Source organism: Bradyrhizobium sp. AZCC 1577, assembly GCF_036924575.1.
Taxonomy (GTDB): domain Bacteria; phylum Pseudomonadota; class Alphaproteobacteria; order Rhizobiales; family Xanthobacteraceae; genus Bradyrhizobium.
In genome coordinates this window covers 7476002-7703575 of sequence record NZ_JAZHRQ010000001.1, presented here as the reverse complement: position 1 = coordinate 7703575, position 227574 = coordinate 7476002, and the positions used below count along the sequence as shown (strand labels likewise).

Below are 227574 nucleotides of genomic sequence, written 5' to 3'. Positions count from 1 at the left end.
TTCGCGGTTGGAAGGTACGAATTTCCTAAATCAGCTCGAGGGCACCTCATTCTCCGAGCTGGTGATGCGCAACACTGATACCACTCACCTTCCCTTCGACGTCTTCGCGGTGCCCACCTACACGATCGAAGCCGGCGACCCGTCAACCTATCCGGTCGACGCTGCCGGAAATCCATTAGTGATGACCAAGCATGGAGGCAAGCTAGGGTTTCTTGGCGACGATCACGTCGTGATCGGCGGTACCGACCGGACGGACAGGATTCAGTCCGGCGCCGGGGACGATACGCTCTGGGGCGACGGTGGCAACGATGTCCTCGACGGCGCCCTCGGCAACGATGCCGTGATCGGTGGCGACGGCAACGACCGCCTGACCGGCGGCGACGGCGACGACTTCGTCAACGGCGCCGCCGGAAACGACAAGGTATGGGGCGGCGCAGGCTCCGATCTGCTCGTCGGCCTGGAGGGCCGCGATCGCATCAAAGCCGGCGATGGCGACGACGAGGTCTTCGGGGGCCTCGGCAATGATCAGATCTTTGGAGGCACCGGCAACGACGAGCTGCTGGGGAACGAGGGCGATGACTGGATGAAGGGGGGGCAGGGCGACGACCACCTAATCGGTGATAACGGCAATCCGTTCGGCGAGCCGCTCCCGGACACGGACACGGCCCTATTCTCGGGTAGGGCAAAGAACTACACGATCGATCATAATGCCGATGGCTCAATCACGGTCACCGACAAGGTCGGTGCCGAGGGCACGGACACGCTGCAGAATATCGAACGCCTGCAATTTGCTGATAAGATGATTCTGGCAGACGGCTCAGCTGAAGCGACCGGCGGTGACGGTGCCGACACCTTTGTGTTCAACCTTGACTCTCTCAAGGGTGAACACAACACCGCAACCATCACGGATTTTCCGAAAGTGGACAAGCTGCAACTTTTGAACGACGTTTATGTCAAAGTATCCTCCGACCATCACGGCGGAACGCTGCTGCAAGTCGGCGACGACGACACCATCGATTTGTTGGACGTAGAGCCGAATGGATTGCACCATCGAGACTGGGCATAAGACCAAATGCTGCGTCGCTCTAAGTGGGCGGCGCAGCACTGCTCAATTTGTGAGATGACTCACCATTTTCTCACAAGGGACCAATAGTGTCGCGTCCAGCGCGGTGATCTAGGTAGCGATGATCATAGCGTCAGAATTGCGATCCCGCTGGTCGATAATGTCTGCGTTAGTCAATTTCGGACCTCAGCTGATTCCTTTGCCGACCTGACCGAGGAGACATTTACTTTTGCCATCGGCCTCCCAGCCATTCAGACCTCTTCATCGTGCGAGAGGAATACGCGCCGCTGCACACCGCCCCGACCCGGGGGTTCGTTATCAACCCGACGTATACCAGCCAGCAGTCAGCGCGTGCCCGGCGAGCGGTTTCGGGTAGACGATTCCGCCAAGCAGCGCCACATCCCCAGCGGCGTGCCCACTCGCTGGCATCACGCTTATGGTGGCCACATATCTTGGTTGCCGAACGGACCCGGATCGGTAGGTGCACGCCGACGACGTATTGAACAAGGCACCATTTGCACTCGTCGTTTGCTGTGGTGCATGAGTCCGTAAGTGGCACCTTGACATGCCCGCCTGTCCTGAGAATGTCCGTTCACCGAGGTAGACCGGAAGTTGCCGTGGTCCGGCCAAATCGACGCGAATGACCTGAACCGGAAGTCGGATTGGCCCCCGAAATGGTGGCGAAAACGCGCTGATACCCGGTGACTGACCACTGCTGATTTGATAACCTGCGATCAGACCCGGCTGGCAGGCGACCGCAGGCGACCGAATGAATTCGGTCAATTGAAACGGGGGCGAGTTCATCGCGCTTCTCGGCGGCGCGACGGCTTGGCCACTCGCCGCGCGCAGCGGCGGGCGATGCCGGTGGTCGGGTTCCTCAACAGCGCGTCGTCGCAGGCGTATGCGCTTAAGCGGCCTTTCTCAGTTCCTTGAATGGAGTGGGCCCATGCTGTTCGGTACCTGTAATTGTCATCCACGGTCGCCAATATCGCGACGCGGATTGCTCTGTGCCGGCGGCGCGGGCTTCGTGTCAGCGCTCATCGGCACGTTGGCCGGAAATGCGCGAACGGCGCGAGCTCAGGCGGTCGGGTCTAGGGTTCCGGAGGTCGACCGGGTTGCCGTTCGCATCGTCACAGATAATCAGGTCATACAGTTCATTCCGTCGGAAAAGCGCGATGGCCTCACAATCGAGCGGCGGACGGGCGCCAATCTGACCCCGGATGCGCCACCGCGCACCGCGCTGCACGGCGAGTGGGGACTCTCGATGCATGTGGAATCGCAGCGCGGCAACGAGGTGCGCAACGTTCTGGTCGATTTCGGTTACACGCCGGAAACGCTGATCAACAACATGTCCATTCTCAAAATAAATCCCGCGAATTTCGATGCGTTCGTGCTGAGCCACGGCCACTACGATCATTTCGGCGGGATGGTCGGACTTCTTTCCGCGAACAAGGGCAAGCTCAAGAAGAACGTTCCATTCTTCGTCGGCGGTGAAGATTGCTTCTGCACACGGGAGAGTGGCTTCGGGCAATACGGCGCGCTCGACCGCGAGGCGATCATGGACGCAGACCTAGCGCTGATGATGGCGGAGGGGCCAGCCATCGTCGCCGATCATGGTTTCACCACCGGCAAGATCGCGCAGGTAAGCTCGGAAAAGCCGCTGCAACCGACCAGGGAGAAGGTCGGCATCGTCAATGGTTTTGGATGCTTCCCGGACAAGATGTCACCAGCGAAGAATACTGGCACTTTCATTCCGGATGACTTCGAGCACGAGATCGGGACCAACTTTTTGGTCAGGGGCAAAGGTCTCGTCATTCTCACCTCGTGCAGCCATCGCGGCATCATCAACACGATCAGGCAGGCGCAAGTCGTCTCGGGCATCAAGAACATCCACGCCGTTATCGGTGGCTTCCATATCGTTCCCCCGCTGAATGACGACTACATCCGACAGGTCGTCGCGACCTTAAAGGAGATCAATCCCGACTATCTGGTCCCCGGCCACTGCTCCGGAGACAGATTCTACGACCTCGCCCGTAACGAACTGGGCGATAAGGTCATTCACTCGGCGGTGGGAACTCGGTTCGTCTTCGGAGCATAAGGACCGGTCTAGCAAGATTTGAGCAAGCATGGCCGATGCTTGACGCTCGGTCATTGCGAGCCGGACGAAGGCGACAGCTATTTGGTTGGCATTGTGTTCGGAGAGAGAAATGACGATCAATCGGTGATGCAGCACGGCGAGGCCGGGAGAGCCGGCGCAAGGTCACGATCGGAGCGGTTCAAGTGCGCCCCTCTGGTCCATCGGAGTTCTCGACGAACGAATACGTGTATTCTTCCAGAAGGGGAGGCTCGCATGTCCCGCGCGGATAAATCTACGACCCCAAAACACGCCGAGCGGAGCCTGGCCGCAATCCTGGCCGCTGACGTGGTCGCCTATTCTCGTCTAATGGGCGCAGACGAAGAGGGCACCCTTGAAAGCCTCAAGGCGCATCGGCGCGAACTGATCAATCCAAAAATCACTGAGCATAAAGGCCGGATTGTCAAAACGACCGGCGACGGCGTTTTAATCAAATTCGCCAGTGTTGTCGACGCGCTGCGCTGCGCTACCGAGGTCCAACTCGGTATGATTGAACGCAATGTGGATGTGCCGAGGGAGAAGCGGATTGAATTTCGAGTGGGCATCAATGTCGGCGATATCATTTTGGATCAAGGGGACATTTACGGCGAGGGAGTGAACATCGCTGCTCGGTTGGAGAATTTGGCCGAGCCGAACACTGTCTACATCTCCGGTGCGGTGTTTGATCAAGTGAGGAACAAACTCCCCCTCCGATACGACTTTCTTGGCGAGCAGCACGTTAAGAACATCTCTGAGGCCGTGCGGGTATACCGTGTCCACCCTAGCAGCACCTCGCGTGCGCCGTTGCCGCTGCGGCGCGCCGTTTCGCTCATAGCGGCGGCGCTGCTTATTGGGATAGGTGTGACAAGCGTTGCGTATTGGCAGCACCGAACCTCACCGATCGAATCTGCCGCGGTGCCGCCGGTACCTTCGCGTGGAGGTTTGCTTTCCGAGCAACCGTCCATCGCGGTGCTGCCTTTTGCAAATATGAGCAGCGATCCGGCGCTTGAGTACTTCGTCGATGGTATCACCGAAGACTTGACTACATGGCTCTCGCAAAACCCGGAGCTTCGTGTGATTTCGCGCACCTCCGCCTTCGCGTATAAAGGAAAATCCCCCGACATTCGGCAGGTCGGCCGGGAGCTGGGCGCGCGCTACCTTCTGGAAGGTAGCGTTCGGAAGGATAGCGATCGGGTACGGATCACGGCGCAGCTAATCGAGGCGGCATCGGGGCACCACGTCTGGGCGCAGCGTTACGATGAGGAGGGCAATGATGTTGCCGCCTTGCAGGATGCGGTCACCCATAAGATTGTCAGTTCAGTGGGCAGTATGCACGGCCAGATCCGCGCGGCGGATTACCGAAACGCTTGGAGCAAGGATGCGACTAAGCTTCAGGAGTACGATTATTTCCTGCGTATTCATGGGTTAATCATGCGGGGTCCAAAGGAAGACCTGGAGCAAGCGCGGCAAGTCGCCCTTGAGGGGCTAAAGCGGTTCCCCGATTCGGCCATCATCAAAATCAAGCTCGCTTGGACGTATCTCAATGATGTTCGCCGGGGTTTCAGCGAGGACCCGCGGCGCGATCTTGAGCGCGCCTTCGCCCTCGGAAGTGAGGGAATGGCCGGGAAGGACATCCCACGGCTTGGGCAGATGCACGGCCATTGGCTGATGGCTTTGGCCTATTTCTATTGCAAACAGGATTACAGCCGCGCGCTTGACGAGCGGGAGATCACGCTTGCCATGGCGCCGATCGATGCCATTGTATACGTCGATCTATCACAGACCTTGACCTTTGCGGGACGGCCGATGGAGGCGCTGGACTCCATTCGCAAAGCGATCGCGCTCGATCCTGGCTATCCCTCCTGGTTCCACACTTATTTGGCAGAAGCGTACTACGCGGCCGGTAAAAGCCGGGAGGCTGTCGACGAGCTGGCGAAGATCAACCAGCCAGCGTTTAGAGATCTGGTATATAGGGCAGCGAGTCATGCCTCGCTTGGTCAGATTGATGAAGCGAGACTGGCAGTGGCAGGATTGCAAAACTGGAATGCGAGCGTCAGCTTGGCTAAGATTCGATACGTATTGCCCTACCAATCCGATGTTGATCGGCAGCGTGTGCTGGATGACTTGCGCAAGGCATCGCTGCCCCAAGGATAAACCCCTACGGTACCGGAAACAAGCTCCGGCTGTTTGGCCGGAGTTTCTCGTTAGGAGGCGGCGCATCATTGAACGGGCGAACTCGCCGAATCTGACAAGTGATGTTGCGTTCGCCCGACTGCTTTTCTCAGGTGATAGAAAAGCAGAAAGTACTTCAGTAAGCTCGCCTGCGAGGCACGTGTGCATCGGCTCGGCAAAGGTCCACTGGAAATTTGTTGACCACCGACAATGCGGCGTGCTCGTTCGTTTCCAAGGCAATTTTTGAGCAAAGCATGACGCCGCCCGCAACTTGTGTCCGGATGGCACGAAACACCAGGGCGCCCAGCGTTCAATCTCATGGACATTCGTCACTGAGCCGTAGCCGATGCGATACCGCTTTCCGCTATCGACATCGAACCATTTCAACGCGTCGGATTGCGCTTGTTGTTCTGGCTATTCTCGTAAAAGTGTTATGCCGCGAGCCTCGCGGGCGTCGTCGCCCGTAAATGCTCGGTATCGCTCCTGCATGGCTTGAACCTTGCGCGCGCGCTCGACCAACAAACGCCACAGGAAGCATGTCGGGGCAACTATCCGTTCGTCCAACATGAACTGGACCAGCCTCTCGATCGACGCGCACTTTTTCGAACATTGAGTGATGCAGAAAGCTTGAGCAATAAGTCGCGATGTCTGAGTCTGGCACTGAACCGGCATCTCGGCCGGTCCGCCGGATGTCCGCTTTTAGCGGGGTGAACGGAAAACATCTGCTCGCCGGGAGCATTTCCGTCTTTGACCCGAATGTATGGTCCGGCCGTGCGGTGCAAGAGGCTTGTAGGCTGGCTGATGCGGTCTTGCGTCAATGTATTCGGTCTCAGACTGGAGCATGTCCGGGGGGCCATCATGGATATCAGCGCGCATGCGATCTCATTAGCGGATAGGCCTCGTCGGGCCTTTCAGGTCACCAGTGTTCGCACGCGCCGGGGAAGACCGATCCTCCATCGTCGTCTCATCCTCTCGCAGAACTCGGCGGGTTAAGGGTATAGATCATGTCATCGATAGCTTCCTGGCTTTGCGCTGTTCCTTTGTTCGTGCCTGGCGGCCGTTCCTTCGTCCCGACCTGCAGGTGCAGAGATGCGCCGCGCGCAGGGACCGTCAAGGTTGGCCGTCGCGCGTGCCTTGCCTCTCGCGCCAGCGTGACCAGGCCACGCCTTGACGGTCCCGAGCACGGGGCGAGGATTAAGCGGGTCGGTACGCGGCTTCATTGGTCTTGACGCATCCGAAGGCGCACCCATTGTGAAGAACCGCCCGGCGATGCGGGCGACCTTGTTGGCGAGCGCGATCATCAGCACGTTGTGGTGTAGGCGCTTCCTTGCGGCCTCGATCCACGACTCAAGCCCGTAGCGGTTCCAATGCTTTGGCCCGATCTTAACTAACACGATCCAAGCAGCCTGAACGAACAGACTGCGCAAATAGCGATTGCCGCGCTTCGATATGCTGCCGAGGATCGTGCGGTCACCGGTCGATAGCTGCTTCGGCACGAGCCCGAGCCATGCGCCGAAGTCGCGACCTTTCGAGAACGCATCGCCGGCGCCGATCGCGGCCACCATCGCACTCGAGATAATCGGGCCGATGCCCGGGACCGACATCAGTCGCTCGCAGCCTTTGTCTTGACGAGCCAACGCTTCGATCTCGCTGGTGAGTCCTCAATGCGCGCATCCAGGCGGCGCCAGTCTGCCGTTAGGTCTTCGAGGATGTGCAACATGCGGGGCGAGAGCGCATCGGTTCGCGTCGCAAGGATGCCTGGCGACTCGGCCCGCAGGAAAAACGCAGCCCTTGCCGCACCGCGATTCCGCGCTCCAACAAGAAGGCGCGGATCTGATTGATGATGCCCGTGCGCTGACCGACAAACCGCTCGCGCACCCGGTGCAGCGCCTGCAAGTCGAGCTGGTCGGCCGTCTTGGTTGCGACGAATAAAAGGCGGTATGCTGATGCACTTCATCGAGCGGATTGGTTGACAACCTTGAGCGGCGACGCTGCAAATCAACTCAATTGAGCGATAGGATTTGTGAAATTTAAGTAAGGACCACATGTGCGACGTGAAGGTCTCGTCAGAGATCGACGTTAGAGCGTAGCTGAGACGTTGCGGCACCTTCGTCCCGTGTTCATTGTCGGGATTAGCGCATTATTGTCTGCTAATGCGCATCGCGCGATCTGGATTTCGCAATCGTGTGAGCGGTCAGCTCTTGAGCCTAGCGCGGTACACTGCGAGCGCCAACGATGTTGCCTGTCCACTTCGGGATCGAGCTGGATCACGCTGGCGGGAGGAGATTGCGCGAGGGCCTGGCGGCCAGGTTCGGGCTCTTCGACGGGGCGTGGTCAGACAAGGCCACGCCATGGGCCGGTCGATGCAACAGATTTGCAACACGACGAACCTAAGCTATTGACATTGTTGAGCCGAAAAAGGTTTCCTAAACCGTAGGTCGGAAGTTCGAGTCTTCCCGGGATCGCCAGCACGCCAGCACCGGATAGCGCAACGCCTCGCTAGACGCCCGCTTCGAGTAGCGCCTTGAAATCCGCCCGCGCCCGCTGCGCTTCTCGCTTCGCGGTCTCCGACGCCTCGCCGAGGCCGAAATAGCCGTGGATCAGGCCGAGGCCGTCGTAATAGCTGATCGGCACGCCGGCGGCCTTTAGCGCATCGGCGTAGGCCTTGCCTTCGTCGCGGAGCGGATCGAACCACGCGGTGCAGACAATCGCCGGCGCTACGCCGGCAAGGTCCCTGGCGCGCAGCGGCGAAACGCGCCAGTCGGTGCCGTGTGTTTTGTCGGCGAGGTAATGGCCGCAAAACCACTCCATAGTGGCGCGGGTGAGGAAATAGCCTTCTGCGTTCTCGCTGCGCGAGGGGAAGCGGGCGTTTTCCGTCGCGTCGGCGAAACTTCCGGCAACGTCGGTGACGGGATAGACCAGCAATTGCGCTGATAGCCTGATGCCGGCGTCGCGGCAGGCGATCGCGGTGGTGGCGGCCAGATTGCCGCCCGCGCTGTCGCCGGCGATGCCGACGCGCGCCGCATCGCCGCCGAATTCGGCGATGCGGGCGATGACGTCCTGTCTGGCCGTGAAGGCATCCTCGAACGCGCCGGGAAAGCGCACCTCGGGCGGGCGGCGGTAATCGACCGAGACGACGACGGCGCCGGTCTCGATCGCGAGCCAGCGCGCCTGCCGGTCATGGGTTTCGAGATCGCCTGCAACCCAGCCGCCGCCGTGAAAGAACACGATCGTCGGCGATTTTTCGTTCGAGTTCCGGTAGACCCGCGCCGCAAGGAATCCGGCCGCGCCTTTCACCTTGATGTCTTCCGTGCTCATCACCGGAGGCGGCGGAACTGCCGCGCGCGAGGCCGCCAATGCGCGGAGCGCATCGCGCGCGCTCTGCGGTGTCATCGTCGCGGGATCGCGCAGCGGCAGTAGCGGAATGATCTGGGCGACGACGGGATCGAGCGGCGGGATCATGCGGGGCCTCGTTGCGGAACAGGGCGGCACCATAAGTAACGGGCGCGGCCGCCGCAATTGCGGCGTTTTCCAGAGCAGACCGGGGCCCGCATCCCTCAATTGATAATGATTCCTTCAAGCCGATATGCGGGCGGCGTCGATAGAATCGCGGTCCGTTTACTTCTGGTTATCCCTAACCGAGCGCGCGCGGGGAACGGCCGGGCGCGCCGATCATTACTCCTTCCAGAGGGAGTGGTGCGATGGATCAAATTGCCGGAATGGATCGAGCGCTCGACGAAATGCTGGTGCAACTCGGCGGGATGGTGCTGAAACTGTCCAGCCCGGAAGTGACACGGACCGCCGACGAGCGGCGCGCACTGGCGTGCTCGGTCAACCAATATTCACTGTGCGCAGCGCGCTCGGCTGATCCGCGCGTGCACCAGCTCAAGGCCGAGCTTGAGGAAACGATCAAGCCGCATTTGCGGCTGGTGGCCAGCCGTTGAGGCCAGCCGTTCGATTCCGACGCGGCGGGCCGGCGCGCAGGTGGCGACGGCCGGGCGAAGCCCGGCCGCGAAGGCGCTGGAATGACTCAGCTCGGATGACTCAGAGCGTCTTGAGGTATTCGATGAGCGCCTTTCGATCGTCGGCGGACAACTCCGGTCCGATGACGCCCTTGATCTCCTTTTCCTTGCTGAAGTCCTTCCTGAATTCGTGGCCCCTGTTCGAGTTGCCGCGAATGGATGTATCGAATTCGAATCCGTTGGTTATCCGGTCGGCCTTGTAACCGAGCTTCACGGGGTCGTATTCGCGGCTGCCGAGATAGAATTTCGTCGGCCGCTTTTCCGGGTCGCCGAGCAGATCGTCGATGGTCGGCACCGAGCCGTTGTGCAGATAGGGCGGCGTCGCCCACACGCCGTTCAGCGGACGGACCTTGTAGGCTAACTCGGCCTGGATTTCGTTCGGCATATTGCCGTCCATGCGCTTGCGGTCGGCATCGCTCAAAGGCGGGTTGTGCTCACTGTAAATGAGATTGACGGTGTTCTCGACCAGATATTTGAGAGCGAAGCCGAACCTGTTGTCCGTGATTCCGAGATTCGAGGGCAGGGCAACTTTTCGGTTGGCCATGTCTTCCGCTTGCGCGGGATCGGTCCCGATATGCGAGATCGGTATGTTTTCGACCTTGAGGATCGCCTCGCCGGCCTGGTTCTTCGTCCACCACTTCTCGTTATTGTAGAACGCCTCGCTTGTCACCGGCGGCCGGTGACACTCCTGGCAATGGGTCTTGTAGAGCTCGGCGCCCTTGTCGGCCAGCTTCTGGTCGATCGGCGGCAGAATTTCATTCGGCCATTTCGGTGATTGCAGGCCCGAGAATTTGTCCTTCGCGCTCGGCGGCTTGTCGCCTTTGATCATCTGCTCCATTTTGTCGAGCGACTTCACGTCGACACTCGACTTGTAGAGGCCCTTCACCGGATCGGTCAGGTTGAGCTCCGCCGACACGCCGAGCGCTTCGCCGGCATTGCGGACCATGGGCTGCATGATTGAGCCGTTATACTGGACCCAATCGAACCACGGCGTGTTCCAGATCCTGGGAAAATGCACCGGCGCCGAGGAGCCAGCGTAGTTTTCGGGCTTCTTCAGGTCGATCGAAAACACCTGATTGCCGATCCGGTTCAGCGCATCGAGCCGTCCGTATCCTTCGATGATGCTCTGGGAGGCGACGCGTTCTTCCAGATTCTTGACCTGCTTGTATTGGGCAAGGACCTGGTCGAGCTGATACTTCAGGGTCGCGCGGTCATCGACCGTGGAGTTCGATCCAAGTACGCGATCGGCGAACCGGTCGAACCGCCCGGGCCAGTAGCGCGTCAGTAACAGCGAGATACCCATGCCCTGCTTCATCGCGAAGAGATTGGTGAGGGCAGGGCCGCCGTCGATGACGACGGCAGTGTCCTTGTAGGTGAAGCTGCCGGTGTGGCAGGCCGCACAGGTCAGGCCGACGCCGGTCATATCCTTCTTGTTGCGCGGATTCTTCCACGGCGCGCCGGTCGGGTCCAGCATCGGACCGCCTTTCGCGAATCCGATCGGAAGCGCCTCCTTGCCGGGGATGATGGTGTCCGCAATGAAACCGTAGCGATCGAGATAGGCGGGGTCGCTGAAGAGGCCGACCTTGGTGAACGGCAGCCACGAAATCGTCGGCTGTTCGAGCGCCATGAACCACTCATAGGGAAAGCCGAAGGTCCGCGTTCCCTGATCAGCGTGATAGAACCAGCTCAACTCTTCCTTGGGGATGCCCTGGTCGAGCCAGACGGTCTTCTTCGGTGTGGGATGCTCCACGATCTTGACGTGAAGATCCTGCCAGAGCTTGGCGATGTCGTCCTTGACGGCGGCGTAGCCGATGCCGACGACCGCCAGCGCGATCACAATTTTCGCAATCCTTTTGCCCCGCATGGCCTGCCCCTCGTTAAAACCGCGCCGGTGGCGCGCAATATCGGTCTGTTATCAAAAAACGCCGCAAGGCGAATCACCCTCGGCGTGCGGTTGAATATGATGCCATCTTATAGTAGCGCCGTAGGTCTGTCCATAAATCCAAATCCTTGAGGGCCGCGGGATGCGGTCCTCGCTGGTCATCTTTCGCCGGGCGTTTTCCAGTATAGAGTCTCCATCATGCAGAAAAGTGTCGGACAGATCACATGACGGCAGAAGCGGCAGAACGCTTACGAATCGAGATCGGCTCCGATCAGGCGGTTTCCGGCCTGGTGGTGCAGCCGCCACAGCCCCGCGCCTGCTACGTGTTCGCGCACGGGGCCGGCGCGGGCATGACACACAGGTCGATGGAGACGGTTGCCGCGGGCCTTGCCGAGCGCGGCATTGCGTCGCTGCGCTATCAGTTTGCCTACATGGAAAAAGGCGGCAAGCGGCCCGATCCGCCTGCGGTTGCGCATGCAACAGTGCGAGCGGCCGTGGCGGAAGCTGGACGGCGCTTTGCCTCGCTGCCACTGATCGCGGGCGGCCGATCGTTCGGCGGGCGGATGACGTCGCAGGCACAGGCGCTTTCGCCGTTGCCGGGCGTTCGCGGGTTGGTGTTTCTCGGCTTTCCGCTGCATCCGGCCGGAAAGCCTTCCAGCGAGCGGGCCAGGCATCTCGCCGACGTCACAATCCCGATGCTGTTTTTACAAGGCACGCGCGATGCACTGGCGGAATTGAGTCTGCTCGAGCCGGTCGTGAAGGGCTTAGGATCGCGCGCAGCGCTGCATTTGCTTGATGGCGCCGATCATTCCTTCCACGTGCTGAAGAGTTCGGGGCGGAATGATCGCGCGGTGATGGACGAGGCGCTGGATGCGTTTGCGGCATGGGTGGATCGGGCTGTCGGCTAAGCTTTCAGATGTCGTCCCTGCGAACGCACTAGGGCATCTACACGCTTGCCGGGCCATATACGAGGAGTTGGAAGCGAGCCATTCCCATGTGGAAGGTGATTGGTCCAGGTGGGCGATGAGAGGCGTAACCGGTCCATCCGCCGAGCTTTGCGATGATCCATGCCGCCCAGGCGACAGTGTTGGGGCGATGGTGGTTCTTCTGGAGCTCGGTGCGGCCTTTCAGGGTTTTGTTGATGGCCTTGAGCGCTTCGATCTCGTCCGGCGTGAACACAAATTCGACCTGCAATTGTTCGCCGCCATTGCGGGCTTGAACGAGCTGGATGACGATACATGCTACTCTGGTGGCGATCGCCACGAGTTTGATCAGGCCTTCAGCGCTGTCGAGCTGACTATCCTCGATGCGCAGACCCTGGCTCTTCAGCGAGCGAAAGAGCTGTTCGATGATCCAGCGCTGCTTGTACCAGGAGACGATCCGCCAGGCATCGGCGGCGGTGACGACCGGATGAGTGGTCAGGAGCAACCAATGAATGGGCTTGGCGCTCTTCGGGGGGTGCAACTCGACGACCTCCACGAAGCTGACTTTGACGCCCTGTGGCAGGTCTTTCACGCCGGGGCGCTGCGGTCGTTTGAGCACAACGGTTCCCAGGCGCATGGAGAGGTGGGCCTGGCGACCGTGGCGATCCATTCGCTTTGGTAGATCGATCACCGCCTTGTCGCAGAAGCGGGCCCGCGCGACCGCCTGATAAAGCGTGCCGCCATCGACCAGCGCATGGTCGTGCATGGCGCGCGACAGGAGGTGGACATTGTCAGCGGGTGTCAGCGACCAGTGAGCAAAGAAATCCCCCTCGCGGTCGTTGACGACGGTGATCATACGAGCAGCGACCAGAACCTCGCAGCCTTGCTTAGCCGTCGTCACCCAGCGCGCCGATTCCTTGTCGGCCAAGGCGCGCTTCTCGTGAGCGATCCTGGCCTTGCGCTTGCGCGTCCACACCTCACCGCCGGTGAGCCCGAGACAGACCCCGCTATCGGCATCGACCGCCATCATGGCATGCAGCAGCACGCCGCGAGCATTGCCTTTGCCGACCTTGCCCAAGTCGCGCCGATGTCCCGGACGAGTGTGGAAGTTGATCTCGCTGGTGTCCTGGATCGACAGCACATGACGCCCGCTGACCGCCATCGACGTCTGCAGGCTCCAGCCTTCAATCAGCTTGTCGATCGTGACTTGCGGATTGTTCACAAACCGCCAGAACGCCATGTTCGCGGCCCAGTTGCCCTGCGCCATCTGGCGCAAACAGACACTGCGCGTGCAAAGCATAGCCCGGAGAAGCGCCGCCCCCTTTTATCGAGGCGAACGTCTCCAAACTTACCCAGGGACAAATCCGGTTCCTGCTGCATCTCTGGCGCTCCTTCGAATCAAAGCGCCAGAGAGAGAATCATACAAAACGCTGCGGCGAACGCACATCATGCCGCCCCGAGTCAATCTGTCGCGTCCCCAAGACGTGTAGATGCCCTAGTGCGAACGCAGGGACCCATAACCACTGGAGCACGTAGTTGAAAGAAGCCGTCTCTCCTTGTGCCTCTTCCGCAGGCCGCGGCGTATGGGTCCCTGCGTTCGCAGGGACGACCGGGGAGAGAGTTGCGCCGCGCGCCATCTTGACTACGATGCGACCATGACAAAAATCCTGATCGTCAACCCGAACACGACTACCTCGATGACGGAAACGATCGGCGCCGCCGCGCGCGCTGTCGCCGCAGCAGGCACCGAAATATCCGCCGTGACCTCGGCGATGGGGCCGGTCTCGATCGAAGGCTATTACGACGAGGCGTTTGCCGTGCCCGGCCTGATCCAGGCGCTGGTGAATGCGCCGGATGCTGACGCTGGTATCATCGCCTGTTTCGACGACACCGGGCTCGATGCGGCCCGCACCGCCGCGCCCTTTCCCGTGGTAGGCATTTGCGAGGCGGCGCTGGTGACGGCTGGCCAAATCGCAAAACGCATCGCGATCGTCACCACGCTGCCGCGCTCGATCGTGCCGCTCGAAGAGCTGGTGCGCCGCTATGGTTTTGCGGAGAGGGTGCAGGTCACCGCTTGCGACGTCGCGGTGCTCGATCTCGAAAAGCCGGGGTCCGGCGCGGAAGCCAAGCTTGAAGCCGAGATTGCCCGTGCGCTGGAGAAGCGCGCGGAGGCGGTCGTGCTCGGCTGTGCGGGCATGGCCGATCTCGCGCAAAAACTGTCGCGGAAATTCGGCGTCCCCGTCGTCGACGGTGTGGCAGCCGCGGTGAAGCAGGCCGAGGCGCTGGCTGGTTTGAAGCTCTCGACCTCCCGGCGGGGCTCCTATGCGTCGCCGGGCGCGAAGAGCTACACGGGACTATTGGAACAGTTCGCGCCGCCTGATCCGTCATTGCGAGCGAAGCGAAGCAATCCATAGCGCGGCCGCGGGGATAGATGGATTGCTTCGTCGCGGAGCCTGTCATCGGGCGCGCATTCGCGCGACCCGGTGGCTCCTCGCAATGACGGTGATTATGCGGAAGCCGGCGCGCCGTAGATCTTGTCGCGTAGTCGGCGCATGCCGGCGAGCCAGCGGTCGCGGTTGGAGGCCTTGCGCTGGATGTATTCGGCGACTTGCGGGTGCGACAGGATGAGAAAACGTTCTTCCGCCATCGCCTCGATTACCATGCGTGCCACCTCCGGCGGCTGCAGCACGCCGTCGATCCGCGCGGCGCTGGGGCCGGGCGTTGTCATTCCGGTCTGCACCGATTGCGGACAGAGCACGGAAACGCAGATGCCGCGGTCGCCGTACTGAATGGCGAGATGCTCGGCGAGCGCCACCGCGGCGTTCTTGGTCACGCCGTAAGGCATCGAGTTCAGCGACGCCAAGAGGCCCGCGGCGGACGCGGTGTTGAGGAGATAGCCGGAGCCGCGTGCGAGCATGCCGGGCACCAGCGCGCGGGCCGCGAACACATGGCTCATGACATGGACGCGCCAGCTCACCTCCCAATCGGCGTCAGGCGCGGTCTCCTGGCCCTTGCGCGAGAGCCCGGCGTTGGAGAAGAACACGTCGACCGGGCCATACTTGTCTTCGGCCGCCGCGATCAGTGCCTTGATGTCCTCCTCCAGCCCGACGTCGGCCGTGATCGGCAGCCCGTCGATGTCGCCCGCGACCTTGGCGAGCTTCTCGCGCGAGGTTTTGAGGTCGGCGACGACGACGCCACGCGCGCCGGCCTCCGCATAGGCGCGCGCCACCGCCTCGCCGATGCCGCTCGCGGCTCCCGTGACGACGCAGACCTTGTCTTTGACATGCATGATGCGGTTTCCACTTCTTGATTCGACCCACCGTCATTGCGAGGAGCGCAAGCGACGAAGCAATCCACTTCTCCGCTTGCGGCGCGATGGATTGCTTCGCTTCGCTCGCAATGACGCTCGGATCTCATTGCCTACCTTGCATACAGCCCCTTGTCGCGCGCCTGTCGGATCGCCAGCGCGGCCATCATGTCGAGCATCGGTGTCGAAAGTCCGGCGGCGCGGGCGAAGGCGGCGGGCGCGCGGACCAAAACGTCGATCTCCATGGCGCGGCCGAGTTCGTAATCCTGCAGGATCGACGGCTTGTGGTCGGGCGCGGGCCCGGAGCGCGTCACGCGCTTGACTTGTGGAAAGCAGCTTTGCGCCACGCTGTTGGCCTCGTCGAGCAGGCGCGGCACGATGTCGGCGAGATCAGGATCGTCGCGTACGGCGCGCGCAGTCTGCCCGGTCAGCAAACACAGCACCGACATCGACATGTTGGTCAGGAGTTTGGACCAGATCGTTTCCCTGATCTGCGTGACCTCGGGCGAGTCGATCGAAGCTGCGTTCAGCGCTGCGCGCAGCTTCGCGACGCGCTCGCTGGCGCGGTCGTCGCACTCGCCGATCAAGAGCCGGTTGCGCTCGGGCGACAGGTTCGCGACCACGCCCGGCGCGATGACTTCATTCGATGAAAACACCACGCCGCCAACGATGCGCTCTCTGGGGATCGCCGCACGCAGGCGTCCGCCGGGATCGAGGAAGGCCAGATCCGGCACCGGCGGATGGCTTGGCGAGAGCCCGATGTCGTACCACCAGGGAATGCCGTTCTGCGCGAACACCACGGCGGTGTCATTGCCGAGCAGCGGCTGCAGCCCAGCGGCGAGGCTGGAGAGGCCTGTCGCCTTCAACGTGCAAATCACGACGTCCTGCCGGCCGGGCGCGGCCGGATCGCTGGATGCGCTGACCTTCGCCTTGAACTCGCCATCTCCAACCCGCAGCGTCAGCCCGCTGGCTTTCACGGCATCCAGGTGCGCTCCCCGCATCACGCAGGAAACGTCATGTCCTGCCAGTGCGAGCCGCACCGCAAAATGGCTGCCGACGGCGCCCGCACCGAAAACGCAAATCCGCATGGATGGAAAATCCTGCTGCGAGGGGAAGGAGTGCCGTTGCTAGTTTTCACAAGCCTTGTTCGGGCGCAACCGGCTCGGTTCGACAGGGTGGGTTGCGCGATCGCGCGGCCCCGGCCAGAGGGAACTTTGCTGTTCCGCTGGCGTTCATCGACGCGCGTTAGGGTTCATGATGCAATGATGGTGGGGCGTGCCATGTCAAAACTCGGGCTGGGAATTGCCGTCATTGTTCTCGCGACCGCGCTGTCGGCGGCCGGATATGCCGTCGCGAAAGGCGGCCATGGCGGCGGACACGGCGGCGGTCGTGGTGGCGGGCATGGACATCATGGCGGCGGTCATGGCCACAAACATTTCGGGGCGCGCCATCATGGCGGCGGCCATTTTCACGGCAGAGCGGCGCGTTTCCGCTCGTTCCACGCTCCTCGCATCAACCGCGCCGCGGCCGGCGGCCGCGCGATGAACGCGCGTGCGCTCGCTCGCAGCACTGCCGTCCTGAGAAATCCCGCCGCCCGCGCCAGCCTGACCGCGGGCGCGGCGCTGGCGGGCTGGCAATATGGCCGGCCCCGGGGCGGTGGCTGGTGGCAGCACGGCAATGGCGGATATGGCTGGGTCGGGCCGCTGTTCTGGCCTTTCGCCTACAACGATATCTACGACTATACGCTGTGGGGACCGGGTGTCGGCGCGCCGTTCTGGTACTATGGCTATGACGACATCTATGCCGGCCTCTTCGGACCTTATGACTACGAAGGCTTGGCCGGCTATTTGCCGCCGCGTGCCTCTCCTGGTGACGACCGGCTGGCGCAATTCTGCGGTGACGACAGCCGCGAAATCGCCGGCCTGCCGATCGACCTGATCGCACAGGTGATCGAGCCCACCGAGACCCAACGCGTGGCGCTCGACGATCTCGCCAATGCGTCGGTGACATCGGCGCAAAAGATCAAGGCGGCGTGCCCGACTTCGATATCGCTGACAGCCGCTGGCCGGCTCGCCTCGATGCAGCAGCGCCTCGAGGCGATGATCGCGGGCGTCGCGACCGTGCAGCCGGCGCTCGACAAGTTCTATGATCTTCTGAATGACGAGCAGAAAGCGCGGCTGAATGCGGTCGCTGAGGAGCAGGAACGAAAAGCCGAACGGCGCGGCAGAAGATCGTTTGCGCGAGCCTGCGACATCACACAATCCTCGGGCTTGAGATGGCCGACCGAGGAAGTCGAGGCGCGGCTGCGCCCGACCGACGTGCAACGCACGGGCCTTACAGCCCTGCAGAATGCAAACACCAAAGCCAGCGAGATGCTGAGCGCATCGTGCCGGCCCGAGGATGGGGCCACGCCGTCGGCGCGGCTTGCGGCGGCCGGCAAGCGGCTCGATGTGATGCTGCAGGCGGTCAAGCAGGTGCGCACCGCGCTCGATGATTTCTATGTGACCTTGAACGACGAGCAGAAAGCCCAGTTCGAGGCGATCGGCCCGCGGCGGACGTCCTTTGCCGACAGGGCTGACATGATGCAGCGGCGTAGCCGCCGATAGATCGTCGGCGGTGACAACGGCTGCGGTCCCGGCCTATGGTTCGGCATAAACGACATGCTGAACAGAGGGCCGCCGAATGACTGCCAATCCGGTTCTATGGAATCTCGACGCGCGCGGCGTCGCAACGGTCACGCTCAATCGCCCCGAGGTGAACAACGCCTATGATGGTGGATTGATCGGCGGCGTGCTCGCGGCGATGGACGATCTCGGCAAGAAGCAAAACCTTCGCGTCGTCGTGCTCAAGGGCAATGGCAAGCATTTCCAGGCCGGCGCCGACCTGAAATGGATCAACGGCGTGCGGCCGAAATCGGCTGATGAGAACGAGGCCGTGTCGCGCGCGACGTTCGAGGCCGTGCAGCGGTTGAATACGCTGCCGATCCCGACGGTCGCGCTGGTGCAGGGCGGCTGTTTCGGTGGCGGCACCGGCGTGATCTCGGCCTGCGACGTTGTGATCGCCGCCGACAATGCGCTGTTCTCGATCACCGAAGTGCGCTGGGGCCTCACCGCCGCAATCATCATTCCGCAACTCTGCGACGCCATCGGCGTCCGCCAGGTCCGCCGCTATGCGCTGACCGGCGAGCGGTTCGGCGCGGAGGAGGCCCGCCGCATCGGGCTGGTGCATGAGGTGGTGCCGCTGGCGGAGCTGGAAATGGCAGGCGCGAAGGTCGTCGAGCAACTGCTCGCCAACGGTCCGGAAGCGCTGGCGGAAACCAAGCGGCTGGCGATGGAGAGCTCGTTCGGCGGCATGAGCGTCGACGACGAGGCCTACGCGCGGCTGGTGAAGATGCACTCGGCGCGGCGCCAGACGGCGGAGGCGTCGGAGGGGCTCGCGTCGTTTGCGGAGAAGCGGGCGGCGAATTGGGGGGCCGGGTAAATGTCTTCCAAGCGCATCGCCATTGCCGGGCTGGGCGAGATCGGCCGAGCCGTGGCGCGCAAGCTGGCGGACGGGTTGCCGGGCCTCTCGCTGGCGGCGATCGCGACGAGGGATCAGGCGAAGGCGCAAGCATGGCTCGATCGTGAAGGCGTCTCCTGTCCGCTGATCGCGCTCGATGACTTGCCCGAATATGCCGACCTCGTCGTCGAATGCGCGCCGGCTGAAATTCTCGACCAGATCTGCCGGCCGATGCTCACCGCCGGCAAGCAGGTGATGGTGCTGAGCGCCAGCGCGCTGTTGCCGCGACCCGATCTCGTCGATCTGGCCCGGGTGCATGGCGGGCAGATCATCGTGCCGACCGGCGCCTTGATCGGCTTCGATGCGGTTTCGGCGGCTGCCGAAGGCATTATCCATTCGGTGCAGATGGTCACGCGCAAGCCGCCCCGAGGTCTCGCCGGCGCGCCTTATCTCGTCGAGAACGGGATCTCCATGGAGGGCCTGACATCCGCGCTGCGTGTCTTCAAGGGCTCGGCGCGCGATGCGGCCGCCGCCTTTCCCGCCAATGTCAATGTCGTGGCAGCGTTGTCGCTGGCCGGCATCGGGCCCGACCGCACCACGATCGAAATCTGGGCCGATCCGGCGGTGACGCGAAATTGCCATCAGATCAGGGTCGAATCCGACTCGGCCTCGTTCACGATGTCGATCGAGAACATTCCCTCGGAAAATCCGAAGACCGGCCGCATCACCGCGCTCTCGGTAATCGCGGCGCTGCGCAAGCTCACTTCGCCGCTGCAGGTCGGAACATAAGCGGCTCCTGCGCCTTACAGCGCCGGCGAGAGCGCGCGTCTCAAATGCTGCAGCAGCGCCTGCACGGCTGCAGCATTCACCCGCCGCTCCGGAATGGCTGCCTTGACCCACAGTTCGGGAATCACAAAATCCGGCAGCACCGCCTGCAATGTGCCGCTGCGCAGCGCGTCGGCAACGAGATAGTGCGAGATCAAGGCAATGCCGTTGCCTGCGATCGCGCTTTTCACCAGCACATGGCCTTCGTTTGAGCTCAACAGCGGGCGCACCTGGATGCTGGTTCGGCCACGCGGCCCGTCAAACGTCCATTCTGATCCCGTGGGGAGAAAGCTCAGGCAATGATGATCGACCAGTTCGCGCGGGTTCTGAGGCACGCCATGGGCTGCGAGATAGGCGGACGAGGCGCATAGCAGCCGCTTGAGCGAGCAGAGCGGCTCGTCAACGACGCCGCCGAAAGAATGCGGGAACGCGCCGATGGCGATATCAAATCCTTCCGTCACCGGATCGACCGGTCGGTCGATCAGCACGATTTCAAGCTTTAGCCGCGGATTCTGCGTCTGGAAGGCGCTGAATGCATCGGCAAGCCGGGCGATGGTGAGCGAGGTGGGGGCCTTGATGCGAAGGTGATCGACGAGGTCGCGGTCCTTTTCGCCCATGCGCGCGAGAAGATCGCTGGCGTCAGCCACCACGCCGCGCGCGCGATGCAGATAGCGCTGACCCGCTTCCGTCAATCGCAACTGGCGGGTCGAGCGGCGGAACAGCGCGATGCCGATCTGGTCCTCGAGCTGCGTGACCCGCTTCGACACGACCGAGGTCGAAACGTTGAGCTTGCGGGCCGCGGCCGAAAAGCCGCCGGCCTCGGCGGAGGCCAAAAAGGCTTGGAGATTGGTGAGCGTATCCATCCACTTTTCACGATTCGAGAAAGCTGATCGCGCAATTTGCCGGATTGTAGTCCGTTACGTGTCAATTCATAGTGTCAGCAACAAGAAACAGGGACGGAAGGCGACCAGTGTCGGCCAAAACGATCGAAGAACCCGCGCGCCGGGTACCAGTCTATGGCGAATATGATGTTGCCGTCCTCGGTGGCGGGCCCGCCGGCATCGCGTCCGCCGTGGCCGCTGCGCGCGCAGGCCGCCGCACGCTTCTGATCGAACGCTACGGCTTTCTCGGCGGCATGGGCACCGCCGCCGGCGTGACCAATTTTTGCGGACTGCATGCCAACGTGCATGGCGAGATGCGCCGGGTGGTGCAGGGGATTGCGTCCGATCTGCTGGCGCGGATCGACCGGCTCGATGGGCTCAATGCGCCGCATCTTATCCTCGGCAAGATTTTCGCGCAGGCCTATGACACCGCGGCCTACAAGATTGCGGCCGACGATCTGTTGGCCGCGCACAAGGTCGATATCCTCTTTCATGCACTGGGCGCCGGCGTGGTGATGGATGACGAGAAGCGCATCCACGCGCTGATGGTGGAAACCAAGGCGGGGCGTCAGGCGGTACGTGCCGGCATATTCATCGATTGCTCAGGCGACGGCGATCTCGCGGCCTGGGCGGGCGCACCCTTCGAAGTCGGCGACAATGCCGGCAGCATGCTTTACCCATCGATGATGCTGCGCCTCAACGGCATCGATCCCGAAAGGGCGGGCGAGGCGTGGCGGACGATTCCGGCGCTGATGGAAAAGGCCGAAGCCGCGGGCACGCATCGTTTTCCGCGCAAGTCCGCGATCGTCCGGCCGCAGCGTTCGGCGATCGAATGGCGGGTCAATTTCACCCAGCTTGCGCGCGAGGATGGCAGCGCAGTCAGCGGCATCGATCCTGATCAGATGACGCGCGGCGAGATCGAAGGCCGCCGTCAGGCCGTGCAGGCGTTCGAATTCCTGCGCACCGTGCCCGGCTTCGAAAAATCCTACATCGTCGACCTGCCGCCGCAGCTCGGCATCCGCGAGACGCGGCGGGTGGTTGGCGGCTACATGCTGTCGGGCGAGGATGTGCTCGGCTGCGCCGCGTTCGAGGATTCCGTCGGCGTCAATGGCTGGCCGATGGAGCAGCATGTCGCCGGCGACGTCGTCTTCAAGTTTCCGCCGATCCCGGAATCGCGCGGCTTCAACGAATTGCCGTATCGCATGCTGGTGCCTGAGGGCATCGACAATCTGCTGATGGCCGGGCGCTGCGCCTCGATGACCCATGAGGGCCAATCGGCGGCACGGGTCTCCGGCGCCTGCTTTGCGATGGGGGAGGCGGCCGGTCTCGCAGCGGTATTGGCGCTGTCCGGAAATACGATTCCGCGCGACATTGCCGTTGAAAAGTTGCAACAAACGTTGAAACAACACGGTGCGTTCATCGGACGGGATCAGGCGGTGCCCGAGGGATTATGAAGCGATGCACTCCGGAGGATGAATCTTTTCTGTCGTCCCTGCGAAAGCAGGGACCCATACGCCGCGGCCCTTCTTTGGGCGATTGGGCAGACGGCTTTTGCTATTTCCCAGTCCTGTGGTTATGGGTCCCTGCGTTCGCAGGGACGACCCGAGTGGATAGCATGCGAATAACAAGACGCGGAGGAAACCGGATGATGAAGTTTGCGCGGCTCGCGCTGGCGGGCCTGTTGGCGATGGCGGCGGGCGGGGTTGCACGGGCCGATGATGCGCTGAAGGCGAAAATCGGCGTGCTGCGGCTGTCATCCTCGGCGCCGGTGTTCATCGCACAGGACAAGGGCTATTTCCGCGAGGCCGGGCTCGACATCGAGCTGAAATTCTTCGATGCGGCGCAGCCGATCGCGGTGGCGACCACCTCCGGCGACGTCGACTTCGGCATCACGGCTTTCACCGCCGGGCTCTACAATCTCGCCGGCAAGGGCACGCTGAAGGTGATCGGCGGCATGAGCCGCGAGAAGGCCGGCTATCCGCTGATCGGCTATTTCGCCAGCAACAACGCCTATGCGGCGGGGCTGAAGACGCCGAAGGATCTCGCCGGCAAGCGGATCGCGGTGACGCAGGTCGGCTCCAGCTTTCACTATTCGCTGGGGCTGCTCGCCGACAAATACGGCTTCAAGCTTGCGGACGTGAAGGTGATGCCGCTGCAGTCGCTGTCCAATGCCGCCGCGGCGCTGAAGGGCGAAACCGTCGATGCGGCCTTGCTGCCGATCTCGACCGCACGGGCGCTGGTGGATTCCGGCGGCGCCAAGTTTCTCGGTTGGGTCGGCGACGAGACGCCGTGGCAGTTAGGCGCGGTGTTTGCTTCACCGAAGACGCTTGCCAACAAGGCGCTGGTGATGAAGCTTTTGGGCGCGCTGGTGCGCGCCGACCGCGAGTATCACGACGTGATTCTGGCCTCCGTGAAGGACGGCAAGGCCGAGATCAACGACAAGACAAAACCGCTGCTTGAGATCATCGCCAAATACACCAATCTGCCGGTCGAGCAGGTGGTCGGCAATTGCGCCTATATCGACCCGGACGGCAAGCTCGACGTCAAGAACGTCGATAACCAGATCGCGTGGCTGCAGGAGCAGGGCTTTGTCGACAAGGGATTTGCCGCGGATGCGATCATCGCGAAGGAATATGTGAAGGCGGATTGATGCAAGTTACGCCAGTGCCGTCATTGCGAGCGAAGCGAAGCAATCCATGCTTCGGCATGGGGATAGATGGATTGCTTCCGCCTTCGCTCTTCGAGCTACGGCGGACAAGTCGTCGCGGAGTTTATCATCGGGCCGGCCGGAGGCCGGACCCGGTGACTCCTCGCAATGACGGAGCAAGTAGCGAGTTCGGAACCACATGGACCTGATCGCCGACCATATCAGTCACCGCTTCGGCGGCCTCGACGTGCTCGATGACGTCTCCTTCACCGTCGCCTCCGGCGAGGTGGTTGCGATCGTCGGGCCTTCCGGCTGTGGCAAGAGCACGCTGCTGTCGATCCTGGGCGGGCTGTTGCGGCCGAGCGAGGGGCGGGCAGAGCTGCGCGGAGCGCCGCCGGAGAACAGTTTCAATCCGCTGACCTTCGTGTTCCAGGACTTTGCGCTGCTGCCGTGGTGCACGGTGGAAGCAAATGTCGCGTTTCCGCTGGTTCATACCGCGCTCGATGCCGCCGCGCGCCAGGCCGTCGTCGATGATGCGCTGCGCCGCACCGGCCTGTCTGATTTTCGCGGCGCCTATCCGAAGCAATTGTCCGGCGGCATGCGCCAGCGCGTCGGCATCGCGCGGGCGCTTGCGGTGCGGCCGGCGATTCTTCTGATGGACGAGCCGCTGTCGGCGCTGGATTCTCAGACCCGCGAATTGCTGATGGAGGATTTTGTCCGCCTGCTCGCCGACGGCGCGATGGGCGCGGTCTACGTTACGCATAATCTGGAAGAGGCGGTGCGGCTTGCCGATCGCGTGGTGGTGCTGTCGCGCCGGCCCGGCCGCGTGCGCGAGGTCGTGAGCATTCCGATGACGCGTGCCGAACGCGGCGGCATCGATGCCCGCGGCAAACTGCTGACGTTGCAGAACCAGTTGTGGTCGCTGATCCGCGAGGAGGCGATCGACGCCGAGCGCGAGGTTCAAGATGCTTGAGCGCGCGCCCTCGCAGGATACCCAGCAGGACGGGAGCGTTCCGCAGCCGGTCGCCTTCCGCGGTGCGGGTTTTATGCCGGGCGGTGGCCGCGCCTCCGGGTGGATCGCGCTGGCGCTGGTGATCGCGTTCTGGCAACTCGCCGGCAGTGCCGGCTGGGTCAATCCGCTGTTCCTGCCGGCGCCATCGGCGATTGCAGTCGCGATCTACAAGCTCGCCGTCAGTGGTGCACTCTGGCAGCACGTTTCCGCTTCGGTCGTTCGCATCGGCTCAGGCTGGCTGATCGGCACGGTGGCCGGCGTGATCGTCGGTTTTGCAATCGGCCTCTCGACGCTGGCGCGCGGCGTCGGCATTACCTTCATCTCCGCGCTGTTTCCGATCCCGAAGATCGCGCTGCTGCCGCTCCTGATCCTCTGGCTTGGGATCGGCGAAGAGCCGAAGATCGCGACCATTGCGTTGGGTGTGTTCTTCTCCACGGCGATTTCGGTGTATAGCGGCGTCGACGCGGTGCCGCGCAACCTGATCCGAATGGCGCAGAGTTTTAACGTGCCGTTCCATGCCATCGTCATCAGAGTGATCTGGCCCGGCGCGCTGCCCTCGATTCTTGCGGGTTTCCGCATTACGGCGTCGGTGGCGCTGCTCTTGGTAGTGAGTGCGGAAATGATCGGCGCGCAGTTCGGCATCGGCGCCTTCGTGCTGCAGGCCGGCAATCTGATGCAGACCGATCAGCTCCTCGCCGGCGTCGTGATCCTGTCGCTGTTCGGGCTGGCGGTGGGGAAGGCGATCAATGTGCTGGAAGCGCGGTTGTTGCACTGGCGGTAGAGGACGGATTTGTAGCAAAGCGCAGCGTGCCCACCATCACGTGCGGAGTGCCCGATGGTGGGCACGTCGCTACGCTCCTTTGCCCACCCTACGATTCTTCTCGTCGTCCCTGCGAACGCAGGGACCCATACGCCGCGTGATCTCTCAATGTGGCGACGTAGCAAGACGCTTTTCGTAACAACGAAAGCCGGTGGTTATGGGTCCCTGCGTTCGCAGGGACGACGACAACCTCACGCATTGCCGCGGTCTTCGCGGAATAGGTCGATCTTCTGCTGCACCGGACGGTCGGAGAAAGAGAACAGCACTGAATCAACGTCCGCCTCGTGCGTGACCCAGTGCCAGCTCGGCACCACGAACAGGTCGCGCGCGCCCCATTCGAATGTCTGGTCGCCGATCCGGGTGCGGCCCTTGCCTTCGATCGCGGCGAACACGGTGGCATCGGTGGAGCGGTAGCGCGCGGTCTTGAAACCCTTCGGCAATAACTGAATGAAGGTGCCGATCGTCGGCATCGCGAAATCGCCTGTCTCGGGATTGGAGAATTTCAGTTTCAGCCCGTGGCAGGCGTCCCATTCGTCGCGTGCCTTGGCGCGCTCCAGCGCCTCGCGGGTGTAGCTATAGGGATAGTTGAAGATCGGCGAGGTCTTGGATTTTCGCTTCTCGTCGACCGGCAGCAAATTGTGGCCGTAGCGCGCGAAGCTGTCGCCGGCGGGCTTGGAGATCTTCTGCTGATCCTCGTTTGACCCCTCGGCAAACGAAGCATCGAAGAACTGCACCATCGGGATATCGAGCCCGTCGAGCCAGAACATCGGCTCACTCGTCTCGTTGGAATGATCGTGCCAGGTCATCGACGGCGTGATGATGAAATCGCCGGGCTCCATCGCCGTGCGCTCGCCGTCGACGGTGGTATGGGCGCCCTTGCCTTCGAGCACGAAGCGCAAGGCCGACTGGCTATGCCGATGAGCGGGCGCGACGTCGCCCGGAACCACCATCTGCACGCCGGCAAACAGCGAGGTCGTGACCTTGGACTGGCCGCGCAGCCCCGGATTCTCCAGCACCAGAACCCGCCGTTCGGCTTCCTTGGCGGTGATCAGTCGGCCTGCTTCGGTCATGTAGTCGCGGATCGAATCGAATCTCCAGAGATGCGGCCGGCAGGCACTGCGCGGCTCCGGCGTGACGAGATCGCCCAGCACGTTCCACAGCGCGGAGAGATTGTCGCCGTCGATCTTCTTGTAGAACGCCTCGCGTTCCGGCGTCTTCTGCACGGCTTCCATGGCAAGCCTCCCGTCATTCTTATCGTGTAAATTGACAGTATACTTACAATATCGATAGCGTCAATGTGGTAAACCCGTACAGGCCAGAAGAATCAGGGAGGTTCCGATGAAGCTGCATGGCTATTTCCGCAGCAGCGCGGCATATCGCGTCAGGATCGCGCTCAACCTCAAGGGGCTCACGGCAGAGCACCTGCCGCATCACCTTCGCAAGGGCGAACAGATTGCGCCGGACTATCTCGCCCTCAACCCGCAGGGGCTGGTGCCGACGCTGGAGGGCGACGATAGCGCGGTGCTGACCCAGTCGCTGGCCATCATCGAATGGCTGGACGAGACCCATCCCAACCCGCCGCTATTGCCAAAGGATCCGCTGCGCCGCGCAAAGGTGCGGGCCTTTGCGCTGGCGATCGCCTGCGACATCCATCCGGTGCAGAATTTGAAGGTGCTGGCCCGCCTGCGCCAGCTCGGCCTGCCGGAAGAGAAGGTGACGGAGTGGGCGGCTTGGGCCAACCGCGAAGGCCTTGCTGCCTGCGAGACCCTGATCAAGGGCGAGAACGGGCCGTTCTGTTTCGGCGACACGCCGACGGTTGCAGACCTCTGCCTAGTGCCGCAGCTTGCCAATGCGCGGCGCTTCGGCGTCGAGGTTTCGGCCTTTTCCCGCCTGCTCGAGGCGGAAGCCGCGGCAAAGCAAATGAAGGCATTCACCGATGCCGCACCGGACAGGCAGCCCGATGCCGAGTAAGCCATCCCCCATCACCATGGACGCGGTCTATACCGCGCCCGGCTATCTGTTCCGGCGGATGCAGCAGATCGCGGTCTCTATCTTCGTCGAGGAATGCAGCGCGTTCGACCTGACGCCGGTGCAATATGCGGCGCTGGTCGCGATCCACACCCATCCGGGCATCGATGCCACTCGGCTGTCGGCGGTGATCGCGTTCGACCGCTCGACCCTCGGTAACGTCATCGAGCGGCTGGAGAGCAAGGCGCTGATCGAGCGCAAGCCCTCGCGCGAGGACAAGCGCGTCAAGCTGCTCTATCTCTCGAAATCGGGCGCAGCCGTGCTGCGCGACATCATGCCGTCGGTCGAGCGCGCCCAGGTCAGGATGCTGCAGCCGCTGAAGCCTGCGGACCGCAAGACCCTGCTGACGCTGTTAACGCAACTCGTCGATCTCAACAATGAAGCCTCGCGCGTGCCGCTGCGCGCCGAGGACGCGCTGGAGCATCTGGGGAAGGCGGGGTGAAGGGGCGTTAGGGATCGAGTGTCAGCGCCAAAAACTCCGCCGTCGTCCCGGCCTTGAGCCGGGACCCATAACCACAAATATTTGAGTTAGGCAGGCTGTGGCTGCAGCCTAAGGCCACAACTGATATCAGTGGTTATGGGTCCCTGCGTTCGCAGGGACGACAGCGAGTTTGCGAATGGATTACATCCTCATCAGCGCTTGCCGGTCGATCTTGCCAGTGCCGGTCTTCGGCAGTTCCTCGATGAAGGTGATCTCGCGCGGATATTTGTAAGGCAGCAGCTTTGCCTTGACGTAATCCTGCAGCTTCTTCGTCGCATCATCGCTGTCGAACTCGCCCTTGTTCATCACCACCACCGCCTTCAGGGTCATCCGGCGGTCCGGCAGTTCGGCCGCAAACACCGCGCATTCCCTGATGTCGGGATGCTCAGCAAGACAGAGCTCGACCTCCAGCGGGTAAACCCATTGGCCTGATATCTTGACCAGGTCGTCGGCGCGGCCGCGGAAGAAATGGAAGCCGTCGGCATCGCGCATGAAGCGGTCGCCGGTGTAGATCCAGCCACCCTCGCGAATGGTCTCGGCCGACTTGTCCGGCCGGTTCCAGTACAGCGGCGTGTTGGAATCGCCGCGCACCCACAAGATACCTTCCTCGCCGTCGGCGACTTCGCGGCCGTCCTTGTCCCTGAGCAGGATCTCATAGCCGGGCACGCGCAGGCCCGCGGCGCCGAGTTTTCTCTTCTCGGGAAGGTTGGAGAGATAGATGTGCAGGACTTCCGTCGAGCCGAGCCCTTCGATGATCTCGAGCCCCGTCAGCTTTTTCCAGCCGTTGAACACTTCCGCCGATAAGACTTCGGCCGCCGACAGCGCCATCCGCAGCGACGAGAAATCGGTTGTCGCCGCACCCTCGGCCTTGGTCAGCGAGGTGTAGAGCGTCGGCAATCCATAGAACACGGTGGGCCGGAATTTTTCGATCGCCTGGAAGATCGCTGCTGGCTTTGGCTGGCCGGGCAGCAAGAGCGTCGCCGCGCCGACCGAGAACGGGAAGGTGATGGCGTTGCCGAAACCGTAGGCGAAGAAAATCTTCGGCACCGAGAAGCAGATGTCGTCCGGCCCGAGCTTGAGCACGTTGCGGGCAAACGCCTGCTCGCTGTAGGCCATGTCGTGCTGCAGATGCACGATGCCCTTGGGGCGGCCGGTCGAGCCCGACGAATACATCCAGAACGCCATCTCGTCGCGGTGGGTGTCGGCTTCCGGAAGATCGGTGGCGAAGCCTTGCAGCCACTTCGCCGCGTCGACCGGGTTCGGCACGGCGTGCTCGCCCGCTACGCCATTGACCACAACAAGGGTTTGTAACGGCGTACCCTTGCAGGCCTCCGCGTTGAACCGCGACGTAAACTCGGCCTCCGCGACCGCTACCGCTGCGCCCGCGTCCGAGAGATAGAACTGCAGGAGCTCCGGCGGCGTCAGCGTGTTGATCAACAGCGGCACGAAGCCGGAGCGCACCGCGCCGAAAAATGCCGCCGGGTAGGCCGGCGTGTCGTCGAGGAACATCAGGATGCGGTCGCCGCGCTTCAAGCCCAGCGACTGAAAGCCGTGGCCCCATTGCGCGGCCTCCGCGCAGAGCTCTGCATAAGTGCGCGTGCCGCCGGGGCCGGTCAGCGCCAGCCGGTCGCCGCGGCCGGCCGCGAGATTATCGAACAGGATGCGGCTCGCGTTATAGCGTTCCGGGATCGCAAAGCCGATCTCGCGCGCGCCCGGATTGTCGCGGGGGACCAAATCGGAAATTTCTGAGGTCATGCCTGGCTCCCGATTTCTTTCGCTGCCTCGTAACGCCTCATGAATTCCGGCGACATCGCGCGCAGCCGCGCGTCAGCGATCCGCCCGGAGCGGGTGATGTAGCTGTAGGCAAAGTCCATCAGGTCGAGCTTCATGTGTTCGGGGAAGTGTTCGTACCAGTCGGCGCTGGTGCGCGCCGCCGTCACCAGCTTCTGCACGATCGGCTTGCGTTCGGCCTGGTAGCGGGCGAGGCCTGCGGGAACATCGTGTTCCGCTTCCAGCGCTTTGGTTAGCGCGATCGCGTCCTCGATGGCGAGCCGCGTGCCTGAGCCGATCGAGAAATGCGCAGTGTGCAAGGCGTCTCCGATCAGCACCATGTTGCGGTGCGACCAATCCTCGTTCCAGATCCAGGGAAAATTGCGCCACACCGATTTGTTCGACACCAGGGGGTGACCGTCGAGGGTCTCTGCAAAAATTTCTTCGCAGATCGCCTGCGACTGTTCGATCGTCTTGTGCTCGAAGCCATAGGCCTGCCAGGTCGCCGCATCGCATTCGACCAGGAACGTGCTCATGGCGGGCGAATAGCGGTAGTGGTGCGCGTTGAAGAACCCCAGGTCGGTCTTCACGAACGTCTGCGACAGCGTGGCAAAGCGTTTGCTGGTGCCGTACCAGGCGAATTTGTTGGTCGAGTGCGAAACCGTGGCGCCGAATTCCTTCTCAAAGCCGCGGCGCACCAGCGAGTTCAGCCCGTCGGCGGCGACGATCAAGTCGTATTCGCCGAGTTCGTCGATCGACTGGATCGTGGTGTCGTATCGCGCCGCCACGCCTGCCGCGCGCACGCGCTGCTGCAGGATGGTGAGTAGTTCGAGCCGGCCGATCGAGGAGAAACCGACGCCGTCGATCTCGACGCTTTCACCACGCAGATCGAGCGTGATGTTCTTCCAGCTCTCCATCCGCGGCGTAATGGCGTCGACCGTCTCGGGGTCGTCGGCGCGCAAGAATTCCAGCGCCTGTTCGGAGAACACCACGCCAAACCCCCAGGTCGCGCCTTCGGGGTTCTGTTCGAACAGGTCAATTTGCGCGTCCGGATGACGGCGCTTCCAGAGATAGGCGAAGTAGAGGCCGCCGGGGCCTCCGCCAATGACGGCGATACGCACGTCTTCCTCCCAATCGACAGTATACTTACTAATTTGGAAAGGAGACTAATCCGCGCCGGAAAATTGCGCTACAGAAAAATGATGACGGGCGCGCGGTTCCAGGTCCGGTCACCCACCGGTGTCCATGGCCTGTTTCAGCCGCGCCGGGGTGTCCGCGAACGGTTGTCCGCTCTGCGGCAACTCTGGCTTGACCGAAGCTTCGGGCTCAGGTGCAGCGGCGAACCTTCGCGCCGTTCACCCACACGGTCCTGCAAACCACCGCCGGTTTGCGGACGACGACCGCGCCGCGCGCTCCGGCGCAGCCGGCGCGATAGACGCCCTTGGCGCATACAGCGGCGTTGGTTTCAGTCGATTCAAGGGTCATGGCGGTGCCGAACGCGAAGAGGGCGGATGCAATGATCAGCAAGTAACGCATGTCGGTCTCCCGGACTGGTACTGGTTGATGTTCAGGTATTGAAAGTTTCCTTTTGAAGGCTTTCTTCGGAAAGTTTTGCGGATGCTATCGCGTCGGCCTTGCGTGCCGATCTCGTTTTTCGTTGCCGGAGTATCCGCGGATGGGGCTGGCTGGCCTTCTTGCGTCCTGATCGCGGACCCGCTGTAGTGAAGCTCCCATTCATCGCCGCAAGGATAACCCAAGGAGAACTCATGGCGCAGGTCAGAGCCAAATGGCTGGCGTTCTATTCCGAACATGTCGAGCCGGTCTCCAAGGAAATATTCTCTCACGTCGAGAAGATGATCATCGGGACGTTGATCATATCCGCCGGTGCCCACGTATCGAGCAGCGAGCCGGCGGTCGTCCTGTTCGGCTATCTGCGCCACGGTCTCGTCGGCCGCGGCGTCATGCTGTTCGGTGTTGTCCTCCTGCTGCTGAACTTCGTTGACGGTCTCTACAAGCTGGCCAAGCTCAACTGGCACGTCGCGTATCAAATCCTGATGACGATCCTCTATGTCGCCCTGTCGGTACGGCTCATTCAGCTCATCCTCGCCTTTCGCGGCGGTGAATGATCGGCGATCCCCTGATCACCCGGGGATCGCCGAAGGCGCGTGACTATCGTGCCGCGAATTGGGACAAAACGTCCTTGCAGGCCGGCGAAAGCTGGGCGGCATTGGTTGCAAGACACTGCACGATCCGGCCGCCGCCAGCGGGCACGTCGCCGCAAATCGTGCGCACGTCGGCGCCGCAGGCCGATCGCAGCACGAATAGTTCTTCGCGGGGCCGCATCGGCCGCAGCACGATCGCCGTCGGCGCTGCTGCAGCGGCCGGTGCTGGGCCGGCGGCTGCCGGCGCCGCGGCCGCGGGTGCCGCCCCCGCTGTAGCCGCAGCCCCGCCAGTCGCGGCAGCGACGGCCTTCTCGCAAGCGGCCGAGAGTTTCCCCTTGTTCTTTTCCAGGCATTGCACTGCCGACGCGCCACCGGTCGGCACGCCCGCGCAGACCTTCGGATAATCGGAGCGGCACGCGCTGCGGATCGCGGAGATCTGGGCGCTGGACGGTTGTCCGGCAGCAGGGGCGGCAGCCTTTGGCTCAGCGGACTTGGCCGGCGCCGCCGTTGCGGCAGCAGGCGCTGCGGATTTCGGTGCTGCGGTCTCGGCCGGCTTGGCGGGGTCGGCGGGCTTAGCCGCCTCCGCCGGCTTGGCAGGCGCGGCTGCCGGTGGTTCCACCGCGCGCACGGCGCTCTGGCAGCTCGATGAAAGGCTCGACATGTTCTTCTGCAGGCATTGCAGCGCGGCCTCGCCGCCCGGCGGCACGCTGGAGCAACGCGCCATGTAGTCCGAACGACACTGCGACTTGATCGCGTCGCGTTGCGCCTGGCTCGGCGCCTGCGCAAGCACGGGTGCTGCAATTGCGAATGTCGCGGCTACCAGTAATGGTCCAAGCTTTCTCGCGCGCGTCACCGTGTTGATCATTTGAATAAATCCTTTGTCGTCGCCGGAAGCCGTCGCTCCAACCGAAGTGAAATGTGCTTTCAGAAAAAATCGGGTCGTATCATTTTCGCTTTCCAGTTCCGCCGCAAGCGGATTGTTGCTATTTTCATGGGATGGCGGAAAGCCGATTTCCGAATAAAGCCTTTCCAGAACAAGACCGATTGAGGCACCAAAAATGAAGGCTTCGCGTTCGCCTGCACGCTTGAGATCACACGACACCGCCGCGCAAAAAGGTGCTGCCGCCTGCCGCGCAGCTTTCGCCGTTGCTGCGATGGGCATCTTAAGTGCCTGCGAACAAAATACTTTTGTCCCGCCGCCGCCGCCGAAGGTCGAAGTTGCGCCGCCCCTGCAACGGCCTTTCACCCGCTATCTGGAAGCGACGGGCAATACGGCGGCGATCAAGAATGTCGATCTGGTCGCGCGCGTGCAGGGCTTTCTGCAATCGATCAACTACACGGACGGCGCCTACGTCAAAGAGGGCACATCCCTGTTCACGATCGAGCCGGACACCTACAAGCTGAAGCTCGAACAGGCGCAGGCCGCGGAATCCGGCGCGCAGGCCTCGGTGCGACAGACCGAGGCGGATTTCAAGCGCCAGCAGGAGTTGGTGCAGCGGCAGGCCGTTTCCCAGGCCACGCTGGATAATTCCACCGCGGCCCGCGACAATGCGCAGGCGAGCCTGCTGCAGGCCCAGGTCAATACCAAGATCGCGGCAGTCAACTACGGCTACACCAATGTGGTCGCGCCGTTCGACGGCGTCGTCAGTGCGCATCTCGTCTCCGTCGGCGAACTCGTCGGCGCCTCGTCGCCGACGCAACTCGCTACCATCGTGGCGCTCGACCCGATCTATGTGAATTTCAACGTCAACGAACAGGACGTGCTGCGGATCCGCGAGGAAGCGCGCCGGCGCGGCCTGACGCCCGATGATCTCAGGCAAGTACCGATTGAGGTCGGATTGCAGACCGAGACCGGCTTTCCGCACCAGGGCAAGCTCGACTATGCCGCCACGACGCTGAATCAGTCGACCGGCACGCTGCCTGTGCGCGGCGTGCTGCCCAACGCGGACCGCGCGCTGCTGCCGGGATTCTTCGTCCGAATTCGCGTGCCTTTGGACCAGGTGCAGAACGCGCTGCTCGTGCCCGACGTCGCGCTCGGCAGCGATCAATCCGGACGTTATGTGCTGGTCGTGAACGGCGAAAATGTCGTCGAGCAGCGCAAGGTGCGCGTCGGACCGCTGGAAGGCGAACTACGCGTCATCGAGGAGGGCCTCAAGCCCGATGACCGCGTGATTACCGCCGGGCTGTTGCGTGCAATCCCCGGCCAGAAGGTCGATCCGCAAGTGAAAACAGTCGAAGCGCAGCCGGCGTCGGCCAAGTAGGAGCCGGCCATGATTTCAAAATTTTTCATCGAGCGCCCCGTTCTTTCCAACGTCATCGCGATCCTGATGATTTTGATCGGCGGCGTCTGCCTGTTCCGGCTCGCCGTCGCCCAATATCCCGATGTCGTGCCGCCCACGGTGCAGGTCACCACCCGCTACCCCGGCGCCAGCGCGAAAACCGTGATCGACACCGTGGCGCTGCCGATCGAGCAACAGGTCAACGGCGTCGAGGACATGCTTTACATGCAGTCCTACAGCGGCGCCGACGGCTCCTACTCGCTGACGGTCACCTTCAAGATCGGCACCGACCTCAACTTCGCGCAGGTGCTGGTGCAGAACAGGGTCTCGAGCGCGCTCTCGCAACTGCCGCAATCGGTGCAGAACCAGGGCGTCACGGTGCAGAAGCGGTCGACGGCGATCCTCTTGTTCGTGACGCTGACATCGCCGAAAGCGACCTATGACAGCCTGTTCCTGAGCAATTACGCCACCATCAACATTCGCGACGAACTGTCGCGCCTGCCCGGTGTCGGCAACGTGACCGTGTTCGGCGCCGGCCAGTATTCGATGCGGGTCTGGCTCGATCCGAACAAGCTGCAGGCGCGCAACCTGATGCCGCAGGACGTGATCTCGGCGATCCAGCAACAGAGCCAGCAGGTCACCGCAGGCCAGGTCGGGGCGCCGCCGGCGCCTGCAGGGCAGGCGTTTCAATATACGCTGAATGTCAGCGGGCGGCTCGACGACGTCAGCGAGTTCGAAAACGTGATCGTCAAGACTGGCAATAGCGGCGACGTCACGCGCGTGCGCGACGTCGGTTGGGTCGAACTCGGCGCCCAGACCTACAGCCAGATGTTCTCGCTCAACAACAAGCCGGCCACCGGCATCGGCGTGTTCCAGTCGCCGGGCGCCAACGCGCTCGAGGTCGAGCAGGCGGTTCAGAGAAAAATGGCGGAGTTGGCGAAGGGATTCCCACAGGACATCAAGTACGACACGCCGTTCGACACCACCAAATTCGTCTCCGAATCGATCAACGAGGTCTACAAGACACTTATTGAGGCCGGCTTGCTTGTGCTCGTCGTGATCCTGATCTTCCTGCAGGACTGGCGCGCGATGCTGGTGCCGGCGACGACGGTGCCGGTGACCATCATCGGCGCGTTCGCGGCGATGGCGGCGCTCGGCTTCACCGTCAACGTCTCGACGCTGTTTGCGATCGTGCTCGCGATCGGCATCGTGGTGGATGACGCCATCATCGTGGTCGAAGGCGCAGCCCATAATATCGAGAAGGGGATGTCCGGCCATGACGCCGCGATCAGCGCGATGGATGTGCTATTCGCGCCGATCATCGGTATTACGCTGGTGCTGATCTCGGTGTTTTTGCCCTCGGCATTCCTGCCGGGCTTGACCGGGCGGATGTACGCGCAATTCGCGCTGGTCATTGCCGCCACCGCGCTGCTCAGCGCCATCAACGCGGCGACGCTGAAGCCGACGCAATGCGCCCTATGGCTGCGCCGGCCTGCGCCGCCGGAACAGCGCAACTTCTTTTACCGGGGCTTCAACGCGGTCTATAACCGTCTGGAGGCCTGGTATGGCCGGGTGATCAGCCGTCTGGTCGCGCACAGCAATGTATCCGTCATCTGCGCGCTGATCCTGATCGCGATCGGCGGCTACGGCCTGTCGCGGGTGCCGACCGGCTTCATCCCGATCGAGGACCAAGGCTATCTGCTGGTGGCGGTGCAATTGCCGGATGGCGCGGCGCTCGACCGCACTCAGCGTGTACTCACCCGCGTCAGCGACATCACCAGTAAAACCGCGGGCGTCGAGCAGGTGATCACGATCGCGGGCATTTCCGCGCTCGACAATTCCTCCAGCCTCGCCAATGCCGGCGTGGCCTATCTGATCCTCAAAGAGTGGAGTGCGCGCGGCGAGGGCGAGGATCTGCGGTCGCTGTTCGTCGGCCTGAACGAAAGACTGTCTGTCATCGAGGAGGCGCGGATCCTAGTGGTCCCGCCGCCGCCGATCCAGGGAATCGGCAATGCCGCCGGCTTTGCGATGCAGGTGCAGCTCCGCGACGGCAATTCCGACTTCAGCAAGCTGCAGGCAATCACGGGCGCGATGGTTTCCAATGCGGCGTCGCAAAGCGCGCTGCAGCGGGTCAGCTCGCCGTTCCGCTCGACGGTGCCGCAGTTCGACGTCGAGGTGGATAGGGTCAAGGCCCAGACCATGCATGTCACGACCGACCAGGTCTTCTCGACATTGTCATCCTACATGGGGTCGAGCTACGTCAACCAGTTCAACAAGTTCGGCCGCACCTTCCAGGTCTATGCGCAAGGAGATGCGCAATTTCGCCTGACGCCGCGCGACATCGAAAGGCTGACGGTGCGCAACAGCCAGGGCGACATGATCCCGCTCGGCGCGGTGGCGAAGATCACGCCGGCGGTCGGGCCGTCGCTGATCAGCCTGTATAATCTCTATCCATCGGCCACCATCATCGGGCTGCCGGCCACGGGCTACAGCTCCGGCCAGTCGATGAATCTGATGGAAGAGATCGCCGCCAAGACGCTGCCGCCGGGCACTGGCTTCGAGTGGACGGCGATGTCGTACCAGGAGAAGGTCGTCGGCGGCCAGATCTACTGGGCGTTTGGTCTCGCCCTGCTGCTGGTGTATCTCGTGCTGGCCGGACAATATGAGAGCTGGTACGCGCCGATCTCGGTCATTCTCGCGGTGCCGTTGTCGCTGCTCGGGCCGATGCTGGTGCTGAGCGGGCTGAGGATCGAGAACAACCTCTACACCCAGATCGGCATTATTCTGTTGATCGCGCTGTCGGCCAAGAACGCCATCCTGATTGTCGAGGTGGCGCTCGAGCTCCACGTGCGCGACCGCAAGCCGCTGTTGGAATCCGCCGTCGAGGCAGCGCGGGCCCGTTTCCGTCCGATCCTGATGACGTCGTTCGCTTTCATCCTCGGCGTCGTGCCCTTGGTGCTCGCCACCGGCGCCGGCGCCAATGCGCGGAAGTCGATCGGCATCACCGTGTTCTCGGGCATGCTGGCGTCAACCTGCCTGGCCGTGCTGTTCGTGCCGACGTTCTTCGTCGTGATCCAGCGGTTCGAGAACTGGCTGAAGGAGCGGAAGGTGAAGAAGGCGGGGATGAAAGCGGCGCCGCAAGCGCCGGCGGCGCATTAGGCAACAATTTATCCGTCGTCCCTGCGAACGCAGGGACCCATAACCACAGGTTTTCATGGTGGCGAGCTGGAGCTCCAGCTCGTCGCCAAACTCGATGCGGTGGCTATGGGTCCCGGTTCGCGCTTCGCTTGGCCGGGACGACGGCTGATAGAGAGTCTACACCTTCACCATGCGCTTGCCGCGGTTCTCGCCAGCGAGCAGGCCGATCAGCGCCTTCGGCGTGTTCTCGATTCCGTCGATCACGTCCTCCTGCACCTTCAATTTGCCGGAGGCGACCCAGGACTGCAGATCGGCCAGCGCCGCAGCGCTCTGGTCCATAAAGTCCATCACGATGAAGCCCTGCATGACGAGGCGCTTCACCACGATCAGGCCGGGCACGCCGCGCGGACCGTGGGCCGATGGCACGCCGTCATATTGCGAAATCGCGCCGCAGCAGGCGATGCGGCCGCGGTTGTTCATCAGTGAAAGGCAGGCTTCGAGAATCTCGCCGCCGACATTGTCGAAATAGACGTCGATGCCCTTCGGCGCGGCTGATCGCAGCGCCTTGAAGGTGGCGCCGTCCTTGTAATCGCCCGCGGCGTCAAAGCCGAGTTCGGACGTGAGCCACTGACACTTGTCCTTGCCGCCGGCAATGCCAATGACGTTGCAGCCTTTGATCTTGGCGATTTGTCCGACGATCGATCCGACGGAGCCGGCGGCAGCCGACACGACGACGGTCTCACCTTGCTTCGGCTTGCCGACATGCAGGAGACCAAAATAGGCAGTGAGGCCGGCGATGCCGTAGACGCTGAGCAGATGCGTCATCGGCTCCATCTTCGGCATCTTGTTCAGATGCTTTGCCGGCACAGCGGCATAATCCTGCCAGCCGGTATCGCCGAATACGATATCGCCCGGCGCGAGGCTTGGAGCCTTGGAGGCGACGACCTCCGCGATGCTGCCACCGGCCATCACGGTATTGGCCTCGACGGCGGCGCGATAGGTGGCGCCGTGCATCCACGCGCGGTTGGCGGCATCAAGCGAAATATAGCGCGTCCGCACCAGCGCCTCGCCATCTTTCGGCTCGGGCACCGTGCCCTGGACCATCTTGAAATGCTCCGGCCCGAGCTTGCCGGTCGGTTTCTCGACCAGCAGGATCTGACGATTGACGGTATCGCTCATGGTGTTTCTCCCTCGGTGTCGCATTCTGGCGCTTTCCGATGCCGCGGAAAGGTCGCTCGACTGCACGGATTGTGCGCCACGTTCAGAAAAAATCCAAATCCTCCGCGCGGCCGCCCTTTGCGACGGTTGCGTATTCGATCGCCAGGAATAGTCCACCCGCCACATACACTCTGCGCTTTTGTTCCAGAGCCATCTCCTGCGAGAGCCTCACGGCATCCGCGATTGTCGCCGCGACATGAAGGGTTGCTTCGGAATTGCCAAGCCGCGCGGCGGCCGCGATGGCCTGCGGGTCCGCGCCCTTGTGGTGCGCCGCCGTGCAGATGATCGTATCGAACGACGGCGCCAGTGCGCCGACGATCTCGTCGCCCTTCTTGTCGCGCGAGGCGCCAGTGACGAGAATCCAATCGTCGCGGCCGTGAATCGACATGAGGCTCGCCAGCGATTGCCGGATGCCGTCCGGCGTATGGCCGACGTCGATCACCGTGAGCGGGTCTTGCTCGATGACCTCCAGGCGGCCGGGCCAGCGGACATTGCGCAGGCCCGAACGGATGGCCGCTTCGATCCGTTCGGGAGCCTTGCGCGGATGCTCGCGTTGCAGCCAGAGCAGGAACAAGGTCATCGCGATGGCGGCGTTGTTGAACTGAAACGCGCCGGGCAGGCCCAGCTCGATGTGGCGAAAATCATGATAGCCGAACTGGAAATCGAAATGCTGCCCCGACGCGGATTGGGCCTCGTTGTCGACACTGATCTCGTCACGGACGAACAGTGGGCTGCAGCCGCGCCAGCGATGATACTCGACGAGATGTCGCCGCAGGTCGCGGCAGTTTTCACCATAGATAATCGTGCCGCCGGCGGCGCAGGCGTCGCTCTTGTCGGAGGCGATCAGTTCAAGCGAGTTGCCGAGCAGATCGACATGCTCGAAATCGACCGAGGTAACGCAAGTCTCGCGCGCGCCGATCAGGCGGACTGGATCATAGCGGCCGCCGATGCCGGCCTCGAACACCGCGAAATCGCATTCGCTCTTCTGGAAGTGCAAGCAGGCGAGCGCGAACAGCGCTTCGAAAGCACCGAATTGTTCACCGCGACGGCTCGAGACGTCTGCGACCACCGCCTCTACCTTACGCTTCAGAAGGGCGAGCACGTCGTCGTCGATTTCGATGTTGTCGACCTGGATCCGCTCGTTGAAACGAAACAGATGCGGGGAAGTGAAGAGGCCGGTTCGGAGGCCGTAGTCGCGGCCAATGCTGGCAGCCATCGCCGCCGTGCTGCCCTTGCCGTTCGAGCCGGTCACCACGACCGAGACGCGCTGCAGCCACGCGCGATCGATTCTGAGCTCATTCAACAGCTCGCCCATGCGCGCGAGGCAGACGCCGTCGCCATATTTCGGCAGGTCGAACACTACAGCAATCCCATCGTCGAGAAGGTGTGATGCCAGATCTTCAGGATTAGGTCGCCGCGGTCGGAGACCTCCAGCAGCCGGATCGCCGGATTGGAGTTGACCTCGATGACTTGCATGGAATCCGGTTGGCCACCGATATCTACGAACATGTCTATGGCCGCTACGCGTAGTCCGATCGCGCGCGCAGCCTGCCGCGCCAGCACGATGGCCTGTTCGGACGGTGCATCCGCCAGCACCATCGTGCCGCCAGCACTGAGATTCATCCGCCCGGGGATCTCGCGCCGTTCGCCATTTGCCGGCACAGTGTCGAGTGACGGGTCGTGATCGGGCAGCGAAGCCGGCGAAAGGCCGCGGGCCCGCAAAGCGTCATTATGGGCCGTCAGCAGTTCGCGGAACGTACGCACGCCATCGCCCGAGATGAACGGCGGGCGTTTTCGCGCGCAGTAGAGCGCGTCATCGTCGAGCAGGAAAACGCGATACTCGGTGCCATCGACGATCGGCTGGATCAGAACGGCGTCATAATACTTCATCACCTCATCGAGATAGCGAACGAGCGCCGCTTCGCCGTGAACAGCTTGCGCGAAATCGCCGCGCGCTCCGGTGAGCGGCTTGACGAAGGCCGATCCACCCAATGCTTTGAAGCAGGCAATCGCGTCGCTGCGTTCATGGCCCGCCGGGCGATGCGCGCGGTGGCGATCGTGTAGGAAGAAATACTCGCCGCCGAGCGCGGGCACGCCGGCGTCTCGCAGAATCCTGCTGGCAAAGAACTTGTCCGACGCCAGCGTCGAAGCCGTCGCATTGTTCTGCGGATACCAGGAGCATCGGCCGGCGCCGAAATGAAGCAGCCTGTCGCGCGAGGCGATGCTGAAGATCAATCCCGAGCCGCCGTCGAGGTCGCGAAACGCCAGCCCGAATTCGGCAGCCGCAAACTCTGCATAAACCGCCTGGTCCGGATAGAAGCCCGGTTTTCCCTTTCGAAACTCAGTTGGGCTTCGCATGCGATCTCTTTTGAAACGTTCTTAATTCGACGTAGTCTTTTATTGCCAGATCGGCGCCGAATTCAGCAAGTTAATTGCGCGAGAAGGCGTTAACGAAGGCGATCGAACCTTTTTGCAAATTAGACCGACAGCCATTCCGAGTTCTCAATTGTGCTGCAGGTCATATTGACTATGTGTCTGCTGTGCGCAAATGAAGCGCCAAATCGCCGATGATTTCGCTGATTTTTGGCACTTTGAGGCCCGAAGACCGAAACGTTCTACATCGAGACGTCAGGAAAAACGAAAACACATGAGCGCGTTCTATAGAGAGAAAGTCCTTTCTGTCCGCCACTGGACCGATACGCTTTTCAGCTTCCGGGCCACCCGCGATTCCGGTTTCCGCTTCCAGAACGGCCAGTTCGCGATGATCGGCCTCGAGGTCGAGGGCCGGCCGCTGCTGCGCGCCTACAGCATGGCGAGCGCCAATCACGAGGAAGAACTCGAGTTCTTCTCGATCAAGGTCGCGGACGGGCCGCTGACCTCGAAGCTGCAGAAGATCCGCGAGGGCGACGAGATTCTGGTCGGCCGCAAGGCGACCGGCACGCTGATCACCGACAATCTGATTCCGGGCAAGCGCCTGCTGCTGCTCTCGACCGGCACGGGCCTCGCGCCGTTCGCCAGCCTGATCAAGGACCCCGACGTCTATGAGCGGTTCGAGACCATCGTGCTCGTTCACGGCTGCCGTCAGGTCTCCGAACTTGCTTATGGTGAAGATCTGGTCGCCAAGCTGCGCGACGACGAACTGTTCGGGCCGCTGCTGTCGGAGAAGCTGTTGTACTATCCGACCGTGACTCGCGAGCCGTTCCGCAATCGCGGCCGCATCACCGACCTGATCTCATCCGAGCAGTTGTTCAACGACATCCACCAGCCGCCGCTCAATATCGAGACCGATCGCATCATGATGTGCGGGAGCCCGGCCATGCTGGAAGAACTGAAGCAGATGTTCGAGTCCGGCGGCTTCATCGAAGGCAGCGGCAACACGCCCGGCCATTTCGTGATCGAAAAAGCGTTCGTCGAGCGCTGAGACTTCTTGTCCCGGACGCGGTGCAGCGCTTCTTCGGCGGTGCGCCGCAGAGCCGGGACCCCGCCGCCATGGATGGACCCCGGACCAGCAGCGCACCACGCCGTAAGTGCGGCGCGTTGCGCAGCATCCGGGGAACGTTACCTCCAATCTCCCTCACTGCTAAAACCACTCTCGGACGTCGCGCGGCTCGTTGCCCGCGACGGTTGATAGAGCGTGCGTGCCGGTGCGCGATGAGGTTGTGCGGCAAGGACTGCACTCGTCTCCACGCCATTACGCTGCACTGCAAAAAGGCGACAGGTTCATTCGGACCGGGAGCATCCCGTTTATTTTTCAAGCTGCCGTCACTTCCGTGAAGGTCGCTCCGTATATCGTGTAGCGCCCGTTCCGGCGATTGGACTAAGCTGCCGTCCGGCAAGGATAATTTGGGTGAGGGGGTTCCATGGAAACGCTGCTGCTTCCGTTCTCGCCACGCTACATCGTGCTGACGATCTGCGCCGTCATCACGGCATTGCTGATCGGCATCGGGATCTTCGACAATAATCTGAAAGTGTGGGAGTTGCTGCTGCTGCCGATCGTGATCTTCGGCGCGTTTACATTGCTGGGCATTCGCGATCTCCTGCAGAAGAACCACGCGGTGTTGCGCAATTATCCGATCTCGGCGCACATTCGTTTTTTGCTCGAAGAAATTCGTCCGGAGATACGGCAGTACTTCTTCGAGAGCGAGAAGGACGGCAAGCCGTTTTCCCGCGACACCCGCGCTCTGGTGTATCAGCGTGCCAAGATGGAGCTCGACAAGCGGCCGTTCGGCACCCAGGAGGACGTCTATCGCGACGGCTATGAATGGATGCACCATTCGATGTTGCCGAAGGCTCGTGCCGTCGAGCAGTTTCGCGTCACCATCGGTGGTCCGGATTGCACCAAGCCGTACTCGGCCTCGGTCTTCAACATCTCGGCGATGAGTTTTGGGGCGCTCAGCCCCAACGCCGTGCGGGCGCTGAACGCTGGTGCGAAAAAGGGCAGCTTTGCGCATGACACCGGCGAGGGCGGCGTCAGTCCTTACCACCGCGAGCACGGCGGTGACATCATCTGGGAAATCGGCTCGGGCTATTTCGGCTGCCGCAACCGCGACGGCACATTCAACCCGGAAGAATTTGTCCGCGTCTCCAGCGACGATCAGATCAAGATGGTCGAACTCAAGATCAGCCAAGGAGCCAAGCCCGGACATGGCGGGGTCCTTCCGGCGGCCAAGGTCTCTGAAGAGATCTCCAAAATTCGCGGTATCCCCATGGGCGAGGATTGCATTTCGCCGGCCACGCACCGCGCGTTCTCGACGCCGCTGGAAATGATGGTTTTCATCGGCGAGATGCGGCGACTATCCGGCGGCAAGCCGGCCGGGTTCAAGCTGTGCGTCGGTCATCCCTGGGAATTCCTGGCGATCTGCAAGGCGATGCTGCAAACCGGGATATATCCTGATTTCATCGTGGTGGACGGCAATGAAGGCGGCACCGGTGCTGCGCCGCTGGAATTCATGGACCATTTGGGTATGCCGATGCGGGAAGGCGTCAATTTCGTCCATAATGCACTGATCGGCATCAATGCGCGTGACCGCGTCAAGATCGGTGCCGCCGGCAAGATCGCGACCGCATTCGACATGGCGCGTGCGATGGCGATCGGCGCCGACTGGTGCAATTCTGCGCGCGGGTTCATGTTCGCGCTCGGCTGCATCCAGTCGCTGAGCTGCCATACCGATCGATGCCCGACTGGCGTGAGCACCCAGGATCCGCTCCGCGCCCGCGCGCTGGTGGTGCCGCACAAGATTGAGCGGGTCTACAACTATCATCACGCCACCCTGCACGCCCTGTCCGAGCTTATCGCCGCGGCCGGCCTCGACCATCCGCGGCAATTGCGGCCGATCCACTTCTCGCAGCGATCCTCCACGAATGACACGTTGTCATTCGCGCAACTCTATCCGTCGCTGCGTCCGGGCGAGTTGATCGAAGGCACCCAGGATCCGCGCTTCCGCGATGCATGGGCGATGGCGCGCGCAGATTCGTTTCAGCCGGCGGGATAAAATCCTAACAGTTTCCCGGCTGCCGCCTGCCGCTTCAAAGGCGAATGCCGAATTTGGCGAGCATCCAGGCGGTGAGGAAGTAAAGAGCAATCGTCACCGCGCAGCCGGCGGCGAGGCTGGGCCAGAAGCCCACGCCCGCCCTGAGCAGCGCCGGCAACATCAGGAACAGCGGTAGCGACGGCAGCACGTACCAGAACGTCGATTCCGCCACACCGGCAATGCGCTCCGCATCGCCGGTGTCGTGCCAGAGCCACAGGAAGCTCAACAGCGAAAGCAGCGGCAACGACACGATGAGCGCAGCGAACGCCGGGCTGCGCTTGGCGATTTCCGACACCGCCGCGATGATAATGCCGGACAGGGCGCATTTGATCACGAAGTAAAGCATGGGGTGCCTCAAGGGGCACTAGAACTCTCCGTGCAGCCTGCCGGAGAACACATGGACCGGGCCGCGGTCGGCATTGTAGGCGGGATTGGTGATGAACTGGTAGTCGGCGGTGAGCGTGAAGTTCTTGTCGATGGCGTAGGCGTAGTAGGTCTCGAGGATTCGTTCGTTACTGTAGTTGAGACGACCGTCGCCGATCAGCAGGCCGAGACCGCCGGCCGCCAGGAAATCGCGGTGCGCGCTAGAGAGACCATTGATTGCGCCGCCCAAACCGAATGTATCGCTCGGGCGTCCCCAATAGCTGCCCTTGACTGACAGGCCTGCCGAGACGCTGCGGTCGATGTCGGTAAAGGACAGGATTTCGTTGCGGCCGTCGTTCCAGCTCGCGCGGGCGAACAGGCCGACATCATTCATGATCTGTTGTTCGGCGTTGACGTAGAAACCGTATTTCAGGTTTTCGCGCCGGATGCTGGGCATGATGTCGTTGATGTCGAGCGTCGGATCTGCGGCGCTGATCGCCAGCGCATTGCGGTAGTTGCCGGTATTGCCGCGATTGGCGAAGATGCCGAGCCGCAATTTGCCGGGCTGATCGAACACAGTGTGACGTTCTTCGAATTCGACAACAGCTCCGCCGGTCTTGAAGGTGAGGACATCGCTGTTGGGAGCAGAGGGCACCTGAAACACGCCCGCGCGCACGGCCCAGTCCTTGCGATTGAGTTCGACCACCGCGCCGCGGGTAAATCCGGGGAGATCGGCCGGAAAGTCATAGGCCGCGGACGCCCACATTGCCCAGTTCATGAAATCCACACGCGGGTCTTTTGCGTAGGAATTGCCGTCAAAAAAATCTCCGACGGCAAATCGCCCGACCGTCACCGTGATCCGGTCGATGTCGCGCTTGCCCGGCAACTGATTGGCCGCATCGGCCACTTCTTCCTGTTCGCCGCCCAGCCCGAACGTCTGCCGGAAGTAATAGCGCTGTGCGCGGAATCTCGGATATTCGGCGCCGCCTTTTTGCGCTTCGCCGTTTGAAAAACCTGCCAGGCCTAATGTGCCGCCGATTCCGAAGCCCTGCGCAAGCTCCGGACCAAAATAGAACTCTCCGCCGTCCCACAACCGCCAGCCGAGAAAGGCTCCGACCGTCCAGGTCTCTCTGACGCGTCCGGCGCCCGGTAGGCTGTTCGTACCTTGATACGGCGAGCGGAAGCTTGGATAGCCCTGCGGAAGGAATGTCGTCTGGGCGTGGACGTTCCAGTCCTTGGACGCGGGAGGGGTGGGTGGCCTGATGGCGTAATCGCTCGATGTCGCAGAACCCGGCCCGTCCCAGATCTTGTAGTTCAATCCGAGCTTGACCGTATGGACCTTCGGATCGACCCTGACGTCCGGCAGCGGCACGTCCGCAAGCCCATAGGCTCGGGCTCCCAGATCGATGTAGTCGTATTCGAGTTTTGCGCTCCATCTGGCGTCGGCGGCATACTCGACGCCAGCGCCTGCGGTCCAGCCGAGATGTGTATGCCCGCGCGTAGATAACACGCTTCCGTCGACATCATTGATGTCGACATGGGTCCGGGCCCAGGCGACGCCGCCGGTCACATAGGGCAACAGCGTTCCGAAGGCGTAACCGACGCGGCCCCGGGCCGTGGCAATATAGTCGAAGGTCGTGTTGAAGGGAGCCGGCGCAAGCCTCGGACGATCCAGCGTGCTCAGGAACGAAACATCCGCTTCGCCCCCCAACACCAGGTTGTTCGGGAGCTGAAAATTGTAGCCGGCCTGATAGCCGCCGATCAGGCCGGTGATGCTGTGGGGAAAAAACACGCCTTGCAGCGGCAGGGGATTGGTATCAGGGCCAAAGCTGCCGCCGCCATAACCGACATGGCCGCCGAGATAGAAGCCGCTCCAGTTGTAGACGGCGCTCAGCGCCGGTGCCTTCAACGGCATATCTGCAGCGGTGGCAACGCCGTCGAATGCGAGCAGGCTCAGGCCTACGCCTGCCAGCAGATACTCGCGGGATCGGCTGCGACGGGTCATCGTGTGGGTACTCTGGGCGCTAACGTTCCGGCGGTCGCTCTTATCACTGCAGATTTGCCGGCGCGCTACCACCAAAGAGATCGCCTGAAATCATCGGCCCAGCCCTCTTTTTGTGGATTAGCGGCTGTTCCCGGCCGAAGCCGGATCGAGCAGGAGCGCAATCCGCTTTGCGAGCTTTGTTGGGAACAATTCGCAATTGCAAGAAGCATTGAACTGCTTCGTCTAAATGACATCGTTACGTGACATGGCTGCAACATCGGCCGGTGCGCCGGGATTCAAAAAGGTGACCCGCCCGGGGGGACAACCGGGCGGGTCGGGTGCGGCACGGGGGTGGATGAGGCGCCCGTGCCGGACGCTGATCCACGAGAAGCGCCAGGGTCTGAAGTGGTTTGCCTGCAAGGAAATCGCTTCTCAAACAGCAACCAAGTCAGCCGCAGAAATCAGTAAGCGCAGGTCCGGACGCGGCCGATGTAGTTGCCGAAAGCGTCGAACTGGCGAACCCAGCCGCAGCGGCGATAGCCGTCATAGTAGTAATGGGGACCCGAAGCTGCGATGGCAGTGCCGACGATGGCTGCGCCAACGAGGCCGGCGCCGACACCCCAGTGCAGCGGCTTGGCCTGAGCCTGTGTGGAAGCCATGCCGCCGGTAACGGCAAGGGTAGCGAGAGCGAGAGCGGCGAACTTGGTCTTGATCGACATGGAAGTCTCCATCCTTGTGTTAGCGGCCATTGTGGTCCGCATGCCCAGTTGGACGGAGCACGTTGAAAGGCGGTTCGAGGCGGTGGCCGGAAATATGGTTTCGTCGTTTATTTCTTAGATATTTCAGATGGTTAGGAGAATAAATCGCGATTTTATGCTTCACGAAGAAACAATTCCGGATCGAATTTGTCGACGTCATCGAGCAGTTCGCAGAACGCCCGCGCGCCGTGATCGAGCAGTTGTTCGCCCTTCTCCGCAGTGGCTTTGGTGGCGTCGCCCACTGCGCCGCTTTCGTTAAGGTCCTGCGCCTGCCACGCGAAAGGGACTGGCCGATGCGCCGAGAGCCAACGAAATTTTTTCTCCATCGCGATGCTGGCGGGGCGAAAATCGGCGATCGCCTCGCTCCGCACCGTGTGCGGATAGCGCGCCAGCATGATCGAGGTCTCGACCGCGCCGCCGTGAATGCCGTGACGCAGCTCTTCCGCCGAAAACAATCCATCCGGCGTGCCGAAGCGCGACCAGCTCGTGGTCACCACGAGCAGCCCGTGATGGGCGCGCAGATCCTGCGCGACCAGCGACATCGCCGCGCTGTTGCCGCCATGGCTCGTCACGATCACAAGCTTGCGGATGCCGGCTTGCGCAACGCGCTCGCCGATCGCCATCCACTCCTTCAATGCGGCCTCGGTCGGCAGCGTCAGCGTGCCCGGAAAATCGATGTGCTCGGTGGAGATGCCGACCGGCTGCAGCGGCAGAAATGTGACGGGCAGCGCGACGGGCAACAGCTCGCGCACCCGCGCCAGATAGGCCTCGCCGATCAGGACATCGGTTTCCAGCGGCAGATGCGGGCCGTGCTGTTCGGTGGCTGCCAATGGCAGCACCGCGATCCAGCGCGCGGCGTCGGCCTTAGCGCCATTCTTGGCAATGTCGGACCAGCGGATGTCGGTCCAGTCGCGGGGCGGAAACGGTTGAGGCCATCGAGCGAAGCGTTTCTTTGGATGAATTTGCAGGGTAGTTTGTTAGATAGTCCGAGGATGGTCCGATCCCCGGACAAAACCTCCTGGGGACGTTGTCCTTAGTCTCTCATCATGGGCCAGAATGATCGACGGAGTCCAACCATGAACCCGGCCTTTTTGCTGCGAGCGTTAACCGCAGGTCTTCTGGCGTTGGCCGCAGGACCGACGCAAGCGCGTGCCGAAACCCTCGACAAGGTGTCGTTCGGAACCAACTGGGTCGCCGAGGCCGAGCATGGCGGCTTCTTCCAGGCGGTCGCCGACGGCACCTACAAGAAATACGGCCTTGACGTCACCATCGTTCCCGGCGGGCCCAACACCAACAACCGCATCCTGCTGACCGCCGGCAAGCTCGACTTCTTCATGAGCGCGAACACGCTGCAATCGTTCGACGCCGTTGCCAACAACGTGCCGCTGATTGCGGTCGCGGCGATCTTCCAGAAGGATCCGCAGGTATTCCTCACCCATCCGGAAACCAGGATTGCAAAACTCGAAGATCTCAAGCCGCTGACGCTGCTGGTGTCCAAGGAAGGTGTCGCGAGCTACTTCCAGTGGCTGAAGTCCGAATATGGGTTCAGCGAGAGCAAGGTAAAGCCCTACACCTTCAATCCGCAGCCTTTCATCGTGAACAAGCAGAGCGCGATGCAGGGTTACGTTACCTCCGAGCCCTACGCCGTCGAGAAGGCAGCCGGCTTCAAGCCTGGCGTGATCCTGCTCGCCGATCACGGCTTCAACGCCTATTCGACGCTGATCGAGACCCGCCGCGAGATCGTCGACAAGAAGCCGGACCTGGTGCAGCGCTTTGTCGATGCCTCCGTCATCGGCTGGTACACCTATCTCTACGGCGACAATTCCGCCGGCAACGCGATGATCAAGAAGATCAACCCCGAAATGACCGACGAGCTGCTCAGCTATTCCGTCGCCAAGATGAAGGAATACGGCATCGTCGATTCCGGCGATACGTTGCGCGACGGCATCGGCGCCATGAACGACGCGCGCGTGGCGAGCTTCTTCGACAAGATGGTGCGGGCCGGCGTGGTTCGCCGCGATATCGACTACCGCCAGGCCTACACGCTTCGCTTCGTCAACAAGGCCGTCGGTCTCGATCTGCGGCCGAAGAACTGACGCGAGATGGCCGGGCCCGCTTTGTCGGAGATGGATAGCGATGCGGCGGGCCTTGCCGTGCGTCTGCGCGCGGTGAGCAAGACCTATGACAATGGCGTGACCGCGCTGGGGCCGCTCGATCTTGATGTCGCAAAGGGCGACTTCGTCTCGCTGCTCGGGCCTTCCGGCTGCGGAAAATCCACCGCGCTGCGGCTGATCGCGGGGCTCGGTGCGCCGAGTGCGGGTACGGTGAGCGTTCCCCATCGCGCCAACAAGGCGGATGGGCGACATCCCATCGGTTTTGTGTTTCAGGAGCCCACGCTGATGCCGTGGGCGAGCGTGCGCGACAATGTTTGCCTGCCGCTGAAGCTTGCGCATGCGGCGCCGGCCGAAGCCGACCGGCGTATCGAGGGGGCGCTGGCGCAGGTTGGTCTTGCCGAATTCGCCGGTGCATACCCCCGCGAATTGTCGGGCGGCATGAAGATGCGGGTGTCATTGGCGCGGGCGCTGGTCACCGATCCGGACATTCTCCTGCTCGACGAGCCGTTCGCGGCGCTCGACGAGATCACGCGCTTTCGGCTCAACAACGATCTGCTGGCGCTGTGGCGGAAGCTGCACAAGACCGTCATTTTCGTCACCCACTCGGTATTCGAGTCGGTCTATCTGTCGCAGCGGGTGATCGTGATGACGGCGCGCCCGGGGCGCGTCCGTGCCGAGTTTCGCATCGCGACGCCGGAGCCGCGCGGCGAGGAGTTTCGCACCTCGGCCGACTATGCCGGCTATTGCCGCGAGGTCTCGAATGCACTGGCGCCTTCCTATTCCGGGCAGCGTAGCGCATGAGTTCCCTGCAGAACGTCGGCCGCATGCTGCTTCCCGTTGTCGTGCTCGCAGCGGGCCTGGCGTTGTGGGAATTCGTCGTCCGCGTCAACGATATCCAGCCCTACGTTCTGCCGAGCCCGACAACGGTTTTTCAGACGCTCGTCAGCGACTGGCCGGTGCTGTCGGAATCGCTGGGCGTCACCTTGCTCACCACGCTGGAAGGCTTCATCGCCGCAGCCGTCGGCGGCGTCGCGCTGGCGCTGGTGTTCAACCAATCGAAATGGCTGGAATATTCGCTGTTTCCCTATGCGGTGATCCTGCAGGTCACGCCGGTGATCGCAATTGCGCCGTTGTTGCTGATCTATCTGCCGCAGCAGACTGCGGTCATTGTCTGCGCCTGGATCGTCGGTTTCTTTCCGGTTCTGTCCAACACCACGCTCGGGCTGAATTCGGTGGACCGCAACCTGGCCGGGCTGTTTCAGCTCTATGGCGCGTCACGGCTTCAGACGTTGCGGTTCCTGAAGTTGCCGGCGGCGCTGCCGTTCATTCTCGGTGGCTTGCGGATCGCGGGCGGCCTGTCGCTGATCGGCGCCGTGGTCGCCGAAATCGCCGCGGGCACGGCAGGCGCCGGCTCCGGCCTTGCCTTCCGGATCGCCGAGTCCGGCTATCGCCTCAACATTCCCCGAATGTTCGCGGCGTTGTTGTTGCTGTCGGTGGCCGGGATTGTCATCTATGGGCTGCTGGCGCTAGTTTCGCATCTGGTACTACGGCGCTGGCATGAGAGCGCGCTTGGAAAGGAAAATTGATGGCTGCCGCGAATATTTCGTCCGAGAAGATCGATCTGTTGATCTACGGACCTGTCAGGCCGATCCTGGAAACCGGCTTTCCGGATCAGTACGTCCTGCATATGGCGGAGAGCCGCGCCGACCTCGAACGCTTGACGCCCGATGCGGTCGCAAAAATCCGCGGCATGGCGGTCACCTATCACATGGTGCCGGCCGACGCGAAGGCGCTGTCGCAATTCCCGAATCTTGAAATCGTCGCGAGCTTCGGCGTCGGCTACGACCACGTCGACTCGGCCTATGCGCGCGAGCACAATATCGTCGTCACCAACACGCCCGATGTGCTGACGGAAGAAGTCGCCGATGTCGCGATGGGGCTTCTGATCGCGACCTTGCGCGAATTCGTCAAGGCCGACCGGTATCTGCGCGCCGGCCAGTGGCAGACCCAGAACTATCCCTTGAGCGCCGGTTCGCTGCGCGACCGCAAGATCGGCATCGTCGGCATGGGTCGCATCGGCCAGGCGATCGGCCGCCGGCTGGAGGCCTCGCGCGTGCCGGTTTGCTATCATTCGCGCAATCCGTCGCCGGCCGTGTCCTACCAGCATTATCCCGATCTCCTGGAAATGGCGAAGGACGTGGACACGCTGGTCGTGATCGTGCCCGGCGGCGCCTCGACCGCCAAGATGATCAATGCCGAAGTGTTGCAGGCGCTGGGTCCGCGCGGCGTTTTGATCAACGTCGCGCGCGGCTCCGTCGTCGACGAGCCGGCGCTGGTCGCGGCGCTGAAATCCGGCACCATCCTCGCCGCCGGGCTCGATGTGTTCGCCAACGAGCCGAACGTGCCGGACGAGTTGATGGCCATGCAAAATGTCGTGCTATTGCCACATATCGGCTCAGCTTCGGTGGTAACGCGGAACGCCATGGATCAACTGGTCGTCGATAACCTGAAAAACTGGTTTGCTGGCAAGGCGCCGCTGACGCCTGTTCCGGAAACCCCAGTGAAGGGACGCTGATGGTGCTTGGGCGTTCGGGCATTACGGCAGCAGCGCTGACAGTGCTGCTCGCGCTTGCGCCGCAGGTGGCGGCGCAGGATGCCGCGGCGCTGAAGAAGGAAATGATCGGGCAGTGGGAACTTGCCACCACCGAGCGCAGCAAGACTTGCGTCATCACGATGAAGGGCGATGCGACGCCGCAAGGGCTCAAGCTCGAGCTTGAGCCCGGTTGCGCCAAGGCATTGCCGTTCACCAAGGACATTACGGCCTGGAACATCAAGGGGCTGGACATCGTGCGGCTGCAGGACGCGGCAGGCCAGCCGGTGATCGACTTCACCGAAGTGGAGAGCGGCATTTTCGAGGGCCTGCGGACCGGCGAGGGTGTCTACATCCTGCAGAACCTCGCTGCCGCCCGCTCGCTCGCCAAGTCGATGGACCAGATGATCGGTGACTGGTCGATGGTTCGCGGCAATGGGCAGACGGTCTGCGGCCTGACGCTGACCAACACCGAGGCGACCGGGGATAATTTCCAGGTGTTCCTGAAGCCGAAATGCGATCCGGCGGTTGCGGCCTTCGCGCCAAACCAATGGCGGCTGGAGCGCGGACAGATGATCCTGATGTCGGCCAAAGGCGAGACCTGGCAATTCGAGGCCGACGACAATGCGCAGTGGCGGAAGGTGCCCGATACCGCCGATCCCCTGATCATGATCCGGGGACAGTAGCCGGTATCCCCGGGGCCTGGATTTTTTTACAAGCGCATGTCGATCCGGCCGTGGCCGGATCGTCGTTCCCTGTAGCGAGACGGAATGGCCGGCCTGATGCCGCCAACTCGCAGCACAGGAGTTGTTCATGCGCTTCATGTCCATCGTTACCTCCCCGCAACCGATGAAGGCCCCGACGCCCGCCCTGATGGAAGCGATGGGCAAGCTTGCCGAACGCGAGATCAAGGCCGGCCGGATGATCGACATGGGCGGGCTGACCCCGTTGCAGCAGGGGGCGCGGGTCTCGATCGACGGCGGCAAGCTGCGAGTCACCGACGGCCCGTTCGTGGAGGCCAAGGAAGTGGTCGGTGGCTACGCCATCTTCGAGTTCCGCGACAAGGCGGAAGCGCTCGCCATGGCCCAGGAATTCATGCAGCTTCATCTCGACCACATGCCCGGCTGGGAAGGCACCTGCGAGCTGCGCGCCATGGCCGGCCACGGCCTGGAAACGACCTGCGGCGACGTCGAATCCCCCGCACACGCCTGATGGCGCGGCATAGCCGATCTGGTCGGCGGCGATGACGGCCGCCGACGTCAATCGCACCATCCTCGCGGTCTGGCGCATCGAACAGCCGCGCCTGATCACGGGTCTGTCGCGAATGCTGCGCGACGTGCCGCTGGCGGAGGATTTGACCCAGGAAGCCTTGGTCGCGGCGCTGGAGCATTGGCCCGCCAGCGGCGTGCCGGAGAAGCCCGGGGCGTGGCTGATGGCGCTGGCCAAGCGCCGTGCGCTGGATCATCTGCGCCGCCGCAGCATGCTCGCACGCAAGCATGAGATGCTGACGCGCGACCTCGAGCAGGAGCAACAGGCGATGCCGGATCTGGACGCCGCACTCGACGACGATATTGGTGACGAGTTGCTGCGGCTGATCTTCACCGCCTGCCATCCAAAACTGTCGCGCGAGGCGCGCGCGGCGCTGGCGCTCCGAATGATCTGCGGTCTGACCACGGAAGAGATCGCGCGCGCTTTCTTGCAGCCGGAAGCGACCATCGCCCAGCGCATCGTGCGGGCGAAGCGGACGCTGTCCGAATCCGGACTGGCCTACGAAACGCCACGCGGCGTGCAGCTTTCGGAACGGCTCGCCTCGGTGCTGGAGGTCGTCTATCTCATCTTCAACGAAGGCTATACGGCCGCCCGCGGCGACGAATGGCTACGGCCGCAGCTCTGCAACGACGCGCTGCGCATGGGCCGTGTGCTGACGCTGGTGGCGCCGCAGGAAGCTGAAGCCCACGGCCTGCTCGCGCTGATGGAGCTGAATGCTTCGCGCACCGCGGCGCGCACCGACGCAGCCGGCGATCCGATTCTTCTGATGGACCAGAACCGCGCGCTCTGGGACCGGCTGCAGATCCGGCGGGGATTGCTGGCGCTGGCACGAGCCTACGAGCTCGGCGGAGCGGGCGGATTCTATGCACTGCAGGCTGAGATCGTCGCCTGTCACGCCAGGGCCGTTACACCTGATGAAACAGAGTGGCCGCGTATCGCCGAACTCTACGCCAAACTGGGTGCGCTGGTGCGCTCGCCGATCATCGAGCTCAACCGGGCCGTGGCTATCGGCATGGCCGAAGGGCCGGCGGCTGCGCTTGCGATCGTGGACGGATTGGCCGGCGAGCCCGCGCTGAAGACCTATCACCTGTTCCCAAGCGTCCGCGGCGATCTGCTGCACAAACTCGGCCGCGTTGCAGAAGCCCGCGCTGCGTTCGAGCTCGCGTCAACACTTGCAACCAACAAGCGCGAACGCGAATTGTTGCGGCGGCGGGCCACTGAGACGAGCAGTGGCGCGCCGAAGCCGTTCTGACTTCAGATGAACCGGAATTGCGACCGCTCGCGCTTGGCGAGTTTCGGAATCGCCTGCCCGAGAATGATGTTCTTGAAGTGGTCGGTCTGCTGATGCTCGGCGAAGGCCGCTTCGCCTGCGAATACCTCGTAAAAGAAGAATTCTCGTGGCTTTGCGATGTTCTGGTGAATCTGGAATGCCTTCACGCCGGGCTCACGCTGTGCCTGCGGCAGAAAATCTTTCAGAAGCTCCGCGACGGTGGCTTCCTCACCCGAATTGACCTCCCAGAATGCGGTGACGATCAGGTCCTGGTTTGCGTTGTTGGTAGCAGCCATGATGTTCTCCTGTGAAACGTTCAGCACGTGCTCGTTGGAGCGGCGATGCGGATCACAATGGCTGATCTTGCGACAAGAATGCTTCGGCAAATGTCGAATAATGATGTCAATGTCGAAGCCGGAACCTGTTCGACGATGCGCGCGTTTCCCCGGAGATAATTTTGCCTGGAGCAGCCGCATGGCCAAAAAGACCGTGCTCGCCATCGGCATCGAGCCTTCCTTCGTCGACTTTAGCGCTTTCCCGGGGCTCACGGCCGAACTGATGACGAGTTATGTTGGAGCTCAGATCGAGCAGCTTCGCGCGATGGGCTATGAGGCCGATAGCTGCCTGATCGATCTCGGCGATACCGCCGAAGCCGTCGCCGCCGCGGCGCTGGGCGCAAAGCATTATGACTGCGTCATGATCGGCGCCGGGCTGCGCGAGCCGCGAGAGCGGCTGCACTTGTTCGAGCGGATCATCAATCTGGTTCATCTCGTCGCGCCGCAAACGCGCATCTGCTTTAACACCACACCGGCCGACACTGCCGAGGCGGTGCAACGATGGGTCGCGCCGTGAGCGCGCTTGCGCTCAAGTGGTGCGGAAGGCGCCGAGCAGGCTGCCGATGATCTTTTGCCCGCGGGCTCGGAGCCTTTTCGGATTCTCTGCCCCGGGCAGCAGCAGCGCCACTTCGCAGATCATCGCATCGACCATGCGGCTCAGGAGCTCGATATCCTCGAAATCGAGCTCGCCTTGGCGTTTCAGCGCGGCAAGCGTCGCGGTGAGCAGGGCCATCGGATGGGCTTCCTCGATCTCCCGGTAGCGCGCATTGCCGAGCACCGCCGGCGCTTCCTGGATGACGATGCGCGCATAGGCCGGTTCGAGGCAAGCGTCGAGATAGGCTTCGATGCCCTCGGTCAGGCGGTCCCATACCTTGCGCTCCATCTTCGCTCGCGCTTCGATCCTGGCCGCGGCCTCGATCTGCAGGGCCACGACCACGGCGTCGAACAGCGCCTTCTTGTCCTCGAAGTGGTGGTAGAAGGCGCCCCGCGTCACGCGCGCCGCGCGCGAGATCGCCTCGATTCCCGCCGCCTGATAGCCCTCGCTCGCGAAAATGTCCCGGCCGGCCGCCAGCAGTGCCTGCCTCGTGGCTTCCGTGTACTCCTCGCGGCGGGTTCGTTCGCGTCCAGCTTCCTGCATGCCCCCGACATACCACTTGACGCTTATGATCCTATTAACATATAACATACATATGGTATGTTAAAAACGTCTAGTATGAATTTAGGGCAAAAGTGAGCCTGCGGGAGCTATGGGAGGAGGGCATGAACAGCGATCGAATGTTCGAATTGGCGCAGGCCCTGGCGGAGGCAAAGAGCCGTCAGGACGTGCCGGCGGCGTTAAAGGTCCTCCACGACGACATGGTGCTGGAAAACCCGGCCTTCGGAACCACCGCCCGTGGCCTTGCCGAGAACGAGAAGGTGCTGAGCCGCTTCTTCGCTTCGTTCCCGGATTACAATGTCGTCCTGCAGGGCCGCGCCACCAATGACGATACGCTCGTTTGCTGGGGCCGCGTGCAGATGACACTGACCGGCGATCGCTTCGGCGTGCTGCCGAACGGCAGGCGCGCAGACCTCCCGGTATTCATCCGGTTTGCGTTCAAGGACGACCGGATCGTCCACGAGCGATTCTTCTTCGACCTTGCAGAACTCTGCGCGCAGTCCGGCGTCTCGACCGACGCGGTACGCCGCAGGATATTTGGCGAAGCCGGCGTCCGGCAGCTTGCCGCCGAATGACTTCCTCCCGCGAACCAGGACCCAGATGATGACAGTAGATCCACGCGTCAAACCGGTCGCCGCGATCAGGACAGCGCCATTGTTCGACATCGTCGTCGATCTCAATCCAAGGCTGAACATCGGCGATGGTCCGCTTGGCCGCCGCATCCTGTTCGGCGCGGCCGGCGGAAGCTTCGAAGGCCCAAAGCTGCGCGGCGAGGTGGTGCCCGGCGGCGGCGACTGGGCGCTGTTCCGCAGCGATGGCGCGATGTCGCTCGACGTCCGCCTGACGCTGCGCACGCATGACGGTGCGCTGGTGCACATGACCTATGGCGGACGCTGGATCACGCCGCCCGAATTGCGGTCAGAAATGGCTGATCCCGCGAAACGATCTCAGGTTGACCCGTCGCGCTATTACTTCCGCACCAACCCGCTGTTCGAAACCGGGGCGGAACAATATGCCTGGATGAACGACATCGTCTGCGTCGGGTCGGGATACCTGGTCGAGGGTGGCATCGCCTATCATGTTTCCCAGATCGTCTGACGCATGTGCCGTCACGCGGCCGGAAGCGACCCGCGCTGGCGGATGATCGTCCAGATCCAGGCTGCAGCGGTAAGCGCCACGGCGGCAGCAGGGGCCCAGGCTTGCGGTTCTCCCATCGTCCGCAGCGTTATGCCGCTCAGGAGACACCAGAGCACGGGGATCGGCAGCAGCCATGGCACAAGCCCGCCGCGGGCGAGGAGCAGAACGCCGAGCGTCGCGATTGCCGTCGGATCCGGCGCGATGCCAAAGACTTCGGACGAGGCCCAGCCGCGTACCTGTAACGGCGCAAGCAATGGCTGTCCGGCAATTCCGAAGGCAAGGAGGAGAAATCCTGTCCACGCGACCGGCCCGCGGTGGTCAAACGCAAGGCCATCGCACAAAGACAAGATGAGGAGCAGCCCACCTTCAACGGCGAAGGCCGGCGCGATATAGGCGGCAGCCCAGTTGATGCCCGAATAGTGATTCCACAGGAACGACCACCCGACGAAGATCCAGAGGATCGCCAGGATGAGTGTGATCCAACGTGCAAAGACTCCCCGCCGCCACGCGATGAGCAGGATGATGAGCAGGCCGGCGGCAAGCGTCACGACGTGCAGAGGCCAGAGCGCCGCATTGTGCGTTTCGAACATGCGCCAGTAGACGCGCGGCGAAAACAGCAGGAAATCCTCCGCGCGATAGGTCCACCACTCCGACATCAAATGGCCTGCACGTGAGCCGAGATGCGCTGCCGCGTGGCGAGGTCCGGCATCGGTCCGGCGGCGGCCGAGAGGTTTTCCCGCACGTGGTCGACGCGCGTGGTCGCGGGAATTGCGACGGTGACGGCCGGGTGAGACAGGATGAACTTCAGCATGAGCTGCGCCCAGCTCGACACCCCGAGTTCGGCCGCCCACTCCGGCAGCGGCCTGTTCCTGAGGCGATTGGTCAGCTCGCCCTGCCGGAACGGTCGGTTCACAATCACCGCAATCCCGCGCTCTGCCGCCAGCGGCAGCAGCCGTGCCTCCGCCTCGCGATCCACGACATTGTAGGAGAACTGCACGAAATCGATCGGCTCGTTTCGCATGATCTGTTCGACAAGATCATGACGGCGGCCTTCGGAGGTGGTGATTCCGACGTAACGCAGCGTACCGGCGGCTTTCATCTGGAGGAGCGTCTGCAGATGCGCCTTCCAGGCGAGCAGATTGTGAACCTGAACGAGGTCGAACTTCGGCACGCCCCAGAAGCGACGCGATTGCTCGATCTGGGCTGGACCTGCCGTCGCCGAGGACGTCCAGACCTTTTCGGCCGAGAAGAGCGCAGCCGGCCGCCCGAGCTTCTGGAGGCCGTAGCCGACCACCGGCTGCGACGACCCATACATGGGGGAGGAATCGATCATGCGACCGCCAGCCTCGAAGAAGGCGGCCATGACACCAGCGCATTCGTCCCTGAGCCCCGGATCGTTGCCGACGTTGAAGGTGATCCAGGTCCCCAGTCCGACGATCGGCATCTCCTCGCGGCTCGAGGGAATAGGACGGCGCGCGGGCTGGCCTTGCTGGGCACGCAGAGAGGTCGGCAAGAGCGCGGCAGCGGACGTTGCAAAGGATGTTTGCAGGAACGTTCGGCGTGTCGTGCGCATCCGATGCTCCATCATGGCGGCGGGCTGACCCAATATGCGTCTCGCGCGCCGTCCTCAGCTAAACAGCATTAGATGAGCTTCAGTCCCCTCAAACTTGCGTGACCGTTCCTGCCGACGAGACGCTTCGCATAAACAACGCCTCTGGCGCGACGGATCCTCATGAGCAAAAGGGCCGCCCCATTTGAGGCGGCCCTTTGTGTGGTTCGACCGTGTCATCGCGCTTTAGTCGCCGGATCAATCGTACAGCATCCTGGTTCGCGCCTCGTTGCGGGCCAATCCGTCGATTTCCGCAAGCGCCAGCGCGCCCCTCAGTTCCTCAAGCCAGTCCAGAAATTTGTCGACCAGGTGCTCCGGGCTCATCGAAAGAGCCGCGCCTCTCATCCGCTCTGCTAGCTGATTCATCATCGATCCCCTCTCAATCGAGAATGAGCTATCCCCTCTCATCCGATGAACAACTCTCTCACGCATTCGCCAAAGCGCGAAGCGGAGAGTTAATAAATGGTAAATGCAGGCGACTAGCTAGATCAGCAGCCCTGAGACGGCAGGCCGCGCCGATGGCTCAGAACGATCCCGCCACCGAGCCGAGCGCGATAACGGCAACGAGGGCGATGAGTGCGCCGACGATGCCGACCACGACGATGTCGCGATAGCTGTCCCGGTGCGTCGATCCGCAGACGGCGAGCAGCGTGACGACCGCGCCGTTATGCGGCAGGCTGTCGAGCGTACCCGAACTGATCACCGCCACGCGATGCAGCAGCGCGGGATCGAGACCGATCTCCGCCGCGCGCGCCATATACGTCGCCCCGAGTGCGTCGAGCGCAATGGTCAGCCCGCCCGATGCCGACCCCGTGAGCGCGGCGAGCACGTTGGTCGCCACCGCGAGCGAGACCAGCGGTCCGCCGCCGATCCCGAGCACGGTGTCGCGTACGACATCAAAGGCGGGCATCGCCGCCACCACGGCGCCGAAGCCGACCAGGCTCGCAACGCTCAGGGCCGGCAGTACGGCGGCGTTGGCGCCGGCGTCCATGGTTGCACGCAGGGCCGGCAATCGCCGATGGCTGACGGCGAGGACCGTCACGATCGCACAGGCCAGGGCTGTGATGACAGCCCATACGCCGCCGACGGCCGCGAGCGACGTTGCGCCCCAGCGAGCTTCGGCGAGAAAGCGGGTGTCCAGTGCCGGCAGGATGAGCAGCGACATCGCGAGATTGACGATAATCACCACAACGAGCGGCAGTGCGGCGAGTACAACCGACGGCGGAACGTCGGTCATCGCACCGTGTACGATCTCCGCCGGATCGAACTCCCGCGCGGTGGTGGCGCGTTCGCGCAGCTTTTCGTCGGTGGCGAGGCGGGCGGAAGGCATCGGCACGCCGTCGCCGAAGCCTTCGCCGTTTCTTTTTGAGTTGGCCACGTCGCGGTTGAGCCACCACAGGCCGAAGCCGAGCATGATCAACGATGCCAGAATGCCAAGGCCGGGCGCGGCGAATGGCGTGGTGCCGAAGAACGGCATCGGGATCGCGTTCTGGATCGATGGCGTACCGGGCAGCGCCGACATGGTGAAGGTGGAGGTGCCGAGCACGATCGCCGCCGGCATCAGCCGCCGCGGGATGCCGGCGTTGCGAAACAGCTCGTGCGCCATCGGTGCGAGCACGAAGAAGGCAACAAACAGACTGACGCCGCCATATGTGACGAGCGCTCCGGCGAGCACCACCGCGAGCACAGCCCGCCGCGTGCCCAGCCGCTGCGTCATGAAGCTCGCGATCGCGGCGACCGAGCCGCTGTCTTCCATCAGTTTGCCGAACAGGGCGCCGAGCAGGAACAGCGGAAAGAACTGGGCCAGAAAGCCTGCTGCGCTGACCATGAAGGTCTGGGTCCAGTGGGCCAGCAGCGGCTCGCGGGAAAACAGCGCGGCAACCAGCGCGGCAAGCGGCGCGAGTAGCAGCACGCTCCAGCCCCGATAGGCGAACGAGATTAGCAGGCCGAGGCCGATCAGGATGCCGAGAAGTCCCACCAGGGTCATCGCCCTCAGCACTCCAAAAGCAGTGCATCGATATCGGCGGTGGAGCGCCGGCCGAGATCGTCAGCATGCGACTTGAGGAATGCGTCGGCGCTCCTGCGCCCCTCTTCCTTGAGCAGCGAAACGAACTCCCATTCAGCGTTGAGTTTAGACGACGCGCCGAATTCCGTGAGTGCGTCGGTCATGATCCGGTGCGTGCGCATTCCGGCCCAGCGCGCGCCCTCGCCGTGTCCGGGGTCCGCCACCTGGCGCAGCAGCGCGATCATGCGCAATTCCTTCATGAGCGGCGAGTTGAAGGAGATTTCGTTGAGGCGGTTGAGAATTTCGTTCGCCGTACGCGGCGGTTTCGGCCGTTCGCGCGGATTGATCTGCACCAGGATGGTGTCGTGAGCGTCGCTTTCACGCACCAGCGGCGTGAGGGTCGGATTGCCGGCATAGCCGCCATCCCAATAGGGTTCGCCGTCGACCTCGATCGCCTGAAACATGGTCGGTAGACAAGCCGAGGCAAGCAGGACGTCGGCCGTGATCTCCGCATTGCGGAAGATTCGGCCGCGGCCGGTGCGCACATTGGTCGCGGTGACGAACAGCCTGATGGATGCCCGGGCCAGTCGCTCGAAATCGATGCTTTCGGCGAGGATGGCACGCAGCGGGTTGAGGCCGAGCGGATTGAGATCATAAGGCGAAAGCACACGTGCCATCAGGTCCATGGCGACATAGGCGGGTGACGTGTCGAGCGTCCAGCGGCCCATCAGTCGGTCGAGCGGCGAGCGCTGCAGCGGGCTGAACGCGGCAGCGCGCGACACACCGCGCCAAAAGGCCGCGAGCGCCGCCCGCGCGCCATCGGCACCGCCTTGCGTCCACCCGTCGGCCACCAGGGCTGCATTCATTGCGCCCGCCGACGTGCCGGAGATTGCCTCGATTCGCAGCCACGGCTCCTCGATCAGCCGGTCCAGCACGCCCCAGGTGAAGGCGCCGTGGGAGCCTCCGCCCTGCAAAGCAAGGTCCACCAGGACGGGTTCGCGCGCTGTTTCGTCCATCGTCACCCTCGTTGATCGGAGATGAAACGACACTCAATTCAGGACGCTCCGATACTTCCTCTCGACCTTTCGTAAGATCGGCGCAGTAGTGCGAACAGACTGCCGCCCGTCGCCGCGCCCAGCAGGTAGGCGAAGGCGATCAGCACAGCGAGCGGCACTCGGGCATGCAGGCCGAGGAAGGACATGGTGACGATCTCGAAGTTCTGCAGCACGAAGATGATCGTTGCCGCGACGAACAGAATGATGACGGCAAGGTAGATCCAGCGCATGGGCGCCTCCTTTTCGTCGATCAAGGGACTGCGCTGCAGCCCGGCCGACCACACCTCAGCGAGCGCGGCGCAGGCCGAAGCCGAGCCCGACCCAGCCAGCGCCGGCCATGATGAGATCGATGGCGAGGAACAGGCCGAGGATATAGAGACTCGAAACCGGCCAGCGCACCAGGATCAGCACGCCGAGCAGAAGCGTGATCACGCCGGATAGCGCGACCCAGATCCAGGGCATTTCTCGTTTCATGCTGAAAGCCAGCACGATCCGCATGATGCCCGAGACCACCAGCGAAGCGCCGAGAACGAGGGTCAGTAGCACTGCCGCGAGCAACGGATTCTGGAACGTCGCGAAGCCGGCGATGATGTAGAGCACGCCAAGCAGAGCCCAGAGCAGAAATTTGCCCCAGCTCTTGATCTGGAAGGCGCTAAACACCTCTGCGACGCCGGCGATGATCATCATCACGCCGACCAAGAAGACGCTCACGACGGTGGCCATTGCGACGCTGCCGAGCGCGATAAACCCGGCGAGCAGATAGACGACGCCGAGTGCGACGATCCACCCCCACTTGGCACGTAGCGGTGCCGTATCCGAACCGGCTTGAGGGCTCTTTGCGGTGTCTGAAGTGCTGGTCATGACGGCCTCCGATGCGAAAACCTATCCGACGTTAGTTTGTCGGCCCCTCGACGCTAAAGCGCGCGGCGAGGGACGCTCGACAGGTGGACACTAGCGCAACTGCCCGTTGCGATCACCTGATTTCGATATCATCGGTCGTGAATTCGCCGTGCGAGGTCCTGCCGCGGCACGATGCTGGTCGCCTCGTTGGCGATAAACGATTATTGAGCGGTAGCAATACGCTAGATCAGCCGCATCCCCTTCAGGCTCGCGTGCCCATTCTTGCCGACGATGATGTGGTCGTGCACGGAAATGCCGAGCGGCTTTGCGATCTCGACGATCGCTTTGGTCATGTGGATATCGGCCTGCGAGGGCGTCGGATCGCCGGAGGGGTGGTTGTGCACGAGGATCAGCGCGGTCGCCGATAGTTCGAGCGCCCGCTTGATCATCTCGCGCGGATAGACCGGAGTGTGGTCGACGGTGCCGGTCTGCTGCACCTCGTCGGCGATCAGTTGATTGCGCTTGTCAAGGAACAGCAGGCGAAACTGCTCCTTGTCGGCAAACGCCATGCCGCTCCGGCAATAATCGATCACATCGTTCCAGGACGAGAGCGCGATCTTGCGCTTGATCTCGCCCTTCGCGACCCGGCTTGCGGCGGCGGCGAGCAGCTTGATCTGGTTCACCGAGGCCTCGCCGATGCCGTCGACCTCGCGCAGGCGTGCCACCGGCGCGTGAATGACCTCGGCAAACGAGCCGAATTTTTTCAGCAGCGCCTTCGCCAGCGGCTTGGTGTCGCGCCGGGGCAGGGCCGGAAACAGCGCCATCTCCAGCAGCTCGTAGTCGCTCAGCGCCTCCGGCCCGGCCGCATAGAAGCGCTCGCGCAGGCGTTCGCGATGGCCATGATAGTGCGGCGTCTCTGTGGATTGATCCGGGGGATAGCTGGTCTTGGCAGGCATCGGCGGTAACCATGCCGTGCCTGCGGGCTTTTGCAACTCTAAAGTGCGACAGCATCTGAAGAAAAAGGCGCCGCGCACATAGCGCGGCGCCTTCGTTTCGCTTCTTACCTGCGATCAGGCCTTCACGGCCGCGAATGCGTAGCCGTTGCCGTCCTTTGTCAGCGTGCCGACATTCGGGAAGCCGAAGTGATAGCCGGCGATCATGCCCTTTTCGGCGATGACGCGGTCGAAGAACGCGCGCCGCGTGGCTTCCGCCTTCGGCCCGTCGGCGTCGAAGGACGAGAACCAGCCGGGATTGCGCACGAACAACTGGTGCATGCCGGTGACGTCGCTCTGGATGAACAACTGCTGCCCGCCCGAAGCGACCAGGAACGACATGTGGCCGACGGTGTGGCCGGGCGTGGCAATCGCCTTGACGCCGGGCGCGAGGTCGGCACCGTCATTGTACTGCTTGATGTTCTTCCAGGTCGGGAAAGTTGCCTGGATTCGCTTGACGAGGGGCCGCATATTCTCGGGCATCTTCTCGACCAGCGCCGGATCGGTCCAGAACTTGTACTCCACCTCGGGCATCAGGATTTCCGCATTCGGGAAAACCTGCGCGTTGGTTTCTTTCACCCACAGCCCGGAAATGTGATCGGGATGGAAATGCGAGATCACGACCGTTGAAACCGTCGCCGGATCAAGGCCACCCGCCTTCATGTTGTCGGCGAGCTTGCCCACTGTCGCAGGGCCATTGCCGCCAAAGCCGGTGTCGAACAGCACGACCTTGCCGCCAGTCCGGATCGCGGTGACAGTGAAGGGATTGTCGAACTTGTCCGGGTTGATGCCGGCAGCCGTCAGCGCCTTCTTGATGTCGTCAAGCGAGGCGTTCTTGATCATTCCCTCAGTGGCGGCGCGCTCGACACTGCCCTCATGCAGGCTGAAGGCCTCGATGTCGCCGACCTTGTATTTGAGGCTGTCGGCGGCGCGCTGCGCATGTGCCGCCCCGATGAACGAAACCGGTCCCTCGAGGCCGAAAACGAGTGCTGCCCCCGTGCTCCCGAGGACCAGATCGCGACGTGAAATCTCGAACATTGCCCTTGCTCCGTTGGTTGATCCCTAGCCCGCCAGAGGCTCTCGCTGCCGGAAGGCGCCCCGTGCCGAGTCCTACACCGGCGCGCCCGGCCTATTCCGCAAAGGTTAGGATTAGTTGACTGGCGGCAGGAAGGCGATGTCGTGTTGAGAACGACTTGCAACAGGCCGCTGTGGCAGCCTCGTTCAAGCAGTCGCGTCGTGCGTCGCGACCAGAAGTTGAGCCGACTGCGTTAGATGTAGCCGGGTTGGGCCGAAGCGGAATTTAAGCCGCCGCCAGCGGCTTCTCGCCGTTGCGCTCTGACAGCGTAAAAATCTCGACGCCGGTCGCGGTCACGCCCACCGAATGCTCGAATTGCGCCGAGAGCGAGCGGTCACGCGTCACCGCGGTCCAGCCGTCGGACAGGATTTTTACATGCGGCTTGCCGAGATTGATCATCGGCTCGATGGTGAAGAACATGCCGGGCTTGAGCATCACGCCTTCGCCGGGCCGGCCGATATGGATGATGTTGGGCTCGTCGTGGAACATGCGTCCGAGGCCATGGCCACAGAAATCGCGCACCACGCTCATGCCCTGCGGCTCGACAAAACTCTGGATGGCATGGCCGATGTCGCCGGTGGTGGCGCCGGGCTTCACCGCGGCAATGCCGCGCATCATCGCCTCATAGGTGACTTCGATCAGCCGCTCGGCCTTGCGGGCGATCGGAGCAATCACATACATCCGGCTGGAATCGCCGTACCAGCCGTCGACGATGAAGGTGACGTCGATATTGACGATGTCGCCTTCCTTCAGTGCGCGGTCGCCCGGCATGCCGTGGCAGACCACGTGATTGATCGAGGTACAGGTCGAGTAGCGGTAACCGCGATACATCAGCGTCGCCGGATAGGCGCCATGGCTGAAGGCGAAGTCGCGGACGAATTCGTCGATCCGCGACGTCGGAACGCCCGCCTGGACGACGTCGGTGAGCTCGTCGAGGCATTTGGCCACCAGCGCGCCCGCCTTGCGCATGCCGGCGAAGCCGCTGGCGCCATGCAGCTTGATCTGGCCGGTTTTTCGCAAGGAGGTGTCGGTGGCTTCGATATAGCTCATGGGCGGGTCATACTTCTGGAACGGAAAAAGGACTGATTTTGAATGCCTAATTTAATGATCCAACCGGTCAGCGCAAGCCGAGGTTTGGGCCACGGCACGGCTTTAAAAGGCTTGCATCTAGCCGGAAACTTCCACCACGGGCTCGACCGGCAGCGCGCCGCCGCGGACGCGGATTTCGCGGACCGGATAGGGAACACGGATCCCCTCCCGCTTGAACGCGTCCCACAGCTCCAGCATCACGTCGCTCTTGACGTTGTCGAGTCCATCAGGATCGGGCAGCCAGAAGGTCAGGGAGAACTTCATCCCGGCCTCGGCGAATTCGGTCAGGATGCAGTTCGGGGGCTTGTTCTTGATGGCGCGCGGCACGGCGCCGGCAATGTCGATGGCCAGCTTGCACACCGCCCGCGGATCGGCGTCATAATTGGTGCTGAACAGCACCTTCACCAGCGTGTTCTTGTCGGTATAGGTCCAGTTCACGACCTTCTGCGTCACCAGATCCTCGTTCGGGATCAGGAACTCGCGGCCGTCGCCGGCGGCAACCGAGATGTAGCGCGTCTTCATCGTGCTGATGCGCCCGGTGTTGTCGCCGATGGTGACGAGATCGCCCGGCTTCACCGACTTGTCGACCAGGAGGATGATGCCGCTGATGAAGTTGGCGACGATCTTCTGCAGGCCGAGACCGATACCGACGCCGGCCGCGCCGGTGAACACCGCGAGCGCCGCGAGGTTGATGCCGACCGCGCTCAGGGCAACCGCAATGGCAAATACCATCAGCGTGAACCGGACGATCTTGACGAGGAGAACCTGGATCGATGGCGTCAGATCGCCGGACCGGGTGATGCGCCCTTCCACGAAGTTGCTGGCGATATTGGTCAGCCATAGCGTCACGATCAGGAGCGCGCCGAGCTTGATCAGGAGCAGCGGCGTCAACCTGAGATCGCCGAGCACGATCGAGACCGAGTCGAGCGCCTCGACCACCGGCTCGAGCTGGCCCAGAATACTCAGGGCCACGACCAGCCAGGCCGAGATCGACACCAGCCGGACCACGAAGGTATTGCGGATCACCGACGTGATGAGGTTGATGACCAGCCACGCGAAGGCGAGCTTGGCGGCAACCGCGAGCAGATAGCTGCGGCTCGGCCAGGTCGACGCGATCATGACCCAGCGCGCCAGCATCATCAGAAGCGCGAACACCGCCGTCGACGTGCTGCCGACCAGCACGCGGACGAACAGCCGGAACGGCGCCGGCCAGCCCATTGCAACCGACGACGCGTCGATCCTGGAACGCACGGCGGTGGCGCCGGCCCAGGCGATGCCTGCGGCCGTCAGGATCAGTCCCAGTTGCAGATAGAACCAGGGCGAGGTGACCTCCGCGCCGACCGAACGCGCCGCGTTATGCAGGATCTCGATGATCTCTTTCAGGTCCATCGGAAAATTCTCGTTCGAGGTTCTGGCCCCATCAGACAAAGGTGATTCGCGAATAGCAGGCAGATTCTCACAGGCGACGTGCGGATGCCATCGATACGCAGCTACGGGGCAAGGTCAGGCCCCGTAAATCGGGCACATTGCCGCGATCGCAGAAATGGGTTGGCGATCAAGTGTGGCAACGATAAGGATGCAATTGCAAGTATTTGCGACGATATCGGAGGTTCATGACTTCTCTCGACTCGGTCAGCATCGCCATCTTTCTGGGCGCCATTCTGGTGATGGCGGGCATCCTGTCGAGCCTGCTGGCGTTGCGCTTCGGGGCGCCGCTCCTGCTGGTGTTCCTCCTGATCGGCATGCTGGCGGGCGATGCCGGGCCGGGTCAGCTCAGCTTCGATGACGTCCGCACCACCTATCTGGTCGGCTCGGTGGCGCTGGCGCTGATCCTGTTCGACGGCGGCCTGCGAACCAAATTTCAGAGCATCCGCACGGTGCTGGCGCCCTCGATGGTGCTGGCGACGATCGGCGTATTGCTCACCGCGCTGATCACAGCGCCCGTCGCCAAATATGCGCTCGACCTGAGCTGGACCGAGTCGCTGCTGGTCGGCGCGGTGGTGGCGTCGACCGATGCTGCCGCGGTGTTTCTGCTCGTCCACACCCAGGGCCTGCGCCTGCGTCCGCGTGTCGGGGCGACGCTGGAAGCGGAATCCGGCACCAACGATCCGTTTGCGATCTTCCTCACCTTGATGCTGGTCGAATTCATTTCCATCGGTCAAAGCTCACCCGGGCATGTCGCATTCGAACTCGCGCGCGAAGGTCTGCTCGGTGCCATCTTCGGCGTGGTCGGCGGTCGCCTGGTGGTGCTGGCGCTCAATCACATGGCGCTGCCGCAGGGCTTGCATGCGCCCTTCGTCACGACCGCTGCATTGGTGGTTTTCGGTGTCGCGCAGATTGCACACGCGTCGGGCTTTCTCGCGGTCTATCTCGCGGGAATCATCGTCGGCAACCGGCCGACGCGCGCCCATAATTCGGTGGTGACGTTTCTCGATGCCGCGACCTGGCTGGCGCAGATCGTGATGTTCGTTCTGCTTGGGCTGCTGGCATCGCCGCAGCGCCTGCTGGATAGCGTCGGTCCGGCCGTGATCGTGGCGCTGGTGCTGATGCTGGTGGCGCGGCCGATCGCGGTGTTGCTGTGCCTGGTACCGTTCCGGTTCAACTGGCGGGAAAAGATCTTCATTGCCTGGACCGGCCTGCGTGGCGCGGTCGCGATCTTCCTCGCCTCGATCCCGATGCTGGTCGGATTGCCAAAAGCCTATCTCTATTTCGACGTCGCCTTTGTCGTGGTCATCATCTCGCTCTTGTTGCAGGGCTGGACACTGGCGCCGGCGGCGCGGTGGCTGCACGTGGCGCTGCCGCGCGTCGAACGCGGTCCGCGGCGCGTCGAGCTCGATCTGCCCGGCCAGCTTGAGCAGCAACTGGTCGGCTATCCGGTACGGGCGAAGAGCCTGTATTTCCGGCGCGGCCTTACGCCATCCTGGTCAAAGCCGACGCTCGTCATCCGCGACGAGCGGATTCTCTCGCCCGCCGAGGCCGATCCGATCGAAGCCGGCGACTACGTCTATCTGCTGGCGCCGCCGGAAAAGGCCGAGGCGCTGGATCGTTTCTTTGTCGATATGCCGCCGAGCACGGCGCCCGACCCGCATCTGCTCGGGGATTTCATGGTGTCGGGCGAGCACACGCTGGGTGAACTGGCGGAGGTCTATGGCGTCACTATCAGCGAGGATCAGGCCAAGCTGACGCTGTCGGATTATTTCGATATCCATCTCGACCACGCGCCGAAAGCAGGCGCGGAGCTGGCATTGGATCCTATCGTCCTTGTCGCGCGCAATATCAGCGGCGGCCGCGTCAACGTGGTTGGCCTGCGGCTTCCGGAAGAGGAGGAGAAGGTCGTACCCCTGACAAGGAGGCAGGCCTTCAAGCGCAAGCTTGCGGAGATCTGGTCGTCGGTGGCAGGCGTTTGATCGCCACAAAACTTGTTCTGGCTGTGGTTCATCACAGAGCGCGCCGTTTGGATTCGACGCGGGGCGCGCGTTGTGCAGCCGTTACTCCTCCAGCGTAAACCCGACCCGCAAGGTGACCTGGTAATGGCGAACCGATCCATTTTCGATATGGCCTCTGGTCTGCACGACCTCGAACCATTTCAATTCGCGAATGGTCTTTGATGCGCGGGTGATGGCGTTCTGAATGGCATCCTCGATGCTCTTTTCGGACGATCCGGCGAGATCCAGGATCTTGTAAACGTGATCTGTCGTTCCAGCGGTACTGGGCATTGCAAACCTCCGTTGCGGCGATTGGTGCCTGCTTCCTCCTGTTCAACGCTCTGATGCGGTCAGGAGCGTGTCTATTCTGAACGAGTTCTCAAGCTCTTCTGTTCCATCGAAAGCCGGTGGCTAATGGGGCGATTGAGCGAACGAAAAGGCCCCAGCCGTCGGCTGAGGCCTTCCCATCATGTACTATGCGCTCTCAATAGATGTAGGGAGCGCAGACGTACACGGTACGCGGACCATACTTGGTGAAGATGGTCTTGTAGCAGCTCCCGCCGACATAGAACGACGTTCCAAAGTGGCGATGGCCCCAGTGACCATGTCCATGATGTCCATGCCCGTGATGACCATGGCCGTGATGACCGTGGCCGTGGCCGTGATGGCCACCATGCTTGCCGCCGGCGGACGCCGGTGCGACCGCAGCCGCGGTCATGGCAATGGCGGCGACGGCAGCGAGGGTAATCTTACGAAACATTTCTGTTCTCCGCTCCAGGCATGATTGCCTGATATGCCTGTGAGACGTGCCCGGGGCGGAGAAAGTTCGAGGGATTTTTATGAACGCGCGTTCACGTGTGACCTGCAGCACGCAGCAAGCGTTCAATGCCATCCAGCCTGCATTCGTGCGCTCAGGAAGCGATTCCGCGCAGGTCTGATGCAATATCCGCAGTTGAGGAATGAACGGAGTATCATTAGCCTTGCGGGGCAAGGCCGCCGCTTCACGGCCGCACGGTGGAAACGCAGGAGACACAACAATGTCCGGCCCCTCTGACGACCAGCTCGGCTTTGCGCCCGATTATGATGCTGCCGTTCCCTATATGCAGCGGACCCGCGACTACTACGCGGCGATCGGCTACACCACGCCCTACCGCTGGGCGCATTATGTCGACGCGCCGTTCCAGCCGCTGAAAAAGCCGCTGGCGCAATCGCGCGTCACCATCGTCACCACGGCTGCCCAATATGATCCCACCAAGGGCGATCAGGGACCGGGCGCGGCGTACAACGGCAGCGCCAAGTTCTACCAGATCTATGACGGCGACACCTCCAAAGAGCACGATTTGCGCATCTCGCATATCGGCTACGACCGCAAGCACACCACGGCCACCGACAGCGGCACCTGGTTTCCGCTGCCGCAGCTTCTGAAGGCCAAGGCCTCGGGGCGGATCGGCGAGGTCGCGCCGCGCTTCTTCGGGGCACCGACCAATCGCAGTCACCGCGTCACCATCGACGTCGACGCGCCCGACATCCTCGCCCGCTGCCTCGCCGACAAGGTCGATGCCGCCGTGATCGTGCCGAACTGCCCGGTCTGCCATCAGACCTCTGCTCTGGTGGCTCGTCACCTCGAAGCCAACGGCATCGCCACCGTGGTGATGGGTTGCGCCAAGGATATTGTCGAATACGCGGCCGCGCCGCGTTTCCTGTTTTCGGACTTCCCGCTCGGCAATTCCGCCGGCAAGCCGCATGATTTGGCGTCGCAGGCGCTGACGCTCGAACTGGCGCTGCGGCTACTCGAGTCCGCGCCCGGCGCGCGCACCACGATGCAGTCGCCGTTGCGCTGGAGCGAGAATGCTTCCTGGAAGCTCGACTACAACAACATCTCGCAGATGAGCCCGGAAGAACTGGCGCGGCGCCGCGCCGACTTCGACAAGCAGAAGGAAATCGCACGCGGCAACCGCGCGGCGTGACCCCGTCACCCTCCCCTCCAGGGGAGGGTGGACTTCACGGCCATCCTCTCTCACAAGGGGAGAGGAAGCAGGAGGATACCCCTTTGACCCGACCGTTCGAAGGCGTGAAGATTCTCGACTTCACGCAGGTGCTGGCGGGCCCCTATGCGAGCTACCAGCTCGCGCTGCTCGGGGCCGACGTCATCAAGGTGGAGCGGCGCGAGGGCGAGGATATGCGCCGCACGCCGCTGAGCCGCGAATGGGCCGAGCGCGGCCTCGCGCCGGGCTGGCAGGCGATCAACGGCAACAAGCGCAGCCTGACGCTCGACCTCTCGAGGCCGGAAGCGATTGCCATCGTCAAGCAGCTCGCCGCGCAGGCCGACGTGGTGATGGAGAATTTTCGTCCCGGCGTGATGGACAAGCTCGGCATCGGCTATGCCGCGCTGTCTGAGATCAACCCGCGGCTGATCTATTGCGCCATTTCCGGCTTCGGCCAGACCGGGCCGGAACGGCTGGGAGCCGGCTATGACGGCAAGATCCAGGCGCTATCAGGCATCATGTCGATCACCGGTCACGCCGAGACCGGGCCGACGCGGGCCGGCTTTGCGGTTTGCGACGTGCTGTCGGGCGCGACCGCAGCCTTTGGCGTGTCGAGCGCGCTGTTCCAGCGCACCCATACCGGCAAGGGACAGATGGTCGACGTCTCCATGCTCGAGGCGACGCTGGCGTTTCTGTCTGGGCAGGTCGCGGACTATTCGGTCGCCGGCCACCGCCAGCAGCTTTCCGGCAATCAGGCCGTGAGCCGAAGGCCCACCGCCAACCTGTTCAAGGCGGGCGACGGGTATCTTCTGCTCGCCGTCAACAGCGAGAAGCAATACCGCGCCTTGATGACCGCGCTCGGCCGCGCCGATGCGCTTGAGGATTCCCGCTTTGTCGACTGGTTTGCCCGTCAGGAAAACGAGCCGTCGCTGCGGGCCATCATCGAGGAGGCGCTGTCCAGGAAGGACCCGCGCGAGTGGGAAAAGCTGCTGGAAGCCGCAGGCGCGCCCTGCGCCAGCATCTGGAAGATCGAGGAGGTGATCGACCACCCGCAGATCGCCGCGCGCGGCGCCATTCAGGAGATCGATACGCCCTATGGCCGCCTGCGCTTTGCCGGCAGCGGCTTTCAGCTCGCCCATGGCGGCGGACGGCTAGACCACATGGCGCCCGCGCTCGGCGCCCACACCGACGAGGTGCTGGCCTCGCTCGGCTATGACACGAAGACGATCGCGGAACTGCGCGCGCGCGAGGTCGTCTAGCGGTAGCCGGGGCAGGGGCGTCTGCTCCCTGTCCCGTTTTGAGCATGCCCGCGCATGGCGACCCTGCAGCAAGCCGCTTTAAGCGGTCGGGCTTACCGTCTAAAAGACGCCTTTCCCGCTTCCAAAAGGATAGATCATGCCCGCCTATCGTTCCCGAACCACGACCCACGGCCGCAACATGGCGGGCGCCCGCGGCCTCTGGCGCGCCACCGGCATGAAGAACGAGGACTTTGGCAAGCCGATCATTGCGGTCGTCAACTCCTTCACCCAGTTCGTGCCCGGCCACGTGCACCTGAAGGACCTCGGCCAGCTCGTCGCGCGCGAGATCGAGAAGGCGGGCGGCGTCGCCAAGGAGTTCAACACCATCGCGGTCGATGACGGCATCGCGATGGGCCATGACGGCATGCTCTACAGCCTGCCGTCGCGCGAAATCATCGCCGACAGCGTCGAATACATGGTCAACGCGCATTGCGCCGACGCGATGGTCTGTATCTCCAACTGCGACAAGATCACGCCCGGCATGCTGATGGCGGCGCTGCGCATCAACATTCCGACCGTGTTCGTGTCCGGCGGCCCGATGGAATCAGGCAAGGTCAACCTCAAGGGCAAGATCCGCGCGGTCGACCTGATCGATGCCATGGTCGCAGCCGCCGACAGCAATGTCAGCGATGCGGACGTGGAGGAGATCGAACGCTCGGCGTGTCCGACCTGCGGCTCCTGCTCGGGCATGTTCACCGCCAATTCCATGAACTGCCTGACCGAGGCGCTTGGCTTGGCGCTGCCGGGTAACGGCTCGGTGCTGGCGACGCATGCCGACCGCAAGGGATTGTTCGTGGAGGCCGGGCACCTGATCGTCGACCTGGCGCGGCGCTATTACGAGCAGGAGGACGAAACCGCGTTGCCGCGGACGATTGCCAACTTCAAGGCGTTCGAGAACGCGATGACGCTCGACATCGCCATGGGCGGCTCGACCAACACCGTGCTGCATCTGCTGGCGGCGGCTTACGAAGGCAAGGTGCCGTTCACGATGCAGGATATCGACCGGCTGTCGCGGCGGGTGCCGGTGCTGTGCAAGGTCGCGCCGTCGGTGGCGGACGTGCATCTGGAAGACGTACACCGCGCCGGCGGCATCATGGCCATCCTCGGCGAACTCGACCGCGCCGGGCTGCTTAACCATGGTCTGCCGATGGTTCACAGCAAGACGCTGGAAGACGCGCTGAGCCGCTGGGATATCAAGCAGACCAGGAGCGAAAGCGTCAGAAAGTTCTTCACGGCGGCGCCGGGCAATGTGCCGACGCAGGTCGCCTTCAGCCAGGAGCGCCGGTTCGAGGAACTCGATACCGACCGCGCCACCGGCTGCATCCGTGACGCCGCGCACGCCTTCTCCAAGGATGGTGGCCTCGCGGTGCTCTCGGGCAATCTCGCGCTCGACGGCTGCATCGTGAAGACCGCGGGCGTCGACGAGAGCATTTTGAAGTTCGAAGGACCGGCGCGGATTTTTGAAAGCCAGGATGCCGCGGTCGAAGGCATTTTGGGCGGCAAGATCAAGGCCGGCGACGTCGTCGTGGTCCGCTATGAGGGGCCCCGCGGCGGTCCCGGCATGCAGGAGATGCTGTATCCGACCAGCTATCTGAAATCGAAGGGCCTCGGAAAGGTCTGCGCGCTGATCACCGATGGCCGGTTCTCCGGCGGATCCTCGGGCCTGTCGATCGGACACATTTCGCCGGAAGCGGCTGAAGGCGGCCTGATCGGCCTCGTGGAAGACGGCGACCTGATCAAGATCGACATCCCCGCGCGCTCGATCAGCCTCGTGGTGGATGACGCGACGCTGGCAAAGCGCCGCGAAGCCATGCTGGCCCGCGGGGCGGACGCCTGGAAGCCCGCCAAGAAGCGCAGCCGCAACGTGTCGATGGCGCTGAAGGCCTATGCCGCGCTGACGACGAGCGCCGCCCGCGGCGCGGTGCGGATCGTTCCGGAGTGAGCGCTACGTCAGCACCTTGACGCCGCCGAGCGCGGTGACGCGGCCGCGCTTGAGCATCACGATCTGGGTCGCGAGCTGACGCAGCTCGGCCGCGTCGTGGCTGACATAGACCATGGGGATGCCTTCGTCGCGCAGCCGCACCAGGTAGGGCAGGATTTCCTCCTTGCGGCCTTCGTCGAGCGATCCCAGCGGCTCGTCTAGCAGCAACAGCCGCGGCTTCGATAACAGCGCGCGGCCGAGCGCGACGCGCTGGCGCTCGCCGCCGGAGAGTTTTCCGGGACGGCGATCGAGCAGATGGCCGATATCGAGCAGGTCGGTGATGCGCGTGAATTGCGCGGGATCCGCCGCGAGACCGTTCATGCGCCGGCCGTAGTCGAGGTTTTGCCGCACGTCGAGATGCGGAAGCAGCCGGGCGTCCTGAAACACGTAGCCGATCCGTCGCCGGTGCGGCGGCACGTGGACGCCTGCGGATGTATCATCGAGCGTCTCATCGTCGAGTGCGATGATGCCGCGATCGGGCCGCAAGAGCCCTGCGATCATGTTGATCAGCGAGGTCTTGCCGGCGCCGGATGCGCCAAACAGGCCGGTGACGCGCCCCTGGCTTTCGAACGAGGCCTCAAGCGAGAATTCGCCGAGTTGCTTGGTGACGTCAACGCGCAGCATGGTCAGTTCCCGTGCAGGCGCTGCGTGGCGCGCCGCGCGAACCATTCGGAGGCGATCAGGGCGCCCATCGCGATCACGGTGGAAACGACAACCAGCCTTCCCGCCGCGGCATCTCCGTCCGGCGTCTGGATCAATGAGTAGATCGCCGACGAAATGGTCTGGGTTTCGCCGGGAATGTTGGAGACAAAGGTGATGGTGGCGCCAAACTCGCCGATTGCCTTGGCGAAGCCGAGCACCATGCCTGCGAGTACGCCCGGCAACGCCAGCGGCAGGGTTACCGTCGCAAACACCTGCCACGGCGCCGCGCCGAGCGTGCCTGCCGCCTGCTCGAGGCGACGGTCGACCGCCTCGATCGAGAGCCGGATCGGCCGCACCAGCAGCGGAAACGACATGATGCCGCAGGCAAGCGCGGCGCCGGTCCAGCGAAACGCGAACACGATGCCAACGTTGTCGGCGAGCCACGCCCCGACCAGGCCACGGCGACCGAAGGTCAGCAGCAACAAATAGCCGGTGACGACCGGTGGCAGCACCAGCGGCAAATGGACCAGGGCGTCGAGGACCGATTTGCCCCAGAACTCACGCCGCGCCAGCAGCCACGCCAACGCGATGCCGAACGGCGTCGCCACCAGCGTTGCGATGATGGCCACCCGCAGCGACAGCAGGATGGCGGTCCATTCGGCCGGCGAAATCTCGAACATCAGGTTGACGGGCTGACGAGGAATTTGAAGCCGTATTTTTCAAAAATGCCCTTCGCCGCGATCGAACGCAGGAAGACGAGATAGTCTGAGGCATCCGGCTTCGCGGTCATCGTCGCCGCGACGGGATAGATGATCGCCGGATGGGAATCGGCCGGAAAGGTGCCGACGATTTTGACGCCGGTCTCGACCTTGGCGTCGGTGGAATAGACGATGCCGAGTGCAGCCTCGCCGCGCGCCACCAGCGTCAGTGCGGCGCGAACGTCAACGGCCATCGCAAATTTCGGCTCGGCGGCCTGCCATGCGCCGAGCTTCTCCAGCGCTGCCTTGGCGTATTTGCCGGCGGGCACGGATTTCACGTCGCCGGTGGCGATCCGGCCGTCGCCGGCGAGTCTTGCAAGATCGAAGCCGGGGCCGATGTTCACATGGTTGATTTTCGAATCCTTCGGTGCGATCAGCACGATGCTGTTGCCGAGCAAATTGACCCGGCTCGGTTCGTTGATGGTCTTCTTCCCGATTGCGTAGTCCATCCAGTCGGTATCGGCGGAGATGAATATATCGGCCGGTGCGCCCTGTTCGATCTGTCGGGCGAGCGCGGAACTGGCGGCGTAGCTGACGGTGATCTTGGCGCCCCTCTTCGCGGCGTAGGCGGCGTCGATCTCGTCAAGCGCATTCTTCATCGAGGCTGCGGCGAAGATGGTCAGCGATTTGTTCTGCGCGGCGGCGGGCGAGGGGATGGCTAACGATAAGGCGAAGGCCAGGACAAGGCCGGCAAGACGATTCATCGGGCGCTCCATGCATGATCGCGAGCTGCGGTTGCCGCGCGCAAGACAGGCGTTGGTTGGGTAAGGCGACCCATCGGAAGCGCCGTTCCGGTATTCCCTGAAAGACTTGCGGTCGACCGGGATATCGCCAGCCCTGACAATAGTCAGGATGGGAAAGGAGGTAAAGGCGGCTGCACCGGCTTGCAAGGTGCAGCCGGGCCGTCAATGGTGATGGTGTCGCTTGTGCCCGCCACCGCCGTAACCCCGCAGCTCCGCATACCCAGTCATCTGCGACGGGGTCAAAACGCTGCCGGTCGACAAATGATATTTCAGATGGGTCTCGCGCAGCATCCCTTGCGTGGCGGCAACGGCCGCGGTGGACGCCTTCAGGCTTTCGGGCGTGACGGCGCGGGTGGCAAACTGCTTGTCCAGTTCGGCTTCCTGCTCGATCAGCTTGGCGCCTAGCGGCATCGCTTCGGCCTTCATGGAATCGAACAGGCGCTGCATGCTGGCGCGTTGCTCGGCCGAGAGTTCGAGCTTGTCGGCAAGCTCGAGAACGTGCAACGGCCCCGGATAGCCGTTCAGTTCGGCCGCGAGCGCCAGGCCCATTCCGCGGCCGGCGCCAAGATCGGAAATCTGCTGCTCCGATAGCGCCTTGATCGAGCGCGTCTGCATTCCTGCATAAGGGGTCTGTGCGTGCGCGCTCGTGACGAATGCGATCGATGCAATCAGGGGCCAAATCTTCATCGTCGTTCTCCGGTGGGTCTGCTTGACACTTCGTGTTTGGTATCCGGCGCGTTCAGCACCGACTTGCAGGCGGGCGGTAGCGCCGCCATCGTCATCGGCGGCTTCGGCTTCGGCGGCACTTTCGGCGGTTTCGGATGCAGCACCGCGTCGCTGAACCAGTAGGCAAGGTCGGCAGGCTGGCAGCCTTCGCCCTCGTTCGGCTCGGGCTGGCTTTCGCATTCGCCGGCGCCGGGCGGGCATTTCATGCGGATGTGGAAGTGATAGTCGTGGCCGTACATCGGCCGCACCTTGTGAAGCCAGTATCGGTCGCCCTTGGCTTCTCGGCACAACGCCTTCTTGATCGCGGCATTGACGAAGATGCGTTGCACGCTGGGCTCCAGCGCCGCGGCGCGGATCACGGCAAGATGCGTCGGTGTCCAGGCCTGCGGATCGATATCGAGCCGGTCGCTGCGCACCATCATCACCGCCGACATTTCCTCGCGCTCATTGCGCGATAGTTGCCGGTTCGGCATCGGCGTCAGCCAGATGTCGGCATCTAACCCCACCTGATGGCTGGCATGCCCGGTCAACATCGGCCCGCCGCGCGGCTGCGACATGTCGCCGACCAATATGCCGGGCCAGCCGGCATCCCGGCGCGCTCTTGCGGCCAGCCGCTTGACCAGCGCGACCAGGTCAGGATGGCCCCAATAGCGATTGCGCGACAGCCGCATCACCTGCCAGCTATCGCCGTTGATCGGCAGCCCTTCCGCGCCCGCGATGCAGCCATGGGCATAGAACCCGTGCACGCGCGTCGGCATTGCCGTCGGCAGCACCTTGCGGCCGAACAGTTCCTTGGCAGCGATGTTGGGATCGTTGGGATTGGCCAGCGGCGGCAGCGGTTTTGGATGGACCGTGCCCTTGTCCTGCGCCCATGCGCTTGCGGCATAGGCGGCGGCTAGCAAGGTTATGAGGGGGATCAGAAACAGGCGAGGATTCATCGGACCAGAGAGTTCAGTGATCACTCAATTCGCGCAAACGTAGCATGAAATCGGCAACAGGGGAGAGGCGCGGCTAGCACAATTGCGTGGCCCCTCGCCAGCGCGGCAATCCGCGCAACACCCGTATCGGGGTCAACTCACGCGTGCCCTCACTGCAACTCGATGTTGGCGGACTTGATCACCGCGGCCCACCGGTCGATTTCCTCGCGCATGTAAGCGGATGACTTGTCGACCGGGCCGCCGAAAATACCGGCGGACAGTTTCTTGAGCTGATCCTGCACCTGAGGTTGGCGCAAGGCCTCGTTCACATCGGCATTGATCTTCTCGACGATGTTTTTCGGAGTTTTGGGCGGCGCTACGATTCCGTACCAGGCGACCGCTTCGAAACCCGGCAACGTTTCGGCGATCGTCGGCACGTCCGGCAGCGCCGGGAGCCGTTCGGGCGAGGCCACGGCGAGCAACTTCAACTTGCCCGCCTGGACAAGCGCCAGCGAGACGCCGAGATTGTCGAACATGACGTCGACGTCGCCGGCGACAAGCCCCTGCAACGCGGGCGCCGAGCCGCGATAGGGAATGTGTCGCAGCTTCACCTTCGCCATCGATTGAAACAGCTCCGACGTCAGATGCGAGGTCGTGCCGTTGCCCTGCGTGGCGCAGATCGCCTTGTCGGAATTGCCCTTCAGATATTCGATAAGCTCGGGCACGCTCGATGCTTTGACGTTGTTCGGATTGACGATCAGCGCGTTTGGTACCTGGGCCATCACCACAATCGGCTCGAATTTCGTCGGATCGAAGCCGAGCCTGGGGTACAGATTGTGATTGATCACGAGCGGCGGCGGCGGTGACGAGAGCAGGGTGTAGCCGTCAGGCGCCGAATGAAAGACCTGCTCGGCCCCAATGTTTCCCGCGGCGCCCGTGCGGTTTTCGATGACCACCGGCTGGCTCCATTTGCGTGACAGCCAGTCCGCGATGATCCGTGGAATGGCATCGGCCGTTCCTCCAGCCGGAAAAGGCACGACGATCTTCACGGGGCGGTCCGGATAGTCCGCAGCCAACGCACGCGCATACAAATGCGTGGACATGACCAGAACCAGCGGCAGGAGCGCCAGTTTACGGCGGGCGGCAAGCAGAGCTGGCATGGAGCCGTGCATTGAAACTCCTCCCACTGTCGTTCTTCGCCCGGTCTATCGCGCCGGCGCTTGGTGTTTACAGCAAGAGAGGATAGCTTGAACGAGCAAGCTTCCGAAGCATTTTTCGCGTGGGATGATGACGCAGCCGCAGCTCACTGTTGTGATCATTGGAGGTGGCATTGGCGGATTGTTCGCCGCGAACGCGCTGATCGCTCACGGCTTCGATGTTTCCGTCTATGAGCAGGCGCCCGCGCTTGGCGAGGTCGGGGCGGGGGTGTTTCTGACACCCAACAGCGTGCGGCAGTTGCAGCGGGTGGGGCTCGGACAGCAGGTGGAAAGATGGGGGGCCAGGGTCGGTACCGCTTCTCACTATTTTCGCCACGATGGCGCGCCGATCGCCCCGGTTCAGGTGACGGACTCCGCGGGCTGGAATGCGACGTTCGGCATGCATCGCGCGGACCTGGTCGAAATTCTGGCCAAGGCATTGCCGCCCGCCGTAGTTCGCACGGGCCATCGCGCTACAGGCTTCGAGCAGGCCGATCAGGTTGCGCGCGTGACATTCGCCAATGGCGCCGCCGCCGAAGGCGACGTCGTCATCGCTGCCGATGGCATCCACTCGGAGCTTCGGCGCTATGCGGCGCCGCCGTCCCGGCCGGTGTTTCACGGCTCCGTCGCCTATCGGGGCGTGCTGCCGCATCAGCGCATTCCGCGCTGGCCAACCGACTGCTGGCAGATGTGGCTGGGCCAGGGAAAACATTTTTCTCAGCTTTCCGGTTCGATCGGGCGAGCTCATCAACTATGTCGGCTTCGTGCCGGCCGATGCCGAAATGAAGGAATCCTGGTCTGCGCCCGGAGATCCCGACGTGCTTCGCCGTGAGTTCGAGGGCTGGGACCCGCGCATCGGGACGTTGCTGAGCCAGGTCGACAAGACGTTCCGATGGGCGCTGTACGATCGCGAGCCGCTGCCGGCCTGGACGCGCGGGCGCCTGACGCTGCTCGGCGATGCCGCGCATCCGATGCTGCCGCATCTCGGCCAGGGCGCCAACCAGTCGATCGAGGACGGCATGGCGCTGGCAACAATTCTGGCGCAGGCGTCGCGCGCCAATGTGCCGGTCGCGCTGCTGGCTTATGAGCGGTTGAGACGCGAGCGGGTAGCGGCCGTTCAGCGCGGTGCGCGCGAGAATGGGATGCGCTACGACTCATCCTACGCCGATCTCGGCGTGCGCGATGCCGAGATATCAGCCCATGCGGCGTTCCGCAGGCGGCTTTACGATCACGACGTGGTACCGGAAGCGCAGGCCGCGGCATCTTCGCTGTGCTGAACAGTCGTTGCACGTGGTCGTATTAACTGCGCGATAACCCTCCCGGTCACTGACGGACATTTGTGCGCACGTTCGGCGTTTCGCGCATTCCTTGTGCATCCGCCGCACGAGAAGCCGTGCCCGGCGGCCGCGCGTCGATTATGCCCCGTGGATCGGCGGTCCGCACCGCGCTTGTACACGCAAAGCGTGTGTGTGCAGTTTTGTCAGGCCGCGCATGAGCGCGTGAGGTAGTAGTTTCTACGACAAGAGATACCTTTTTTTCAGAGACTTATCTGAAAACTTTGCACGCACAGTGCGAGTAGAGCGTGGTAATGCGGAAGAAGAAGCCAAAAGCTGCCAGGAAGCCGAAACAGTCGATTGTCCGTTTTCCTGGCCGGCCCGCAAAGCCCGCTGCGACCCGGGATGGCGGCATCATCGGACTGCGCGTCGACATCACCGAGTTGAAACAGCGCGAGGCTTCGTTCCGGCTTCTGTTCGACAGCAATCCGGTTCCGATGATCGTCTGCGCGCTGGGTGACGAACGAATTCTCGCCGTCAACGACGCCGCGATCCAGCACTACGGTTACGGCCGCAGTGAATTCGAGAAGCTCACGATCCGCAACCTGCAGGCCTTCGACGTCGAGCCGCCATGGGCCGGCGAACACGCCGGCGACGAGCGCGCGGCCCACGCCTGGAAGCATGTCAGGGCCGACGGCGCGCTGATCGATCTGGCGATCTATTCGCGCCATCTTGTTTACGGCGATCGGCCTGCGGTCCTGCTCGCGCTGATGGACACTACCGAACGCAAGCGCGCCGAGGCGCGGCTGACGTTCATGGCCCAGCATGACGGCCTGACCGGGCTGCCGAACCGCAATTTGCTGCGTCAGCAGATGGACGACATCCTGCTGCGCACCCGCCGCAACGCCGAGAAGGTGGCGGTGCTCGTGCTCGGCCTCGACCATTTCAAGGCGGTCAACGATACGCTCGGCCACGGCACCGGCGACAAGCTGCTGCGCGGCGTCGCGAAGCGATTGCGGTCGATCCTGCGCGAGGATGATGCGTTGGCCCGGCTCGACTCCGACGAATTCGCCGTCATCCAGAGCGGGGTGACGCGACCGGAGGATGCCGTGTTCATGGCGAGGCGTTTGTTGGATGCGATCGCCGATCCCCATCTTCTGGACGGGCATTCGGTCGTGATCGGCGCCAGCATCGGCATTGCGATATCGCCCGGCGACGGCGATGAATCCGAGAAACTGCTGAAGAACGCCGACCTCGCATTGTCGCGCGCCAAGAACGATTCCCGCGGCACGTTCTCGTTCTTCGAGGCCGGAATGGATGCGCGCGCCCAGACCCGCCGCAAGATCGAAACCGAATTGCGCGAGGCCGTGCACGCCGATGCGCTGCGGCCCTATTACCAGCCGTTGGTCGATCTTTCGAGCGGGCGCATCACCGGTTTCGAAGCGCTGGTGCGCTGGCCGCATCCCGAGCGCGGCATGATCTCCCCGGCCGAGTTTATCCCCGTTGCGGAGGAGACCGGGCTGATCAACGCCGTCGGCGGTCTGATGCTGCGCCGCGCCTGCACGGATGCGGCGCAATGGCCTGACGACGTTCGCGTCGCGGTCAATCTGTCGCCGCTGCAGTTTCGCGTCGGCAATCTCTTGTCACTGGTCGTGGAAACACTGAAGCAGTCCGGCCTGCCGGCGAAGCGCCTGGAGCTTGAGATTACCGAGACGCTGCTGTTGGAAAAGAGCAGTGAGGTGCTCGCGACCTTGCATGCGCTGCGCGCGCTCGGCGTTCGCATCTCGATGGACGATTTCGGCACCGGCTATTCCAGCCTGAGTTACCTGCGCAGCTTTCCGTTCGACAAGATCAAGATCGATCAGTCCTTCGTGCGCGATCTCGCCGCCAATCCCGATGCCCAGGCGATCGTGCGTTCGATCATCAGCCTCGGCAAGGGCCTCGGCGTCACGATCACGGCGGAAGGCGTCGAGAGCGAGGCCGAGGTAAATTGCCTGCGCAACGAGGGATGCCATGAGGGGCAGGGATTCCTGTTCAGCCGCGCGCGGCCCAATGCGGAAATCGTCAGTCTGTTGAAGACGCAAGGCAACTGGAGCGCGCCGGCAGGTGCAGCGCTGGTGGCGTGAGGCTGGCATCGCTTTCACAGCCTTCATTGCGAGCGCAGCGAAGCAATCCATTGGGCCGCAAAGCAAGAGTGGATTGCTTCGCGGAGCCTGTCATCGGGCGCGCATTCGCGCGACCTGTTGGCTCGCAATGACGGTGGAGACTACTTCGCCCGTCCCGTCTTCTTCCTCGCATGATAAGTCAGCGCCAGCGCCACGCAGTGGCGCAGCGCGGCCTCGGGGAGTTTGTCCCCGGCGTCGAGCAGAATGCTGCGGTTGCCGCCGTAGCGCAGTTCCGGATAGAGCTCGCGAAAGGTCTCGACCAGATCGGTCTGGCAGTGGAAATAGACCGCGTAGCGGCCGGCTTCCGCCTTCACCTGGTCGATCCGGATTGTGCTGCCGCTCTTGCTCTCGGTCGTGAGATAGCTCGGCTGCCCCCATTTCAGCGTCTCTTCCAGCGGGCCGACGCCCTCGATGGTCTTTGCGGTGTCAAAAATCAGCCGGCGCAGCGCCAGCAGTTTTGCCCTGACCGGGCTGGGATAAGCGCTGAAGACCGCATTGACGGCGGGCTCCGGGACCTCCACGCGCTTCTTGCTCACCGAAGCGATCCTTCGTGTTTTTGTCATCGCAACCTGTCCGCGGCGTGCCGGGTCCCCGCTTCTTCATCGCGTCGTCGGCGGTGCGTCGAGATTGCCGGCGAGGATCGCCCGGCCGGCATCCTCGTAATGGGCGTCACGGCCCTGGATCTGCTGCGCGATCGCGTGCATGTCGCGAAAGCGGCGCTCGAACTTGTTGGCATTGAACACGGCCGTTGCGCCCGTCATGTGATAGGCGGTGTCGACCACGGCGGCCGATTGATGGATCGTCCATGTCGAGGCGAGGCGCAGCGCCACGCGATGGGCTTCGGTGATAACAGCGCCTTGCGACAGGTCACGCCATACATCCGCAGCAGTGGCATAGAGATAGGCGCGGGTGGCGCGCAGTTGCGCCTCGGTGCGCCCGATCAGCCCCTGCACGGCGTTGTTGTCGCGCATCGCCTTTGACGCTTGCGGTGTCTTGCCCCGGGCAAGGTCGGTCGCCGCATCGAGCGTGGCGCGCGCGACGCCGAGCGAGGTTGCCGCAAAGCCCATGCCGAAAACCATGTTGGTAGAGAGTTTGTACAGCGGCCCGTTCTCGCGCAGTGCCGCCGGATCGTCGCGCAGCGCTGCGAACTTTTCCGGGATGAACAGATTGTCGACCGAATAGGAATCGGTGCCGGTGCCGCGCAGGCCGATCACGTCCCAGACGTCGTGCATCGTGGCGCTGGTTACCGGAAACAGAATGGTACGAATCTCCGGCGAACCGTCCGGCTTGCGCCGCGGGGTGCCGTCGGCTTCGACGACCCGGACATGGGCGCCGAGCCAGCTTGCCTGCCGCGAGCCGGAAGCAAAATCCCAGCGCGCGCTGGCCTTGTAGCCGCCGGGAACCGCCTGCACCTCGTGGTTGATCGCTCCCCAGGCCAGAATCCCGGGCGCAATGTTGAAGATCTCGTTGGCAGCATCGGGATCGAGATAGGCCGCGGTCATGGCGCAGACGCTGCATTGGCCAAGGCACCATGCAGTCGAGGCGTCGGCCTTGGCGACCTCCTCCAGCATCTGCATGAACGTTTCCAGCGGCACTTCGGCGCCGCCAAAACTCTTCGGCAGCAGCGCGCGGTAAAGCCCGTTCTCGATCAGCGCCTGTGTCACCGCTGAAGTCAGGCGGCGGGTCCGCTCGATCTCGTCGGCCTCGCGCGCGATCAGTGGCGCCAGCGCCCGCGCGCGTTCCACGAGGTCGATGCTAGGCTGCCTGTTCATGCGTTTCCTCGCATTCTCTTCTTCTTGGCGTTTTCTATACTCACGCCGCCGCGCGACCGATATTGAGCGACGGCTGCGGCGGTCGCTTGGCGGACGGAAAACTCAAGGCTATGGCGACGGCGGCCATGCCGATCGTGAAAGAGCCGACATAGAGCCAGCTATAGCCGTGGAAGGCGTCGAATACCCAGCCGCCGGCGAGCGGCCCCAGCGCCATGCCGAGGCTGGCAAACGCGGACACGGCGCCGAACATGCTGCCCATGATGCGCACGCCGAAATATTCGCGCACCAGCACGGCGTATAGCGGCATCACGCCGCCATAGGCGAGGCCGAAGACAACCGACAAGGCGTAGAACTCGCCGAGCTGGCCGACCGCGAGATAGGTTGCGATCGCCAAGGCCTGTACGAACAGGCCGCCGACCAGAACGTGCTTGGCGCCGAAGCGATCGGCCAGCAAGCCGAGCAGCAAGCGGCCGCCGAGGCCGGAGAAGCCGGCGAGGCTATAGACCGTGACCGCGGTCAGCGGCGCGATGCCGCAGATCATGGCGTAGCTCACCAGGTGGAAAATCGGCCCCGAATGCGCCGCGCAGCAGGCGAAATGCGCGGATGCCAGGATGATGAATTGCGGCGTTCGCAGCGCCTGCGCGACCGTCCACTGCCCGTCAGGCGCGCCGGTTCCATGGGCAGCGACGGGCGTTGAGGGTTCTGGCGGCCGCCGCACCAGCAGCGAGGCCGGGATCAACAGCGCCAAGGCGACGATGCCGATCACCAGCATCGCCGTGCGCCAGTCATAGGAGGCGATCAGCCAGCTTGCGAACGGCGCGACCGTCATCGGCGATACGCCCATGCCGGCCGACACCAGCGCCACCGCAAGGCTGCGGCGATGTTCGATCCAGGCGCTCGCCACCGCGACCATCGGTGCATAGAAGCTGCCGGCCGAAATCCCGATCAAGACGCCGAACGCCAACTGAAATTGCCACAGGCTGGTGGCCTGGCTCGCGCCGATCAGCCCGGCGCCAAGCAGCAGCGTGCCAGACAGGACGACGATACGGGTGCCGAACCGGTCGGATAGCGTGCCCCAGAAGAACGCCGCCAATCCCATGGCGAGAAAGTTGATCGTTGCTGCCGCCGAGACGCCGCTGCGCGACCATCCCATGGCCTCCGAAATCGGTTGCAGGAACACGGCCAACGACAGCATCGAGCCGAACGCGACGCAGGTCATCAGCGCGCCTACGGCGACGACGACCCAGCCGTAGGAAGAACCGGAGGCCTTGCCCATGCGTTTCCTTGCGCGTGTGCTGTTATTTGTATGCGCGGGATAATGGTGGCCTATTTGGCGTCGTCGCGCAATGCGGTGGAAGGCAACCCTCTCATTCGAAGATCATCTGATTGTGCGTTGCATTCGGCGGAGCATCGCGCGCGCGCCGAGGACGACGAGCAGCGCACGATCGAGCTGTTTGGAATCGATTTGGCCGATGATGCTCCGGACACGATCGTGTCGCAGCGCGATCATCTTGTCTGTCATAATTTGTGAACGAACACGAAGCCCATTCGAAGGCTTTTCTGGGCTTGCTCCACTTCTTGACCACAGCGCGGCGCGAGCGCCGGCGAGCCAGGGCCCATTCTACTTTGCATGGGGTTGTTTTCGCGATTTTGTGTCCAGGCCCATCGGAGAGGCGCGCTGCGCCCGGCACACGAGATCGTTAGTGCTTCGCGAGCAGCCCTCAGCTATCCACCTTCAGCGCGGCAATGAACGCTTCCTGCGGGATGTCGACCTTGCCGAACTGCCGCATCTTCTTCTTGCCTTCCTTCTGCTTCTCCAGAAGCTTGCGCTTGCGCGTGATGTCGCCGCCGTAGCATTTGGCGGTGACGTCCTTGCGCAGCGCGCGGACGGTTTCGCGGGCGATCACCTTGCCACCGATCGCGGCCTGGATCGGGATCTGGAACATGTGCGGCGGGATCAGCTCCTTCATCTTTTCGACCATGGCGCGGCCACGGCCCTCCGCGCGCGTCCGGTGCACCAGCATGGACAGCGCATCGACCGGCTCGCCGTTGACGAGGATCTGCATCTTGACGAGGTCGGCCACCTTGTAGTCGGTCAGATGATAATCGAACGAGGCGTAGCCCTTCGAGACGGATTTTAGCCGGTCGTAGAAATCGAACACGACTTCGTTGAGCGGCAAATCGTATTTCACCATCGCGCGGGAGCCGACGTAAGTTAGCTCCTTCTGCGCGCCGCGGCGGTCCTGGCACAGTTTTAGCACGCTGCCGAGATATTCGTCCGGCGTGAGGATCGTGGCCTCGATCCACGGCTCCTCGATGTCGGCGATCTTGACGACATCGGGCATGTCGACCGGGTTGTGGATCTCGATCTCCTGCCCATCGGTCAGGTGCATCTTGTAGATCACGCTCGGCGCCGTCGCGATCAGGTTGAGATCGAACTCGCGCGACAGCCGCTCCTGGATGATTTCGAGATGCAGCAGCCCGAGGAAGCCGCAGCGGAAACCGAAGCCGAGCGCGGCCGAAGTCTCCATTTCGTAGGAGAAGCTCGCATCGTTGAGCCGCAGCTTGCCCATTGCCGCGCGCAGCGTTTCGAAATCGTTGGCATCGACCGGGAACAGGCCGCAGAACACCACCGGGATTGCCGGCTTGAAGCCGGGCAGCATCTCGGTGATCGGCTTCTTGTCGTCGGTGATGGTATCGCCGACGCGCGTGTCGGCGACTTCCTTGATCGCCGCGGTAATGAAGCCGATCTCGCCGGGGCCGAGCTCGTCGACCTGCTCCATCTTCGGCGTGAAGAACCCGACGCGCTCGACATCATAGGCCGCGTTGGTGCCCATCATGCGGATGCGCTGGCCCTTTTTCATCGTGCCGTCGACGACGCGGATCAGCACGACGACGCCGAGATAGACGTCATACCAGCTATCCACCAATAGCGCCTTCAGCGTCGCGCCGCGGTCGCCCTTCGGCGGCGGCAGGCGAGTCACGATGGCTTCCAGCACGTCGGGAACGCCCAGGCCGGTCTTGGCCGAGATCATCACGGCGTCCGAGGCATCGATGCCGATCACGTCCTCGATCTGTTGCTTGACCTTGTCAGGCTCGGCCGCCGGCAGGTCGACCTTGTTCAGGACCGGCACGATCTCGTGATTGTTGTCGAGCGCCTGATAGACGTTGGCGAGCGTCTGCGCCTCGACGCCCTGGCTGGCATCGACCACCAGGAGAGAGCCTTCGCAGGCCGCCAGCGACCGCGAGACTTCGTAGGCGAAGTCGACATGGCCAGGCGTGTCCATCAGGTTGAAGATGTAATCCTTGCCGTCCTTGGCGCGGTAGTTCAGCCGCACCGTCTGCGCCTTGATGGTGATGCCGCGCTCGCGCTCGATATCCATGGAATCGAGCACCTGTTCCTTGCCCGCCATTTCACGGTCCGACAGCCCGCCCGTCATCTGGATCAGGCGGTCAGCCAGCGTCGATTTGCCATGGTCGATGTGCGCGACAATGGAGAAGTTGCGAATGTTGGAAATGGGCGCAGTTGTCATGGGGCGCGGGATAGCATTCGCGTCCCCGTGCGGCAACCATCTTGCTGTATTTTAAGGGGCTTTCTTCACGCCAAGCTGATTCCACTTGGGCCGAAAACACGCTAGGCAATGGCCATGTCGACTGCATCCATTTCGCCCACGGCCGCGCGCTTGAGGCGCATTCCCTCGATCCGGCGGCTGGCGGCGTGGCTGGCCTCACGCGCCAGTGATCCCAAAGCCAGCCTGTGGCTGGTGACCGGCTTTGCCGTGGTCCACGCCGTGCTGTGGACGCTGATCCTGGTCAGTCTGAAGACCGGGCAGGACGTCCATATGGACGTCGCGGAAGCCTTCGCCTGGGGGCAGAAGTTCCTGCTCGGCTATGGCAAGCACCCGCCGCTGTCGGGATGGGTCGCCGGCATCTGGTTCATGCTGTTTCCGGTCACGGACTGGGCGACCTATGCATTGGCAATGGCGACGCTCGGCTGCTCCCTCGTGATCTGCTGGCTATTGGCGTTGCGCGTGGTCGATCGCCGCCGCGCGTTCTTCGTCGTGGCGATGCTCGCGCTCTATCCGATCTTCAACTTCAAGGGCTTCAAGTACAATCCGGACCTGCTGCAACTCGTCACGCTGCCGCTCGTCGTGCTGGCCTATCTCGACGCGTTCGAGAAACGCAGCCTCAAATCGGGCGTGTGGCTCGGGCTCGCCGGTGCGCTGGCGCTGATGACCAAATACTGGGTGCTGACCATGATCGGCGCCGTCGGCCTTGCCGCGTTGATCCATCCGCAGCGTTTGCAGTTCCTGCGTTCGCCGGCGCCATGGGTCGCGATTGCCACGCTCGTGGTCGTAATGCTCCCGCACTTCATGTGGCTGAAGCAGGTGAACTTCGTCCCGCTCACCTATGCCGGCGATACTTACTCTCTCACCGATCGCGCGATGATCGACGATCTCGCGCTGGGCTATGTCGGGCACAATCTCGCGCTGCTGGCCGCACCGGTGATACTCGGCGCGATCGCGCTGATGTGGCGGCCGTTGCGCCTGATGCCGTTTCCGGCCTTCGCGCGCGGCGCCAACACCGGCGTCAACATTTCGCAGGCGATCAATGTCTGGATCGTCCAGGCGGTCGTGGCGATCGGTCCGCCGCTGGGTGCGCTGATATTCCACGTCTACATCAAGACCGACTGGGGCATCCCGCTGTTCTTCCTGGTGCCGCTCGCGCTGGTCGCGATCCCTGCGGTGCGGATCCGCAAGATCGCGCTGTTGAACCTGACGACGACCTGGCTCGTCATTTCGCTCGTCGTGCTGGCGATATCGCCAAGGATCGTCGCCTACGAACTGGATGAAAAGCGCACCGCAGGCGCGCCCTACCGGGCGCGTTCCGAACTCGCCCGCGAACTGACCGAAGCCTGGCACACGCGGTTTTATTCGCGCTGGCCGGTGGTCGCCGCCTATACCGATACCGGCCAGGCTGTCACCTTCTACAGCCCCGACCATCCGGCGCCGCTGACGCCGGACGAGCCGTGGTCGTCCGGCCTGACCTCGCTCGAGGAGGCGAAGCGATCGGGCTTCATAGGCATCTGCGAGGTCGGCGACTGGAAGCTGGAAAAATGCGAGGCGTGGATGCAGGCCCATGCCGCCAATGCCGAGCGCATGGTGATGACCACGCGGCGATTCTTTCTCGGCAAGGCTGGCCTCGCGACGGCCTGGAACATCTTCATCGTACCGCCGGCCAGATAGAAATCACTCGAAGGGGCAACGCATGGATATCGACCTGACGGATAAAACGGCGCTCGTGACCGGCTCGACCCGCGGCATCGGGCTAGCGACCGCCATCGGGCTTGCGCAAATGGGCGCGGAGGTGATCGTCAACGGCCGCGAGCAGGCGGCGGTCGGCGAGGCCGTGGCGAAAGTTGAACAGGCTGCGCCGTCGGCCAAGGTGCACGCGGCGGCATTCGATCTTGGCCATGCAGCGGGCTGTGCCGCGCTGGTGGCGCAATTTCCCGACGTTGACATTCTCGTCAACAATCTCGGCATCTACGAACCAAAGGGCTTTTTCGAGATCGAGGATTCCGATTGGTCGAGGATGTTCGAAGTCAACGTCATGAGCGGGGTGCGGCTGACGCGGCACTATTTGAAGCGCATGCTTGATAACAAGGACTGGGGTCGCGTCGTGTTCGTCTCCAGCGAATCCGGTGTCTTCGTTCCGAAGGAGATGGTGCATTACGGCTTCTCGAAATCGGCGCAGCTCGTCATCGCGCGCGGCGCGGCGGAAACCACCAAGGGCACCAACGTGACTGTCAACTCGGTGATGCCCGGCCCGACCTGGGTCGAGATGGCGCCGGTTCGCCTGGCCGCGCGCGCGAAAGCTGCGGGCACGACCGTCGACGATCTCGTCTCGCGCACCTTCAGCGAACGCCGCCCGGCGTCGCTCTTGCAGCGTTACGCCGCGCCGGAAGAGATCGCCAATCTGATCTGCTACGTCTGTTCAAAAGCCTCCAGCGCCACCAACGGCGCCGCGCTGCGCGCCGACGGCGGGATTGTGACGAACCCGTTTTGATGGTGTCTCACACGCCTTCTTCGTTGAACTTGTCGGCGACCAGCGCTGCGATCGCATCGACCGCTTGTTGCGCCTCGGGGCCGATCGCGGAGACCGTGACCGAGGTTCCAGGTCCCGCGGCCAGCATCATCAACCCCATGATCGAGGTGCCGCCCACGGTCTCGCTGCCGCGCGTCACCCAGACCTCGGCGTTGAAGCGCTCGACCATCTGGACGAATTTGGCCGAGGCCCGCGCGTGCAGGCCGCGCTTGTTGATGATCTGAAGTTCCCGTGAGATGGCGCCCGCGGGCACGCTCGGCCCGAGTTCCTTGTCGGGCGCGGCCTCGTCGCTCATTTGCCGGCGAGCACGCGGCTGGCGATGGTGACGTATTTGCGGCCGGCTTCCTGCGCCATCGCGATGGCTTCGGGAAGCGAGCGCTCTTCGCGCACCTTGGCAAGCTTGACCAGCATGGGAAGATTGATGCCTGCGAGCACTTCCACCTTGGGGCGGCTCATGCAGGAAATTGCGAGGTTGGAAGGTGTGCCGCCGAACATGTCGGTGAGGATGGCGACACCATCGCCGCTGTCGACGCGATTCACCGCTTCGATGATATCGCTTCGACACAGATCGGAGTCGTCTTCGGCTCCAATCGTGATGGCTTCAATTTGTTTTTGCGGACCCATGACATGTTCGAGCGCCGCCTTGAACTCGTCGGCAAGGCGCCCATGGGTCACAAGCACTAGACCAATCATCGGAAACTCCTCGCGGGTGCTTTTTGGTGCACCGCACGAACGCGCCACTTTGACCATCCAGAGGCCCCGCGCAAGAGGGCATCTTGGCTATTGTTCCGGAATGTGCCGGTAAAGAGTGAGGCCTGCGCCGGTTTATTCGGTGGCGATATTGGGGCTTATATGGTTACCAATCCCCTTCGAACAATCATCCAAAGGTTGGACGGAACCTGAACCGGCGGTTGTTGTCAGAGCTGCTACAATCAGTGGGAGGGGGTCGTAGCCGGTTCCGACGGGGATTCTCGGTAGTAAAACACCATTCAGGCGGATGGAGAGCGCTTCTGGCGGCGGCAGCCGCTCGGCATCGCTGGCCGCAAGATCGGCGACGAGGCCCACCACCGCCTCCCCAACAAAGTCACAATGGCGAATGCCGAGGCCCCGTACCTCGATCAGCCCGGCCAATTCTTGCGCCGGGCGGACCAACAATTGTCCGGCGACTGTGTCGAGATGGACACGGTCATCGCCGACCAAAACGGCCCGCGGAACCTGTCCGGCGCGCCCGGCGAGAATCAGATCGAAGGCCAGCCGCGACTTGCCGGCGCCTGATGGCCCGCGGATCAGCACGGCGCGATCGCCCACCAGCACGGCGGAGGCATGCACGCTCGCGCCCGCCGTCATGGCGTGGGCAGCCTGACCACGAACCGCGCACCCGCCACGCTCGGCTTGCCGTCGGCGCCGGCCGGGCCGTGGCGGTTTTCCGCCCAGATCCGCCCATTGTGCGCTTCGATAATCTGCTTGGAGATCGATAGGCCGAGACCTGAGTTCTGGCCAAAGCCCTGATGGGGACGGTCGGTGTAGAAGCGCTCGAAGATGCGTTCCAGCGCATCCTCGCCGATGCCCGGTCCGTCGTCATCGACGATGATTTCGATCTCCGAGCGCGCGCGGCGGCAGGTGACGCGCACCTTCCCGCCGGGGGTGGAGAAGGATTGTGCATTGGACAGCAGGTTGGAGATCACCTGTCCGAGCCGGGAATCGTGGCCCGGGACCGAGAACGTATCGGTGGCGCCGCGGCCGTCGAAGCGCGCTTCGACCGCGACGTCGTGGCCGAGCCGGGTTTCGTTGGCGACCGAGGTCAGCGTCGTCAGCAGCCGGCGCAGATCGACCGGGGCCATGTCCTGGCGCTGCAATTCGGCATCGAGGCGGCTCGCATCTGAAATATCCGAGATCAGCCGGTCGAGCCGCTTGACGTCGTGCTCGATCACCTCGAGCAGGCGCGCGCGGCTGGTGTCGTTGCGTGCCAAAGGCAGCGTTTCCACCGCCGAGCGCAGCGAGGTCAGCGGATTCTTCAATTCATGGGCGACGTCGGCGGCGAACATCTCGATCGCCTCGATGCGGCTGTAGAGCGCGTTCGTCATGTCGCGCAGCGCGCCGGACAGATGGCCGATCTCGTCGCGGCGGCGGGTGAAATCGGGAATCTCGACGCGAGTCTGGATGCGCCGGCGGACACGCTCGGCGCCGTCGGCCAGCCGCCGCACCGGACCCGCGATCGTGCTCGCGAGCAAGAGCGACAGCACGATCATGACCGCGGAGGCCACGCCGCCGACCTTCAGGATCGCCAGCCGCTCGGCGGTCACCATCTGGTCGATGTCGTCGCCTTGCGTCGAGAGCATCAGCGCACCGTGTACGGCACGGAAGCGCTGCACGGGGACGGCGACCGAGACGATCACCTCGCCGCGGTCGTTGACGCGCACCATGCTGCTCTTGACGCCGTCGAGCGCCTGCACGATTTCCTGATAGCCCTTGCCGTTCTCCGGGCCCAGTTCGCGATAGAGCGGCAGGTCGCCGCGATTGAGCCAGGTGCGGGTCGCGATCAGCGCGCGTTCGACGAAGCCCGGCTTCTCCGTGGAAGGTGGCGGCAGTTCGAATCGCAATACGTCGCCGCGGCCATAGAGACTGCGGCTGTCGAGGATCATGCCGCCGTCGCCGCCATAGATGCGGGCGCGCGTCTTGGTCGGTGAGATCAGCCGCCGCAGCACCGGCGCGACCCGCTCCGGATTGATCGGAAAATCCAGCCCGGAAGATTCGTCCGGCGCGCCGTAGCTTTCGCCGGGCTTGAGATCGAGCAGCCGGTCCGGATCGATCGTGATGGTGTTGGTTTCGACGGTGGCGGAGGCGGCAATCGCGCCGGCGATGATTTCGGCCTGCACCAGAAGGCTCTGCGCCCGCGCATCGATCAGGCCGGCACGGAATTGCGAGAGATAAAGAATGCTCGCCACCAGCGCGACGAGGCCTGCCAGATTGAGCGAGACGATCCGGCGCGTGAGGCTGGAGAAGGAAAGCGCGAAGAAGAACTGCCCGGCCCGGCGCAACCAGCCGAGCGGTCGTCGCCAGCCCTTCTCGCCCGCATCATCCTCGGCAACGCGTTCCCGATCGAGGAGCTCCAAAGCATCCTCGTGGTTCAGGTTGGGATCGGGCTGCGTTCGATCTAGCAATGGCTGAACTGCCGGTTGTGATGCGCCGATTTCTAGCTCTACGCCTTTACGCCGAACGGGCGGACGTGTCAGTTAACACTTCCGCCCGAAAACGCAGATCAGGCTTCCTTGAAGCGATAGCCGACGCCATACAGCGTCTCGATCATCTCGAAATCGTCGTCGACCACCTTGAACTTCTTGCGCAGCCGCTTGATGTGGCTGTCGATGGTGCGGTCGTCGACATAGACCTGGTCGTCATAGGCCGCATCCATCAGCGCGTTGCGGCTCTTCACCACACCGGGCCGCGTGGCCAGCGCCTGCAGGATCAAGAACTCCGTCACCGTCAGCGTCACCGGCTCGTTCTTCCAGGTGCAAGTGTGACGCTCCGGGTCCATCCGCAACAGGCCGCGGTCCAGCGCGCGTGCATCCGGCTCCTTCGGAACGGCGGTCGGATCCTTGGGCTGGCCGCGGCGAAGCACGGCCTTGACCCGCTCGACCAAGAGGCGCTGCGAGAACGGCTTGCGGATGAAATCGTCGGCGCCCATCTTGAGGCCGAACAATTCGTCGATCTCTTCGTCTTTGGACGTTAAGAAGATCACCGGCAGATCGGACTTCTGCCGCAACCGGCGTAGCGTTTCCATGCCGTCCATGCGCGGCATCTTGATATCGAGGATCGCAAGGTCCGGCGGCGAGGTACGGAAGCCGTCCAGCGCCGAGGCACCATCCGTATAGGTCATGATGCGATAGCCTTCGGCTTCGAGCGCGATCGATACGGAAGTGAGAATGTTGCGGTCATCATCGACCAGGGCGATTGTGGGCATGAGCCTCTGCTTTCGAATAAGAGAGTGGCTTAAACGGCGGGCACTTGAGCCAGACGCCGCATAAATGGGCTTCGTACACAGTCAACGAGCAATGCAAGCTGGGCTGAAGTGTGACCGAGTTCCGCAAAACGCTCCCCCAAGGAGACGCGCGGCCCCCATATAGCACCCTGACCCGCTGAGAAAAGGCCCTTTTTGCAATAAGATGGCCGGAAAGGAACCATGCAGCCGACCGCAGATTTTGATGCTTCCAAACTGGCCCGATCGCTGCTTAGGCGTAGCCGGCAGGGCGCATTGGCCACGCTTATGCCCGAAAGTGGCGATCCCTATTGCTCGCGGGTGAACGTCGCTAGCCATGCCGATGCGTCGCCGATTCTGCTGCTTTCGCGGCTGGCGCTGCATACAAAAAACATCCTCAACGATGGCAGGGTATCGCTGATGCTGGACGAACGTGCCGCCGGCGATCCGCTGGAGGGCGCACGAATCATGCTTGCAGGAGGGGCCGAGGAGGCCCAAGGGGAAGCTGCGAAAATCCTGCGCCGGCGCTATCTTAACGCTCATCCATCGGCTGAAGCGTTTGTAGATTTCAAGGACTTCTCGTTCTTTCGGATCGTCCCATCAGGCCTGCATCTGGTCGCGGGTTTCGGCCGCATCATCGACCTCAGGCCCGAGCAGTTCATGACCGAGATCGACGATGCCGCCGATTTGCAGGAAGCCGAGCAAAACGCTGTCGAGCATATGAATGAGGATCACCGCGAGGCGATGAACCTCTACGCGACCAAACTGCTGGGCGCCGAGTCCGCGGACTGGCGCTGCACCGGTTGCGACCCCGACGGCATGGACATGCAGGCCGGCTCCGCGACGCTGCGGCTCGATTTCCCGGCACGGGTCACCAGCGCCATGGCGTTGCGCAAGATGCTCGTGCGGCTGGCGGGCGAGGCGCGGGGCAAGGGCTAACAAGAGTTAACGCTTGCCATCACGGAGCAACTACGCCGCACCGTCGAATTCATCGCCGATGACAGTAAGAAGATTCAGGCGCTGCTGCCGTAAATCGAAGCGATGGTGCAGTTCGCGGTCACGGGCGGAAAGCTTCGTCATGAAAACACGCTCCGCACGCTGAAATGTTCTGATGGTGCGACGCAGCAATTGCCGGCCGATCCAGTCAACGGCGGATGGTCGCGCAACCAAGAGGGCAAACCAGCGCAAAGCAGTGCAGCAAGCGATTGATACAAATCAACCTTCCGCGCTGGAATAAACCAAATCGCGTGGATCGGCTTGGCAAGCACGGCGTTCATCAATATAGGTCGCCGGACCGAGGCCGGCAGGCTATAATTCAGGGTCACCGCGACAGAGCGCGTCAAGCGACATGCGCGCGATTCGAGTAACGCGGGTTCGAGGAGGACTTTCTTCGTGCAAGAGACGGGTCTACGCAACGGTGCCTTCGGCGCCGACAAATTCGGCTTAAAAAATCTCAAGACGGTGCACTGGAATCTCGGCGCGCCGCAGCTTTATCAACATTCACTCACGGCCGGCGAGGCCGTGTTGTCGGCCGACGGCGCGCTCTGCGCGGACACCGGTGAATTCACCGGCCGCAGTCCCAAGGACAAGTTCACGGTGCGTGATGCGACCACCGACAAGAACATGTGGTGGGCCGGTAACCAGTCGATCACCTCGGAGCAGTTTGCTGCGCTCTATGCCGACTTCCTCAAGCATGCCGAAGGCATGACGCTGTATGCGCAGGATCTTTACGGCGGTGCCGATCCGAGCTTCCAGATCAAGACGCGCGTGTTCACCGAACTTGCCTGGCACTCGCTGTTCATCCGCACGCTCTTGATCCGCCCCGAGGCTCAAGCGCTGAAGGATTTCGTGCCTGAACTCACCATCATCGACCTGCCGAGCTTCCGCGCCGACCCCAAACGTCACGGCGTGCGCTCGGAGAACGTCGTCGCCATCGACTTCGCCCGCAAGATCGTCCTGATCGGCGGGTCTTATTATGCCGGCGAGATGAAGAAGTCGGTCTTCACCACGCTGAACTATTATCTGCCCGCCAAGGGCGTGCTGCCGATGCACTGCTCGGCCAATGTCGGACCCAAGGGCGACACCGCGATCTTCTTCGGCCTGTCCGGTACTGGAAAGACCACGCTGTCGGCCGATCCCAACCGCACGCTGATCGGCGACGACGAGCATGGCTGGGGCAGCGACGGCGTCTTCAACTTCGAAGGCGGCTGCTACGCCAAGTGCATCAAGCTGTCGAAGGAAGCCGAGCCGCAGATCTTCGCCGCCAGCAGCCGCTTCGGCGCCGTGCTCGAGAACGTGGTGCTCGACGAGAGCACCCGCGTACCTGACTTCGACGACGGCTCGAAGACCGAAAACACCCGTTCGGCCTACCCGCTCGATTTCATCCCGAACGCTTCGCGTACCGGCCGCGCCGGCCAGCCGAAAAACGTCGTGATGCTGGCCGCCGACGCGTTCGGCGTATTGCCTCCGATTGCAAAACTCTCGCCGGCGCAGGCGATGTATCATTTCCTGTCCGGCTATACCGCCAAGGTCGCCGGCACCGAGCGCGGTCTCGGCAATGAGCCGCAGCCGGAATTCTCCACCTGCTTCGGCTCGCCGTTCCTGCCGCTCGATCCGTCCGTCTACGGCAATATGCTGCGCGAACTGATCGCCAGGCACAACGTCGATTGCTGGCTGGTCAACACCGGCTGGACCGGCGGCAAATACGGCACCGGCAGCCGGATGCCGATCAAGGTGACGCGCGCGCTGCTGACCGCAGCGCTGGACGGTTCGTTGCGCAACGTCGAATTCCGAACCGACAAGTATTTCGGTTTTGCGGTGCCGACCGCGCTGCCGGGCGTGCCCAGCGAGATCCTCAATCCGGTCAACACCTGGAAGGACAAGGCCGAGTTCGACAAGACTGCGCGCGCACTGGTCGGCATGTTCCAGAAGAACTTTGCCAAGTTCGAAGCCCAGGTCGACGCCGAAATTCGCGCCGCCGCGCCGGATTTGAAACTCGCGGCGGAGTAAGGCTCAAACGCAGGCAACTGCTCCAAAGGGCGGCTTCATGGGCCGCCCTTTTTGCTTTTCCGACGAATTTGGCTGTTGTCCGGAAAGACCGCGTTGCTGGGCGTGCGGCGATCGGTGATCTGCAGGCCGAACAGGCTACTGATCAATTCGACCGCGACGCGCGCGGTGCGGCCGCGTTCGTCCAGGAACGGGTTGAGCTCGACGACGTCGACTGATCGCACCAGACCGGAATCGTGCAGCAGCTCCATGATGAGATGCGCTTCGCGATAGGTCGCGCCACCCGGTACCGTGGTGCCGACGCCGGGGGCGACCGCAGGATCGAGAAAATCGACGTCGAAGCTCAAATGCAGCACCCCGTTGCTCGCCCTGACGCGCTCGATCACGCGCCGGATCAGGACGGCGACGCCGAACTCGTCGATGGCGCGCATGTCGGCGATCGCGACGCGGCGGTCGAACACCAGCTTTTTCTCCAGCGGATCGATCGAGCGGATGCCGAACAGATCGAGCCGCTCGGGACCGATCGAGGCGCGGGGCACGTCGCCGAGCAGGCCCTCGAGGCCGTCTTCGCCGCAGAGAAAGGCCGCCGACATGCCGTGCATGTTGCCGGTCTCGGTCGTCTGCGGCGTGTTGTAATCGGCATGTGCATCGAGCCACAGCACGAACAACGGCCGGCCCTGTTCCTGCCAGTGCCGTGCGACGCCGTTCACCGATCCCATCGAGAGCGAGTGATCGCCGCCCATGAAGATCGGAACGGCGCCGGATCGCGCGAGCAAATACGAACGCTCGCTGAGCGCGCGGATCCAGGTTTTGATCACGTCGTAATATTTGGCGTTCGCCGGCGGCGGGCCCTCGGCGGGAGCAATGGCCGGCGTCAGCATATCGCCATGGTCTTCGACGACAAAACCAAGTTGATCGAGGATGCGGCCGATGCCTGCGGTGCGCAGCGCCGCCGGTCCCATCAGCGTGCCGGCCTGCGAGGCGCCGATCTCGAGGGGGACACCGAGCAGGGCGATGCGGGGAGCGTTGGCGTCGGACATGCAGGCAGCCTCGATCAAACTGTAGCGTGGGCAAAGCGAAGCGTGCCCACCATTCAATGCAATGATTGAATCGATGGTTGGCACGGCGCAAGTGCGCCTTTGCCCCTACAAGAGAGGTAAGGGCCCAATGTTCCGCTTAGGCCTTGAAATACGCGATTTGCGTCGTGGTCGCGAGCAGGCGGCCGGAGGGTGACCACAGCTCGCCGTTCTGATCGCCGTAACTCCGGTGGAATATCTTGGCGTCGGCCACCGCCAATATGTGCGTGATGTCCTCGGCCGCGAGATCGTCCGACGCGGTATGGAAGTACGTCGTCAGTGACACCGTGCCGAACGGGACCAGTTCCCGCCGCGCCAGAAATACTCGTCCGAAGAACGCATCCGACATCGACATCAGCGACAGCAAGTCAATCTTCCGCGGCGTGCGGTCGCCGATCCACTGTTTAGAGAACGCATCGAGCGGTGCCGTGGCAGGCGATCCGTACAAACTCGGCTCACCCTCGACGAAGCGGAAATCATACTGGTGCGTCCAGGTCATCGGCGTGTTCGGAAACGAACGCGCCTGCTCGAACGGCGTGGCGCCCGGAAATCTTGCCTGCTGGTGCGACCAGGACGGACGGCGCTCGGCGAACACGGCGGTTGCCAGCGTCGCAACATCGCCGCCGCCTTGCGTCATCTCCACGCACCAATGCTGGCTCGAACGGTTGGCCTTGACCAGGCGCACGTCGAGATCGAAGCCGCCTTCGGCGACCGGCGCGCAGAAATTCACCGTGACCGACAACGGATCGCCTGCGCGCTGCGGATGCTCCATCAGCGCGCGCAGGATGGTGGCGGCTGTGCAGCCGCCGAACGGGCCGACAAAGGCCCAGTAATCCGGGCTGGTCTTGCCTTGCCAGCAACTGTCACCGGCGGTGACTCGCGTCGCATCATCGAAGAGGTGTGGGGCTTTTGTCAGCATGGATACTTTCGATTTTCAAAGGCGACAGCCTTGCCGCAAGTGCCGTCATTGCGAGCGGAGCGAAGCAATCCATCGCGCCGCAAGCGGAGGAATGGATTGCTTCGTCGCTTGCGCTCCTCGCAATGACGTGGACGTAGTATCGCGACTATCCGGTCGAATTCAATGACGTCTGAGGTAATGGTTCCCGTGCCCCGGGATTTACCGCGTCGCCCCGCGCTGCGCGCTTGTTTCCGGCACGGCCGACGTCGCGCGCACCGGCACGTTCCAGATATCCTCGGCATATTCGCGGATGGTGCGGTCGGAGGAGAACCACGGCATCCGCGCCACGTTGAGGATCGAGGCGCGGGTCCAGGCCGGCACCACCTGCCAGCGCGCGTCGATGCCGCGCTGCGCCGTGTAATAGGAATCGAAATCGGCCGAGACCATGTAGTGGTCGAGATAGCGCAGCGCGTGGCTGATCGAGGCGAAACGGGCGCGATCGTCAGGCGAGAACGCGCCGCTCTCGATTGCCGTAATGGCCCGCGCCAGCCGCGGCGAGCGGCTGATCACATCGGTCGCATCCAGGCCCTGCTTGCGCCGGATCATGACGTCGCCGGCCTCCATGCCGAAGATTGCGATATTCTCCGCGCCGACATGGTCGCGGATTTCGATATTGGCGCCGTCGAGCGTGCCGATCGTCAGTGCGCCGTTCAGCGCCAGCTTCATGTTACCGGTACCGGAGGCTTCCATGCCGGCGGTCGAAATCTGTTCGGATAGATCGGCGGCCGGAATGATCACTTCGGCGAGGCTGACATTGTAGTCGGCCAGAAAGACGACCTTCAGCCTTCCTGCGACGTCAGCGTCGTTGTTGACGACTTCGGCGACATCGTTGATCAGCTTGATGATCAGCTTGGCGTAGCGATAGCTCGCCGCCGCCTTGCCGGCGAAGATTTTTACGCGCGGCACCCAGTCGCGCTGCGGCTCGTCCTTGATCGCCTGGTACAGCGCAATGGTCTCGACGACATTGAGCAATTGCCGCTTGTATTCGTGGATGCGCTTGATCTGGATGTCGAACAATGCCGACGGATCGATCTTGACGCCAAGGCGCTCGTTGATGAGCCGCGCCAGCGCCACCTTGTTGTGATGCTTGACCTCGCGAAAGCGCTGCTGGAACGCGTTGTCGCTGGCGTGGGCCTCGAGGCGCTCGAACAGCGAGAAGTCGTCGAGCACGGCCTCGCCGCAGACCTCGCGCATAAGCCCGGTGAGCTTCGGATTGGCCAGCATCAGCCAACGGCGGAAGGTGATGCCGTTGGTCTTGTTGGTGATGCGGCCGGGATAGAGATGATTGAGATCGTGGAACACGGTCTCCTTCATCAGGTCGGAGTGCATCGCCGACACGCCGTTGATGCGGTGCGAGCCGACGAAGGCGAGCTGCCCCATCCGCACCCGGCGGCCGGACTTCTCATCGATCAGCGACACCGACGCGCGATATTCGATGTCGCCGGGGCAGCGCTGATCGGCCAGCGCCAGATGCGCAGCGTTGATGCGGTAGATGATTTCGAGATGCCGCGGCAGCAGCCGCTCGAACAGTTCGACCGGCCATGTCTCCAGCGCTTCCGGCAGCAGCGTGTGATTGGTGTAGGAAAATGTGGCCACCGTGATCTTCCACGCCTCGTCCCAGCGGAAATTGTGCAGATCGACCAGGATGCGCATCAGCTCGGTGACGGCGAGGCTCGGATGGGTGTCGTTGAGCTGCACCGCGACCTTCATTGCCAAATTGCGCAACTGCCCGTCCGAGGCGAGGTGCCGCTTGACCAGGTCCTGCAGCGAGGCCGAGACGAAGAAATATTCCTGCCGTAGCCGCAGTTCGCGCCCCGCGGGGCTCTCGTCGTTCGGGTAGAGGAATTTGCAGATCGATTCCGCGCGCGCTTCCTCGGCGACGGCGCCGAGGTAGTCGCCGGTGTTGAAGACGTCGAGCCGCAAGGGATCGGGCGAGCGCGCCGACCATAGCCGCAGCGCGTTGACGTGCTGGCCGCGCCAGCCCACGATCGGCGTGTCATAGGCGACGGCCTGCACGGTTTCCGCCGGCCGCCACGTCGCGCGGTCGCGCCCGTGGTCGTCGACGTGATCGACATAGCCGCCGAAATGAACGTGATAGACCACCTCTGCCCGCAGGAATTCCCAGGGGTTGCCGAAGCTCAGCCATTCGTCCGGATATTCCTGCTGCCAGCCTTGCGAAATGATCTGGCGGAACAGGCCGAAATCGTAGCGGATGCCGTAGCCGATAGCGGGAACGGCCAGCGTCGCCATGCTTTCCATGAAGCATGCCGCCAGCCGTCCGAGACCGCCATTGCCGAGCGCGGCATCCGGCTCGCATTTGCGCAAATCATCCAGGTCGACGCCGAGATCGCCAAGCGCCGCCTCGAACACCGGCAAGAGGCCCATATTGTTCAGCGCGTCGGTGAATAGCCGGCCGATCAGGAATTCGAGCGAGAGGTAGTAGACCCGTTTGCTGCCCGTGTCGTAGCTCTCCTTTTCGGCCGTCAGCCAGCTGTGCACGATGCGGTCGCGCAGCGCCAGCGCCGCGGCCTTGTACCAGTCGCGACGCGTCGCCATGCCGGCGTCCTTGCCGATCGCAAGGCGCAGCTTGGCGAGGATGGCGCCCTTGATCTCGGCGAGCGCGAGCTCGTCGACCGGCTGGCCAAGTGCCGGATAGTTCCCTGCGATTTGTTCCTGCAACACGTCGATCCCTGCATTGAGACTCACAACATAGGCGTCTTGTCCGATAATCGAAACGCCGGAGAACGCCGGAGTATGTTGTGCACTGCGCTGGTATGAATTTATGCAAGGACCGGGCCGATTTCGCGGCACCGGCGGCCGGCTTTTGGTGTTATAATTCCATACCAAAGTACAGGGATCGCTGGGCTTGGTGGGTAGATGCCGATTGGGGTTCAAGGAATCGCGTGCCAGCAGAACGGGGAGGGCCTGTCATGAGATTGACGATCGAGATCGCTGCCGCCGCGTTGTTGATGGTCTGCATCAGCGCCACCAGCGCCGCCTTTGCCGCGGGCAAGACCGGCAGAAGTGCGGACGGCGTAAGCTGCTCGTTCAGCGTCGCAAAGGGCGCTTCACCAGAAGCGCGTTGTGCCGCGATCAAGCGGCAGTGCGGCGGAAAATTCTACGCCAATTATTGCGGCGACAAGCTGTTGTCGGCGATGTGAAGGATTGAGTTGCGGATGGTTCATACCATCGCGCGATCCCAAGGTTCTCGCGTCGGCCACTTCCAGCAACAGCGTCCGGATCTGGCTGGCTCGCGCCCCGTCCATGATTCTCGATTCCGCGGCAACCGGATAGGCGAAATTTCGGCACGAAGCTGGAACAAATTAAGAACACTTTAGCAAGTCTTTGATATATCATTGTGATTCGGCGCGATGCCGACACAACATCTATGGTCTATCAGTCTCTGCGAGGACGACATGTCCACCATCGCTTTCGATCAGTTCGCTCTCACCCGCATCGCCGATTTCGCGCGCTCATTGTCGCGTCTGCATCAGGCCTCGCGTCGCCAGCTCGTCGACGACGACGCGATCGACCGCGAATTCAACGCGGTCTGCATGTCGGTGTGGGGCTACACCACGGACGATTTCAGCGACGAACTGTTTTCGATCGAGGATCACGCCTTTCTCGATTCGCTGGATGAGGCGCAGGCGCGGATTTTTGCAGCCCAAGCAGGCTACGATCTCGTCGACGACCAGGGCATGCTGACGGACTGGTGGGGCTATTGCTGGATGATTCTCGCCGAGAAGCGCGGCCTGCTGACGCCGGAAAACCGCGCCGCGGCGCGTGCGGCGATCGAAGAAAAATATCTGTCGGCGCCGAACGTGATCGGCGTCATCGTCGGGCGGTAGTGCTGGCGTCAGCTATGTGAATGCTGCGAGGCCGGCGCCCACGCTACTTTGCATGGGGTTGTTTTCGCAATTTTGAGTTTGGGCCCTGCGGTGTACTGCGGGTGCCCTATCGCCCTTCCGCCCGCTTCGCCGCTTTCGGCGCGGCCGTCTTCGGGATCGAGGCGGTCGGCAGTTCGTCGTCGCGCCGTGCTTCGGGCAGCGGCGCGGTGCCGGCGACCATCTCGGCGCTGACTGGCGCGACCTTCATTTCGCCGAGCCGGGCGCGGACATCCGCCGTGAGGCCGGGATAGGAGGCGACCGGCGTGAACTCCGCCGTGTGGTCGGCGCCCAGGCGCACGCCGGTATAGGCCACCAGGCCGTCGGTGGTGGCGACGACATCGCCGGAGCGCAGCGAGGTATCGAGCGTGAGATCGACCGGCGCAAGCCCGGACGGGCTTCGGCCGTTGCAGGTGCAGTCGGCGCTCAGCGCCTTGCGATAGGCGTAGGCGTTCTCGCTGTCGGCATAGCGCTCGCCGTTACTGGCGGTCGCGTGATCGATGTTGCTGCCGTAAAACACCTTGGTGACGCTGGCCGGGCAGAACGCCTGGCAGGTCTGCACCGGCGAGGCGGTGCCGCGCATGGTCAGCGGAAAATATTTGCCGTCGCAGCTTCGGACGCAAAACGCTGGGCCGGAGCCGGCCACGCGCGGGGCCGGGGCGGGCGCTGATGGCTGCTGATTGAGGCCGAACGGATCGGCGAAGAAATTGGCTTGCGGTGACGCTTGCCGCGTCTGCTGCTTCTGCGCGCCGCCGAACAGGAAATCGAACAGGCCTTCGGCGGAAACGCTGCCGGGCGCGAGCAGGAGAGCGCCCGAAAGGATCGCTGCGGCAACAAACCTCGCGCGGCGCCGCATGCGCGAAAAAGCCAACTCTGTACGCAACGCCAACTCCACCCAACGCAACAAACGCGCTGAAGCGCGACGGCTTCAGTTCGGGTAACCTTAACGGCGGATGGTAAATGAGTGATGAGCGGGGGTGGGGAAGACCTATTCACCCCTTCAAAAATTCACCCGCCTTGTACAGCGAACGAAACTCAAGCCCTGCCTCGGCAAAGGCTTCGGTCGCGCCTTCCTCGCGGTCTACCATCGTAAGCACGAGCACGACCTCGCCGCCGGCTTCGCGCACGGCCTCGACCGCCTTCAACGCCGAGCCGCCTGTGGTGGTGACGTCCTCCACGATCACGATACGCTTGCCCTGCAAGGTCTCGCCCTTGGCCAGCCCCTCGACCGCGAGGCGGGCGCCATGTTCCTTCGGCTTCTTGCGCACGAAGAAGGCGGCGATCGGGTGGCCCTTGATCCAGGAGAGCTGCGCGATCGCGCCCGCCAGTGGGACCGCGCCCATCTCCAGCCCGCCGACGAAATCGAGATTGTCGTCCTTCAGCGCCTCATAGGTCAGTTCCGCCAACAGTGCCGCACCTTCGGGGTCGAGCATGGTCGGCTTGAGGTTGAAGTAGAAGTCGCTCTTGCGGCCCGAGGCCAACGTGATCTCGCCGCGGCCGAACGAGCGCTTGCGGATGATCTCGGCGAGGCGGGCGCGGGAGGCTGATTTGGACAAGACGGTTTCCCCGAAGGTTTCAGGCGGGCGCAATCTATCGGCGCTGCTGGGCAGATTCTAGCGCCGATCCGACGCCGTCAACAGGGCACAATGTCGTCTCGGCCATCGGGTCGGCGCACCGCGCAGCCCGATGACAGGCTCCAGCGGATGACCCCGTATTCCGCAGCGGCGGTTGTAACGCCCTGAAGTTCCGGGGTACTGGATACCCCGCTTGTCGCCTTCGCTAAAGCTCCGGCGGACCCATTATCGCAAACCCCGGCGGAGCCTTGGCGGAGACGGGTCGCGGGGATGACAAAAAATGACGATCGAACTGCACACCTGGAACACGCCGAACGGCCGCAAGATCTCGGTTGCGCTGGAGGAAATGGGGCTGCCCTACAAGGTGATCCCGGTGAACATCACCAAGGGCGAGCAGATGGCGCCTGCCTTTCTCAAGCTCAGCCCGAACAACAAGATCCCGGCGATCGTCGATCCCGACGGTCCCGGCGGTAAGCCGGTCGGCATCTTCGAATCCGGTGCGATCCTGCTTTATCTCGGCGAGAAGACCGGCAAGTTCCTGCCCAAGCCGCTGGCCGAGCGTATCCCGGTCTATGAGTGGCTGATGTGGCAGATGGGCGGCTTTGGTCCGATGCCCGGGCAGGTGCATCATTTCATCGCGCTGGAGAACGAAACCGACCGCGCCTACGGCCTCAAACGCTTCATGGCCGAAACCCGCCGGCTCTACGGCGTCCTCGACCGCAGGCTCGAGGGCCGGGAGTTCGTCGCCGATGCCTTGTCGGTCGCCGACTTCGCCATCCTGGGCTGGGCCTGGCGCCATCCGCGTCACAAGGTGGAGCTGAAGGATTTTCCGAACGTCGAGCGCTGGTACAACGCGATGATGGCCCGCCCGGCGACCAAGCGCGGCATGGAAGCCAAGCTGGATTGATACGCGCTGTCCCGACCTACCATTGTCGTCGCCCGGCCTTGTGCGCAATTGCGTACAAGGCCGGGCGATGACGGCCGGAGCTCACGCCTTTTTCGCCTCGAACGCCATCTTCACCGCAAGCCCGGCCAGCACCGTTCCCATCAGCCAGCGCTGCAGCAACAGCCACGTCGGACGCGAGCCGAGAAACATTGCGATCGATCCGGCGGCAAGTGCGATCACTGCGTTGACGCTGACGCTGATCACGATCTGGATCGCGCCGAGCGCCAGCGACTGCGTCAGCACGCTTCCCACCGTAGGGTCGATGAACTGCGGCAGCAGCGCCAGATACAGCATCGCGATCTTCGGATTAAGCAGATTGGTGACGAAGCCCATCGCAAACAATTTGCGCGGGCCGTCGACTTGCAGCTTCTTCACCTGAAACGGCGAACGCCCGTTCGGCTTCAGCGCCTGCCACGCCAGCCACAGCAGATAGGCAGCGCCGGCAAACCGCAACGCGTCGTAAGCATAGGGCACTGCGAACAACAGCGCCGTGATCCCGAACGCCGCGCACAGCATGTAAAACACAAACCCGAGCGCGACGCCGCCCAGCGACACGATCCCGGCCGCCGGCCCTTGCGTGATCGAGCGCGAGATCAGGTAGATCATGTTCGGCCCCGGCGTCAGCACCATGCCGAGCGAGACCAGGGCGAAACCGAGCAGGGTAGGGAGATGAGGCATGGGGGGACCCGCGGCGAGGAATGCGCACGTTTCTAACGTGCGAGCCGCGGCGATGTCATTTCGTATATTGCTCCGAGGACATTTCTATGGAGCTGCATCGGCGGTGCGCTCCCTCTCCCGCGTGCGGGGAGGGCTGGGGTGGGGGTGTCGCCGCATAAGAGATGTCAGAGTTCGCGGAGAGAACCCCCACCCGCCGCGCTCACGCGCGTCGACCTAAGAGCGAGCTTCGCTCGTCTCGACCCCGCAAGCGGGAGAGGTAAGAATCAATGCGCCTCATCCCAGTTATTCGCCGCCCGAGCATCCACCTGCAGCGGCACAGACAGCGCCCCCGCCGGGAACGGCGCGTCCTGCATGACGTGCTGCACGACCGGCAGCGTCGCCGCCACTTCGTCGTCCGGCACCTCGAAGATCAGCTCGTCATGCACCTGCAACAGCATCTGCGCCGACAGCTTTTTCTCCGCCAGCGCGTCCTCCATGCGGATCATGGCGCGGCGGATGATGTCGGCGGCGGTGCCTTGCAGGCGCGCGTTGATTGCGGCGCGCTCGTTGAAGGAGCGGACCGAGGCGTTGGAGGCCTTTATGTCGGGGTAGTGCATCTTCCGGCCAAATAGCGTCGTGACGTAGCCGTTGGTGCGGCAGAAATCCCGCGTCTCGTCCATGTAAGCGCGGATGCCCGGGAAGCGCTCAAAATACTTCTTGATGTAGGCGGAGGCTTCCTCGCGGGCAATGCCGAGCTGGTTGGCAAGGCCGAATGCCGAGATGCCATAGATGATGCCGAAATTGATCGCCTTCGCGCGCCGCCGCACTTCGCCCGGCATGTCCTTGATCGGCACGCCGAACATTTCGGACGCCGTCATGGCGTGAATGTCGAGCCCGTCGCGGAACGCCTGCTTCAAAACGGGGATGTCCGCAATTTCGGCCAACAGCCGCAATTCGATCTGCGAATAGTCCGCCGACACCAGCTTGTGCCCGGGCGTCGCGATGAAGGCGCGGCGGATCTTGCGGCCGTCCTCGGTGCGAACCGGAATGTTCTGCAGGTTTGGTTCGTTGGATGACAGCCGCCCCGTGGTGGTCGCGGCCAGCGCGTAGGTCGTGTGCACGCGGTGGGTCTGCGGGTGCACGTAATTCGGCAGCGCGTCGGTATAGGTCGATTTCAGTTTCGAGACCTGCCGCCACTCCAGAATTTTCTTCGGGAATTCATGACCCTGCTCGGCGAGTTCGTCGAGAATCTGCGCCGACGTCGACCACGCCCCGGTCTTGGTCTTGGTGCCGCCGGGGATGCCCATCTTGCCGAAGATGATGTCGCCGATCTGTTTGGGGCTGCCGACATTGATCGGCTCGCCGGCGATCTCCTGCAACTCGGCCTCGACGCGCGCCGCGGTCTGGGCGAAATCGCCCGACAACCGCGACAGCACCTGGCGGTCAATCGAAATGCCGCGCCGCTCCATCCGCGCCAGCACGGTGACCAGCGGCCGCTCCAGGGTCTCGTAGACCGTCATCATGTGCTCCGCGGCAAGCCGCGGTTTGAGCACGCGATGCAGCCGCAGGATCACGTCGGCGCTTTCGGCTGAATAGACGACCGCCTTGTCGATCGCGACCTGGTCGAAGGTCAGCTTGTTCTTGCCGTTGCCGATTAGCTCGCTTTCGCTCGTGACGGCATGGCCAAACCAACGTTCGGCGAGCGACCCCAGCGCATGTGAATTGCGTCCGGCGTCGAGCGCGTACGACATCAATTGCGCGTCGTCGACGTTGCCCAGGGTGACGCCGTGCTGCGCCAGCATCACGGCGCTGAACTTGATGTCGAAGCCGATCTTGAGAATGCCCGGCGATTCCAACAGCGGCTGCAGCGCCGCCAGCGCCTCGGCGGCCGTGATCTGGTCCGGCGCGAGGCCGGCGTCAAACAAGCCTGCGCCGCCGCCGGATTGCTTGTGCGTGAGTGGAATATAGCAGGCGTCGTTTGGCGCCAGCGCCAGCGCGATGCCGCAGATGTCGGCCTGCATTGGATCGTCCGAGCTCGCCTTGGCGACGATCGCAAACGTGCCGGCGTCATAGGCCCGCGCAACCCAGGCATTGAGCTCATCGAACGTGCGGATGGTCTGGTACTTGGTCCGATCGACCGGCAGTTTTCGCACGGCCTCCGCGCGGGCTGCCGCCAGCGAAATCGGCGTCCCCTTGTGGCTCGCCGCCTTGTCTTGCTTGTCGCCGCCGGTCTTGCCCGGTGCGGTGGCAGCCTTGCCTGCGGGCGGGCTATCCAACGTCGCGCCTTCATAGCCCTCCGGCTTCTTGCCCGATGGCGGCACCGCGAACACACTGGCGCCGCTCTTGTTGCCTGCATCCGGCTCGATATCGGCGGGATCGATCTGCGAATATTCGGCGACACGGCGGGTAAGGGTGGAGAATTCCATCGCCTTGAGGAAGGCGATCAGCTTGCGCGCATCCGGCTCGTGCACGGCAAGGTCATCGAGCGGCACTTCGAGATCGACCTTGTCGTCGAGCAGCACCAATTGCCGCGAGATCCGCGCCTTCTCGGCGTTCTCGAGCAGTGCCTCGCGCCGTTTCGGCTGTTTGATCTCGCCGGCCCGGAACAGCAATTGTTCGAGGTCGCCATATTCGATGATCAGTTGCGCGGCGGTCTTGACGCCAATGCCGGGCACGCCGGGAACGTTGTCGGTGGAATCGCCGGCCAGCGCTTGCACCTCGACGACTTTCTCAGGCGGTACGCCGAATTTCTCGATCACCTCAGGGATGCCGATGCGGCGGTCCTTCATGGTGTCGTACATGGTGACGCAATCGGTCACGAGCTGCATCAGGTCCTTGTCCGAGGACACGATGGTGGCGGTGGCGCCGCGCTCGCAGGCGATGCGGACATAGGTCGCGATCAGATCATCGGCCTCGAAGCCGACCTGTTCCAGGCACGGCAGATCGAACGCCCGCACCGCCTCGCGGATCAGCGCGAATTGCGGGATCAGATCGTCCGGCGCCGCTGTCCGGTGCGCCTTGTAATCGGGATAGAGCTTGTTGCGGAACGTGATTTCCGACTTGTCGAACACGACCGCCAGATGCGTCGGCCGGTTATCCTCGGGCATCTCGCGCAACAGCTTCCACAGCATGTTGCAGAAGCCGAGCACGGCATTGACCTGCAGCCCGTCGGATTTGCGGTTCAGCGGCGGCAGCGCGTGGTAGGCGCGGAAAATGTAGCCGGAACCGTCGACCAGGAAGACATGGTCGCCCTTGGCAGGGGCTTTGGCGGGCGCCTTGGCAGGCGCTTTGGCGGGAGCGGGTTTCGCGGCTTTGGGGGCTGATTTCGGCATGGCCGAAATTTAGGGATTTTTGCGCGGATTGACAGCCTTGACGGGCGGTAATTTGGGATTGCCGCACAGCCAATTTTCGTTGTCCCTGCGCACGCAGGGACCCATAATCCCGGAGAGTAGTTTTGTACTGGGCCGGGGCGATAGCCGATGTAACCGCGGGGAGCGGTGGTTATGGGGCCTGCGTGCGCAGGGGACGACGATAGAGATTACTCCGCCGGCTGCAGCGCCGGTGCGGTTTTTTTCGGCACGATCCAGAACGCGGCCGGGCGCTCGAACAGGAAGTTCGCCCGCAGCGCCAGTGCCAGGCGCCAGATCACCACCGCTCCGGCGACGCCTGCAACCGTCACGATCAGCGAGACCATCCCGATATCAGCGATCAGGCCGGTCTTCAAAAGCAGCGTTCGGGTCACCGCCATCGGTAGGAAGAAGGCGAGATAGATGACGATGGAATGCTCGCCGCAATAGCGCAGGAAATTCAGCCACTGCATGCGCGCCAGCAGCGTGCCCATGACGATGATGGCGCCGGCGCCCGCAAAGCCGAGCGCCAGTGAAACGAGCGGCCATTCGTCAAAGCCGGATACGACCAGCGCGCCGTTGACGAGCGTCCACAACGCGACGCCCACGAGTGCGAGGGCCGGGCGCGCCCGCGCGCGGTCCGACAACGCGAACACGTAGTTGGCGAACAGGTAGCCGGAATAGAAATAGACGAAACGCCCGCAGAATTCGTCGATCACGGTCCAGCCGGTCGTGATATGCGCCATCTCGAGCGCCGCGGCCGCGAGCCAGATCGCGAGCGGCGGGACGCCACGCAACAATTTTGTGACAACGAAGAATACCGGCAACAAATAAATGAACCACAGCGTGCCGAACGGCTCGATGAAGGATTCCAGATACATGAATCCGACATGCCGCCAACCCGATTCAGCGGCGAAGCCAGGAGCCTTGAAGCCGAACTGGATCGTCACCCACAGCACATAGAAATAAGCGAAGTGCAGGACCTTGCGGTCGAGATAGGTGCGCCAGTCACGGTCGATGACAACGGCAAGAAACAGGCCCGAAATCAGGAAGAAATCCGGCATCCGGAACGGTTTTGCGAACATCACGAACGCATGCATGAAGCCGCTCTGGCCGGCCGCCGCTTCGACCCCCAGCACCGAATGCATCATCACCACCATGATGATGCAGATGCCCTTGGCGTAGTCCACCCAGTCGATGCGGGTGGAGCGTTCCGTGACGGCGGATGTACCGTTTGAAGTCATCGGTGTCCCTTTTCGGCGCGAGGCGGCCGCATCTTCGGCCCGATCCGTTGCTTTCTTCTTTATCCATACAAAGCACATGCCGGGATCGGGCGCTTTTTCCGGTTTCCCCCTTTGGTGAAAAATGCTCTAAGACGCCCGCAAAATCGGGATTGGCGTTAACCATCAAATACGGATTGTTTTCATGCGAATCGCCATGATTGGCACGGGCTATGTGGGGCTGGTATCCGGCGCCTGCTTTGCCGATTTCGGCCACCAGGTCACCTGCGTGGACAAGGACGCCGGCAAGATCGAAGCCCTGCGCCGAGGTGAGATCCCGATTTTCGAGCCCGGGCTCGACGCGCTGGTGGCCTCCAACGTCAGGGCCAAGCGGCTGGATTTCACCACCGACCTGAGCGCGCCGGTGGCGGAAGCCGACGCCGTGTTCATCGCCGTCGGAACGCCCTCGCGGCGTGGCGACGGCCATGCCGACCTCACCTACGTCTACAGCGCTGCGCGCGAGATCGCAGCCGCGCTGTCCGGCTTCACCGTGGTGGTCACCAAATCGACCGTGCCGGTCGGCACAGGCGATGAGGTCGAACGATTGATCCGCGAGGCCAATCCGTCGGCCGACGTCGTGGTCGCCTCCAATCCGGAATTTTTGCGCGAGGGCGCCGCGATCCGCGACTTCAAATTCCCCGACCGAATCGTGGTCGGGACCGACGACGAACGCGGGCGCAAGGTGCTGGGCGACGTCTACCGGCCGCTGTCGCTCAACCAGGCGCCGTTGATGTTCACGGCGCGGCGCACCGCCGAACTGATCAAATACGCGGCCAACGCGTTCCTCGCCACCAAGATCACCTTCATCAACGAGATTGCCGATCTCTCGGAAAAAGTCGGCGCCGACGTGCAGCAAGTCGCGCGCGGCATCGGGCTCGACAACCGCATTGGCTCAAAATTCCTGCATGCCGGTCCGGGCTTCGGCGGCTCCTGCTTTCCGAAGGATACCCGCGCGCTGGTCAAGATCGCCCAGGACCATGACGTGCAGCTCCGCATCGTCGAGGCCGTGCTCGGCGTCAACGACATCAGAAAGCGGGCGATGGCGCGCAAGGTTTCCAACGCAACCGGCGGCCTGCGCGGCAAGACGGTGGCGGTGCTCGGCCTCACCTTCAAACCCGATACCGACGACATGCGCGAGGCGCCGTCGATCCCGCTGGTGACAGGTCTCCTCGACATGGGCGCCAAGGTGCGCGCACACGATCCGGTTGGCATGGAGCAGGCGAAGAAGGAATTGCCCGAGATCGAATATTGCACCGACCCCTACGAATGCGCGCGCGGCGCCGATGCGCTGGTGATCGTCACCGAGTGGGTCCAGTTCCGTGCGCTTGATCTGGAGCGCCTGAAGAATGAAATGGCGCAGCCCGTGGTGGTCGACCTGCGCAACATCTATCGCCCCGAGGACATGGCCGCGCAGGGCTTCACGTATGAGAGTGTCGGACGGGCGCCTGAGCCGAAGGTGTAGCCGCAACCACAGTTGTCATACCCTGCGCAGGCGGGGTACCCAGTACGCACGATCTTCGTAATCAGTAGCGTCTGCGTTTATGGATCATCCGCCCCAGTGCGCAATCGCGCACAAGGCGGGTGATGACGGATGAGAGATATTGCCTCTTACCTTCGACACGCCCCTGCCGATCGACGCGGTGCTCGACGAACTCGGGCGTACGCTCGCGGCCAACAACGCGGCGGTGCTGGTGGCGCCTCCGGGGGCCGGCAAAACCACGCGGGTGCCGCTGGCGCTGCTCGATGCGCCCTGGCTGAAGGACAAGAAGGTCATCATGCTGGAGCCGCGGCGGATCGCGGCGCGGGCCAGCGCCGAACGAATGGCGCGGACGCTCGGCGAGCGGGCAGGAGAGACCGTCGGCTATCGCGTCCGCTTCGGCTCCAAGATCTCGCGCGCGACCCGGATCGAGGTGGTCACCGAGGGAATCTTTTCACGCCAGATTCTCGATGATCCCGAGTTGAACGGCGTTGCTGCCGTGCTGTTCGATGAATTTCACGAGCGTTCGCTCGACGCCGATCTGGGGCTCGCGCTCGCCCGCGATGCGCAGACCGGCCTGCGCGAGGACCTGCGCATCCTCGTGATGTCGGCGACACTCGACGGCGCAAGGGTCGGCAAGTTGCTCGGCGACGCGCCTGTCGTTGCCAGCGAAGGTCGCGCTTTTCCGGTGGAGACGCGCTATCTCGGCCGCAAGGCCGATGCGCCGATCGAGCGGCAGATGGCGGATGCGATCGCGACCGCGCTGCGTGCCGATCCCGGCTCGGTGCTGGCGTTTCTGCCGGGCGCTGCCGAAATCCGCCGGACGCAGAATTTTCTCGCCGAGCGGGTTCATGACGCGAGCGTCGAGATCGTGCCGCTGTTCGGCGCGCTGGAGGCCGCCGTGCAGGACCGCGCCATCGCGCCGGCACCGAAGGGGCAACGCAAAGTCGTGCTGGCGACTTCGATCGCCGAGACCTCGCTCACCATCGAGGGCGTCCGCATCGTCGTCGATTCCGGCCTGGCGCGGGTGCCGCGTTACGAGCCCGATATAGGCCTGACGCGGCTGGAGACCGTGCGCGCCTCGCGCGCCGCGGTCGACCAGCGCCGCGGCCGCGCCGGCCGCACCGAGCCCGGCGTGTGCTACCGGCTGTGGGACGAGCCGCAGACGGCGTCGCTTGCCGCCTACACCCAGCCCGAAATTCTTTCGGCCGATCTATCCTCGCTGGTGCTCGATCTCGCGCAATGGGGCGTCCGCGATCCGGCGACGCTGGCGTTTCTCGATCTCCCGCCGGCGCCGGCGTTGAAGGAAGCGGGCAGCCTGCTTCTCGAACTCGGCGCTCTCGATGGCGACGGCCGCATCACCGCAGAGGGCAAGAGCCTGCGTGCGCTGGCGCTGCCGCCGCGGCTGGCGCGCATGATCGTGGATTCGCACCGGCTAGGCGCGGGCGAAGAGGCCGCCGAAATCGCCGCTGTTCTCACCGAGCGCGGCCTCGGCGGCGACAGCGTCGATCTCGATGTCAGGCTCGATCAGTTCCGCCGCGACCGCTCGCCGCGTGCTTCCAGCGCGCGTAGCCTCGCACAGCGCTGGGCCCAGCAGGTGGCGGCGACGGAGCGCGCCAACGAGTCGGCTCTCTCTTCTCCCTCCCCCCTTTCGGGGGAGGGCCGGGGAGAGGGGGCCACACGGGCAGTCTTTCCTGCGGCAACCCCCTTCCCCCGCCCCTCCCCGCAAGGGGGAGGGGAGCCCGGGCAGTCTCGCGTCCCTAACGCCGAACTTTCAACAGGCGTCATGCTCGCACTCGCCTTTCCCGATCGGGTCGCCCGCAACCGCGGCAACGGCAGTTTCGTGCTCGCCAACGGCCGTGGCGCCGCCGTCGAGCAAACCTCGTCGCTGGCGCGCGCGCCCTATATCGCGGTCGCCGAACTGACCGGCACCGCAGCCCAGGGACGCATTCTGCTGGCAGCACCGATCGCCCAAGGAGACATTGAATCGCATTTCGCCGATCAGATCGAAAGCACCGAAGAGATTTCGTTCGATCGCGGCGCGATGGCGCTGCGTGCGCGCCGCAAGCGGACGCTGCACGCAATCACGCTGTCGGAAGCGCCGATGGCGCTGTCGCCGTCGGCAGAGACCGCACGCATCTTCGCTGCGGGCTTGGTCGCCGCCGGACTCGATAAGCTGCCGTGGTCGAAATCCCTGAAGCAATGGCGCGACCGCGTGATGTTCCTGCGCAAGGCGGAAGGTGAGAGCTGGCCCGATCTGTCGGATGCTGCGCTGGCAGCCGAAGCCGAAAACTGGCTGGTGCCCGCGCTCTACGACAAGACCTCGCTGAAGGATTTTTTCCCCGGCGATCTCTCAGATGCGCTGATGACGCTGTTGCCATGGGAATTGCGCGCGCGGCTGGAGCGCGAGGCGCCGACGCATTTCGAGGCTCCGACCGGCACCATGCTCGCGATCGACTACGAGGCCGAGCAGGGCCCGACCATCGCTGTGCGCCTGCAGGAACTGTTCGGGCTCAACACCCATCCTTCGATCGCCAAAGGCAAGGTGCCGCTGGTGCTCGAATTGCTGTCCCCGGCGCAACGCCCGGTGCAGGTGACGCGCGACCTTCCAGGCTTCTGGCGCGGCAGCTATGCCGCGGTGCGTTCCGACCTCCGCGGCCGCTATCCCCGCCACCCCTGGCCGGAAGACCCGGCCACCGCGCTGCCGACCCGCCGGGTCAAGCCGCGCGGGACGTGAGGGGACCGATACGCGCGGGTCAAGCCCGCGCATGACGATTTCGGCCCATTAACACTTCGCTCATCCTTTTCGTCAAAATGGCAGGCCCAGTCATCGCCGTTAGTCGCGGTTTCGCGGCTGGCGTGGTGATATCGGCGGTCTGGCAGTCGAGTGTGGCGTGATGCGTAACCTGATGATCCTTGCCGCCGTCCTGGTCGGCCTCGGCACCTACATGGCGCAGATGGCAAATAAGATGTCGCCGGCCTCGGCCTCCGCCAGCACGTCGCCTCAAAAAGCTCCCGTGCAAACGGTCGCGCAAGCCTCCAGCCGCAGCCTCGACATTCCCCGCGATGCGCGCGGCCATTTCCAGGCTGACGGCCGCATCGACGGGCAGCGCATCAACTTCATGGTCGACACCGGCGCCTCGCTGGTGGCGCTGAACGAAAAGTCGGCGGCGCGGTTTGGCCTGCGTCCCTCGCGCAGCGACTACAACGCGACCGTCACCACGGCCAACGGCACCATCAAGGCCGCGCGTACGCGGCTTGCGATGATCGAACTCGGCGGCCTCGTGGTGCGCGACGTCGACGCCGTGGTGCTGCCTGACGAGGCGTTGTCCGAGAACCTGCTCGGCCTGTCGTTCCTGTCGAAGCTGAAGCGCTTCGAATACGCCAACGGCAAGATGGTGCTGGAACAGTAGAGCTTTCCGCCCGGCCTGGCGGCATCTATATTTTTCAGATGAACAGTTCCGAAGCCTTGGAGACCCTGCGACGCTCCGAACACGCCCTGCGCGGGCGGGGTGTGAAGCATGCTGCCTTGTTCGGGTCTGTGGCACGCGGCGAAAATCGTCCTGACAGCGATATCGATATCATGATCGAATTCGATCCGGAGGCTCGTGTTACGGTCTTCGACTACGTGGATATCAAGGAATACATCGCGCAGCTTTTTGATCGGCCCGTGGACGTTGTGAACCGCGAAGGGCTCAAGCCTTATGTCCGCCCGGCGGCAATGGCCGACGCGATCTATGCCTTCTGATCCTACGAACCGCGCGCTCCGCGATATCCTCCATCACATCGATTTGGCGAAGAAAATGGCAGACGCCGGAAACGTCTATCGTCACGACTACGAGGACGTTGCTGCCCAATTTGTCATCGAAGCAGAGATTCGGAGATCGGGCGCCTAAGTCCGGTGGCGCCGTTTGCCGCAACTGCCAAATTCGCCGCAATTAGCCGCCACAAGGCGCCGGTCCCGCCTATCGCCGGGCCGGCGTATTCGCTATGGCTGCGGTTCCCTCGCTTTCATGACAAGGCTATCCCATGTTCCCGAAGCCCAAATCCGTGCTGGTTCCGAATACCTATGACTTCGAATCCGGGCCGATGGTGAAGGCGACTGGTTTCCGCGAATACGACGCGCGCTGGCTGTTCGAGAAGGAAATCAATTTGATGGGTGTTCAGGCGCTGGGCATGGGGCTCGGTACGCTGATTGCGGAACTCGGCGTGAAACAGGAAATCGTCACCGGCCACGATTTCCGTGGCTATTCGGCTTCGATCAAATACGCGTTGATTTCCGGCCTGATGGCCGCGGGCTGCAAGGTGCACGACATCGGGCTCGCGGTGACGCCGATGGCCTATTTCGCGCAGTTCGATCTCGACGTGCCCTGCGTCGCCATGGTCACCGCCTCGCACAACGACAATGGCTGGACCGGCGTCAAGATGGGCGCCAACCGCCCGCTCACCTTCGGCCCCGACGAGATGACGCGGCTGAAGGAGATTGTGCTCAACGCCGATTTCTCGAACAGGGTCGGCGGCTCCTATCAATTCCACGAGAATTTTCCGGCGCGCTATATCGCCGATCTCACCAAGCGTCCGAAGCTGAAGCGCAAGCTGAAGGTTGTTGCCGCCTGCGGCAACGGCACTGCGGGCGCGTTCGCGCCGCAGGTTTTGGAGGCGATCGGCTGTGAAGTAATTCCGCTCGACACCGAGCTCGACCACACGTTTCCGAAATACAATCCGAATCCGGAAGACATGGAGATGCTGCACGCGATCCGCGACGCCGTGCTCAAGCACAAGGCCGATGTGGGCCTGGGCTTCGACGGCGACGGCGACCGCTGCGGTGTCGTCGACAACACCGGAGAGGAAATCTTCGCCGACAAGGTCGGCGTGATGCTGGCGCGCGACATGTCGGCTATCCACAAGGAAGCGCAGTTCGTGGTCGACGTGAAATCGACGGGATTGTTCGTCACGGATCCGGTGCTGCAAAAGCAGGGCGCAAAAACGGCCTACTGGAAGACCGGCCATTCCTACATGAAACGCCGCACCAACGAGATGGGCGCGCTGGCGGGATTCGAGAAATCTGGCCACTTCTTCTTCAACAAGCCGTTCGGCCGCGGCTATGACGACGGCCTGGTCTCGGCAGTTGCGATCTGCGAGATGCTCGATCGCGCACCTGACAAGTCGATGGCAGACCTAAAGAACGCGCTGCCGAAAACCTGGTCGTCGCCGACGATGTCGCCGCATTGCGCAGACGAAGTGAAATACCGCGTCGCCGACGCCGTGGTGAAGCACTTCGAAACGCTGCAGAAGAAGGGCGACAAGGTCGCCGGCCAGAAGATCCGCGATCTCGTCACAGTCAACGGCGTGCGCGTTACCGTGGAAGATGGAAGCTGGGGCCTGGTGCGGGCCTCATCGAACAAGCCGGAACTGGTTGTCGTGGTCGAGAGCCCGGTGAGTGAGGCGCGCATGCGCGACATGTTCGAAGCGATGGATTCCGTGCTGCGCACGCATCCGGAAGTGGGTGAGTATAACCAGAAGATTTGAGGGGGCGCATTGCTGCCCCACTCTCGATCGTCGTCCCCCCGCGAAGGCGGGGGATCTACCAGTACGCCGCGGCTTCTCGATCGAAAATGGGCGTCTCTGGAATACTGGGCGGTCAAGCCCGGCGATGACAGCTTCGCGAATGGCGATAACTCTACGCCGCCGGCACTGGCAGTGCGGTCACCGACTTGATCTTCTCCATCGCAAACCGAGAGGTGACGTTCTTCAGCGGCACTGCGCTGATCAGCTTTTTGTAGAACACGTCATAGCTCGCCATATCGGCGACCACGACGCGCAGCATGTAATCGACGTCGCCGGCCATCCGGTAGAATTCCATCACCTCGGGCATGGCGCTGACGGCGTCGGCGAACTTTCGCAGCCAGGCCTCGGAATGGTCGGCGCTCTCGACCGAGACGAACACGGAAATGCCGAGCCCGATCTTGTTCTGGTCGACCAGCGCCACCCGGCGCAGGATCACGCCATCGGCCTCCAGCCGCTGGATCCGCTTCCAGCACGGCGTCGACGACAGCCCAACCCGGTCCCCAATCTCGGCAACCGATAGCGAGGCGTCCTCCTGCAGCACGGTCAGGATCTTGCGGTCGATGGCATCCAGCCGGCGGCTGGCTTCAGGGAGCTGAACGGCTAGGTCAGTCATGAGAAGAATGTTCCATATGAAAGGTCTGATCCTCTCATATATAGAAAATTCTTCTATAGCAAGCCGCTAGTGGTTGGTCGGGGTCTGGCCTGCGGCTTGGCCGTGAGTCAAAAACTCTTCAACTTCAGCACGTTGCGGGGCTGCGAAAGCTCCCCCGAAGCGGGTGCATTTCAACGCCGCCGCGGCGGAGGCAAATCGAAGCGCCTGCCGCAGTTCCTGCTTCTCGGTGATCGCGAGCGCAAACGCGCCGTGGAACACGTCGCCGGCGCCCAGGGTGTCTACCGTATGCACCGGGAAAGCCGGGGTTTCCTGGATACCGCCGTTCTCGTCGAGCCAGATCGTGCCCCTCGGGCCTCGGGTTCCCGCCAGAAACGAGGGGGTCAGCTTTGCAATTTTCTTCAGCGCCTGGGCATCGTCGCTAACATCTGCGGTCTCCTGCAGCGGCTCGCTCGAGAACACCAGATGCGTCGAGGCGTTCAACAGTCCCTCGCGCATCGACATCGCGCGATCGACGTCGACAATGACGGGAATGCCGCGCCGGACCGCCTCGGCGCAGAGTTCGGTGCAGAATTCCGCGCAGCGGCTCTCGGTGAGAATGGCGGCGCAATCGTCCAGCAGCGTGTCGAAGTCGGGCAACTTCACATGCCACAGGTTCGGATCGCGGAAGGTCACGATGGTGCGCTCGCCGGAAGGATCGATCATCACCGCCGAGATCGGCGTCACCAGCCCCGGCATGTGGATGAGATGTTTTGTCTCGATGCCCTCATGCGCCATCTGCTCGAAGATGAAGCGGCTCGATGTTTCCTTGGCATCGCCCATCGGCCCGCAAATCGAGGCGCGGCCACCGAGCCGAACGATGCCGATCGCGCCATTGAGCGCGTTGCCGCCGCAGATTTCGTCGAATGCGGTGGCGTTCTCCTTGGAACCACGCCCGGGAACGCCCGGCGTATGAAAAGTGAGGTCACGCACCGGCATGCCGATGCAGAGGACACGCGGAGGTATTTTCGGCGCCTTGTCCTGAAAGTTCATGCGTGAGTCCGTCATGTCCGTTCAAAGTCCCGAGTTAATCGAGCAAGCAGGCGCCGGTTCCGTGCTACGCGCAGTTATCCCCGCGGATGCAACCATTGGCCGATCAAATGATGCGCGATCGCGAAGGGGTGCGCGGCAAACAGGCCGTCGGGGTGTTGGCGCTTGTGCATGAGAGCGACTTCGGCGCGATCGAACCAGCGCGCGTCCTCGAGCTCTGCGCGGTCCACTACGATCTCCTCGTTGAGCGCGCGCGCGGAACATCCGATCATTAGCGATGACGGATAGGGCCACGGCTGCGTCATGTAGTAGCTCACGTCGGTGCAACGAATGCCGGATTCCTCGAAAATTTCCCGGCAGACCGCGTCCTCGATCGTCTCGGCCGCTTCGACGAAGCCGGCGAGGCACGACCACATTCCAGGCATAAACTGCTTCTGCCGGCCGAGCAGGCACCGATCACCGTGCGTAACCAGCATGATTACGACCGGATCGGTGCGCGGAAAGTGTTCGGCCTTGCAACTCGGGCACTCGCGCTTCCAGCCGCCTTCCCTCATCGCGGTGCGGGTACCGCAATTGGCGCAATAGCCGTGGCGCTGATGCCAGGTCACCATCGATTTAGCCATAGCGATCGCGGAGAGTTGTTCCGGCGGCACGGTGCCCTGCATGGCCATGCCGCGCAGCTCGGTCACGGCGACGTCGTCGCGCGTCATCAGCTTTTCCACGGCGGCCGCCGAAATGCCCATGCCGAACACCGGCGCGCCGTCGCGCAGGCCCAGAAAGATGGTGCCGGGATTGGCGCCGAGCTTCACCGCCTCTTCGACGCCGAGCAGCACGCGCGGCCCATCCGCCTCCTGCTTCACCAGGAGCGAGTCGCGATAGATCACATAGGCGCTGGCGTTGCGCTGGTTCTCCAGCGCGAACAATTTTTCGTCATTGGTGCGCAGATGCGCGGCGCGATCGAGAATATGGGTAACGAAAGCGGGCTTCCCCAGCGGATATTTGTCGAATGCGGACATCTATTCAACCCAACCAGATCTTGCGGCGAAGCGCGTTGATGAAATTCTGGACTTCCTCGACGTCGTGCGCGAGCGGCGGCATCACGCCCCAGACCGGGCGCGGCCAGGCCGCATCGCTGGTGCGCCGCGCGATGACATGGACATGCAACTGCGGCACCAGATTGCCGAGCGCCGCGACATTGAGCTTGTCGCATTTGGTGATCTCTTTGAGCGCCCGCGAAACCCGGGAGATTTCGGTCATCAACTGCGCCTGCTCGACGTCGTCGAGGTCGATGATTTCCACCGCACCTGCCCGGCGCGGCACCAGCAGCAGCCACGGGTAATGCGCGTCCTTGATCACCAGCACCTTGCACAGCGGCAGGTCGCCGATGTCGATGGTGTCCTTTTTGAGCTGGGAATGCAGCGACCAGGTGGAGGAATCAGAGGGCATTAGGGTTCCCGTGCCCGATGCATGTCGGGCCTAATAAGTGCCTTCTGTGAGCACTCCTATGGTTTCATACCAAGCTGTCATCATCCGCGAAAGCGGATGATCCAGTACGCCGTGGCCCTTCCGTTTTACTGTTAGGCTGCGGCGTACTGGATACCCCGCTTTCGCGGGGTATGACAGGGAAACGCGGAGTATTACAGGGAAAGCCCCGCTTGCTTTCCGGTCCTTTTGGCCCCAAATAGGGACCGGGAGATTGGCGGTGGACGAGCCACTCGCCAACCGGGTCAGGTCCGGAAGGAAGCAGCCCTAACGAGGTCCGGATCGGGTCGCTCGTCAGTCTCCTACCTGTTTTTCGAGCGAATCGCGCATGAACGCGGCCAGTCAGCGCCCTGCGCTCGATTCCGTTCCTATCCGCAAGCCGGCCCCGAGAGACAATCAATTGCGGATCGACCGATGAGTGATGCTGGCGCTCCCCCCGACAAGTCAGATGGCGCCGGCCAGAGCGGTTTCGAGCTCGGCGGCCAGGGCGAGACGGCCAAGCCCTACCGGGTGCTGGCACGCAAATACCGTCCGTCCAGTTTTGACGATCTGATCGGCCAGGAAGCGATGGTCCGCACCGTTTCGAACGCGTTCGAAACGGGGCGAATTCCGCAGGCCTGGATCCTGACCGGCATCCGCGGCGTCGGCAAAACCACCACGGCGCGGATTCTAGCCCGCGCGCTGAACTACGAGAAGCCGGATGGTTCGGTTAAGGGGCCGACCATCCACATGCCGGATCTCGGCGTGCACTGCCAGGCGATCATGGAAAGCCGGCACATGGACGTGCTGGAAATGGACGCCGCCTCCCATACCGGCGTTGACGACGTCCGCCAGATCAATGACAGCGTGCGCTACGCGCCGGCCAGTGCCCGCTACAAGGTCTACATCATCGACGAAGTCCACATGCTGTCGACGGCGGCCTTCAACGCCTTCCTGAAGACGCTGGAAGAGCCGCCGGAGCATGCCAAATTCGTCTTCGCCACTACCGAGATCCGTAAAGTCCCGGTCACCGTGCTGTCGCGCTGCCAGCGTTTTGACCTGCGCCGGGTCGAGGCCGACGTGCTGATGGGGCATCTCTCCAACATCGCGAAAAAGGAAGGTGTCGAGGTCGAGCCGGAAGCGCTTGGCATCATCGCGCGCGCCGCCGAAGGCTCGGTGCGCGATTCGCTCTCTTTGTTCGACCAAGCGATTGCCCATGCGGCGGGGCTTGTCCGTGCCGACGCGGTACGGCAGATGCTGGGGCTTGCCGACCGCACCCGGGTGATCGACCTGTTCGAGCATCTGGCGCGCGGCGATATCGCCAGCGCCTTTGGCGAATTCCGTTCGCAATATGACGTCGGCGCCGATCCGATCGTGGTGCTGTCCGACCTCGCGGAATTCGTCAATTTCGTCACCCGCGTGAAGATCGTCCCCGCCACCGCCGACAACGTCGCGTTCGGCGAGACCGAGCGCGTCCGCGCCCGTGAATTTGCCGCAAAGTTGTCGATGCGGGTGCTGTCGCGGATGTGGCAGATGCTGCTCAAGGGCATCACGGAAGTGCAGACCGCGACCCGGCCGGCGGCTGCCGCCGAAATGGTGCTGGTGCGCATCGCCTATGTCGCCGACTTGCCGACACCGGATGAGGCGATCCGGATGCTCGACCAGAACGGCGGGGGCGCGCAGATCGCGTCAGGTAGCGCGGCGCCGTCACGGGCTGCGCCCACCGCACCGGTATCTTCAATGTCTGCCGCATCGCCGATGCGGACGCCGGCCTCGCCCCGCTCCGGCGCAGAAGCGTCCGCGCGCCCACAAATGGCGGCGCCGTCGGCACAAACGGACTCCGCGCCGGTTCTGCGGATCACCACTTTCCCGCAGCTTGTCGCACTCGCCGGCGAAAAGCGCGATCTCCTGACAAAGGCGGCGCTGGAAGCCGATATGCGCCTGGTCCGCTTCGAGGACGGCCGGCTTGAGGTGGCGCTGGAGCGCAATGCGGCGCGGGGGCTGGTCAACGACCTCTCCCGCAAGCTGGAACTGTGGACCGGGCGGCGCTGGACTGTGATCGTCTCCAACGAGGCCGGCCAGCCGACATTGCGCTCGCAGAACGAGCAAGCGAGAAACGAGCACGCCCGCGCAGCCGAGGCCGATCCGCGCGTGCAGGAGGTGCTGGCGCGGTTTCCCGGCACTAAGGTCGTCGAGGTGCGAAGGCTTGCCGCCGAGCCGCCGGAATCCGATATTATCACTGACGACTTGAACGAGACTTCCGACGGCGACGACGACTGATCGGACTCTCGAGAGGACGGATGAATGGCTGATTTTCTCGGCATGATGAAGCAGGCGGCGGAGCTGCAATCCAAGATGCAGGCGATGCAGGAAGAGCTCGGCAATCTCGAGGTCGAGGGCATTTCCGGCGGCGGGCTGGTTGCCGTTCGCATGACTGCGAAGATGGAAGTGAAGGGCGTGAAGATCGATCCGTCGCTGATGAAGGCCGAGGAGCGCGAAGTGCTCGAGGATCTGCTGGTCACCGCGCAGAACGACGCGCGGCGCAAGGCGGAAACCGCGGCGATGGAAAAGATGCAGGCGCTGACCGGCGGGCTCGGCCTGCCGCCTGGACTTGGTCTCACCTGAAATGGCCGCAAGCGTTGCCGGCCCTGAAATCGAACGCCTGATCCAGCTCCTGGCGCGCCTGCCGGGGCTCGGGCCGCGCTCGGCGCGGCGCGCGGCGCTGCACCTGATCAAGAAGCGCGAGGCGCTGATGACGCCCTTGGCTGGCGCGCTGCAGGTGGCCATCGACAGGATTCAGGTCTGCAAGACCTGCGGCAATATCGATACGCAAAATCCCTGCACGGTATGCACTGACCCGAGGCGCGATCCCTCGACCATCGTCGTGGTCGCCGACGTCGCCGACCTCTGGGCGTTGGAGCGGGCGAACGCGACCAACGGCCGCTACCACGTGCTCGGCGCCACATTGTCGCCACTCGACGGCATCGGTCCGCAGGACCTGACCATCGACGCGCTGGTGGCCCGCGCACACGAGTCGCAAGTCAGCGAAATCGTGCTCGCGCTGAACGCCACGGTCGACGGCCAGACCACCGCCCATTACATCACCGATCTCCTGCAGGACGCCAACGTCAAGATCACCCGGCTTGCCCATGGCGTGCCGGTCGGCGGCGAGCTTGATTATCTCGACGAAGGTACGCTATCGGCTGCCATGCGGCAGCGCACGCTGTTCTAACCATCACCAATGGAACTGATCGACATGACGAAACCTCGATTCGGCAAACGCTATTGTTTTGCGGTCATCATGGCGGCGACCTTGATCGCGCCTTCCGCGTGGGCGCAGCAGGTCGAGCCCGCACCGAAGCCCGGCAGGCCGATCAAGGCCGGCGACGTGCTGTCCGGCGAACTCAACGCCATGAAGGGCGGCAAGAAGCGCGCCGCGACCTACCAGATCACCAGCGAGCCGCGCCGGCTGCCGCCGCCGAACGGGCTCTGCAATCTCGAAACCGGGCCCGAGACGTTCCAGCTCGTCACCAGCAGCGACGCCCAGGCCGCGCAACTGAAGAATTTCATCGGCAAGGAAATTTCCGTGAAGGTCGACGAAGTCGCCTGCGCGCAGGACGCCGGGCAGATCAGCGAAGCCGTGATCACGAAGTGGAGCGTGGTAACCAAGCATTAGATCGACGCGTCTTGCATCTATCTTCGTCGTCCCTGCGAACGCAGGGACCCATAACCACAGGTGCTCGTGGTTAGATCGCGCTGGAGCTCCAGCGCATTTCAACAAGCAAGATTCGTAGTTATGGGTCCCGGCGCGCGCTTCGCTTGGCCAGGACGACGGAGAGATTAAACCTTCACCGGTCCCACCGCTTCAAAATGCCCGCGCCGCTGCAGCCACGTCAGCAGGATCAGGCTCGGCACCGCGACCGCAACCGAGATCACGAAGAACAGCGGCCAGCCCGTCGCCTCCGCCACATAGCCGGCGCCGGAGGATAGATAGGTGCGCCCGACGGCGGCCAGTGCGGTGAGCAGCGCGTATTGGGTCGCCGTGTGCAACGGGTTCCGGCATAGCGCTGAGAGATAGGCGACGAAGATCACGGTGCCGATAGCGCCGGTGAAGTTTTCCGCCGAAATGGCGGCCGCCAGTGCCCATTGGTTGGTGCCGACAAAGGCGAGCCACGCAAATACCAGGTTGGAGATCGCCTGCAGCACGCCGCCGATCCAGAGGCTTGCGACCAGCGAATATCGCCGCGCCACATAGCCGCCGGCAAAGCCGCCGATCAGGGTCGCGGCGAGGCCGACGCCCTTCACGATGGCGGCGTAGTCGTTGCGGGTGAAGCCGAGGTCGATCACGAACGGCGCGGTCATGGTGCCGGAAAACGCGTCGGTGAGTTTGAACAGCACCACGAAGGCCAGCACCGTCAAGGCATGCTTGCGGACCAGAAATTCAGAGAACGCCCCGATGGCGGCATGCATAACGCGCGAGAATGCAGCCTCATCGTGGGTCTTGGCCTCCGCGCGCACCGATTGTTCGGGCTCGGTAGCGGCCAGCGCCGTGACGGTGCCGATCAGCACCAGCGCGGCCATGGTCACATAGCCCCACATCCACGCCGAGCTACGCCCGATGCCGGTGTCCTCGAACGCGCTTACGAGGAACAGCACGCCGGCGGTCGAGACCAGCATGCCGATCCGGTAGGCCGCGACGTAGGAGGCCATCCCGGCGGCCTGTTCGCTTTCGGGCAGGCTCTCGACGCGGAATGCGTCGACCACGATGTCCTGCGTCGAGGACATGGTCGCGACCAGAAGTGCGCCGAGCGCCACGAACAGCGGCGAGCGCGCCGGGTCGGTCAGCGCCAGCAGCATAATCGCGCCGATCAGGAGCAGTTGCGAGAACACCAGCCAGCCGCGCCTGCGGCCGAACGCGCGCGTGAAGATTGGCACATGCAGCGCATCGACCAGCGGCGCCCAGGCAAATTTCAGCGTGTAGGGCGTACCGACCAGCGCGAACAGTCCGATGGTGCCGAGATCGACGCCGGCTTCGCGCATCCACACCAGGAGCGTCGATCCAGATAGCGCCAGCGGCAACCCGGACGAAAAGCCGAGCAGCAGGACGATCAGCACGCGCGGCTGGAGGTACACAGCCCAGGCCTCGCGCCAGGTTGGCGCGGGGGCTTTCTCGGGCGCGGAGGTGGCTTCTGGTGCTGTCATGCAGGGGTGTTAGCAGATTTTGCAACACTGTCATCGCCCGGGCGATGACAGTCTAATATGCGGCCCTACTCCCCCGCCTGCAGCTTGCGCGGGGCGGGGAACAGCTCGGGGGTGCTGCTCTTGACGAAGCGCGGCACTTCCACCGGCGCATCGGTCTTGCTGAAATCGAGTTCCTCGATCCGCCCGGCGCGCTTTTCGATTTTGTCGGCGGAGATCAGGATCTGGCGGACGTCCTCGTTGACGTCGCCAAAATGCTTTTGCAGCTTCAGCACGCGGTCGCGCAAGCGGCCCAGATCGTCGCCGAGGTTGAGCACTTCGGTGCGGATCTGGTCGGCGGCATCGCGCATGCGCGCGTCTTTCAGGATCTGTTGCATCACCTGGATCGCCAGCATCAATAGCGAGGGCGACACCAGCACGACGCGGGCGCGGTAGGCTTTTTGGATCACGTCGTCAAAGCCGTCGTGGATTTCGGCATAGACCGATTCCGACGGCACGAACATCAGCGCGGTATCCTGGGTCTCGCCGGCGATCAGGTACTTCTCGGCGATGTCATTGACATGTTTCATCACGTCGTTGCGCAGGCGCTGCGTGGCGAATTTTCGCTCCTCGTCGCTGCGCGCGTCGTGCAGCGCGGTCATTGCCTCCAGCGGAAATTTGGCGTCGATGCAGAGCGGGCGCTGATCCGGCAGGAACACCACGCAATCCGGCCGCTTGCCGGACGAGAGCGTGTACTGGAACTCATACGAGCCCTGCGGCATGCCGTCCTGCACGATTGCTTCCATCCGCGCCTGGCCGAAGGCGCCGCGCGACTGCTTGTTGGCGAGGACGTCGCGGAGCGTTGTCACTTGAGACGTCAGGTCGGTGAGGTTCTTGTGCGCGTTGTCGATGATGCCGAGCCGCTCATGCAGCACGCGCAGGCTATCCATGGTGTGGCGCGTGGTCGCTTCCATCGATTGGCCGACGCGATGCGTCACCGAATCCAGCCGCTCGTTGACCGCGCGCGCCATCTCGGCCTGGCGGCCGGCCAGCGCCTGCGCCATGGCGTCGACCCGCCCCGTCGATTCGCTCTGCGCTCGCAGCATCTCGCTCAGCCGCTCTTCCAGCTCGTCGGCGCGGATCGCCTGCGCCATTGCCAGTTCCGCGCCGCGGCGGGCGGAGCGGGCGATGACGATGGCAATCGTCAGCAGCAGCGCCAATGCGAGCGCGCCGAAGCCCACCAGCGCCTCGCCCACGTGAATCGGCAGGTCGCCGACGATGAAGAGAATTTCGTTCATGTCAGCCTTGTAGCCCGATTCGCCGCTTGAAGCGAACGAAGGGGGAACATTTATGGTAAATGATGGATCAATTTTCGTGGTTAACGCCGGCTTAAAAATCATGGTTAAGGCCGCCTTAACGGCCGCTGCGGCGGATTGACCCCGGCAGGTCAGCGGCTTAAATCCCGCGCCAGAGAAAAATCATGGCCATCAGAGAAATCATCATCCTGCCGGACAAGCAGTTGCGGCTCGTCTCCAAACCTGTCGAAAAGGTGACGACGGAGATCCGCAAGCTCGCCGACGACATGTTCGAAACCATGTACGACGCGCCCGGCATCGGTCTGGCCGCGATCCAGGTCGCGCAACCTTTGCGGTTGATCACCATGGATCTCGCCAAGAAGGACGAGAACGGCGAGACCAAGCCGAAGCCGCGGGTGTTCATCAACCCGGAAATCATCTCCTCGTCCGAGGAAATGTCGGTCTACGAGGAGGGCTGCCTTTCGATCCCCGAATATTACGAGGAGGTCGAACGCCCGGCGCGGGTTCGCATCCGCTACACCGATCTCGACGGCAAGGTGCATGAGGAGGACGCCGATGGCCTGTTCGCCACCTGCATCCAGCATGAGATCGACCACCTCAACGGCGTGCTGTTCGTGGACTATCTGTCGAAGCTGAAGCGCGACCGCGTGATGAAGAAGTTTATGAAAGCCGCCAAGCGCGCGGCGGGGTAGGCGTTTTTCCGCCGTGATCCATCAGCCGTCATGCCCGGGCTTGACCCGGGGTATCCACGTCCTTTTTGTGCCGCACTAAAGACGTGGATGGCCGGGGGCGCAGACAAGTGTACGTAGTCTGCGCAAAGCAGACTACTATGCCCGGCCATGACGGAATAAACTAACGCCGTCCCGGGATTTTTCACTTCATGCCACTCCGCCTGATCTTCATGGGCACGCCCGATTTCGCAGTGCCGACGCTGCTCGAACTCGTGGCCCACGGCCATGAGGTTGTGGCGGTCTATACCCGTGCGCCAAAGCCGGCAGGGCGCGGCATGAAACTGCAGTCGACCCCGGTCGAGCAGGAAGCGCGGCGGCTTGGGATTCCCGTAATGACGCCGGGGACGCTGAAGACGCCGGAAGCGCTTGCCGAATTCCGCGCGCACAATGCCGACGCCGCCGTCGTCGTCGCCTACGGCATGATCCTGCCGCAGGCCATCCTCGACGCGCCGCGCTACGGCTGCTTCAACCTGCACGCTTCGCTGCTGCCGCGCTGGCGCGGTGCCGCCCCGATCAATCGCGCCATCATGGAAGGTGATGCCGAGACAGGCGTGATGGTGATGAAGATGGATGTTGGCCTCGACACCGGCGACGTCGCCATGGCCGAGCGGCTCGCGATCACGGACTTAATGACGGCGGCCGACCTGAACGACGCGCTGGCGCCGCTCGGGGCCGACCTGATGGTGCGCGCCATGGGCGGGCTCGAGCGCGGCGGGTTGCAGCTCAAGAAACAGAGCGAAGACGGCGTGACCTACGCCGCCAAGATCGACAAGGCCGAGGCGCGGATCGACTGGAAGCGACCGGCACGCGAGGTGCTGCGGCATATTCACGGACTGTCGCCGTTTCCGGGCGCCTGGTGCGAGTTGGCTGCCGACGGCGAGCCGGCGCGGATCAAGATTCTGCGCTGTGAGTTGGCGAAAGGTTCAGGTGCGCCCGGCGAGGTGCTCGACGATGGTTTGACGATCGCCTGTGGTGACGGCGCGATCCGCATTCTGGAACTGCAACGCGAAGGCAAGGCGCGGATGAAGGCCGCGGATTTCCTGCGCGGTACGCCGCTGAAGGCTGGTGCGCGGTTTTCTTAACGCTGTCATACCCCGCGAAGGCGGGGTATCCAGTACGCCGCGGCCTTCGAGATTGAACCGAGGAGCCGCAGCGTACTGGATCATCCGCCGGAGCCTGTCATCCGGCCGGCCAAAGGCCGGACCGGTTGGCGGATGACGACGGCCCTACTGGATTGAGATGCCCCGCTACAAACTCATCATCGAATACGACGGCACGCCGTTCTCCGGCTGGCAGATCCAGGATAACGCGCCGACCGTGCAGGGCGCGCTGGAAACCGCGGTGAAGGCGATCTGCGGCGAGGACGTGCGCGTCCATGGCTCGGGCCGTACCGATGCCGGGGTTCATGCGCTGGCGCAGGTCGCGCATTGCGATATCCAAAAGCCGTTTCCGCCGGGCCGGCTGCGCGATGGGCTGAACGCGCATTTGCGCCCGCATCCGATCGGTGTGCTCTCGGCGGAGATCGTGGCCGATGATTTCGAGGCACGTTTCTCGGCCAAGAGACGCCACTACCGCTACCGGATCACCAACCACCGCGCTAATCTGGCGCTCGATATCAAGCGGAGCTGGCGGGTGCCGCGGCATCTCGATACGGATGCGATGGACGCCGCAGCCAAGAGGCTGCTCGGCAAGCACGATTTCACGACGTTTCGCGACACCGAGTGCCAGGCAAAATCGCCGGAGAAGACGCTCGACCAGCTCGACGTGATCAGGGAAGGCGATCAGGTTTCGATCCTCACTTCCGCGCGCTCGTTCCTGCACAGCCAGGTCCGCTCGATGGTGGGCTCACTGGTCTGGGTCGGCGAAGGCCGCTGGAGCGCCGACGACCTCGCCGCGGCGCTCGCCGCCCGCAACCGCGCCGCCTGCGGCCCGGTGGCGCCTCCGGAGGGGCTGTATCTGGTGCGGGTGGAGTATTAGCTGACGCTGACGATGTAGGATGGGTGGAGCGAAGCGATACCCATCATGTTCGCGGCGAGATGATGGGTATCGCTGCGCTCCACCCATCCTACGGTTCTGTGCGGATGGTGGCGGCGGTGCACTAGGCAAAATACCTTTCCAACACCCCGCGATAGATCTTCGTCAGCTTCTCCAGATCCGACACCGGCGTGCGTTCGTTGATCTGGTGCATGGTCTGGCCGACGAGGCCGAATTCGATCACCGGGCAGTAGCTCGAAATGAAACGCGCGTCCGAGGTGCCGCCGGAAGTCGAGAGCTCCGGCTTGCGTCCGGTGATTTCCTCGATCGCGCTTACTGCGAGATCGGTGAACGCGCCCGGCTTCGTCACGAACACGTTGGAGTTGGAATATTCCCACACGATGCGGGCGCGGATGCGGTTGCCGCAGGCCTTTGCCAGCCGCTCCTCGACCAGCGCGCGCAAGCTTTCCTGCGTGTGGTTGTCGTTGTAGCGGATGTTGAATTTTGCACGCGCCTGTCCGGGGATGACGTTACCAGCAGTATTGCCGACATCGACGGAAGTGAACTCGAGGTTTGACGCCTGAAACTGCGCGCTGCCATGGTCGAGCGGCTCGTCGGAGAGCGCTGCGATCAGCCGTGAAATATCAGGCACCGGGTTCGACGCGCGGTGCGGATAGGCGACATGGCCCTGCACGCCGTCGACGTAGAGCGTGCCGGACTGCGAGCCGCGGCGGCCGATCTTGATGCAATCACCCATCACCTCGACGTTGGAAGGTTCGCCGAGCACGCAATGATCGAATTTTTCGCCGCGCTCGGCGCACCACTTCAACAGCTTGATGGTGCCGTTGACCGAAATGTCCTCTTCGTCACCCGTGATCAAAAATGAGATCGAACCCCGGCCATCTTTTTGGGGCTTGCCGCCGTTGTCGGCAAGATATTGCAGCACGGCTGCGACGCTGCAGGCGATGCCGCCCTTCATGTCGACCGCGCCGCGGCCATAGAGATAGCCGTCCTTGACCTCGCCCGAGAACGCGCCAAGCGTCCACGCGGCCTCGTCGCCGGGTGGCACCACGTCGGTATGGCCGGCAAAGGTGATGTGCGGCGCGCTGTCGCCGATCCGAGCGTAGAGGTTGTCGATATCGGCGGTGCCTGGCTCGCCGAAGGTGACGCGATGCACCTCGAAGCCGGCGCCCTTCAGCAGACGTTCGAGCACGCCGAGCGCACCGGCGTCGGCAGGGGTGACAGAAGGGCAGCGGACGAGATCGCGGGTGATGGAGACGGCGTCATTCATACCCCGGCTTAACACGCCAAACCGGCGGCGGGCCAGCCTTGTGCGGCGCCATTTCGATCTCGCTTTGCTGATCCCAGCGCGGCCGCGCATCGCGCGGCGGAGGCGGCGTCAGCGGGTTGGCGCCGAACCGGTTGGTGTTTCGCGAGCCCTTCAGGCAGTACATTTCGACGAAGCCCCACACGCAGAGGACGGACGCGGCAACGGCTAGCGGCAGGTCGGCGTAGGAATCGGGAAGCCGGTCTGCAAACTGATTGTAGAGGCCGGGCAGAACGAAGAACGGCGCCATCCACCATCCGCTCTTATCGCGATCATGCAGCCGCTTGATGGAGGTCGCGAAATAGACCCACATGAGCAGCGACGTGCTGACCAGCTTGATCAAGAGCCGGGGGAGGTCGGCCAATGTCAGGGACCGATATGCGTCGGGATCGACCAGCTTGAAGAGGTCCGTAGCGCCGAAATGGAAGGATACCGGGGCCGCCGAACAGGCTGTGGATCGCAACGATTACCGTCCCCAAAGACATCATCAAGCCCAACAGGACCAGCATCGCGAGCCACATTTTGGCGCGGTTGATGCGGCCGTCGAAGCGGAAAAGGAACCAGACCCAGTCCATGCGAAACCCCGGGCGGCGGCAAAGCCCGCGGCCCGGAGATTGGTCGCATCGGAGGGATTTTAGGTTCGAGCCCTAATCCCGCAGCAATTCGTTGATGCTGGTCTTGGCGCGGGTGCGCTCGTCGACGCGCTTGACGATCACGGCGCAGGCCGTCGATGGGCCGGGCTGGCCGTTCTTCAGCGGTTTGCCGGGCAGGGCGCCGGGAACCACGACCGAATATTCCGGCACTTCGCCGATGAAGGTTTCGCCGGTCTCGCGGTCGACGATCTTGGTGGAGGCGCCGAGGAACACGCCCATTGCCAGCACCGCGCCCTTGCGCACGATCACGCCTTCGGCGACTTCCGAGCGCGCGCCGATGAAGCAGTCGTCCTCGACGATCACAGGTTCGGCCTGCAGCGGCTCCAGCACGCCGCCGATGCCGACGCCGCCGGAAATATGCACGCGCTTGCCGATCTGCGCGCAGGAACCAACCGTCGACCAGGTGTCGATCATGGTCGCCTCATCGACATAGGCGCCGAGATTGACGAAGGAGGGCATCAGCACGACGTTGCGGGCGATGAACGCCGAGCGGCGCACGATCGCGCCGGGCACGGCGCGGAAACCGGCATCGCGAAAACGGTTCTCGCCCCAGCCCTCGAATTTCGACGGCACCTTGTCCCACCACGACGCCTTGCCGGGGCCGCCGGGAATCTGGCCCATGTCGTTGAGGCGGAACGACAGCAGCACCGCCTTCTTCAGCCACTGATTGACCTTCCACTTGCCCGAGGCCTCACGCTCGGCCACCCGCGCCTCGCCTTTGTCGAGCAGCTCGAGTGCGTGATCGACGGCCTCGCGAACCTCGCCCTTGGTCGCCGTCGAAATGCCGTCGCGGGCATCGAAGGCGGAATTGACGGTGGATTCGAGCGCGGACAGGGACATCGGGATTCCTCGGGGGATTGGGCAAAGTCGGTGGGCTTTTTCGGGATTTGGAGGGTGAGAGTCAAGGCACGATGTCGTCCCTGCGAACCTAGGGACCCATAACCACAGGCCGTGGTGAATTGAGCATGGCGTCAACCACCGACCTTAATCAGCGCGGCCGCCGCGTATGGGTCCCTGCGTTCGCAGGGACGACGGAAAGAGTTATCCGTTGCCGCTCAACCTCTGCAAAAACCCCGTCAAATCATCCGTGACATGATCGACGTAAGCTGCATCGCGGCCTTCCAGCTCCCAGTCCTCGCGCACCACTTCCTTGGCGCCGTCAGGCACCACCAGCACCGTGGTCATGCCGAGCTGGTGCGGCACCACGAGGTTGCGGGCGAGATCCTCGAACATCGCCGACCTCAGGGGATCGACGCCGTGGACGCGCAGGAACCTGTCGTAGGTCTGCGGCGCCGGCTTCGGCTCCAGCTCGGCGGCGATGATATCGAACACCGCCTCGAAATGCGCAGCCAGACCGAGCCGCTCCAACACCGCGCCGGCATGATCGGTCGAGCCGTTGGTCAGGATCAGCTTGCGCCCCGGAAGCTTTGCGATCGCAGCCCCCATCGTCGGGTTCGGCTCCAGCGGCGAATGATCGATCTGGTGCACATAGGCGAGGTAATCGTCGGCGCGCACGCCGTGCTCGGTCATCATGCCGCGCATGCTGGTGCCGTAACGGCGGTAATAGTCCTTCTGGATCACGCGGGCTTCTTCCGCGGAGATCTTCAAGTAAGCGCTGATGAACTCGCCGATCCGTGCGTCGACCTGCTGCCACAGATTGACGTGATGCGGGTACAGCGTGTTGTCAAGATCGAACACCCAGGTGTCGATGTGGCTGAAGGAGCGGGGGGATCTCATTTTTGACACTGCTCTATCTCCCCGTCGTCCCTGCGAACGCAGGGACCCATACGCCGCGGCGGTTGTTGGTGAGCACAGTGCGCATTGCCTTTTGTCGCGGGTAGGATCCTAGGCCTAACTCGGTTCGGTGGTTATGGGTCCCTGCGTTCGCAGGGACGACGATAGAGCGTGCGCCGTGCTTCATCACGGCATCGCAAATCGCAGCGTCTCGCCGCCGCTACTCATATCGACCGTCGCAAAGCCGATTGCGGCAAGTCCGCGCGTGCCGCAATCGCTCTGTTCGGATATCTCGAACTTGCTTTCGCGCGTGCAGAGCTGTTTCGGGCCGCCCCAGTTCAACGGCTTGTCCCGATACTTGATGGCGCGGTTTTCGCCGTCGACGGCTTCGGCAAAACTGTAGACCTGTTTGGGCTGGCCGATCACATCGGGATGCAGGCACTTGCCGGGATCGATGCGGTACCAGCCGCGGCTGGTCACCGCCTTGCCGTCGTCGGTGGCGACCGCCGCCATGATCTTGTGCGGCGTGTCGTTGCACCAGGTCAGCCCTGTGGAGGAGGGCTTTTGCACGGCGTCGATCATGGTGGCGAAGAAGTTTTGCGACTGCACGATTTCGGCCGCCAGTCCGCGGCTCTTCAGAAAGGCGCTCAAGGCCCCTTGCGTCTTCGGTCCGTCGACGCCGTCGATCGGCGCGGCGTCATAGCCCGCGATCACCAGGAGCCGCTGGATGCCGGCGAGCCGCGCCTGCTCGTCGTCATACTCGGAATCTTCGGCCAGATAGGCGACAAGGGTGCCGTCGTCGGTCCGCGTCGGCGTGATCTGGGTGAACGGCGCCGGCGTCTGGTTGCCGCGGCACTGGCGGGCGGCGGCGATGACGAAATTGTCCGGCGCGATGCACAGCGTGTCGTTGCCGTTCTGCGGGATCGGCGAGGCGCCGTAGACGCCGAGCGCACGCGCGTTCAACAGGATGCGGTCGGCGGTCAGCGCGCCCTGCAGCACCACCCGGCAGGCGGCCGGATCGATCCGAAACCAGCCGCGCGTCGCAGTCGCCGATTTCTCGTCGATGCCGATCGCGGCCTCGACGACGTAGCTCATGCGGTTGCAGAGCTTTAAGTCGGCAAACGCGGGCAGCGCGGAAACGAACAGCGAGGTCATTGCGGCCGGCAGCGAAATCAGGAAGCGTGCAAAGCGCGGCCGTCGCAATGCCCTCCGCTCGTCATGCTTGGCCATGACGGCCCGTATGCGCGTCGCCGCTTTGCTCATCACTTGTGGATCAGCGTGCCGGTGCCTTGATTGGTGAACAATTCGAGCAACACGGCGTGCCGCATCTTGCCGTCGATGATGACGACGCCCTGCACGCCCTGTTCCAGCGCGTAGATGCAGGTCTCGACCTTCGGGATCATGCCGCCGGAAATCGTGCCGTCGGCGATCAGCTTTCGCGCGTCCTTCACCGATAATTCCGGAATCAGCTTCTTCGACTTGTCGAGCACGCCGGGAACGTCGGTCAACAGCAATAGTCGCTTGGCCTTGAGCGCGCCGGCCACCGCGCCGGCAAACGTGTCGGCGTTGATGTTGAGGGTGTGGCCGTCATGCGAGGTCGCCAGCGGCGCCAGCACCGGGATCAGTTCATAGCCGATCAACTGGTTCAGCAGCGTGAGATCGACCTTGTCGGGATCGCCGACAAAGCCGAGATCGATCGCTTTCTCGATGTTGGAATCCGGATCGACCATGGTCCGCGACGTCTTGGTCGCCTTCACCATGTTGCCGTCCTTGCCGGACAGTCCGACGGCCTTGCCGCCGGCTTCATTGATGTAGCCGACGAGTTGCTTGTTCACCGAGCCCGCCAGCACCATTTCGACGATCTCAATCGTGGCGGCATCGGTGATGCGCAGCCCGGCGGCGAATTCCGACTGGATACCGAGCCGCTTGAGCATGGTCGCGATCTGCGGCCCGCCGCCATGCACCACCACCGGATTGATCGCGGTCTGCTCCAGAAGCACGATGTCGCGCGCAAACGCCTTGGCGGTTTCCTCCGCGCCCATGGCGTGGCCGCCATATTTGATGACGATGGTTTCCTCGTCATATTGCTGCATATGCGGGAGCGCTTCCGACAGGATGCGGGCCTGATCGAGCGGGCTGATATCTTGCGCTGATGTCATGAAGCGGGTCTCGCCATTTTCGGATGTCGGGCCGGGTTCTATCCGATTGGCGGGCAGGGCGCAAAGTGGGTTGTTTCCTTCTCCCCTTGTGGGAGAAGGAAGAGTCACTCCCGCCGCGGCCAGGCCGCCGAAACCGCCAAGGCCAGCCAGCTCGCGATCAGCAGTGTCCCGCCAGTCGGCGCGGCCATCGTAAACAGCCCATGCCCGGCATAGTGCCGCAGCGTCAAATCGCCGGCGAACAGGCTCGCTGCGAGAACAAGGCCGAAAGCGGCCGCGATGCCGATTTTCGCGTGAACCATCCCGCGCTCGGCCAACGCGACGGTGCCCAATACCGCGCTGGCGTGAAACAACAGCATCGACGACGCCGACACCAGCCGCGACGCATCCGCGCCATGGGCGGAGGCTGCCGCCAGCATGACACCATCAGCGCCCATGATGGCAGCGAGCACGATCAGGATGCGGCCGGTGCGGTTCATCAGCCGCGCTCCTTCAACAGGCGCACCATCGCCGCGCGCAATTCCGGCATGCCGGCACTGGTGCGCGAGGAGGTCACCAATACATCCGGAAACGCCGCCGGATGCTTGGCGAGCGCGGCCGTTGTCTCGGTGATATTGTTCTGAAGCTCGGCGGCCTTCACCTGATCCGCCTTCGTCAGCACCACCTGGTAGCTCACGGCGGATTTATCCAGCGTCTTCAGCACGTCCTGGTCGACATCCTTGATGCCGTGGCGCGCGTCGATCAGCACATAGACCCGCGCCAGCGTGGCGCGTCCTAACAGGAATTGATGAATCAGCTTGGTCCAGGAGGCGACCTTGGTTTTCGGCGCCGAGGCATAGCCATAGCCGGGCATGTCGACCAGCCGCAGCCCGGCCTTGTCAGGCCCTTCGAAGAAGATCAGTTCCTGGGTGCGGCCCGGCGTATGCGAGGTGCGCGCCAGCGCGTTGCGCCCCGTGAGCGCGTTGATGAGACTCGATTTGCCGACATTGGAGCGGCCGGCAAACGCCACTTCCACGCCCGCCATCGGCGGCAGTGTCTCGATCGAGGGCGAGGCCCAGACGAACTTCCATTCGCCGGCGAAGAGTTTTCGTCCCTCTTCGATCAGCTCCGCATCGATGTCAGCGCTCATGCGAAGATCCCATGCCCTTCGTCATGGCCGGGCTTATCCCGGCCATCCATGTTCGTTTCCGTCACCAGCACCGTAAAGACGTGGATGCCCGGCACAAGGCCGGGCATGACGGGTTGGAGAATGTCGGTATGGCAGCCGAAGGCGCCGCCGCGTCACGTCTTCTCGGCGGCCTTCTTCGGCGCGAACGTCGCCTTGAGATTGTCGAACAGCTCCACCTTCACGCCGTTCTTTCGCATGATGTAGCTCTGCTGGATCACCGAGAGCAGGTTGTTCCAGGCCCAGTAGATCACGAGACCCGCCGGGAAGCCGGCCAGCATGAAGGTGAAGATCAGCGGCATCCAGTCGAAGATCATCTTCTGGGTCGGATCCGGCGGCGTCGGGTTCAGCTTCATCTGGAACCACATCGTGATGCCCATGATGATCGGCCAGACGCCGAGCGCGAGGTAAAATCCGATCACCGGAATGTGCGTCGGATCGAAAGGCAGCAGACCGAACAGATTGAACAGGTTGGTCGGGTCCGACGCCGAGAGATCCCTTATCCAGCCGTAGAACGGCGCATGGCGCATTTCGATGGTGACGAACAGCACCTTGTAGAGCGAGAAGAACACCGGAATCTGCAGCGCAATGGGAAGGCAGCCCGCGATCGGGTTGATCTTCTCCTTGCGGTAGATCTCCATCATCTCCTGCTGCTGCTTCTGGCGGTCGTCTGGATAGCGCTCCTTCAGCGCCTGCAGTTGCGGCTGCACCGACTTCATCTTCGCCATCGATGCGTAGGACTTGTTGGCGAGCGGGAAGAACAACAGCTTGATCAGCACCGTCACCAGCAGGATGGAGAGGCCGAAATTGCCGACCAGATGGAAGAAATAGTCGAGCAACAGGAACATTGGCTTGGTGATGAAGTAGAACCAGCCCCAATCGATCAATAGATCGAATTGGTTGAGCCCGAGCTGCTTGTTGTAGCCGCCATGGCCGGCAAACGGGAAGTTGATGCCGACGACGCTGGCCTCCTTGGCGCCGGCGAACAGCCGCGCATTGGCGCTGCCGGTGCCGCCGATCGCAATCGTCTGCGGATCCAGCAGGTAGTCGGTCTGGTAGGTGCGCTTGGTGCCGGCCAGGTTGGAGGAGAAGCGCGCCTGCAGCCTGGCGGTGGTGTCCGGCAACAGCGCCGACGCCCAGTATTTGTCCGTGATGCCGAGCCAGCCATTGGTGACGTTGAAGGCGACCGACTTAACTTCGTCGATCTTCGAGTAGCTGTATTCCTGCAGGCGCTGGTCGCCGAGATAGCCGATCAGGCCTTCATGCAGGATGTAGTAGCCCGAGACCTCCGGCGTGCCGTGGCGGGAGATAAGGGCGAACGGATAGAGCGTGACCGGCGCATTGCCGACGTTGGTGACGTCGTCCTTGATGGTGAAGAGATAGCGGTCGTCGACCGCAATGGTGCGGCGGAAGGTGAGACCTTCGCCATTGTCCCATTTCAGCGTGACCGGCCTCTCGGGACTCAGGCTGCCGGAGCCTTCCTGCTGCCACACCGTCTCGCGATCGGGAAGCTTGGCGGTTGAGCCGGAGGCGGCGACCCAACCGAATTCCGCGTAATAGGGATGCGCCGTCCCCGAGGGCGAGAACAGCACGATCGCCGGCGACTTCGGATCGACGGTGTCGCGGAATTTCTCCAATGCGAGATCGTCGATGCGCGCGCCCTTCAGCGCGATGCTGCCGGAAATACGCGGCGTCTCGATCTTGATGCGGGGCGAGGCGGCAATCGCGGTGTCGCGGCTGACGACCGGCTGGGCCGGCTGGCCGGCAGGCGCGCCGGCGGAGGGCGTCGCGCCCGGTTGCGGCGTGGTGGAGCCCGGAGCCGTCTGCGGCTGCGACTTGTTAAGTTCGGCCTGGGTCTGCTGCTGCGCACGCTGCCGCTCCATCTGCGGCATATTGTAGAAATACTGCCAGGCGATCAGCACGAGGCCGGACAGAATGACGGCGAGGATGGTGTTGCGGTTGTCGGTCATCGTTTTTGAGGTCTCGCCATTCAATTCGGATGTTTGGTCGGCTGCCGGTCGAGGCGATGCAGCGCCGAGCGGAGATCGTCGAGCATGGTTGCGAAGTCGCGGGTGAGCGCGGCGCGACGGCCTACCAGCACATAATCATGGTGCGGTCGCATCGATATGACGTCCAGCCGCTTCACCAGTTCGCGAAGCCTGCGCCGGATGCGATTGCGCTCGGTAGCAGTACCGTTCTTTTTGGTAACGGTGAAGCCGATTCGGATCGGGCCGTCATCGTCGCGGGCTCGGCGCTGCACCACGAAGGCAGCGCTGTTGGCCCGCGTGCCATTGGCAACGGCGAGAAAGTCCGCCCGCTGCCTCAGCCGATCCATGAATGAAATCTCCGGAAAGGTTCCGGCTCAGGCGCTCAGACGCTTGCGGCCGCGCGCACGGCGAGCGGCGAGAACCTTGCGGCCGCCGGCGGTGGCGAGACGGGCGCGGAAGCCGTGACGGCGCTTGCGCACCAGTTTGCTGGGTTGATAAGTCCGCTTCACGGGTAGTTCTCCGCTGACCGGGCAATTTGCCTGTTGGATTGAGATGCGTCCGATGATGCGGGCCGGCCCGAAATGGGCCATTTACGGCCCAAAGCGAGCCGCCCCCGGCTGAAACCGGGCCATCGCGGACAATTGGCGCGGCTTATACGGGAGCGACCTGTTTTCGTCAATGTCGGGGGCTGCCGCATCAGCCCTTCTTTGAAACGTCGCAATTGGGGCGAATATATCTGTTTTCGTGGGGTTTTCAGGGGCAGGACGGCGACGCGCCCGGACCATTGGAACCACGGCACATTAGCGATCGGTAATTTGACCGTTCGGTGGCCCAAACGCATCCTCGGAATCACGGGAACGCGAACTTATATGGGCCGCGCGACCTGGGTTCGGCGGGCTCCGAAAGCAGAGATATCAAGGCGGATAATCGTGTCAGCGACCGACCAGCCGACTCTTCAAGCGCCGCGGCCTTCGGGCCCGCGGCGGCTCGGCCTGTCCGGCAAGCTCCTGCTCCTCACCATCCCGCTCGTGATGATCGCACTCCTGATGATCTACGTGCCTTCGATCGCGAATTTCTGGACCAATCGGCTGAACGACCGCCTCGCCGCGGCCAATACCGCCGCCTTGGTGCTGGACGCCGCGCCACTCGGCATGGTCCCGGATTCGCTGGCCCGGCAGATTCTGACCAGCGTCGGCGCGCGGGCGGTCGCCATCAAGATGGGGCAGCAGCGTCGGCTGCTCGCCAGCGCCGACCTGCCGCCGGCGATCGACCGTGACATCGACATGCGGACGCTCACGGTGTGGTCCGCGATCGTCGAGTCCTTTGAGACCATGCTGGAGCGAGGCAACCAGACCATCCGCGTGGTGGGGCCCGCGCCCGGCGGCGCCCAATTCATCGAAGTCGTGGTCGACGAGAAGCCGTTGCGGCTGGCGATGTACCGCTTTTCCAGCAATCTGTTGCTGGTCTCGCTGGGGATCGCGATGCTGGCCGCGGGGCTGGTTTACCTCGCGCTGCATTATCTGTTTGTCCGCCCGATGCGGCGGCTGACTGCCAATCTCGTCGGCTTCCACGAAAACCCCGAAAGCGCGGCGCGCATCATCGTGCCGAGCCAGCGCAGCGACGAGATCGGCGTCGTCGAGCGCGAACTGTCCGACATGCAGCGCGACCTTGTCTCGATGCTCTCCCAGAAGAGCCGGCTTGCCGCGCTCGGGCTTGCGGTGTCGAAGATCAACCATGATCTGCGCAATCTTCTGGCGTCCTCGCAATTGCTGTCGGATCAATTGGCCAGTGTGCCCGATCCGCGGGTGCAGCGCTTTGCGCCGAAACTGATGCGCTCGCTGGAGCGCGCCATCGACTTCTGCCAATCGACGCTGTCCTATGGCCGGGCTCAGGAAGCCGAGCCCGACCGCCGCTTGATCCAGGTCGAACCCGTGGTCACCGAGGTGCGCGAATCTGCCGGCCTTGCCGCCGACGCCTCGATCACCTGGATCAACGCCATCGAGCGCGGGCTTTCGATCGACGCCGATCCCGACCAGCTCTTTCGCGTGCTGCTTAACCTGGTGCGCAACGCGGTGCAGGCGCTCGACAGCCGCCCCAAGGGCGACACCGCGACATTGCAGATCCGAATCACCGGCCGCCGCGAAGGCTCGGTCGCGATCATCGAGGTTTCCGACACCGGTCCGGGCGTGCCGGCAAAGACGCGCGAGCACCTGTTCGAGGCGTTCCAGACCTCCGGCCGCCCCGGCGGCAGCGGGCTGGGCCTGGCGATCGCCGCCGAGTTGGTCCGCGCCCATGGCGGCGACATCCACCTGGTCGAAGGCACCATTGGTGCCACCTTCCGCGTCTCGATTCCCGACCGCCCGGTGGAACTACAGAGCGTCCGCAACGAGCGGGCCCGGGCGTAAGCAGTTGATCCTCCACGTCGTTCGGGGCGATGCCACCGGGTCCGCGCGAAGCGCGGCCCGATGACAGGCTCTGCATCCTCCGCATCGAAGCCGGAATCCAGAAGTCGTGGCGCGAGATTCCCCGATGTGCGGGGCACATCCGAGGTTTGCGCTGTGATGCGCCCGGAATGACGGAAATACTGCCCGGAATTGGCCCCCCGATCGCATTTCCCCACCTTGCCAAGCGAAGCCGGAGCGGGTAGCTAAAGCGCTCTTTCGCGACCGTCCGAGGTCTTTGTCGGACGCATCCGGGCCTCTTAAAGCCCAAATGCCAAGCGAAAACGCGCCCGTAGCTCAGCTGGATAGAGCACCAGACTACGAATCTGGGGGTCAGGAGTTCGAATCTCTTCGGGCGCGCCATTTCACTGCGATCAAGCGCGCGGCTTTGCCGTGACCCGCACCTCCGGCAGCCACTATCGGCTGGTCCACCGAGCCGATTCGGCGCGCAAAGTGACGGTGCCGTACCACGCCGATGATCTCAAGCGCGGCACATTGCGCTGTCGGCGTCATCAGAAAGATGCAATGCGCTCGGCAGACTACCTCTCGGTAGAACACACGATCCTGAAAGGCGCTGTCGGCAGCGGTTGCTGTAGGCAGATATCGCAAGCAAACGCCAAGGGAGAGACCCCATGTATATCCTTTATCACTTTCCATTTTCTCAGCATGGGCGACGGGTCGTCGCGCTACTTGAGGAAGCTCGCATTCCCTATGAGTTGCGCGTCGTCGACATGGCGTCCGGCCAGCACATGTCTGACGACTTCCGCAAAATCAATCCGAACCATCAAGTCCCGGTGCTGATCGATGGAGATCTTACGCTCACCGAATCGAACGCTATTCTGCGCTACCTCTGCACCCAGCATGACTTGGTTGAGTGGTATCCTCGGGCCGCCGACTCGCGCGCCCAGGTGGAACAATGGCTTGACTGGAACCAGTGCCGCCTCGGCCCCGCCGTGGTCGATATCGTCCTCAACAAGGTATTCCTCGGCCCCAATGGCGACGCCTCCGCAATCGAGCGTGGCGAACGGCGATTGGCGGATGTCGCTCCGGTCCTGGAAGCCAGGCTGTCACGTTCCGCCCATGTCGCCGGAGACACGCCAACGATCGCGGACCTGTCGATTGCATCGAACCTGACCCAACTCTATCTTGCCGACGCTTCGCCAAAGACACCCGCCACCGTTGCATGGTATCGCAAAATGGAAGCGCTAAGCGGTGTCAGGGCATCGTGCGCGCCCATGCAGGCCAAGACGAAGGGTTAACGGCCAACCTCGTCCCGAGCACACGCCACAAAACGCTAGAGCATGCTGTTTTTTACCGGAATCCGGATTCCCAGTCTGGAGAACCTCTGATTCAAACTCGATGCTGGGAACGCGGGCCCAGCATGGATGGCGCGCCCCCTTTTGGAAGACACGCGGCCTGCGCAAGGGCAAATACTATCGCGCCGAGCCAGCCTGCAGATACCGCGGCCGGCCAGAACGGCAAGGGTGTGAGCCGGTTGAGCGCGAGCCCAGTAAGCACTGCGACCGCCCACGCGATCGGCGGCCGGACAATGACGTCAGCGGTACCTGCCGTGTCAGCCATGGCGGAACCTGCGTTCCTTTCGATGTAGCCAGCCGAAGTTATTTGCAGGCGTAGCGTAAAATCGCAGGCAGTCCGAAATGAGCGTGCCCGAAGCTCTTCGCGCCGTGGATGGCGTAGTGCTACCGTCCAGCAGCTACACCATCACCAGGGACACGACCGAAATCATGACTAAAAGTAAATTGCTACGAATGGACAATGTCGGCATCGTGGTGGAATCTCTCGATGATGCCATCTCTTTTTTCACCGAGCTTGGCCTGACGCTTGAGGGGCGAGCCATGGTTGAAGGAGAATGGGCCGGACGCGTCACTGGACTGGGTAATCAGCGCGTCGAGATCGCCATGATGCTCACTCCCGACGGCCACAGCCGCCTCGAGCTCTCGCGTTTTCTCACCCCGTCTGTAGTCGCCGATCACCGGAACGCCCCGGTGAACGCCCTCGGCTACCTGCGTGCTATGTTCACAGTGAGCGACATCGACGAAACACTCACCAGACTCCGTAAGCACGGTGCGCAGCTCGTCGGCGAAGTGGTTCAGTACGAGGATTCGTATCGGCTCTGCTACATCCGCGGCCCCGAAGGACTCCTCATCGGACTGGCAGAACCACTCGGTAGTAATCGGTAACGGTTAAGGGAGAACCCCGCCCGCGTCAGCAGGTGGGGTTTGGACGTGCCACGCTTCAGCTGGATCGCGTGGCGTAGTGCGATTTCGCAATCTGTCGCAACTTTTCGAGCGATAGCGGTCTCGCGGCTGGCTGCAGCGTCATAGCGTTCCGGCGAAAACGTAGTTATCAGTTTCATCTACGCTCGGGCGCCATTTTGCGATTTGTACGATTTCACCGCCAAAACGCGCCGCTATCATGCTGCGTTTCCGCTCCGCCCCGCGGCGGGTTCAATGACCAGGTGGATGGCATGCCAAAGACGCGTGCTGTTTTGGGCTCCGCTCTTTTCCTCGTCGCCGCGCCCGGCGTGTTGGCAGTGCTCCTCCCATGGCGGGTTACGCACTGGGAGGTTCGATCGCCATTCCTTGGGCTTGAGCTGACGCGCGCCATCGGCGCGATATTGATCCTTGCCGGCATACCCGGACTTGTGGGTTCATTTGCTCGCTTTGCGCCGTATCATTCGGGCTGATCGTTGGCGTAGCGCGCAATCGTGCAACCTCGCAGTTTTGCCGGCTGGAACGCGCGGCAGGCCACGGCATCATGGCGCCGCGGCGAACGAGTAGTGCCCATCTTCATCGACCGTGGCGCGCCATTTCGGTTCAAAGGCACGAACGCCTAGCACCGCCGCCTCTACGCCAGAGGCGGCGGTTAGCGTTTGGAGCAGCTCGCTCCGCAGCCCACGAATGCGAACCTCTTTCCGGCTCACGACTTACACCCGCTGCGCGACAGTGCGCGCACTTGATCGCGGGCGAACGTGCCGTCGCCGTTCCCAATTGCGATTTAAAATCAGTCAATCTAGCTTACAACCGATTTCATGACGCAATCAGAACCGCGTGGATGGGCCGCGTGAGGAAGGAATTGGGTATGGCTAAGCTCGTGTTCGGAATGAACCAGTCCCTGGACGGCTACGTCGACCATATGGCGTTTGCGCCAAGCCCTACGCTCTTCCGCCACTTCATCGAGGAGGCTCAGGGGCAGGCAGGTAGTGTGTACGGTCGCCAAATGTATGAGATCATGCGTTACTGGGACGACGATCATCCTGAGTGGGGTGCAGAGGAACACGCCTTCGCGGCGGCGTGGCGGAAACAGCCGAAATGGGTCGTCTCGCGCTCGTTGAAGTCGGTCGGCCCCAACGCCAGGCTTGTTGAGGATGATCTCGAGGGCGCGATCCGCAAGCTGAAGGCCGAGCGCGACGGGGAGGTCGAAGTTGCTGGCCCGAACTTGGCGCAAAGCCTCACCGAACTTGGCCTGATCGATGAGTATCGAATCTACCTGCACCCTGTCGTGCTTGGCCACGGCAAGCCATATTTCGCCGGACCCCGGCCGCCGCTCCGCCTTGTGACTCATGATCGGATTGGCGAGGATGTGATCAGGTTGACCTACGTTCCTGCTTAATCTCGCGACTCGCCGGATGGAAATCGCAGCGATCTGCGCTCGCTAGCGGCGCTGGCGAAGTAGGAACGGCGGATTGTATTCGAGTGCATCGTCACCTTAATCCCGTACTTCGCCGGTATATCTCCAGCAGACCGCGAATCGTCAGGTCGGGATCGAAGTGATCTATCGCCTTGGTGGCGTCGTGGAACAACGATGCGACGCCGCCGGTGGCGACGACCGTCATTGCTTCGTTCCGCTCGGCCTTAATGCGAGCAATCATTCCTTCGATGAGCGCAACGTGACCCCAGAAAATACCGGACTGCATGGCGCTAACCGTGTCATCGCCTACCACCCGTCGTGGCTTTTGCAGCGCAATTCTGGGAAGCTTCGCGGCGGCTGCATGCAGGGCCTCCATCGACAGGTGGACGCCTGGCGCGATCACACCTCCCTCGAAGCCGCCATCACTCGCGATCACGTCCAGCGTGATGGCGGTCCCGCTGTCGACAATGATCAATGGCCCGGAATAGAGCTTGAGCGCGCCGAGCGCATTGACCAGACGGTCCGATCCGACCTCCGAGGGCTTCTTGGTCCGCACCTCGATGCCTAGCTCGGTGTTCTCACCAATGATCAACGGCTCGGCGTGCAGGTAACGACGCGACAGGTTTCGCAGGTTGAAGATCGACTGCGGCACTACGCTCGATATCACACAGGCATTCAAAAGGCTGAGCTCAAGTTTGTGCATCGCCATGAGCTGCGACAGCCACACGGCGTACTCATCGGCTGTACGGCTAGGTTCGGTAGCCGATCGCCATTGGGCGATCCAATGGTCGCCGTCGTGAACCGCGAACAGGCTGTTGGTGTTTCCCTGCTCAATTGCCAGAAGCATCGATCAAGTCCTACGTTGCAGCTTCACATTATCTGGGCGCGGCGCCACGGTGAAGCAATAGTGCCCATCTTCATCGGCCGCGGCGCGCCATTTATCGACTGCATCGCGCAAATATCTTGACCTGCGAGGCCACCCCTGCGCTTCAATGGCCTTCGCGCTCGGCGTCGCCCTGAACCGCGTCTTCCGCTTGTGCGGCGACCAGTGCCGGCGCGCCGCGGGATCGAATGACGATTCCGATGACGTCGACATCGACCTTGAGCAGATCGAGCTCTCGCGTCATCTCACGCAGTTCCTGGCCCTTGCGCGCGATTTCCTCGGAAACGTCGATAGCCATGTTGCGCTCGGTGACCCCGCCCGGGCTGCCGACGAACATTTTGGCTCTGAGCCACTCGAGCCGCGCCCGCTGCGTATCGCGCGCGAACTTCTTTTCGACGAACTGTCGCCGTGCCTCTACATAGGCCGCCAGCAATTCGACGTCGGACATTTTGTACAGGGCGTCGGCTGAAACGCTCATGGCCGCTGGCTCAGACGATCGGGTTCATGGCAGGTAGCGGGTCAAAACCTATTCTACCAAGCCAGGTCCGATCAAGCGCCTGCCATTTCCTGCGCGCCGCCGAGCAGCGTGACGTTGAGTCTGCCGCCAGTGAACAACATGTCGTCCAGCGCTTCGCTGATGTCGCCGGATTCGACCGTCGAACCGCCGTCCCGAAAAATGCTCGCTTGCGCGATACGCCGCATCAATTCCTTGATGAACGCGGCGCTGACGCCCTTCGTGCGGTTCACGGTCTCATCGATGATGGTCTGATCCATCGGCAGGTCCTTGCCATAGAGCCGAACAAGCTTGCTGCGGCCGATGCCGTCGGGCAGCGGCACTTCGATCGCCTGGTCGATGCGTCCGGGCCGGCCGGCCAGCGCGCCTTCAAGCTGCTCCGGCCGGTTGGTGGTGAGGACGAACAGGATGTCGGAGTCCTCCTTCAGCCCGTCCATTTCGTTGAGCAGCTTGTTGAGCAGCGGCTCTTCACACGATCCCATCTCTTCGCGATCGCGGGCGATGAGGTCGACGTCCTCGATCACTACCATCGTCGGCTGCAACAGGCGCGCCAGCTTCATGTAGGCGCCGAGCAACCCCACCTGCTCGGCCGTGATGATCAACGTCGTATGTCCGGGCAAATTGGTCGCGAGGTAACGGATCGTGTGCGTCTTGCCGGTGCCCGGCGGACCGTAAAGCAGGATGCCCTTGCGGGTCGACTGGCCCAGCTTGCGAAGCGCCGCGCGATTGCCGACAAAGCCCATGACGTTGCGATCGAGCAGCTTCAGCGTCTGTTCGGGCAAGATGACTTCCTCACGTCCGACTGCCGGCAGCCGGTGCACCATGACCCCGCTCGACCGTCCGCGATAGTCGGATCCACCTTCGAGCGAAAGGATCTTGCCGCGATAGGAACGCGCGGCGTGCACCGCCTCTTCAAGCCCGGCGAACGAACTTTGTACGAGTGCGTCGCCGGCGGCGCCGGCCGGCACGGCGATCTCGATGCGTGTCGCAGCCTCATGCTGGTATTCGCGATGAAACGATAGCAGCACGGCGTAGCGGAGTTCGCCGGCCCTGCACAGCCACAGTCCGTTATGCAGGCATTTCACCGGCTGCGCTTCACCGATCTCGACGTCGTGGTACTGCGGCGGCGCAAGCGCGGGTGCGTTCCGGCCATCCTTCATCAGGGCCGCAATACCAGCGTCTCATAGCGATACTCCTCGTGAATGCCGAAGAAGTGCAGCGGCGAGGCGAGCAACTGGGCGACCGCGACCTGGACGTCGGCGAGCATGTGGCCGGGAAACTGCCGCGCTCTCGTCACCAATTGGTTTCGCGGGATTCCGGCAAAGTGCCAGTCAAGCGCGAGCCAGGCGTATTTGAACTCGTCTCCAGGCACGGCCTCCGATGCGCGCCTGACGGCAAGCAGGCAGCCGTTGCAGAGGCACGCCGTGCCGCCGGCGAGCAGGATTTCACTGCCAGTCGCCGGTGCTCCGCAAAGATCGCATGCACCTTTCGTGGTCGCGGTTTCGCTGGTGATCAGCAAACCATGACCGGCGGCGCTGATGCTTTGCCGTGCCGAATCCAGCAGCGCCTTGGCGACCGAGCCCGGGTAGGGGCCGCAGGCCACCTTCTCTTTGTTCTCGATCAGCGCGGTGAATGCGATCGCTTCCCGTTCCGACTTGCCGAATACGTTGCGAAGGAGCTGCCGGACGAATTCGACGGGCGTATCGTCGTCATTATGAATGAAGAGCGTGATCGACCCGGCGTCGGTGCAAATGTCATGCATGAAAGGAAAGACCTCGTACGCGTTGCCCAAAGAACAAAAAGAGAACACAGGCGGCGAGCCGCGTCAAGCGGTCAGCGAACCGCCACTTCCAATGTGGGAATAGCATTGATCTTCTCGCCAAGCTCCTGCTCGGCCCGCTCCAGATCGTAGCGCTTCTGCAGATTGAGCCACAGGTCCGGACCAAGCCGCACCACCGCAGTAATCGCTGTGTAGCGGCTTGCGGCATCCTTCATCGACCGTGGCGCGCCCGGCCTTCGATCACTCCGGGGTAAGCGCGGCACCCGCGCCCGGGAACAATGCCACACCCCGCTCGCCCAAGCGAAGTGGGCACGGGTGGTTCGCAGGAAAGCCGTGAGCCACGCCGCGACGCCTAGTTCGCCGCGTCCTTGATAGCGGCTTCGAAGGTCTTGGGGTCGAAGGCCGGCATGCTTTGGACCCGCCCCAGACCCTGGGTCGCGTACCAGACGGAGAACGCGAGCATCGCCGCCTCATTCGGGGCATCGACGATGTCGACGAAATCGTAGTAGCCCTGCGTGTAGTGGATCGACTCGACCTTGATGCCTAGCTTGTCGAGTTTTGTCTTGGCCTTGCCGATCCGCTCCGATTGCTTGCTTGCCCATTCCGGGCTCAGATTACCAAGCAGCACATATTTCATGGCCACCTCCACGAGAGGTTGATCATTTTGCGCGAAGGACCACACAATTATACGCCTTCCCACGACCCATGCCCATGCCGATTTGCGGAGCGGGAACGGCGAGGCACGGGTTCCCCGGCGCTGGTCCCTGGCCGACAAGCGCCCTATAGCCAGCGCCGGACCCGCGCGCAGTAGCGGCGATAGACGTCCCCGAACTTGCGCTCGAGATAGGCTTCCTCGCGAGCGATCACACCGTAGCGGATGACTAGCGCGAAAGGCAGCAGCGTCATCAACAGCCAGAGGCTGTTGAAGGCAATGGCCAAGCCGATGAGCCCCAGCACCATGCCGAGATAGATGGGGTTGCGCGTGAAGCGGTAGGGGCCAGCCTCCACGATGGTCGTGGTCGGCAGGTTGGTGGGCACGTTCGAGCCGGCCCGGGTCATGGTAGAGATCGCCCACGCGACCAGCGCCAGCGCGAGGGAAAACACTGTCGCGCCTAGCCAGCCTGCAGGTAGCGCGGCCGGCAAGAACGGCAAGGGCATGAGCCAGTTGAGCGCGAACCCGGCGAGCACCGCGAGCGCCCACGCGATCGGCGGCCGGACAATGACGCCAGCGGTATCTGTTATGTCAGCCATAACGGGACCGGTGAAACCGCGCTTGATCTGGCTGAAGGCTATTTGCAAGCATAGCACAAAATCGCAGGCTGCACCGGGACGCGAACGGTGTGGGAAGCGGAATTCAGACGATGCCGTGTTCTTTCAGAACGGCTTGCTCGTCCCCTGACACCCATCCAAAGATCTTTGGTGTGTCTTCGAGCTGCTGCACCAGATAATGGACCTCAAAATCAATGGAAACATCCGGTTCGCTGCCACGGTCGTAGATGGCGGTCCAAGCGACGTGCGCCAGGCAATGGTTGCTCGTCGATCCGTGCGATGCGGACATTGCGAAGTCGCATATCCTTCGTACCGATCCGGCGATAATTTTCAAACCCCTGTTGCATCATCTGCTTCAGGTGTTCGTCATTCCGGCCAACACTGACGCCAGCCGGAGAGGCCGCAACGAACGCAGTGGCGTATGAAGACGCCACTTGGTCCATATCCACTTGATCCCTAAGCGCCGTTCGGAACAGGTTCTCATAGCGCTCAAACAAGTCCTTTACGTTCTTTTCCATAAGGTGCCGCCTCCTCACTTTGGCTCTCCGGGCTCGAGGTATTCTGCGCGAGGTGGTCTAGTGTGGTCTAGTAAGGCTGATCTGGTTCGGCCGTCCAAACATGTTCAGAATGCTGTGAGGGGTAGATGGAGAAGCTGGATCTAAAGAAGGTGAGGAAGCCACTCTTCACCGCTCCCCTTAACCGCTTCGTGACGATCGATGTGCCGCCGGCTTCCTACCTCATGATAGATGGTCATGGTGACCCGAACACAGCCCAAGCTTATAGGCTGGCCGTCGAAAGCCTCTACGCGACGGCCTTTACGATCAAATTCTCCTGCAAGGCAAACGGGAAAGACTTCGTCGTGATGCCATTGGAGGGACTTTGGTCAGCTCCCGACCCTGAGAGCTTCTCCGCACGGCGCAAGGACGAATGGGAGTGGACCATGATGATCATGGTGCCGGACTATGTGGATGACGAAACCTTTCTGGCCGCCAGGATCAAGGCGCGAGAGAAGCTCGGCGCGCTTCCTGACAGTCTGAGGCTCGAAAGCCTGGAGGAAGGCCTCTGCCTCCAGGCATTGCACGTGGGCAGCTATGACGACGAAGGACCGCTGCTCGCGAGGTTGCACGGGGAGATCATGCCTTCGGGCGGCTACGACTTCGCCGGTCGGCATCATGAGGTCTATCTGAGCGACCCTCGCAAGACGGCGCCTGAAAGGCTCAAGACCGTGATCCGCCAACCCGTGCGCCAGAACTGAAAGTGGAGCCTGATCAGCACGTCAAGCGCCACAGAGGCCGGCTACGAAACTTGCAGCTAGTTCGCGGCGCGAATGCCCCGCTCACGTATGATCGCGCCGAACCGCTCGGAGTCTTTGCGGGACTTTTCCTTGAACTCTTCCGGAGACATCGGTGCGGCGATGTTTCCGAGGGTCGCGATACGCTCGTTCAACGCGGCGGTTGCAAGCGATCGATTAATTTCCTTGTTCAAACGCGCGACAACGTCGGATGATGTTCCGGCTGGCGCGTAGATGCCGAATACGGCATCCGCGTCAAAGCCCGTAAGGCCGAGCTCGTCGAGCGTGGGTACATTCGGAAGTTGGGGCGATCGTTGGGGGCTTCCGATCGCAAGAGCGCGCAGCTTGCCGGCTTTCACGTGCTCGATGGCGATGCCGGGATCGAACAGGAAGTCGAGTTGCCCCCCGAGCAGGTCATTGAGCGCAGGTGCCGCGCCGCGGTAAGGCACGTGCACTGCGCTTGTGCCGGTCATGTTTTTCAACATTTCTGCCGCAAGATGGGGAGAGCTGCCGATACCGGGCGATCCAAAATTCCGCTTTTCCGGATTGGCCTTCAGATCAGCAATGAATTCCTTGAAATCCCGCACCGGATTGTCCGCCCGAATGACGAGATAGAAAGGCACGCGCGCAACTGAGGCGACGGGGATGATGTCCTCGTGGGGTCGAATGGCATTTTGGCATACAGATGCGGATTGATCGCCACCATCCCGCCTGAAGACATCAGCAGGGTGTAGCCATCCGGCGCGGACGTCGCCACGGATTCTCCGCCCAGATTTCCGCCAGCGCCTCCCCTGTTTTCGATTACGACCGACTGACCGAAAGTTTCGCTGAGAGGTTGACCTACAAGGCGCGCGAGCTGATCTGCTGCTCCTCCCGCGGGAAAGTTGACAATGAGGCGAATGGACTGGCTCGGCCAACTCTGTGCCAGCGAAGTGGACATCAGGCTCGCGGTGAAGGCGATCGCGACCACAATGGCTTTCATGATTATCTCCCCGGGTTTTGCTATTTGAAGGAATGGCGATGGGTCGCTCGATCGATCCGCAGCATCCCGTTCCGCATTTGAAAGAGAGCGACGGTAAATCACCTTCACCCCGCGAGGAAATCGCCGATCGCCGCGACACAGGCGGGGTCTTCCTGCATGGCGAAGTGCCCAGCGCCGGGCACGATATGTATGCGGGCTTTTGGAATCGCGCTTGCCCAAAGTTCCGCCTGACTGGCAAGCGCGATCCTGTCCCTGTCGCCCCACACGATGAGCGTTTCGTTGGGTATCCGGCTTAGCCATCGACCAAGATTTGGGTGTCCCATGCCGTGGGCCTTCCGAATGTTGCTCAGCGCCTGGCTTTCCTTCTCCCTTGCCGCAATGAACTGCTCTGGCTGGCGGGGGTGCAAGCGAGCCTCCGGGAAAGTATCGGGCCGCAACTTCCGTTCGATGCGCCAGGTAGTGAGGCAAATCTTGCGGAGCGATTTTGGTGGGGTCGGCGCCGCGATGGTCAGGATGGTTGAGCCCGGCAGGGGCGTTCAGCACCAGACGAGCAAAGCGTTCGCCGGCGACCACCGCCATTTCTGCCGCCATCCAGCCGCCCATGGAATGACCGACGAGGTGCGGCCGATCCAGCCCCAATGCTGCGATGAGCCGCAAATTGTGGACGATCAAATCCTGCATCCCGCAGATATGCGGCGCAGGTCCACTTTCGCCGAAGCCGGGGTGGAATGGCAGATAGACCCGAAACCTGTCGGCCAAACCGCGCGCCCATTCTTGCCCCTCGATCGTTGCCGCTCCGTGAAGCGCCAGCACGGCCGGACCCCTTCCGATGACTTTTATGACCGTGTCCACGGCATCGATTTCGAGCTTTATCGTTTCGAATACCACGTCAAACTCCCTTTTGGCCGCGAGCCGGACTACGGTTGGACCATCGTTTCTGTCGAGAAGGAGTACGCTGCCAATCTGCCGCGAGATTGCGTGCGCACGAAATCGATCACCTGCTGGCCCACCGTCTCGAGCTGACGTTTGGTTGCCGCATCGGTGCAATTTCCCTCGGCGTCGAACAGCGCGCTGGATGTGTTCAACGTTGCACCAAACGGCGTTGGCCAGCCTCTAAGGGAATGAGCAACCGTCCGAAGCGCGGCTAATGTCTGCCCAACCGCCTGCCATCCGCCAGCACAAGCAATGCAGCCGACGGGAATTCCATCCAGGTAAGCGCGTGTATCCGTTCTAAGTTCTTCCGCGTAGTCCAGCGCGTTCTTTATCAGTCCAGATATCGATCCGTGGTAGGCCGGCGACGAGATGATAATGCCGTGGCATTCACGAAGCGCGGCCAGGAGACGCGAAGCCTGATCGGACTGTTGCTGTCCGGGCATATACATCGGCAGAAGCAGTTCTGCACCGGAGAGAAGCAGGGTCCTTGCGCCTTCATCCTCGGCGGCCTTGAGGCTGATCACGAGCGCGCGTTCGGACGATGACCCGCGCCGCGGGGTTCCTCCTATCCCGAGAACAAGAGGCTTATCCTGAATCATGCTTCGCTCCAGTTGTTGTGCCGCAAGCCCGCAATGCTCGGCTCGCAATCGGGCTCATCAACCTATCTGCGCGCGCCGCAATTGGGGGATCACCTCCTCGCCGAAGAGAGCGAGTGTTCCACGGCGACGCGGCGTAAAGCTCCTTCCCAGCATCGCGAGGAAATGGCCCGCGCCGCATTTGCGGCATTGATCGATGATTTGTTCAGCGACCTGTGCCGGCGTGCCGGCGATGTAGTCGTCGTCATGCAGTGAAAAGCCGGCTCCAGCCCGCGGCGCATCGAGCAATGAGGATGTGCCTTGGACAACGCGCGGATCGCCAGCCACAACTTTCAGTGTCGCTGCCTTCGCGGCATGGGATTCGTCGCGCGCCTCAGCCGCATCGTATGAAATGGAGACATTGCGCCGGATTGCGAGCTGATCGGGCCCTGCCGGAAATCCCAACCGGGCAGACTCCTTCCGATACACGTCGAAGATTTCCGATATGCGAGCGACGGATTCGAATCCGGTGCAAATCCTGGACTGCCTTTGAGCGGATTTCTGCGCGGATCCAGTACTTACAACAGTCGTCCATTTTGGCGGAGACGGCTGCAGGAAGACGTTCGGCATCAGGCTGAGGTTGTCGAATTTCCAATACTTTCCGCTGTGGCTGATGACGTGGTTCACGAGGGCGGCATCGAGTATCTCCAAAGCCTCGTTGAACCGCTCGCGGGCCTCCTCGATCCCTAAGCCTATCCGCGCGAGCTCCTGCGGCACGCCCGCTGCAAAGCCGATCTCGAGGCGTCCCTTTGTCAGGTGATCGAGCATCGTCAGTTCTTCGACGACACGCCATGGCTCATAGAGCGGCACGACCATTCCCATCGTTCCCAGCCGCAGCCGGGTCGTGTGACGAGAAATAGCTGCGATCAAGAGGTTGGGAGAGGGGCTATATGAGTGACCGAAGTGATGTTCGCTAAAGAATATTCCTTCGAACCCTAGCTTCTCGGCTTCGAGCCAATGCGCGTAGCCTTCGTCGAACACGGCAGTCACGGTACTGCGCAGGGTCTCCCCGTCGCTCAGGTTCGGGGCCTGCATGAATTCAAAGATCCATGGCTTGATCAAAGCGTTTCTCCCAATGCACGACTTATTTCTTGATTGCGTCTTGAGTACACGGGACTTTTAAATTTGAAAAATCGATTATATTTGATCTGTGATATTTGAATGATGGATGTAAGCCGATGCGGTTCGAAGGCCTGGACCTCAATCTCCTGATCGCGCTTGATGCGATCCTTGAAGAACGCAGCGTCATGGGAGCCAGTCGACGCCTTCATCTCAGCCAGCCGGCGATGAGCGCCGCTGTTGGCAGATTGCGTCAGTATTTCAACGACGAGATTTTCACGATTTCACAGCGAAAGCTGGTGCCGACGCCGCTGGCGCAGTCGCTGGAAAGACCAACGCGGGACATCCTGCTGCGAATCCGGGCCAATCTGATCTCGCCGCCAAAATTCGACCCGGCGAGTTCCGAGCGGCGTTTCCGGCTGGTCGTTTCCGATTATGCGAGCATCGTATTGATGCACGCCGTCATGAAGCGTGTGTATCGTGCGGCACCGCGGGTTTGCCTTGAAATTCTTCCCTTCGGTGATCGGGTCGATGACCAGCTTCAGCGAGGGGAGGTCGATTTCGTCGTGATCCCCGATACAAATCTCATTGATGGCCATCCCAGCCAGCATTTGTTTGCAGACGAATTCTGCTGCGTCGCCTGGCGCGGAAGCCGCCAGATCGGGCGCTCGATCTCGCTTGGCCGCTATCTTCAGCTTGGACACATAACAGCTCAGCTCGGGCCCATTCACGGAGTATCCTTCGATGAACGCGCCCTCGTGCAGTTAGGTTATAAGCGCCGCATCGAGGTCATTGCCCCGAACTTCACCGCGATGGCTGCCATGGTGATCGGAACGGACCGCATCGCGACAATGCATCATCGCCTCGCTGTAATTTTCGCGCGAAACTTTCCGCTGAAGCTGCTGCGTGCGCCGGTCCGCATCCCCGCATTCCGGGAAGCTCTCAAATGGCCGGCGTCCTTTCACCTGGATCCCGCACTTGTTTGGTTGCGCGAGATAATTACCGACGTTGCTGCCGAGGTCGACCGGACTCCAGCCAAGCAAATGAAGGTTGGGTAGGCGCGGCAGCGTGCAGGGAAGGGCGAAGTTAGTGTGCCGCGGTAGACGCCCGCCGCATCTTTGCCGCTAGCCGGCCTCTCGCTGCCTTCACCGTATTCTCCATCAGGCATGCGATGGTCATCGGACCGACCCCTCTCGGCACGGGCGTAATGGCGCCGGCAACCTGCACCGCCTCCTCGAAAATGACGTCGCCCTGAACGGCATATCCGCCGTCCTGCTTCGCGACACGCGTGGTGCCGACGTCGATGACGATGGCTTGCGGCTTGATCCAGTCGCGGCGCACAAGTCCGGGCTTGCCGACTGCGCTGACCAGGATGTCCGCCTCGCGGCAGATGCACGCGATGCCGCGTGTATGGACATGCGTTTGGGTCACCGTCGCGCGCTCTTCCAGAAGCAGCGCTGCCATCGGCTTGCCCACGATATTCGAGCTGCCGATGACGACGGCGTGATAGCCGGTAAGATCCGGCGCGATCGATTTGATGAGTTTCAGGCAACCCGACGGCGTGCATGGCACGAGGGCATCGGCGCCATGCAGCAGGCGGCCGGCATTCAGCGCATGCAGGCCGTCGACATCCTTGGCCGGATCGATCGCGCCCATGATGCGCAACGTGTCGATGCGCGCCGGCAATGGGAGTTGGACGAGAATACCGTCGATATCGTCCCGCTCGTTCAGCGTCGCAATGACGGAAAGCAGCTCGGCTTCGCTGACGCCATGCGGCAGGATTTTCGTCTCGCCGCGCAAGCCCAACTGCTTCGCTGTCTTGATCTTGCTTCGGACGTAGATGTGGCTGGCCGGGTCATCGCCGACCAGCACCACCGCCAAGCCCGGTGCTTGGGATAGCTGCCCCAATTCACCCGCAACACTGTCGAGAAGAATTTGCGCCTGTTTGCGCCCGTCGATGATTTCCGCAGTCATGGCACCTCCGTAAAGAGCGGTGCCCAGGCGCGCGGCATCTAGCTTCCGCGTTCCCCGATGGTCCTCCATCTGAGCGCCAGTCGCGCGGAAGCAGGCTTCATAGTTGATTGGATGGCCGAGGGCAATGGCCGTCGTAGCACCACATCACAGGGAACGCCGACGCGGCCGGATTGAGCGTCGTCGGGGGATGCCGGGAACGTCCCCTCGGACGCCGCTTATGGCGCCGTCGCTGTCTCAGAAATGATGGATCCCCAGCGCCGAGAATGCGCCGTCATGCGGCTCATGGCCGTCCATCGTCGGCTGGCCGAGAAAGCCGAGCTGCAGCGGGATCGGATGTAGCAGCGAGGTCGGTATCGCGCCCGCAGTGTCGAGCAGCGGTATGTCGTGCTGCGCGGCGCCGGAGAAATCCGTTGTGCTGGATGTCGAGCCGGAAAGGTTCGTCGTCAGGGGCTCGAGCAGGCTGGGGGCCGGCGCGTCCTGGATCAGGCCGGTCACCGTGCCGGTCAGGCCGTCGAGGAGATGGCTCGCGGTGCGGGTCACGGTCGCCGTCAGTTGGCCTACGGTGGCACTCACGTTTGCGATCGTACTCGATACCGTTGCAAGCGCGGTGTCGACGATGCCGGTGAGGCTGTCTGCAAGGTTGTGAACGGACGCGCCAAGATCGAGTGACGGTGATGCGATGCTGCTGCTGGACGGCGCGCTGCCTGCGCCTGCCGATGGCGCGTGATCCAGAGCTGCGCTGAAGCTCGATAGCACGGGCGTCGATGTAAAAGCCTGCGCGGCGAGCACGTCGCCTGATGGAGCTTCGGCGAGCATCGCGGTCGTATCTTGCGGCGTGTTCGTTGCCGTGGCGTCGGCGTGGACCGCAGGCGAAAGGTCGGCCGCAGGAGGTTCGATCACGCCGGCATGCTGGTCGTCATGGCCGGGTGCGGGATCGGCCGGCTGCCGCGCGGCCGCGACAATATCTGCCGGAGGCGGGTGCAGGGCAGCCGGCTGCGCCGCGCGGGCTTCCCCCTCGTGCTCCAGGCGGTGCAGCGCGGTGTCGGCATCGTTGAGCAGGCCGAGCAGCATGGTGGCGAAAGCAACCGATTCGGTTGCCGCGAGATGACGGCTGCGCTCGGCTTCGTCAGAGCGGCGGGCGTTCTTGACGGCGTCGGCCATGACCATCTCCTCCTCAGCGCTCGCGGAACGCGCGGGTGATCTCGTCGCGCAGCGGACCGAGCAGATATTCGAACAGGGTGCGCGGACGCGTCGGCACGATCACCTCGGCCGGCATGCCGGCCTGCAGATCGATGCGCGACTTCTTGACGTCGTCGGGATCGAGCGCGACCTCGACGGCGTAATAGCCTTGCCCGGATTTGTCGTCGGTCAGGCGGTCGGCGGAAACCGTGTGCACGGTGCCGTAAAGCCGGGGACGCTCGATATAGTTGACGCCGGTGAGCTGCACTTCGGCACGGTGGCCGACGGCGACGTCGTTGATATCGGAGAGCTTCAGCTTTGCGGCGGCGATCAGCGGGTTGTCGGTGGGCACGATGTCCATCAGCCGCGCGCCGGGCTGGATCACGCCGCCCTCGGTAAAGACGTCGAGGCCGACCACCGAGCCGGTCGCCGGCGCCGTGATCCGCGTACGGACCAACACGTCCGTGGCGGCGTCGATCTTGGGCGCCAGTTCCGCGAGCTTGTTTTCGCATCCGCGCAACTGGTCAGTGATCTCGCTCATCCGTGCGCGTTCCACCCTGGCGATCTCGAGGTCGTTCTGCGCGATCTGCTGCTGCATGCCGGCGATGCTGGCCTGCTGCGCGCCAATATCGGCCTTCAGCCGGGCGTCCTCGCGCTGCAAAGCAAGGATGCGGGTCTTTGGCGTATAGCCTTGCGCGAACAGATGCTGCGCGCCGTTCATCTCGTCGGTCAGCAGTTCCCGCTGTTTCTCGGTGCCGGCAAGCTGCGCCTGCGTGCCCGCGATCTGCGCTTCGAGCTCCTTGATCTTGCCGCGCAGCACCGCTGTCTCGGCAGCGAACTGGTGCTTTCGCGCCGCAATCATCGCGGTCTCGTTGGCCATGGCCTGGCGCGCCGCGGATAGTTCGCTGCGCGCGCGGAGATGTTCGTCGAACTCCGGCGCATCTTTTCGGTCGCGCTCGGCGACCAGCCGTGCTCGCGCGGCGAGCGCAGCGTCACGATCGGCCGTGAGCACGTCGAGCTTGGCGCGCGGGTCGCTGTCGTCGAGCCGGATCAGGAGCTGACCTTTTTCGACGCGCGCGCCGTCGCGCACGGTGAGCTGGCGGACAACGCCGCCATAGGGGTGCTGCACGCTCTGCCGCCGCCCCTCGACCTGGAGGTTGCCGCTTGCGATCGCTGCGCCGGAGATCGGCGCGAGCGTTCCCCACATCGTCATCGCGGCAAGGAACGCCGCCACCACGCCGGCACCCAGCAGCGCCGGCCGCGAGGGACGTGCGTAGCGCGCACGGTCGCGTATCGGGGCGAAGCCGTCGCCGATCGCCGTCATGACGCGCGCCCCGCGGCGGCCTGCTGGAGCGCGTGGTAGACCTCGCCCGGCGGACCCAGCATGTCGAGCATGCCGCCGCGCAACACCATCATGACGTCGACGATGTCGAGGATGGTGGTGCGGTGGGTGATCACGATGATGGTGGCACCCTCGCTCTTGGCCTGCAGCAGCGCCACCTTCAGCGCCTCTTCGCCGGGAGCGTCGAGATTGGCGTTGGGCTCATCGAGCACGAGCAGCGGCGGGCGGCCGAGCAGCGCCCGCGCCAGCGCCAGACGCTGGCGCTGGCCGCCGGACAGGCCGACGCCGCCGGGACCCAGTCGGGTATCGTATTGCTTCGGCAGGTCGAGCACCATCTCGTGAATGCCGGCGCGTTTGGCGGCGTCGATGATCTCGTCCGTCGAAGCATCGCCGAAGCGAGCAATGTTCTCGCGCACGGTGCCGGCGAACAGGCCGACGTCCTGCGGCAAATAGCCGACATGGCGGCCGAATTCGAGCGGGTCCCAATGGCTGTAGTCGAGCCCGCCGAAGCGCAACCGTCCATCGGCAGGTAGGATGGCGCCCACCAGAAGGCGAGCCAGCGTGCTCTTGCCGGAGCCGCTCGGGCCGACGATGCCGAGCGCCTGGCCGCCGCCAAGCTCGAAGGTCAGGTCCCTGATGACGGGCTCCTTGCGCGCCGGCAACAGGCAGCGCAGTTCGCGGACCTCGATGGTGTTGCGCGCCCGCGGCACGATGGTGTGTGGCGGCGTCAGGTCGATCTCGCCGAGCAGCTCGCGCACTTCCGCATAGGCCTCGCGGGCGCCGATGAACTGCTTCCAGGTGCCGACCGCCTGTTCCACCGGGACCAGCGCCCGGCCCATCACGATGCTGGCGGCGAAGATGGTCGCCGGCGTGATGGCGTGGTCGATGGCGAGCCAGGCGCCGGTGCCGAGCATCAGCGATTGCAACAGCAGGCGGAAGAAGCGGATGGAAGAGGTCATCACCGCGTTCTTGTCGCTGGCAAGCGCCTGCTGCACCAGCATCGACGAGCGCTGGTTCTGCCAGTTGCGCTCCACTGCCGGCTGCATGCCCATCGCGCGGATCACGTCGGCGTGGCGCAGGATGTTTTCGGTGAACACATAGGACTGGTTGCCTGCGGCTTCGGCTTCCTTCATCGGCTCGCGGGTCATCACCTCGTTGAGACCGGCGAGGCCAAGCAGGAGAACCGCGCCAATGGTCGCGACGATGCCCAGCAGCGGATGGATGAAGAACAGCAGCATCAGATAGATCGGAATCCACGGCAGGTCGAACGCGAAATAGATGCCGGGGCCGGTCACGAAGGTGCGGAACTGATCGAGATTGCGCAATTGCTGCGCGCCGCGCGATGCGCCGCGCTGCGCCGAGCGCACCACCAGCGCCTCGAACACGCGTGCCGATAATTCCATGTCGAGGCGGATGCCGCAGCGGATCAGGATGTACGAGCGCACCGCATCCAGCGCCGCCATGGTGAGCAGAGCGATCGCCAGGATCAGGGTGAGGAGGACGAGCGTGGAGACGTTCTCGTTGAGCAGCACGCGGTTATAGACCTGCATCAAATAGAGCGGCGAACTCAGATAGAGCAGGTTGATGGCGCTGGAGAACAGCCCGGCCCAGAGGAATTGCGGCCATAGCGCGACCAGCGCCTGGCGAACGTCATCGATCCGTCGCGCCGGGGCGACGGAGTCGTCAAGGGCGGTCAGCATGCCCGTAGGCATTCGGCAATCACCTTAAGCGAGTTGACACGATGCTGCGCGATCCACTCGTGCAGTGAGGCAATCGAGACGTGGCGTGGGGATGCGCTCCCCACGCCGCGCAGTTTTGAAATGTCCGAACTCAACTGGAGTTAGGCGAGGCCGTGGAGCAGGCCACCGACATCGAGATGGCCGACATCGGCGCTGGCGCCGATCAAGGTCGGTGCGGAAACCGAGGCGTCGACACCGTTGAGCCCTGCCGAGAGGTCGATGCTCGGGTTCGTCTCAACTACTGCGCCGAGATCGAGCGTGTGCGACAGGTCCGCCGTGCCGCTGGCGCTGGCAGAAGCGCTACCGCTGGCGCTGGCGCCGCCAAGTACGCCGGTGGCGGTTCCGAGCAGGCCATCGACGGTACCAAGCAGGTTTCCGAGTAGTGCAGCCATATAGTCAACTCCTATGAAGGTTGGCTGGAATGCGACGAACGTCGCGCTGCAAGAAGCCACGGGCGTCAGAAAGGTTGCGGACTCACATGCGGCGTTTTGGTGATGATTTGTTGGGAAGGGAACTTTCCGGTGTTGCCGGTCGGCGGTGGTCCGACCATGATGTGAAGTCTCCTTTGTAAGATCTCCTTGGGAAGGTGTTTGGAAAGGCGATGCTGGAAGATAAAGCGGATGTCGTGGTGCTCGGCGCGGGCATCGTCGGGGTATCGACGGCCTTTGCCGCGCGGCAGCGCGGGATGTCGGTCGTACTCGTCGATCGGCGCGAGCCGGGCAGCGAGACCTCATACGGCAATGCCGGCATCATCAGCAGCGGCTCGATCACGCCGCTCAATAATCCATCGCTGTGGAAGTCGCTGCCGAAATACCTGACCAACCGCCATGCGGCATTGCGTTGGAATCCGCTTTGGGCGGTGAAGAACGCGGGCTGGGTCGCGCGCTTCTTGGCCAATTCGGCCGCGTCGCGACTTCGGCCGCGCGCGACCGCGCTGCATGGCTTGATCGGTGCATCGGCGAAACTGCATCGGGAATGGATCGTGCAAGCGGGAGCGGGACATCGCATTCGCGAGACCGGCTGGCTCAGGGCGTGGCGCAGCGATGCGGTTCTCGCGGCGAAGCAGGAGCAGGCCAAGCTGGCTGAATACGGCATCGCCAGCGAATGGCTCGACCGCCAGGCCATCTCCGCGCTCGAGCCGGATATTGTGCCCGTTTATAAAGCGGGCCTGCTGCACACCCATACCGCCTCGGTCGACTCGCCAGGCGAGGTGGTCAAGGCCTATGCACGGATGTTCGCGAACGCCGGCGGCCAGGTGAGGCAGGCGGAGATCAAGGCGATCATACCCGACGGCGATGATTGGCGCGTGATGCTGGCCGATGGCGAGATTTCGGCACGGCATGTGGTGACCGCGCTGGGCCCCTGGTCTGCCGATATGTTGCGGCCGCTCGGCTATCGCGTGCCACTCGCCTTTGAACGCGGCTACCATCGCGAATTCAAGCCGAACCCGGCGCGTGCGTTGCGGCGTCCGATCTATGACATCGACGGCGGTTTTATCATGACCCCGATGGAGCAGGGTATCCGCGTCACCTCGGGCGTCGAACTGACCGATCGCGATGCGCCATCCTCGTTAGACCAGCTTGACCAGGTGGTTCCGCTCGCGCGCGGCGTCGTGGAGTTCGGCGACGCTGTCGGCGATGCATGGCGCGGCTCACGGCCGACGCTGCCGGATAGCTTGCCGATGATCGGACCAGCGCCTCGGCATGCCGGCCTGTGGCTTGCCTTTGGCAACCAGCACATCGGCTTCACGACCGGTCCCGCAACCGGCGCCGCCATTGCCGCCATGATTGCCGGCGCGTCGCCGCCGTATGACGTTACGCCGTTCGCGCCGGCTCGCTACATTCGAGACTGAGCTGGCGCACCCGGCGCCAAACTGGACTCGTTCGGACTCTTTTGACCGCAAAAGTTGCACCGGGCCAGGTGCTTGTCGCATGATTGCAGCCTGCAATGGCACACACATTGCATCGTCGCAACAGGCAGGCGTCGCGTTGGGAAATCGTTGCAATCGTCCCTTGCATGGGACGACAGTTTGGTGACACTTGCCCTTGCTTCGCCGACCCGAGGAATGCGCCTGCGCGCCGGTCGGCGCTGGAGTTTGTTGATGTTGCGTCTGATTGCCCGGCGTCTTGCTCTCGGTGTGCTGGTCGCGCTGACCGTCATGACGCTTGCATTCCTGCTGACGCGGCTGTCCGGCGACCTTGCGGTTTCGATCGCGGGCCCGCAGGCGACGCAGGCCGACGTCGAAATCGTGCGCAAGGCCTACGGCCTCGACCGCCCGCTCTATGTCCAGTTCTTTGCCTGGACCGGCCGCGCCATGGTCGGTGATTTCGGCCAGAGCTATTTCTTCAAGGACAGTGTGGCGAACCTGATCCAGAAGCGGCTGCCGATCACGCTGACGCTCGGCCTGGTCGGCTTAAGCCTCGCCTTGCTGATCTCGCTGCCGCTCGGCATCCTGGCGGCGCTGCGCGAAAACACCTGGATCGACCGCGGCGTCACCCTGTTCACGATGGTCGGGCAGGCAGTGCCGAGCTTCTGGCTGGCGCTGATTCTGATGATCGTGCTCGGCCTGCAGCTCGGCATCCTGCCCATATCCGGCACCGGCACCTGGCAGCATTTCGTGATGCCCGGCATCGTGCTTGCCTTCACCGCGATCCCGGCGCTGACGCGGCTGACGCGCTCCGGCATGATCGAGGCGATGGCCTCCGATTACATCCGCACCGCGCGCGCAAAAGGCCTGTCGCGGGCGCGCATCATCTTCAAGCACGCGCTGCGCAACGCCGCCATTCCCGTGGTGTCGATCGCCGCGGTCCAGCTCGGCTTCATGCTGGGCGGCTCGATCGTCATCGAAACGGTGTTCGCGCTGCATGGCGTCGGCTATCTCGGCTGGGAGAGCATCGCCAAGAACGATTTCCCTGTCGTGCAGGCGGTGGTGCTGGTGCTGGCCGTGTTCTATATCGGCCTCACGCTCTTGGCCGACATCCTCAATGCGCTGCTTGATCCGAGGCTGAGGACCGGATGAGCGAGCCGATTGCCATTCAGGCGCCGCAGCCTTCGAGCATAGGTAGCTCGCGCATCGGCGCCGCCGGCTTTGCGATCGGGATTGCCATCGTCGCGATCGTCGTCGCGGCGGCGCTCGTCGGCAACGCGCTGGTGCCGCAGGATCCGTTCACCCAGGACCTCGGCAATCGCCTCAAGCCGCCGTTCTGGATGGAGGGCACCCAGCCGGGCCACTGGCTCGGCACCGATCAACTCGGCCGGGATTATCTCGCGCGGCTGGTCTATGGCGCGCGCATTTCGCTCCTGATCGGCATCATGACGGTGATCACGTCGGGGCTGATCGGCATCACGCTCGGCGTGCTCGGCGGGTTTTTCGGCGGCCGCGTCGACGATTTCGTGCTGTTCGCCATCACGACGCGATTGTCGATCCCTGTCGTGCTGGTCGCGCTTGCGGTGGTCGGGCTGATGGGATCGGGCCTCGGGCTCGTCGTCGCCACCCTCGGGCTGTTGTTGTGGGACCGCTTCGCGGTCGTCGCGCGCGCTACCACCATGCAGGTTCGCAACCACGACTACGTCAGCGCGGCCTGGTGCGCCGGCGCCTCGATGCCGCACATCCTGATCAAGGAGATTTTGCCGAACATCGCGAGCCATCTTGCCGTGGTGGCAACGCTAGAGATGGCGCTGGCCATCCTGCTCGAGGCTGCCCTTTCGTTCCTGGGGTTGGGCGTGCCGCCGCCGCTGCCGTCCTGGGGGCTGATGATCGCCGAGGGCAAGGACTACATGTTCTTTTCGCCCTGGGTGATCATGATCCCCGGCGTAGCCCTGGCAGTTTTGGTGCTCGGCATCAATCTGGTCGGCGACGGACTGCGCAATCTGCTCGGCGCGGAGCGGCTGCGATGAGTGCGCTCTTGGACGTGGAGGAGCTTCAGGTAACGTTCGGCCGCACCGCGGCGGTGCGCGGCGCCTCGTTCCGGGTCGAGAGGGGCGAGACTCATTGCCTGGTCGGCGAGTCCGGCTGCGGCAAGTCGGTGACCGCGCTGGCGGTGATGAGCCTGCTCGCCCGCGGCGGCCAGCGTTCGGCGAAACGGATGCGTTTTGCCGGTACCGACCTCACATCGCTGTCGGACCGCGAGATGGCGCGCCTGCGCGGCAACCGCATGGCGATGATCTTTCAGGAGCCGATGACCAGCCTCAATCCGGCCTTCACCATCGGTTCGCAGATGGCGGAGGTGATGACGCGCCACAAGGGCGGCTCGCGCGCGGCGGCCCTCGACCGCGCCGCCGAATTGATGGGCCGCGTCGGCATCACCGCACCTGGCATGCGGCTCGGCCAGTTTCCGCACCAGCTCTCCGGCGGCCTGCGCCAGCGCGTGATGATCGCGATGGCGCTGATGTGCGATCCGGAACTGTTGATCGCCGACGAGCCGACCACCGCGCTCGACGTCACCGTGCAGGCGCAGATCCTGCGGCTGCTCGCCAATCTCAAGCGCGAGCTCGGCCTCTCGATCCTGCTGATCACCCATGACCTCGGTATCGTCGCGCGCGTCGCCGACCACGTGTCGGTGATGTATGCCGGCGAGGTCGTCGAGCGCGCGCCGACTGCGGACCTGTTCCGCGCGCCGCAGCATCCCTACACCCGCGGTCTTCTGTCCTGCGTGCCGGTGCCCGGCCGCGTGCAGCGCGACCGGCCGCTCGGCTCGATTCCCGGCGTTGTGCCGGCGATCGGGCCAGGCTTTGCCGGCTGCGCCTTTCGCTCGCGCTGCGCCCACGCCAATGAAACGTGTACACGCGCGATACCGCGGCGTCGGACGGGCGATGCGCACGATTATCTTTGCCGGCTCGAGCCGGACTGGGCGGAGCTGCAACCCGCATGACCGCCGCGATCGAGGTCGAGAACCTGCGGTGCGAATTCCGCGTCCACACCGGACTGATGTCGGCGGAAAAGCGCGTGGTCGCGGTCGACGATGTCACGTTCAGCGTGCCGGCCGGTAGCGTGCTCGGCATCGTCGGCGAGTCCGGATGCGGCAAGTCCACGCTGGCCCGCCTGATCCTCGGGCTGCTCAAGCCGACGGCGGGAACCGTGCTGGTCGATGGCAAGCGGCTGTTCGACCTCGACCGCAAGGCGCGGGCGCGATTGATCCAGCCGGTGTTCCAGGATCCGTTCGCCTCGCTCAATCCGCGCCGGCGCATCAAGGATATCGTCGCGCTGCCGCTTGCAGCCCAGGGCACTTTCTCGCGCGGCGAGATCGAGCGCCGGGTCGGCGGCATTCTCGAGCGCGTTGGCCTGTCGGCCGCGATGGGCGAACGCATGCCGGCGCAACTCTCCGGTGGGCAACGCCAGCGCGCGGCGATTGCCCGCGCATTGGTGCTGGAGCCGCGGATCGTGATATGCGACGAGCCGACCAGCGCGCTCGACGTCTCGGTGCAGGCGCAGATCCTCAATCTCCTGGCCGACCTGCGCCGCGACCTCGGGCTCACTTACCTTTTCATCAGCCACAATCTCGCCGTCGTCGAGCATGTCGCGAGCGAAGTCGCGGTGATGTATCTCGGCCGTTTCGTCGAGCGGAACGAAACCGACGCGCTGTTTCGCAAGCCCCGCCACCCCTACACCCAGGCGCTGCTGGAAAGCGTGCTGACGCCGGAGCCGGGCAAGGGCGTGCCGGACATTGGTCTCGGCGACGCCATGCCGGATCCGTCCAATATTCCGCCGGGCTGCCGGTTCAACCCGCGCTGCCGCATCGCGGTCGAGCGCTGCCGCCATGAGGCGCCAATGCCCATGGTCCGCCCGCCCCAGGGAATGGTAGAGTGTCATCTGGCATAGGGCGTATTTTCCGCCGTCTGTAATAGAAAAAAATGGAGAGCGATATGCGTATGCAAAAAAAGCTCGGCGTTGCAATTCTGGCGGCGGTTCTATCGGGTGTCGCTGCGTTGCCAGCGGCGGCGCAGAAATCCGCCGACACGCTGCGGATCGTGATGCGCGACGCGCTGCCCAACATCGATCCCTTCTACAACAATTTGCGCACCGGCGTGGTGATGCACCACCAGGGCTGGGATGCGCTGGTCTACCGCAATCCCGATACGTTCAAGCTGGAGCCGCTGCTCGCAACCGAATGGAAGCTGCCGGATCCGACCACGATCGAGTTCAGCTTAAGGCCCGGCGTCAAGTTTCATGACGGCAGCCCGTTCACGGCCGACGACGTCGTTTACACCATCAATATCGTCGCCGATCCGGCGAGCCGCGTCTCGACCCCGTCGAATTACAACTGGATCGACAAGGCGGAGAAGACCGGCGACCTTTCGGTGCGCGTCAAGCTGAAGCGGCCGAACCCGGCGGCGCTGGAATATTTCGCGCTGGTGCTGCCGATCTATCCCAAGGCCTATCGCGAGAAGGTCGGCGCAGAAGGTTACGCCAAGGCGCCGGTCGGCGCGGGTCCCTACAAGGTGACGAAGGTCGAGCCCGGCGTCTCCATCGACTTCGAGCGCTTCGAGGACTACTGGGCCGGCAGCCCCAAGGGGAAGCCTGCGATCAAGAAGATGAGCGTGCGCTTCGTGCCGGATGCCGGCACCGAGATGACCGAATTGCTCGCCGGCCGCGCCGACTGGATCTGGAACATGAACCCGGACCAGCTCGAGCCCGTGAACCGGATGCCGCATCTGCAGGCGGTGCGCAAGGAATCGATGCGGATCGGCTTTCTCTCGATGGATGCGGGCGGCCGCACCGGCGCCGACAATCCCCTGACCAAGCTCAAGGTGCGTCAGGCGATCTGGCACGCGATCGACCGCAAGGCGATTGCCGACAAGCTCGTCACCGGCGGTAGTCGCGTTCCGGCTGCGCCCTGCTTCCCCTCACAGTTCGGCTGCGATGCCGAAGCCGCGGTGGCCTACACCTACGATCCGGCCAAGGCCAAGCAGCTTCTCTCCGAGGCCGGTTATCCCGATGGATTCGACGTCGAGCTTGCCAGCTACGTGCTGCCGCAATGGGGCTCCTCGGTGCAGAACTATCTGCATGCGGTCGGCATCCGTGCCAAGCTCAACCAGCTCCAGACCGCGGCGCTGATCCAGCGCGCCAAGGCCGGCGAACTCAGGATGTATCTCGGAAGCTGGGGCAGCTATTCGATCAACGACGTCTCGGCCATTCTGCCGAACTACTTCGATGGCGGCGCCGACGACTACGCGCGCGATTCCGATGTGCAGAAATGGCTGCTTCAGGGCGGTTCATCCATCAACCCGGAGGTGCGCAAGGAGGCCTATTCGGCGGCGATCAAGAAGATCACCGAGCAGGCCTACTGGGCGCCGCTGCACACCTATGTAACGACCTACGGCCACTCCAAGCAGCTCGATTTCACGCCATACCCGGACGAACTGCCGCGGTTCTATCTGGCGAAGTGGAAGTAGAGCTGGCGGGTTGCCCGGAGAAAGCAGCGATGGAGCGGGATGACGATTCGAAGATCAGTCATCCCACTCCACACCATCAAGCGGGCAGCACGCCCAGACTGACTGCAACGAACGCAGGTGCGTTGACGGCGGCGTGCAGGGCGATGTCCACGGTGGCGTTCCTTGAAAACTTCGGAGGGCGCTTCATCAAATGACCGTGTCCTTGAGGAGCGATTGCAGGAACAGCGCGTTTCGGTTGGGAGCATAACCCGGGGATCACCACTACCGCGCGGACCTGTCATGTTGTTTCCATCAATCATCGCATCGCTCGGCTGACAACAGCGGCTGGCGATTTCGCGGTACATCTCCAAATGGCAACGGCTTCGATCAGATGGTGGTGTCGCGCTGCAGGGCTGACCTTTCTGCTTGCCTGCCTGTCCGGTTCGGCGCCAGTTGTCATTGCCGACCCTGATATGGAATCGCGGGTTCGAGACCTCGTGGCAGGCCACCTCGCCCCCGAAGCGACGGCTGATCATCCGGGCGGGGCCGCATCCGCAGTTTACATCGCAGGCCGCGTGGAGTTTTTTAATTACGGCTTCGCGGATCAAGCCAGGAAAACGACAATCACGTCGGACTCGCTGTTCAATATCGCGTCCATGCGCAAGGTGTTTGAAGCTACGCTGGTGGCGCTCGGAACGCTTCGTGGCGAACTGAGGTTGGACGATCCCATCGACAAATACGTCACCGAATTGCGGGGGGACTATATTCGTCGGGTCACGATCGGCGAGCTTGCAAGCCATACGTCCGGCCTGCTGCTGGCAACGGATCATCCGCCCTGGCCCAACGAGACGTACTCGTTGGCCGACTTTCTCGACATGCTCAACGCCTGGACTCCCCATGCGGGCGAGCAGCCGGGCAGGCAGCGCGTCTACACGCACGCCGGCTATGTGCTGTTGCAGCTCGCGCTCGAGCGTCGGTATGGGCTTCCAATCAAGGAACTGGTCGAAACCCGCATCCTGAAGCCTCTCGGCATGAACTCGACGCTGCTTCCGGACCGCGGGCCGGACAATCGCGCCATCATGAGTCCGGAGTTCATGCAGCGCGCCGTCCAGGGCTATTCCGAGGACGGAACGCCAATCGGGCCGCCGGGCAACCAGCAGAGCTATTACCATTTCGCCGGGACCGGACAGATGTTCTCGTCGGCGAGGGATCTGGCGATCTTCCTTGCTGCTTGTGTCGACGGCAGAGCGATCGATCCGCAGTTGCGCGAAGCCTTGCAGATCACGCAGCGCGAGATGTTCCGTGTGAGCGAGATGTTCGGACAGGCGATGGCCTGGGAGAATGTCGACGTCGATGGGGTGAGCATCGTCGACAAGCCGGGCGGTCTCAACAACGCATCGGCCTATATGGGGCTGGTCCCCGCGCGAAAGATCGGCATGCTCCTGCTCGCCAACCGCGCCAACTTTCCGACAGAAATGGCTCGCTACCGTATACTTCCGGCGCTATCCCGAATGTAGATGGTGCCGAGCGCGCCGTTCAATCGCTCGTCACATGCACGCCAGCCCTTTGCCCCGCATTCCACTTGCCGCCGATCGCGCGCTCGATCTGCGCCGCGAGCTGCAACAATAAGCCGTCATTGGCCTGCTTGGCGATGGCCTGGATGCCGAGCGGCAGACCGTGCTCGTGGGTGGCAAGCGGCAGCGAGATCGCCGGGATGCCGCAGAGATTGGCGAGCGGCGTAAAGGCAAAATTGCGCCAGAGATTGCCGAACCAGTCCAGCACGTCGGGATTGTCGCTGATCGTGAGATACTCGGTCGTGCCGACCTTCGGCGTCGGCAGCGCGGTGATCGGCGTTAGTATAATATCCCACTCCTCGAAGAACGCGCCGAAGCCGCGCGAGGTCGTGTTGAACACCGCCTGCATGCGCGCTCGGTCCGCGTAGGACGTGTGCCGGCCACGCTCCCAGATCCGGATGTTGATCGGCTCGATCAGATCTTCCGGCGGCTGTTCTAGGCCACGCGCCGCCAGCATGTTGGAGATGACGACGGAAAAGTTGCTGATATAGCAGGTGGTCTGCGCCGCGAAGGCCTCACCATAGTCCAGATCCGGCAGGGCGTAATCGACATCATGGCCGAGGCCTTCGAGAAAGCGCCCGGCTTTCTGCAGCTCGGCCGCGATATGCGGTGTCGCGCGATAATCACCCCACTGATACGACAGCGCGATTTTCAGCCGGGCAGGATCGCGTGTGATCATCCGCGTATACGGCTCCGGCGGACTCCAGAACGGCATGAATTCGCCCGGCGCCGGACCGCGGCAGGCATCGACGAAGGCCGCGGTATCGCGCACCGTGCGCGACTGGCAGCCTTGAATCGAGACCAGCCCGCTCAAATCGGAGAGGTGCGGCGACAGCGAGAACACGCCACGCGAGACTTTCAGCCCGATATTGCCGTTGACGCCGGCGGGAATCCGGATCGAGCCGCCGCCGTCGGTCGCGTGCGCGATCGGCACCGCGCCGGCGGCGACCATCGCAGCGCTGCCGGCCGACGATCCGCAGGTGGTGTAGTCGGTATTCCAGGGATTGCGCGTGACATAGACGGCGGGATTGTCGGCCGAGCTGCAGACGCCGAATTCCGGCGTCGTGGTGCGTCCGATCAGATTGAGCCCGGCTCCGCGCATCTTCTTGGTCATGAATGTATCGGCCGTGGCGCGATTGCCGCGCATGTAGAGCGAGCCCATCTCCTGCAGCCGACCCTTCAGCGTCGGACCGAGGTCCTTCATCAGGAACGGAAGTCCGGCAAACGGCCCGCCGAGATTGGTACCGTCGGTGGCGGGATCTGCGACCGCATCCTCGAACACTTCGACGACGGCCGAGAGTGGGGGATCGACCTTGGCGATGGCGGCGGCGGCCTGCGCCGCCAAATCCTTGGCCGTCAGCTCGCCCTTCGCGACACGCGCAGCCAGCGCCACGGCGTCATGATCGGCCCATTCGTCCCAGCTCATCGGCAAAGTCATTGGACTACCCTCTCGGCACAGCTTTGACCCCGGCGCAGGGGACGCTGTCGTTCATTCGTTTGTCGCGCCGTCAAACCTTGATGAGACGCACCTTCGTCCCCCAGGGATCGGCCGTCTCGATGCCGTTCGTAATCGCTGCTGCCGGCGCGCCCGCCTGTCGCAGGCGCTGCTGCTGGGCCTGCAGGATCTCCTCCGATGCGACCTCGAGCGAAAACCATGCAAGTCCCGTGGCCGCATCATCCCGCCGGCCGGCGCCGGCGCTCTGCCAGACATTGATGCCGAGGTGGTGGTGATAGCGCCCCGACGAGAGGAACGCGGCGCCGGTGCGCTTGCGAGTCGGGTCGAAGCCGATGGCGCCGCCATAGAAGCGGTCGGCCTGTTCGAGGTCGCCGACGCGCAGGTGCATGTGGCCGATGCGAAGGCCGTCGGGCGCCCCGGCATAGTTGGAGATGCGCGGATTCGTCAGCGTCAGCAGGCCGTCGATATCAAGCGGGTCGGTCGCCATCGCGACCGTGCCGCCATCCCATTTCCAGCTTTCGGGCGCGCGGTCGGCGTAGACCTCGATGCCGTTGCCTTCGGGATCGTCGAGATAGACGGACTCGCTGACGAGGTGATCGGCAAACCCGGAGAGCGGCACCTTATTCGTTGCGGCGTGCACCAGCCAGCGCGCGAGATCCTTGCGGGTCGGCATCAGGAAGGCGGTGTGATAGAGGCCCGCGGCATTCCGCGCCTCGCTGGCAGCGCCCGCGCGCAGGGTGAGATCGAGCAGCGGCACGCCGCCCGCGCCGAGACGGGCGCCGGTAGCCGTGCGCTGCAAGATGGTGAGCCCGATGGCGTCGCGATAGTAATTGGTGACGAGATCGAGGTTACGCACGCGCAAGGTCACCATGCCGATCCGCATCGGCGTACGGTTGGCGAAGGTCGGCCCGGCAGCGCCGTCAGCCGCTCCTTCCGCCAGCGCTGCCGCCGTGGCGGCCGCGCTCAACGACGAGGCGCCGGCCAGGTGAAGGAGGGTGCGGCGGGTCAGGTCGATGCTCATGACAGCTCCGTTTCTCGATCGGCTCAGCGAAGCAAATCCCGCGCCGGTTCTATGCTCCGCAACGTCGCGACAGGGCCGGCCGGACCATCGTTGTTGCAGCAGAACGTTTTGCTCCGAGCAAGCTATTTTTCAGCGCAGGGTTGGGCAAAGGCGCGATTAGCGCCGTGCCCACCATCTATCGGCGATCACACTTCTCTGATGCGCGTCGTCCCTGCGAACCCAGGGACCCATAACCACAGGTTTGCGTTGTTGACGGAGGCCGTCTACGCGCGCGCGAAATAATTTACGCCGCGGCGTATGGGTCCCGGGTCGCGCTCGCGTTGCTCGCTTGCCCAGGACGACGGTCTGATTTGCCGCGCGCGCTAGCGCAATCATGCAATGACCCGGGACAAGATAAGCCGACGGGGCAAATCACTTCTGATTTTCAGAAACCGTGTCAAGCCCGGGATTCAAAAATATTCCGCTTCACGCGAGGGGCAAATCAGTCGCATATTTCCGCCCGTCTCACCCATTGAGGGGCGCTCGCGATCGTCACGAACGTGCGGTGAGATGCGGTGGACAGCCCTCCCCCGCAAGGGGGGAGGGAGCCGACCGCCCGCGCGTCGAGACTCAGCTACGCCCCCGCCGGCACCTGATCGAGGAAGCCGGTGATGCTGCGGATGCGGCCGTCGCGGAGGACTGCGAAATCCGTGCCCTTGATCGGGCTGTCGCCGCCGTCGGGGCCGAGGCCCCAGGAGAAGCGGACGTGGTCGCCAAAGCCATTGGGCTCGCCGATCAGCCTGAACCTGAAATCCGGAAACTTTTGCTGCACGCCCGCGATCAGCGCGTCCACGCCGTCATGGCCATCGCCCGACATCAGCGGGTCGACATAGCGGGCGTCACTGGTCCAGTTCTGGCTGAGAATTTCGCGGCGGCGGCTTGGCGTCCGCTCGTTCCACAGATCGATGTAGCTGCGGGCAATCTTGTTGACGTCGGTCATCATGCTCTCCTTCGTTCCGGCCGAATGGGCCGGCTGACCGACTATCGAAAAATCCGACGCGCCAATCGATTACCTCAGAGGTCAAGGATTTCGATTTTTGGCAATCATGCATCTTGCGGATGCGGTGCTGACCTATTTCCGACGATCGATCAGGCTAGGGCCTGCGCCGGATCTGGCGTAAAAGCATGCGACCTCGGCTCTTGCCGTCCTCACCATGGTGGGACGATCAATCGGGAACGGCTGTGGCAGAGAAACCCAAGATGCCGGAGACGCCGGAGCAGCATGCGGGCGCCGATTGGGCGCAGCAGGTATGGCTGTGGCCGCTGGAAGCGACGCGATTGGCGCTCGACAGCTATGCGCAATGGTTCGCCGATCCCAGGCCCGCGCCTTCCCGCGCCCCGGAGCAGATGCCGCTGGCCTGGACCACGCCAAACGTCGTGGCGCTGCAACTTCCGTCGATGCGGCTGCGGGCGTTTTCGCGAGGCAATGCGGGGCAGCCGGTGCTCGTTTGCGCGCCCTATGCGCTGCACGGCGCGCTGGTCGCGGACTTCGCGCCGGGCCACAGTTTGGTAGGAGCGCTGCAACGAGACGGCATGAACCGCATCTATGTCACGGACTGGCGCTCGGCCACGCCGGAAATGCGCCATCTGTCGATCGACAATTATCTTGCCGAACTCAATGTGGCGATCGACGAGATCGGCGCGCCGGTCGATCTTGTCGGCCTGTGCCAGGGCGGGTGGCTGTCACTGGTCTACGCCGCTCGTTTCCCCGGCAAGGTGCGGAGGCTGGTGCTCGCCGGTGCGCCGGTCGATGTTTCCGCGCCGTCAGAACTCTCGAAGATGGTGGCCGCACTTCCGCATGCGGCTTTCGAGCAGATGGTGCAGCAGGGTGAAGGGATCGTGAACGGCGAGCACATGCTGCGGTTCTGGAACATTCCATTCAGCCAGCATGACGTCGAAGCCGTGCTGCAAAGGAATCTTCGCGATGGATCGGACGAGGCGCGCATGCTGCTGGACCGTTTCAAGCGCTGGGATCGTGAGACGCTGGATCTGCCGGGAGCCTATTATCTCGAGGTGACCGACCGGGTTTTTCGCGAGAACCAGATCGCTGAAGGGCGTTTCGTCGCGCTCGGCCGCAGGATCGATCCTGCTGAGGTGCGCGTGCCGGTCTTCCTGCTGGCGGGAGAGAACGACATCGTCGTCCCGCCCGATCAGGCGTTCGCAACCGAGCGGCTTTTGGGCGCGCCGCAAGCATGGCTGGAACGGGCCTCCGAGCCATGCGGTCACCTCGGCCTTTTCATGGGGCGCAGGGCCTTGCGCCATTCCTGGCGCCGGATCGCGCGGTGGCTTCAGGCTGATATCGGCGATGTCACGGGGGCACGGATCAGCGCGTGAGAGGCAGATGAAAATGCCCCGGATTGCGCCTGCAATCCGGGGCAACAAGACGGTTAGCGGCTGACCGACGTTACTTCGCCGCGACGACCATGATCTCGACGTTGTACTGCGGGGCGGCGAGCTTGGCCTCGACGGTGGCGCGGGCCGGCGTGTTGCCGGCCGAGACCCAGCCATCCCACACCGCGTTCATCTCGGGAAAGGTCTTCATGTCGGTGATGTAGATCGTAGCCGACAAGAGCTTCGACTTGTCGGTGCCGGCCTTGGCGAGATGGCCGTCGATGATCGAGAGAATGTCCTGAGTCTGCTCGGTCACGCTCTTGCCGGCGGCCTTGCCGGCAACGACGCCGGCGAGATAGACGGTGTTGCCGTGGACGACGGCCTGGCTCATGCGAGGTCCGGTTTCGAAGCGCTGGATGGTCATATTGTTCTCCTAGTAGGGGGCGGCGGTTACTTAGCGCGCTCGTGTCCCATGCGCCACTGCGTTATTTGCATTGAGATTGGGCCCGCCATGCCGCGACAAGCCCGGCCATCACGGCGGGAAATCAGGAAGCTGCCTTTGCCGCCGCGCGTCCCGCATTCCTCCCCGAGAACAGGCAACCGCCGAGGAAGGTGCCTTCCAGCGAGCGGTAGCCATGCATGCCGCCGCCACCGAATCCGGCGGCTTCGCCGGCGGCGTACAGGCCCCTGATGATCTCGCCGTTGGTGCCGAACACGCGCGAGTCGAGGTCGGTCTCGAAACCGCCCAGTGTCTTGCGCGTCAATATGTTGAGCTTCACCGCGATCAGCGGGCCGTGTTCGGGGTCGAGAATTTTGTGCGGCTTTGCGGTGCGGATCAATTTGTCGCCGATGTAGCGGCGCGCATTGTGCAGGTTCATCACCTGCGCGTCCTTGACATAGGGGTTGGTGATCTCGCGGTCGCGCGCCTCGATCTGCGCCTTGATGTGATCGTGCTTGAGCAGGTCGTTGCCGGCGAGCGCGTTCATCGCGCTGACGAGGTCGCCGAGATTGTCGCGCACGATGAAGTCGGCGCCGTTCTGCTTGAACGCTTCCACCGGCGCCGGTGCCCCCTTGTTGGTGGCGCGCTTGATCGTCATGCGCCAGCTCTTGCCCGTGAGGTCGGGATTCTGCTCGGAGCCGGAGAGTGCGAACTCCTTTTTGATGATGCTCTGGGTCAGGATGAACCACGAGTAATCGTAGCCGGTCGACATGATGTATTGCAGTTGGCCGAGCGTGTCGGAGCCGGGGAAGAGCGGCGCGGGCAGGCGCTTGCCCGTGGCGTCGAACCACATCGAGGAGGGGCCGGGCAGGATACGGATGCCGTGGCGCGGCCAGATCGGGTTCCAGTTCCGGATACCCTCGACATAGTGCCACATGCGGTCGCGGTTGATCAGCCGCGCGCCGGCGGCCTCGGCGATGCCGATCATGCGGCCGTCGACATGTTCGGGCACGCCGGAGATCATGAATTTCGGCGGCTCGCCCAGACGCTTCGGCCAGTTCTGCCGGACCATGTCGTGATTGCCGCCGATGCCGCCCGAGGCGACGATCACGGCGTGCGCACGCAGCGTGAAATCGCCGATGACCTGGCGCGATGAGCTCTTGCCGCGCTCGACGCTATCGGGCTCGAGCACCGAACCGCCGACCCCCTCGACCGCGCCGTTCGCCATCATGAGTGTGTCGACGCGGTGGCGGAACTTGAACGTTAACCGGCCATTTTTTTGCGCTTCGCGCGCACGGCGCTCGAACGGCTCGACGATGCCGGGGCCGGTGCCCCAGGTGACGTGAAAGCGCGGCACCGAATTGCCGTGGCCCATCGCGTCATAGCCGCCGCGCTCGGCCCAGCCGACCACCGGAAAAATACGGTGGCCCATCGCGCGCAGCCATTCCCGCTTCTCGCCGGCCGCGAACGCGACATAGGCTTCCGCCCATCGCTTCGGCCAATGGTCGTCGTCGCGGTCGAAGCCCGCGGTGCCCATCCAATCCTGCAAGGCAAGATCAAACGAATCCCTGATGCCCAGCCGGCGCTGTTCGGGAGAATCGACCAGAAACAATCCGCCGAACGACCAAAAGGCTTGTCCGCCAAGGCTTTGTTCGCCTTCCTGGTCGACGACAATGACGCGTTTGCCGGCGTCTGCGATCTCCGTCGCCGCGACCAGTCCCGCCAAGCCACCGCCGACCACAATTACGTCTGCATCGTCAGCCATCGTTTCCTCCCCCACGCCGTTTTTGATTCAAGCCCGCGTCCTCGCGCGCGGTCAACGGCAAACGGATTCTTGCCTGCGGCTGCGTCGCCATCTCGGCAAGAGTCGTTTGTTCCAGTTTGGGACCTTTACGCGCAGAGGGTGCAGCGGCCAAGCAACACTTAATTTGAATTTGTTTTGACCTGCTGTGGCTGCCTAGACAAAATCACGATCTCAAACGACGCTACACCACGTCTTGCATCACGAAGACGATCAGATTCGGTTTCGATATTTTTGAACTGGGGCGGGATATGAAGCTGGTGACGGGGTTGCTTGCCGCGGTGCTGCTGCTGGCGGGAATGGGGGCAAGCCAGGCGGTGGTGCGGATAGCCGACGATCGCGGCGGCCGGATCGGCACCTATGTTGACAGATACCAGGGCTTACGCACCTCAGGCGAAACCGTGATCATCGACGGCCTGTGCGCCTCGGCCTGCACCATCGTGCTCGGCGCGGTTCCCCATGACCGGATCTGCGTTACCTCGCACGCCAATCTCGGCTTCCATGCCGCCTGGGATTTCGGCGCCAACGGCCGTGCCATCACCAACCCCGAAGCAACCCAGATGCTGTATTCGATGTATCCGCCGCCGGTACGGAGGTGGATCGCGGCGCGCGGTGGCCTGACCCAGCGCATGCTCTTCCTGCGCGGCAAGCAGCTTCAGGCGATGTACAGGCCCTGCTATCTCGACGCCCAGGCCTCCTCGAACAAGCCTGCCTCGCGCTGAACCAGCGCAGCCGTTTCGCCAAAAAGTAACGCGGTGGCCGGGCCCGTCCCGGCCATTTGCTTTTGGTGCACCTCTCGCCCGACTTGCCCTCCGCATGACGTGATGTTGGGCACGGCCATTCCGCTTGCCTGCACCGGGAACTGCCCCTATCTGAATCCCATGGTTCAGCCGATTTCCACGCAAGTCCGAACGATGGCGGCGGCCCCGCGTCAGGGCCGGGTCGCGTCCGTGATCGTCTGGAGCGCTGCCGGCCTCGGTGCGCTGGCCGTGCTCGGCGCGGCTGCATTGTGGTTCCATTACGGCACCACGGTGTTTTTCGAAATGATCGCCGCCGGCATCTCGGCCTGCTTCTGACCGGGCAATAAGGAATTCCTGACATGGACCGGACCATTCGCCCGCTGGTGATTATCGCTGCCTTCGCCGCGAGCCTCGCGGTCGGGCTGACGATCATGCTGTGGGCAATGGGCGGCTTGCGAACCGTCACGGCGCCGGCCGCGATCGGCGGACCGTTTCAACTGACCGACCAGGCCGGCCAGACCGTCACCGAGCAGAATTTGAAGGGCAAGCCGACACTGATCTTCTTCGGCTTCACCCATTGCCCAGACGTCTGTCCGACCTCGCTGTTCGAGATTTCGGAAGTGCTGAAGGCGATGGGCAAGGACGCCGACCGCGTCAACGCCTGGTTCGTCTCCGTCGATCCCGAGCGCGACACGACGGCCGCGATGAAGGACTATCTCTCCAGCTTCGACCCGCATTTGAAGGGGCTGACCGGCAATCCGGAGGCGATCGCAAAGGTGCTCTCGGCCTACCGGGTCTATGCAAAAAAAGTCCCGCTCAAGGACGGCGATTACACCATGGATCACACCGCGCTGATCTATCTGATGGATCGCGATGGCAATTTCGTAGCGCCCTTCAACCTGAAACGGACACCCGAGGAAGCCGCTAAGGATCTGAAGCGCTATCTCTGAGCGGCAAGCTGGCCGAGGAGCGAAAACGGCCTCGCATCGCGGGCCGGATGGTCTATAAGGCCGTGAAATTCCGCAAAGCCATTGCCGCAGATGTCATATCTTAACGTCCAGTTAACCAATGCAAGACTGTATCGAACCATCAGCGCGTGGCTGGTCGGGCTGTCGATCGTGTCCGCGTTGATGGCTGGCGGCGGTAATGCGGCGCAGGCGCAAACCCAACCCCGCACCGCGGTCGAGGCGGCCCCGCAGGCGGTGCCCGGCTTCTGGGACCCGCGGCGGCGCCCGGACCGGCCCGACATGTCGCGCCTCACGGTGATCCGGTTCCTGACCGAGACCGATTACCCGCCGTTCAACTTTACCGGCCCCGACGGCAACCCCGCCGGCTTCAACGTCGATCTGGCGCGGGCGCTGTGCGACGAGATCAAGATTTCCTGCACCATCCAGATGCGCCGGTTCGAGACGCTGGTCGATGCGATCACAAGCAATCGCGGTGACGCCATTATCGCCTCCATGGCGGTGACGCCGGCCTTGCGCGCAAGGCTCGATTTCACCGATCCCTACTACCGCGCGCCGGCGCGCTTCGTGTCGCGGCGCGATGCCGTGATGCCGGAGGTCCGCCCGGAATATCTCGAAGGCAAGAAGGTCGGCGTCATCGCCGGCACTTCGCACGAGGCCTATCTGAAGGCGATGTTCACCGACGCCGAGATCAAGTCCTACCCGAACGACGACGCGCTGCGGCTGGCACTCAGGCGGAGCGAGGTCGACTTCATCTTCGGCGATGCGATCTCGCTGGCGTTCTGGATTAACGGCACCGATTCCGCCGAATGCTGCGCCTTTTCCGGCGGGCCCTTCGTTGAGAGCCGCTATTTCGGCGAAGGCATCGGGATTGCGGTGCGCAAGGGCAATGATCTGCTCCGGACGTCCCTGAACTGGGCGCTGTTCCGGATCTGGGAAAAAGGTCGCTTCACCGATCTGTGGCTGCGGTATTTTTCGATTAGTCCGTTTTAGCGGAGTCATTCCGGGACGCGAAGCGAACTATGATGTGCAATTGCGCATCTGAGAATCTCGAGATTCTCGGGGGGCAAGGGCGCCCCAGAGTTCGATGCTTCGCATCGCCCCGGAACGACGGCTCTGCCGTCATTTTGCATTTTGCCGCGGAGGCGCTAGTTTCCGCAGCTTCCACAGAGAGCCTTTAAATGTCCGTCATCGACCTTGCCGCCAGCCCGAGCGATTTGCGCGCGCTCGCCGAACAATCCAACGCCTGGCCGTTCGAGCAGGCCAAGGCCATTGTCGCGCGGCTGAAGAAGAACCCGAAGGACGAGGTACTCTTCGAGACCGGCTACGGTCCGTCGGGCCTGCCGCATATCGGCACCTTCGGCGAGGTCGCGCGCACCACCATGGTGCGCCACGCCTTTCGCGTGCTGACCGAGGACAAGGTCAAGACCCGGCTGCTTGCGTTCTCCGACGACATGGACGGCCTGCGCAAGGTGCCGGACAATGTGCCGAACAAGGAGATGCTGGCGTCACATCTCGGAAAGCCGTTGTCGCGGATACCAGATCCGTTCTCCAACGAGCACCCGTCGTTCGGCGCGCATAACAATGCGCGGCTGCGCGCGTTCCTCGATACTTTCGGCTTCGACTACGAATTCGCCTCGTCGACCGACTACTACACCTCGGGCAGGTTCGACACAGCGCTGTTGCGCATGCTGGAACGGCTCGACGCCGTCATGAAGATCATGCTGCCCAGTTTGCGCGAGGAACGCGCGGCGACTTATTCGCCGTTCCTGCCGATCTGCCCGCGCACCGGCATGGTGCTGTATGTCCCGATCGTCCAGCACGATGTGAAGGCCGGCACCGTCTCCTATGACGATCCCGAGACCAAGGAGCGCGTCACGGTCCCCGTCACCGGCGGGCATTGTAAGCTGCAATGGAAGCCTGACTGGGCAATGCGCTGGTTTGCGCTTGGCGTCGACTACGAAATGGCCGGCAAGGACCTGATCGACTCCGTGAAGTTGTCGGGCAAGATCTGCTCGGCGCTCGGCGGCACGCCGCCGGAGGGTTTCAACTACGAGCTGTTCCTCGACGAAAAGGGCCAGAAGATCTCGAAGTCGAAGGGCAACGGGCTGACCATCGACGAATGGCTGCGCTATGCCTCGCCGGAATCGCTGTCGCTGTTCATGTATCGCGAACCGAAGGCAGCGAAGCGGCTCTATTTCGACGTGATCCCGCGCAATGTCGACGACTATCAGCAATTCCTCGACGGCTTTCCGCGGCAGGATGCCAAGCAGCAGCTTGCCAATCCGGTCTGGCACATCCATTCCGGCAAGCCGCCGAAGGCGGATATGCCCGTCACCTTCCAGCTCCTGCTGACCTTGGTGTCGTCGTCGAATGCGGAGAACGCTGAAACGCTGTGGGGTTTTATCGGCCGCTATCGTCCGGGCGTCACGCCGCAGACGCATCCGAAGCTCGACGCGATGGTCGGCTACGCCATCAACTACTATCGCGACTTCGTGGCGCCGACCAAGAAGTTCCGCGAGCCGACCGACAGCGAACGCGCCGCGCTGCAGGATCTGCGTGACGCGCTGTCGCAATTGCCGGCGGGATCGAGCGCCGAAGACATCCAGAACGTGGTTTATGAGATCGGCCGCCGCGAGCCGTTCCTCGATCCTGTCAAGAAGGGCAAGGACGGCCGGCCGGGCGTCTCCCTCGACTGGTTCAACATGCTCTACCAGGTGCTGCTCGGCCAGGAGAAGGGCCCGCGCTTCGGCTCGTTCGTCGCGGTGTACGGCGTATCGAATGCGATCGCGATGATCGACGGCGCGCTGGCAAGTAGTGCGTAGCTCTTTCCGTCGTCGCTTGCGAAAGCAGGGACCCATAGCCACAGGCCGATGTTATCGGCTTCGCTGTGGCTCCAGCTTGATGCAAGCAACGAACGTCTGTGGTTATAGGTGCCGGCTCAAGGCCGGGACGACGCCGGAGGGCTTGGCTGCTGCCGCGGACCCGCAAACCGGGATGGCAGGTCCGCCGCAATTTCAGCCATGGCGGCGCCGGATTGCGCTACACTAGTGTGCATAACAGTCGTCAAAGCCTCCACCGAGGGGCGGCAAATAAGCGGATCAGGGAGAAAGCTCATGCAGTTCAGGGTTTCGCCACAGACGCTCAGCGAGTACAGCGCCGAGGAATGGCAGGCGCGGGTCGATCTCGCGGCCGCGCACCGGCTGGCCTTCATCCAGGGATTTTCCGAAGGCATCTTCAACCATCTGACCTTCGTGGTGCCGGGCAAGAGCGACCGCTACTACCAGATTCCGTTCGGCACGCATTGGTCCGAGGTCACCGCGTCCTGCTTCATGGAAGTCGGCATCGACGACGGCGAGGTTAAGAGCGGCGAGGGCGAGGTGGAGCGGTCCTGCTATTGCATCCATGCGCCGATCCACAAGGCGCTGCCGCAGGCGAAAGCTGTGTTTCACACCCATATGCCGCATGCCAGCGCGCTGACGCGGCTAGAAGATCCCCGCATCAAGGAAATCGGCCAGACCGAGGTCGGGCTGTCAGGCGCCATCGCCTATGACGACGAATATACCGGCCCGGCGCTCGATCCCGCCGAAGGCGCGCGGCTCGCAAAAGTCATCGGCGACAAGACCGTGCTGTTCATGGCCAATCACGGCATCTCCACCGTCGGCGCCACCATCGCGGAAGCCTATGACATGCTGTATTACGTCGAGCGTGCCGCCCAGGTGCAGATCTACGCGATGTGGACCGGGCAGAAGCTGAAACAGTTGCCGGCGCCTGTGGTGGAGAAAACCAAGCGCGATTATAAGGACGAGCATCTCTACAAGGGCCCGACCCCAGCGCAGCGGCATTTCGATGCGTTGAAACGGATGCTGGATCGGAAAGAGCCTGATTACGCGACGTAATTCTCCGTCGTCCCCGCGAAAGCAGGGACCCATACGCCGCGGCCTGCGGAAAGGGCAGGCTGTGAGACGCTATTCTTCGCCATGAGCATTTGTGGTTATGGGCCCTGCGTTCGCAGGGCGACGCTGTGGTGAAATCAGCGGCTTGCCCGCGCGCCCACCGTTCTCACCTCATCCGCAAACTGGTGCCAGATCTCCGGGCGCCAGCTTCCATTTGCGGCACCTGAAGTCGACGGTAGTATCCACACCCTGGTATCGCCGATCAGCTCCAACTGCTCGCCATATTCCCGCTTGCCGTCGAAGAATTTCTGCCCCGCCGTCTTGCTGGTGAACGCAAGGAATTGCGGACGGAATGTCGCGATTGCATTGCTCAGCCGGGCGCGATCCGCTGCCGTCAATTTGGGAAGCGTGGCGCGGTCCATCCCCGCGCCCGCTTTCACCAGATCGGTCAGGCCGATCCCATGTCGCAGCAGACTGCGATATTGATTTGGCCGCAGCAGCTCCGGCGTCAGCCCCGTCTCGTGCAAGATCGCCCAGAACTTGTTTTGCCGGTGCGCGTAGTAGGCCCGCTGGGCAGCGGACGTCGTCCCGGCGGCGGTTCCGCACAGCACGATGCGAAGAGAATGTTGCAGCAGGTCGCTCAGCACGTCCGGCACGGCGGCAATCCTACTGGCTCGCCCATACGATCCGGGCGATCCAGGCGACGTCGTCGGCCTCAAGCGTGCGATCGGCATGCGCCGGATTGAGCGACTGCAGTTCCAGGGCCCTGGTGGTCCGGCGCTTCAATTCCTTGACCATCACTTCGCCGTCTGACGTCTTGAGCACCACGCGGTCGCCGCGCCGGATCGGCGTGCCCGGCGACACCACGATGATGTCGCCGTCGCGATAGGTCGGCTTCATCGCGTCGCCCGAGATTTCCAGCGCGTAGGCATGCTCGTCGCTGGTCGACGGCAGCGCCACCTCGCCCCAGCCCTTGCCGGCGGGAAAGCCGGAATCGTCGAAATGGCCGCCGCCGGCTTGCGCCAGGGCGAGCAGCGGCAGCGACTGCTGGCTGCGCGCGCCGTCGCCGATCAATTGCACGAAGGTCTCGATCGACGAATTGGTCGCGGCCAGCGCTTTGGAAACTGATTCCGTGGACGGCCAGCGTTCACGGCCGTCCGCGGCGATGCGTTTGGATTTGTTGAACGTGGTGGGGTCGAGGCCGGCGCGCTTGGCAAGACCCGAGGGTGACATGCCGGCACGTTCCGCCAGCCGGTCGATCGCGGTCCAGATCTGGCTGTGGGTCAGAATGCGTTGCGCCTTGGCCTGTCTGGCCATCGAAAATCCCTGAAGCGATCTAGGAATTATTGCCTCATTTGGCCGGTTTGCGCAATTCTTCCAGCCGAAGTCTGTGACCGCAGCGCTTGAGTTAGGCGCGGGCCGCCTTTACGGTCGGCCGCCAGCCCGGCCTTTTCCGGGAAAATCCCAAAAGACTCAACGACAAGCAGGAAGTCCGGATAGCCGTGCCCACGATCTATAAAATCACTCCCGCCTCGGCTTGGCGCGAGGCCGAACGGCAGGGCGTCTACCGGGGAGGTAGCGACGATCTGCGTGACGGCTTCATTCATTTTTCGACCGCGTCCCAGGTCGCCGAGACCGCGCGCAAGCATTATTTCGGCCAGACCGGGCTGTTCCTGGTCGCGGTCGACGCCGACGCGCTGGGGGATGCGTTGCGCTGGGAGCGTTCGCGCAACGACGAACTGTTTCCGCATCTCTACGGCGAACTCGATCTCGGCGCGGTAACCGGCATTCTCGATATGCGCGCGCGGTCCGATGGCACGCACGACATTCCGGAGCTACTCCCGTGATCCGCGCTTTCGACGCCTTCTCGCTGCCGCTGTTGCGCTGGTTCGACCCGGAGGACGCGCATCGCATGGCCATCCAGGGCCTGCGGCTACTGCCGTTGGTCAAGCCGCGCGCCGACGACCACAAACTGGCGGTACGCGCATTCGGCCTGAATTTCCCCAATCCGATCGGCATGGCCGCGGGCTTCGACAAGAGCGCGGAAGTGCCCGACGCGCTGTTGCGGCTCGGTTTCGGCTTTGTCGAGATCGGCACGGTGACGCCGAAACCGCAGGGCGGCAATCCGCGGCCGCGGCTGTTTCGGCTCGAGCGGGATGAAGCCGTGATAAACCGCATGGGCTTCAACAATGACGGCGCCGAAGTCGCTTTGCGCCGGCTGGCGGCGCGCGCCCACCATGGCGGCATTATCGGCGTCAATGTCGGGGCGAACAAGGATTCGTCCGACCGTGTGGCCGATTATGTCAAGCTGATCGAGACCTTTGCACCTGTCGCGAGCTATTTCACCGTCAACGTCTCCTCGCCGAACACGCCGGGCCTGCGCAATTTGCAGCAAGCGGCAGCGCTCGACGAACTGCTCGCCAAGGTGATCGATGCGCGCGAGCGGGTGCGGAAGAATGCCGGGGATTCGCCGGTGCTGCTGAAGATCGCGCCCGATCTCAGCCTCGCCGAACTCGACGACGTCGTGCACATCGCGCGCTCGCGCCGAGTCGACGGCATGATCGTCGCCAACACCACGCTGGCTCGCCCTTCGATCCTGCGCGAACAGGCCCGTGCGAAAGAGCAGGGCGGATTGTCGGGACGGCCGCTGTTTCGACTATCGACCCGCATGGTGGCGGAGACTTATGTCCGCACCGAGGGCGCGTTTCCGTTGATCGGCGTCGGCGGCATCGATTCCGGCGGCGCAGCGCTGACCAAAATCCGCGCCGGCGCCAGCCTGATCCAGATCTATTCGTCGCTGGTCTACAAGGGACTTGGTCTCGTCGACGACATCAAAAACGATCTCGCCTCGACCTTGCTGCGCACGGGGCGCGATTCGCTATCCGAAATCGTCGGTGCGGATGCAGCGACAATCACGGCCGAGGACTGGCCGGTGAGGTAGGCTCGTCGCGCAAGCGCCTCCCTAGTCACCTCTCCCCGCAAGAGCGAGGCGAGGGAGAAGAGCGTCGCCCTTCTCATCCAAACGACTTCCTCAACAACGCCGGATATCGCAGCGCCTCTAACCCACCGCGCGCGGCGTAATGAATCAGTAGCGCGCCCCACAGTCCGGCATTGCCAAACGACCGCAGCGCAAACCACGCGGTGAGGAAGATCACCAGCGAAGCCACCATCAGATTGCGCATGTCGCGCGCCCAGGTGGCGCCGATGTAGATGCCGTCAAAGGCAAAGGCGAACACGCCGAGCAACGGCGCAAAAATCACGAACGGCAAATAGTCGCGCGCGATGCGCCGCACCTCCACGCTTGTCGTCATCATGTCGACAAACGCGGGCCCGAACAGCAGGAAACAGGCGGCGACCGCGAGCGCGAAGCCAAAGCCCCACATGACGACGAGCTTGACGGCGCCGGCGAAGGCCGCCTTGTTGCGGGCGCCATAGGCCCGGCCGCAGAGTTGCTCGGCAGCGTTGGCGAGGCCATCGAGGAAAAAGGCGCCGAACAGCAGAAAATTGTTGAGCACGGCATTGGCGGCGAGCGTCAGGTCGCCGGCACGCGCACCCTGTGCGGTGAAGAACAAGAACGCCGCGATCAGCGAGGCGGTGCGGATCATGATGTCGCGGTTGACCGAGAGCATGCGCATCAGCTTGGCCGGATCGAACAGCATCGCGCGGGAAACCCCGAGTTGCCCTTTCGAAAGCCGGCGGGCGATCTGCAATCCGAGCATCAGGCCTGCGGCTTCCGCGATCAGCGCGGCGATTGCGGCGCCGGCAATTCCGAAGTCGAGCGCCAGCACCAGCACGACGGTTGCCGCCACGTTGATGAGGTTGATCGTGATCTGCGTGCCGAGCGCCAGCTTGGCCCGGGCCTGTCCGACCAGCCATCCCAGCACCACGTAATTGCCGAGCGCCAGCGGCGCTGACCAGATCCGGATAATGAAGTAGGTTTTCGCCGCGCGCGTGACGCCCTCACTGCCACCCATCGTGTTGAGCAGAACGGTGGCGAGCGGGATCTGCAGAGCGATCAGCGCCGCGCCGACCAGTGCCGCCACGATCAGCCCGCGTGCCAGGATGGCGCGCAGTTCCGACGTCTCGCCGGCGCCGAGCGATTGTGCCGTAAAGGCGACCGTGCTCATGCGCAGGAATCCGAACAGCCAGAACATGCAGTCGAACAGCACCGAGGCCAAGGCCACGCCGCCGAGCAGCGTGGCGTCGTCGAGCCGCCCGATGGCCGTGGTCGAGACGATGCCGATCAGCGGCGTGGTCAGGTTTGCGACCATCGCGGGACCCGCGATGGCAAACACCTGTGCTGTCGTGACTTTCGATGGAGCTAGCGGCGAGTGCATGCCTAGAGCTCGACGACCATGCCGTCTTCGGCAGCGGTATAGGGCAGTTCGCCCAGCCGCCCGAGCATGTCGTCGCTCATGTGCGTGAGCACCAGCCGTTTCGGGTTGATCTCGGGCAGATGCGCTGCGAGCGTTTTCAGGCTCAGATGGTTCTTGACGATCTTGTCAAAGTAATACGCCTCAGCGACGAACAGGTCGGCGTCGCGCGCCGCTGGGATCAGCGTCTCCGTCCACTCGGTGTCGGCGCTGTAGGCGATGACGCGGTTCTCCGCCTCGACGCGATAAGCCAGGAATGGCCCACCGGATTCGCCATGAACGACGGGATAGGGCGTGACCTTGACCTCGCCGAACGTGCGGCTTTGCTCCGGTTCAAGCGCGACAACCGAGAGATCAAAACGCTGTTTTGTCTTCGATGAATGCTCGAACAGCGCTTCTATCAGGCTGGCGAGTTTTGTCTCGATCCCTTGCGGGCCGGCAATGACGAGCGGGCGGGAGCGACGCGTGAACTGCGCATCCAGCAGCAGGAACGGCAGGCCGCCAAAATGGTCGCCGTGGAAATGCGTGATCAGGATTAGATCGATCGCATCGCGCGCAAGGCCGAGCCGCTTCAGCGCCGGCAGCGACGACGCGCCGCAATCGATCAGAAAATTGACGCGGCTACCCGTGACGTGAAAGCAGGTATTATACCTGCCGCCGGAGCCGAACGCGTCGCCGCAGCCGACAAATTGCAATTGCATCGGCTGCCACCGCCCAATGAGTGACTAGCGCCCGCGCGGGGCGCCGAACAGCCGCGACAGCAGCCAGATCGGGACCACGATCACAGCGCCGAGCAGGAAGTAGCGCCACAGCCAGTTGACGGCGTCGAAGCCGAGATCCCACAGCCGCTGGAACAGCATGCGGATGCTGTGCACGATATTCCAGGGATCGAACCCGATCGCGGCGAGCACCACGCCGACCAGGATCGACAACAGGATCAGCCGGAACGCCACCGACAGCGGCGAGCCGCCGAGAAAACGATACAGGCCGTCATGGCTGGCCGGCAGGTCTCGGACGTCGTTGGGCATCGGTTTCTCCTCGCGGGTCGTGCGCATTATAGGCACGGCGGGGCACATGGGGAACCCGCTCATATCAGTCAATGGCCGCCATGCGCCTGCGGAATGTTAATTTGCCGTCACGTCCTTCAACATCCGTTCCAGCGTTTCCAGCCGGTCGGCCTCACGCGGCGGCTTGTCCCAGCGCAGCCGGCTGATGCGCGGAAACCGCATCGCGACGCCGGATTTGTGCCGCGGCGAGCGCGCCAACCCCTCGAACGCCACTTCCAGCACCAGCCCCTGGTCCGGCTCATGCACGACATGGCGGACCGGGCCGAATTTTTCCGTAGTGTTGCGGCGGACGAAGCGGTCGATCTGCAACAGTTCTTCATCGGTGAACCCGAAATAGGCCTTGCCGACCGGCACCAGTTGCTCGCCGTCCTCGCCCGAGGTCCAGACGCCGAAGGTGTAATCCGAATAATAGGACGAGCGCTTGCCGTGGCCGCGCTGCGCATACATCAAGACGGCGTCGATGACGTGTGGATCGCGCTTCCATTTCCACCACTGGCCCTTGGGCCGGCCCGGCAGATAGGGCGCGTCGCGGCGCTTGAGCATCACGCCCTCGACGGCATCGGCATCTTGGCCGGCGCCGGCGCTGGCGGGGTCGGCGCGCGCGGCCATCAGCGCCTGCCAGCTATCGAAGGCAATGGTCGGCGACAGGTCAATGCGCGGGTCGTCCAGCTTGCGGACGAACACTTCAAGATGCGCCCGGCGCTCGATAAACGGCAATTCGCGCAGGTCGTTCTCGTCGTCGCCGAGCAGGTCGTAGGCGCGCAGGTGAATCGGAAAGTCCTTGGTCAATTTCGGTGAGACGACCTTTCGATTGAGCCGCTGCTGCAATATGTTGAAGGTCTGCACGCGGCCATCGCGCAACACCAATAGCTCGCCGTCGATCGCGCCGGGCAGATGCAGCGACGGCAGGAGGTCGGGAAAGCTGTTGGTGATGTCCTCGCCGGTGCGCGAGTAGAGCCGCGCCTGCATGTGCCCGCGCTCGTCGCGACCGCTTACTGCCTGCACGCGAATGCCGTCCCATTTCCATTCCGCGATGAAATCGGCCGGATCGAGACTGGCGAAATCCGTATCCTCGATCGCATGCGCCAGCATCACCGGGCGGAACGGCGCCGGATCGCGGTTGACCGGTTTTTCGCCGCGACCTTCCAGCCAGGCGAACAATTCGAGATAGGGCGGGGCGAGCCCCGGCCAGATCAGCTCGATCTCGTGCGGATCCTTGTCGCCAAGCGCTGCCGCGGCCGTTTTCGCCAGCCGCGCCGAAATCCCGATCCGCATCGCGCCGGTGACCAGCTTTAGCAGCGCCCAGCGGCCGGTCTCGTCGAGTTCGTCGAGCCAGCGCGCGAGCTGGCCTGGCAGCTCGGTCTTACCGAGCGTGCGAAGGGTAACGACGACTTCGGAGAGGGTGGGGGGAGGCGGGTTGTTGTGGCTTCGCGGTTCATTATTGGCACCACCCGTGTGGTACCCCTCTCCCTGACCCTCCCCCGCAAGGGGGGAGGGAACGGTGAGAGTTGTTGATGTGGCCTTTAGTTTGTCCCGAGATGATTGCGGCGGACTCAACTGCGCTCCCTCCCCCCTTGCGGGGGAGGGCGGGGGAGAGGGGTGGCCCAGCAAAGATTGCCCGTCGCCAACCCCGCCCTTCGGCCACATCAGCGCGACCGTTTCCGAGAGATCGCCGACATAATCATAGGACAGTCCGAACAACACCGGATCGGTACGATCCATGATCAGGTCCCGAACGAGCCCCGGTTTGGCGTGCTTGAACGACAGCGCGCCGGTCAGCGCCGCCAGCGCGTAGCCGCGGTCGGGATCGGGCGTGTCGCGGAAATAGGCCGTGATCAGCCGCAGCTTGTTGTTGCGGCCGGGCTCGTAGGCGAGTCGGTCAAGCAGTTCGGCAAAGCGGTTCATGTCTCGGCCTCGTCGGCCGCCACCACCTCGTGTTCCTCCTCATCACCGTAGCCGACCAGATCGAGCGGCCGCGCGGCAAGCCCGCGCGCCCTGCACCAATGCACCAGCGCGTCTTCCTGGCCGTGCGTGACCCAGACCTCGCCAGCGCCGGTGGCCGCGATGGTGGCGGTCAGCCCGTCCCAGTCGGCGTGGTCGGATATCACCAGCGGCAGTTCGACGCCGCGCTGGCGGGCGCGCGCCCGCACCCGCATCCAGCCCGAGGCAAACGCCGTGACCGGATCGGGGAATCGCCGCGTCCAAATGTCAGAGGTAGCCGTCGGCGGCGCCAGCGTGATGGTGCCGGCGAGGTCGGCCTTCTTCATGCCCTTCACCAGCCGCAGCTCGCCGAGCGCTATGCCGCGGCTCTCATAGTAGCGCGTGATCCCTTCCATCGCGCCATGCAGATAGATCGGCGCGTCGTAGCCTTGCTCGCGCAACAGCGCGATCACGCGCTGCGCTTTGCCGAGCGAATAGGCCCCGACCAGATGCGCGCGTTCCGGAAACAGCGCGACGGACACGAGTAGCTTTTTCACCTCATCCGCCGCATCGCCATGGCGGAACACCGGCAGGCCGAAGGTGGCTTCGGTGATGAAGACGTCGCAGGGCACGACTTCGAATGGCGTACAGGTCGGATCGATCGCGTCCTTGTAGTCGCCGGATGCAACGATGCAGAGGTCCTTGCAGGAAACGGCGATCTGCGCCGAGCCCAGTACGTGGCCCGCCGGGTGAAACTTGATCTTGACGTCGCCGAGGCGGACCTCTTCGCCATAGCTTATCGCCTGCGTGCTGCGCGCAAAATTGTCGCCATAGCGCAGCCGCATCATGTCGAGCGTTTCCTGCGTGGCGAGCACGGCGCCATGGCCGGGACGGGCGTGGTCGGAATGGCCATGGGTAATCACGGCGCGCTCGACCGGGCGAACGGGATCGATATGGAAGCCGCCCGGCTTGCAGCACAGGCCGGCAGCAACTGGCAACAGGATGTCGTGCGGACGCATCCGGCTTATATAGGGCGTCTCCCCGCGATGTTCAGCCGTGTGATGTCTAGCTGTCATGCGCGGGCTTGACCCGCGCATCCATCTTTTGAAGAGTCTGCTTTTTATGATGGATGGCCGGGCCAAGCCCGGCAATGACAAGCTTGGGAACCCATGCCTGCCCGCCTGTTTCTGTCTTCCGGCGATCTGATGGCCGACCGCCGGTTCGAATTCGCGCGCGATCTGCAATTGAAGGGCGATCTTGCGGCCGCCGCCGATCTGCTGATGCAGGCGATCGAACTGGCGCCGAATTTCACCTCCGCCTGGTTCACGCTCGCCGATATCCGCGAGCAACTCGGCGAGCATGACGCGGCGATCTCGGCGTTTCGCCAGGCCCAGGCCAGCGATCCGGGCGACCGCCGCGGCGCCGGACTTCGATTGATGCGGCTCGGCGCCGAACCGTTGACCGGCATGCCGCAAGCCTATGTGCAAACGCTGTTCGATCAATATGCGCCGCGGTTTGAATCCTCGCTGGTGGACGATCTCGGTTATCGCGGCCCGGCACTGTTGTTCAAGGCGGTGCTGGCGGTGCGATCAGCCGCGCGCAAGCCGGCGTTCTTCAAGCGCGCGATCGACCTCGGCTGCGGCACCGGGCTGGCGGCGTCGGCGTTTGCCAGGGAGGTCGATCATTTCATCGGCGTCGATCTGTCGCCGCGCATGGTCGAGCGGGCGCGCGCCACCGGCCTTTATGCGGAGCTGGAAGTCGCGGACATGTTGCAGGGCCTGCGCGCAAGGAGGGAAGCCTGCGCCGATCTCATTCTCGCCGCGGACGCCATGGTTTATGTCGCCGACATCGCTCCCATGCTGGCGGAAGCAGCGCGCGTGTTGGTGCCGGGCGGTCTCATCGCCTTCACCACGGAAACCCATGACGGTGAGGGTGTCAGGCTCGGGCAGGGCCTCCGCTACGCGCACGCCGCGGCTTACGTGCGCGCGGCCGTCGAGGGGTGCGGCCTACAATTATCCCGCCTCGAAGAATTATCCGCCCGCAACGAGGATCATGTGCCGGTTCCTGGCCTGGTCGCCGTCGCCGCGAAAACTTGAGTCTAGGCGCTACGCACACCGCGAATGGTGGGATTGCGTGCGACATGTCAGCTATTGCCAGGGACGCCGGAATGCCTGATCAAAGCTCCCATAAGGGAGAAATAACAATGAACAAGAAACAGACTCGCCGTGAATTCGGCGCCACCGCGCTCGCTGCCGCTTTTGCATCAACGCTGCCCGCGCCATTCGTTTGGGCCGCGGAGAAAAAATACGATCCCGGCGCCAGCGACACCGAAATCAAGATCGGGCAGACCGTGCCGCATTCCGGTCCCGGCTCGCTCTACGGCGTGCTCGGCCGTGTCGGCGAAGCCTATTTCCAGATGCTGAACGAGAAGGGTGGCATCAACGGACGCAAGGTGAAATTCTTCACCATGGACGACGCCTACAGCGCGCCGAAATGCGTCGAGGCGACGCGGCGGCTGGTTGAGCAGGAGGAAGTGTTGGCGCTGTACGGCTCGCTCGGCACCGCGCCGCAGACTGCCGTGCACAAATATCTCAATTCAAAGGGCGTGCCGCAATTGCTGCTCAATACCGGCGCGTCGAAATGGAACGACCCTAAGAACTTCAAATGGACCATGGCGGGCCTGCCGCTCTATCCGACCGAAGCGCGCATTCTCGCCCGGCATGTCGTGAGCGTGAAGCCGAACGCGAAAATCGGCATCCTCTACCAGAACGACGATTTCGGCCGCGATTTTCTCGGTCCCTTCAAGAAGGTGCTGGCGGATGCCGGCGGTACCGCCAAGGTGACCATGGAGCAGACCTACGATCTGACCGAGCCGACGATCGATTCGCAGATCATCAATCTCTCTAAATCCGGCGCTGACGTCTTCTACAATATCTCGACCGGCAAGGCGTCGTCGCAGTCGATCCGCAAAGTGGCTGAACTCGGCTGGAAGCCGCTGCACCTGCTGTCGGCGGGATCGACCGGCCGTTCAATTCTCACCGCCGCCGGCCTCGAAAACGCAACCGGCATTGTCGCCATCCGTTACGCCAAGGAAGTCGGCGTGCCGCGCTTCGAGAAGGACCCGGACGTGATGGCGTTCGAGGAGTTGCGCAAAAGATATTTGCCGAACGTCGACCCTGATAACACCATCGCCTTTGCCGGCTACGGCCAGGTCGCGTCGATGGCGGAAATCCTGCGCCGCTGCGGCGACGAACTCACCCGCGCCAACGTGCTCAAGCAGGCCACGACGCTGGCGGGCTTCCATTCGCCCTATTTCCTCGATGGCGTGAACTACAGCTACACGCCGGAGGACTACACGCCGATGAAGACGCTCTACATCTCGATCTTCAACGGCAAGGACTGGGACATCTCCGACAAGCCGGTGACGGAGTAGGAGGCGGACGGCGTTCCCCGGATGCTGCGCAGCGCCAGCAGCGCGTTTACGCGCGTCTGTTGACGCGCTATGCCTTGCGGCGTGGTGCGCTGCTGATCCGGGGTCCACAATGCTGCGGCAGGTCCCGGTTCTGCGGCGCAGCGTTGCACGCTGCACCGCGCCCGGGACACGAGACGAGCGGGGCGAGGTGACTTGCCAGGCCCTCGACGAACCCGCTCCAACGGCTTACTTCTCCTGGTGTGCCGTCGCTCGATCCCTTGCCCCTCACGCCGCTTGAAACGGCTGCGTTGCTGCCCGACCGCTTCCGGCGCTGGTTCGCCGCGCGCGGCTGGTCGCCGCGCGAGCATCAACTCGCGCTACTGTCAAAGGCCAGCGACGATCGTTCGGCACTGCTGATCGCCCCAACGGGCGCCGGCAAGACGCTGGCCGGCTTCCTCCCGACGCTGGTGGAGCTTTCGCGCCCTTCCGTCCAACGGCGCGAGGGCACGAAAAGCCTCATGTCCACCGGCCGCAGCGTCAAACGCACCGGCGGTCTCCACACCCTCTATATCTCGCCGCTGAAAGCGCTCGCAGTCGACATCGCGCGCAACCTGGAAGCGCCGATTGCCGAGATGGGGCTGCCGATCAAGGTCGAGACCCGCACCGGCGACACGCCGGTGTCGCGGCGGCAACGGCAGCGGCGTTATCCGCCGGATGTTCTGCTGACCACGCCGGAACAACTGGCGCTGCTGCTGTCGTCCGACGACGCACCGTTTTTGTTTTCGTCGCTGAAACGCATCGTGCTCGACGAACTGCATGCGCTCGTCACCTCGAAGCGCGGCGATCTGTTGTCGCTTGGCCTGGCGCGGTTGTGGCGCCTGGCGCCAGAGATGCGCGCGATCGGACTATCCGCGACGGTAGCCGAGCCGGAATCGCTGGCGCGGTTTCTGATGCCGCAGCGCGACGGCAAGGACGTGTCAGCCGATATCGTCGTGGCCGGTGGCGCGGCGGCGCCCATCGTCGAGATGCTCGACACAAAGGAGCGGTTGCCCTGGGCCGGCCATACCGCGCGCCATGCGCTCGGCGAAATGTATGACCTGATCCGGCGCAACAAGACCACGCTGATCTTCGTCAACACCCGCAGCCAGGCTGAAATGCTGTTCCAGGAATTCTGGCGCATGAACGACGACGGCCTTGCCATTGCCTTGCATCATGGCTCGCTGGACGTCGCCCAGCGCCGCAAGGTCGAGGACGCGATGGCGGCGGGAAAGCTGCGCGGCGTGGTTTGCACGTCCTCGCTCGATCTCGGCATCGACTGGGGCGATATCGATCTCGTCATCAATGTCGGCGCGCCGAAAGGTTCCTCGCGGCTGATGCAGCGTATCGGCCGCGCCAATCACCGACTGGATGAACCCTCGCGCGCGGTCCTGATCCCGGCCAACCGTTTCGAGGTGCTGGAGTGCCGCGTCGCGATCGACGCCATTGCGGAGAATGCGCAGGATACGCCACCGTTGCGTACTGGCGCGCTCGATGTGCTGGCGCAGCACGTGCTCGGCTGCGCCTGCGGCGAGCCGTTTTTTTCCAACGAACTCTATGCGGAAGTCCTGACCTCGGCGCCTTATTCCTTGCTGACGCGAACCGATTTCGACGATGTCGTCGATTTCGTCGCCACCGGCGGCTATGCGCTGAAGACCTACGAACGCTTTGCGCGCATCAAGCAGGACAAGCAGGGTCGCTGGCGCGTCGCCAATCCAAAAGTGCGGCAGAGCTATCGCCTCAACGTCGGCACCATCGTCGAAGAGACCATGCTGAAGGTTCGCCTGGTGCGCTCGCGCAGCGGCGGGTCCGGCTCGACCGGTGCGCTCGGCCGCGGCGGGCGGATGCTGGGCGAGATCGAGGAAGCCTTTATCGAAGGCCTCGTGATCGGCGACACGTTTGTGTTCGGCGGTGAAGTCGTGCGCTACGAGGCATTGGCCGAAGATCAGGTCTATGTCTCGCGTGCCAACGACAAGGACGCGAAAGTGCCGTCCTATATGGGCGGCAAGTTTCCGCTTTCGACCTATCTCGCCGAGCGCGTGCGCAAATTGCTCGACGACCGGCGCGCGTGGAATGCGCTGCCCGATCAGGTGCGCGACTGGTTATCGTTGCAGAGGGATTTTTCCCGCGTGCCGGCGGTGCAAGAACTGCTGATCGAGACCTTCCCCCGCGGCAACAAGCATTATCTCGTCTGCTATCCCTTCGAGGGCCGGCTGGCGCACCAGACGCTCGGCATGCTCTTGACACGGCGGATGGAGCGGGCGCGGGTGCGGCCGCTCGGCTTCGTCGCCAACGAGTATGCACTTGCCGTATGGGGCCTCGGCGATATGTCGTTCATGATCCGGCACGGCAAGCTCGATCTCAACGCGTTATTCGATCCGGACATGCTGGGCGACGACCTCGAGGTGTGGCTCGCCGAATCCGCATTGATGAAGCGTACCTTCCGCACCTGCGCCATCATCTCCGGCCTGATCGCGCGGCGCTTCACCGGCGAGGAGAAATCCCGCCGCCAGGTGCTGTTCTCGACCGACCTGATCTACGATGTGTTGCGCAAACATCAGGCGGACCACGTGCTGTTGCGCGCCGCGCGCGCCGATGCCGCGACAGGCCTGCTCGATCTCAAGCGTCTGGGTGATATGCTCTCGCGTATTCACGGGCGAATCAGCCATCGGGAACTCGAACACGTTTCGCCGCTCGCCGTTCCCGTGATGCTGGAAATCGGCCGCGAGTCAGTTTATGGCGAAGCAGGCGATGAGTTGCTGGCGGAGGCCGCCGACGAGCTCGTCAAAGAGGCGATGGGATAAGCGGGAAGGCACGTGACGGCAGGGGCGCAGTCTTCGGGAGACGATCAACAGATGCGCGCCTCGAAGGTCATGGTTGCCGACGTGACGTTCCGCGCCGACCTCTCCGGCGCGCTGTTATGGCAGGAGCAGCGCCTGCTCGTCGTCTCCGACCTGCATCTGGAAAAAGGCTCCAGCTTTGCCGTGCGCGGCGTACTGCTGCCGCCCTACGATACCGTGGCGACGCTGAGCCGGCTCGCCGCCGTGATCGCGCGGCACGACCCGCGCATGGTGATTGCGCTCGGCGACAGTTTTCACGATCGCGACGCGCATCAGCGGCTGTCGGCGCCGGATCGCGACGCGCTCTCGGCAATGCAGGCGCGGCGCGACTGGATCTGGATCTCGGGCAACCACGATCCGGCGCTGCCGCCCGACCTCGGCGGCACTGTGGCGAACGAAGTCGCGATCGGGCCGATCGTGTTCCGCCATGAGCCGACGGGGGCGGCGGGTGAAATCGCCGGCCATCTGCATCCCAAGGCGCGCGTCGCCACAAGGGGGAGATCGATGGAACGGAGGTGCTTTGCCAGTGACGGCGAGCGCGCGGTGATGCCCGCCTTCGGCGCCTATACCGGGGGCCTGAGCATCCGCGATCCCGCGTTTGCGAAGATTTTTCCAATGCCGGGCCTGATGGCGCATGTGCTCGGCGACAACCGTGTGCACGCGATTGCCGCGTCAAGGTGTTATTGAGCATCTGATGCGGGGCGTTTCTTACCTCTCCCGCTTGCGGGGTCGAGACGAGCGAAGCTCGCTCTTAGGTCGACGCGCTCGAAGAGCGCGGCGGGTGGGGGTCTCTCCCGGAATTCGAACATCTGTTATGCGGCACCACCCCCACCCCGGCCCTCCCCCGCAAGCGGGAGAGGGAGCGCACCTCCCGTGCTGCTCTACGCCGCCTTCGCGTCGACGCTGTCGCAGAACTCGGCGAGGCGGTCGGCGAGCCGCAGCGTTGCGGGGCTGGCGTCGGGCGAGGCCACCAGCGCCAGTTCGGTCTTGTCGATCGGCGCAAAGCCGTCCTTCGCCGTGAGCACGCGATGGCCGGCCTGGATCGCGATGTCGGAGAGAATGCTCAATCCCAATCCGGCAGCGACCGCGGCCTGGATGCCGGCGAGGCCGGAAGAAGTATAGGCCATGTGCCAGAAGCGCCCGGCGCTTTCCAGCGCATGGATCGCGCGCGCACGATAGAGGCAGCCGGCGGGAAAGCCGATCAGCGGAACCGAGCCAGCGTCGATATCGATCGGATGGGTTTTGCTGGTGACCCAATGCACCTTCTCCGGCCACACCGCGATCGCGCCTTTCTCGCCGGCGTCGCGCTTGAGCAGCGCCAGATCGAGATCGCCGCGTTCGATGTCGCGCCTGAGATACGTGCTCTGGTCGGCGCGCACATCGAGCCGCAGGCCCGGCCGCGAGCGCGAAAACGTCGCCAGCAACTTGGCGAGACGATAGGCGGCGAAATCCTCGGGGATGCCGAGCTTGATCGCACCTTCGCTTTCCGGCCGCGCCACCACATCGCGGGCTTCCTCGGCGAGCGACAACAGCCGCCGCGCATAGGAAAGCAGCCGCTCGCCGGCCTCCGTCGGCGTCACGTCCTTGCCGTTGCGGTTCAACAGCGGCTGGCCGAAATCGTCTTCCAGCCGCTTGATCTGCTGGCTGACCGTCGATTGCGTGCGGTGGACGCGCTCGCCGGCGCGGGTGAAGCCGCCGGCATCGACCACGGAGACGAAGCTGCGCAGCAGTTCGAGATCGAGCATGTGAATGCTCCATTTGTAAATCCACTGATCATCAGTCTATCATTTAATTTCCAAATATCAAGGCAAGACCCTAGATCAGGGGTGAAGGAGACTATCCATGTCGCTCGCCCCTTCGGTCGCGGTCCCCCGCGCCGGCTTCAATCTGTTACCGCTCTATATCGGCCTGTTCTGTCTGCTCTGGAGCTTTGCTTTCGTCGCCGGCAAGGTCGGCGTCACCGACTGTCCGCCGCTGATCCTGCTCACAGCGCGATTTTCGCTCGCGGGAGTCCTGATCCTCGGCATCACGGCGCTGCGCGGCGAGGCATGGTCCTCGCTGACCTGGCGCGACGCCGGAATCTTCGCCATCCTCGGCGTCGCAAACAACGCGCTCTATCTTGGTCTCGGTTATACCGGGCTGCAGACGGTATCGGCCGGCCTCGGCGGCCTGATTGTCAGCGCCAATCCGGTTTTCACTGCTGTGCTTGCGGCATTGTTTCTCGGCGAGGCGCTGACCTGGCGCAAGGTGGCGGGACTTTTGCTCGGCATCTCCGGCGTCGCCTTCATCGTCTGGCACCGCATGTCGGTCGGCACGGACAGCTTTCACGGCATCCTGTTCACGCTGGCCTCGCTGGCCTCGATCGTCCTCGGCACCATCCTGTTCAAGGTGCTGGCGCCGAAAGGGAGTCTCTGGGTCGGCAATGGCGTGCAGAATCTCGCCGCGGGCGTCGTGCTGCTGCCGTTTGCGTTCACGCTTTCCAGCCTCAGTGACATCGTGCCGAGCGCGCGGCTCGCCGGCGCGTTCGCTTTCCTCGTGCTCGGCGGATCGATCCTGGCTTACCTGCTCTGGTTTCACCTCTTGAAGGTCTGCGGCGCGACGGCCGCGAGCGCCTATCACTTCCTGATGCCGCCGCTCGGCATGCTGTTCGCCTTCCTCGTACTCGGCGAGCACATGGAGTTGCGCGACCTGCTTGGCATCGTTCCCGTAGCGCTCGGCATTTATCTGGTGACACGTCCCGCCGCGGCTGCAGTTCAATCTTCGTAAGGAGCAAGTCAATGACAGTTACCATCACCCTGATCGGCGGCCCGACGGCGCTCATTGAACTCGACGGCTTCCGGCTGCTGACTGATCCGACGTTCGACGAGCCCGGTGCCTATCAACTGCCGCATGTGAAGCTGGAAAAACTGGTCGGTCCCGCCGTTAGCGCGCATGATGTCGGCGAGGTCGATGCCGTGCTGCTCAGCCACGACCAGCATTCGGACAATCTTGACCATTCCGGGCGCGATTTTCTCAAATCCGCCAAGCGCGTGCTGACGACGGAGGTTGGCGCAAAGCGGCTCGGCGGCCATGCCGAAGGCTTTGCGCCGTGGGCGTCGACCGAATTGACCGGCAATAACGGTCATTCGCTGACCATCACCGCGACGCCCGCGCGTCACGGCCCGGCGGGAATCGAGCCGCTCGCGGGCGACGTGATCGGCTTCGTGGTTTCGTCGAGCAAGCCGGGCAGCCGTCCGATCTACATCAGTGGCGACACCGTCTGGTACGACGGCGTTGCCGAAGTGGCGAAGCGGTTCAAGGCCGGCGTGGTGCTGCCGTTCGCGGGCGCGGCGCAAACCCGCGGCCCCTTCCACATCACGATGGACACCAACGATACGATCGAGACCGCGCGCGCATTCCCGGATGCGGTGATCGTGCCCGTACATACGGAAGGCTGGAAGCATTTCCGCCAAAGTGCGGACGATCTGCGCGCCACCTTCGACACCCTGGGTTTTGGACCGCGGTTGCGAATTCTGGAGCCGGGCGTAGCGACGGTTATCGAGCCGCTAGGCGCTGCGTGACGGACCACCCGGAGGCAACGGACAAGCTCGTGGTCTGGAACCTGTTCCAGTCAGGTTCGTTGTCGCCGGGGCTGGACCCTTGGCATGTCAGTTCGCAACAAGTCGCATCGGAAGCGCCACGCGCATACGGGAACCGGAAACAACAAACCGGCAGCGCAGGCCAAGGCACATCGTTCGTTTCGCTTCCGTGATGCGCTGAGAGCACTCGGGCCGGGCCTGATCACTGGCGCGTCCGACGACGATCCGTCGGGAATCGGCACCTATAGTCAGGCAGGCGCACAGCTCGGTTACGGCATCGGCTGGACCATGCTGCTGACGTTTCCGCTGATGGCGGCGATCCAGGAAATCTCCGCGCGCGTCGGCCGCGTCACTGGGCATGGTATCGCAGGCAACGCGGGCCGGCATTATTCGCCTTGGCTGCTCAATGTAGTGGTGGCGCTGCTGTTCATTGCCAACACCATCAACATCGGCGCCGATCTCGGCGCCATGGCGGACGCCACGAAACTGCTAATCGGCGGCCACAGCATTTTCTATGTATTGTTGTTCGGCGTGACCTCGGTCGCGGCGCAGATCTTCCTCGACTACAGGCGTTACGTGTTGGCGCTCAAATGGCTGACGCTCAGCCTGTTTGCCTATGTCGCCGCGCTCGCCTTTGCCAAGGTTCCGTGGGGCGAGGCGCTCGCCGGCATTCTCATTCCGCGCCCGGCCTGGAGTGTCGATTATTTCACCACCATCGTTGCCATCTTCGGCACCACGATCTCGCCCTATCTGTTCTTCTGGCAGGCCTCGCAGGAAGCCGAAGACCAGCGCGTCGACAAGGCGAAGCGGCCGCTGGTCGAAAAGCATCACGGCGCGCAGAAGGAATTCAATCGCATTCGCGCCGACACCATCGTCGGCATGGCGTTCTCCAACCTGATCGCATTGTCGATCATCGTAACCGCCGCGGCGACGCTGCATGCGGCCGGCAAGACCGATATCCAGAGCTCGGCGGACGCGGCCGAAGCCCTGCGTCCGATCGCCGGCGCGTTCGCTGAAACGATTTTTGCGCTCGGCATCGTCGGCACTGGACTGCTGGCAATTCCGGTGCTCGCCGGCGCCGCCGCCTATGCGGTCGGGGAGGGACGGCGATGGCCGGTCGGGCTCGCGCGCAGGCCCAAGGCCGCCGCCGCGTTCTACGCGGTGCTGGCGCTCTCGGCTGGCATAGGTATCGCGTTGAACTTCACGCCGATCAATCCGATCTCGGCGCTGTACTGGAGCGCGGTCATCAACGGCGTGCTCGCCGTGCCGGTGATGGTGCTGCTGATGCTCATGGCCCGCCGCAGGGACGTGATGGACCGCTACGTCATCAAGGGGCCACTCTATTGGCTGGGATGGCTGTCCACTGCGGCGATGCTGCTCAGCGTCGTCGCGATGGGAATGGGGTTTTTTGCCGGGAGATCGTAGGATAGGTGGAACGACTTGTCCGCCGTAGCTCGACTTGTCCGCCGTAGCTCAACGAGCGTAGGCGGAAGCGATACCCGTCCTACGCATTGACGCCTCAATCCTTCCGAAACACGATCGATGCCATCCATCCTGTCATCAGCGCCATGAACGCAGTGACGAGCCCATAGACAAATCCGTTCTGGCGCGCGGTCGTCGCAACGAACTGTTCAAAGCCGACTTTCACGATTTCAAACGCAGTGTCGGTCTTGGCCACCAGCGCGCCTTCGGCGAACAGCTTGATCTCGACATTATAGAGACCGATCGGCACCTCCGCAGGCAGCGGAATGCCGGTGCGGAACAGCGTCGGCGTCAGGAATGTCACCGCCGAGGTCTCCTCGCGATAAAGGCCATGCTGCTTGCGCAGCCGCACGAAGGCGCTGCGGAACGCATCGTCCGGCACGACGTCGGCGTAGTCGGGCCCGACGCGCTGGGTGAGCAGCACGTTGTTCAGCCCGAGCTGCTGCCGCCGCTGCACCTCGGGCGAGGCGATGGCGTCGAACGGGCGGTTGGAAAACAGCGCCAGATAGGTCGGCACCTGGAGAAACTGCCGGGAGTCGGTGTTGATCCAGATCCCGAACCGGCGCTCCTTGCGGCGCGTCACCATGTCGGCGCGCGGGCCGGCAACCGTCACCACGAGATCGTAGATGCGATTGGCCGGCGTGCTGGCGTCCTTCTCGACCGAACCGAACAGCACCAGCTCCTCGCCGGAATAGTTCGGCGTCACGGTGACGCGATGATTCGATACCGAAACGATTAGCCGTTCGGCCCGAACCGGCGACGCCGCAAGCACCGCGGCCAGCGCAAGCCATCCGAGCGTGCGGGCCAGGCGTGCGGTCATCCCGTCACTCCCGTTTCCCGGACGGTGAAGAGATCCTCGGGCCGGATCACCAGTTCAACGGCGAAACGAATGCCCACGGCGAGAACCAGTAGCCCGAGCAGCAGCCGCAAATGCTCGCCGCGGATTTTCTGCCCCGCGCGGGCGCCGAACTGGGCGCCGGTGACGCCGCCGACCATCAGGATCAGCGCCAGCACCGCATCGACCAGATGATTGGTCACGGCATGCAGCATGGTGGCGAACACCATCGTGACCAGGGTGAGCACCATTGAGGTCCCGATCACGGTCGAGGTCGGCACCCGCAGCACATAGATCAGCAGCGGCACCAGGATGAAACCGCCGCCGATCCCCATCACGGCACCGATGAAGCCAATGACCAGGCCGATCACGACGACCGGAATGACGGACAGATAGATTTTCGAGCGCTTGAAGCGCATCTTCAGCGGCAGGCCGTGAATCCAGACATGGCTGCCCGGGCGGCGCGTGGTGACCGGACCGCCGCGGCGGGCCCGGAGCAGCGCCCGCAGGCCTTCCCAGAACATCAGGCCGCCGACGGTGGTCAGCAGGATCACGTAAGACGTCGCGATCATGAGATCGAGCTGACCGAGCGAGCGCAGCAGCGTGAAGGTCCAGACCCCTAGCGCCGTGCCCAAACTGCCGCCGCTCAGCAGCACCACCGCCAGGACGGGATCGATGGCGCGCCGCCGCCAGTAGGAGATCGCGCCGGAGAACGAGGACGCTGCGATGTGGCTGGCGACCGAGGCGACCGCGACCGCGGGCGCAATGCCGACGAAGATCAACAGCGGCGTCATCAGGAAGCCGCCGCCGATCCCGAACATGCCGGAGACGAACCCGACCGCCGCGCCCATCGCCAGGATGAGGAAAACATTGACCGGAATGTCGGCGATCGGGAGGTAGAGCTGCACGCGCGTCTGCTTTTGTAGCTTTGCCGCAAGAGACGGCCGAGGAGCCGTTCAGGGCATGGTTTCTCTTGTATTTGTGTGTTTGCCGGCAGTGGAAATCCGGTTCGCGCATGCACCTTTGCGTGCGCAGGGCCGGTTCCCGCGCCTTTGCATAACTGAATTCGGCAGCGTGAGGGACTAAAAATGCCCGGCAAGGCAAATTTTTGCCGTACGTGCGCGTGTCTCAGCACGTTGAAACGCTGTTACAAAATCCGGAAAGCCAGTCTGTTCGTGGGGGTCGGCACTCGGCCGGCTCAGGGCTTTCCGAGCTGGTCGGTGACGAGGTTCATCGCCAGCGCCTGCTTGGGGCTGAGCCAGCGAATGTCCCTGGTCTCGGACATCGCTTCCACGATCGAGGATGAAACCCCCATTTTGGTCATGTAGCCCAACACCGCGCCTGATATCCGCTGGGCCTCTGCGACGGGATCGCTCACGGGCCTGGTCGTGACAAACCGATGAACGCCCAATGCCGAGCCCAATACGCCGTAGCGGGCCTTGCCGCCGGCATAGGCCAGCACGCAGGCGCTGGCGCAGTAACCGGGCTTGATGCGGCCCGCAGCGTCGGCGGCGCCTACCGCGGTCGCTAGCCCCCGTGACCGGATGATCTCGCCCATGATCACGGCCTGGTTCAAATCACCGCCGGGAGAGGCCAACAAGACGATGTCACCGGGTGCGAGGCTGGCCTGGTCCAGCCTGCTGCGAAACCAGCTCGCCGCGGCGGGGCCGATCGTGCCGCTGACGAACAGGGCGCGGCGCCCCCGGCTCGAACCATCGAGGTGCAGCGCATCGATCACTTGGGATGTCAGGCTTGGCGAGACATACTGGTCCTTCCAGTAGTGCCAGGCCTCCGGTTGCGATAGGTCCCGGTAGGCACGAATGCAGACGCCGGCAACCAGCAGGATGAAGATCGCCACCGTCCAAAACTGCCATTGGCGCCGGGGTGGCTGAGGCGGCGGCGCCGGCGCCTGACCGGGCGGGAGGCGCGGTGGCGCAACCGCAGGGCCCGTCGGCGAGCGGCGGACGCGATTTTCCCCCCGTTCTGGCTGTCGTCGGCTGACAATCGATCCTCTTTGCGAGCCGGACCCGTTCAGGATCAGGCTGACCAGAAGCACTAATACGAATTTGTGGCCGAGGATATGGCGGCAATGCCGGCAGCAGGCGCTTAGAGCGTTTTCGAGCGAAGTGGACACCGGTTCGCGTCAAGAAAACGCGTCAAAACAAAAACCTAGAGCCCGGTTCTGCTTCAATCAGAACCGAAATGGCTCTAGTGAACGGCGGCGGTGCGCTTGGTCGTCGCAGCCGGTTTGGCGGCGGGCTTGCCCGTGGCAGGTGCGGGCGGCGAATCCCAGCCGCCGGCGGGTGACGCCACGTTAACGGCCTCGTCGGGCTGCGGCTCCACGGTGAAGGTCTGGATTGCAAGCTTGGCCGCTGCCAGCGACTGGGCGTCGAGGCGCTTGGCAACATCGTCGCGCTTGCGGCCGGCATCGACATCGCCCTGGGCGGCTGCGAGGCTGAACCATTTGAAGGATTCGGCGAGGTTCTGCTCGACGCCGATGCCGCGGGCATAGAGGATGCCGAGGTTGAACTGGCTGTCGGCGACGCCGCGATCGGCGGCCTTGCGGAACCAGATCGACGCGCTCTTGTAGTTGGCACCCTTGCCGCCGCCATCGGCGTCGAGCACGGCCAGATTATGCATCGCCTTGGCGCTGCCGCGCTCGGCCGCCTGCAGGTAGTAACGCCGCGCGATATCCAGGTCCTTCTTCACGCTCATGCCCTTCTCGTAGAAGGTGCCGAGCCGGAACAGTGCGGGCACCACGCCGGCCTGCGCCGCGCGGTCGTACCATTTGGCGGCCTCGTCGAGGTTCGGGGCGACGCCCTTGCCTTCGGCAAAGCGCACACCGACCTCGTAAGCCGCGGCCGGGTCGCCCTTCAGCGCGGCGGCGCGCAGCACCGGCCCGCCGATACCATCGGGCAACCGCTCGCTCGACGGCACCGCGATCATCGCAAGCTTGGCGCCGCTGGCCGGCATCGCCTGGATCGCGCCGGTGATATCGCTGGCCATAACCGGGGATGCCATGGCCTGCGGCGGAGCTGCGACCCGCGCGCTGTCCAGCGTGTTCGGCGCCGAAGAATTGTTCGACTGCTTCTCGACCGGCGTCGGCGAGATCATCGAGGGCGCCTGCGGCGCGGGGATTGCGGGTGCTGGCCTGGCGCTGCTCTCCGAGGGGGCGGGGGCCTGCGCCGGTGGGGCCGGCTCTCTGGGCTGCTCCATCATCGGCAGTTGCAGCACGCTGCCGGTATCCAGCAGCGTCATCGCCATCTTGAAGGTGCCGAGCACGATCACGACCACGCTCGCGCCGACCAGCAGCGAGCGGATCTTGGAGGAAATGTTCGGCGCGTTCTTGTCGCCGGCCTTGGCCTTGTCGCCGCCCTTGTCCTTCGATGCGACCTTCGCAGCCGAACGTCCGGCTTTCTCGGGCGGGGGCGCGGCGGCTGCGGCCTGCGCGGCGCGGCGCGCGGCGGCAATGAAGCTCGATGAGCTGACCGGCTCCTTCGGTGCGGAAGCAATCTCGCTGATCGCGTTTTCGGAAGCGGCTATCCGTTCCGATGGCGAAGCGACGCGCGGCGGCGGCCGCGTGCCGGGCTCGAGCGGGTGATCCGGCGGCAATTCAGGCGCGATCGCGGCGCGCGGTGCGGCGGCATGCGGCTCCAGAATTTCGCTGATGGCCCGCGGCGGTAGTGGCGGCGCGACTGGCTGCACGGCGTGGAATTCGCGCGGGGCGGCGGCAAAGGGCTCCGGAGCATTCCCCTGCAGCGCGGCAGGGTTGGGCAATTCCGGCTTCGTTTGCTGCGGATAGGTCATCAGCGGCGTGGTCGGGCGGGGCGCTTCCTCGCGCGTTTCGGCCGTTGCAGGCGGAGAGGCGGAGGTCGCCGGCGCACCGCGAGCCCCGCGCAGATCGCCTTCGATCATCGACAGGCGATCGACCACATGGCCGAGCGTGTTGTGAACGGTCTCCAGCGAGTCCTGCGTGCGGCGGTCGGTTTCCGACTGGCTGAAGCGGATATCGGATAGTTCGCGCTTGACCAGATCGACGATGCCGGAGTCCGTCGGCTGCGATGCACCGCCGGAGTTGCGGTTGGATTCGGCAAGCGCGACCAGGCTGGCGTGCTGGCGTTCGAGAGAACGCAGAATGTCGTGCAGGCCTTCCTCGACCCGTCCGAGGTCGATGGCGGGTGCGGCGGCGGAACGATCGTTGGAGGCTTCCAGGCGCTCCAAGAGATACGAGACGCGTTGTTCGAGATGGGCAAACGCCGACGCATTGTCGTCGCCGGCCGGAATGCGGTCGAGCCGCTCCGACAGCGAGCGCAGCGCGTTCTCGACATATTCCGAATTCTCGCTTGCGGCCGGCGGCTGTCGGGATTCTAGCGTCGAGGTCAGCGCGGCCAGGCGCTGTTCGAGAATGCCGAAGGCATCGCTGTTGCCGTCAAAGCGGGAAAGCTGGTCGACCTTGGCCGACAGCGTGTGCACGTCGTCGGCGAGCCGGGCCAGCGCGTCGTTGGAGGCGACGTTGGAGACGATCCCGCGCAGCGCCGCGATCGCGCTTTCGAGCTGTTGCACCGTCGACGGATCGTCGTTCGAGCGCAGGATCAGGTCGAGCTTGGCGCCGAGATTGTGGATCGCCTCGTCATAGCCGGTGAGCTGCTCGGCCGGCGTCAGCGAGCGCAACGCTTCGCGGATTTCGCTAAGGGCGCGCTCGATGTTGGCCAGCATCTGGCCGTCGGTGCCGTTATGGCGGCTATCGTCGATGCGGCGGGACAGCGAGCGGATTTCGTTCTCGAGCGATTCGATCTCCCGGCGCGGCACCGCCTCGGTGATGGCCTGACGGATTTCGGCAAGCTCGCTGCGGAACGCCGCGATCGACTGTTCGATATGATCGGGACGCTGCAGTGCCTCGATCTGGCTCGTGATCTTGATCAGGTGCCGTTCGAGCGAAGAAAAGTCCGGCCCCGTAGGCGCGGCATGCGTCACTGGCTGCACAGATTTGGGCTGCGCAGAATGGGGCTGGGCGGCAGGGGTCGTCGGCGCGGCATTGCGCGGCGGCATCTGGCGCGGCGGCGGAGTATCGAGTTCGTTCTGGCGCGCGGCGATTTCGGCGATCGCAAAATCCATCGAGGCCGGGCTAAGCGGCGGCGCCGGGCGATAGACCTGGGCCGCGGCACGCTCGACCAAATCGGTCTGACGCTGTCTTTCCTGCATCTGCGCCTGGCGCGCCGGCACTGGATTCGAAATCTGCGACAGCCGCGCGTCGAGGCGCGAAATGGCCTCGTTGAGCTGGCGCGCCACCGTCGGCTCGCCATGAGCGGCTTCGCCGCGGACTGCAGGCCGCGAAATCTGCTCGATCTGCTTTGTGATCGAATCCAGCCGCTGGTGAATGTCGGCCACGTCGGGGATCTGGCGGCCCGGCGTCGCCGGCCGCTGACCGGAGGGCGCGCCGAAACTGGGCGGGGCCGGTTCGCCGATGGTGGAATTCAGCCATTCGTTCAGCGACATGCCGGCGCGGCGCGCAGCCGCCTCGGCCCTGTCGCGCACCGATGGATCGATGCCGTCAACACTCCACGATACGCGCGAATTCATGCTCTCGTCCGGTTCCGCTACGGCGCCCCACCCGCGCCATCAGCCTCCCCGCGCGTCCCACTGGAGAGACAATCGTATTTTTGCGCGGGTCGCCTGCCTCGGAACTGACTTTTTCGCGTTACGGTAAAGAAGCGGTTAAGGAATGGGACGGACGGCCCCAAAAGTTACCAGGCGGCCAAATCGGCCGGCGTTAGCCGCGTTTGCCGTCCTCGATCGGTACGACGCTGGTCCGCTCCACGCCGGGAGACAGGGCCGACAATGCCTCGATCGCCTCTTCGCACCACTCGGCCACGGCCCGTTCGTGGCTTAGGCCGATGCGAAGTCCCAGCAATTTGCCGACATCGGCCGGGGGCGCCTTGCCGTCAGGAAATCGCTTGTTGAGCAGGCGTTCGTAGCGGGCGAAGCGGTCGCGGTGGTGTTCCAGCCGCGCCATCAGATCGGTGCGCAACGGTTCGATGTCGACACTGTCGAGCGCGTAGAGCCGCACCAGGAGGTCGTCCTTGATCGAAGCCGGAACGCTCGGCCGCGCGGCCCAGTGCCGAAGCGCGGCGCGCCCCTCCGGTGTGAGGGTATAGACCAGCTTGTTCGGCTTGCCGGACTGCACCACCTCGCGGCCCTGGATGTGGCCGCGGTCGCGAAGCTTTGTGAGTTCCCGGTAGATCTGCTGGTGGTCAGCCTTCCAGAAAAACCCGATCGAGTTGTCGAACGTCTTGGCGAGTTCATATCCCGTCATCGGACGTTCGGTCAGACAGGCAAGGATCGCGTCACCAAGCGCCAAGACGCCGGCCTCCGGCTTTCATGTGATTTGACAGTATGCATAAAGTTGCATATGCGTCAACGCGCATAAGCTCCGGAGAAGCCATTCCCCGGCGCCAGCCCGTCATCGCCGGATAGGAGACATGATGACCATGAGCGGCCTCGACAAGTGGTACGGCTACATGAAGTCCCATGACACGGCGGCGCTATGGGATCTGTTGCACCCGGATGCGGTGTTCGAAAGCCCGGTCGTCCATACGCCGCAGCACGGGCGCGACATCACCTTCAAATATCTGGCGAGCGCCGCGAAGGTGCTGGGCGGCCCCGGCTTCAAATACACAGGCGAATGGCGCAGCCCGCACGGCGCGGTCCTCGAATTCGAAAACGTGATCGAGGGTATCAAGATCAACGGCGTCGACATCATCACCTTCAGCGATGACGGTAAGATCACGCACTTCAAGGTGATGGTGCGTCCGCTGAAGGGAATCAATCTGCTACACCGCTTGATGGGGGAACAACTCGCCAAGCAGTGACAAGGGGCGAGAGATCAAGGCCGCCACCATCCCCGGCGTCGTTTATGTCGCAATGGCTGTCGGGATATTTGCTGGCCTGGTCACTCCCTAGGACATCGCGAACCGGATAAGGTCGCTTTCCGGAACGCCGCACAATTTCAACTCAAGCGCCGCCGCCAGTATTCAAGCCTGCCCTGCCGGGAGAACATCATGCCGATCTACAAAGCCCCCGTGGAAGACGTCACCTTCCTGCTCAACGACGTGTTCCAGATCGATCGCTACGACAATCTGCCCGGTTTCACCGACGCTTCCGCGGATGTGCGCGAGGCGATTTTGGGCGAGGCCGCAAAACTCTCCGAAGAGGTGCTGCAGCCGCTCAACCGTGTCGGCGATCTCGAAGGCTGCAAGCGGCATGACGACGGCACGGTGACGACGCCGAAGGGGTTCAAGGAAGCCTTCAAGCAGGTGGCCGAAGGCGGCTGGCTCGGTCTGTCGGCGCCGGCGGAATATGGCGGGCAGGGGCTGCCGGTGACGTTGAGCCAGGTCGTCACCGAATTCCAGAGCGCGGCCAACATGGCGTTCTCGATGTATGGCGGCCTGACCATGGGCGCGACGGCTGCGCTTCTGGTGCACGGCAAGCCTGAACAGAAGAACATGTTCGTGCCGAAGATGGTGGCGGGTCAGTGGACCGGCACCATGAACCTCACCGAGCCGCAATGCGGCACGGATCTCGGCCTGTTGCGCAGCAAGGCGGTGAAGCAGGCCGACGGCAGCTACAAGATCACGGGCACCAAGATCTTCATCTCGTCCGGCGAGCATGACCTCGCCGAGAACATCATCCATCTGGTGTTGGCGCGCATCGAAGGCGCTCCCGCCGGCATCAAGGGCGTGTCGCTGTTCGTGGTGCCGAAATTCCTCGTCAACGCCGACGGATCGCTGGGGCAGCGCAACGGCGTGTCCTGCGGCTCGATCGAGCACAAGATGGGCATCCACGGCAATTCGACCTGCGTGATGAACTACGACAACGCCACCGGCTGGCTGATCGGCGAAGAGAACAAGGGCATGCAGGGCATGTTCGTGATGATGAACGAGGCCCGCCTCGGCGTCGCCGTGCAAGGCCTGGCGCAGTCCGAAGTCGCCTATCAAAACGCCGTCGCCTATGCGCGCGAGCGCCTGCAGGGCCGCTCGCTCACCGGCGCCAAGGAGACGGACAAGCCGGCCGATCCGATCATCGTGCATCCGGATGTTCGCCGCGTGCTGCTCACCATCCGCGCCTTCAACGAGGCGGCGCGCGCCATGGTGGTGTGGACCGCGCTGAAGAGCGACGTCGCCCACCGCTCCTCTGATCCGAAGGATCGAGAGGCCGCCGACGATCATATGGGCCTGATGACCCCGGTCATGAAGGGCGTGATGACCGACGTCGGCTTCTCCAACGCGGTGCTGGCGCAGCAGATGTATGGCGGCCACGGCTATATCGCCGAGCACGGCATGGAGCAGTTCGTGCGCGATGCGCGCATCGCCATGCTCTATGAGGGCGCCAACGGCATCCAGGCGCTCGACCTGGTCGGCCGCAAGCTGCCGCGGAACGGCGGCCGCGCCGTGATGGCGTTCTTTGCCGAGGTTGCAGGCTTTGCCAAGGAGCATGGCGGCAATGAGGCGATGAAGCCGTTCGTGGCGCCGGTCTCGACCGCGCTCGGCCATCTGCAGCAGGCCACCGGCTGGCTGATGCAGAACGCGCTGGCCAAGCCCGACAACGCCGGCGCCGCCGCCACCGACTACATGCAATTGTTCGGCCTCGTCGCCTTCGGCTACATGTGGGCGCGGATGGCGAAGGTGGCGCAGGACAAGATTGCGGCTGATGGTGCCACGCCCTATCTGACGACCAAACTGGTGACCGGCCGCTTCTTCATGGAGCGGATGCTGCCGGAGACCCACGTCCATCTTGCGCGCATTCAGTCCGGTTGCGCGACCACCATGGAACTGGCGGCGGAAGCGTTCTGATTTTTCGCCGTTTCCCGTTCGATCTGCCTATAATATTATGATCCTCATACCAGGAGGGCGTCATGCCTGAGGCATATATCTACGATCACGTTCGCACCCCGCGCGGCCGCGGCAAGCCCGATGGCGCGCTGCACGAGGTCACGGCGCTGGCGCTCGCCACCGTGCCGCTGCAGGCGCTGAAGGAACGCAACAACCTCGCTGAAGACGTCGTTGACGACGTCATCCTTGGCGTGGTCGATCCGGTCGGCGAAGCCGGCAGCGACATCGCGCGCTTCGCGGCGCTGAAGGCGGGCCTCGGCGAAAGCGTCCCCGGCGTGCAGATCAGCCGGTTCTGCGCCTCCGGCCTCGACGCCGTGAATTTTGCTGCCGCCCAGATCATGGCCGGCCAGCATGAACTGGTGATCGGCGGCGGCGCCGAATCGATGAGCCGCGTCGGCATCGGTGCGTCCGGCGGCGCCTGGCCGATGGACCCGTCGATGGCGGTGCCGGCCTATTTCATGCCGCAGGGCGTCTCGGCCGATCTGATCGCCACCAAATACGGTTTTTCGCGCGACGACGTCGACGCCTATGCCGTGCAGAGCCAGCAACGCGCTGCCAAGGCCTGGGACGAGGGTCGCTTCAACAAGTCCGTGGTTCCGGTGAAGGACGTCAACGGCCTGACCATCCTTGCCAAGGATGAGCATATGCGGCCCACGACGACGATGCAGTCGCTGGCGCAACTGCAGCCGTCGTTCACCGTCGTCGGGCAGATGGGCGGCTTCGATGCGGTCGCGATCCAGTCGCACCCCGAGATCGAGCGCGTCAATTACGTCCACCATGCCGGCAACTCTTCCGGCATCGTCGATGGCGCCGGCGCGGTGCTGCTCGGCAGCAAGGAAGCAGGCGCCAAGCACGGCCTGAAGCCGCGCGCGAAAATCCGTGCCTTCGCCAATATCGGCTCGGAGCCCGCAATGATGCTGACCGGCCCGGTCGATGTCACCGAAAAGCTGTTCGAGCGTTCCGGCATGAAGAAGTCGGACATCGACCTGTTCGAGCTCAACGAGGCCTTTGCTTCCGTCGTGTTGCGTTACATGCAGGCGTTCGAGATTGACAATTCGAAGATCAACGTCAATGGCGGTGCGATCGCGCTCGGCCATCCGCTAGGCGCAACGGGCGCCATGATCCTCGGCACCGTACTCGACGAGTTGGAGCGCACCAACAAATCGACTGCGTTGGTGACGTTGTGCATCGGCGGCGGCATGGGGACAGCTACGATCATCGAACGGGTGTAACTGCGGTAGGGTGGGCAAAGCGAAGCGTGCCCACCATGGAATTCTCCGCAAGCGATGGTGGGCACGGCGCAAGTGCGCCTTTGCCCGCTCTACGAGATCACAGACACAACCGCCGCGCCTGACATCGGCTGCCGGCACCGAGGGAGCAACTACATGGCCTTCAAGAATTTCAAGCTAGAGACCGACGCCGACGGCATTGCGCTCGTCACCTGGGACATTCCGGGACGTTCGATGAACGTACTCGATGAAACCTCGACCACCGAGCTCGAGGAGATCCTGAAACAGACCACGGCGGACGCCGCCGTAAAGGGCGTCGTCATCACCTCCGCTAAGGAAGCGTTCTGCGCCGGTGCCGATCTTTCCATGCTCGAGGGCATGAACAAGGAATACGCGAAAGTCTTCAAGGAAAAGGGCGAGGTTGCCGCCAACCAGATGCTGTTCGACCAGAGCCGGCGCTTCTCGCTGGTGCTGCGCGGCATCGAAACCTGCGGCAAGCCGTGGGCGGCCGCGATCAACGGGCTGGCGCTCGGCGGCGGTTTTGAGGTGACGCTGTCCTGCCACTACCGTGTTGCGGCTGAAAATCCCAAGACCCGGCTCGGCCTCCCCGAGGTGAAGGTCGGCCTATTCCCCGGTGCTGGCGGCACCCAGCGCGTGCCGCGCCTGGTGCCGCCGCAGGACGCCATGACGATCCTGCTCAAGGGCGACCCGGTTACCGTGGAGAAGGCCAAGTCGCTGAACCTGATCCACGCCATCGTGCCGGCTTCCGACCTGATCAAGGCGGCGAAGGACTGGATCAAGGGCGGCGGCAAGGCGGTCGCGCCCTGGGACGAGAAGGGCTTCAAGCTGCCGGGCGGACCGGTGTTCTCCAAGGCCGGCATGATGATGTTCCCGGCGGGGAATGCGATCTACCGCCGCGAGACCTACGACAATTATCCGGCGGCGCGCGCCATCATGAGCTGCGTCTATGAGGGCCTGCAGTTGCCGATCGACGCCGCTCTCCGCGTCGAGTCGCGCTACTTCACGCAAGTGCTGCGCTCCAAGGAAGCCGCCGCGATGATCCGCAGCCTGTTCCTGTCGATGCAGGAACTGAACAAGGGCGCGCGGCGGCCTGCGAACGTGCCGCCGACCAAGGTGAAGAAGATCGCCGTGATCGGCGCCGGCTTCATGGGCGCCAGCGTCGGCTACGTCTCGGCCCGCGCTGGCCTCGACGTCGTCCTGATCGACCGCGACCAGGAAAGCGCCGACAAGGGCAAGGCCCATGCGCAGAAGGTGATCGACGAGCAGATCGCCAAGGGCCGCGCCAAGGCAGGCGACCGTGACGCGCTGCTGGCGCGCATCACGCCATCAGCGGATTACGCCGCGCTAGGGGATTGCGACCTCGTCATCGAGGCGGTGTTCGAGGACCGCAAGGTCAAGGCGGAAACCTTCGTCAAGGCGCAGCAACATCTCAAGCCTGACGCGATCTTCGCGTCCAACACCTCGACGCTGCCGATCACCTCGCTGGCCGAAAGCTTTAAGGAGCAGGGCAAGTTCATCGGTATCCATTTCTTCTCGCCGGTCGAGAAGATGATGCTGGTTGAGATCATTCTCGGCAAGAACACCGGCGATGTCGCGCTCGCCGCCGCGCTCGACTATGTGCGGGTGATCGGCAAGACGCCGATCGTCGTAAATGATTCCCGCGGCTTCTACGCCAACCGTTGCGTCGGCCGTTACATCGCCGAAGGCAACGAGATGTTCCTCGAAGGCGTGCCGCCGGCGATGATCGAGAACTGCGCCAAGATGGCCGGCATGCCGGTCGGTCCGCTGTCGCTGTCGGATGAAGTAGCTCTCGACCTCGGCCTGAAGGTCATCAAGGCGACCGAGGCCGATCTCGGCCCCAACGCCATCAACCCCGACCAGAAGAAGCTGATGGTGGAGTTGGTCGAGAAGCAGGGCCGCCTGGGGCGCAAGAATGCCAAGGGCTTTTACGATTATCCCGAAAAGGGCAAGGGCCAGAAAAGCCTGTGGCCGGGACTATCCGCGCTGCAGCCGAAGCAGCTCGACCCCGACACAATCGATGTAGAGGAATTGAAGCAGCGCTTCCTGGTGGTGCAGGCGGTGGAGGCCGCGCGTACGGTGGAGGACCACGTCATCACCGACCCGCGCGAGGCCGATGTCGGCTCGATCTTGGGCTTCGGCTTCGCGCCATTCACCGGCGGCACGCTGTCCTATATCGACTTCATGGGCACGCGGAAGTTTGTCGAGCTCTGCCACAAGCTCGAGGCCAAATACGGCTCGCGCTTCACCCCGCCGAAGCTCCTCGAAGATATGGCGGCAAGCGGCGAGACCTTCTACGGCCGCTTCCCGCCGAAGAAGCAGGCGGCGTAAGGGGCAGCGACAGGTCATTGCGAGGAGCAAAGCGACGAAGCAATCCATCTATCCGTTATGCCGCGATATGGATTGCTTCGCTGCGCTCGCAATGACGGAAAGAAAAAGGGCCGGATCGTCGATCCGGCCCTTGTCCGTTGTCTCTGTCGAACGTTTACGCCGCCTTCAGCAGCCCTTCCTTGGTCATCGCCTCCTGCACCTTCGGGCGCGCAGCGATGCGGGCCTTGTAGGCGAGCAGGTTCGGCATATCGGAGAGATCAAATTTCAACCGGTCAGTCGCCCACATCAGCATGGTGAACAGATAGCCGTCGGCCACGGTGAATTGCTTGCCCATCAGGTAGTCGCGCCCGGCGAGCGCCGTTTCCAGGTACTTGAACTTGCCCATGGCGCGGTCCTTGAAAAACGCCTTGGCGTCGTCGGCGAGCAGAGGTGAGAACATCGGTCCGAGATTCTTGTGCAGCTCGGTCGTGATGTAGTTCAGCCATTCCAGCAGCTTGTAGCGCTCGTCCGAATCGCGGGGCGGCGCCAGGTTCTTGCCCGCCTTGTCGGCGATCATCTGGACGATAATCGGCCCTTCGGTGACCAGTTCGCCCGAATCGAGGGCGAGGGCCGGCACCTGGCCCTTCGGGTTGACCTTCAAAAAGTCGTCACCATTCTCCAGCTTCTTGGCACGCAGGTCGACCTTGACCAGGTCGTAGGGCAGACCGGCCTCGAGAAGCGCGATATGGGGGGATAGCGAACAGGCGCCCGGGGAATAATACAGTTTCATTGGATTTTTCCTTCCCTCGATATTATTGGCGGGATGACTAAATGCATTTGCATGGAATAGTCAAGATTGATGCAGATGCATTTAGTGCGGTACAGTGATGTGTGACAGATACGGATTGGGCTATGAAACGCAAACCATCGACCGAGGCGACCGCCGCCTGGATCCGCCTGATGCGGGTGCAGAGCCGGGTGCTCGATGCCGTCGAACAGGATTTGAAGAAGGCGGGCTTTCCGCCGCTCGCCTGGTATGATGCGCTATTGGAACTGTCGCGCGCCCCGTCCGGCGAGATGCGCCCGGTAGAGCTGGAAAAGCAGATGCTGATCCCGCAATATTCCACCTCGCGGCTGATCGACCGCCTGGTGGACGAGGGCCTGGCGGCACGGCGCGAATGCAAGATCGACAAGCGCGGCCAGTTCGTGGAGATCACCGAAGCCGGGCGCGAGTTGCAGAAGAAGATGTGGGGCGCCTATTCGGCGGCGATCGAAAAGCACGTCGGCTCCAAACTGTCCGATGCCGACGCCATGAAGCTTTGCGGTCTGCTCGACCGGCTGGGTTGTTCGTGCTCCGACGTCAAGGCGGCCGCTGCCCGCGACGGCGTGCCGGCGCGATGACATCTTTGATACGTTTCGTTGGTGCGGACGTTGCTGCCCGCACCCCTTCAGCCACACGGCGCGTTCGGTCGAATCGCCAGATATCCGGATTTTTTCATGGCGCGTGACCAGATCGATATGACGCCGCTGCAATCGCGTGACGAACTCGTCGCGTGGTTCGAGGCCGGCATCAAACAGCCGTCCGAGTTTCGCATCGGCACCGAGCATGAGAAGACCCCGTTCACGCTGGAGGGCCGCCAGCCTGTGCCGTATGAAGGCGCGCGCGGCATCGGCGCGCTGCTCGAAGGCATGCAGCTCTTGCTCGGCTGGGAGCCGATCATGGAGCACGGCAACATCATCGGGCTGTATGACGTCACTGGGGGCGGCGCGATCTCACTGGAGCCGGGCGGGCAGTTCGAATTGTCGGGCGCCCCGCTCGAGAACGTGCACCAGACCCAGTCCGAGCTGATGGCGCACCTGGCGCAGGTCCGCGAGATCGCGACGCCGTTGGGCATCGGCTTCCTCGGGCTTGGCATGACGCCGTCCTGGTCGCGGTCGCAGATCCCGATGATGCCCAAGGGCCGCTACAAGATCATGACCAACTACATGCCGAAGGTCGGCCAGTACGGCATCGACATGATGTACCGGACCTGTACGGTGCAGACCAATCTCGACTTCTCCTCCGAAGCCGACATGGTCAAAAAGCTGCGGGTGTCGATCGCGCTGCAGCCGGTGGCGACCGCTTTGTTCGCCAATTCGCCGTTCACCGAGGGCAAGCCCAACGGCTTCCTGTCGTTTCGCTCCGAGATCTGGCGCGACACGGATAACGCGCGCTCCGGCATGCTGCCGTGGGTATTCGAGGACGGCATGGGATTCGAGCGCTGGGTCGACTACGCGCTCGATGTTCCCATGTACTTCGTCAAGCGCGGCGAGACCTATATCGATGTCGCCGGCTCGTCGTTCCGCGCCTTCTTCGAGGGCCGCAACAATTCGTTGCCCGGCGAGCGCCCGACGATATCAGATTGGGCCAATCATCTGTCGACGATCTTCCCGGAAGTTCGCCTGAAGCGTTATCTGGAAATGCGCGGCGCCGATGGCGTGCCGTGGGGTCGCCTGCCGGCGCTGCCGGCGTTCTGGGTCGGCCTGTTGTACGACAATGACAGCCTCGACGCGGCCTGGGACCTGGTCAGCCACTGGACCGCCGCGGAGCGTCAGGCGTTGCGCGACGACGTCCCGCGCTTCGGCTTCAAGGCCAGGATCAAGGACCGCTATCTGTTCGAGATGGCCAAGGAATGCCTGAAGCTGTCGCATGCGGGCTTGCGGCGGCGCAACCGCGTCGACCACTCCGGCCGCGACGAGAGCCGCCACCTTGAACCGCTGGAGCGCATCCTCGAAGCGGGCCGCACGCCGGCGGAAGAGATGCTGGATAAATTCAACGGCGATTGGGGTGGCTCCGTGGAGCCGGTCTATCAGGAATACGCGTTCTGATTAAACGGGTTGCCTGGTCTTCGGGCCGTTCATCCGCCGTACAGGTTGATGACGCTCAAATGACGGCCGATCCAGCATGATCCGAACGACCGCCTGCCGGTCTTTCGAAAAAATCATGCTGAATCAATGGGCTGAGGGCGGGACGACTTTTCGAGGAAAGTCATCCCGCGCTGACAACGCGCGCATTCGAAAGCAACCGCAGATGGAGACTGGTCGCCTGCTCAGGGCGTGTATGGTGGCGCTCGCCTTTTTGGCGGCGGCCGTATGCACGCGCCCGGCGCTGGCGCAGGCCAATTTCGACCGTCCCGGCGGCGATTATCTCAGCGCTCCCGTGACCTCGGGCGATCCGGCGGAATGCGCGCTGATCTGTGAGCGCGATCGGCGCTGCCGCGCCTGGAGCTTTAATTATCCGACCGGCTTGATCAAGGGCGCGGTCTGCTGGCTGAAGGGCAGCGTGCCGCCCCGAATCAAGAGCGGCGATTGCTGCGTTTCCGGCGTGCGCGGCGCCGGCGTGGTCGAGCGCCGCAATGATAGCGTTGAAACCTCAATCGACCGCGTCGGCGGCGATTACAAGAATTTCGATCTCAAGGACGGCGACGGCGATGACGTCTGCAAGGCAGCCTGCGCCGCCGACAACAAATGCCGCGCCTGGACCTACGCGCGCCCCGGCTACGCCGGCAAGGACGCCCATTGCTTCCTGAAGAAGGACATCAAGCCGCCGCGAAGGAAGGCGGGGTTTACCTCAGGCGTGGTGCGGTAGCGGCCTTGTACGGGATAGAGGCGAGGACCTCTCAACATGTCGCCCCTGCGAACGCAGGGGCCCATACACCGCGGCCCGCGCAAAGGGCACAAGGGGCGACGGCTGCGCTTCGACAATGTAGGCTGGTGGTTATGGGTCCCTGCGTTCGCAGGGACGACGATGATTGTTATGGTGCATTCGTCGGCAGTACCGTGAGCTCCGGCCACAGCGCCTTCCATCGCTCAGCTTTTGCCGCGTAATTCGCAGCAGAGAAATTTGGTCCCGGGTTGGGCCGCGCGATCATCCCAGCGGCATCATCAAAACCATTCGGCGCGTAAACCTCATAGCCATCCCGCGTGCGCCGGATTCCGATCTGGGTGTTCTTGGTCAGGAAGCGGTCGATGCCATCGGTCGAGCAACGCAACGGCGGGTAGGGCAGGCCATGTTTCTCCGGGTACCAGAGGTGCACGCGCGCCTGGTTGCGCGCCTCGACCGCGATGCCGCGGCTTGAAAAGCGCCGCGTCAGCGTGCGGATGACGGCATCCTCGGCTTCCCAGGACGTATCGGGATCGAAATAGAACACGTCGTAATCGTTGATGCCGTAATCGACCGCGCGCTTGGTCAGCACGTTCCACACCGTCTGCACCAGGCAGCCGGAGACCAGCCACGCGTCCGGCAGCGATAGCCGAAACAGTTCCTCGGTGATGATTTCGTTGATGGGATTTTGTAATGCGGCGGTGAGGAATTGGTCTCTATCCATAGGCACGCCGCCGTACACGTTCTACAAATTCGCGTCGAATTCCTTCACCGCTTTCTTCGACGCCAGCGTGCGCCAGTGCCGGCGCAACAGCGGCTCGGCGGTTGCACGGCTGGCCTTCGAGAGGCGGATCAGCACGATCGGATAATCGTGGTAGTGATCGGTGAAGTAAAATACCTTCGGCTGGCTTTCCACCAGCATCTCGCGCTCATCCCTTGGCACGCCCGGCATCACCAAACTGTCGCCGTCCTCCTTCAGCCGCACGAGCATCTTCTTGCGCACTTTCAAGGCCGGCGTGCCGTAGGAAGTGCCGTCCTCGACCTCCGGCCAGGCCAGCGCGATTTTGCGGACGTCGTCGAAGGTCATGCGCGCCGGGCTGCGTCTTCAATGCACGGACGTAAAAAACCGCGCCAGCCGGAAACCCGACAGCCAGGTCCATACCGGCTGGTTGCGCATGCCGAGATCCCAGGAGCCGACCACGGCATCGGCGCGGCCGATCAGATTGTCGATCGGCAACAATCCCACGCCGCCGTCGCGCACGGAGACGCGGCTGTCGGCGGAATTGTCCCTGTTGTCGCCGAGCACGAACAGTTTGCCCGGCGGCACGATGACCTCGGGCGTGTTGTCGAGCCTTCCATTGTCGCGCATCTTGAAGATGGCATGGCTGACGCCGTTCGGCAGCGTCTCGACGAAGCGGTAGGCCCGTTCGGTGTTGCCGCGATCGTCTTCGGCCTGCGCCAGGCCGTCCGGCTCCAACGTCGCGGCATGGTCGTTGATGAAGAGCTGGCCCTGCCGCAACTGGATGCGGTCGCCCGGCAATCCGACCACGCGCTTCACCCAGGCCTGCGAGCGGTCGCCCGGCCAGCGGAACACGACGACGTCGCCGCGCTTGGGTGTTTCGCCGAACAGGCGGCCGGTCTCGGGTAGCGTGATCTGGATCGGCAGCGACGCGGCGCCATAGCCGTAAGGATATTTCGAGGCGAGTAGCGCATCGCCGATCAGAAGCGTCGGCTCCATCGAGCCGGACGGCACGTAAAACGGCTCGGCCAGCGCGCCCTTGGCGATGAAGACGACGGCAACGATCGCCGCCAGTTGCACCGCCTGGGCGCGCCAACTCGCTACCTTGCTAAGAGAGGCGTCCTTTTGATCACCTACCAGTTTCTCGTCGCTCACTAGCCCGTACCTCCGACCGTGATCCTTTCCATCCGCAGCGTCGGCTGGCCGACGCCGACCGGCACGCCCTGGCCGTTCTTGCCGCAGGTGCCGATGCCGGTATCGAGCGCCAGATCGTTGCCGACCATGGTGATGCGGTGCAGGTCGGTCGGCCCGTTGCCGATCAGCATTGCGCCCTTCAAGGGCGCGCCGAGCTTGCCGTTCTCGATCTTGTAGGCCTCGGTGCACTGGAACACATACTTGCCCGAGGTGATGTCGACCTGGCCGCCGCCGAAATTCGCGGCATAAACGCCCTTCTTCACCGAAGCGATGATCTCTGCCGGATCGCGATCACCGGCCAGCATATAGGTGTTGGTCATGCGCGGCATCGGCACATGGGCGTAGCTCTGACGACGGCCGTTGCCGGTCGGCTTCATGTTCATCAGCCGCGCGTTCTGGCGGTCCTGCATGTAGCCGACCAGAATGCCGTCTTCGATCAGCACGGTGCGGTTGGTCGGCGTGCCCTCGTCGTCAATTGAAAGAGAACCGCGCCGCGACGCGATGGTGCCGTCGTCGACGACGGTGACGCCTTTGGCCGCGACCTGCTTGCCCATCAGTCCTGCGAAAGCCGACGTCTGCTTGCGGTTGAAGTCGCCTTCGAGGCCATGACCGACCGCTTCATGCAGCATCACGCCGGGCCAGCCGGCGCCCAGCACCACGTCCATTTCGCCAGCGGGTGCAGGCACCGATTCCAGATTGACCAGCGCCTCGCGGATGGCGCCGTCGGCAGCCTCGCGCCACGCCTTGGTTTCGATGAAGCGTGCATAGCCCTCGCGGCCGCCATAGCCCTTGCTGCCGCTTTCCTGCCGGTCGCCTTGTCCGGCGACCACGGAAATATTCACGCGCACCAATGGGCGGATGTCGCGATAGCTCTCGCCGTCGGGCCGCAAAATTTCCACCACCTGCCAGGTGGCGCCCAGGCTGATGGAAGCCTGCCGCACCCGCGGATCCTTGTCGCGAACATAGGCGTCGATCTCTGCCAGCAGCTTGACCTTGGCTTCGAACCCCGGCGCATCCAAAGGATTCTCGTCGCCATAAAGCCGAACGTTGGTATGCGCGGGAGCAGCGGCAAAATTGCCGCTGTAGCCGCCGCGCACCGCGGCGACCGCGTCCGCCGCGCGGATCAGCGCCGGCAGCGATACGTCGGAGGAATGCGCATAGCCGACCGCGTCGTCCTTCACCGCGCGCAGGCCAAATCCCTGCGAGGTGTCGTAGGTCGCCTGCTTCAGCCGGCCATTATCGAAGCCGAGCGCTTCGGTCTGGCCGTATTCCAGAAACAGCTCGCCGTCGTCAGCGCCCAAAAGCCCCCGCGTGATCTCGCGTCTGACGGCATCGCGGTCGAGATTGGCGCGGTCGAGCAGGGAGGTGGTGGCGAGATTGGTCATGCAGGCTCCGATGCGAATGTTTGCTGTCGTCCCCGCGAATGCGGGGACCCATAACCACAAGCGCCGATTCTAAGCGCAGACGTCCGGCGAGTTCACATTACAACGCGGACATCTGTGGTTATGGGTCCCTGCGTTCGCAGGGACGACGATCACGGAAGATAGTCATGACCGCAGCAAAAGGGGAGGGTTCCTCACAGCCCTTTGTCATGCGCTTTGCCGGCCGCATTCGCGGCCTCCGAATCGGACTCCAGCCTGCCGTGCGCATTGGCCCAGCGGGACAGTTCGTCGAATACCGGCTTCAGGTCCTTCGCTGCCGGCGTCATTTCGTATTCGACCCGCGGCGGCACTTCGGGGAACACGGTGCGCTTCACCAGGCCTTCGTTTTCGAGATCGCGCAGTTGCGTGGTCAGCATGTGCTGCGTCACGTCGGGAATGGCGCGCCGCAATTCGCCGAACCGGCGCTTGCCGCCGACCAACTGCCAGAGGATTTCGCCCTTCCACTTGCCGGAAAGCACGCGAAGGGCGCGCTGAAGCTGCGGCGCTGCGGGGCATTCGGACGGTGCGGGCTCATTGGTCTGCTTTTTCATACTACCCCAGAAAAATCATCCTACTTGTCAATTTCATCTTAGTGCCGAATTTTGATTTTGAAAGCCTTGGGCACCTTAAGTCTTGGGCGCCTTAAGCCTTAGGCACCTTAAGTCTTGGACACCTGGGGACCGTTTCTCAAACTTTCTGGAGTTTTCGATGTCGGACGTTGCTGTGCCTGCCGGGCGCCGTTGGACCCATGTTGGCGTGTGGATTGTCAGAGGATTGCTGGCGCTGGCGTTTCTGGGGGCCGGGGGCGTCAAGCTCTACGGCGTGCCGATGATGGTGGACGAGTTTCACCACATTGGGCTCGGTCAATGGTTTCGCTATTTGACCGGCAGTCTCGAGGTCATCGGGGCAATCCTGTTGCTGCTTCCACGAAAGGCCGGCTTCGGTGCGCTGCTGCTGATCTGCATCATGATCGGCGCCGTGATCACGCACCTGTTCGTCATCGGCGGATCGCCGGTGCCGGCAATTGTCCTGCTCTCGCTCAACGCGCTCGTGGCCTATTCGGAGCGTGAGGCGATTGCCTCTCTCGCCAAGGCGTTTTGAAGCAGCGACAATGCGCCTGCCTTTCCGCCGGGCAATCAAATGGGTCGGGCTGGCTCTGACCTTCATCGTGCCGCTGGTCGTGACGTTGTTGCTGACCGAGCCGGGCTCCGCTGTCTCGAAACCGGAGGCAAAGCGCGCATTGCCTCCGGTGCATCGGCTGGTGCTGCCGATCAATAGCGACGATCCAACCACGATGCGGGCCTTGATCTCGACCTCGCTCAACCTTCCGAAATATTATCAGGAGCGCAACGAGCCGTTTATGATCGAGGTCGTTGCCTACAATGCCGGCGTTCACATGTTTCGTGCCGACACCTCGCCGGTGAAGGACATGCTGCAGGTGGTAAGGGCGGTGAATCCGAACATCCGCTTCGTGGTCTGCGATGCGACGAAGCAGGGCATGCAGCGCAGCGAGGGCCGTCCGATCACGCTGATCGACAATGTCGATCTGGTGCCGAGCGGGCCCGGACGCATCATCGAATTGCAGGAAGCCGGTTGGTCCTACATCCGGTCATGACAAGCGGACACGCGCCATGACGCTACATCGCGGGCTAACACGCCGCACGGTCGTTGCAGGGCTGCTCGGGGCCGGCGCCTCGGTTGCGATCCCGGCCGCATCAACGCGCGCCCAGGCCGCTGGTCCGCCGCCATTCGCCACCTCCCGGCATCAGTTCATCCAGCTTCGTGGCGCGAGGCCTGTCCCGTCCGTGCCGATCCCGCGTCTCTCCGGCGGGGCGATCGATTTGACCTCCTTGAGAGGGAAGGTGGTGCTCGTCAATTTCTGGGCGACCTGGTGTCCGGCCTGCCGGACCGAACTGCCGATGCTGGACAGTCTGGCGGCGAGCGACCGTAGGGACTTCGCAGTGATCGCCGTGGCGACGGATCGCGACCGCTCGGTGGTTGCGCCTTTCGTAAAGGGGCTGAAGCTTCGGCGCCTTGCGATCGGGCTTGATCCGCAAGGACTTGTGGCAAGAGCCGGCGCAAGCGGCCAAGCCGACACGCCGTTCGCGCTCTATGGCATGCCCATTACCTTTTTGATCGGCATCACCGGGCGAGTCGAAGGCTATATCAGCGGTGAAGCAGACTGGCTTTCCATCGAGGCGCGCCGGCTGCTCGACTACTACGCCAGCGCCGGTTAAGTCGATCAGCCGAATCTTGGGGAGCTATCGGCTCGCCCCCTCACGGCAGCTTGTCATATCCTTCACCCAGCCCGTTCAGGCTGAGCGGAAACCCGATGCCCTCTTCGGGCGTCTCAAAGATAATAAAAGTCGCCGTCTTGGCGCCTCGGAGCTGGCCCAAGAGTTTTTCGTCCATCACCACCTCGGCGACACAGCCGTTCGGCAGGCAGCGGACAAACCCGGCGCGGCCGACGTCCTGGTTGTCGAGCTTGAGCCCAAGACCAGAGGGCAGCAGTACGCCGAGGGGGGCGACCACCCGCATCAGCTTGCTCTTCTGGTCGGCGGTTTTCAGCACGATCACGGTCAGGCCGGCGTTCGAGCGGTCCTCGGCGACCACGCTCTGGATCAGGGCGCATTGCTCGCCTTGGGCGCCGGGCGGGGTGTCGCAGCGGATTTGCCAGTCGCCATGCACCGACCTCACTGCCCCTTGTGCGCTCGCCGCCTGGGTCAGGCCGAGCAGGAAGTACACGGCGAGCAGCCCGCCGAGCCAGCGGGCCGGTTCCAAGCGATATCCTGCCTGATGTCGTCGCGCCCTATGTTTCGAACGCCCCATCCGGGTCGATCCTCTCACGATTTCCGGCAGCGCCGGCAGCACATATTTTGTAACTGGACTTACCCGGACTGATACGCAATGACGGCGCCTTGAAGGCAGTCCGGGAGCCAATCCGCGCCATCGAGGACCATCGGACCCAAGCGAATCAGGTCGCTCGGGAACGCCGTGACTGTGCCTACATCCGGCAATCGGCCTGTCAAGCGGTGCAGGCCTGCCAAACGGCAGGTTTTGCCTGATTTGTCAGGAAAATCCGACGTCCGGCGAATAGCAGGTGACGCATGGCTTTGCGCCCCACTACTGCATTGCGAGAGCCTTAGAATTATGGTTTGAGAGGCTGGATTTCGACGCGTTCTAACGATCTGGCCCGGGGTACTGCAGCAATACTGTTGCAGGTACTTTCGAAGATGTACTTCCAAAGTACCTCCGGTAGGCCGTTTGTGAGGGCGGATCGTGCGGCATTTCCGGCCATCCGGCCGAAATGCTTTGGGGATTATTTCTAAAGGAGCGCGAGCGGCATGAAGATGTCGAAGGGCCTGATGGGCCGGCGGTTGCTGGGGTTGGCGGTAACGGGCATGGCGCTCGTCTCCGGCGGGACGGCATTTGGGCAGCAGCCAAAGCCGTGGGAAATCACGCTGCAGGAAGCCGCGACCCCGGTGATGGAAAACATCATCAGCTTCCATAATTTGCTGTTGGTGATCATCACGCTGATCACCCTGTTCGTGCTGGCGCTGTTGGTCATCGTGGTGGTGAAGTTCAACGCCAGGGCCAATCCGGTCCCCTCCCGGACCACCCACCACACGCTGATCGAGGTGGCCTGGACGCTGATCCCGGTGCTGATCCTTGTCGGCATCGCGGTGCCGTCGTTCCGCCTCCTGTTCCAGCAGCTCGACGTTCCCAAGGCCGACCTGACCGTCAAGGTAACCGGCAAGCAGTGGTACTGGAGCTACGCCTACCCGGATAACGGCAAGTTCGAGTTCGACTCGCTGATGGCGCAGGACAAGCAGCCGCGCCTGCTCGGCGTCGACAACGAAATGGTGGTGCCGGTCAACAAGGTGATCCGGGTCCAGACCACCGGCGCCGACGTGATCCACGCGTTCGCGGTGCCCTCGTTCGGCATCAAGATCGACTCGATCCCCGGCCGTCTCAACGAGACCTGGTTCAAGGCGACCAAGACCGGCATGTATTACGGTCAGTGCTCGGAACTGTGCGGCAAGGATCACGCCTTCATGCCGATCGCGGTCAAGGTGGTCAGCGATCAGGAATTCGCCGAGTGGGTTGAGGCGGCGAAGAAGAAGTATGCGACCAACCCGGCGAACACCTACGCCTCGGCTGGTGGTCAGGTCGCGCAGTAAGGCGCGGGCCAAGGGACAAGCAAGGGACAAGGGCGACCGGACCTGAAAAGGTCCGAAAAGGGACTGCAAGGCAGGATTACAAAATGGCAACGACCGCAGCGACACACCACGATCACGCCCATGATGACCATGCGCATGCCAATCCGACCGGATGGCGGCGCTGGCTCTATTCGACGAACCATAAGGACATCGGCACGATGTACCTTATCTTCGCGATCTTCGCGGGCATCATCGGAGCTGCGATGTCGATCGCGATCCGCATCGAACTGATGTATCCCGGCGTCCAGTTCTTCCACGAATCCCACACCTACAATGTGTTCGTGACCTCGCACGGCCTGATCATGATCTTCTTCATGGTGATGCCGGCGATGATCGGCGGCTTCGGCAACTGGTTCGTGCCGCTGATGATCGGCGCGCCCGACATGGCGTTCCCGCGCATGAACAACATCTCGTTCTGGCTGTTGCCGGCCTCCTTCGCGCTGCTGTTGATGTCCACCTTCGTCGAGGGTGAGCCGGGCGCAAACGGCGTCGGCGCGGGCTGGACCATCTACGCGCCGCTGTCGACCTCGGGCCATCCGGGACCGGCGGTCGATTTCGCGATCCTGTCGCTGCATCTGGCCGGCGCCTCCTCGATTCTCGGCGCCATCAACTTCATCACCACGATCTTCAACATGCGCGCGCCGGGCATGACCCTGCACAAGATGCCGCTGTTCGTCTGGTCGATCCTGGTGACGGTGTTCCTGCTGTTGTTGTCGCTGCCGGTGCTCGCCGGCGCCATCACCATGCTGCTCACCGACCGTAATTTCGGCACCACCTTCTTCTCCGCCGACGGCGGCGGCGATCCGGTGCTGTTCCAGCATCTGTTCTGGTTCTTCGGCCATCCCGAAGTGTACATCCTGATCTTGCCCGGCTTCGGCATGATCAGCCAGATTGTCTCCACCTTCTCGCGCAAGCCCGTGTTCGGCTATCTCGGCATGGCCTACGCCATGGTCGCGATCGGCGGCATCGGCTTCGTGGTGTGGGCGCACCACATGTACACGGTCGGCATGTCCAGCGCGACGCAAGCCTACTTCGTCGCCGCCACCATGGTGATCGCGGTGCCGACCGGCGTGAAGATCTTCTCCTGGATCGCCACGATGTGGGGCGGCTCGATCGAATTCCGCACGCCGATGCTGTGGGCGATCGGCTTCATCTTCCTGTTCACGGTCGGCGGCGTCACCGGCGTCGTGCTGGCGAATGCCGGCGTCGATCGCGTGCTGCAGGATACCTACTACGTGGTCGCGCACTTCCACTACGTGCTGTCGCTGGGCGCGGTGTTCGCAATCTTCGCGGGCTGGTACTACTGGTTCCCGAAGATGTCCGGCTACATGTATTCGGAAACCATCGGCAAGCTGCACTTCTGGGTCACCTTCATCGGCGTCAACCTGGTGTTCTTCCCGCAGCACTTCCTTGGCCTGTCGGGCATGCCGCGCCGCTATGTCGACTATCCCGACGCGTTCGCGGGCTGGAACCTGGTGTCCTCGGTCGGCTCGTACATTTCGGGCTTCGGCGTGCTGATCTTCATCTACGGCGTGGTCGATGCCTTCATGAAGAAGCAGGCGGCTGCCAACA

Annotated in this window: 212 protein-coding genes, 1 tRNA gene, 1 other RNA gene, 3 pseudogenes and 1 riboswitch (2 of these 218 only partly in view); of the genes and pseudogenes, 101 read left to right on the top strand and 116 right to left on the bottom strand. The window is 63.3% G+C overall.

Annotated elements, in window-relative coordinates; genetic code table 11:
* From V1278_RS36580 to V1278_RS36570, 3 genes are all read left to right on the top strand, one after another.
* Positions 1-1066, top strand: the final stretch of a protein-coding gene (locus V1278_RS36580; protein ID WP_334384035.1) for a peroxidase family protein. The gene continues 2231 nt to the left of window position 1, outside the view; the window shows 1066 of its 3297 coding nt (coding positions 2232-3297); the start codon falls outside the window, past its left edge; its stop codon occupies positions 1064-1066.
* Positions 1067-2090: 1024 nt separating this feature from the next.
* Positions 2091-3161: an MBL fold metallo-hydrolase gene (locus V1278_RS36575; protein WP_334384034.1), complete on the top strand. Its 1071-nt coding sequence runs from the start codon at positions 2091-2093 to the stop codon at positions 3159-3161.
* 252 nt (positions 3162-3413) lie between these two features.
* Entirely contained in the window at positions 3414-5330 is a 1917-nt protein-coding gene (locus V1278_RS36570; RefSeq protein ID WP_334384033.1) for an adenylate/guanylate cyclase domain-containing protein, read from the top strand.
* Positions 5331-6542: 1212 nt separating this feature from the next.
* Here the strand turns inward: V1278_RS36570 and V1278_RS36565 are convergent.
* Both V1278_RS36565 and V1278_RS36560 read right to left on the bottom strand, forming a co-directional pair.
* Positions 6543-7277 (bottom strand): annotated as a pseudogene (locus V1278_RS36565) (IS110 family transposase); the annotation flags it as partial.
* A gap of 570 nt (positions 7278-7847) precedes the next feature.
* On the bottom strand, positions 7848-8810 hold the full coding sequence (locus V1278_RS36560) for an alpha/beta hydrolase (protein WP_334384032.1): 963 nt from the start codon (positions 8808-8810) through the stop codon (positions 7848-7850).
* Between the two features lie 239 nt (positions 8811-9049).
* Between V1278_RS36560 and V1278_RS36555 the strand changes: the two genes are divergently transcribed.
* Positions 9050-9292, top strand: coding sequence for a hypothetical protein (locus V1278_RS36555; protein ID WP_334366147.1), 243 nt, complete (start codon positions 9050-9052; stop codon positions 9290-9292).
* Between the two features lie 100 nt (positions 9293-9392).
* On the opposite strand, the gene V1278_RS36550 is transcribed toward V1278_RS36555, so the two are convergent.
* Positions 9393-11234 carry a di-heme-cytochrome C peroxidase gene (locus tag V1278_RS36550; RefSeq protein ID WP_334384031.1) on the bottom strand — a complete coding sequence of 614 codons (1842 nt, stop codon included), beginning with the start codon at positions 11232-11234 and terminating at the stop codon, positions 9393-9395.
* 242 nt (positions 11235-11476) lie between these two features.
* Between V1278_RS36550 and V1278_RS36545 the strand changes: the two genes are divergently transcribed.
* Positions 11477-12160: an alpha/beta hydrolase family protein gene (locus V1278_RS36545; RefSeq protein WP_334384030.1), complete on the top strand. Its 684-nt coding sequence runs from the start codon at positions 11477-11479 to the stop codon at positions 12158-12160.
* Between the two features lie 37 nt (positions 12161-12197).
* On the opposite strand, the gene V1278_RS36540 is transcribed toward V1278_RS36545, so the two are convergent.
* Positions 12198-13442, bottom strand: coding sequence for an IS4 family transposase (locus tag V1278_RS36540; protein WP_334368994.1), 1245 nt, complete (start codon positions 13440-13442; stop codon positions 12198-12200).
* Between the two features lie 388 nt (positions 13443-13830).
* Between V1278_RS36540 and V1278_RS36535 the strand changes: the two genes are divergently transcribed.
* Complete coding sequence (locus V1278_RS36535; RefSeq protein WP_334384029.1) at positions 13831-14589, top strand: aspartate/glutamate racemase family protein; 759 nt, start codon at positions 13831-13833, stop codon at positions 14587-14589.
* A gap of 92 nt (positions 14590-14681) precedes the next feature.
* On the opposite strand, the gene V1278_RS36530 is transcribed toward V1278_RS36535, so the two are convergent.
* Both V1278_RS36530 and V1278_RS36525 read right to left on the bottom strand, forming a co-directional pair.
* A complete protein-coding gene (locus V1278_RS36530) occupies positions 14682-15464 on the bottom strand; it encodes an SDR family oxidoreductase (RefSeq protein WP_334384028.1) in 783 nt (260 codons plus the stop codon).
* Between the two features lie 131 nt (positions 15465-15595).
* A complete protein-coding gene (locus V1278_RS36525; protein ID WP_334384027.1) occupies positions 15596-16570 on the bottom strand; it encodes a ketopantoate reductase family protein in 975 nt (324 codons plus the stop codon).
* Positions 16571-16762: 192 nt separating this feature from the next.
* On the opposite strand from V1278_RS36525, the gene V1278_RS36520 reads away from it, so the two are divergent.
* The 3 genes from V1278_RS36520 (at position 16763) to V1278_RS36510 (ending at position 19769) form a co-directional block, all read left to right on the top strand.
* The gene (locus tag V1278_RS36520) at positions 16763-18088 is read left to right on the top strand and encodes a Spy/CpxP family protein refolding chaperone (RefSeq protein WP_334366154.1); all 1326 of its coding nucleotides are present in this window, start codon (positions 16763-16765) and stop codon (positions 18086-18088) included.
* Between the two features lie 76 nt (positions 18089-18164).
* Positions 18165-18962: an enoyl-CoA hydratase-related protein gene (locus V1278_RS36515; RefSeq protein ID WP_334384026.1), complete on the top strand. Its 798-nt coding sequence runs from the start codon at positions 18165-18167 to the stop codon at positions 18960-18962.
* Positions 18963-19769, top strand: coding sequence for an aspartate dehydrogenase (locus tag V1278_RS36510; RefSeq protein ID WP_334384025.1), 807 nt, complete (start codon positions 18963-18965; stop codon positions 19767-19769).
* Between the two features lie 14 nt (positions 19770-19783).
* On the opposite strand, the gene V1278_RS36505 is transcribed toward V1278_RS36510, so the two are convergent.
* Entirely contained in the window at positions 19784-20668 is an 885-nt protein-coding gene (locus V1278_RS36505) for a LysR family transcriptional regulator (RefSeq protein ID WP_334384024.1), read from the bottom strand.
* Between the two features lie 107 nt (positions 20669-20775).
* Here V1278_RS36505 and V1278_RS36500 point away from each other — a divergent pair, with 107 nt between their 5' ends.
* The 4 genes from V1278_RS36500 to V1278_RS36485 all read left to right on the top strand — a co-directional run bounded on the left by V1278_RS36500 (position 20776) and on the right by V1278_RS36485 (position 25126).
* On the top strand, positions 20776-22140 hold the full coding sequence (locus V1278_RS36500) for an FAD-dependent oxidoreductase (RefSeq protein WP_334384023.1): 1365 nt from the start codon (positions 20776-20778) through the stop codon (positions 22138-22140).
* Between the two features lie 191 nt (positions 22141-22331).
* Positions 22332-23336, top strand: coding sequence for an ABC transporter substrate-binding protein (locus V1278_RS36495; protein ID WP_334384022.1), 1005 nt, complete (start codon positions 22332-22334; stop codon positions 23334-23336).
* A 196-nt stretch (positions 23337-23532) separates the two neighbouring features.
* Complete coding sequence (locus tag V1278_RS36490) at positions 23533-24306, top strand: ABC transporter ATP-binding protein (RefSeq protein ID WP_334384021.1); 774 nt, start codon at positions 23533-23535, stop codon at positions 24304-24306.
* Positions 24299-25126: an ABC transporter permease gene (locus V1278_RS36485; RefSeq protein WP_334384020.1), complete on the top strand. Its 828-nt coding sequence runs from the start codon at positions 24299-24301 to the stop codon at positions 25124-25126. Before V1278_RS36490 ends, V1278_RS36485 begins: the two co-directional genes overlap by 8 nt.
* Before the next feature lie 230 nt (positions 25127-25356).
* Here V1278_RS36485 and gtdA read toward each other — a convergent pair whose 3' ends face one another.
* Positions 25357-26397, bottom strand: a complete 1041-nt coding sequence (gene gtdA, locus V1278_RS36480) for a gentisate 1,2-dioxygenase (RefSeq protein WP_334384019.1) — start codon at positions 26395-26397, stop codon at positions 25357-25359.
* A 106-nt stretch (positions 26398-26503) separates the two neighbouring features.
* On the opposite strand from gtdA, the gene maiA reads away from it, so the two are divergent.
* Together maiA and V1278_RS36470 are read left to right on the top strand one after the other, a co-directional pair.
* Positions 26504-27136 carry a maleylacetoacetate isomerase gene (maiA, locus tag V1278_RS36475; RefSeq protein WP_334384018.1) on the top strand — a complete coding sequence of 211 codons (633 nt, stop codon included), beginning with the start codon at positions 26504-26506 and terminating at the stop codon, positions 27134-27136.
* Positions 27126-27635 carry a MarR family winged helix-turn-helix transcriptional regulator gene (locus tag V1278_RS36470; RefSeq protein WP_334384017.1) on the top strand — a complete coding sequence of 170 codons (510 nt, stop codon included), beginning with the start codon at positions 27126-27128 and terminating at the stop codon, positions 27633-27635. The genes maiA and V1278_RS36470 overlap by 11 nt, the downstream gene beginning before the upstream one ends.
* A 180-nt stretch (positions 27636-27815) precedes the next feature.
* On the opposite strand, the gene V1278_RS36465 is transcribed toward V1278_RS36470, so the two are convergent.
* The 3 genes from V1278_RS36465 to V1278_RS36455 form a co-directional block, all read right to left on the bottom strand.
* The gene (locus V1278_RS36465; RefSeq protein WP_334384016.1) at positions 27816-29429 is read right to left on the bottom strand and encodes a benzoate-CoA ligase family protein; all 1614 of its coding nucleotides are present in this window, start codon (positions 29427-29429) and stop codon (positions 27816-27818) included.
* Positions 29426-30565, bottom strand: a complete 1140-nt coding sequence (locus V1278_RS36460; RefSeq protein WP_334384015.1) for an FAD-dependent monooxygenase — start codon at positions 30563-30565, stop codon at positions 29426-29428. The genes V1278_RS36465 and V1278_RS36460 overlap by 4 nt, the downstream gene beginning before the upstream one ends.
* 205 nt (positions 30566-30770) lie before the next feature.
* The gene (locus V1278_RS36455; protein ID WP_334366166.1) at positions 30771-30980 is read right to left on the bottom strand and encodes a hypothetical protein; all 210 of its coding nucleotides are present in this window, start codon (positions 30978-30980) and stop codon (positions 30771-30773) included.
* Positions 30981-31210: 230 nt separating this feature from the next.
* Here V1278_RS36455 and V1278_RS36450 point away from each other — a divergent pair, with 230 nt between their 5' ends.
* Positions 31211-31570, top strand: a complete 360-nt coding sequence (locus V1278_RS36450) for a hypothetical protein (RefSeq protein WP_334366167.1) — start codon at positions 31211-31213, stop codon at positions 31568-31570.
* Between the two features lie 43 nt (positions 31571-31613).
* Here the strand turns inward: V1278_RS36450 and V1278_RS36445 are convergent, their stop codons facing one another.
* Positions 31614-32471 (bottom strand): cysteine rich repeat-containing protein, encoded by an 858-nt coding sequence (locus V1278_RS36445; RefSeq protein WP_334384014.1) that lies wholly within the window; start codon positions 32469-32471, stop codon positions 31614-31616.
* A 289-nt stretch (positions 32472-32760) separates the two neighbouring features.
* On the opposite strand from V1278_RS36445, the gene V1278_RS36440 reads away from it, so the two are divergent.
* Positions 32761-33867 carry an efflux RND transporter periplasmic adaptor subunit gene (locus V1278_RS36440; protein WP_334366170.1) on the top strand — a complete coding sequence of 369 codons (1107 nt, stop codon included), beginning with the start codon at positions 32761-32763 and terminating at the stop codon, positions 33865-33867.
* A 9-nt stretch (positions 33868-33876) separates the two neighbouring features.
* A complete protein-coding gene (locus V1278_RS36435; protein ID WP_334384013.1) occupies positions 33877-37044 on the top strand; it encodes an efflux RND transporter permease subunit in 3168 nt (1055 codons plus the stop codon).
* A gap of 156 nt (positions 37045-37200) precedes the next feature.
* On the opposite strand, the gene V1278_RS36430 is transcribed toward V1278_RS36435, so the two are convergent.
* The 3 genes from V1278_RS36430 to V1278_RS36420 form a co-directional block, all read right to left on the bottom strand.
* Positions 37201-38202 (bottom strand): NADP-dependent oxidoreductase, encoded by a 1002-nt coding sequence (locus V1278_RS36430; protein WP_334384012.1) that lies wholly within the window; start codon positions 38200-38202, stop codon positions 37201-37203.
* An 82-nt stretch (positions 38203-38284) separates the two neighbouring features.
* Positions 38285-39601, bottom strand: a complete 1317-nt coding sequence (locus V1278_RS36425) for a bifunctional folylpolyglutamate synthase/dihydrofolate synthase (protein WP_334384011.1) — start codon at positions 39599-39601, stop codon at positions 38285-38287.
* Entirely contained in the window at positions 39601-40599 is a 999-nt protein-coding gene (locus V1278_RS36420) for a hypothetical protein (protein ID WP_334384010.1), read from the bottom strand. The genes V1278_RS36425 and V1278_RS36420 overlap by 1 nt, the downstream gene beginning before the upstream one ends.
* A gap of 289 nt (positions 40600-40888) precedes the next feature.
* On the opposite strand from V1278_RS36420, the gene V1278_RS36415 reads away from it, so the two are divergent.
* Both V1278_RS36415 and V1278_RS36410 read left to right on the top strand, forming a co-directional pair.
* The gene (locus V1278_RS36415; protein WP_057841999.1) at positions 40889-41662 is read left to right on the top strand and encodes a ferredoxin--NADP reductase; all 774 of its coding nucleotides are present in this window, start codon (positions 40889-40891) and stop codon (positions 41660-41662) included.
* Between the two features lie 439 nt (positions 41663-42101).
* The gene (locus tag V1278_RS36410) at positions 42102-43733 is read left to right on the top strand and encodes an FMN-binding glutamate synthase family protein (RefSeq protein ID WP_334384009.1); all 1632 of its coding nucleotides are present in this window, start codon (positions 42102-42104) and stop codon (positions 43731-43733) included.
* Between the two features lie 34 nt (positions 43734-43767).
* On the opposite strand, the gene V1278_RS36405 is transcribed toward V1278_RS36410, so the two are convergent.
* From V1278_RS36405 to V1278_RS36390, 4 genes are all read right to left on the bottom strand, one after another.
* Entirely contained in the window at positions 43768-44118 is a 351-nt protein-coding gene (locus V1278_RS36405) for a DUF3147 family protein (RefSeq protein ID WP_334366177.1), read from the bottom strand.
* A gap of 18 nt (positions 44119-44136) precedes the next feature.
* Positions 44137-46140 (bottom strand): carbohydrate porin, encoded by a 2004-nt coding sequence (locus V1278_RS36400; protein WP_334384008.1) that lies wholly within the window; start codon positions 46138-46140, stop codon positions 44137-44139.
* 440 nt (positions 46141-46580) lie between these two features.
* Positions 46581-46838 (bottom strand): hypothetical protein, encoded by a 258-nt coding sequence (locus V1278_RS36395; RefSeq protein ID WP_028351026.1) that lies wholly within the window; start codon positions 46836-46838, stop codon positions 46581-46583.
* Between the two features lie 152 nt (positions 46839-46990).
* A complete protein-coding gene (locus V1278_RS36390; RefSeq protein WP_442894656.1) occupies positions 46991-47839 on the bottom strand; it encodes a creatininase family protein in 849 nt (282 codons plus the stop codon).
* A gap of 114 nt (positions 47840-47953) precedes the next feature.
* Between V1278_RS36390 and V1278_RS36385 the strand changes: the two genes are divergently transcribed.
* From V1278_RS36385 to V1278_RS36355, 7 genes are all read left to right on the top strand, one after another.
* Positions 47954-48973 carry an ABC transporter substrate-binding protein gene (locus tag V1278_RS36385; protein WP_334384007.1) on the top strand — a complete coding sequence of 340 codons (1020 nt, stop codon included), beginning with the start codon at positions 47954-47956 and terminating at the stop codon, positions 48971-48973.
* Between the two features lie 6 nt (positions 48974-48979).
* Positions 48980-49792: an ABC transporter ATP-binding protein gene (locus tag V1278_RS36380; protein ID WP_334384006.1), complete on the top strand. Its 813-nt coding sequence runs from the start codon at positions 48980-48982 to the stop codon at positions 49790-49792.
* Complete coding sequence (locus V1278_RS36375; RefSeq protein WP_334384005.1) at positions 49789-50577, top strand: ABC transporter permease; 789 nt, start codon at positions 49789-49791, stop codon at positions 50575-50577. The genes V1278_RS36380 and V1278_RS36375 overlap by 4 nt, the downstream gene beginning before the upstream one ends.
* Positions 50577-51566, top strand: coding sequence for a 2-hydroxyacid dehydrogenase (locus V1278_RS36370; RefSeq protein ID WP_334384004.1), 990 nt, complete (start codon positions 50577-50579; stop codon positions 51564-51566). The genes V1278_RS36375 and V1278_RS36370 overlap by 1 nt, the downstream gene beginning before the upstream one ends.
* Positions 51566-52267 (top strand): AprI/Inh family metalloprotease inhibitor, encoded by a 702-nt coding sequence (locus V1278_RS36365; protein ID WP_334384003.1) that lies wholly within the window; start codon positions 51566-51568, stop codon positions 52265-52267. The genes V1278_RS36370 and V1278_RS36365 overlap by 1 nt, the downstream gene beginning before the upstream one ends.
* A gap of 127 nt (positions 52268-52394) precedes the next feature.
* Positions 52395-52793: a YciI family protein gene (locus V1278_RS36360; protein WP_057842092.1), complete on the top strand. Its 399-nt coding sequence runs from the start codon at positions 52395-52397 to the stop codon at positions 52791-52793.
* 31 nt (positions 52794-52824) lie between these two features.
* Positions 52825-54102, top strand: coding sequence for an RNA polymerase sigma factor (locus V1278_RS36355; protein WP_334384002.1), 1278 nt, complete (start codon positions 52825-52827; stop codon positions 54100-54102).
* Between the two features lie 2 nt (positions 54103-54104).
* Here the strand turns inward: V1278_RS36355 and V1278_RS36350 are convergent, their stop codons facing one another.
* A complete protein-coding gene (locus V1278_RS36350; protein ID WP_334384001.1) occupies positions 54105-54416 on the bottom strand; it encodes a putative quinol monooxygenase in 312 nt (103 codons plus the stop codon).
* A gap of 178 nt (positions 54417-54594) precedes the next feature.
* On the opposite strand from V1278_RS36350, the gene V1278_RS36345 reads away from it, so the two are divergent.
* On the top strand, positions 54595-54972 hold the full coding sequence (locus V1278_RS36345; RefSeq protein ID WP_334384000.1) for a hypothetical protein: 378 nt from the start codon (positions 54595-54597) through the stop codon (positions 54970-54972).
* 12 nt (positions 54973-54984) lie between these two features.
* Here V1278_RS36345 and V1278_RS36340 read toward each other — a convergent pair whose 3' ends face one another.
* The gene (locus V1278_RS36340) at positions 54985-55593 is read right to left on the bottom strand and encodes a TetR/AcrR family transcriptional regulator (protein ID WP_334366188.1); all 609 of its coding nucleotides are present in this window, start codon (positions 55591-55593) and stop codon (positions 54985-54987) included.
* A 122-nt stretch (positions 55594-55715) separates the two neighbouring features.
* Here V1278_RS36340 and V1278_RS36335 point away from each other — a divergent pair, with 122 nt between their 5' ends.
* Together V1278_RS36335 and V1278_RS36330 are read left to right on the top strand one after the other, a co-directional pair.
* On the top strand, positions 55716-56186 hold the full coding sequence (locus V1278_RS36335) for an ester cyclase (RefSeq protein WP_334383999.1): 471 nt from the start codon (positions 55716-55718) through the stop codon (positions 56184-56186).
* Positions 56187-56214: 28 nt separating this feature from the next.
* A complete protein-coding gene (locus V1278_RS36330; protein ID WP_334383998.1) occupies positions 56215-56709 on the top strand; it encodes a DUF3237 domain-containing protein in 495 nt (164 codons plus the stop codon).
* An 11-nt stretch (positions 56710-56720) separates the two neighbouring features.
* Here V1278_RS36330 and V1278_RS36325 read toward each other — a convergent pair whose 3' ends face one another.
* The 11 genes from V1278_RS36325 to V1278_RS36275 form a co-directional block, all read right to left on the bottom strand.
* On the bottom strand, positions 56721-57404 hold the full coding sequence (locus V1278_RS36325; RefSeq protein WP_334383997.1) for a DUF6064 family protein: 684 nt from the start codon (positions 57402-57404) through the stop codon (positions 56721-56723).
* Complete coding sequence (locus V1278_RS36320; RefSeq protein WP_334383996.1) at positions 57404-58321, bottom strand: aldo/keto reductase; 918 nt, start codon at positions 58319-58321, stop codon at positions 57404-57406. The genes V1278_RS36325 and V1278_RS36320 overlap by 1 nt, the downstream gene beginning before the upstream one ends.
* Before the next feature lie 234 nt (positions 58322-58555).
* A complete protein-coding gene (locus tag V1278_RS36315) occupies positions 58556-58723 on the bottom strand; it encodes a hypothetical protein (protein ID WP_334366195.1) in 168 nt (55 codons plus the stop codon).
* 157 nt (positions 58724-58880) lie between these two features.
* Positions 58881-60335, bottom strand: coding sequence for a GntP family permease (locus tag V1278_RS36310; RefSeq protein ID WP_334369114.1), 1455 nt, complete (start codon positions 60333-60335; stop codon positions 58881-58883).
* 14 nt (positions 60336-60349) lie between these two features.
* Positions 60350-61378, bottom strand: coding sequence for a patatin-like phospholipase family protein (locus tag V1278_RS36305; RefSeq protein WP_334383995.1), 1029 nt, complete (start codon positions 61376-61378; stop codon positions 60350-60352).
* 38 nt (positions 61379-61416) lie between these two features.
* Positions 61417-61647, bottom strand: coding sequence for a hypothetical protein (locus V1278_RS36300; RefSeq protein ID WP_334383994.1), 231 nt, complete (start codon positions 61645-61647; stop codon positions 61417-61419).
* Positions 61648-61702: 55 nt separating this feature from the next.
* Positions 61703-62278 (bottom strand): HdeD family acid-resistance protein, encoded by a 576-nt coding sequence (locus tag V1278_RS36295; protein WP_334383993.1) that lies wholly within the window; start codon positions 62276-62278, stop codon positions 61703-61705.
* Positions 62279-62499: 221 nt separating this feature from the next.
* A complete protein-coding gene (radC, locus tag V1278_RS36290) occupies positions 62500-63213 on the bottom strand; it encodes a RadC family protein (RefSeq protein ID WP_334383992.1) in 714 nt (237 codons plus the stop codon).
* Between the two features lie 114 nt (positions 63214-63327).
* On the bottom strand, positions 63328-64287 hold the full coding sequence (locus V1278_RS36285; protein WP_334383991.1) for an MBL fold metallo-hydrolase: 960 nt from the start codon (positions 64285-64287) through the stop codon (positions 63328-63330).
* 262 nt (positions 64288-64549) lie between these two features.
* Positions 64550-65374, bottom strand: a complete 825-nt coding sequence (gene map, locus V1278_RS36280; protein WP_334366201.1) for a type I methionyl aminopeptidase — start codon at positions 65372-65374, stop codon at positions 64550-64552.
* 117 nt (positions 65375-65491) lie between these two features.
* Positions 65492-66802 (bottom strand): mechanosensitive ion channel family protein, encoded by a 1311-nt coding sequence (locus tag V1278_RS36275; protein ID WP_334383990.1) that lies wholly within the window; start codon positions 66800-66802, stop codon positions 65492-65494.
* Positions 66803-67026: 224 nt separating this feature from the next.
* Between V1278_RS36275 and V1278_RS36270 the strand changes: the two genes are divergently transcribed.
* Positions 67027-68820 (top strand): potassium/proton antiporter, encoded by a 1794-nt coding sequence (locus tag V1278_RS36270; RefSeq protein WP_334383989.1) that lies wholly within the window; start codon positions 67027-67029, stop codon positions 68818-68820.
* Positions 68821-68901: 81 nt separating this feature from the next.
* On the opposite strand, the gene V1278_RS36265 is transcribed toward V1278_RS36270, so the two are convergent.
* Positions 68902-69129, bottom strand: a complete 228-nt coding sequence (locus V1278_RS36265; protein WP_028350994.1) for a dodecin — start codon at positions 69127-69129, stop codon at positions 68902-68904.
* 193 nt (positions 69130-69322) lie between these two features.
* The gene (locus V1278_RS36260; RefSeq protein WP_176721939.1) at positions 69323-69598 is read right to left on the bottom strand and encodes a hypothetical protein; all 276 of its coding nucleotides are present in this window, start codon (positions 69596-69598) and stop codon (positions 69323-69325) included.
* 277 nt (positions 69599-69875) lie between these two features.
* Between V1278_RS36260 and V1278_RS36255 the strand changes: the two genes are divergently transcribed.
* The 3 genes from V1278_RS36255 to ilvD all read left to right on the top strand — a co-directional run bounded on the left by V1278_RS36255 (position 69876) and on the right by ilvD (position 74063).
* Positions 69876-70805, top strand: a complete 930-nt coding sequence (locus tag V1278_RS36255) for a glycine reductase (RefSeq protein ID WP_334383988.1) — start codon at positions 69876-69878, stop codon at positions 70803-70805.
* A gap of 83 nt (positions 70806-70888) precedes the next feature.
* Complete coding sequence (locus V1278_RS36250; protein ID WP_334383987.1) at positions 70889-72082, top strand: CaiB/BaiF CoA transferase family protein; 1194 nt, start codon at positions 70889-70891, stop codon at positions 72080-72082.
* Between the two features lie 136 nt (positions 72083-72218).
* Positions 72219-74063 carry a dihydroxy-acid dehydratase gene (gene ilvD, locus V1278_RS36245; protein ID WP_334383986.1) on the top strand — a complete coding sequence of 615 codons (1845 nt, stop codon included), beginning with the start codon at positions 72219-72221 and terminating at the stop codon, positions 74061-74063.
* A gap of 3 nt (positions 74064-74066) precedes the next feature.
* On the opposite strand, the gene modC is transcribed toward ilvD, so the two are convergent.
* The 6 genes from modC to V1278_RS36215 all read right to left on the bottom strand — a co-directional run bounded on the left by modC (position 74067) and on the right by V1278_RS36215 (position 79060).
* Positions 74067-74726, bottom strand: a complete 660-nt coding sequence (gene modC / locus V1278_RS36240) for a molybdenum ABC transporter ATP-binding protein (protein ID WP_334383985.1) — start codon at positions 74724-74726, stop codon at positions 74067-74069.
* Between the two features lie 2 nt (positions 74727-74728).
* Entirely contained in the window at positions 74729-75424 is a 696-nt protein-coding gene (modB, locus tag V1278_RS36235; RefSeq protein ID WP_334383984.1) for a molybdate ABC transporter permease subunit, read from the bottom strand.
* On the bottom strand, positions 75424-76206 hold the full coding sequence (gene modA, locus V1278_RS36230; protein ID WP_334366210.1) for a molybdate ABC transporter substrate-binding protein: 783 nt from the start codon (positions 76204-76206) through the stop codon (positions 75424-75426). The genes modB and modA overlap by 1 nt, the downstream gene beginning before the upstream one ends.
* Positions 76207-76407: 201 nt before the next feature.
* On the bottom strand, positions 76408-76932 hold the full coding sequence (locus V1278_RS36225) for a Spy/CpxP family protein refolding chaperone (RefSeq protein ID WP_334383983.1): 525 nt from the start codon (positions 76930-76932) through the stop codon (positions 76408-76410).
* On the bottom strand, positions 76929-77909 hold the full coding sequence (mepA, locus tag V1278_RS36220; protein ID WP_334384331.1) for a penicillin-insensitive murein endopeptidase: 981 nt from the start codon (positions 77907-77909) through the stop codon (positions 76929-76931). Before mepA ends, V1278_RS36225 begins: the two co-directional genes overlap by 4 nt.
* Before the next feature lie 149 nt (positions 77910-78058).
* On the bottom strand, positions 78059-79060 hold the full coding sequence (locus tag V1278_RS36215; protein WP_334366212.1) for a Bug family tripartite tricarboxylate transporter substrate binding protein: 1002 nt from the start codon (positions 79058-79060) through the stop codon (positions 78059-78061).
* A 115-nt stretch (positions 79061-79175) separates the two neighbouring features.
* Between V1278_RS36215 and V1278_RS36210 the strand changes: the two genes are divergently transcribed.
* The 3 genes from V1278_RS36210 to V1278_RS36200 all read left to right on the top strand — a co-directional run bounded on the left by V1278_RS36210 (position 79176) and on the right by V1278_RS36200 (position 82484).
* On the top strand, positions 79176-79916 hold the full coding sequence (locus V1278_RS36210; RefSeq protein WP_334383982.1) for an FAD-dependent oxidoreductase: 741 nt from the start codon (positions 79176-79178) through the stop codon (positions 79914-79916).
* Entirely contained in the window at positions 79849-80361 is a 513-nt protein-coding gene (locus V1278_RS36205) for an FAD-dependent monooxygenase (RefSeq protein ID WP_334383981.1), read from the top strand. Before V1278_RS36210 ends, V1278_RS36205 begins: the two co-directional genes overlap by 68 nt.
* 311 nt (positions 80362-80672) lie before the next feature.
* Positions 80673-82484: a putative bifunctional diguanylate cyclase/phosphodiesterase gene (locus V1278_RS36200; protein ID WP_334383980.1), complete on the top strand. Its 1812-nt coding sequence runs from the start codon at positions 80673-80675 to the stop codon at positions 82482-82484.
* A gap of 140 nt (positions 82485-82624) precedes the next feature.
* Here V1278_RS36200 and V1278_RS36195 read toward each other — a convergent pair whose 3' ends face one another.
* From V1278_RS36195 to V1278_RS36185, 3 genes are all read right to left on the bottom strand, one after another.
* Entirely contained in the window at positions 82625-83059 is a 435-nt protein-coding gene (locus V1278_RS36195) for a DUF1801 domain-containing protein (protein ID WP_334383979.1), read from the bottom strand.
* Between the two features lie 63 nt (positions 83060-83122).
* The gene (locus V1278_RS36190; protein WP_334383978.1) at positions 83123-84295 is read right to left on the bottom strand and encodes an acyl-CoA dehydrogenase family protein; all 1173 of its coding nucleotides are present in this window, start codon (positions 84293-84295) and stop codon (positions 83123-83125) included.
* A 40-nt stretch (positions 84296-84335) separates the two neighbouring features.
* Complete coding sequence (locus V1278_RS36185) at positions 84336-85571, bottom strand: MFS transporter (protein WP_334383977.1); 1236 nt, start codon at positions 85569-85571, stop codon at positions 84336-84338.
* A 42-nt stretch (positions 85572-85613) separates the two neighbouring features.
* Here V1278_RS36185 and V1278_RS36180 point away from each other — a divergent pair, with 42 nt between their 5' ends.
* On the top strand, positions 85614-85826 hold the full coding sequence (locus V1278_RS36180; RefSeq protein WP_334383976.1) for a hypothetical protein: 213 nt from the start codon (positions 85614-85616) through the stop codon (positions 85824-85826).
* A gap of 190 nt (positions 85827-86016) precedes the next feature.
* Here the strand turns inward: V1278_RS36180 and lepA are convergent, their stop codons facing one another.
* The gene (lepA, locus tag V1278_RS36175; protein WP_334366218.1) at positions 86017-87828 is read right to left on the bottom strand and encodes a translation elongation factor 4; all 1812 of its coding nucleotides are present in this window, start codon (positions 87826-87828) and stop codon (positions 86017-86019) included.
* A gap of 114 nt (positions 87829-87942) precedes the next feature.
* On the opposite strand from lepA, the gene V1278_RS36170 reads away from it, so the two are divergent.
* Complete coding sequence (locus tag V1278_RS36170; RefSeq protein ID WP_334383975.1) at positions 87943-89541, top strand: glycosyltransferase family 39 protein; 1599 nt, start codon at positions 87943-87945, stop codon at positions 89539-89541.
* A gap of 22 nt (positions 89542-89563) precedes the next feature.
* On the top strand, positions 89564-90361 hold the full coding sequence (locus tag V1278_RS36165; protein WP_334383974.1) for an SDR family NAD(P)-dependent oxidoreductase: 798 nt from the start codon (positions 89564-89566) through the stop codon (positions 90359-90361).
* 7 nt (positions 90362-90368) lie between these two features.
* On the opposite strand, the gene V1278_RS36160 is transcribed toward V1278_RS36165, so the two are convergent.
* From V1278_RS36160 to V1278_RS36140, 5 genes are all read right to left on the bottom strand, one after another.
* Complete coding sequence (locus V1278_RS36160; protein WP_065746723.1) at positions 90369-90695, bottom strand: HPr family phosphocarrier protein; 327 nt, start codon at positions 90693-90695, stop codon at positions 90369-90371.
* Entirely contained in the window at positions 90692-91093 is a 402-nt protein-coding gene (locus tag V1278_RS36155; protein ID WP_247838581.1) for a PTS sugar transporter subunit IIA, read from the bottom strand. The genes V1278_RS36160 and V1278_RS36155 overlap by 4 nt, the downstream gene beginning before the upstream one ends.
* A 132-nt stretch (positions 91094-91225) precedes the next feature.
* Positions 91226-91747: an HPr kinase/phosphorylase gene (locus V1278_RS36150; RefSeq protein WP_334383973.1), complete on the bottom strand. Its 522-nt coding sequence runs from the start codon at positions 91745-91747 to the stop codon at positions 91226-91228.
* Entirely contained in the window at positions 91744-93561 is a 1818-nt protein-coding gene (locus tag V1278_RS36145; protein WP_334383972.1) for a sensor histidine kinase, read from the bottom strand. Before V1278_RS36145 ends, V1278_RS36150 begins: the two co-directional genes overlap by 4 nt.
* 98 nt (positions 93562-93659) lie before the next feature.
* Positions 93660-94361: a response regulator transcription factor gene (locus V1278_RS36140; RefSeq protein ID WP_027541437.1), complete on the bottom strand. Its 702-nt coding sequence runs from the start codon at positions 94359-94361 to the stop codon at positions 93660-93662.
* Between the two features lie 219 nt (positions 94362-94580).
* Between V1278_RS36140 and V1278_RS36135 the strand changes: the two genes are divergently transcribed.
* On the top strand, positions 94581-95315 hold the full coding sequence (locus tag V1278_RS36135; protein WP_334383971.1) for a HugZ family pyridoxamine 5'-phosphate oxidase: 735 nt from the start codon (positions 94581-94583) through the stop codon (positions 95313-95315).
* A 137-nt stretch (positions 95316-95452) separates the two neighbouring features.
* Here the strand turns inward: V1278_RS36135 and V1278_RS36130 are convergent, their stop codons facing one another.
* Positions 95453-95653: a hypothetical protein gene (locus V1278_RS36130; protein ID WP_334383970.1), complete on the bottom strand. Its 201-nt coding sequence runs from the start codon at positions 95651-95653 to the stop codon at positions 95453-95455.
* A gap of 115 nt (positions 95654-95768) precedes the next feature.
* Between V1278_RS36130 and V1278_RS36125 the strand changes: the two genes are divergently transcribed.
* Entirely contained in the window at positions 95769-97385 is a 1617-nt protein-coding gene (locus tag V1278_RS36125) for a phosphoenolpyruvate carboxykinase (protein ID WP_334383969.1), read from the top strand.
* A gap of 35 nt (positions 97386-97420) precedes the next feature.
* Here V1278_RS36125 and rocF read toward each other — a convergent pair whose 3' ends face one another.
* The 3 genes from rocF to V1278_RS36110 all read right to left on the bottom strand — a co-directional run bounded on the left by rocF (position 97421) and on the right by V1278_RS36110 (position 102104).
* Positions 97421-98422: an arginase gene (gene rocF / locus V1278_RS36120; RefSeq protein ID WP_334366226.1), complete on the bottom strand. Its 1002-nt coding sequence runs from the start codon at positions 98420-98422 to the stop codon at positions 97421-97423.
* 136 nt (positions 98423-98558) lie between these two features.
* Positions 98559-99377, bottom strand: coding sequence for an acyl-CoA thioesterase (locus tag V1278_RS36115; RefSeq protein ID WP_334383968.1), 819 nt, complete (start codon positions 99375-99377; stop codon positions 98559-98561).
* A gap of 198 nt (positions 99378-99575) precedes the next feature.
* A complete protein-coding gene (locus V1278_RS36110) occupies positions 99576-102104 on the bottom strand; it encodes a glycogen/starch/alpha-glucan phosphorylase (RefSeq protein WP_442893795.1) in 2529 nt (842 codons plus the stop codon).
* 242 nt (positions 102105-102346) lie between these two features.
* Here V1278_RS36110 and V1278_RS36105 point away from each other — a divergent pair, with 242 nt between their 5' ends.
* Both V1278_RS36105 and V1278_RS36100 read left to right on the top strand, forming a co-directional pair.
* Positions 102347-102577, top strand: coding sequence for a hypothetical protein (locus V1278_RS36105; protein ID WP_334366228.1), 231 nt, complete (start codon positions 102347-102349; stop codon positions 102575-102577).
* A 255-nt stretch (positions 102578-102832) separates the two neighbouring features.
* Positions 102833-103264 (top strand): hypothetical protein, encoded by a 432-nt coding sequence (locus tag V1278_RS36100; protein WP_334366229.1) that lies wholly within the window; start codon positions 102833-102835, stop codon positions 103262-103264.
* A 106-nt stretch (positions 103265-103370) separates the two neighbouring features.
* Here V1278_RS36100 and V1278_RS36095 read toward each other — a convergent pair whose 3' ends face one another.
* Positions 103371-104183: a DUF2865 domain-containing protein gene (locus V1278_RS36095; RefSeq protein WP_442893703.1), complete on the bottom strand. Its 813-nt coding sequence runs from the start codon at positions 104181-104183 to the stop codon at positions 103371-103373.
* Between the two features lie 109 nt (positions 104184-104292).
* Positions 104293-104856: an orotate phosphoribosyltransferase gene (gene pyrE / locus V1278_RS36090; protein ID WP_334366230.1), complete on the bottom strand. Its 564-nt coding sequence runs from the start codon at positions 104854-104856 to the stop codon at positions 104293-104295.
* A 298-nt stretch (positions 104857-105154) separates the two neighbouring features.
* Between pyrE and V1278_RS36085 the strand changes: the two genes are divergently transcribed.
* Positions 105155-105781, top strand: a complete 627-nt coding sequence (locus V1278_RS36085) for a glutathione S-transferase family protein (protein WP_065743862.1) — start codon at positions 105155-105157, stop codon at positions 105779-105781.
* Positions 105782-105862: 81 nt separating this feature from the next.
* Here the strand turns inward: V1278_RS36085 and V1278_RS36080 are convergent, their stop codons facing one another.
* The 3 genes from V1278_RS36080 to V1278_RS36070 form a co-directional block, all read right to left on the bottom strand.
* On the bottom strand, positions 105863-106498 hold the full coding sequence (locus V1278_RS36080) for a LysE family translocator (RefSeq protein ID WP_334383967.1): 636 nt from the start codon (positions 106496-106498) through the stop codon (positions 105863-105865).
* A gap of 263 nt (positions 106499-106761) precedes the next feature.
* On the bottom strand, positions 106762-109809 hold the full coding sequence (gene polA, locus V1278_RS36075; RefSeq protein ID WP_334383966.1) for a DNA polymerase I: 3048 nt from the start codon (positions 109807-109809) through the stop codon (positions 106762-106764).
* Positions 109810-110015: 206 nt separating this feature from the next.
* The gene (locus V1278_RS36070) at positions 110016-111068 is read right to left on the bottom strand and encodes an acyltransferase family protein (protein WP_334383965.1); all 1053 of its coding nucleotides are present in this window, start codon (positions 111066-111068) and stop codon (positions 110016-110018) included.
* A 181-nt stretch (positions 111069-111249) separates the two neighbouring features.
* Here V1278_RS36070 and V1278_RS36065 point away from each other — a divergent pair, with 181 nt between their 5' ends.
* The 5 genes from V1278_RS36065 to V1278_RS36045 all read left to right on the top strand — a co-directional run bounded on the left by V1278_RS36065 (position 111250) and on the right by V1278_RS36045 (position 118110).
* A complete protein-coding gene (locus tag V1278_RS36065) occupies positions 111250-112566 on the top strand; it encodes a UDP-glucose dehydrogenase family protein (RefSeq protein ID WP_334366234.1) in 1317 nt (438 codons plus the stop codon).
* A 139-nt stretch (positions 112567-112705) separates the two neighbouring features.
* Positions 112706-115318 (top strand): ATP-dependent helicase HrpB, encoded by a 2613-nt coding sequence (hrpB, locus tag V1278_RS36060; protein WP_334366235.1) that lies wholly within the window; start codon positions 112706-112708, stop codon positions 115316-115318.
* A 172-nt stretch (positions 115319-115490) separates the two neighbouring features.
* Positions 115491-115994, top strand: coding sequence for a TIGR02281 family clan AA aspartic protease (locus V1278_RS36055; protein ID WP_334369118.1), 504 nt, complete (start codon positions 115491-115493; stop codon positions 115992-115994).
* Positions 115995-116032: 38 nt separating this feature from the next.
* A complete protein-coding gene (locus tag V1278_RS36050; RefSeq protein WP_334366236.1) occupies positions 116033-116329 on the top strand; it encodes a nucleotidyltransferase family protein in 297 nt (98 codons plus the stop codon).
* A 281-nt stretch (positions 116330-116610) separates the two neighbouring features.
* The gene (locus V1278_RS36045) at positions 116611-118110 is read left to right on the top strand and encodes a phosphomannomutase/phosphoglucomutase (RefSeq protein ID WP_334383964.1); all 1500 of its coding nucleotides are present in this window, start codon (positions 116611-116613) and stop codon (positions 118108-118110) included.
* Between the two features lie 151 nt (positions 118111-118261).
* Here the strand turns inward: V1278_RS36045 and V1278_RS36040 are convergent, their stop codons facing one another.
* From V1278_RS36040 to V1278_RS36025, 4 genes are all read right to left on the bottom strand, one after another.
* Positions 118262-118762, bottom strand: a complete 501-nt coding sequence (locus tag V1278_RS36040) for an Lrp/AsnC family transcriptional regulator (RefSeq protein ID WP_028351627.1) — start codon at positions 118760-118762, stop codon at positions 118262-118264.
* Positions 118763-118828: 66 nt separating this feature from the next.
* On the bottom strand, positions 118829-119791 hold the full coding sequence (locus tag V1278_RS36035) for a sugar kinase (RefSeq protein WP_334383963.1): 963 nt from the start codon (positions 119789-119791) through the stop codon (positions 118829-118831).
* A 74-nt stretch (positions 119792-119865) separates the two neighbouring features.
* Positions 119866-120804 carry an NAD(+) diphosphatase gene (nudC, locus tag V1278_RS36030; protein ID WP_334383962.1) on the bottom strand — a complete coding sequence of 313 codons (939 nt, stop codon included), beginning with the start codon at positions 120802-120804 and terminating at the stop codon, positions 119866-119868.
* A 4-nt stretch (positions 120805-120808) separates the two neighbouring features.
* Positions 120809-121234 carry an HIT family protein gene (locus tag V1278_RS36025; RefSeq protein ID WP_334383961.1) on the bottom strand — a complete coding sequence of 142 codons (426 nt, stop codon included), beginning with the start codon at positions 121232-121234 and terminating at the stop codon, positions 120809-120811.
* A 245-nt stretch (positions 121235-121479) separates the two neighbouring features.
* Between V1278_RS36025 and ffs the strand changes: the two genes are divergently transcribed.
* From ffs to V1278_RS36000, 5 genes are all read left to right on the top strand, one after another.
* An RNA gene (gene ffs, locus V1278_RS36020) (signal recognition particle sRNA small type) lies at positions 121480-121576 on the top strand.
* A gap of 108 nt (positions 121577-121684) precedes the next feature.
* A complete protein-coding gene (locus tag V1278_RS36015; protein ID WP_334383960.1) occupies positions 121685-123529 on the top strand; it encodes a DNA polymerase III subunit gamma/tau in 1845 nt (614 codons plus the stop codon).
* Between the two features lie 24 nt (positions 123530-123553).
* Positions 123554-123874: a YbaB/EbfC family nucleoid-associated protein gene (locus V1278_RS36010; protein ID WP_057841937.1), complete on the top strand. Its 321-nt coding sequence runs from the start codon at positions 123554-123556 to the stop codon at positions 123872-123874.
* Position 123875: 1 nt separating this feature from the next.
* On the top strand, positions 123876-124481 hold the full coding sequence (gene recR, locus V1278_RS36005; RefSeq protein WP_028351632.1) for a recombination mediator RecR: 606 nt from the start codon (positions 123876-123878) through the stop codon (positions 124479-124481).
* Between the two features lie 24 nt (positions 124482-124505).
* On the top strand, positions 124506-124925 hold the full coding sequence (locus V1278_RS36000) for a hypothetical protein (RefSeq protein ID WP_334383959.1): 420 nt from the start codon (positions 124506-124508) through the stop codon (positions 124923-124925).
* 164 nt (positions 124926-125089) lie between these two features.
* Here the strand turns inward: V1278_RS36000 and V1278_RS35995 are convergent, their stop codons facing one another.
* Both V1278_RS35995 and V1278_RS35990 read right to left on the bottom strand, forming a co-directional pair.
* The gene (locus V1278_RS35995) at positions 125090-126451 is read right to left on the bottom strand and encodes an AmpG family muropeptide MFS transporter (RefSeq protein ID WP_334383958.1); all 1362 of its coding nucleotides are present in this window, start codon (positions 126449-126451) and stop codon (positions 125090-125092) included.
* Positions 126452-126516: 65 nt separating this feature from the next.
* The gene (locus tag V1278_RS35990) at positions 126517-127725 is read right to left on the bottom strand and encodes a DNA recombination protein RmuC (RefSeq protein WP_334383957.1); all 1209 of its coding nucleotides are present in this window, start codon (positions 127723-127725) and stop codon (positions 126517-126519) included.
* Positions 127726-127907: 182 nt separating this feature from the next.
* Between V1278_RS35990 and def the strand changes: the two genes are divergently transcribed.
* The 3 genes from def (at position 127908) to truA (ending at position 130451) form a co-directional block, all read left to right on the top strand.
* Entirely contained in the window at positions 127908-128435 is a 528-nt protein-coding gene (def, locus tag V1278_RS35985; RefSeq protein ID WP_334383956.1) for a peptide deformylase, read from the top strand.
* Positions 128436-128623: 188 nt separating this feature from the next.
* Positions 128624-129556, top strand: coding sequence for a methionyl-tRNA formyltransferase (fmt, locus tag V1278_RS35980; protein WP_334383955.1), 933 nt, complete (start codon positions 128624-128626; stop codon positions 129554-129556).
* 157 nt (positions 129557-129713) lie between these two features.
* The gene (gene truA, locus V1278_RS35975) at positions 129714-130451 is read left to right on the top strand and encodes a tRNA pseudouridine(38-40) synthase TruA (RefSeq protein ID WP_334383954.1); all 738 of its coding nucleotides are present in this window, start codon (positions 129714-129716) and stop codon (positions 130449-130451) included.
* Between the two features lie 121 nt (positions 130452-130572).
* Here the strand turns inward: truA and dapE are convergent, their stop codons facing one another.
* From dapE to rpmH, 11 genes are all read right to left on the bottom strand, one after another.
* On the bottom strand, positions 130573-131739 hold the full coding sequence (dapE, locus tag V1278_RS35970; protein ID WP_334383953.1) for a succinyl-diaminopimelate desuccinylase: 1167 nt from the start codon (positions 131737-131739) through the stop codon (positions 130573-130575).
* Complete coding sequence (locus V1278_RS35965) at positions 131732-132238, bottom strand: DUF805 domain-containing protein (protein WP_334383952.1); 507 nt, start codon at positions 132236-132238, stop codon at positions 131732-131734. Before V1278_RS35965 ends, dapE begins: the two co-directional genes overlap by 8 nt.
* Positions 132239-132422: 184 nt before the next feature.
* Positions 132423-133268: a 2,3,4,5-tetrahydropyridine-2,6-dicarboxylate N-succinyltransferase gene (gene dapD, locus V1278_RS35960; protein ID WP_057846067.1), complete on the bottom strand. Its 846-nt coding sequence runs from the start codon at positions 133266-133268 to the stop codon at positions 132423-132425.
* Between the two features lie 201 nt (positions 133269-133469).
* Positions 133470-134165: a pyrimidine 5'-nucleotidase gene (locus tag V1278_RS35955; protein ID WP_334383951.1), complete on the bottom strand. Its 696-nt coding sequence runs from the start codon at positions 134163-134165 to the stop codon at positions 133470-133472.
* A gap of 183 nt (positions 134166-134348) precedes the next feature.
* The gene (locus V1278_RS35950; protein ID WP_334384327.1) at positions 134349-135392 is read right to left on the bottom strand and encodes a DUF1036 domain-containing protein; all 1044 of its coding nucleotides are present in this window, start codon (positions 135390-135392) and stop codon (positions 134349-134351) included.
* Positions 135393-135424: 32 nt separating this feature from the next.
* The gene (gene argB, locus V1278_RS35945) at positions 135425-136321 is read right to left on the bottom strand and encodes an acetylglutamate kinase (protein ID WP_028347942.1); all 897 of its coding nucleotides are present in this window, start codon (positions 136319-136321) and stop codon (positions 135425-135427) included.
* A 104-nt stretch (positions 136322-136425) separates the two neighbouring features.
* The gene (locus V1278_RS35940) at positions 136426-136797 is read right to left on the bottom strand and encodes a DUF423 domain-containing protein (RefSeq protein WP_334383950.1); all 372 of its coding nucleotides are present in this window, start codon (positions 136795-136797) and stop codon (positions 136426-136428) included.
* A complete protein-coding gene (gene yihA, locus V1278_RS35935; RefSeq protein WP_334383949.1) occupies positions 136797-137447 on the bottom strand; it encodes a ribosome biogenesis GTP-binding protein YihA/YsxC in 651 nt (216 codons plus the stop codon). The genes V1278_RS35940 and yihA overlap by 1 nt, the downstream gene beginning before the upstream one ends.
* 152 nt (positions 137448-137599) lie before the next feature.
* Positions 137600-139453: a membrane protein insertase YidC gene (yidC, locus tag V1278_RS35930; protein WP_334383948.1), complete on the bottom strand. Its 1854-nt coding sequence runs from the start codon at positions 139451-139453 to the stop codon at positions 137600-137602.
* A 20-nt stretch (positions 139454-139473) separates the two neighbouring features.
* Positions 139474-139818: a ribonuclease P protein component gene (gene rnpA, locus V1278_RS35925; protein WP_334366256.1), complete on the bottom strand. Its 345-nt coding sequence runs from the start codon at positions 139816-139818 to the stop codon at positions 139474-139476.
* A gap of 27 nt (positions 139819-139845) precedes the next feature.
* The gene (gene rpmH / locus V1278_RS35920; protein WP_008542748.1) at positions 139846-139980 is read right to left on the bottom strand and encodes a 50S ribosomal protein L34; all 135 of its coding nucleotides are present in this window, start codon (positions 139978-139980) and stop codon (positions 139846-139848) included.
* A 420-nt stretch (positions 139981-140400) separates the two neighbouring features.
* Here rpmH and V1278_RS35915 point away from each other — a divergent pair, with 420 nt between their 5' ends.
* The 6 genes and pseudogenes from V1278_RS35915 (at position 140401) to V1278_RS35895 (ending at position 145545) form a co-directional block, all read left to right on the top strand.
* The gene (locus V1278_RS35915; RefSeq protein ID WP_334366257.1) at positions 140401-141876 is read left to right on the top strand and encodes a HAMP domain-containing sensor histidine kinase; all 1476 of its coding nucleotides are present in this window, start codon (positions 140401-140403) and stop codon (positions 141874-141876) included.
* A 322-nt stretch (positions 141877-142198) separates the two neighbouring features.
* Positions 142199-142275: transfer RNA gene (locus tag V1278_RS35910), tRNA-Arg, on the top strand.
* Between the two features lie 30 nt (positions 142276-142305).
* Positions 142306-142401 (top strand): annotated as a pseudogene (locus V1278_RS37105) (hypothetical protein); the annotation flags it as partial.
* Positions 142402-142544: 143 nt separating this feature from the next.
* Positions 142545-143171 carry a glutathione S-transferase family protein gene (locus V1278_RS35905; protein WP_334383947.1) on the top strand — a complete coding sequence of 209 codons (627 nt, stop codon included), beginning with the start codon at positions 142545-142547 and terminating at the stop codon, positions 143169-143171.
* Between the two features lie 486 nt (positions 143172-143657).
* On the top strand, positions 143658-144113 hold the full coding sequence (locus tag V1278_RS35900) for a VOC family protein (protein WP_334369121.1): 456 nt from the start codon (positions 143658-143660) through the stop codon (positions 144111-144113).
* A 901-nt stretch (positions 144114-145014) separates the two neighbouring features.
* Complete coding sequence (locus tag V1278_RS35895; RefSeq protein ID WP_334383946.1) at positions 145015-145545, top strand: dihydrofolate reductase family protein; 531 nt, start codon at positions 145015-145017, stop codon at positions 145543-145545.
* Between the two features lie 91 nt (positions 145546-145636).
* Here the strand turns inward: V1278_RS35895 and V1278_RS35890 are convergent, their stop codons facing one another.
* The 8 genes from V1278_RS35890 to V1278_RS37100 form a co-directional block, all read right to left on the bottom strand.
* A complete protein-coding gene (locus V1278_RS35890; protein ID WP_334366292.1) occupies positions 145637-146410 on the bottom strand; it encodes a type III pantothenate kinase in 774 nt (257 codons plus the stop codon).
* A 142-nt stretch (positions 146411-146552) separates the two neighbouring features.
* On the bottom strand, positions 146553-146924 hold the full coding sequence (locus V1278_RS35885) for a hypothetical protein (RefSeq protein WP_334383945.1): 372 nt from the start codon (positions 146922-146924) through the stop codon (positions 146553-146555).
* Between the two features lie 71 nt (positions 146925-146995).
* A complete protein-coding gene (locus V1278_RS35880) occupies positions 146996-148120 on the bottom strand; it encodes an ATP-binding protein (RefSeq protein WP_334383944.1) in 1125 nt (374 codons plus the stop codon).
* Positions 148120-148722 (bottom strand): ATP-dependent Clp protease adaptor ClpS, encoded by a 603-nt coding sequence (locus tag V1278_RS35875; RefSeq protein ID WP_334383943.1) that lies wholly within the window; start codon positions 148720-148722, stop codon positions 148120-148122. The genes V1278_RS35880 and V1278_RS35875 overlap by 1 nt, the downstream gene beginning before the upstream one ends.
* A gap of 71 nt (positions 148723-148793) precedes the next feature.
* On the bottom strand, positions 148794-148955 hold the full coding sequence (locus tag V1278_RS35870; protein ID WP_334383942.1) for a hypothetical protein: 162 nt from the start codon (positions 148953-148955) through the stop codon (positions 148794-148796).
* Between the two features lie 137 nt (positions 148956-149092).
* Positions 149093-149377, bottom strand: coding sequence for a GYD domain-containing protein (locus V1278_RS35865; protein WP_334366296.1), 285 nt, complete (start codon positions 149375-149377; stop codon positions 149093-149095).
* A gap of 143 nt (positions 149378-149520) precedes the next feature.
* Entirely contained in the window at positions 149521-149991 is a 471-nt protein-coding gene (locus V1278_RS35860; protein WP_334383941.1) for a methyltransferase family protein, read from the bottom strand.
* Between the two features lie 103 nt (positions 149992-150094).
* Positions 150095-150298, bottom strand: coding sequence for a hypothetical protein (locus tag V1278_RS37100; RefSeq protein ID WP_442894638.1), 204 nt, complete (start codon positions 150296-150298; stop codon positions 150095-150097).
* 354 nt (positions 150299-150652) lie between these two features.
* Here V1278_RS37100 and V1278_RS35850 point away from each other — a divergent pair, with 354 nt between their 5' ends.
* A complete protein-coding gene (locus V1278_RS35850) occupies positions 150653-151264 on the top strand; it encodes a GyrI-like domain-containing protein (protein WP_334383940.1) in 612 nt (203 codons plus the stop codon).
* Between the two features lie 56 nt (positions 151265-151320).
* Here V1278_RS35850 and V1278_RS37095 read toward each other — a convergent pair.
* The 3 genes and pseudogenes from V1278_RS37095 to V1278_RS35825 form a co-directional block, all read right to left on the bottom strand.
* Positions 151321-153095: pseudogene (locus tag V1278_RS37095) on the bottom strand (tripartite tricarboxylate transporter substrate-binding protein).
* Between the two features lie 104 nt (positions 153096-153199).
* Positions 153200-153814, bottom strand: coding sequence for an NADPH-dependent FMN reductase (locus V1278_RS35830; protein ID WP_334383939.1), 615 nt, complete (start codon positions 153812-153814; stop codon positions 153200-153202).
* Positions 153815-153871: 57 nt separating this feature from the next.
* The gene (locus V1278_RS35825; RefSeq protein WP_334383938.1) at positions 153872-154912 is read right to left on the bottom strand and encodes an LLM class flavin-dependent oxidoreductase; all 1041 of its coding nucleotides are present in this window, start codon (positions 154910-154912) and stop codon (positions 153872-153874) included.
* A 116-nt stretch (positions 154913-155028) separates the two neighbouring features.
* On the opposite strand from V1278_RS35825, the gene V1278_RS35820 reads away from it, so the two are divergent.
* Positions 155029-155967, top strand: coding sequence for a LysR family transcriptional regulator (locus V1278_RS35820; protein ID WP_334383937.1), 939 nt, complete (start codon positions 155029-155031; stop codon positions 155965-155967).
* A 28-nt stretch (positions 155968-155995) separates the two neighbouring features.
* On the opposite strand, the gene V1278_RS35815 is transcribed toward V1278_RS35820, so the two are convergent.
* The 5 genes from V1278_RS35815 to V1278_RS35795 form a co-directional block, all read right to left on the bottom strand.
* On the bottom strand, positions 155996-156883 hold the full coding sequence (locus V1278_RS35815) for a bifunctional 5,10-methylenetetrahydrofolate dehydrogenase/5,10-methenyltetrahydrofolate cyclohydrolase (RefSeq protein ID WP_334383936.1): 888 nt from the start codon (positions 156881-156883) through the stop codon (positions 155996-155998).
* Between the two features lie 14 nt (positions 156884-156897).
* A riboswitch (ZMP/ZTP riboswitch) is annotated at positions 156898-156977 on the bottom strand.
* Positions 156978-157117: 140 nt separating this feature from the next.
* On the bottom strand, positions 157118-158044 hold the full coding sequence (locus tag V1278_RS35810) for a hypothetical protein (protein WP_334383935.1): 927 nt from the start codon (positions 158042-158044) through the stop codon (positions 157118-157120).
* A gap of 13 nt (positions 158045-158057) precedes the next feature.
* A complete protein-coding gene (locus tag V1278_RS35805; RefSeq protein ID WP_334383934.1) occupies positions 158058-159386 on the bottom strand; it encodes an HlyD family type I secretion periplasmic adaptor subunit in 1329 nt (442 codons plus the stop codon).
* Positions 159383-161116 carry a type I secretion system permease/ATPase gene (locus V1278_RS35800; protein ID WP_334383933.1) on the bottom strand — a complete coding sequence of 578 codons (1734 nt, stop codon included), beginning with the start codon at positions 161114-161116 and terminating at the stop codon, positions 159383-159385. Before V1278_RS35800 ends, V1278_RS35805 begins: the two co-directional genes overlap by 4 nt.
* A 128-nt stretch (positions 161117-161244) precedes the next feature.
* Complete coding sequence (locus tag V1278_RS35795; protein ID WP_334383932.1) at positions 161245-161535, bottom strand: hypothetical protein; 291 nt, start codon at positions 161533-161535, stop codon at positions 161245-161247.
* 209 nt (positions 161536-161744) lie between these two features.
* Between V1278_RS35795 and V1278_RS35790 the strand changes: the two genes are divergently transcribed.
* The 7 genes from V1278_RS35790 (at position 161745) to V1278_RS35760 (ending at position 170031) form a co-directional block, all read left to right on the top strand.
* Complete coding sequence (locus tag V1278_RS35790) at positions 161745-162995, top strand: NAD(P)/FAD-dependent oxidoreductase (protein WP_334383931.1); 1251 nt, start codon at positions 161745-161747, stop codon at positions 162993-162995.
* Positions 162996-163244: 249 nt separating this feature from the next.
* The gene (locus V1278_RS35785) at positions 163245-164162 is read left to right on the top strand and encodes an ABC transporter permease (RefSeq protein WP_028347963.1); all 918 of its coding nucleotides are present in this window, start codon (positions 163245-163247) and stop codon (positions 164160-164162) included.
* Positions 164159-165040, top strand: coding sequence for an ABC transporter permease (locus V1278_RS35780; RefSeq protein ID WP_334366312.1), 882 nt, complete (start codon positions 164159-164161; stop codon positions 165038-165040). Before V1278_RS35785 ends, V1278_RS35780 begins: the two co-directional genes overlap by 4 nt.
* Positions 165037-166014 (top strand): ABC transporter ATP-binding protein, encoded by a 978-nt coding sequence (locus V1278_RS35775; protein ID WP_334383930.1) that lies wholly within the window; start codon positions 165037-165039, stop codon positions 166012-166014. Before V1278_RS35780 ends, V1278_RS35775 begins: the two co-directional genes overlap by 4 nt.
* Entirely contained in the window at positions 166011-166961 is a 951-nt protein-coding gene (locus V1278_RS35770) for an ABC transporter ATP-binding protein (protein ID WP_334366314.1), read from the top strand. Before V1278_RS35775 ends, V1278_RS35770 begins: the two co-directional genes overlap by 4 nt.
* Before the next feature lie 44 nt (positions 166962-167005).
* Entirely contained in the window at positions 167006-168535 is a 1530-nt protein-coding gene (locus V1278_RS35765) for an ABC transporter substrate-binding protein (protein ID WP_334383929.1), read from the top strand.
* A gap of 350 nt (positions 168536-168885) precedes the next feature.
* Positions 168886-170031 carry a serine hydrolase gene (locus V1278_RS35760; protein WP_334383928.1) on the top strand — a complete coding sequence of 382 codons (1146 nt, stop codon included), beginning with the start codon at positions 168886-168888 and terminating at the stop codon, positions 170029-170031.
* A gap of 19 nt (positions 170032-170050) precedes the next feature.
* Here the strand turns inward: V1278_RS35760 and V1278_RS35755 are convergent, their stop codons facing one another.
* The 3 genes from V1278_RS35755 to V1278_RS35745 all read right to left on the bottom strand — a co-directional run bounded on the left by V1278_RS35755 (position 170051) and on the right by V1278_RS35745 (position 173544).
* Entirely contained in the window at positions 170051-171526 is a 1476-nt protein-coding gene (locus V1278_RS35755) for an amidase (RefSeq protein ID WP_334383927.1), read from the bottom strand.
* Between the two features lie 70 nt (positions 171527-171596).
* Entirely contained in the window at positions 171597-172565 is a 969-nt protein-coding gene (locus V1278_RS35750; protein ID WP_334383926.1) for a VOC family protein, read from the bottom strand.
* 613 nt (positions 172566-173178) lie between these two features.
* Entirely contained in the window at positions 173179-173544 is a 366-nt protein-coding gene (locus V1278_RS35745; protein ID WP_334366325.1) for a nuclear transport factor 2 family protein, read from the bottom strand.
* A 260-nt stretch (positions 173545-173804) separates the two neighbouring features.
* Between V1278_RS35745 and V1278_RS35740 the strand changes: the two genes are divergently transcribed.
* Positions 173805-174938, top strand: coding sequence for an alpha/beta fold hydrolase (locus tag V1278_RS35740; protein ID WP_442893796.1), 1134 nt, complete (start codon positions 173805-173807; stop codon positions 174936-174938).
* Between the two features lie 70 nt (positions 174939-175008).
* Here V1278_RS35740 and V1278_RS35735 read toward each other — a convergent pair whose 3' ends face one another.
* Both V1278_RS35735 and V1278_RS35730 read right to left on the bottom strand, forming a co-directional pair.
* On the bottom strand, positions 175009-175359 hold the full coding sequence (locus V1278_RS35735) for a RidA family protein (RefSeq protein ID WP_028347975.1): 351 nt from the start codon (positions 175357-175359) through the stop codon (positions 175009-175011).
* Positions 175360-175480: 121 nt separating this feature from the next.
* Positions 175481-177139 carry an FAD-binding dehydrogenase gene (locus V1278_RS35730; protein WP_334383925.1) on the bottom strand — a complete coding sequence of 553 codons (1659 nt, stop codon included), beginning with the start codon at positions 177137-177139 and terminating at the stop codon, positions 175481-175483.
* A 287-nt stretch (positions 177140-177426) separates the two neighbouring features.
* On the opposite strand from V1278_RS35730, the gene V1278_RS35725 reads away from it, so the two are divergent.
* From V1278_RS35725 to V1278_RS35700, 6 genes are all read left to right on the top strand, one after another.
* On the top strand, positions 177427-177897 hold the full coding sequence (locus tag V1278_RS35725; protein WP_334383924.1) for a hypothetical protein: 471 nt from the start codon (positions 177427-177429) through the stop codon (positions 177895-177897).
* A gap of 102 nt (positions 177898-177999) precedes the next feature.
* Positions 178000-178251, top strand: coding sequence for a hypothetical protein (locus V1278_RS35720; RefSeq protein WP_334383923.1), 252 nt, complete (start codon positions 178000-178002; stop codon positions 178249-178251).
* A gap of 23 nt (positions 178252-178274) precedes the next feature.
* On the top strand, positions 178275-178865 hold the full coding sequence (locus V1278_RS35715) for an SCO family protein (RefSeq protein ID WP_334383922.1): 591 nt from the start codon (positions 178275-178277) through the stop codon (positions 178863-178865).
* Between the two features lie 180 nt (positions 178866-179045).
* Positions 179046-179873, top strand: coding sequence for a transporter substrate-binding domain-containing protein (locus V1278_RS35710; RefSeq protein ID WP_334369124.1), 828 nt, complete (start codon positions 179046-179048; stop codon positions 179871-179873).
* 188 nt (positions 179874-180061) lie between these two features.
* Entirely contained in the window at positions 180062-181705 is a 1644-nt protein-coding gene (locus V1278_RS35705) for a lysine--tRNA ligase (RefSeq protein ID WP_334383921.1), read from the top strand.
* A 291-nt stretch (positions 181706-181996) separates the two neighbouring features.
* A complete protein-coding gene (locus tag V1278_RS35700; protein WP_334383920.1) occupies positions 181997-182779 on the top strand; it encodes a class II aldolase/adducin family protein in 783 nt (260 codons plus the stop codon).
* A gap of 134 nt (positions 182780-182913) precedes the next feature.
* On the opposite strand, the gene V1278_RS35695 is transcribed toward V1278_RS35700, so the two are convergent.
* Together V1278_RS35695 and V1278_RS35690 are read right to left on the bottom strand one after the other, a co-directional pair.
* Entirely contained in the window at positions 182914-183432 is a 519-nt protein-coding gene (locus V1278_RS35695; protein WP_334383919.1) for a mismatch-specific DNA-glycosylase, read from the bottom strand.
* A 10-nt stretch (positions 183433-183442) separates the two neighbouring features.
* The gene (locus V1278_RS35690) at positions 183443-184093 is read right to left on the bottom strand and encodes a S24 family peptidase (protein WP_334383918.1); all 651 of its coding nucleotides are present in this window, start codon (positions 184091-184093) and stop codon (positions 183443-183445) included.
* A 185-nt stretch (positions 184094-184278) separates the two neighbouring features.
* Here V1278_RS35690 and V1278_RS35685 point away from each other — a divergent pair, with 185 nt between their 5' ends.
* Positions 184279-184623 (top strand): DUF952 domain-containing protein, encoded by a 345-nt coding sequence (locus V1278_RS35685; RefSeq protein ID WP_334383917.1) that lies wholly within the window; start codon positions 184279-184281, stop codon positions 184621-184623.
* Complete coding sequence (locus V1278_RS35680) at positions 184620-185717, top strand: quinone-dependent dihydroorotate dehydrogenase (protein WP_334366333.1); 1098 nt, start codon at positions 184620-184622, stop codon at positions 185715-185717. Before V1278_RS35685 ends, V1278_RS35680 begins: the two co-directional genes overlap by 4 nt.
* 73 nt (positions 185718-185790) lie before the next feature.
* On the opposite strand, the gene V1278_RS35675 is transcribed toward V1278_RS35680, so the two are convergent.
* The 5 genes from V1278_RS35675 to V1278_RS35655 form a co-directional block, all read right to left on the bottom strand.
* On the bottom strand, positions 185791-187113 hold the full coding sequence (locus V1278_RS35675) for an MATE family efflux transporter (protein WP_334383916.1): 1323 nt from the start codon (positions 187111-187113) through the stop codon (positions 185791-185793).
* A 2-nt stretch (positions 187114-187115) separates the two neighbouring features.
* Entirely contained in the window at positions 187116-187850 is a 735-nt protein-coding gene (locus tag V1278_RS35670) for an MBL fold metallo-hydrolase (RefSeq protein ID WP_334383915.1), read from the bottom strand.
* 24 nt (positions 187851-187874) lie between these two features.
* A complete protein-coding gene (locus tag V1278_RS35665) occupies positions 187875-188177 on the bottom strand; it encodes a DUF6460 domain-containing protein (RefSeq protein ID WP_334383914.1) in 303 nt (100 codons plus the stop codon).
* A gap of 96 nt (positions 188178-188273) precedes the next feature.
* On the bottom strand, positions 188274-190121 hold the full coding sequence (locus V1278_RS35660) for a cisplatin damage response ATP-dependent DNA ligase (RefSeq protein WP_334383913.1): 1848 nt from the start codon (positions 190119-190121) through the stop codon (positions 188274-188276).
* Complete coding sequence (locus V1278_RS35655; protein ID WP_334384324.1) at positions 190118-191155, bottom strand: ligase-associated DNA damage response exonuclease; 1038 nt, start codon at positions 191153-191155, stop codon at positions 190118-190120. The genes V1278_RS35660 and V1278_RS35655 overlap by 4 nt, the downstream gene beginning before the upstream one ends.
* 150 nt (positions 191156-191305) lie before the next feature.
* Here V1278_RS35655 and V1278_RS35650 point away from each other — a divergent pair, with 150 nt between their 5' ends.
* The 4 genes from V1278_RS35650 (at position 191306) to pdeM (ending at position 197111) form a co-directional block, all read left to right on the top strand.
* Entirely contained in the window at positions 191306-192232 is a 927-nt protein-coding gene (locus V1278_RS35650) for a class I SAM-dependent DNA methyltransferase (protein ID WP_334383912.1), read from the top strand.
* A 107-nt stretch (positions 192233-192339) separates the two neighbouring features.
* Positions 192340-193569 (top strand): ABC transporter substrate-binding protein, encoded by a 1230-nt coding sequence (locus V1278_RS35645; RefSeq protein ID WP_334383911.1) that lies wholly within the window; start codon positions 192340-192342, stop codon positions 193567-193569.
* A 257-nt stretch (positions 193570-193826) separates the two neighbouring features.
* Positions 193827-196388, top strand: a complete 2562-nt coding sequence (locus V1278_RS35640) for a ligase-associated DNA damage response DEXH box helicase (RefSeq protein ID WP_334383910.1) — start codon at positions 193827-193829, stop codon at positions 196386-196388.
* A 51-nt stretch (positions 196389-196439) separates the two neighbouring features.
* Positions 196440-197111 (top strand): ligase-associated DNA damage response endonuclease PdeM, encoded by a 672-nt coding sequence (gene pdeM, locus V1278_RS35635; RefSeq protein ID WP_334383909.1) that lies wholly within the window; start codon positions 196440-196442, stop codon positions 197109-197111.
* Between the two features lie 194 nt (positions 197112-197305).
* Here pdeM and V1278_RS35630 read toward each other — a convergent pair whose 3' ends face one another.
* Complete coding sequence (locus V1278_RS35630) at positions 197306-198169, bottom strand: LysR family transcriptional regulator (protein WP_334383908.1); 864 nt, start codon at positions 198167-198169, stop codon at positions 197306-197308.
* 97 nt (positions 198170-198266) lie between these two features.
* On the opposite strand from V1278_RS35630, the gene V1278_RS35625 reads away from it, so the two are divergent.
* The 3 genes from V1278_RS35625 (at position 198267) to V1278_RS35615 (ending at position 201427) form a co-directional block, all read left to right on the top strand.
* The gene (locus tag V1278_RS35625; RefSeq protein WP_334366343.1) at positions 198267-199190 is read left to right on the top strand and encodes a DMT family transporter; all 924 of its coding nucleotides are present in this window, start codon (positions 198267-198269) and stop codon (positions 199188-199190) included.
* 11 nt (positions 199191-199201) lie between these two features.
* Positions 199202-199984 (top strand): MBL fold metallo-hydrolase, encoded by a 783-nt coding sequence (locus V1278_RS35620; protein ID WP_334383907.1) that lies wholly within the window; start codon positions 199202-199204, stop codon positions 199982-199984.
* Positions 199985-200068: 84 nt separating this feature from the next.
* Positions 200069-201427, top strand: a complete 1359-nt coding sequence (locus tag V1278_RS35615) for an NRAMP family divalent metal transporter (protein WP_334383906.1) — start codon at positions 200069-200071, stop codon at positions 201425-201427.
* Positions 201428-201521: 94 nt separating this feature from the next.
* On the opposite strand, the gene V1278_RS35610 is transcribed toward V1278_RS35615, so the two are convergent.
* From V1278_RS35610 to V1278_RS35590, 5 genes are all read right to left on the bottom strand, one after another.
* Positions 201522-202304, bottom strand: coding sequence for a TIGR02186 family protein (locus V1278_RS35610; RefSeq protein WP_334383905.1), 783 nt, complete (start codon positions 202302-202304; stop codon positions 201522-201524).
* Positions 202301-203227: a sulfite exporter TauE/SafE family protein gene (locus V1278_RS35605; protein WP_334366346.1), complete on the bottom strand. Its 927-nt coding sequence runs from the start codon at positions 203225-203227 to the stop codon at positions 202301-202303. The genes V1278_RS35610 and V1278_RS35605 overlap by 4 nt, the downstream gene beginning before the upstream one ends.
* Before the next feature lie 290 nt (positions 203228-203517).
* Positions 203518-204177 (bottom strand): hypothetical protein, encoded by a 660-nt coding sequence (locus V1278_RS35600; protein ID WP_334383904.1) that lies wholly within the window; start codon positions 204175-204177, stop codon positions 203518-203520.
* A 350-nt stretch (positions 204178-204527) separates the two neighbouring features.
* On the bottom strand, positions 204528-207899 hold the full coding sequence (locus V1278_RS35595; protein WP_334383903.1) for a hypothetical protein: 3372 nt from the start codon (positions 207897-207899) through the stop codon (positions 204528-204530).
* A 190-nt stretch (positions 207900-208089) separates the two neighbouring features.
* Positions 208090-208677 (bottom strand): PadR family transcriptional regulator, encoded by a 588-nt coding sequence (locus V1278_RS35590; RefSeq protein ID WP_334383902.1) that lies wholly within the window; start codon positions 208675-208677, stop codon positions 208090-208092.
* A gap of 124 nt (positions 208678-208801) precedes the next feature.
* Between V1278_RS35590 and V1278_RS35585 the strand changes: the two genes are divergently transcribed.
* The 4 genes from V1278_RS35585 to V1278_RS35570 all read left to right on the top strand — a co-directional run bounded on the left by V1278_RS35585 (position 208802) and on the right by V1278_RS35570 (position 214806).
* Positions 208802-209188: a nuclear transport factor 2 family protein gene (locus tag V1278_RS35585; protein ID WP_334384323.1), complete on the top strand. Its 387-nt coding sequence runs from the start codon at positions 208802-208804 to the stop codon at positions 209186-209188.
* Positions 209189-209377: 189 nt separating this feature from the next.
* On the top strand, positions 209378-211168 hold the full coding sequence (locus V1278_RS35580) for an acyl-CoA dehydrogenase C-terminal domain-containing protein (RefSeq protein ID WP_334383901.1): 1791 nt from the start codon (positions 209378-209380) through the stop codon (positions 211166-211168).
* Positions 211169-211230: 62 nt separating this feature from the next.
* Positions 211231-212439, top strand: coding sequence for an acetyl-CoA C-acetyltransferase (locus V1278_RS35575; protein ID WP_334383900.1), 1209 nt, complete (start codon positions 211231-211233; stop codon positions 212437-212439).
* Between the two features lie 153 nt (positions 212440-212592).
* Positions 212593-214806, top strand: coding sequence for an FAD-dependent oxidoreductase (locus V1278_RS35570; RefSeq protein ID WP_334383899.1), 2214 nt, complete (start codon positions 212593-212595; stop codon positions 214804-214806).
* Positions 214807-214960: 154 nt separating this feature from the next.
* On the opposite strand, the gene gstA is transcribed toward V1278_RS35570, so the two are convergent.
* Positions 214961-215575, bottom strand: a complete 615-nt coding sequence (gene gstA / locus V1278_RS35565) for a glutathione transferase GstA (protein ID WP_334383898.1) — start codon at positions 215573-215575, stop codon at positions 214961-214963.
* 122 nt (positions 215576-215697) lie between these two features.
* Between gstA and V1278_RS35560 the strand changes: the two genes are divergently transcribed.
* From V1278_RS35560 to V1278_RS35550, 3 genes are all read left to right on the top strand, one after another.
* Positions 215698-216186 (top strand): MarR family winged helix-turn-helix transcriptional regulator, encoded by a 489-nt coding sequence (locus V1278_RS35560; protein ID WP_028348008.1) that lies wholly within the window; start codon positions 215698-215700, stop codon positions 216184-216186.
* Positions 216187-216282: 96 nt separating this feature from the next.
* On the top strand, positions 216283-217653 hold the full coding sequence (locus V1278_RS35555) for a glutamate--cysteine ligase (protein WP_334383897.1): 1371 nt from the start codon (positions 216283-216285) through the stop codon (positions 217651-217653).
* A gap of 232 nt (positions 217654-217885) precedes the next feature.
* Positions 217886-218413, top strand: coding sequence for a PAN domain-containing protein (locus tag V1278_RS35550; protein WP_442893797.1), 528 nt, complete (start codon positions 217886-217888; stop codon positions 218411-218413).
* A gap of 166 nt (positions 218414-218579) precedes the next feature.
* Here V1278_RS35550 and V1278_RS35545 read toward each other — a convergent pair whose 3' ends face one another.
* From V1278_RS35545 to V1278_RS35525, 5 genes are all read right to left on the bottom strand, one after another.
* The gene (locus tag V1278_RS35545; RefSeq protein WP_334383896.1) at positions 218580-219152 is read right to left on the bottom strand and encodes a nucleotidyltransferase family protein; all 573 of its coding nucleotides are present in this window, start codon (positions 219150-219152) and stop codon (positions 218580-218582) included.
* 21 nt (positions 219153-219173) lie between these two features.
* Positions 219174-219515 carry an MmcQ/YjbR family DNA-binding protein gene (locus V1278_RS35540; protein WP_334383895.1) on the bottom strand — a complete coding sequence of 114 codons (342 nt, stop codon included), beginning with the start codon at positions 219513-219515 and terminating at the stop codon, positions 219174-219176.
* Between the two features lie 18 nt (positions 219516-219533).
* Positions 219534-220307 (bottom strand): signal peptidase I, encoded by a 774-nt coding sequence (gene lepB, locus V1278_RS35535; RefSeq protein ID WP_442893798.1) that lies wholly within the window; start codon positions 220305-220307, stop codon positions 219534-219536.
* A gap of 14 nt (positions 220308-220321) precedes the next feature.
* Positions 220322-221746: a metalloprotease TldD gene (gene tldD / locus V1278_RS35530; RefSeq protein ID WP_334366358.1), complete on the bottom strand. Its 1425-nt coding sequence runs from the start codon at positions 221744-221746 to the stop codon at positions 220322-220324.
* A 191-nt stretch (positions 221747-221937) separates the two neighbouring features.
* Entirely contained in the window at positions 221938-222333 is a 396-nt protein-coding gene (locus V1278_RS35525) for a winged helix-turn-helix transcriptional regulator (protein WP_334366359.1), read from the bottom strand.
* A gap of 157 nt (positions 222334-222490) precedes the next feature.
* Here V1278_RS35525 and V1278_RS35520 point away from each other — a divergent pair, with 157 nt between their 5' ends.
* The 3 genes from V1278_RS35520 to V1278_RS35510 are packed head-to-tail and all read left to right on the top strand — an operon-like array spanning position 222491 to position 224019.
* Positions 222491-222883: a DoxX family protein gene (locus tag V1278_RS35520; RefSeq protein WP_334366360.1), complete on the top strand. Its 393-nt coding sequence runs from the start codon at positions 222491-222493 to the stop codon at positions 222881-222883.
* 10 nt (positions 222884-222893) lie between these two features.
* On the top strand, positions 222894-223397 hold the full coding sequence (locus V1278_RS35515) for a DsrE family protein (RefSeq protein ID WP_334366361.1): 504 nt from the start codon (positions 222894-222896) through the stop codon (positions 223395-223397).
* Between the two features lie 16 nt (positions 223398-223413).
* Positions 223414-224019 (top strand): TlpA family protein disulfide reductase, encoded by a 606-nt coding sequence (locus tag V1278_RS35510; RefSeq protein ID WP_334366362.1) that lies wholly within the window; start codon positions 223414-223416, stop codon positions 224017-224019.
* A gap of 40 nt (positions 224020-224059) precedes the next feature.
* Here V1278_RS35510 and V1278_RS35505 read toward each other — a convergent pair whose 3' ends face one another.
* Positions 224060-224611: an invasion associated locus B family protein gene (locus V1278_RS35505; RefSeq protein WP_334366363.1), complete on the bottom strand. Its 552-nt coding sequence runs from the start codon at positions 224609-224611 to the stop codon at positions 224060-224062.
* Positions 224612-225126: 515 nt separating this feature from the next.
* Here V1278_RS35505 and coxB point away from each other — a divergent pair.
* Positions 225127-225963 (top strand): cytochrome c oxidase subunit II, encoded by an 837-nt coding sequence (gene coxB / locus V1278_RS35500; RefSeq protein ID WP_334366364.1) that lies wholly within the window; start codon positions 225127-225129, stop codon positions 225961-225963.
* A gap of 83 nt (positions 225964-226046) precedes the next feature.
* Positions 226047-227574, top strand: partial view of a cytochrome c oxidase subunit I gene (gene ctaD, locus V1278_RS35495; protein ID WP_065743955.1) — the 5' portion only. The gene runs 92 nt beyond the window's last position; the window shows 1528 of its 1620 coding nt (coding positions 1-1528); its start codon is at positions 226047-226049; its stop codon lies off the right edge, out of view.

Bases quoted from the DNA above. Each gene is read 5' to 3' on its own strand.
- V1278_RS35515 (WP_334366361.1), top strand. From the start codon at position 222,894: ATGCGCCTGCCTTTCCGCCGGGCAATCAAATGGGTCGGGCTGGCTCTG.
- V1278_RS35810 (WP_334383935.1), bottom strand. From the start codon at position 158,044: ATGGCCGACGCCGTCAAGAACGCCCGCCGCTCTGACGAAGCCGAGCGC.
- V1278_RS35610 (WP_334383905.1), bottom strand. From the start codon at position 202,304: ATGACCGCACGCCTGGCCCGCACGCTCGGATGGCTTGCGCTGGCCGCG.
- V1278_RS36015 (WP_334383960.1), top strand. From the start codon at position 121,685: ATGAGTGATGCTGGCGCTCCCCCCGACAAGTCAGATGGCGCCGGCCAG.
- nudC (WP_334383962.1), bottom strand. From the start codon at position 120,804: ATGTCCGCATTCGACAAATATCCGCTGGGGAAGCCCGCTTTCGTTACC.
- V1278_RS36200 (WP_334383980.1), top strand. From the start codon at position 80,673: ATGCGGAAGAAGAAGCCAAAAGCTGCCAGGAAGCCGAAACAGTCGATT.
- def (WP_334383956.1), top strand. From the start codon at position 127,908: ATGGCCATCAGAGAAATCATCATCCTGCCGGACAAGCAGTTGCGGCTC.
- V1278_RS35865 (WP_334366296.1), bottom strand. From the start codon at position 149,377: ATGAAATATGTGCTGCTTGGTAATCTGAGCCCGGAATGGGCAAGCAAG.
- V1278_RS36305 (WP_334383995.1), bottom strand. From the start codon at position 61,378: ATGGACGAAACAGCGCGCGAACCCGTCCTGGTGGACCTTGCTTTGCAG.
- V1278_RS35820 (WP_334383937.1), top strand. From the start codon at position 155,029: ATGCGGTTCGAAGGCCTGGACCTCAATCTCCTGATCGCGCTTGATGCG.
- V1278_RS36160 (WP_065746723.1), bottom strand. From the start codon at position 90,695: ATGAGCGACGAGGCCGCGCCCGACAAGGAACTCGGGCCGAGCGTGCCC.
- V1278_RS35955 (WP_334383951.1), bottom strand. From the start codon at position 134,165: ATGAGATCCCCCCGCTCCTTCAGCCACATCGACACCTGGGTGTTCGAT.
- V1278_RS35950 (WP_334384327.1), bottom strand. From the start codon at position 135,392: ATGGCCAAGCATGACGAGCGGAGGGCATTGCGACGGCCGCGCTTTGCA.
- V1278_RS35730 (WP_334383925.1), bottom strand. From the start codon at position 177,139: ATGGCTGACGATGCAGACGTAATTGTGGTCGGCGGTGGCTTGGCGGGA.
- V1278_RS35615 (WP_334383906.1), top strand. From the start codon at position 200,069: ATGTCAGTTCGCAACAAGTCGCATCGGAAGCGCCACGCGCATACGGGA.
- V1278_RS35550 (WP_442893797.1), top strand. From the start codon at position 217,886: ATGGTGGCGCTCGCCTTTTTGGCGGCGGCCGTATGCACGCGCCCGGCG.
- V1278_RS36515 (WP_334384026.1), top strand. From the start codon at position 18,165: ATGACTGCCAATCCGGTTCTATGGAATCTCGACGCGCGCGGCGTCGCA.
- V1278_RS36465 (WP_334384016.1), bottom strand. From the start codon at position 29,429: ATGACCTCAGAAATTTCCGATTTGGTCCCCCGCGACAATCCGGGCGCG.
- V1278_RS35765 (WP_334383929.1), top strand. From the start codon at position 167,006: ATGCGTATGCAAAAAAAGCTCGGCGTTGCAATTCTGGCGGCGGTTCTA.
- V1278_RS35505 (WP_334366363.1), bottom strand. From the start codon at position 224,611: ATGGGGCGTTCGAAACATAGGGCGCGACGACATCAGGCAGGATATCGC.
- yidC (WP_334383948.1), bottom strand. From the start codon at position 139,453: ATGACCGACAACCGCAACACCATCCTCGCCGTCATTCTGTCCGGCCTC.
- V1278_RS36260 (WP_176721939.1), bottom strand. From the start codon at position 69,598: ATGTTTCGTAAGATTACCCTCGCTGCCGTCGCCGCCATTGCCATGACC.
- V1278_RS35570 (WP_334383899.1), top strand. From the start codon at position 212,593: ATGGCCTTCAAGAATTTCAAGCTAGAGACCGACGCCGACGGCATTGCG.
- yihA (WP_334383949.1), bottom strand. From the start codon at position 137,447: ATGAGCGCTGACATCGATGCGGAGCTGATCGAAGAGGGACGAAAACTC.
- V1278_RS36450 (WP_334366167.1), top strand. From the start codon at position 31,211: ATGGCGCAGGTCAGAGCCAAATGGCTGGCGTTCTATTCCGAACATGTC.
- V1278_RS35710 (WP_334369124.1), top strand. From the start codon at position 179,046: ATGGCTGGCGGCGGTAATGCGGCGCAGGCGCAAACCCAACCCCGCACC.
- ilvD (WP_334383986.1), top strand. From the start codon at position 72,219: ATGCCCGCCTATCGTTCCCGAACCACGACCCACGGCCGCAACATGGCG.
- V1278_RS36135 (WP_334383971.1), top strand. From the start codon at position 94,581: ATGCAGCCGACCGCAGATTTTGATGCTTCCAAACTGGCCCGATCGCTG.
- V1278_RS36385 (WP_334384007.1), top strand. From the start codon at position 47,954: ATGAACCCGGCCTTTTTGCTGCGAGCGTTAACCGCAGGTCTTCTGGCG.
- V1278_RS35875 (WP_334383943.1), bottom strand. From the start codon at position 148,722: ATGCATGACATTTGCACCGACGCCGGGTCGATCACGCTCTTCATTCAT.
- V1278_RS35860 (WP_334383941.1), bottom strand. From the start codon at position 149,991: ATGGCTGACATAACAGATACCGCTGGCGTCATTGTCCGGCCGCCGATC.
- lepA (WP_334366218.1), bottom strand. From the start codon at position 87,828: ATGACAACTGCGCCCATTTCCAACATTCGCAACTTCTCCATTGTCGCG.
- V1278_RS36445 (WP_334384014.1), bottom strand. From the start codon at position 32,471: ATGATCAACACGGTGACGCGCGCGAGAAAGCTTGGACCATTACTGGTA.
- V1278_RS35675 (WP_334383916.1), bottom strand. From the start codon at position 187,113: ATGCACTCGCCGCTAGCTCCATCGAAAGTCACGACAGCACAGGTGTTT.
- V1278_RS35805 (WP_334383934.1), bottom strand. From the start codon at position 159,386: ATGACGGCGATCGGCGACGGCTTCGCCCCGATACGCGACCGTGCGCGC.
- V1278_RS35830 (WP_334383939.1), bottom strand. From the start codon at position 153,814: ATGATTCAGGATAAGCCTCTTGTTCTCGGGATAGGAGGAACCCCGCGG.
- V1278_RS35650 (WP_334383912.1), top strand. From the start codon at position 191,306: ATGCCTGCCCGCCTGTTTCTGTCTTCCGGCGATCTGATGGCCGACCGC.
- mepA (WP_334384331.1), bottom strand. From the start codon at position 77,909: ATGAATCCTCGCCTGTTTCTGATCCCCCTCATAACCTTGCTAGCCGCC.
- tldD (WP_334366358.1), bottom strand. From the start codon at position 221,746: ATGACCAATCTCGCCACCACCTCCCTGCTCGACCGCGCCAATCTCGAC.
- V1278_RS36545 (WP_334384030.1), top strand. From the start codon at position 11,477: ATGACGGCAGAAGCGGCAGAACGCTTACGAATCGAGATCGGCTCCGAT.
- V1278_RS36315 (WP_334366195.1), bottom strand. From the start codon at position 58,723: ATGAATCAGCTAGCAGAGCGGATGAGAGGCGCGGCTCTTTCGATGAGC.
- V1278_RS36180 (WP_334383976.1), top strand. From the start codon at position 85,614: ATGGTGGCCTATTTGGCGTCGTCGCGCAATGCGGTGGAAGGCAACCCT.
- V1278_RS36440 (WP_334366170.1), top strand. From the start codon at position 32,761: ATGGGCATCTTAAGTGCCTGCGAACAAAATACTTTTGTCCCGCCGCCG.
- V1278_RS35850 (WP_334383940.1), top strand. From the start codon at position 150,653: ATGGAGAAGCTGGATCTAAAGAAGGTGAGGAAGCCACTCTTCACCGCT.
- V1278_RS36395 (WP_028351026.1), bottom strand. From the start codon at position 46,838: ATGTCGATCAAGACCAAGTTCGCCGCTCTCGCTCTCGCTACCCTTGCC.
- V1278_RS35700 (WP_334383920.1), top strand. From the start codon at position 181,997: ATGCAGTTCAGGGTTTCGCCACAGACGCTCAGCGAGTACAGCGCCGAG.
- V1278_RS35715 (WP_334383922.1), top strand. From the start codon at position 178,275: ATGGACCGGACCATTCGCCCGCTGGTGATTATCGCTGCCTTCGCCGCG.
- V1278_RS36470 (WP_334384017.1), top strand. From the start codon at position 27,126: ATGCCGAGTAAGCCATCCCCCATCACCATGGACGCGGTCTATACCGCG.
- radC (WP_334383992.1), bottom strand. From the start codon at position 63,213: ATGCCTGCCAAGACCAGCTATCCCCCGGATCAATCCACAGAGACGCCG.
- V1278_RS35990 (WP_334383957.1), bottom strand. From the start codon at position 127,725: ATGAACGAAATTCTCTTCATCGTCGGCGACCTGCCGATTCACGTGGGC.
- V1278_RS35655 (WP_334384324.1), bottom strand. From the start codon at position 191,155: ATGCGTCCGCACGACATCCTGTTGCCAGTTGCTGCCGGCCTGTGCTGC.
- V1278_RS36555 (WP_334366147.1), top strand. From the start codon at position 9,050: ATGGATCAAATTGCCGGAATGGATCGAGCGCTCGACGAAATGCTGGTG.
- V1278_RS36295 (WP_334383993.1), bottom strand. From the start codon at position 62,278: ATGACCAGCACTTCAGACACCGCAAAGAGCCCTCAAGCCGGTTCGGAT.
- V1278_RS35620 (WP_334383907.1), top strand. From the start codon at position 199,202: ATGACAGTTACCATCACCCTGATCGGCGGCCCGACGGCGCTCATTGAA.
- V1278_RS35785 (WP_028347963.1), top strand. From the start codon at position 163,245: ATGTTGCGTCTGATTGCCCGGCGTCTTGCTCTCGGTGTGCTGGTCGCG.
- V1278_RS35890 (WP_334366292.1), bottom strand. From the start codon at position 146,410: ATGCTTCTGGCAATTGAGCAGGGAAACACCAACAGCCTGTTCGCGGTT.
- V1278_RS35540 (WP_334383895.1), bottom strand. From the start codon at position 219,515: ATGACCTTCGACGACGTCCGCAAAATCGCGCTGGCCTGGCCGGAGGTC.
- V1278_RS36420 (WP_334384010.1), bottom strand. From the start codon at position 40,599: ATGCGAAGCCCAACTGAGTTTCGAAAGGGAAAACCGGGCTTCTATCCG.
- V1278_RS36170 (WP_334383975.1), top strand. From the start codon at position 87,943: ATGTCGACTGCATCCATTTCGCCCACGGCCGCGCGCTTGAGGCGCATT.
- map (WP_334366201.1), bottom strand. From the start codon at position 65,374: ATGAGCTATATCGAAGCCACCGACACCTCCTTGCGAAAAACCGGCCAG.
- V1278_RS35670 (WP_334383915.1), bottom strand. From the start codon at position 187,850: ATGCAATTGCAATTTGTCGGCTGCGGCGACGCGTTCGGCTCCGGCGGC.
- V1278_RS35870 (WP_334383942.1), bottom strand. From the start codon at position 148,955: ATGAAGGATGCCGCAAGCCGCTACACAGCGATTACTGCGGTGGTGCGG.
- V1278_RS36140 (WP_027541437.1), bottom strand. From the start codon at position 94,361: ATGCCCACAATCGCCCTGGTCGATGATGACCGCAACATTCTCACTTCC.
- modB (WP_334383984.1), bottom strand. From the start codon at position 75,424: ATGTTCGAGATTTCGCCGGCCGAATGGACCGCCATCCTGCTGTCGCTG.
- V1278_RS36330 (WP_334383998.1), top strand. From the start codon at position 56,215: ATGACAGTAGATCCACGCGTCAAACCGGTCGCCGCGATCAGGACAGCG.
- V1278_RS36415 (WP_057841999.1), top strand. From the start codon at position 40,889: ATGAGCGCGTTCTATAGAGAGAAAGTCCTTTCTGTCCGCCACTGGACC.
- V1278_RS36225 (WP_334383983.1), bottom strand. From the start codon at position 76,932: ATGAAGATTTGGCCCCTGATTGCATCGATCGCATTCGTCACGAGCGCG.
- V1278_RS36405 (WP_334366177.1), bottom strand. From the start codon at position 44,118: ATGCTTTACTTCGTGATCAAATGCGCCCTGTCCGGCATTATCATCGCG.
- V1278_RS35560 (WP_028348008.1), top strand. From the start codon at position 215,698: ATGAAACGCAAACCATCGACCGAGGCGACCGCCGCCTGGATCCGCCTG.
- V1278_RS35750 (WP_334383926.1), bottom strand. From the start codon at position 172,565: ATGAGCATCGACCTGACCCGCCGCACCCTCCTTCACCTGGCCGGCGCC.
- V1278_RS35795 (WP_334383932.1), bottom strand. From the start codon at position 161,535: ATGGCTGCACTACTCGGAAACCTGCTTGGTACCGTCGATGGCCTGCTC.
- V1278_RS35555 (WP_334383897.1), top strand. From the start codon at position 216,283: ATGGCGCGTGACCAGATCGATATGACGCCGCTGCAATCGCGTGACGAA.
- V1278_RS35800 (WP_334383933.1), bottom strand. From the start codon at position 161,116: ATGCCTACGGGCATGCTGACCGCCCTTGACGACTCCGTCGCCCCGGCG.
- V1278_RS35705 (WP_334383921.1), top strand. From the start codon at position 180,062: ATGTCCGTCATCGACCTTGCCGCCAGCCCGAGCGATTTGCGCGCGCTC.
- V1278_RS36435 (WP_334384013.1), top strand. From the start codon at position 33,877: ATGATTTCAAAATTTTTCATCGAGCGCCCCGTTCTTTCCAACGTCATC.
- V1278_RS35895 (WP_334383946.1), top strand. From the start codon at position 145,015: ATGGCTAAGCTCGTGTTCGGAATGAACCAGTCCCTGGACGGCTACGTC.
- V1278_RS36525 (WP_334384027.1), bottom strand. From the start codon at position 16,570: ATGCGGATTTGCGTTTTCGGTGCGGGCGCCGTCGGCAGCCATTTTGCG.
- V1278_RS36155 (WP_247838581.1), bottom strand. From the start codon at position 91,093: ATGATTGGTCTAGTGCTTGTGACCCATGGGCGCCTTGCCGACGAGTTC.
- V1278_RS36270 (WP_334383989.1), top strand. From the start codon at position 67,027: ATGACTTCTCTCGACTCGGTCAGCATCGCCATCTTTCTGGGCGCCATT.
- V1278_RS36130 (WP_334383970.1), bottom strand. From the start codon at position 95,653: ATGAACGCCGTGCTTGCCAAGCCGATCCACGCGATTTGGTTTATTCCA.
- V1278_RS35645 (WP_334383911.1), top strand. From the start codon at position 192,340: ATGAACAAGAAACAGACTCGCCGTGAATTCGGCGCCACCGCGCTCGCT.
- V1278_RS36365 (WP_334384003.1), top strand. From the start codon at position 51,566: ATGGTGCTTGGGCGTTCGGGCATTACGGCAGCAGCGCTGACAGTGCTG.
- fmt (WP_334383955.1), top strand. From the start codon at position 128,624: ATGCCACTCCGCCTGATCTTCATGGGCACGCCCGATTTCGCAGTGCCG.
- V1278_RS35510 (WP_334366362.1), top strand. From the start codon at position 223,414: ATGACGCTACATCGCGGGCTAACACGCCGCACGGTCGTTGCAGGGCTG.
- V1278_RS36115 (WP_334383968.1), bottom strand. From the start codon at position 99,377: ATGCTGACAAAAGCCCCACACCTCTTCGATGATGCGACGCGAGTCACC.
- V1278_RS36540 (WP_334368994.1), bottom strand. From the start codon at position 13,442: ATGGCGCAGGGCAACTGGGCCGCGAACATGGCGTTCTGGCGGTTTGTG.
- V1278_RS36070 (WP_334383965.1), bottom strand. From the start codon at position 111,068: ATGACTTCAAACGGTACATCCGCCGTCACGGAACGCTCCACCCGCATC.
- V1278_RS35905 (WP_334383947.1), top strand. From the start codon at position 142,545: ATGTATATCCTTTATCACTTTCCATTTTCTCAGCATGGGCGACGGGTC.
- modA (WP_334366210.1), bottom strand. From the start codon at position 76,206: ATGAATCGTCTTGCCGGCCTTGTCCTGGCCTTCGCCTTATCGTTAGCC.
- V1278_RS36300 (WP_334383994.1), bottom strand. From the start codon at position 61,647: ATGCGCTGGATCTACCTTGCCGTCATCATTCTGTTCGTCGCGGCAACG.
- gstA (WP_334383898.1), bottom strand. From the start codon at position 215,575: ATGAAACTGTATTATTCCCCGGGCGCCTGTTCGCTATCCCCCCATATC.
- V1278_RS36350 (WP_334384001.1), bottom strand. From the start codon at position 54,416: ATGGCTGCTACCAACAACGCAAACCAGGACCTGATCGTCACCGCATTC.
- truA (WP_334383954.1), top strand. From the start codon at position 129,714: ATGCCCCGCTACAAACTCATCATCGAATACGACGGCACGCCGTTCTCC.
- V1278_RS35545 (WP_334383896.1), bottom strand. From the start codon at position 219,152: ATGGATAGAGACCAATTCCTCACCGCCGCATTACAAAATCCCATCAAC.
- V1278_RS35740 (WP_442893796.1), top strand. From the start codon at position 173,805: ATGCCGGAGACGCCGGAGCAGCATGCGGGCGCCGATTGGGCGCAGCAG.
- V1278_RS36355 (WP_334384002.1), top strand. From the start codon at position 52,825: ATGACGGCCGCCGACGTCAATCGCACCATCCTCGCGGTCTGGCGCATC.
- V1278_RS36485 (WP_334384020.1), top strand. From the start codon at position 24,299: ATGCTTGAGCGCGCGCCCTCGCAGGATACCCAGCAGGACGGGAGCGTT.
- V1278_RS35720 (WP_334383923.1), top strand. From the start codon at position 178,000: ATGTTGGGCACGGCCATTCCGCTTGCCTGCACCGGGAACTGCCCCTAT.
- V1278_RS35665 (WP_334383914.1), bottom strand. From the start codon at position 188,177: ATGCCCAACGACGTCCGAGACCTGCCGGCCAGCCATGACGGCCTGTAT.
- rocF (WP_334366226.1), bottom strand. From the start codon at position 98,422: ATGTCCGACGCCAACGCTCCCCGCATCGCCCTGCTCGGTGTCCCCCTC.
- V1278_RS36430 (WP_334384012.1), bottom strand. From the start codon at position 38,202: ATGAGCGATACCGTCAATCGTCAGATCCTGCTGGTCGAGAAACCGACC.
- V1278_RS36380 (WP_334384006.1), top strand. From the start codon at position 48,980: ATGGCCGGGCCCGCTTTGTCGGAGATGGATAGCGATGCGGCGGGCCTT.
- dapD (WP_057846067.1), bottom strand. From the start codon at position 133,268: ATGTCCCTGTCCGCGCTCGAATCCACCGTCAATTCCGCCTTCGATGCC.
- recR (WP_028351632.1), top strand. From the start codon at position 123,876: ATGGCCGCAAGCGTTGCCGGCCCTGAAATCGAACGCCTGATCCAGCTC.
- V1278_RS35630 (WP_334383908.1), bottom strand. From the start codon at position 198,169: ATGCTCGATCTCGAACTGCTGCGCAGCTTCGTCTCCGTGGTCGATGCC.
- V1278_RS36375 (WP_334384005.1), top strand. From the start codon at position 49,789: ATGAGTTCCCTGCAGAACGTCGGCCGCATGCTGCTTCCCGTTGTCGTG.
- V1278_RS35780 (WP_334366312.1), top strand. From the start codon at position 164,159: ATGAGCGAGCCGATTGCCATTCAGGCGCCGCAGCCTTCGAGCATAGGT.
- V1278_RS35660 (WP_334383913.1), bottom strand. From the start codon at position 190,121: ATGAACCGCTTTGCCGAACTGCTTGACCGACTCGCCTACGAGCCCGGC.
- V1278_RS36550 (WP_334384031.1), bottom strand. From the start codon at position 11,234: ATGCGGGGCAAAAGGATTGCGAAAATTGTGATCGCGCTGGCGGTCGTC.
- V1278_RS35580 (WP_334383901.1), top strand. From the start codon at position 209,378: ATGCCGATCTACAAAGCCCCCGTGGAAGACGTCACCTTCCTGCTCAAC.
- argB (WP_028347942.1), bottom strand. From the start codon at position 136,321: ATGACATCAGCGCAAGATATCAGCCCGCTCGATCAGGCCCGCATCCTG.
- V1278_RS35880 (WP_334383944.1), bottom strand. From the start codon at position 148,120: ATGAAGGATGGCCGGAACGCACCCGCGCTTGCGCCGCCGCAGTACCAC.
- V1278_RS35790 (WP_334383931.1), top strand. From the start codon at position 161,745: ATGCTGGAAGATAAAGCGGATGTCGTGGTGCTCGGCGCGGGCATCGTC.
- V1278_RS35770 (WP_334366314.1), top strand. From the start codon at position 166,011: ATGACCGCCGCGATCGAGGTCGAGAACCTGCGGTGCGAATTCCGCGTC.
- V1278_RS36050 (WP_334366236.1), top strand. From the start codon at position 116,033: ATGAACAGTTCCGAAGCCTTGGAGACCCTGCGACGCTCCGAACACGCC.
- polA (WP_334383966.1), bottom strand. From the start codon at position 109,809: ATGCCGAAATCAGCCCCCAAAGCCGCGAAACCCGCTCCCGCCAAAGCG.
- V1278_RS36190 (WP_334383978.1), bottom strand. From the start codon at position 84,295: ATGAACAGGCAGCCTAGCATCGACCTCGTGGAACGCGCGCGGGCGCTG.
- V1278_RS36085 (WP_065743862.1), top strand. From the start codon at position 105,155: ATGACGATCGAACTGCACACCTGGAACACGCCGAACGGCCGCAAGATC.
- V1278_RS36490 (WP_334384021.1), top strand. From the start codon at position 23,533: ATGGACCTGATCGCCGACCATATCAGTCACCGCTTCGGCGGCCTCGAC.
- V1278_RS36530 (WP_334384028.1), bottom strand. From the start codon at position 15,464: ATGCATGTCAAAGACAAGGTCTGCGTCGTCACGGGAGCCGCGAGCGGC.
- V1278_RS36105 (WP_334366228.1), top strand. From the start codon at position 102,347: ATGAGATTGACGATCGAGATCGCTGCCGCCGCGTTGTTGATGGTCTGC.
- V1278_RS36325 (WP_334383997.1), bottom strand. From the start codon at position 57,404: ATGTCGGAGTGGTGGACCTATCGCGCGGAGGATTTCCTGCTGTTTTCG.
- modC (WP_334383985.1), bottom strand. From the start codon at position 74,726: ATGCTGCGCGTTGACGTCACCAAGCAACTCGGCGAATTCTCGCTTGAG.
- V1278_RS36345 (WP_334384000.1), top strand. From the start codon at position 54,595: ATGGCCAAAAAGACCGTGCTCGCCATCGGCATCGAGCCTTCCTTCGTC.
- V1278_RS35775 (WP_334383930.1), top strand. From the start codon at position 165,037: ATGAGTGCGCTCTTGGACGTGGAGGAGCTTCAGGTAACGTTCGGCCGC.
- maiA (WP_334384018.1), top strand. From the start codon at position 26,504: ATGAAGCTGCATGGCTATTTCCGCAGCAGCGCGGCATATCGCGTCAGG.
- V1278_RS35625 (WP_334366343.1), top strand. From the start codon at position 198,267: ATGTCGCTCGCCCCTTCGGTCGCGGTCCCCCGCGCCGGCTTCAATCTG.
- V1278_RS37100 (WP_442894638.1), bottom strand. From the start codon at position 150,298: ATGTCCGCATCGCACGGATCGACGAGCAACCATTGCCTGGCGCACGTC.
- V1278_RS36370 (WP_334384004.1), top strand. From the start codon at position 50,577: ATGGCTGCCGCGAATATTTCGTCCGAGAAGATCGATCTGTTGATCTAC.
- V1278_RS36065 (WP_334366234.1), top strand. From the start codon at position 111,250: ATGCGAATCGCCATGATTGGCACGGGCTATGTGGGGCTGGTATCCGGC.
- V1278_RS36040 (WP_028351627.1), bottom strand. From the start codon at position 118,762: ATGACTGACCTAGCCGTTCAGCTCCCTGAAGCCAGCCGCCGGCTGGAT.
- V1278_RS36265 (WP_028350994.1), bottom strand. From the start codon at position 69,129: ATGCCCAGTACCGCTGGAACGACAGATCACGTTTACAAGATCCTGGAT.
- V1278_RS36010 (WP_057841937.1), top strand. From the start codon at position 123,554: ATGGCTGATTTTCTCGGCATGATGAAGCAGGCGGCGGAGCTGCAATCC.
- V1278_RS35575 (WP_334383900.1), top strand. From the start codon at position 211,231: ATGCCTGAGGCATATATCTACGATCACGTTCGCACCCCGCGCGGCCGC.
- V1278_RS35745 (WP_334366325.1), bottom strand. From the start codon at position 173,544: ATGACCGACGTCAACAAGATTGCCCGCAGCTACATCGATCTGTGGAAC.
- gtdA (WP_334384019.1), bottom strand. From the start codon at position 26,397: ATGGAAGCCGTGCAGAAGACGCCGGAACGCGAGGCGTTCTACAAGAAG.
- V1278_RS36080 (WP_334383967.1), bottom strand. From the start codon at position 106,498: ATGCCTCATCTCCCTACCCTGCTCGGTTTCGCCCTGGTCTCGCTCGGC.
- V1278_RS36510 (WP_334384025.1), top strand. From the start codon at position 18,963: ATGTCTTCCAAGCGCATCGCCATTGCCGGGCTGGGCGAGATCGGCCGA.
- V1278_RS36035 (WP_334383963.1), bottom strand. From the start codon at position 119,791: ATGAACTTTCAGGACAAGGCGCCGAAAATACCTCCGCGTGTCCTCTGC.
- V1278_RS36100 (WP_334366229.1), top strand. From the start codon at position 102,833: ATGTCCACCATCGCTTTCGATCAGTTCGCTCTCACCCGCATCGCCGAT.
- V1278_RS36185 (WP_334383977.1), bottom strand. From the start codon at position 85,571: ATGGGCAAGGCCTCCGGTTCTTCCTACGGCTGGGTCGTCGTCGCCGTA.
- V1278_RS36455 (WP_334366166.1), bottom strand. From the start codon at position 30,980: ATGCGTTACTTGCTGATCATTGCATCCGCCCTCTTCGCGTTCGGCACC.
- V1278_RS35520 (WP_334366360.1), top strand. From the start codon at position 222,491: ATGTCGGACGTTGCTGTGCCTGCCGGGCGCCGTTGGACCCATGTTGGC.
- V1278_RS36410 (WP_334384009.1), top strand. From the start codon at position 42,102: ATGGAAACGCTGCTGCTTCCGTTCTCGCCACGCTACATCGTGCTGACG.
- V1278_RS35755 (WP_334383927.1), bottom strand. From the start codon at position 171,526: ATGACTTTGCCGATGAGCTGGGACGAATGGGCCGATCATGACGCCGTG.
- V1278_RS35885 (WP_334383945.1), bottom strand. From the start codon at position 146,924: ATGAGCGTTTCAGCCGACGCCCTGTACAAAATGTCCGACGTCGAATTG.
- V1278_RS35900 (WP_334369121.1), top strand. From the start codon at position 143,658: ATGACTAAAAGTAAATTGCTACGAATGGACAATGTCGGCATCGTGGTG.
- V1278_RS36360 (WP_057842092.1), top strand. From the start codon at position 52,395: ATGCGCTTCATGTCCATCGTTACCTCCCCGCAACCGATGAAGGCCCCG.
- V1278_RS36215 (WP_334366212.1), bottom strand. From the start codon at position 79,060: ATGCACGGCTCCATGCCAGCTCTGCTTGCCGCCCGCCGTAAACTGGCG.
- V1278_RS35815 (WP_334383936.1), bottom strand. From the start codon at position 156,883: ATGACTGCGGAAATCATCGACGGGCGCAAACAGGCGCAAATTCTTCTC.
- V1278_RS35690 (WP_334383918.1), bottom strand. From the start codon at position 184,093: ATGGCCAGACAGGCCAAGGCGCAACGCATTCTGACCCACAGCCAGATC.
- V1278_RS35585 (WP_334384323.1), top strand. From the start codon at position 208,802: ATGACCATGAGCGGCCTCGACAAGTGGTACGGCTACATGAAGTCCCAT.
- V1278_RS35725 (WP_334383924.1), top strand. From the start codon at position 177,427: ATGAAGCTGGTGACGGGGTTGCTTGCCGCGGTGCTGCTGCTGGCGGGA.
- coxB (WP_334366364.1), top strand. From the start codon at position 225,127: ATGAAGATGTCGAAGGGCCTGATGGGCCGGCGGTTGCTGGGGTTGGCG.
- V1278_RS35760 (WP_334383928.1), top strand. From the start codon at position 168,886: ATGGCAACGGCTTCGATCAGATGGTGGTGTCGCGCTGCAGGGCTGACC.
- V1278_RS36045 (WP_334383964.1), top strand. From the start codon at position 116,611: ATGTTCCCGAAGCCCAAATCCGTGCTGGTTCCGAATACCTATGACTTC.
- V1278_RS36055 (WP_334369118.1), top strand. From the start codon at position 115,491: ATGATCCTTGCCGCCGTCCTGGTCGGCCTCGGCACCTACATGGCGCAG.
- V1278_RS36165 (WP_334383974.1), top strand. From the start codon at position 89,564: ATGGATATCGACCTGACGGATAAAACGGCGCTCGTGACCGGCTCGACC.
- V1278_RS35995 (WP_334383958.1), bottom strand. From the start codon at position 126,451: ATGACAGCACCAGAAGCCACCTCCGCGCCCGAGAAAGCCCCCGCGCCA.
- V1278_RS36505 (WP_334384024.1), bottom strand. From the start codon at position 20,668: ATGGATACGCTCACCAATCTCCAAGCCTTTTTGGCCTCCGCCGAGGCC.
- V1278_RS36520 (WP_334366154.1), top strand. From the start codon at position 16,763: ATGTCAAAACTCGGGCTGGGAATTGCCGTCATTGTTCTCGCGACCGCG.
- V1278_RS35595 (WP_334383903.1), bottom strand. From the start codon at position 207,899: ATGAATTCGCGCGTATCGTGGAGTGTTGACGGCATCGATCCATCGGTG.
- V1278_RS36000 (WP_334383959.1), top strand. From the start codon at position 124,506: ATGACGAAACCTCGATTCGGCAAACGCTATTGTTTTGCGGTCATCATG.
- V1278_RS36335 (WP_334383999.1), top strand. From the start codon at position 55,716: ATGAACAGCGATCGAATGTTCGAATTGGCGCAGGCCCTGGCGGAGGCA.
- V1278_RS35940 (WP_334383950.1), bottom strand. From the start codon at position 136,797: ATGAACCGCACCGGCCGCATCCTGATCGTGCTCGCTGCCATCATGGGC.
- V1278_RS36535 (WP_334384029.1), top strand. From the start codon at position 13,831: ATGACAAAAATCCTGATCGTCAACCCGAACACGACTACCTCGATGACG.
- V1278_RS36570 (WP_334384033.1), top strand. From the start codon at position 3,414: ATGTCCCGCGCGGATAAATCTACGACCCCAAAACACGCCGAGCGGAGC.
- V1278_RS36285 (WP_334383991.1), bottom strand. From the start codon at position 64,287: ATGTTCGAGATTTCACGTCGCGATCTGGTCCTCGGGAGCACGGGGGCA.
- V1278_RS36210 (WP_334383982.1), top strand. From the start codon at position 79,176: ATGACGCAGCCGCAGCTCACTGTTGTGATCATTGGAGGTGGCATTGGC.
- pdeM (WP_334383909.1), top strand. From the start codon at position 196,440: ATGCGCGCCTCGAAGGTCATGGTTGCCGACGTGACGTTCCGCGCCGAC.
- V1278_RS36320 (WP_334383996.1), bottom strand. From the start codon at position 58,321: ATGCGCACGACACGCCGAACGTTCCTGCAAACATCCTTTGCAACGTCC.
- V1278_RS35525 (WP_334366359.1), bottom strand. From the start codon at position 222,333: ATGAAAAAGCAGACCAATGAGCCCGCACCGTCCGAATGCCCCGCAGCG.
- rnpA (WP_334366256.1), bottom strand. From the start codon at position 139,818: ATGGATCGGCTGAGGCAGCGGGCGGACTTTCTCGCCGTTGCCAATGGC.
- V1278_RS36025 (WP_334383961.1), bottom strand. From the start codon at position 121,234: ATGCCCTCTGATTCCTCCACCTGGTCGCTGCATTCCCAGCTCAAAAAG.
- dapE (WP_334383953.1), bottom strand. From the start codon at position 131,739: ATGAATGACGCCGTCTCCATCACCCGCGATCTCGTCCGCTGCCCTTCT.
- V1278_RS36400 (WP_334384008.1), bottom strand. From the start codon at position 46,140: ATGACCCGTCGCAGCCGATCCCGCGAGTATCTGCTGGCAGGCGTAGGC.
- V1278_RS36150 (WP_334383973.1), bottom strand. From the start codon at position 91,747: ATGACGGCGGGCGCGAGCGTGCATGCCTCCGCCGTGCTGGTGGGCGAT.
- V1278_RS36275 (WP_334383990.1), bottom strand. From the start codon at position 66,802: ATGGACCTGAAAGAGATCATCGAGATCCTGCATAACGCGGCGCGTTCG.
- V1278_RS36560 (WP_334384032.1), bottom strand. From the start codon at position 8,810: ATGATCCCGCCGCTCGATCCCGTCGTCGCCCAGATCATTCCGCTACTG.
- V1278_RS36255 (WP_334383988.1), top strand. From the start codon at position 69,876: ATGTCCGGCCCCTCTGACGACCAGCTCGGCTTTGCGCCCGATTATGAT.
- V1278_RS35735 (WP_028347975.1), bottom strand. From the start codon at position 175,359: ATGACCATCCAGCGCTTCGAAACCGGACCTCGCATGAGCCAGGCCGTC.
- V1278_RS36495 (WP_334384022.1), top strand. From the start codon at position 22,332: ATGATGAAGTTTGCGCGGCTCGCGCTGGCGGGCCTGTTGGCGATGGCG.
- V1278_RS36340 (WP_334366188.1), bottom strand. From the start codon at position 55,593: ATGCAGGAAGCTGGACGCGAACGAACCCGCCGCGAGGAGTACACGGAA.